The following is a 224256-nucleotide window of genomic DNA, read 5'->3' as shown; positions in this document are numbered from 1 at the left end:
GCCACGGCCTGCGTCGGGGTGTAGCTGGACACGGTGGTCTTGGCGATCTTGGTGGCCGGGCGCGAGCGCAGGTAGTAGCAGGTCTTGATGCCCTGCTTCCATGCGTACATGTACATCGACGACAGCGCGCCGATGTTCGGGCTTTCCATGAACAGGTTGAGCGAGGCGGACTGGTCGATGAAGGCGCCGCGGCCGGCGGCCATGTCGATCAGCGAGCGCATCGGCAGCTCCCATACCGTGCGGTAGACCGTGCGCAGCGCTTCGGGAATCTGCGCGATGTTCTGGATCGAGCCGTCGGCCAGCTTGATCGCATCGCGCATCTCTGCCGTCCACAGGCCGAGCTGCTTGAGTTCGCCGACCAGGTAGCGGTTGATCTGCAGGAAGTCGCCGGACAGGGTTTCGCGCTTGAACAGGTTGGACACCTGCGGCTCCACGCACTCGTAGCAGCCGGCGATCGAGGCGATGGTCGCGGTCGGGGCGATGGCGATCATCAACGAGTTGCGCAGGCCGTGCTGCTGGATGCGCTCGCGCAATGCATCCCAGCGCGCGGCGTCGGCCGGCACCACGTTCCAGGCGTCGAACTGCAAGGCGCCGCTGGCCGCGCGGGTGTCGGCGAACGAGGCATGCCTGCCGCGTTCCTGCGCCAGTTCGCACGAGGTCTCCAGCGCGTGGAAGTAGATTTCCTCGGCGATCTTCGCCGACAGCGCGCGCGCGGCGTCGGAGTCGAACGCCAGCCGCTTGCGGAAGAACACGTCCTGCAGGCCCATGCAGCCCAGCCCCACCGGGCGCCAGCGCAGGTTGCCGCGGCGCGCGGTCTCGATCGGGTAGAAATTCAGGTCGATCACCCGGTCGAGCTGGCGCACCGCAAGGCGCACGGTTTCGGCCAGCTTGTCGAAATCGAAGTCGCCGTGCTCGTCGAGGTGGTTGCCGAGGTTGATCGAACCGAGGTTGCACACCGCCGTTTCCTCGGCGCTGGTGACTTCCAGGATCTCGGTGCACAGGTTGGACAGGTGGATCACGTTGCCGGCACGCAGGGTCTGGTTGCTGGCGCGGTTGCACTTGTCCTTGAAGGTCATCCAGCCGTTTCCGGTCTCGGCCAGCGTGCGCATCATCCGCGCGTACAGCTTGCGTGCCGGAAGGGTGCGCGCGGCCTTGCCCTGCGCCTCGGCCTGCAGGTAGGCGCGCTCGAACGCCTCGCCGTACAGGTCGGTGAATTCCGGCACCACGCGCGGATCGAACAGCGACCATTCCTGGTCGGCCTCCACGCGCTGCATGAACAGGTCCGGCACCCAGTTGGCGAGGTTGAGGTTGTGGGTGCGGCGCGAATCGTCGCCGGCGTTGTCGCGCAGCTCGAGGAAATCCTCGATGTCGGCGTGCCAGGTTTCCAGGTACACGCAGGCCGCGCCCTTGCGCTTGCCGCCCTGGTTGACCGCGGCCACCGACGAATCCAGCGTCTTCAGCCACGGCACGATGCCGTTGGAGTGGCCGTTGGTGGACTTGATCAGCGAGCCGCGCGAGCGCACGCGGGTGTAGCTCACGCCGATGCCGCCGCTGAACTTGGACAGCTGCGCGATGTCGCCGTACTTCGCATAAATGGATTCAAGCGAATCCTGCGGCGAATCCAGCAGGAAGCACGAGGACAGCTGCTCGTGGCAGGTGCCGGCGTTGAACAGGGTCGGGCTGGACGGCAGGTAGTCGAGGTTGCCCAGCCGCTGGTACAGCGCCAGCGCCTCGGGCACGTCCTCGGAGAGCGCGCTGGCGATGCGCAGGAAGAACTGCTGCGGCGTCTCGATCACCTTGCGCGTATGCGGGTGGCGCAGCAGGTAGCGGTCGTACAGCGTGCGCAGGCCGAAGTAGTCGAAGTTGAAGTCCAGCGACGGGTCGATGGCGTCGTTGAGCTTGCGCGCGTTGGTCTGCACGAAGCCGAGCAGGCGGTCGTTGATCAGCCCCACTTCATGGCCGCGGCCCACCGACTGCGAGAACGCGTGGATTTCCTGCCCGGACACTTCCTTGGCGATGAAATTCGCCAGCAGCCGCGCGGCCAGGCGGCCGTACTCGGGCTCTTCGCCGATCAGCAGCGCCGCGGTGCGGATGGAGAGTTCATCCAGCTCCTGCGTGGTCGCGCCGTTGTACAGGCCGGAGATGGTGCGGGTGGCCACGCGCATCGGATCGACCGCATGCAGGCCCTCGCAGCAGCGCTGGATGGCGCGCACGATCTTGTTCAGGTCCACCGGCTCGGTGCTGCCGTTGCGCTTGGCCACGCTCATGGCGGTGGCGGTCGGCGGCGGGGTGAGGTCGAAAGCCGGGGTGGCGGCCACTGCTTCGGCGGTCGGGGTCTGCGACATCTGGCGTCTCCATGCGGGGATGCACGGGCCCGGCCTGTCCCTCGCAGGCGCGGATGGCATCGGAAGCACAGGGTGGGAGCGCGGTGTCGCACGGCCTGCGACCGGCATGGAAACCATGCGGGAGGCCCTGCTGCACCAGCCATCTCCCCCCGGAGATTCCGCGGCCGGCACCGCGCGGCGTGCATCGCGCGGCTGTCGGCAGGTCTTCGGACTCGTGGATGCGGCGGGAATGTTTCCCGGCCACCTTGGCCGCCGCTTCCCAGGGCCACCGCCCCAGTGCGAAATCGCGACCTCGTCTCCACCTACCGCTGCGGGGCAGTGCCGGGTTTGGACCAGCTTCCCTTTCAATCCGGGGAATCCCCGGAACCGACGGGCCACAAGATAGTGGGGGTAAATGACGGGGTCAACGCCAAATGTTGTGGATAACCGCGTTTCCCTTGGGGCGCAAGCGATCTGCCCTGCCGGGGCCGGCATGGGCGCGTTGGCCTGCTCGCCGCGATTGCGCAGTCAAGCCCCGGGAAGCCGATTCAAGGGTGGGAAAACTCCCTGCGCATTCATCGTCCAACCGTCCGGTTGCACCGCCATGACTTCCGGCGGGCGCTGCCGCCAGGCCCGTCGGCGATGCTGCGCCCACGCCCGCCCGAACACGGATGTCCCCATGCGCCGCCTGCTCCTCGCCACCGCTCTGCTCGCCCTGCCGCCGCTGGCCGCCCGCGCCGACTCGGTGAAGTCACCGGAACTGTCCTCCACCCAGTGCGGGGTCGGCACCGACTACGACGTGCTGGTCGACGGCGGCGGCATCTGGCTGCGCCGGCACGACGCCACCCCGCGCGAGATCGTGTTCCACGACGGCCAGCTGAGCATCGACGGCCACATGCAGGCGGTCAGCGACGCCGACGCGCAGCGCCTGCGCGTGCTCGAGGCCGGGGTGCGCCAGCTGATGCCGGCGGTCACCGGCATCGCCAATGAATCGGTGGGGATCAGCTTCGACGTGCTGGACGTCGTCTATGGCTCCCTGACCGGCAAGTTCGATTCGCGCAAGGTGCGCGTCCTGCGCAGGGACGCCGAGCGCTTCGTCGCCTCGACCATCGGCCGCGGGCGCTGGGAGCAGGACCTGTTCGGCGAGGGCTTCGACCAGCGCGTGCAGGATGCGGCCGAATCACTCAAGGGTTCGATCGCCCGCGGCGTGCTGTGGACCATGCTCACCGGCGGCGAGGAACGCATCGAGAAACGCACCGAGAAGATCGAGGCCGAGCTCGAGCCGAAGATCGAAGCGCGCGCACGCGCCCTGGAACAGCATGCACAGTCCCTGTGCACCCAGGTGCTGGCACTGGACCGGATACAGTCGGCGCTCGAGTTCCGCTACGACGGCCAGCCGCTGCGGATGATGCGGGTCAGCGGCGACGATGCGCCGGCGCCGGTGGCGAAGGAACTGGCGCCGGACAACGGCATCACCCTGCCGTAGGTCGGGGCTACGCACCCGACGAAGACATGCTCGAGTTGGCCGGATGTCGGGGCATAGCCCCGACCTACCTTCGAAAGCCCGGCGCTGTCGCAGGGAATGCCCCCGCCGGGCCAAGGCCCGGCGCTACGGCAACTGCGCCAGTTCCTCGCGCACCAGCCGCACCACCAGCTTGTCCAGCGTATCCACCGAGTAATTGGACACCTCGTGCACGGTCTCGCCGCCGGGGCCGCTGCCGGGGTCGGCCGCGTCCTTGTAGGTGAGGAAGATGAAGCGCCCGCCGGTGTACTGCGCGATCTGCCGCTGCACGATCTCGCCGGTGCTGTCCTGCCCCGACGCGGCCACGCTGAACACCTTGATGCCCTTGCCCAGCGCCGCGAGCATGGTCTGGTCGTAATGCGGTTGCGGGTAGTCCATGTGCGGCGGCGCGTCGGCCAGCGACAGCAGCAGGCGCGTGGTCGCCGGGCCGCGCCAGTCCAGCGCTTGCACCGCGTGGTCGAAGGCTTCGTTCATCGCCTCGGGCATGTCGCCGCCGCCACCGGCGCGCACGCCGTCGAGCACTTGCTGGAACGCGGCGACATTGCCGGTCAGGTCCCAGCTGCGCACGAAGTAGACGTCGCCGCGGTCACGGTAGGTGACCAGCCCGAGGCACACGTCCGGGCGCGAGGGCAGTTGCTCGATGCCGCGCACGATGTCGCGCAGCGAGCCGCGCAGCTTGTCGATCTCGTCGCCCATCGAGCCGGTGGCATCGACCATGAACACCAGGTCCAGCCGCGCCCGTTCGGGCGTCGCCTGCACCGGCAGCACCACTTCCAGCGCGTTCTTCTGCCCGCGCCGCAGTTGCACCTGCGCCTGCCGGCCATCGCGGCGCACGTCGATGCGGTAGCTGGCCGAATCGCGGTCGTCGAAGGCGTTCAGGTGCAGCCACGCCTGTCCGCCGGCATCGGTACGCGCCCACATGCGCGCGCCATCGGCCGAGGCCACCGCGACCTCGGCGTCGGGCACCACCCGGCCCTGTGCATCGACCACGCGCAGGCGCTGGCGCACGGTCACGTCGCGCCCCAACCGCGCCGACTCGTCATGGCCTTGCAGGAACTGTAGGAAACCGCCGAAGTCGGCGTTGTCATCGACCACGCCGGCGGTCACCGGCGCCTGCTGCCGGCGTATCGGCGGCAGCGGCCTGCGCGGCGGCGACAAGCGCTCGGCACGGGCGCCGCTGACTGCCACCGAATCGAGCGCGGCGGCCGGCATCGGCGCGGGCGGGGCCGGCGGCGATGGGGCGGCTTCCAGCCGCGCCCCGTCATGCAACGCCTTCTCCGCCAGTGCCGGCTCCGCACGTTCGCGGCGCGGTGATTGCGGCTGTGGATCAGCCACCTCGCGCATCCGTGGCGTGTCGCTGCATACGGTGGCCGCGGGTGCGCGGAAGTTCGGCGCGGTCTGGCGCTGGCGCCGCGGGTGCTGCACCTGTGCTGCCTGTGCCGGGACCACGCCGGCGGGCTGCGGCCACAGCGGTTCGGCGGCAAGCGCCGGCCACCCGGCCAGCAGCGTCAGGGCGAACGCCATCGAGGAAGCCGGCAGACGGCGGGGGGACGGGTATGCGTGTTTCATTGGTTCCTCCACTGGGGGTGCGTCGTTGCATCCACAGGCAGGAACGGACCACTGCCGTCGATGGGGTCGAGCGCCGGCATCGGGCCGGCGCCCGGTCATCTCCGGTTCGGTTTGGCCGGCCTCCCCTGCCCGCGCAGGGCAAGCGGGAGGGCCGGCCGCGATGCTCAGTCGAGCACGACCAGGTTCACGTCGATGTTGCCGCGGGTGGCATTGGAGTACGGGCACACCTGGTGCGCCTTGTCGACCAGCGCCTGCGCCTGCTCGCGGGCAAGGCCGGGCACGCGCACGCGCAACTCGACCTGGATGCCGAAGCCGTCGCCCAGCGGGCCGATGCCGACCTGGCTGTCGATCGAGACCTCGCCCGGCAAGGACACTTTCCCGCGGCTGGCCACCAGCTTCAGCGCGCCGATGAAGCAGGCCGCGTAGCCGGCGGCGAACAGCTCCTCGGGATTGGTGCCGGCACCGCCGGCGCCGCCCAGTTCGGTGGGCGTGCTCAGTTCGAGTTCCAGCCCGGTTTCACCGCGGGCGCGGCCCTGGCGGCCCCCGGTGACGTGGGCCTGGGCGGTATAGGCGACTTTTTCCAGTGACATGGTGTTTCTCCGGTACTCGGGTGGCGCGCTGGGAAAGGGGGTGCCGGGCGCCACGGGCGGCAATATTAATTTGCTATCAAATAGCACGCTATTTTTCAGGCGGAAAAAAGCGTCGCGTTCGGTTCATGGCCCCTGCTCCAGGTTCAGCCGCAGGGTTTCCAGTTGCCGCTTGAGCGCGGCCAGTTCGTCCAGCGCGCAGCCGACCGCGCACATCACCTGCTCCGGGATCCGTTCGGCCTTGCGCCGCAGCGCGCGGCCCGCGGCGGTGAGCGCGACGATCACCTGGCGCTCGTCCTCGCGGGCGCGGGTGCGGGTGACCAACCCTGCCGTCTGCAGGCGCTTGAGCAGCGGGGTCAGCGTGGCCGAGTCCAGGAACAGGCGCTCGCCGATCTCCGAGACGGTCAGCGCGTCGCGCTCCCATAGCACCAGCATCACCAGGTACTGCGAATAGGTCAGGCCCAGCTCCTTCAGCAGCGGCCGGTAGTGCTTGTTCATCGCCAGGTTCGCCGAATACAGCGCGAAGCACAGCTGCCTGTCCAGGCGGAGCAGCGAGGGATCGGCGGCGGCGGTGCGGGAGGCCATGCCCTCAATCTACATCGTGAGAAATTAAATAGCAAACTATTTATTTCCGGAGATCACGTCCGCTTGCCGGAGCGCACCGCTCAATGGCGGTGCGCGGTACCCAGGTACTCTGCGCTCTGCATCTCGATCAGACGGCTGGCGGTGCGCTCGAAGGCGCCGGCCAGGCGGGTGCCCGAATACAGCAGCGGCGGCGCGTCCTGCGCGGTGCACACCAGGTTGACCTGGCGGTCGTACAGCTCGTCGATCAGGTTGACGAAGCGGCGCGCGGCGTCCTCGTTCATGCGGTCGAAGTGCGGGATGCCGCCGAGCAGCACCGTGTTGAACTCGCGCGCGATCTCGATGTAGTCCGAAGGCCCGCGCGGGCCCTCGCACAGCGCCGGGAAATCGAACCAGACGATGCTCTTGCCGCGCCCGCGCACCGGGATCTTGCGGCCCTCGATGACGATGTTGCCAGCACGCGCGTCCTCGCCGCCGCTCAGCTCCTTCCAGCGCCCGGCCAGCCACGCATCGCCGTCGCCTTCCAGCGGCGCGCGGTACACCGGCGAACGGGTCAGCGCGCGCATGCGGTAGTCCTCGGTGCCCTCGGCGTACAGCTCCACGCAGTATTTCTGCAACAACGCAATGGCCGGCAGGAAGCTGTCGCGCTGCAGGCCGTCGAGGTACAGGTTCTCCACCGCGGTATTGGAGGTGGTCACCAGCGTCACGCCCTCGGCGAACAGGCGTTCGAGCAGGCGCGCCAGCAGCATCGCATCGCCGATGTCGGTGACGAAGAACTCGTCCAGCACCAGCACGCGCAGGTTGTTGCGCCATTCCTGGGCGATCTTCGCCAGCGGGTCGCTCTGGCCCTGGTGCTCGCGCAGCCGCTCGTGGATGCCGCGCATGAAGCGGTGGAAATGGGTGCGGTATTTCTGCCTGATCGGCAGGCCGTCGTAGAACAGGTCGACGAGGAAGGTCTTGCCGCGGCCGACGCCGCCCCAGAAATACAGCCCCGGCACCGCCTCGGGCTTCTTCCAGAAGGCGGACAGCCGGTCCAGCCAGCCGTCCTGCTCGGTATCGACGAGGGCCTCGTGGATGCGGTCCAGCTCGGCCAGCGCCGCATGCTGGGCCGGGTCGTCGCGCCAGTCGCCACGGGCCACGCCGGCGGCGTAGCGCTGCGAAGGGGTCGTCGCCGTCATGCTCAGCAGCTGCCGTCGGGCAGCCAGCGCCGCACTTCATGCTGGATCGCGCCGCGCAGGTCGATCAGCTTGCGATGGAAGAAATGGCTGGTGTCGGGCATGCGCACCAGTTGCGGCGGTCTGGCCAGCGACTCCACCCACTGGTAGACCGCCTGCGCATCGACCACTTCGTCGGCATCGCCCTGCACCACCAGCCAGTTCGCCGGCGGCTGCAGCCCGTCGAAATCCCAGGTGCGGCGGCCCACCGGCGGCGCGATCGAGATCAGCGCCTGTGGTTGCAGCGCGGCGCTGGCGCGCAGCGAGACGTAGGCGCCGAAGCTGAAGCCGGCCAGCCACAGCGCGCAGTCCGGGCGCTGCGCGCGCACCCATGCGGTCACCGCGCGCAGGTCGTCCTGCTCGCCCTCGCCATTGTCGAACGTGCCGGCCGAGGCGCCGACGCCGCGGAAATTGAAGCGCACCGTGGTCACGCCCAGCTCGCGCAGCGCGCGCGCGGCCATCGTCACCACCTTGTTGTGCATGCTGCCGCCTTCGGTGGACAGCGGGTGGCAGATGACGGCGACGGCGGACTGCGGCGCGGCCTCGGCGTCGGCCGGGTCGACGGCGACTTCCAGCGGCCCGGCCGGGCCATCCAGCACCAGCGTCGCCGATTCGTTGGGGAATGTGGGAGTCTGCATTCGGGCATGATACCGGCCCCGCCCGGCGGCTTCATCGCCGCCCCCTGCCCACGGTAGCCCCGACGCGATGCACTTCCTGGTTTCGAGCGTTGTATGCAGCGTGCTGGTTTCGGTCCTGCTGAAACTGGCGCCGCGGCGCGGCATCGACATCGCCCAGGCGGTGACCTGGAACTACCTGGCCGCCAGCGTGCTGTCGCTGTTGCTGCTCAAGCCCTCGCTGCAATCGCTGCGGGGCGGCCATGCGCCGTGGCCGGCGCTGCTCGGGCTGGCGGTGGCGCTGCCCGGCATCTTCCTGGTGCTGGCGCGCGCGGTGCGCGAGGCCGGCATCGTGCGCAGCGACGTGGCGCAGCGGCTGTCGCTGCTGTTGTCGTTGGGCGCGGCCTTCGTGCTGTTCGGCGAACACGCCAACGGCTGGAAGCTGGCCGGGCTGGGGCTGGGGCTGCTGGCGATCGCCGGGGTCAGCACGCGCAGCGGCGAGGCCACGGTCGCCGCGCCCGGCGGCTGGCGCTGGCTGCTGGCGGTGTGGGTGGGTTTCGCGCTGATCGACGTGCTGCTCAAGCAGGTGGCGCTGTCCGGCACGCCGGCCACCGCCGCGCTGCTGGCCAGCTTCGCCATCGCCTTCGTGCTGATGCTGGGGTGGCAACTGCAACGCCACTTCGGCGGCCGCAGCCGGCTGGGCGCGCGCAACCTCGGTTTCGGCCTGCTGCTGGGCGCGCTCAACTTCGGCAACATCCTGTTCTACGTGCGCGCGCACCAGGCGCTGCCGCACAGCCCGGCCACCATCTTCGCCGGCATGAACATCGGCGTGGTCTGCCTTGGCGCGCTGGTGGGCATCTTCGCCTTCGGCGAGAAGACCAGCCGCTGGAACCGCATCGGGCTGGGGCTGGCGGTGATTGCCATCGCATTGATCGCACGCGGCGCCGCCGGCTGATCGCCATCGGGCTCCCGTCGTCGAGCACACATGGGCATCCAGTGCAGCGCGCGCTTCGTTGGCGGCAAAGGCATGGCGAAGGCTCCGGATTATTTTGTTACTATGTAACAAAATAACAAAGGAAGCAGCGATGAAGAATGCCGCCACTTGGGCCGATGCCTCGGCCATCGCTTTGTCGGGCCTGTGCCTGCTGCACTGCCTGGCGTTGCCGCTGCTGGCCTCGCTGCTGCCGCTGCTCGGCGCCTGGAGCGAGGCCGAATGGGTGCACGGGCTGTTCGTCGCCCTGGCCCTGCCCGTGACCTGTTACGCGCTGTGGCGCACGCACCGGCGCCAAGCCCTGCCCGGTTCGATGTGGCTATTGGCGGGCGGCGGGCTGTCGTTGCTGGCGGCGGGCGCACTTGGCTGGCCACTGGCCAAGGCCGAAACCGGGCTGACCGTCGCCGGCAGCCTGATGCTGGCCGGCACCCACCTGTGGAACGCGTTGCGCCGCCGGCACGGCCACGGCTGAGCCACGCGCCGGCAGCAGCAGAGCATTCTTCACCTACGGGTCGTCGAAGCCCAGCAGCAGCGGGTCGTGGTCGGAGCTGCGCCACGGACCGGGCAGGTTGCGGCCCGGGTAGCCGACGTCATCGGCCTCGTCGGCATTGATGTGCCATTCGGCCGCACCCTTCAACCTTGCGGCCATGCCCGGATTGAGCAGGGCGTGGTCGAGGCGGCCGGTCTGGCCGTTGTAGACGTAGCTGTAGGGCTGCGCCACGCCGGCCACCTTGAACGCATCCTGCCAGCCATCGACGTGCAAGCGGCGGATCGGGTCTTCCATCGCATAGGCGTTGAAGTCGCCCAGCAGCACCGCGTCGCGGCTGCCGCTGCCGGTCGGGTCGCCCTGCAACCACTGGTTCAACAGCCGTGCCGATTCGACGCGGGTCGCGTTCCAACAGCCCTGGCCATCGTTCTGGTCGGCATCGGCGCCCGTCGCATCGGAGCAGCCCTTGGACTTGAAGTGGTTGGCCACCACCACGAACGGCATGCCCTTGCGGCCCATGCGGAAGGCCTGCGCCAGCGGCACGCGGCTGCGCTCGCCGAACGGTTCGCGCTCCAGCACCGCCGGCTTGCCCAGCGGGGTGATGCGCGAGGCGCGGTAGATGATGCCGACGCGGATCGGGTTGTCACCCGGTCCCTTGCCGGCATCGACGAACTGCCAGTCGCCGTCATCGGCCGCCGCATTGAGCGCGCGCACCAGCTGCGCGATGGCCGAATCCGGGCCGTAGCCGTCGTTCTCCAGTTCCATCAGCGCGGCCACGTCGGCGCCGAGGCTGCCGATGGTGGTGACCAGCTTGACCTGTTGCGCCAGCAGCTGTTCCTGCGTTTTCGCGCCGCGCAGGGTCGGGAAGCCGCCGCCGCGGCCATTGCCGTTGAAGTAGTTTTCGAGGTTGAACGCGGCGATGCGCAGGCCACCCGCCACCTGCGGCGGCTGTGGGCGCTCGAGCGCCGGCAGCTGCAGCGGACGGGTCAGCTGCAACCGGTAACCGTCGTCGAAACGCTGGTCGACCACGCCCTCGATGCCCTGCAACTGCATGCCGGTGCGCAGCACCGCGCCCTCCGGCAGGTAAGGCACGTTGCCGGGTTCGCGCTTGCCGTTGCCATCATCCAGGCGCAGCCGGCGGCGTGCATTGTCGGCCACCACCGCCGCATGTTCGGCACTGCCGGCGGCCGCCAGCTCGCTGGGCTGCCACAGGCGGCCACCAAAGGCGGCGGTGAGTTCGCCATAGCGCTGCAATCCGTCCTGGCCGGCCAGGGTCAGCGGCACGGCGATGCGTACCTGCATGCCCTCCAGCGCTTCCCAGCTGGGCGGCACGTCCCGCAGCATGGTCACCGCCGGCGCCGGGCGTGCGGCGATCGCCACGACCTTGTCGGCCTGCAGCGTGGTCAGACTGGTGTCGCCCTTGCCGGCCGGCTGCTCCTGCACGGTGCCGGTGATGCGCAGCCACTGGCCCGGCCGCGCGGCCGGCTCCGGCCCCATCCGCACGAACAGGCCGTCGGACGTGGCCGCATCGCCATCGCCGGCGTCCTGCACGAACACGCCGCCCAGCCCGGCGCGCAGGTCGGCGCTGACCATGCCTTCGATGGTGACGCGCCCACCATCGTGCGGGCTGCGTTCGCCGCTGCCCTGCACCGCGCCGATGGCAAGCAGCGGCGGTGGCGCGTCGGATGCGGCGGCGTACGCCGGGATGGCGGCCATCGTGGCAATGGCGAGGAATACGGCGGATCGGCGCATGGGCGGCACCTTTGCGGGACGGAAACGAAAGCGCCGCCCGGAAGGCGGCGCGGCGGCTTCGTTGCGGAAGCAGCTTACTTCAGGTTGGCCAGCATCCAGTCCACGGTCGCGTGGATCTGCTCTTCGCTGAGCCCCGGGTTGCCGCCCTTGGGCGGCATCACCCCGCCATCCGGGCCGGTGTAGCCATCGATGGCGTGCTTGTAGAGCGTTTCGGTGCCTTGGGCGATACGGCTGTCCCAGTGGGCGTGGTCCAGCGTCGGCGCCATGCCCACGCCGGTCAGGTGGCAGGCGGTGCAGAGCTTGTCGAAGATCACCTTGCCGTCCAGCGTACCGTCGTAGGCGCCACCACCGGCGGCGGCCTTGGCCGCAGCGGCTTCGGCAGCGGCGGCCTGCGCCGCGGCACCGGTGCTGCCGGCATAGACCGCGCCGACCGGCGCGATGCGCTCCTCGGTGCGCTTGACCGCATTGGCCGACTCTTCCGTCGGGATGGCCCCCTGCAGGAACGAAGCGAAGAAGATCAGGCCGATCGCGATGACGATCAGCACGCCGATCACGATGGAGAACCGCTTCAGAAATTCGAGGTCGTAATTCCGCACGTCTTCTTACCCCTGGCGAGTAGTCGATGGACCACAGCTACTCGCGGAGTATAAACCAGCGCCGGGCACCGGCCACAACGGGCGAACCGGTCACGCACCGGCCGCGCGCAGGCAGAATGCGGCGATGGCCTCGACCAGGTGCTCGCCGTCGCGCTGGCCGTCGCGGCTGGGCGCGGTGGGCCCGACCAGCGCCTCGGTGAAGGCGCCGACGATGCAGGCCGCGCCCACGTCCAGGTCCTGCGCCGGGAATGCGCCGTCGCGGACGCCATCGCCAAGGATGCGCTTGAACACGTCGCCGAACAGCCGCCGGCAGCGGATACGTTCGGCCTCCACTTCCGGGTCCACCGGCTCGGCGATGAAGGCGTAGGCCAGGCCGGGACCGGCCAGCGCGCGGCGCACGAACGAGGCCACCGCGCGTTGCAGCCGCTGCGCCGCCGGCAGCGGTTCGTCGGCGATGGCCGAAAGGATGCGCAGCTCATGCTCGACCGCGGCGGTGAGCACTTCCACGAACAACTCGGCCTTGGACGGGAAGTGCCGGTAGATCAGCCCGGTGGAAACCCCAGCCTCGGCGGCCACGGCGGTGACCGGCGCGTTGCGGTAGCCGCCGGCGGCGACCAGCCGGCGTGCGGCGGCGAGGATGCGCTCGCGGTTGCCGGCCAGGCGCCGTTCCATCAGTTGCGACCGCTTGTAGGCCATTGGGTGACTCATGGTTCAATTCTTGAATCAGTATTCACTTTTTTGATCCAAGCCGCTAGGCTGCACCCGAACGCCCGCACCGACGGCCCGCCGTCGCCCCCCATCCGGGTGCGCCTTCCCGCCATGCCGCAACGGAGCTTTCATGCACGTCCCTACCCTGTCCTTCGACCTGGGCGAAGAAATCGACCTGCTGCGCGAGAGCGTGGCGCAGTTCGCCGCCGCGCAGATCGCACCGCTGGCCGAAGAGGCCGACGCCACCAACCATTTCCCCAACCAACTCTGGCGCCAGCTCGGCGAGCAGGGCCTGCTGGGCATGACCGTGGAAGCCGAGTACGGCGGCACCGGCATGGGCTACCTGGCGCACGTGGTGGCGATGGAGGAGATCTCGCGTGCCTCCGGCGGCATCGGCCTGTCCTATGGCGCGCACTCCAACCTGTGCCTCAACCAACTGCGCAAGAACGCCAGCGAGGCGCAGAAGCACAAGTACCTGCCGAAGCTGTGCAGCGGCGAATACGTCGGCGCGCTGGCGATGAGCGAGCCGGGCGCAGGTTCGGACGTGGTGTCGATGAAGCTGCGCGCCGACAAGCGCGGCGACCACTACGTGCTCAACGGCAACAAGATGTGGATCACCAACGGCCCGGACGCCGACGTGCTGGTGGTCTATGCCAAGACCGATGCCAACGCCGGTTCGCGCGGCATCACCGCCTTCATCGTCGAAAAGGGCATGAAGGGGTTTTCCACCGCGCAGAAGCTGGACAAGCTGGGCATGCGTTCGTCCAACACCTGCGAGCTGGTGTTCGAGGACTGCGAAGTGCCGGCTGAAAACGTGCTGGGCGACGTGGGCGGCGGCGTGAAGGTGCTGATGTCCGGGCTGGACTATGAGCGCGTGGTGCTGTCCGGCGGCCCGCTGGGCTTGATGGCCGCGGCGCTGGACGTGGTGCTGCCCTACGTGCACGAGCGCAAGCAGTTCGGCGAGGCGATCGGTACGTTCCAGTTGATCCAGGCCAAGATTGCCGACATGTACGTCGGCCTCAACGCCTGCCGCGCCTATGTGTATGCAGTGGCGCGCGCCTGCGACCAGGGCCACACCACGCGGCAGGATGCGGCCGGCGCGATCCTGTATTCGGCCGAGAAGGCGACGTGGGCGGCCGGGCAGGCGATCCAGATCCTCGGCGGCAACGGCTACATCAACGAGTACCCGGCCGGGCGGCTGTGGCGTGATGCCAAGTTGTACGAGATCGGCGCCGGCACTTCGGAAATCCGACGCATGCTGATCGGGCGCGAGCTGTTCCAGCGCACTGCGTGACTCAAAGCCCCTCTCCCTGCGGGAGAGGGGTTGGGGAGAGGGGCGATGGAGTCCCTATGGTTCGGGCATCACGGACTCCGTTCACCCCTCATCCGGCGCTTCGCGCCACCTTCTCCCGATGGGAGAAGGGAACAGCAGGAACCACCGCCATGACCGTACTGAAAACCCAGCTGCAACCCGGCAACGAAACCTTCGAAGCCAACCGCACGGCGATGCAGGCGCTGGTCGATGACCTGCGCACGACGCTGGAGCGCACCGCGCTTGGCGGCAGCGACGCGGCACGCGCCAAGCACACCGCGCGCGGCAAGCTGCTGGTGCGCGAGCGCATCGACGCCCTGCTCGACCCCGGCAGCCCGTTCCTCGAAATCGCGCCGCTGGCCGCGCACGGCATGTACAACGATCCGGTGCCGGGCGCGGGCATGGTCGCCGGCATCGGCCGCGTGTCCGGCGTGGAATGCCTGATCGTCGCCAACGACGCCACGGTCAAGGGCGGCACCTATTACCCGATCACGGTGAAGAAGCACCTGCGCGCGCAGGAGATCGCGCAGCAGAACCGCCTGCCCTGCATCTACCTGGTGGACTCCGGCGGCGCCTTCCTGCCGTTGCAGGACGAGGTGTTCCCCGACCGCGACCACTTCGGCCGCATCTTCTACAACCAGGCCAACCTGTCGGCGCAGGGCATCCCGCAGATCGCCTGCGTGATGGGTTCGTGCACTGCCGGCGGCGCCTACGTGCCGGCGATGAGCGACGAGACGGTCATCGTCAAGGAGCAAGGCACGATCTTCCTCGGCGGCCCGCCGCTGGTGAAGGCGGCCACCGGCGAGGTGGTCAGCGCCGAGGAGCTGGGCGGCGCCGACGTGCACACGCGCGTCTCCGGCGTCGCCGACCACATGGCCGACAACGACCTGCAGGCGTTGGCACGGGTGCGCGCCATCGTCGCCAACCTCAACTGGCGCAAGCCGGAACCGGGCGTGGCGTTGCAGGCGAGTGAAGAACCGCTGTTCGATGCACGTGAACTGTACGGTGTGATCCCCGCCGACACGCGCAAACCGTACGACGTGCGCGAGGTCATCATGCGCATCGTCGATGGCTCGCGCTTCGACGAGTTCAAGCCGCGCTACGGCAACACGCTGGTGACCGGTTTCGCACACGTACACGGGCATCCAGTCGGCATCATCGCCAACAACGGCATCCTGTTCTCCGAATCCGCGCTCAAGGGCGCGCACTTCATCGAACTGTGCTGCCAGCGCGGCATCCCGCTGCTGTTTTTGCAGAACATCACCGGCTTCATGGTCGGCCGCAAGTACGAACACGGCGGCATCGCCAAGGACGGGGCCAAGTTGGTGATGGCGGTGGCCAATGCACGGGTGCCGAAGTACACGGTGGTGATCGGCGGTTCGTTCGGCGCCGGCAACTACGGCATGTGCGGCCGCGCCTATTCGCCCCACTTCCTGTGGATGTGGCCGAACGCGCGCATCGGCGTGATGGGCGGCGAGCAGGCCGCCAGCGTGCTGGCCACGGTCAAGCGCGACGGCATCGAAGGCAAGGGTGGGCAGTGGGCGGCCGACGAGGAAGAGGCGTTCAAGGCGCCGATCCGCGAGCAGTTCGAGCAGCAAGGCCACCCCTATTACGCCAGCGCGCGGTTGTGGGACGACGGCGTGATCGACCCGGCCAACACCCGCCACATCCTCGGCCTGGCGCTGGCCGCCAGCCTCAACGCACCCACGCAGGACACGCGCTTCGGCGTGTTCCGCATGTAACGGCGAGCGGAGACCTGCCATGTTCGACAAGATCCTGATCGCCAATCGCGGCGAAATCGCCTGCCGCGTCATCGTCACCTGCCGCCGCCTCGGCATCGCCACCGTGGCGGTGTATTCCGACGCCGACCGCGATGCGCGCCACGTGCGGCTGGCCGACGAAGCCATCCACATCGGCCCCGCGCCCGCGGCGGAAAGCTACCTGCGCGGCGAGGCGATCCTCGACGCCGCCCGTCGCAGTGGTGCGCAGGCGATCCACCCCGGCTACGGCTTCCTGTCCGAGAACGCCGATTTCGCCCGTGCCTGCGCCGAGGTCGGCATCGTCTTCATCGGCCCGCCGGCCAGCGCCATCGACGCGATGGGCGACAAGAGCGCGGCCAAGGCGCTGATGCAGCAGGCCGGCGTGCCGCTGACGCCGGGTTATCACGGGCAGCGGCAGGACGCCGATTTCCTGCGCGCGCAGGCCGACGCCATCGGCTACCCGGTACTGATCAAGGCCAGCGCCGGCGGCGGTGGCAAGGGCATGCGCAAGGTCGAAGCCAGCACGGACTTCGACGCGGCGCTGGCCAGTTGCCAGCGCGAGGCGCAATCGGCGTTCGGCAACGCGCACGTGCTGGTGGAGAAGTACGTCGAGCGCCCGCGCCACATCGAGATCCAGGTGTTTGGCGACGGCCACGGTAACGTGGTGTACCTGTTCGAGCGCGACTGCTCGGTGCAACGCCGCCACCAGAAGGTGCTGGAGGAAGCGCCCGCGCCGGGCATGACGCCCGAGCGCCGCGCGGCGATGGGCAGGGCCGCTACCGATGCCGCGCGCGCGGTCGGCTATATCGGCGCCGGCACGGTGGAGTTCATCGCCTCGCCTATCGGTGATTTCTATTTCATGGAAATGAACACCCGGCTGCAGGTGGAACACCCGGTCACCGAGCTGATCACCGGCACCGATCTGGTCGAATGGCAGCTGCGCGTAGCCGCCGGCCAGCCGCTGCCGAAGACACAGGAGGAGTTGCATATCCACGGCCACGCCATCGAGGCGCGGCTGTATGCCGAGGACGCCGACCGCGGCTTCCTGCCCTCCACCGGCACCCTGCGCCACCTGCGCCTGCCCGCCGCCGATGCGCACGTGCGCGTGGATGCTGGCGTCGAGCAGGGTGATGCGATCAGCCCGTACTACGACCCGATGATCGCCAAGCTGATCGTCCATGACGTGGACCGCGACAGCGCGCTGCGGCGCATGCAGCGGGCGCTGGCGCAGTGCCAGGTGGTCGGCGTGACCACGAACGCGGCGTTCCTGCGCCGGCTGGTGCTGACCGATTCGTTCCGCAGCGCCAATCTCGACACCGCGCTGATCGAGCGCGAACGCGAGGCGCTGGATGTGCAGCACGCCGAGCCCGACGCGGCCGACTGGGCCATCGCGGCGGTGCTGGCGACGCAGCCGAGCGCACCCGCACCCACCACTGCCTCAGCCTGGGAACACAATGACGGCTGGCGTCTGTGCGGCCGCACGCCACGCCGCGTGCTGCTGCAACACCGCGAGCAACGGCGCACCGCCGTACTGCATGCCAATGACGATGGTTGGCGCGTCGAACTGGAAGACGACGTGATCGCCGTCAGCGGACGGGCCGATGGCCGGTGCTTCGCCCTGCAAGTCGATGGCCGGCTCCGGCGCGGCGAGCATGTTGTCGAAGACGGTGCGCTGTACCTGTTCGGCGAAGACCGCCCGCTGCGTTTCGAGCTGCACGACCCGGTGGCCGACGCCGACCAAACGGCAGCCGAAGGCGGCGGCCTGCTGGCGCCGATGCCCGGCCGCGTCATCGCCCTGCTGGCCGAACCCGGCACCCGCGTCGCGCGCGGCACGCCCCTGCTGGTGATGGAGGCGATGAAGATGGAGCACACCCTGCAGGCGCCGGCCGACGGCACCGTGCAGGGTTTCCGGGTCAAGGCCGGCGACCAGGTGGGCGACGGCGCGGTGCTGGTGGATTTCGAGGCGGACTGATCACGCCCACACGCGGTGCGCCGGATCGAACTCGGTGGTCTGCTGCCGCGCCGCGCGCCAGCCGACACCGAAGATCGCCACTGCACCCTGCCGGACGCCATCCAGGCCCAGCGCCTGGTCGGTGTCGGCCTCGTTGATCGCGGCGGTAACGAAAGCGCCGAGGCCCGCCTCGGTGGCGCACAGGTACAACGCCTGCGACAGGTGGCCCACGTCCAGCAGCACGGCGCGGTAGGCCTTGGCATGGTTGCGGTACTTCCAGAAGCAGCGCTCGAAGCGCGGCGCCAGCACTAACATCGCCGGGGCATCGGCGAACCACTCCTGGCCCGACAGCATCGTGCATGCAAGCCGGGCCAGTTCCGCAGCGGGCGGCGAAGGCAGCGCCAGCAACGCATGCTCGACCGGGTGGTAGTGATAGAAACCCGGGGCAAGGCCTTCGACGTTCTGCACCAGCAGGTAGGTTTCCACCGGGTGCAGGCCGCCACCGGAAGGAACGTGCTTCTTCAGGAACACGGTATCCGGCGCGGCCTCGACGGTGGCCTGCGCCATCACCGTCCGTTGCAGCAGCCGTGCCAGCAAGGGCAGCGGCAAGGGACGATCGCGATCGAAGTTCCGGCAGGTGGCACGGCGCCCCAGCAATGCATCGAATGCGTCGTCGGCCTGCCTTGGCAGCGGCGCATAGCTGCCATCGCGCGGCTGTACCGCCGGTGGCGGTGCGCCGAAATTGCGGTGCAGGTCATTGGCCGTGACCAGGCCACGCGCATGCATGTCGCCGACGCTGTCCACGCCCTGCCAGCGCGAATGCCGGTGCGCCACCGCCGCCAGCGGCCACCAGTGCGCGTCACACATGGCCTGGTCACGCGCCAGATGCCGCGCATGCTCGGGTTGGTCGCCCAGCAACAGCCCCAGTTCCAGCAACCGCAGCACTGCCGGCGAGGCGCATTGCTGCTCGCTTGGTTCCTGCCAGCGCCGGGCACTGAACGCACCCAGCAGGGCACACTCGGCCGCATCCACGGCAACGGCCTGGTCCAGATGCGCGGCCAGGGCGACCCAGGCCACCTCGCTGTCCACCTCGGCCTTGCCACGCAGGATTGCGGCAAGGCCAAACGAAACCCGCTCGCGCGGTTCCAGCAACAGGTGGGTACAACGGCGGACACGCATGGCGGCTTCCCGGATCATTCCATGCCGGCCGGCATGGCGGTCGCACGATACCCCATCGTGCCGCATATCCACGCCCGCTCCACGGGTTGCTCAACTTGCCCCGATCACGGCCGATATCACGTTCTCACCTTGGAAAAGCGCCATGACTGCAAGTCGATTGACTCCCTCCGAAGCGTCCACCTTGCTGGATCATCTGATCGACGATGCCGCATTCCGCACGTCGTTCACCACCGACCCGGCTGCGGCGCTGGCTTCCCTTGGCATCAGCGTTGATCACCACAAGTGCCTGGACGTCGACGAGCTGGCATCGCCGGAAGAACTGCAGCAGCTCCGCACCGAATTGGAGGCCTACCTCACCGGTTCCACCGCGCCGATGACGGTGGTGTTCTGCTTCGAAGCCGGCAAGATCGGCGACACCATCGGCTGAATGCCACGCATCACGGCACACCGGCATTCGCTGCCGGTGCTGCCGCCAAAGCGACGTCATAGACGTTGAGCGGCTGCACCACCTGCATGGCCATCACCTCGACGATGGCCTGGCCGCGATGGGCAACCAACCATCGCCGCTGGGCGTCTGCGCACGCGGCATCCCCCGACTGACGGCAGGCCCGCAACAGCACGACGTGCGCCTGAACCGGTTCGCTGCCATCCAGTGCCGGCTGGACAAGCGCGATCGCGGCCTCGGGCTTTCCATCATGCAGGTGGTTCATCGCCTGCACGATGCGATACCACTTGGCGATGACCGGGCTGCGCTGCGATTCGATCGCCTCGTGGTTCTCCCGCAGCAGGCGCGTGGCCAAGTTCGTCTGTTCCTGCCGCTGTGCGAGGTAGATCAGCACCAGCATCTGCAAGGTGTGGTCCCCCCAACCTGGATCGTCCGTCTGCCGCAACAGGGGCGAAAGCTGCCCGGCAACCGAGGCCAGCGGGACATCATCGGCGCCGGGGCAAAGCACACCGACGCTGGCGTGCAGCAACTGCTGGTGCACCTGCTGATAGACCACGCTTGGCCGGGTGCGGTCGGCGCGCAGCGCCGCGCGCATGGCGGCGCAATCCCCCTGGTCCGCCGCAACCAACAGGCGCGCGCGCAGGTTCATCAGGCTCTGCAATGGCTCGCCGCCATTGTCGAGCCGGGCAAGCAGTTGCTCAGCCTGGTCATGGCGCCGCAGCGCGACCAGCGCGTCCACCGCGGCGTCATCCGCATCGCCCCCGCCTTCCAGTGCATGGGCCTGACGCAGGGTTTGCTGCGCCAGTTCCGGCTGGTTCAGCGCTATCTGGATCTGCCCCAGCTGCACCATCGGGTAGATCCGCAGGTGGTCCTGCGGCACTGCTGCCGCGCGGGCGAACGGCTCGGCCTCGCTGAAACGATTGTCCTGGAGCAGGTACCAGGAGGTATTGGAAAGACCGGCGAACGAGTCGGGATAGAGCTTGGCCAAGGCGCGCCAATCCTCCAGCGGCCAGCCACCGGGTTCCAGCTCGGCCTGCCATGCCTTCAGGTACAGACGTTCGCGATGCGGCAGGTGCGACTGCAAGGCCAATGCCTTCTGCAACTGTTCGCGCGCCGGCTGCATCTCGCCGATGCGGGCGTGCAGCTTCGCCAGCCCCGCGTAGGCCAGCGCGAATTCGGGGTCGATCTCCACCGCGGCCTGGTACAGGTTGCGCGCCTCCTCGAAACGGCGCTTTCCCATCGCGGTTTCCGCCAATGCATAGGAACGCAGCGCGCGCAGGCTGCCGGTGGAGGCGCGCGACAACGGGATCGACTTCTGCAACTCGGCAACCGACTCCCCTAGCCCCTTGCGCAACTGGCTGAGGACATCGTCCACGGCGGCGGCCGCCTTGTCCGGGGCGGTGGCGACGGCATGATAGGTACGCACCACGCTGTCCGCGTTCGGGTCCACCAGGTCGATGGCGATCCGGTAACCATCGCCATGCCGCGTGACCACGGGCAGCAGCACGGCGCGCGCACCCTCGCGGATGGCAACGTCCACCGCCAGGCTGCGATCGAGCGTGGCATCGGCCGGCTTCCTGGCCATCTCCAGGCTCTCGCGGACCTTGCCTTCGGACAACACGTTCACATAGCGCGATTGTTCCAGCCCGAGCATGACCGCCTGGCGGATCGACGCGTCGAACACCGATTCGCCGGTGCTGTTGGCGACATCCCCCATCACCACCCAATCGCGCTCGGCGAAGGCGATGGCCGGCTCCGGGCGGGTAGCGAACCAGAGGCCGACACCCAGCGCCAACAGCAGGGCCGCTTCGGCCACCAGCGCCAGCGGGCTGCGCCACAGCGGCAGGTCACGTCGGGCCTTGGGCGAGCTGCGCGGCATGCGTAGCGGGGCGAAGCCCGGCACGCCGGCTTCGAACACTTCCTGCGCGGTGGGCACGCCCTTGAAACGCCAGCGCCCGTGCGACTTCCACAGCAGTTGGCCGCCGGACTCGCCCAGCTCCGGCACCGCGCGGCGGGTCAGCGATTCGGCCACCGCCGACAGCAGGATCTGCCCGGGCCGGGCCAGCGCCATCAGCCGCGCCGCCAGCGGCTTGGCCAGGCCTTCCACTTCCAGCGACTTGGCGCCGGCCTGCACCGCTTCGGCGCTGTTGTGCCAGGTCAGCACTTCGCCGACGTGCATGCCGGCGCGAGCGTGCAGTACCAGGCCGCGGGCGCGGCCCAGTTCGCGCAGGCCGCGCAGGTAGTCGATGGCGAAGGCCAGGCCGTTGATAGGGCGCTCGAACAACAGCAGCAGACCGTCGGAACGGTCGATCAGCCGCCCCTTCCATTGCTGCTGCAGTTGCAGCACCAGACGGTCGTGCTGCTGGAACAGCTCGGCGGCGGCGGCATCGCCCAGTTTCTCCACCAGCGCGACCGAGTCGCACAGGTCGGTCAGCAGCAGGGTGCGCACCTGCGGCGCGGGAGTCGCCGGCGTTCCCCCTGCATCCTGCATGGCCAGCTCCGGCAGCACGTCAGTTCGCCCCGAGCCAATCCCGCGGCCATTGCAGCCGGTTGCCGCCGAGCCGCTTGGCTTCGTACATCGCGCTGTCGGCCAGCGCGTACCAGTCGTTCCAGTCGCTGCGCGGGTCGAGCAGGCAGGCGCCGATGCTCACCGGGCAGATCCGCGGCACCGGCTGCGCGCGTTCCAGCAGCCCGTGCACCGCCTGCAGGATGAAGCCAGCCACGTGCGCCAGCTTCTCCGCATCGGCTTCCTGCACCAGCAGGCAGAACTCGTCGCCGCCCAGCCGGCAGGCCAGCCCGTCGACCTGCACCACCGAGCGCAGGATGTTGGCGACCGCCTGCAGCACGCGGTCGCCGACCAGGTGGCCGTATTCGTCGTTGATGTGCTTGAAATGGTCGCAGTCGATCAGCAGCAGGCCCTGCGGTGGCATGCGCCGCGACTGCCGGCATTCCTGCAGGTACAGGGTCAGGCCGCGGCGGTTGTCCAGCCCGGTCAGTTCGTCGGTGCGCACCAGCTCCTCGGTGTGGTTGAGCTGGTGGGTGGTGGTGTAGAGGTTGTCCAGCGCCGCTTCGAGGTCGTGGTTGCGGTGCCGCAGCTGCCGGATCAGCACCTGTTCGTTGGACACCACGCGCATGATGGTGCGGCGCAGGAAATAGGCGATCAGGCCCGGGGCGCGGTCCACCAGCCGCTGGAAGTCGTCGTGGCCCAGTTCCAGCAGCACCACGTCGGTGGAGGCCTGGGCGTCGGCACCGCGGCGGTGGTTGCCGATCAGCAGGCCCAGTTCGCCGAAGAATTCGCCCGGCCCGAGGTACTTGACCATCAGGTCCTCGCCGAAATCCAGGTCGACGATGCCGCTGCGGATGACGTACATGGAACTGCCGAATTCGCCGCTGTGGAACAGTACCTGCCCGGCGGGGACCTCGCGCACGTGGCCGAATTCGGCGAACAGGGCGGCTTCGGCGGGCGACAGCACCGGATGCACGATCTCGGCCATCGCCGTGGCGGCGACGCTCTGCTCGTGTTCATCCGCCCTGATTGCAGCCCCGTTGCCGTTCATCTCCCGCCCCTGCCGCCCCGGTAATCCCCGCTCCTGCGGGTCATCCGGGCAGCATAGCACCGGTGAAAGCGTGCGGCACATCGCAATCCGCGGGGACTGCGCGCACATTTCGATACGGAAACGGGCGGCCAGCAGGCCGCCCGTTCCTCCATCCTCCCGGCCGCTACGGACCGGTCAGGCGGCCGCCCGGTCGCCGTGGAACTGCTCCTCCTCGGTGGAGCCGGTCAGCGCGGTGGTCGAGGACTGGCCCTGCTGGATCGCCTGGGTCACCGCGTCGAAGTAGCCGGTGCCGACCTCGCGCTGGTGCTTGACCGCGGTGAAGCCCTTCTCGGCGGCGGCGAATTCGGCCTCCTGCAGCTCGACGAAGGCGCTCATCTGCCGGCGCGCGTAGCCGTGGGCCAGGTTGAACATCGAGTAGTTCAGGGCGTGGAAGCCGGCCAGGGTGATGAACTGGAACTTGTAGCCGTAGGACGCGATTTCCTTCTGGAACTTGGCGATCGTGGCGTCGTCCAGGTTCTTCTTCCAGTTGAAGCTCGGCGAGCAGTTGTAGGCCAGCAGCTTGCCGGGGTACTTGGCGTGGATCGCCTCGGCGAACCTGCGCGCGAACTCCAGGTCCGGCTTGCCGGTTTCGCACCACACCAGGTCGGCGTAGGGCGCGTAGGCCAGGCCGCGGCTGATGGCTTGGTCCAGGCCGTTGCGGGTCTTGAAGAAGCCTTCGACGGTGCGCTCGCCGGTGGTGAACGGCTGGTCGTTGCCGTCGATGTCGCTGGTCAGCAGGTCGGCGGCCTCGGCGTCGGTACGCGCCACCAGCAGGGTCGGCACGCCCAGCACGTCGGCGGCCAAGCGCGCGGCGTTCAACTTCTCGATCGCCTCGCGGGTCGGCACCAGCACCTTGCCGCCCATGTGCCCGCACTTCTTCACCGCGGCCAGCTGGTCCTCGAAGTGCACGCCGGCGGCACCGGCCTCGATCATCGCCTTCATCAGCTCGAAGGCGTTGAGCACGCCGCCGAAGCCGGCCTCGGCGTCGGCCACGATGGGCTGCAGGAAGTCGGTCTCGTCCTTGCCCTCGGCGTGGTGCAACTGGTCGGCGCGCAGCAGGGTGTTGTTGATGCGCTTGACCACCGCCGGCACCGAGTCGGCCGGGTACAGCGACTGGTCCGGGTACATCTGCCCGGCCAGGTTGGCGTCGGCGGCCACCTGCCAGCCGCTCAGGTAGATGGCGTTGAGGCCGGCCTTGACCTGCTGCATGGCCTGGTTGCCGGTCAGCGCGCCCAGCGCGTTGACGAAATCCTTCTCGTGCAGGTAGTTCCACAGTTTCTCCGCGCCCAGCCGCGCGAGCGAGTGCTCGACGTGGACGGTGCCGCGCAGGCGCACGACGTCGGCGGCGGTGTAATTGCGGGTAACGCCCTTCCAGCGCGGGTTGGTGTCCCAGTCGTGCTGGATCTGTTCGGCGGTCGGCAGCTTGCTCATGGGGGTTCTCCAGTGGGATTGGGGTGGCGCGGGGTTTGTGTAGGAGCGCACCTTGGTGCGCGATGGGGCTTCTCTCGATTCCTGCACCGGGGAAGCGCGTAGATGCGGGGCTTGCCCCGCATGGCGCTTTCCCGGTAATGCCTCGTGCGGGGCAAGCCCCGCGCCTACGAGAGCGGTTTCACGAGGGCCGGGTCAGTCGATCTGCCGGTAGGCGGGCAGGGTCAGGAACTCGGCCAGCTCGTCGGCATGGCTGAGTTCGTCGAGCAGGGCGATGGCCTGCGCGATGCGGGCGCCGCCGGGCAACGCCGAGGTGTCGCCGAGCCGGGCCGGCAGCGCGCGCAGGCTGGCGTCGAGCAGGGCGAAGTCGATCGCGGTGCCGTCGTCCAGGTGCTGGTTGCCGGCGTGCAGCCATTGCCACAACTGGCTGCGGCTGATCTCGGCGGTGGCCGCGTCCTCCATCAGGTTGTGGATCGGCACGCAGCCGTTGCCGTCCAGCCAGGCGGCCATGTAGCGCACGCACACCTCGACGTTGTTCTCGAAGCCGGCGCGGGTGATGGTGCCGGTGCAGGGGGCGATCAGGTCGTCACGCGTCACCTGCACGTCGCGGCGCAGCACATCGTGCTGGTTCGGCGTGGGCATGTGCTCGTCGAAGATCGCCCGCGCCACCGGGATCAGCGCCGGGTGCGCGACCCAGGTGCCGTCATGGCCTGCGCTGACCTCGCGCAGCTTGTCCGCGCGCACCCGCGCCATCGCCTGCTCGTTGGCGGCAGCGTCGTGGTTGATCGGGATCTGCGCGGCCATGCCGCCCATCGCATGCGCGCCGCGCCGGTGGCAGGTCCGGATCAGCAGTTCCGAATACGCCTTCAGGAACGGCTGGGTCATCGTCACCTGCCCGCGCTCGGGCAGCACCTTGTCGGCGTGGCGGCGGAAGGTCTTCAGGTACGAAAAGATGTAGTCCCAGCGCCCGCAGTTCAGGCCGACGATGCGCTCCTTCAATGCGTGCAGGATCTCGTCCATCTCGAACACCGCCGGCAACGTCTCGATCAGCACCGTGACCTTGATCTGCCCGTGCGGCAGCCCCAGCATGCCCTCGATGTGCGACAGCGCGGTTTCCCACAGCGCCGCCTCCTCCATCGACTGCAGCTTGGGCAGGTAGAAGTACGGGCCGCGCTGCTTGCGCATCAGCGCGCGGGCATTGTGGAAGGCGAACACCGCCGCGTCGAACAGGCCGCCGGCGATCGGCTGGCCGTCCACCCGCACGTGCTTCTCGTCCAGGTGCCAGCCGCGCGGGCGCACGATCAGCACCGCCTGCTCCTCGTAGGGGCGCAACGTGTAGTGCTTGCCATTGGGTGCGGTGTAATCCAGATCGCCGCGCACTGCCGCGGACAGCGCCTGCTGCCCGGCCAGCAGGTTGCGCCACGTGGGCGAGGTGGAATCCTCGAAGTCGGCCATGAACACCTTGGCGCCGGAGTTCAGCGCGTTGATGACCATCTTCGGGTCGGTCGGGCCGGTGATCTCGACGCGGCGGTCGGACAGCGCGGCCGGGATCGGCGCCACCTGCCAGTCACCTTCGCGGATGGCGGCGGTGTCGGCGCGGAAGTCCGGCAGCCCGCCGCCGTCGAAGAACGCCTGGCGCTGGCGGCGCGCGGCCAGTCGCGCCTGCCGCTCCGGCTCCACCGCCCGGTGCAGCGACACCAGCAGCGCCAGCACCCCGGCCGGCAGCAGCGCCGACTGGCCGGCGAGCCGCTCGGTCACGGTGATGCCCGGCGTCGGGCGGACGGCGTGGGCGGTGGCGGGAATGGCGGAGGCGACGGCGGACATGGCGGAACCCTGCGTTTGTCGGGGAGCTCCACCGTGCTGCGCAATCAATTATTCGACAATGCAGTTTTTGCAATGCGATATATAAATTGTGCTAATAGTGTCTCGCCATGCCTGCGAAGAAACCCGCAAACCCGCGTTTTTCCTACAAATCCGACCGACTCAAGCCGCTGCGCGCGTTCTGCCAGACGGTCCGGCTGGGTTCGGTTTCACGTGCGGCCGAGGCGCTTTTCGTCAGCCAGCCGGCGGTGAGCCTGCAGTTGCAGGCACTGGAGCGGGAGCTGGGGGTAGTGCTGTTCGAGCGCAGCGGGCGACGGCTGGTGCCCAGCCGCGAGGGCCAGCTGCTGTACGAGATGGCACAGCCGCTGGTGGAGAGCCTGGACGGGCTGGAAGCCGGCTTCCGCGACAAGGTGCGCGGGCTGGACGCGGGCGAGCTGACGATCGCCGCGAATTCCTCGACCATCCTCTACCTGCTGCCGAAGATCGTCGAGGATTTCCGCCGCCGCCACCCCGACGTGCGGCTGGCCCTGCACGACGCGATCAGCGCCGACGGCAACGAGCTGCTGCGCAGCGATGCCGCCGACCTCGCCGTCGGCTCGATGCTGGACGTGCCGGCCGACCTCAGCTACGCGCCGGTCTACGACTTCGAGCAGGTGCTGATCGCCCCCCACGGCCACCCGCTGGCCGACAAGCGCGAGTTGACGCTGGAAGATCTTTCGCCCTGGCCGCTGATCCTGCCGCCGAAGCGGCAGATCACCTGGCGGCTGGTGGACCTGGTGTTCCAGCGCCACCGCGTGCCCTACACCGTAGCGCTGGAAGTGGGCGGCTGGGAGGTCATCAAGCAGTACGTGGCGATGGGCATGGGCATCTCCATCGTCACCGCGCTGTGCCTGAACGACGGCGACCGCGAGCGGCTGGCGATCCGGCCGATGGCGCGCTATTTCCCCAAGCGCAGCTACGGGGTGACGGTACGCCGCGGCAAGGTGTTGTCACCGCAAGCGCGCGCCTTCATCGAGCTGATCCGCCCGGACCTGTTCGCCCCGCGCCAGTACGACGACACCGGGCATTCGGAGCGCTGAAGCCGCCAATGGACCCCGTGAGCCCGTGCCGGGCAAGCCCGGCACCCACGGTGAATGCCGGCTTCCCGTAGATGCGGGGCTTGCCCCGCATGAAGCCTTCCCGGTGAAGCGCCCGGCACCTGCGAAAGCATGCCGCAGCTGCCTCAGCAACCGGCCAGCGCGTCGGCCGCCCATTCCGCCGCCGGGCGCGGGCGGCTGAAGACGTAGCCCTGCAGCAGCCGGCAGCCCAGCTCCTGCAGCAGTTCGATCTGCGCTTCGGTTTCCACGCCCTCGACCACCACGTCCAGTTCCAGGTCGCCGGCCATCGAGACGATGGCGCGCACGATCTTGCGGTCCGACGGGCTGTCGAGCAGGCGGCGCACGAAGGACTGGTCGATCTTGATCAGGTTGACCTGGTAGCTGGACAGGTAGCCCATCGAGGAATAGCCGGTGCCGAAGTCGTCGATGGCGATGCGCACGCCCTGCCCGCGTAGTTGTTCGAGCACGGCGGCCACGTGCTGCTGGTCGCCCAGCAGCATGTCCTCGGTCACTTCCAGCACCAGCCGCTGCGGCGGCATGCCGACCTCGGCCAGCACCTGCGCCAATTGCGCCGGGAAATCGCTGGCGTAGATGTCGCTGACCGACACGTTCACCGCCAGGTAGGGACTGCACGGGTTGCCGAGGTGCGGCAGGAAGGCCCGGCAGGCGCTGCGCAGGATGCAGCGGGTGAGCGCGCCGACGTGGCCGGTCTCGACCGCGGCGCGCACGAACTCCGGCGGCGGGATCCAGCCCAGCTCCGGGTGCCGCCAGCGCGCCAGCGCCTCGTAGCCGGCGACGCAGCCGCGCTGGATGTCGTGGATGGGCTGGTAGTGCACCTCGATCTGGCCGTGCTCGATCGCCTCGGGCAGGCCGGCCTCGATCCGGAACTGGCGCGCGGCGCGCTCGTGGATGCCGCGGTCGAAGACCACCAGCCCCGCGCCGCGGTTGCGCTTGGCCTCGTACATGGCGGCGTCGGCCTCGCGCAGCAGGCTGCCGGGGACCAGCCCGTGCAGCGGCACGGAACTCAGGCCGAAGGCCGCGGTGATCGGGATGCGCCGGCCGTTGATCAGGAACGGCTGCTGGAACAGGGCATCGCACAGCGCGTGCAGCCGCTGCAGGCCGGCCGCGTCCGGCAGCCGGGCCATGATGACGAAGGCATCGCCGCTGAACCGCACCAGCGTTTCCCGCTCGCCGCAGCACTGCCGCAGGCGCCCGGCCACCGCCACCAGCACCTTGTCGCCGAAGGCATGGCCATAGGTGTCGTTGACCAGCTTGAAGCGGTTCAGGCCGAGCATCACCAGCGCCACCCGCTCGTCCTCGGCGGCGGCCTGCGGCAGCGCCTGCAGTCGCTCGGCCAGGCCGTTGCGGTTGCGCAGGCCGGTTAGCTCGTCGTGCGTGGCCTGGTGGTGCAGCGCGCGCTGGCGCGCGGCCTGCATGCGGTTGCGCACCACCAGCCCGACCACCACCAGCAGCAGCATCAGCACCACCACGACGATGGCCAGCAGCTGCGCGCGGTATTCGCGGGCGAAGATCGACGGCGGTGCGTTGACCAGCGTGCTGCCGGCGGGAAGGGCGCGCATGTCCACGCCCAGCCGGCGCAGCTCCGCGGTGTCGAACAGCAGCGCCAGCGGCGTTTCGCGCACCAGCGGGATGCCGGCGGCGGCCTCACCGGCCAGCAGCCGCCGCGCCATCGCCGCCTGCTGGCGGCCGGTTTCCAGGCCACTGTTCATGTAGCCGCCGATCGCACCGTGGCCCACCGCCGTGTCCAGGTCGCTGTACACCGGCAACCCGGTGCGCGCGCGCAGCCAGGCCGGCACGAACTCCGGCTCCAGCGGCAGCTCGCCGGCGCGCACCGGCAGGCTGCCGAGGGCGAAGACCAAGGTGTCGCCGGGCAGCCGCGGCAGCCGTGGCGCCACCTGTTCCAGCCACGCGGTCCGCCAGTGCTCGGCCCCGGGGTGGCCGGGCAGCCGCGCCAGCGCCGCATCGACGGTGTCGCGCAGCGCCGCGCCGTTGTCGTCGTCGGGGGTGATGAACAGCAGCCGGCGCGTATGCGGGTGCAGCTTCAGCGCGATGTCGAGGGTGCGGGTGAGGTCGAAGCGTTCGAGGATGCCGGTGACGTTCGTGCGCGTGCCGATGATGGGTTCCGGCGCCGCGTTGAGGCCGCTGAACACCACCGGGGTGTCGCCGAACAGGGCCGCGTGCTGCATGACGAAGGCCAGCGCATCATCGTCCACGGTGGCGACCAGGTCGAAGCGCTGGCCGGCGTACTTCCCGCCGAGGTAGTCGGTCAGGCGCTGGCGCTGCGCGGCATCGGGATGGCGCTTGGCGTCCATCCATTCGACATGGAACACCGGTCGCTCGCCGGCACCGCCCCACTCGCGCAGGCCGTCGAGGATGCGCTCCTCCCAGCTGAAGCCGGGGTGGTAGGACAGCAACACCAGCACCTGCGGCCGCGCGGACTCCGCGGCCGGCGGGGCCGCCGCGGCCGCCGTGGCGAACCCGCACGCGCACGCCAGCCACAGGCAGGTGAGCCAGCGCCATGCGCGTGGTTTCAGCACCGGCAACGGGCTGGACGACGGCGATGGCGTGGGCGATGGGTCAAGGCGCACGGAGCATCCTGCAATCGGACTGGACCGGGGGAGAGCATAAGCCCTGCCTACGACCACGACATGGCCCTGAGGTACTGCTTGGCGGCCTGCCTTCGATCCGCCATCCGGCGTCGTCGGTCCGCGGCCGCCAACCTGTTTCAGCCGGGAATCCGCGCCAGCGAATCGCGGCCGATGTCGGCGATACGGCGCGCGCCGGTCAGGGTCATCGCCACGCGCATTTCCGCCGCCATCAGGTCGAGCAGGTGGGCGACGCCGCGTTCGCCCTGCGCAGCCAGCGCATAGACGAAGGCGCGGCCAAGCAGCACCGTGTCGGCGCCGAGGGCCAGCATGCGCACCACGTCCAGGCCGCTGCGGACGCCCGAGTCGGCGAGGATCTTCAATTCGCCCCGCACCGCATCGGCGATGGCCGGCAGCGCCCGCGCGGTGGACGGCACGCCGTCGAGCTGGCGCCCGCCGTGGTTGGACACCACGATGCCGTCGGCGCCGAAGCGCACCGCGTCGCGCGCGTCCTCCGGATCGAGGATGCCCTTGATGAGCATCGGCCCCTTCCAGAACGCGCGGATCCATTCCAGGTCCTTCCACGAGATCGACGGGTCGAAGTTGCCCGCCAGCCAGCCGATGTAGTCCTCCAGCCCGGTCGGGTCGCCGCGGTAGGCGGAGATGTTGCCCAGGTCGTGCGGACGGCCGCGCAGGCCGACGTCGAACGCCCAACGCGGATGGGTCGCGGCCTGCAGGTAGCGGCGCAGCGCCGCGTGCGGGCCGCTCATGCCCGAGTGCGCATCGCGGTAGCGCGCGCCCGGCACCGGCATGTCCACGGTGAACACCAGCGTGGCCACGCCCGCGGCCTGCGCGCGCTCCAGCACGTTGCGCATGAAGCCGCGGTCGCGCAGCACGTACAGCTGGAACCACATCGGCCGCTTGATCGCCGGCGCCACTTCCTCGATCGGGCACACCGACACCGTGGACAGGGTGAACGGCACGCCGCGGCTGTCGGCCGCACGCGCGGCCTGCACCTCGCCACGGCGCGCGTACATACCGGTCAGGCCGACCGGCGCCAGCGCCACCGGCATCGCCAGCGTTTCGCCGAACAACCGGGTTTCCAGGCTCAACTCGGCCATGTCGCGCAGCACGCGCTGGCGCAGCGCGACGTCGGCCAGGTCGGCGACATTGCGCCGCAGCGTGTGCTCGGCATAGGCGCCGCCGTCGATGTAGTGGAACAGGAACGGCGGCAACCGGCGGCGCGCAGCGGCACGGTAATCGGTGGAGGCGGAGATGATCATGGCCCAGCCGTGGAATGGCCGATGCGGAACGGGAGGGTCGCCCCTCCCGTTCCCGCGGCGCGGCGCTTACTTCAGCCCGCGGTTCTTCAACAGCGCTTCCACGCTCGGGTCCTTGCCGCGGAACTCGCGGTAGGCGGTGGCCAGGTCGCGGGTGTTGCCGATGGACAGGATCTTGTCGCGGAACACCTGCCCGTTCTCGCGGGTCAGGCCGCCGTTCTCCTCGAACCACTCGAAGGCGTCGTCGTCGATCATCTCCGCCCAGAAGTAGGCGTAGTAGCCGGCCGAATAGCCGCCACCCCAGATATGGTCGAAGTAGCTGCTGCGGTAGCGCGGCGGCACCTGCGGCAGGTCGACCTTGAAGCGCTTGAGCGCGGCGGCCTCGAAGGCGTCCACATCCTGCAACGGCGCGTCGGCGCCCTGCGTGTGCCAGGCCAGGTCGAGCAGCGCCGCCGACAGGTATTCGGTGGTGGCGTAGCCCTGGTTGAAGGTGCGGGCCTTGGCGATCTTGTCCACCAGCGCCTGCGGCATCGCCTCGCCGCTCTGGTAGTGCCTGGCGTAGTTGGCGAACACCTTCGGGTCAGACGCCCAATGCTCGTTGAACTGCGATGGGAACTCGACGAAATCACGCGGTACGCCGGTGCCGGCCACGCTCGGGTACTTCGTGTTCGAGAACATGCCATGCAGGGCGTGGCCGAACTCGTGGAACATGGTGGTCACGTCATCCCAGCTCAGCAGCGCCGGCTGCCCGGCGGCGGGCTTGGTGAAATTGCACACGTTGTAGACCACCGGCTTGGTGCCGGTCAGGCCGTCCTGTTCGACGAACACGTCCATCCATGCGCCGCCGCTCTTGCTGTCGCGCTTGTAGTAGTCGGCGTAGAACAGCGCCAGCGGCTGGCCGTCGGCGTCGCTGACCTCGAACACGCGCACGTCCGGGTGGTACACCGGGATGTCCTTGCGCTCCTTGAAGGTGATGCCGTAGAGCTGGTTGGCGGCGAAGAAAACGCCGTTCTGCAGCACGTTGTCCAGCTCGAAGTACGGCTTGATCTGCGATTCGTCGAGGTCGTACTTGGCCTTGCGCACCTGCTCGGCGTAGAAGTCCCAGTCCGAGGCGGTGGCCTTGAAGCCACCGTTCTGGGCGTCGACCACCTTCTGGATCTCGGCCAGCTCGCCGCGCGCCTTGGCGGTCGCCGCCGGCACCGTGTCGGTCAGCAGCTTCAGCGCGTTGGCCGGGGTCTGCGCCATCTGGTCGCCGAGGTTGTAGGCGGCGTAGTTCGGGAAGCCAAGCAGCTTGGCCTTGGCCGCGCGCAGTTGCGCCAGGCGCTGGATGATCTTGCGGGTATCGTTGGCGTCGCCCTGCTCGGTGCGGGTTTCCGAGGCTTCCAGCACTTTCGCGCGCAGGTCACGATCCTGCAGCGACATCAGCACCGGCTGCTGGGTGGTGTTCTGCAGCGCCAGCACCCACTTGCCGTCGAGCTTGCGGCCCTTGGCGTCTTCCTCGGCCGAGGCGACGTCGCCATCGCTCAGGCCGGCCAGTCGCGCCTTGTCATCGACCACCACCGCGCCGGCGGCGGTGGCCGCGACCAGCTTGTTGTGGAAGTCGTTGGCGAGGGTGGCTTCCTCGGCGTTGTACTGCTTCAGCGTTTCCTTGTCGGTGTCGCCGAGCTGGGCACCGGCCTTGACGAAGCCCTTGTAGGTTTCCTCGACCACGCGCAGCTGCTCGGCGTCCAGCCCGGCCTCGGCGCGGCCGTCGTACACTGCCTTCACCCGCTCGAACAGCTTGGCGTCGAGGTGGATCGCGTCGCCGTGCGCGGCCAGCTTCGGGATCACCTCTTCCTGGATCTTCTGCCGCTCCGGGTTGGTGTCGGCCTGCACCACGCTGAAGAACACGCGGCTGGTGCGGTCGAGGATGGCACCGGACTTCTCCAGCGGCAGCAGGGTGTTGTCGAAGGTGGCCGGCGCGGTGTCGTCGGTGATCCGCTTGATCTCGGCCAGCTGCTGGCGCATGCCTTCCTCGAAGGCCGGCAGGTAGTCGCCGTCCTTGATCTTGTCGAAGGCCGGCGCCTGGAACGGCAGCGTGCTGGCGGCCATGAACGGGTTGGTCGAGGCCTCGGCCGGCTGCCCGGCGGTGCTGTCGGTATTCACGGGTGCGTTGGACTCCTTGCCGGAACAGGCCGCCAGCGCAAGGCTGATGGCAGCGGCCAGAATGACGGTGCGCGACATGGAACGTGCTCCTGCGTAGTGTGCGGTGAAACCGCAAACCCTACTCCTTCGCGCCATGGCTGGCATGTGCCGATGGTGGCGGCAATGCTGCCCCGGCAGGAGCGCACCTTGGTGCGCGATGGGGCATTCCCGGTAGAGCCCCATCGCGCACCAAGGTGCGCTCCTACCGCTGCACCGCGCCGCGGCGCAGGCTGGCGAAGGCGTCCAGCGCATCGGCGCGGCCGGCGGCCAGGTCCACCTGCGGCCGTGGCGGATACCCCGGCGCCAGCCGCCGCGCCGGTTCCGGGTGCTCCCACGGCGCGAAGCACGCCGGTGGCGGCAGACCCGCCAGTTCCGGCACCCAGCGCGCGATGTAGGCCCCATCCGGGTCGAAGCGGCGCGCCTGGGTGGCCGGGTTGAACACGCGGAAGTACGGCGCCGCGTCGGCGCCGGTACCCGCGCTCCATTGCCAGCCCTGGGTGTTGTTGGCCAGGTCGGCGTCCACCAGCGTGTCCCAGAACCAGCGCGCGCCATGCCGCCAATGCTGGCGCAGGTGCTTGGTCAGCCAACTGGCCACCAGCATGCGCACGCGGTTGTGCATCCAGCCGGTGTGCCACAGCTCGCGCATGCCGGCATCGACGATCGGCACGCCGGTGCGGCCATGTCGCCATGCTTCCAGCAGCGCTTCGTCCGGAGCCGCCCAAGGGAAATCGTCGAAGCGCGGGTCGAGGTTGCGGTCGGGCGTTTGCGGGTAGTGGTGCAGCACGTGGTGGGCGAACTCGCGCCAGCCCAGTTCGGCGAGGAAGCGGTCGCGGTCGGCCTCGCCGATGGCGTCGCCCATGGCCAGCACTTCGGCCACCACGCGCCGCACCGACACTTCGCCGAAATGCAGGTGCGGCGACAGCCGCGAGGTGCCGGCCTCGGCGGCGAAATCGCGGGCCTGCGCGTAGCCGTGCAGTGCGTCGTCGATGAACCGCCGCAGCGCCGCGCGCGCGCCTTGCTCGCCGGGTGTGAAGCGCTGCCAGAAGCCGGCGTCCCATGCCGGGGCCGGGGTGGGCATCAGTTCGTCCAGTCGCTCGCCGGCGGGCAGGTCTGCATGTGCCAACGATGGCAACCGTGCCGGCGCATCCCATGTCGCCGGCACCCGCCATGCCGCGCGCGCGGATTTCCAGAACGGCGTGAACACCCGGTACGGGTCGCCCTGCCGGGTCGCCAGTTCCCACGGCTCGAACAGCAACGCGCCATTGAAGCTTTCCGCATGCAGGCCGATCTGGCGCAGGTCGCGCTTGATCCGCGCGTCACGCTGCTCGACGGCCGGCTCGTAGCGCCGCGTCCACAGCACCGCTTCGGCACCGGTGCGCGCGGCCAATGCCTGCAGGGCATCGAGCGTGGGCCCGCGCAGCAGCAACAGGCGCGAGCCGCGGCGTTCCAGTTCGCTGGCCAATGCCGCCAGCGAGCGCCGGCGCCATGCGTGCGACGCGGCGCCGGGCGCCCATGCGCCCTCTTCTTCCGGCGCATGGATGTAGACCGGCAGCGGCGACAGGCCGCGTTGCAGCGCCGCGCGCAGGGCCGGCTGGTCGTCCAGGCGCAGGTCGTCGCGCAGCCAGACCAGCGCGATGCCCATCGTTCAACCCGTGCCGCGGTTGCGGCCCCGCCACGGCCGGTACCACTGGCGGATGGCGGCCATGTCGGCGGCATCGTCGCCGCTGGTGTGGAACGGCGGGCCGAAGCCGATGGTCTTTTCCGGGTAGTGGAAATAGGCCGGCACGATCGGCACCTGCGCCATCCGCGCGATGCGGATGAAGCCGGTCTTCCAGTCCTTCACCGGCTTGCGCGTGCCTTCCGGCGCCAGCGCGAACCAGATGCGCTCGTTGTCCCGGATCATCGCCACCGCCTGCCCCACCGTGCCCTGCGGCGAGCTGCGGTCCAGCGGCACCACGCCGAACCGGCGCAGCACCGTGCCCAGCGGCCACCAGAACAGCTTGTCCTTGCCGAGGATGCGCGCCTCCACGCCCAGCGCCAGCTTCGCCGCCAACCCCCAGATGCCGTCCCAGTTGGACGAGTGCGGCGCGGCGATCACCACCGCCTTGCGCAGGTCGGGCAGCGGCCCGGCCACGCGCCAGCCGCCCAGGCGCAGCACGTTGCGCCCGAGCCAGCGGCCGAACGCGGTGGAGCGGCCGCGCGGCACGCTCGGCGGGACCGGTGGCACCACCGGCGGGCTGTGGTGCGATGGGGCGTTGTCCAAGCGCTACTCCCAGTTGCGTTGCGAACGGCCGCGCTTGATCTGCGCGCGCCCCTTTTTCTCGTCCAGCCGGCGCAGCCTGGAGCCATAGGTCGGCTTGGTCGCCACCCGCGCCTTCGGCACCGCCAACCCCGCGCGGATGAACGCGACCAGCCGCTCGCGCGCGTCGACACGGTTGCGTTCCTGGGTACGGAAGCGCTGCGCATCGATCACCAGCACCCCCGCGTCGGTCAGGCGCCGGTCGCGCCGTGCCAGCAGCCGCGCGCGCAGGGCATGCGGCAGCGACGGCGAGCCGGCCACGTCGAAGCGCAGCTCGACCGCGCTGGATACCTTGTTGACGTTCTGCCCGCCGGCACCGCTGGCGCGCACGAAGCGCTCGACGATCTCCGTTTCCGGAATCGCCAGCGTGGCATCGACGATGAGTTGCGGGGTGGTCATCGCCGCCGATTGTATCGGGCGCGTCGTCGCCTCGTACCGGGTATGGCCGGTGCGCGACGCCAGGCGGCGCTTCGGCTAGGCTGGCCACTTCCCTTGCGAAGGAGCTGGCCATGTCGATCGCCTACTGGTGCGTGCTGGTTGCCGCGGTGCTGCCTTATCTCTGGGCGGTGGTCGCCAAGGCGATCCGGCCCGGCTACAACAACCGCAACCCGCGTGCGTGGGCCGCCAAAAGCAATGACTACCTGGTGCAGCGCGCCCATGCCGCGCACCTGAACGCCTTCGAGGCGTTCGCGCCGTTCGCCGCCGGCGTGGTGCTGGCGCAACTGGCCGGGGTGGACGCGCAGACGGTCAACGGGCTGGCCCTCGCCTTCGTCGCCTTCCGCGTCCTGCACGGCCTGTTCTACGTCGCCGACAAGCCGCCGCTGCGCAGCCTGGCGTGGCTGGGCGGCTTCGCCTGCGCGCTGGCGCTGATCGTGCTGGCCGCGCTGCGGGCCGGCTGAAATCTATTCGTAGGTCGAGGCTACGCCCCCGACAGCACCCTGCCGGACAGGGTTCCCGAATACCGGCCGAACAGCCCGCCGGGGTCGTAGCCCCGGCCTACGACTCCGGCATGGCGTGCCTCTTCGCAAAGTCGCCGAATACCCGAGGGTATCCAACGGCATCCGCCGATACCCGGCAGTCCATATCCGGCAATGGCGCGCGTCGAACAACGCATCGACGCTGCCTCCATGCCACGCTATCGCCGCCACTTCATGGAAGGCCAGACGGTTTTCCTGACCTTGGCCACCGCCGGGCGCAGGCCATGGCTGGCAATCCACAACGCCCGCGACATCGTGCTCGATGCATTGCGCCAGACCCGCGGCCATCATCCGTTCACCCACAAGGGCCATGTCCTGCTCGACGACCACCTGCACCTGTTGCTCGCCCCACGCGTCGGCGTGGCGATTCCCGGTCTGGTGGGCAGTTTCAAGCGCGCGGCAATGGCCCGGCTTTCCGCCGAAACCGGGCGACGGCTGTGGCAACCCCGCTACTACGACCACATCATCCGTGACGACGCTGATTTCGCCCGTCATCTGGACTACCTGCATTTCAATCCGGTCAAGCATGGACTGGTCGAGGATGCGATGGATTGGCGGTGGTCAAGCGTGCACGCATGGAAGGCACGCGGCATCTACCCGGAAGGTTGGGGGAAACGTGAGCCGGAACGAATCCGGTGCATGACGGAGTAGCCTGTGCGCCGGGGGCGTAGCCCCGGCCTACGCCATGCCGGACATGGTTTCACGGCTGCCAGCCAGGGTAGGTCGGCCCTACGTGGCCGACGCGGGCAACCTTCGACGTGGGGAGCGTCGGGGGCATAGCCCCCTGAAGCCCTATGGCGCTTCGTTCCAGCCCAGCAGCTGGAACGCCTTGCGGAACTCCGCATCCAGCGGCGCGACCACTTCGATGCGGCGGCCATCCTGCGGATGCGGGAACGCCAGCCGCTGCGCGTGCAGCAACATGCGGTGCACGCCGTGCATGCGGAACGTGCGGTTGTGGCGGCCGTCGCCGTGGCTGGTGTCGCCGATCAGGTGATGGAACACATGCTTCAAATGCCGCCTGATCTGGCGGAAGCGGCCGGTCTGCGGCTGGCAGCGCAGCAGCGCGTAGCGCGAGGTTTCAAAGCCGTTCGAGGGCACCGGCAATTCGCCGGTCGACAACCGCTGGAAATGGGTGATGGCCTGTTTCTTCACCGGCTTGCCGGGGCCGCCGTCGAGATCATGATCGACGGTGAAGGCTTCTTCCGCCGGCCAGCCACGGCAGATGGCCAGATAGTCCTTTTCCACTTCGCCGCCCATCAGCGTCTTGCCCAGCGCGCTGGCGGTGTCGCGGTCGAAGGCCAGCAGCAGGCAGCCGCTGGTGGCGCGGTCGAGGCGGTGCACGAGGAAGATCGGCCGGCCCAGCTGCTCACGCAGGCGGTCGGCGAGGAAATCGTCCTCGCCACGGGCCAGCTTGCTGTCGTGGACCATCAGCCCGGCGGGCTTGTCCACCACCGCTAGCCACGGGTCTTGGTACAGCAGCGGCAGCGGTTCGGAAACGATGTCCGCCGCGGCCTCCGTGGCTTCACTCACCGGCGCAGCCACGCCGATGCCAGTGCCAGCATGCCCACGCCGCCGCAGATCCACGACCACAGCGGCATCGACGCCAGTTGCGGGCCGCTGGCGTGCAGGCCGTGCAGCAATGCGGCGACCACCAGCAGCCCGGCGCCGCCCACCGCGGTGACCACGCGCCGCTGCAGGCGCTTGAGCGTGCCGTCGAGGTTGACGATGTCCTGCGAGCGCATCGCCAGTTCGTGCTTGCCCTGCACCTGCTGGCTCAGCCAGCTGTGCAGCAGCGCCGGCATGTCCGGCGCCTGGGTCATGATTTCCGGCAGGCGCTTGCCCAGCTCCTTCAGCGCGCGGCGCGGGCTGTAGCGCTCGCGCAGGATGCGTTCGAGCACCGGCTTGGCCACCGCCCAGATGTCCAGCTGCGGGTCGAGCTGGCGGCCGACGCCCTCGATGTTCAGCAGCGTCTTCTGCAGCAGGATCAGCTGCGGCTGCAGGGTGAGCTGGTAGCGCTGCGCGGTGCGGAACAGCTTGACCAGCACCTCGGCCAGCGAGATCTGCGACAGCGGCCGGGTGAAGTACGGCTCGCACACCGCGCGCACTGCCGCCTCCAGCTCGTCGATGCGCACCGTGGCCGGCATCCACTGCGCCTGCAGGTGCAGTTCGGCGATGCGCCGGTAGTCGCGGTTGAAGATGGCCATGAAGTTCTCGGCCAGGTAGAACTGGTCCTGTTCCGAGAGCTGGCCCATGATGCCGAAATCCAGCGCGATGAAGCGCGGGTTGTCGCGCCGCGCCGGGTCGGTATCGACCCAGATGTTGCCGGCGTGGGCGTCAGCGTGGAAGAAGTTGTCGCGGAACACCTGCGTGTAGAACACGCGCACGCCCTTGGCCGCCAGCGCCTTGCGGTCGATGCCGGCCGCGTCCAGCGCGGCGACGTCGTCCGACGGGATGCCCCACACCCGTTCCAGGGTCAGCGCGCGCTCGGCGGTGTGGGTCCAGATCACCTCCGGCACGTACAGGTCGCCCGAATCCAACCAGAAGCGGCGCAGCACGCTGGCGTTGGCGCCTTCGCGCTGCAGGTCCAGCTCGGCGGCCAGCGTGGTCTCGATCTCGGCGACCACCTCGCGCGGGCGGATCTTGTCGGCGCGCGGGTGGGTGCGCTCGACCAGGGCGGCCAGCGACTTGAGCAGGGCGATGTCGCCGGCGATCTGCTTCTCGATGTCCGGGCGCAGCACCTTGACCACCACCTGCCGGCCGCCGGGCAGCGTGGCTTCGTGCACCTGCGCGATCGAAGCCGAGGCCAGCGGCGTGGTGTCGAAGCTGGCGAACGCCTCGGTGATCGGCAGGCCCAGCGCCTGTTCGACGATCTGCAGCGCGCGTTCGCCGTCGAACGGCTGCACGCGGTCCTGCAGCAGGGTCAGCTCGGCGGCGACATCCGGCGGCACCAGGTCGCGGCGGGTCGAGAGGATCTGCCCGAACTTGACGAAGATCGGCCCCAGCTCCTGCAGCGCCAACCGCAGCCGCGCACCGCGCGACAGGCTGGCGATGTCGCCGCGCGCACGCGGCACGAACGGCTTGGCCAGCCGCAGCCAGCGCTCGACCGGGGTGCCGTCGAGCAGCGCGTCGAGCCGGTAGCGCAGGATCACCCGGCCGATGCGGTTGGCGCGGAACATCGCGCGCACCGCCTTCATGCCCGCGCCCCGCTGCGCTGGCGCAGCCGCGCCACCCGCGCGGCCAGCCGCTCCACGTCGTCGCGGACCACGTCCACGTCGTCGTGGAAGGCCTCCAGTTCGGCGCGCGGCACCACGTCGCGCGACTCCTCGGTGACGTATTCGGCCGCGGTGCGCGCCAGGTCCTTCGCACCGCGGCCGGCCTGCGCCAGCGCCGTGCGCAGGGCCTGCGCCACCTGCACGCCCAGCACCTCGCCGAACACGCCGACGAACGGCTGCTGCCAGTCCGGGTCGAAGCGCGTGGCCAGCTGCTGCAGGCGCCGCGCCAGCTCGGCATCGCCGGACACCTTCACCCGCCCGCCCGGCGCATGGCCGGCGCGGCGCGCATTGGCCATGAACGGCAGTTGCGCCAGCACCCCGCCAAGGGTGCTGCGCACCGCCAGATCCGGCTCGCGCGCGGCGTCCACCGGGCCCACCGTCAGCTGCTGCCCGTCCACGCCGACCTGCATCGCCAGCGGCGGCGATTCCAGGGTCAGGGTGATGCACTGGCCGTCCAGCGGGGCCAGCGCGGCGCGGGTATCCGGGTCCAGCGCCAGCGCGTGGTTCAGCGCCCTTTCCAGCGCGCGGCCGGCCAGCGGCTTGATGAAATCGAGAGGGGAGGCAGACATGGGCGGCATTCTACCGAAGCGGGGAACCGGGAATGGGGAACCGGGAATGACGGATTGCCGTTTGCCGGAGGTTGCCGTGCAGCCGGGCAAGCGGGTGAACGCACGGGGTGCCCGGCAAACCCGCATTCCCCGTTCCCTGTTCCCCATTCCCGGCCGTTCCCCCATGCTATGCGTACCCGCATCAGCGCAATCGGCAGGAGCAACAGGCAATGGGCAAGACCCGGGTGGGCATCATCTTCGGCGGTCGTTCGGCCGAGCACGAGGTCTCGCTGCAATCGGCGAAGAACATCCTCGACGCACTGGACAAGCAGCGCTTCGACGTCAGCCTGATCGGCATCGACAAGCAGGGCCACTGGCACGTCAGCGACCCGCAGCAGTTCCTGCTCAACGCCGAGGACCCGGCGCGCATCGCGCTGAACCGCTCCGGCAACGCGGTGGCGGTGCTGCCCGGCCGCGAGCAGGCACAACTGGTGCCTTCCGACCCGGCCACGGCGCTGGCGCAGATCGACGTGGTGTTCCCGATCGTGCACGGCACCCTCGGCGAGGACGGCTCGCTGCAGGGCCTGCTGCGCATGGCCAACCTGCCGTTCGTCGGCTCCGGCGTGCTCGGCTCGGCGGTGGCGATGGACAAGGACGTGGCCAAGCGCCTGTTGCGCGACGCCGGGCTGCCGGTGGCGCCGTGCGTGTGCTTCAACCGCTCCAGCGCGGCCGCGGCCGACTATGACGCGCTGGTGGCGGAGCTGGGCACGCCGCTGTTCGTCAAGCCGGCCAACCAGGGCTCCTCGGTGGGCGTGAGCAAGGTGCGCGATGCCGGCGAGTTCCACGCGGCGATGGCATTGGCGCTGTCCTTCGACCACAAGGTGCTGGTGGAGTCGGCTATTGCTGGGCGCGAGATCGAGTGCGCCGTGCTGGGCAACGACCACCCCGAGGCCAGCGTCTGCGGCGAGGTGGTGGTGCACGACGACTTCTACGCCTACGACACCAAGTACATCAGCGCCAACGGCGCCGAGACGGTGATTCCGGCCGATATTCCTGCCGAAGCGCAGGAGCGCATCCGCGCCATCGCCATCCGTGCCTACCAGGCGCTGGACTGCGCCGGCATGGCGCGGGTGGACGTGTTCCTCACGCCCTCCGGCGAAGTGGTCATCAACGAGATCAACACCCTGCCCGGCTTCACCCGCATCAGCATGTATCCAAAGCTGTGGGGCGCCAGCGGGCTGGACTACACGTCGCTGATCACGCGCCTGCTCGAACTGGCGCTGGAGCGCTACGCCTCCGACAAGGCATTGCGCAGTTCGATCACCCCGGCCTGAGTTTTCGAGCCCCTCTCCCATCGGGGCGATGCCGCACGGCTTGCGCGCCATTGGCGCGTGTGCGGTTGAGCGCCCACGCCGCTGGCGTGGGCCGGGGCGCGGAGCGGGGGTTGGGGTGAGGGGCAATGGTGTCCCGATGGCTCAAACATCATGGACTCCGATCGCCCCTCATCCGCCCCTTCGGGGCACCTTCTCCCGCTGGGAGAAGGTGCATCAAAAACTTTGCAAAGCAGTCAGGTTTTCTTGCGGAACAGCGAGATCACCGCAAGGATCAGGAACACGACGAACAGGATCCAGGCGATGTTGCTGGCCGCGCCGGCAATGCCGGAAAAACCCAGCAGGCCGGCAATGATGGCGATGACGAAGAACACGACGGCGTAATGGAGCATGGCGATGTCCCGGTTGCAGAATCAGGGCTCCATGCTCGGCAATTCGCGGTGGTGGCACGGTGACGGAAACGTGATCGCCGCATGATGGTCAGCATGCCGCGGCCAGGCGCCGCAGCCCTTCGGCGATCGACACCCGCGGCACGTAGCCGAAATCGCGCCGCGCCGGCTCCATCGAGTACCAGTGCGGCGTGCACAACTGCTCGGCGAGGAAGCGCGTCATCGGCGGCTCGCCGCGCAGGCGCAGCAGCGGCCAGGCCTTCTCGCAGACCGCGCCGATACGGTAGGCGGCCTTGAACGAAATCGACTTCTCCACGGCGGGCGCGCCCACTGCCGCGAGCAGCTTGTTGAGCAGCTCGCGCATCGGCAGCGGTTCGCCGTTGGAGATGAAGTAGGCCTTGCCGGCGCAGGCCGCGCCCACCGCCAGATGGTCAAAGGCATCGAAATGCGCCTGCGCGGCGTTGTCGATGTAGGTGGTGTCCACCTTGTTCAGGCCGTCGCCGACGAAGCGCAGGCGGCCCTGTCGGGCGCGTTCGGCCAGCCGCGGCACCAGTTGCTGGTCGCCCGGCCCCCAGATCAGCCGTGGACGCAGCGCCACCGTCGCCAGCTGCGGGCCGTTGGCGGCCAGTACTTCCTGCTCGGCAATGGCCTTGGTCGCGGCATACGGCGCCTGGAAGTCCTCGCCATACGGCACCTCGTCCGCGCCCAGCCCTTCGACCGGATGCGTCGCGCGGTGGGTCACGCTGGGCGTGGAGGTGTAGACCAGCTTGCCGATGCCGTGCGCATGGCAGGCTTCCAGCACGTTGCGGGTGCCGGCCACGTTGGCGTCGAAATAGCTGTCGTAGCTGCCCCATGCGCCGGCCTTGGCGGCGTTGTGGAACACCGCGTCGACGCCGGCGGCGGCATGGTGCACGGCATTGGCGTCGGCCAGGTCGCCGCGGATCTGGCCCACGCCCAGCGCGGCCAGCGCCGGGTAGTGGCCGCGGTTGAAGCTCAGCACTTCGTGGCCGCGTTCGACCAGCCCGCGGCACAGCGCTTGGCCAAGGAAACCACCGCCGCCGGTGACGAGGATCTTCATGCGTGTTCCTTCAATTGCGTGGCGGCCCATACGGCAAGCTTCTCGCGGCCGATCTTGGCGTTGTGGCGGATGTCCACCGGGAACGCCGGATGGCGCAGGAAGTGGCCGATGCCGGCCAGTTTCGGATGGCGTGCAGCCAGCGCACTCAGTTGCGGTTCGATCACGGCCGCATCGGCACCGGGCAACAGTTCGTAGCACAACACCGGAAGTTGCCGGCCGTGTTCGCCCACACCCACCAGCGCGGTGCGGCGCACGCCCGGCACGGTATTGAACACCGGCTCGGTCTGCTCGGTGTACAGCGGCCCGGCGGCGGTTTCCACGCGCTGGGTCTTGCGCCCGCAGAACCACAGCCGGCCCTGCGCGTCGAACCAGCCGACGTCGCCCATGCGGTGCACGATGCGCTCGCCGCCATCGGCCAGCCCCTCGCGGATCTTCGCCGCGGCGGTGGCCTGCGGGCGGTTGTAGTAGCTGTCGGTGGCGGTGGGGCCGGCCACGGTGATCTCGCCGACCTCGCCCGCCGGCAGTTCGCGCACGCCGCTCCAGTCGGGGATCGGCGCATCGTCGATGGCGATGATGCGCACCACGTTCGGCGCCACCACGCGGCCGACGCAGGTGCCGGCGCCGGCCTCCGTCGCCTCGCGGGTGGCTTGCAGCTCGCGGCCTTCGATCACCGCCACCGGCAGGCATTCGGTGGCGCCGTAGGGCGTCCAGAACTGCGCGTGTTCGGGCAGCAGTTCGCGCATCTTCGCCACGGTCTGTGGCGGCACCGGCGCGCCGGCCGAGGTCACGCGGGTCACGCCCGGCAGCGGCTGGCCATGTTCGGCCAGCACCCGCATCAGCGCCGGCGAGCCGAACAACTGGGTCACGCCGAAGCGGGCGATGGCGTCATGCAGCTTGCGCGGATCGGCGCTGCCCGGTCGGGTCGGGTCCATGTCCGGGATCACGCTGGTCAGCCCCAGCGCCGGGTCGAACAGCGCGAACGGCGGGAAGGTCGGCAGGTCCACGCCGCCGGCCTGCATGCCGAAAGCATTGCGCAGCAGCTCCACCTGACCGACGAAATGGCGGTGGCGATAGACCACGCCCTTGGGTACGCCGGTGGAGCCGCTGGTGAACAGGATCGCAGCCATGTCGTCCGGCGCGGTATCGGCCAGTTGGCTACCCGCGCCGGCACCGACGGCCTCGATCTTCGCCAGCGTGGTGCCACCCCAGCCCCAGCGCGTGCCGACGGTGACCAGCCGCGTGGCCGATTTCGCCCAGCCCAGCAGCAGCCGCGCCATGTGCGCCAGCGGGATGCCGACGAAGGCTTGTGGCTGCGCTTCGTCCAGGCACTGGCGCAACGCGCGCCTGTCGATGCCCGGATCGACCAGCACCGGCACCGCGCCGCTCTTGAACAGCGCGAACATCAGCAGGAAGAACGCCGGCCCGGGCCGCACCATCACCACCGTGCGCACGCCGCGGCCGATGCCGTGGGCAGCCAGCCCGGCAGCGATGGCGTCGCTGCGCGCATTCAGGGTGCGGTAGTCGAGGGTGACGTCGTAGGCGGCCATGCCGCCGGCACCGGGCTTGCCGGGGCAGCGGATGGCGATTTGCCCGGGGCGTTCGCGCGCCAGCTCGGGCAGACGCGCGGCGATGTTGCAGGGTTCGTTCATCTTCCTATTGTCGCCGCTGCGGAAACTTCTTGCGCGCGGCCCGGTGGCGTGGAAAATTTCCCGCCCGCCTCTTTCCAGCAGCCGCCCGAAGGCCGGCACCCATGCCCCATCCCTGCCTGACCTGCGGTGCCTGCTGCACCCAATACCGCGTCGCCTTCCACTGGATGGAATCGGACGAGGTCACCGAAGGCGGCGTGCCGCACCAGCTGACCGAGCGGCTGGACGCGCACCGGCTGTGCATGCGCGGCACCTATTCCGACCCGATCCGCTGCGTGGCACTGGACTCGGAAATCGGCGTGTATTCGCGTTGCACGATCCATCCGAACCGGCCCAGCGTGTGCCGCGAGGTCGATGCTTCGTGGGAATACGGCAAGGCCAGCTCGCAATGCGACCGCGCGCGCATCGCCCACGGCATGCAACCGCTGACGCTGGCCGACTGGCGCTGGCGCGACGAGGCGGACAACGACGACGACCATCCGGACGACAACGGCCGCGCGGCTTAAGCGCTGATTCGCGCTACGCCGCCCCACGGTTTGCATTGCAAACCGCGGGCCCCGGCTCACCCTCTTCCACATCCCCCGCGCCTGTCGGCGCGCCCCCCTTGACTCAAGGGGGGCTCTTCGTTGGTCGCACATGGCGCCAAGCCTTCGTTCCTACGGGAGGTGGCGCATACCGGAATCAGCCGATCGGGTTGCGCTCCAGGAACGTCCGCACCGCCGGCACGATCACCTCGTGCTTGTCCTCCAGCACGTAGTGGTTGGCGTCCTCGAACGCCATCACCTCGGCCTGCGGCAGCGCCTTGCGGAAACCGGCGAGGAAATGGTGATCGAAGCAGATGTCGCGCAGCCCCCACGCGATGAACGCCGGGCGGTCGGCGAACGACGGCAGCGCCGCGGCGGCGCGTTCCAGCAGCGGCCATGCCTTGTCGGCCGGCGACAGCGGGATATCCTGCATGAAGCGGATGGTGGCGATGCGGTTGTCCCAGTTGTCGTAGGGCGCAACATAGGCGCGGCGCACGGCGGCCGGCATCCGCCGCGACACCCCCAGCCACGAAGCGCCGGCGGAGAACGCATTGAAGGTGCGGATGAACCACTCACCCGGCTTCCAGTGCCGGCCCATCGCGATCTGCCACGGCATCGGCTTTTCCGCCGGCAGCGGGAACGCGGCGGTATTGGTGATGATCAGCCGCTTGACCTGCGCGTGGTGCGACAAGGCCCAGCCGAAGCCGATCATGCCGCCCCAGTCATGCACCGCCAGCGTGATCGGGCCGGTGATGCCGAGGTGGTCGAGCAGCGCGGTCACGTCGTCCACCCGCGATTGCAGGGTGTAGTCGTAGCGGCTGTCGTCCGACTTGTCGGACAGGCCCATGCCGATGTGGTCGGGCGCGATGCAGCGGTACTTATCGCTCAGCCCGTTGACCAGATGCCGCCACAAATAGCTCCACGACGGATTGCCATGCAGCATGACGACCACCTCGCCATCGCGCGGGCCCTCGTCGACGTAGTTCATCGACAGGCCGGGACGGACCTCGAAGCGATGGGTGGTGGCGGGGTAACCGGGGAACTGCATCGGGCGGTTTCACGCAATCGCGGACAGGGCGCGCATTGTAGGCCAATGCGCCATCCGGGCCGGCCGCCGCGGATGGCGCACAATGGCGTGCTGCAACGCCGGGACGACCGTGACCGAATCCTTCGACACCCCATCCTTTGACAGGTTAGTCGCGCGCGTGCGCGCCTGCCGCCTGTGCGAAACCCACCTGCCGCTGGGCTGCCGGCCCGTGCTGCAAGCCTCGCCGCGCGCTCGCCTGCTGATCGTCAGCCAGGCACCGGGCCGCCGCGTCCATGAAACCGGCATCCCCTTCAACGATCCCAGCGGCGACCGCCTGCGCGACTGGCTGGGGATCGATAAAACCCTCTTCTACGACGCAGAAAGGATCGCCATCGTGCCGATGGGCTTCTGCTTCCCCGGCACCGGCAAGAGCGGCGATCTGCCACCGCGCCCCGAATGCGCCCCCACCTGGCACCCGCAGTTGCTGCCGCGGCTGGGGCAGGTGCAACTGACCTTGGCCATCGGCCAGTACGCCCAAGCCGGCCTGCTCGGCAACCGCCGTGGCCGCACCCTCACCGACACGGTGCAGGCCTGGCGCCAGCACCTGCAGCACGGCGTCCTGCCCCTGCCCCACCCCAGCCCGCGCAATCGGCTGTGGCTGGCGCGCAACCCATGGTTCGAGAGCGAACTGCTGCCGGTGCTGCGGGAGCGGGTGGCAGACGCATTACGCGGTTGAACCACTCAGGCGCAGTACTTCCCTAAGCAGCGCAGGGAAAGGCGCCGATACCGCCCGGCATGACCAGCCGACAGGCTGGAGGCACCTTGCCAAACGTATCTATATTGATACAATCGCCATGCCTCCATTGATCCTCGACGCCCGCTTCTACCGTTCCACCTCCGGCAGGGAGCCGGTACGCGAATGGCTGAAACATGAACTTTCACCGGGCGCGCGGCAGGCCATCGGCGCGGACATCAAGACCGTGCAGGAAGGCTGGCCGCTCGGCATGCCGCTGGTGCGCAAGCTGGACACGCAACTGTGGGAAGTCCGCAGCCGCATCCCCGAAGGCATCGCCCGTGTGCTGTTCACGCTGGCCGGAATGGACATGGTGCTGCTCCACGGCTTCATCAAGAAATCGGACAAGACGCCAAGGGACGAACTGGAACTGGCGAAGCAACGCAGGAACGAGGTCCACGCATGAACGGGAACACCCACATCGGCTCCAGCTTCGACGACTTCCTCGCCGAAGAAGGCCTGCTGGAAGAAGCCAACGCCATCGCCGCCAAGCGCGTGATCGCGTGGCAACTGGCCGCGGCCATGAAGCAGGCCGGCGTCAGCAAGACCGAAATGGCCGCGCGCATGCGTACCAGCCGCGCGGCGGTGAACCGGGTGCTGGACGAAAACGACACCGCGCTGACGCTGGACACCCTGAGCAGGGCGGCGGCGGCCGTGGGTTGCACGCTCCGGTTCGAGCTGACGACTACCTGGATATCCCCATGCAAAACGCCCGCAAGGAAAACCTGCGGGCGTTCGCGGTAATGCCGGGTGGCGCAGTGCGTAGTTACCAGACCACCTCGGCCATCGTGCAGTTCAAGCCCGAACCAATCCCCATCAGCGCGACGCGGTCGCCCTTCTTGAGCTTGCCGAGCTGGCGCAGTTTGCTCAGCACGATCGGCACCGAGGCCGGGCCGATGTTGCCGTGCTCGCCGAAGATGGTCATCACCTTCTTCGGGTCGATGCCGAAGGCCTTGATGAAGGCGTTGGTGTGCGGCTGGCTGACCTGGTGGATGACGAACTGGTCGATCTCGTCCACCGCCCAGCCCAGCGCCTGGCGGGTGGCCTCGAAGGTCTTGGTCGCCAGCTTGATGCCTTCGATCAGCAGCAGCCGGGTGTCGGTGACCATGCGGTCGAGGTTGCCCACGCACAGCTTGTTCCACTGGTTGGCCGCGCGGGTCACGCCGCCGCGGTAGCGCGGGGCCTCGGGCACCAGTTCCGAGCGCGCCAGCACCATCGCCGCGGCGCCGGAACCGGTGGTCAACGCGGCGAACTCGTCGCGCAGCTGCTGCGCGGTGACGTCCGGGGCGCTCATGCGCTCCAGGGTCTTTTCATAGACGAGGTTGGAGCTTTCGCCATCGACGATCAGCGCGTAGTCGATGTCGCCGCGCTCGAGCATGCGCGCGGCCACGTCCATGCCGTTGATGAAGGCCAGGCAGGCGTTGGCGATGTCGAAGGTGACGCAGTCGTCGCCGATGCCGAGGTTGCCCGAGACGATGGAGGCGGTGGACGGCTCCAGATAGTCGCGGCTGACCGAAGTGTTGACCAGCAGGCCGATGCGCCCGGCGGCGACGCCGGCGTCTTCCAGCGCCTTGCGCCCGGCCAGGGTGGCCGCGTCGGAGGCCTGCATGCCCTGGTCCCACAGGCGGCGGGCGTGGATGCCCGCGATGTCGCCCAGCATGTCGGCGCGGATCCCCAGGCGGTCCAGCGTGGGCTGCAGCCGCTCGGTGATTTCCTTGGAGGTCAGCGTGTGCGGCGCATCGATGTGCGCCAGTCCCGCGATCGAGACATTCTGGAAGTGCATGGAAGACGCCAGGACTCAGGCGAAGGGGGCGTTATTCTATCGGCTGGCGCCTTTTGACGCATCTTTAACGATTCGCCGCCCGAGCGTATGGATGGATGCCGAGGCCCCGGTACGATGCGCACGATTTTCGTAGGTGCCGGGCTCGCCCGGCACGGGGACTTTTCCAGGCAAGGTACCGTGCGGGGCAAGCCCCGCACCTACGAGAGGAAGATGTCTCGTCAGCGCGGCGGGCATTGCCAGGCGCTGTAGCGCTGGCTGCCGTCGGCCGGCGGGGCCAGTGCCTGGATGGCGTTGGCGCCGGCGCTGGGCGCCTCGTTGCGGGCCAGCGTCTCCAGCTCTTCCTGCACCCGCAGCGGGTTGCGGTTGTAGAAGCCGACCTTGTTCTTGACCGTCACCACGATCTCGCCCTTGGCCACGCAGCCCGGCGCCACCGGGCCGGCCGGCAGCACGCGCACGGCCTTGCCGCCGGCTTCGATCGGCACCCAGGTGCAGGCGGCGGTGCCGGCGAGCAGGGCGGCGGACAGGATCAGGATGCGCATGGGCGGAAGCCTTGGTGGGGATCGGGATGGATTGTGCCGTGGATGGATGAATTGGAGGTGATCCGGCTCGGCGAAAAGCTACCCCTCCCCAACCCTCCCCTGCTTCGCAAGGGAGGGAGCACGGCCCTCCCCTTTCGCCGCAGGCGAAGGGGGAGGTTGGGAGGGGGTACGCCGTTGCGCGCTTACTTGCTTGCCGGCACCGGGTTGCCGTCGCCGTCGATGACGACCACTTCGCCCAGCTCCAGCGCGCGCACCGGCGCCTCGGTCTGCTTGAGGTCACCGACCACCACCCAGGTCAGCTTCGACGCATCCAGCGTCTTCGCCGCCTCGGCCACCTGCGCCGGGGTCATCGCCTCGATCTCGGCCTTGCGCTTGAACACGTAGTCGTCCGGGCGGTCGTAGCGGACGATGCCGCCGATGGTGTTCATCACCGCGCTGGCGGTTTCATACGCACCGGGCAGGCTCAGGGTCCGGATGTTGCGGATGCGCGCGACCTCGGCGTCGCTCGGCGGGCGCTGGCCGCTGGCGAACTGGCTGATCTCGGCCTGCATTTCCTTCAGCGCGTCGGCGGTCTTGTCGATCTGCACCGGCGCGATCGCCATCCACGGCCGCTGGCCGAGGGCGCCGCTGGCCATCGAGCGGGCGCCATAGGACCAGTGCTTGTCCTCGCGCAGGTTCATGTTCAGGCGCGAGGTGAAGTCGCCGCCGAGCACGCCGTTGGCGATGTCGAAACGGGTCGCGCCGGCGTCACGGGTCGAGGGCACCACTTCGCCGGCGAACAGGTTGGCCTGCACCGCGCCGGGCTGGTCGATCAGGTACACGCGGGCCTTGTCCGGGCGCGCGACGTCGGCTGGCGCGGGCACCTGCGGCGCGGCGCCTTCACCCTTCCAGTCGCCGATCTGGCGGTCGAGCAGCGGCACGATTTCCTTCAGCGTGGTGTCGCCGACGACGATCAGGGTGGCGTTCTCCGGGCGCACCCAGTCCTTGTGGAAGGTCACCAGGTCGTCGCGGGTCAGCGATTCGATCGCCGCCTCGTCGCCGCTGCCGGTGAACGGGATCGCATACGGGTGGCCCTTGCCGTACAGCAGCGGCGGCAGCACGCGCATCGCCACCGCGTTGGGCTGCACCTTCTCCTGCTTGATGCCGGCGATCCAGGTGGCCTTGATGCGGTCGATCTCGCCCTGGTCGAAGCGCGGGGCGCGCAGCACGTCGGCGTACAGCGCCAGCGACGGCGCCAGGTTCTCCTTCAGCGCCGACAGGTAGACATTGGCGCCGTCCAGCGAGGCACCGGCGCCCAGCCGCGCGCCCAGTGCATCGGCGGCGTCGGCGAAGGCCAGCGAGCCGAGCTTGCCGGCGCCTTCGTCGAGCATGCCCATCGTGAAGTTGGCGGTGCCCGGCTTGCGGCCCTGGTCGGCGGTGAAGCCGCCGGCGAATTCGTAGCTGAACTGCACCACCGGGATGTCGTGGCGCTCGGCCAGGATCACCTTGGTACCGTTCTTCAGCGTGGCGCGCTGCAGCTGCGGGAACTTCAGCTCCGGGAAGCTGGCGGTCTGCGGCACGCCGGCGCTGCGGTCCACCTGCGAGGGCAGCACGCCGTACTTGGGATCGACCGCCGGCACTTCGAACGGCGCCGGCTTGGCCGAGGGCAGTTCGTCCAGCGCCACGCGCTCGCCCGGCTCGACCACCAGGGTGTGGTCGCCCACGCCCAGCCACTTGGCGCCCACCGCCTTCAGGTCGTCGATGCTGGCCTTGTCGATGGTCGCCAGCGAGGTGCGGAAGCAGCCCGGGTCGCCTTCGTACACCGCGCATTCGGCCAACGCGTCGGCCTTGCCGCCGAAGCCGCCGATGCGCTCGATGCCGCGGATGAAGCCGGCGCGGAACGCGGTCTTGGCGCGGGCCAGCTCGTCGGCGCTCGGGCCTTCGGCAATCAGTTTGCGCAGTTCCTCGTCGATGATGGCCTCGACCTTGGCCGGGTCCACGCCCTGCTTGACGGTGGCGATGATGCCGAAGTTGGAGCCGAGCTGCGACGCCCAGGCCCCGGCGCTCACGCTGTCCACCAGCTTCTCGCCGTGCAGCAGGCGCTGGTCCAGCCGCGAGGACTTGGCCCCGCCCAGCACGCGCGCGAACACCTGCAACTGGTCGATGTCCACGGTGCCGGTCTGGGCCACGTTCCAGACGCGGTAGATGCGCGCCTGCGGCACCTTGTCGGTCATCACCTCGCGGGTGGATTCAGGGCGCTGGCCGACGTTGACCGCCGGCTGCGCCATGCTCGGGCCGGCCGGGATGTCGCCGAAGTACCTGGCGACCTTTTCCTTGGCGGTGGCCACGTCGATGTCGCCGGCCAGCACCAGCACCGCGTTGTTGGGGCCGTACCAGGTGCGGAACCACGTCTTCACGTCGTCCAGCGAGGCGGCATTGAGGTCGTTCATCGAGCCGATCACGCCGTGGTGGTACGGGTGGCCGGCCGGGTACAGCGCGCGGGTCAGCTTGTCCCATACCTGCCCATAGGGCTGGTTCTCGCCCTGGCGCTTCTCGTTCTGCACCACCCCGCGCTGTTCGTCGAGCGCGGCCTGGTCGATCGCGCCGAGCAAGTGGCCCATGCGGTCGGACTCCATCCACAGCGCCATGTCCAGCGCGGTGGTCGGCACGTTCTGGAAGTAGTTGGTGCGGTCGGTGTTGGTGGTGCCGTTCTGGTCGGTGGCGCCGACCTGCTTGAACGGTTCGAAGAACTCGCCGTGGTGGTTCTCGCTGCCCTGGAACATCAGGTGTTCGAACAGGTGGGCGAAGCCGGTGCGGCCGGCGGGCTCGTCCTTGGCGCCGACGTGGTACCAGATGTTGACCGCCACGATCGGCGCCTTGCGGTCGGTGTGCACCACCACGCGCAGGCCGTTGGGCAGGGTGAACTCCTCGAACGGGATATCCACCGCGGACGCGGCGACGACCGGCTTGGCCTTGGCCGCGGCGGGCAGCGGGGTGACGGCAAGGCCGGCGATGGCGGTGCCCAGCGCCACGGCGAGAAGGGCGGTACGAGGTGCGGCTGCGTTCATCCCACTGTCCTTGAGTAATGAAGGTGAACGCCGATCGTACCCGTCACGCGACCGGGGCGGCATGCGTCAACGGTAATGGGGGAGGTCGCGCAGGCGCGGTGCCTGTCCGCGGACAGCGGCCGGCTGGCCGCGGTGTCCGGACAGCGGACACTTTCGTCTCGATCAAATTCCTTTTATTTCAACAAGATGCGATTGGCACACATCCTGCTTAAAGGAACCCTGCCTCCAGGCGATTCCGAATGATCATGACTGGATGCTGAACAAATAGACGAAAAGCAGGAAAGTTCTTGCACTTCGATTTTTAGTGTTTTACTTTACTACCACACCACATTTCACAAACACCAACGAGGTCATGCCATGAACGCCAAGTCCATCGCCATCGCGCTTGCCATCGCCACCACCGGTTTCGCCGCCACCGCGCAGGCGGCCAACATCGTCACCCTGGAAACGGTGCAGGTGCGTCCTTCCGCCGACCAGCTGGCCCAAGCCGAACGCGAACACAGCAGCAACATCCCGACCCTGTCGATGGTGCAGGTGCGCCCGAGCGTGGGCCAGATCGTCGAACTGGCCGCCGAGCAGGCCGCGATGCAGGTGGTCGCCGGCTCGCCGCTGGCCATCGGCGCCAGCGTCGGCCAGTGGGTGGTGTCGCTGCCGGCCATCACCGTGCGCCCGGACGCGCAGCAGGTGCAGGCGCTGGCCGCCGCCACCGCCAAGGCCGCCCTGAACGGCGACAGCCTCGGCCAGGTCGCCCAGGGGATGGTCGCCAAGTGAGCCGCCGCGCAGAGCGGGAGGCGGCCGCGGCGTAAACTTCGCCGATGACCGCCGCCTCCCCCGTTTTCCACGTCCTGCTCTACCAGCCCGAGATCCCGCCCAACACCGGCAACGTGATCCGGCTCTGCGCCAACACCGGCGCGCACCTGCACCTGATCGAGCCGCTCGGCTTCGACATCGACGACCGGCAGCTCAAGCGCGCCGGCCTGGACTACCACGAATACGCGCGCATGCAGGTCCACCCGGACCTGGACACCGCGCTGGCCCACATCGCCCCCGCCCGCCTGTTCGCCCTGACTACCCGCGCCAGCGTGCGCTACGACAGCGTGTGCTTCGCCGACGGCGACGCCTTCCTGTTCGGCCCGGAAACCCGCGGCCTGCCGCAGGAGCTGCTGGACGCCCTGCCCGACGGCCGCCGCCTGCGGCTGCCGATGCGGCCGGACAACCGCAGCCTCAACCTGTCCAACTCGGTCGCGGTGACGGTGTTCGAGGCCTGGCGCCAGCACGGGTTTCCCGGCGCGGCGTGAACCGCGCGGGGCCCGCGGAACGCGCAGGCCGCTTCCGGCGGATTGGAAACCGGGCGGCGCATGCTCCACCATCAGGCGCTGGATGCCGGCCAACCGAGATGACCCCATGAGCGACCCGTACAACTCCCCTTCAACCCGCATGCCAGCGGCGGTATTGAACGACACGATGGTGACCACCGCGCCGGAACTGCCGGGCCACCGGATCGTGCGCAACCTCGGCCTGGTGCGCGGCATCACCGTGCGCTCGCGCTCCATCGTCGGCAACTTCCTCGGCGGGCTGCAGACGATCTTCGGCGGCAACATCAGCATCTACACCGAACTGTGCGAGCAGGCGCGCGAGGAAACCTACCGGGACATGGTGGCCCATGCCCGGCAGCTGGGCGCCAACGCCATCGTCGCCGTGCGCTACGACGCCACCGAGTTGATGAGCGGGCTTACCGAGGTGCTGTGCTACGGCACCGCGGTCGTGGCCGAACCACAGCCGTCCGCCAAGCCTCAGTAACCCTCTTCCGCGGCCGCCGCCTCGCGCCCCTGCTGGCGGATCAGGGCTTCCTCGCGGGCGTCGTTGATGGCGTGGCGGACGCCGTCCAGGTCGACCGCGCCCATCTCCGGGGTGAATTCGCCGGTGAGCAGCGTGTCCGGCCGCAACTCGCCGGCCTGGAACAATTCCCACATCTCCTCGCCGTACCAGGTGTCCAGCAGCTCCGGCGCCCAGCGGCCGAGGCTGGCGGTGAGGTTGTTGACGTCGCGCAGCAGCATGGTCCGTGCGGCGTTGTTGCCGCCGGCGCTGACCACCTGCGGGAAGTCGATGACCACCGGGCCATCGGCGCCGACCAGCACGTTGTAGGCCGACAGGTCGCCGTGGACCAGCCCGCAGCACAGCATCAGCTTGACCTGCTGCACCAGCACCGCATGGAACCGGCGGGCCTGTGCGGCATCGAGCTCCACCTCGCCCAGGCGCGGGGCACTGAAGCCTTCGGCGTCGGCGACCAGTTCCATCACCAGCACGCCGTGGAAGAAGCCGAACGGCTCGGGCACGCGCACGCCGGCCTCGCGCAGCTGGTACAGCGCGTCGACCTCGGTGTTCTTCCACGCCTCTTCCTGTTGCCTGCGGCCGTACTTGCTGGCCTTGCCGATGGCGCGGGCCTCGCGCGAGCCGCGCACCTTGCGCCCTTCCTGGTACTGCACGCGCTGCTGGAAGCTGCGCTGGGCCATGTCCTTGTAGACCTTGGCGCAGCGCACCTCGTCGCCGCTGCGGACGACATAGACCGCCGCCTCCTTGCCGCTCTTGAGCGGGCGCAGCACTTCGTCGATGACGCCGTCGTCGATCAGGACCTGCAGTTGCGGGGGTGTCTTCACTATGTTCCGGCAAGGCGATGGGCGGCCCGCATTGTCGCCTGCGGGCCGCCGCGTCGGTCAGAATGCGTTGATGCCGGTCAGCTCGCGGCCGATCACCAGCTGGTGCACGGTCTCGGTGCCCTCGTAGGTGATGACCGACTCCAGGTTCAACGCATGGCGGATCGCGCCGTGCTCGGTGGTGATGCCGGCGCCGCCAAGCAGATCGCGGCATTCGCGGGCAATGTCGATGGCCATCCGGCAGTTGTTCCACTTGGCCAGCGACACCTGCTGCGGCAGCAGGTCGCCGGCGTCCTTCAAGCGGCCCAACTGCAGGGCGAGCAGCTGTCCGGTGGTGATGCGGCGGGCCATCTCGGCCATCTTGATCTGCGCGCTCTGGGTGGCCGCGACCGGGCGGCCGAACAGGATGCGCTCCTTGGTGTAGGCCAGCACTTCCTGCAAACAGGCGATCGCCGCGCCCACCGGGCCCCAGCTGATGCCGTAGCGGGCCTGGGTCAGGCAGCCCAGCGGGCCCTTCAGGCCCTTCACGTTGGGCAGGCGGTTGCCGTCGGGCACGCGCACGTTGTCGAAGAACAGCGCGCCGGTGGACGAGGCGCGCAGGCTCATCTTGTGCTTGATTTCCTGCGCGCTGAAGCCCGGCGTGCCCTTCTCGACCACGAAGCCCTGCACGCCGTCGTCGGTGTTGGCCCAGACAATGGCGATGTCGGCCACCGGGCCGTTGGTGATCCACATCTTGGAGCCGTTGATGACCCAGTCGCCGCCGTCGCGCACCGCGCGGGTCTTCATGCTGGCCGGGTCGGAGCCGCCGTGCGCCTCGGTCAGGCCGAAGCAGCCGATGACCTTGCCGCGCGCCATGTCCGGCAGCCAGCGCAGGCGCTGCTCTTCCGAACCATAGGCGTAGATGGGGTACATGCACAGCGAACTCTGCACGCTGACGAAGCTGCGCAGGCCGGAATCGCCGCGCTCCAGCTCCTGGCAGATCAGGCCGTAGCTGACGCCGTTGAGGCCGGCGCCGCCGTACTGCTCCGGCAGCGAGCTGCCGAGCAGGCCCATGTCGGCGATCTCGGGGACCAGTTCGGTCGGGAAGCGGCCCTGGTCGAAGCAGTCGCCGATGATCGGCAACACCCGCTCGTCGGTGAAACGGGCGACGGAATCCTGCACCGCGCGTTCTTCCTCGCTCAGCAGCGAACGCACGTCGAACAGATCGTAGGGATTCAGGGTTTTCAGGCTCATTAACCGTCTCGTGCAATGCCATCGTGGCGGGTGTGGAAAGTTCATCGACAGCGGCTGAAAGCCCCTCTCCCACCGGAGAGGGGTTGGGGTGAGGGGCAATGGAGTCCCGATGGTTCGGACATCATTGCCTCCGTTCGCCCCTCATCCGCCCCTTCGGGGTCCCTTCTCCCGCAGGGAGAAGGGAGCGTGCCGTCAATCGGAGAAGGATAAAGCGATCACCCCACAAAGGATTGCTGCAAGCGCACGTATCCAGCGCAAGCGCTGCGGTATCGTGTCGCCCTTTCCGCCACCCGAAGCCTGCCGATGTCCGCCAATCCGTCCATTGCAGCCGCCCCGCCGTCGCAGAAGCTGGAGCGCGCGCTCAAGCCGCGCCAACTGATCATGATGGGCCTGGGCAGCGCGATCGGCGCCGGCCTGTTCCTTGGCTCGGGAGTGGGCATCCAGGCCGCGGGACCGGCGGTGCTGCTGTCCTACCTGGTCGCCGGCACGCTGGTGATCATCATGATGCACGCGATGGGCGAGATGGCCGCGGCGCGCCCGGCCAGCGGCGCGTTCTCGGTGTATGCCGCCGACGCGCTGGGCGCCACCGCCGGGGCCACCATCGGCTGGCTGTGGTGGGTGCAACTGGTGATCGTGATCGCCGCCGAGTCGGTGGGCGCGGCGGGGCTGCTGGCGACGCTGTGGCCGCAGCTGTCGGTGCCGCTGACCTCGCTGGCGTTCATGCTGGCGTTCACCGCCATCAACCTGATGGGCGTGCGCAACTACGGCGAGTTCGAGTTCTGGTTCGCCATCCTCAAGGTGGTGGCGATCGTCGCCTTCATCCTGGTCGGCATCGCCCTGCTGGCAGGGCTGCTGCCGGGCGCGGCCTCGCCGGGGCTGTCCAACGTGCTCGGCCACGGCGGCTTCGCGCCGAAGGGGCTGGCCGGCGTCGGCGCGGCGCTGCTGGTGGTGGTGTTCGCCTTCGGCGGCACCGAGATCGTGGCCGTGGCCGCGGCCGAGACCCAGGACCCCGAGCGCAGCCTGGCGCGCGCCATCCGCACCGTGGCCTGGCGCATCCTGGTGTTCTACATCGGTTCGATCGGGGTGATCATCGCGGTGGTGCCGTGGACCAGCGAGGCGCTGAAATCGCCGTTCGCGGCGGTGCTGCAGGTCGCCAACATCCCCGGCGCGGCCACCGCGATCACCCTGATCGCGGTGATCGCCCTGCTGTCGGCACTCAACGCCAACCTCTACGGCGCCTCGCGGATGATCCATTCGCTGGCCGCGCGCGGCGAGGCACCGCGCGGGCTGGCGCGGGTCAGCGCCCGCCAGGTGCCGGTGCTGGCGGTGCTGGCCAGCGTGCTGTTCGGCTTCGCCGCCACCGTGCTGGAGCTGCTGTACCCGGACAAGGTGCTGCCGGTGCTGCTGAACGTGGTCGGCTCCACCTGCCTGCTGGTGTGGACCATCACCCTGGTCTCGCAGCTGATCCTGCGCCGCCGCGCCGAGCGCAACGGCACCCCGCTGCCGTTCCGCATGGCCGGCTTCCCGTACCTGACGGTACTGGCGCTGGCGATCCTGGCGCTGATCTTCGTGCTGCTGCTGGGCACCGCCGCCACCCGCGTGCAGTTCCTGTCGATGGCCGCGCTGACCGCCGCCATCGCCGTGGCCAGCGGCCTCGCGCGGCGCCTGCGCAGGGGCTGAAACCGCCCCGCAGGCCGCCTGTCCGCGGGGGCGGCGCATCCGCCCCCGCCCGTCCCTCAAGCCCGCTTCCGGCAGGCCGCTATCGGAGCGGCGGGCCCGGGATGCCGTGCCCGGCCATCGGCCGGATCGCCAAAGGCATTGACGCCGGCCCCGACAACGATTCCACTTGCCCGCAAATCACGACCCCACACCCCATACCGCAACGCCATGACCGACCTCGAAGACCTCATCCAGCGCGCCATCGACCCTTCGGCCGTCAAGCTGGAAGGCACCTTGACCAACCCGCCGTCGTTCGGCGTCTACCTGATCGAGGACACCGACAACGGCAGCCGGCACTACCGCTTCGGCAACCACCCGGTGCGCATGCACGAGCTGGAGGACAAGTTCGGCGGCTGCGAGCTGGAATACCTGTTCCTGTCGCGCGAGGAAGCCGCGGCGGTGACCTCGGCGCTGAACAAGCGCGAGGAGTAGTGCCGGCCGCCGGCCGGCAACCTCGCATCACCCGACATTCATGCAGTTGCCGGCCAGCGGCCGGCACTACCCGATCACCCGCCTGAACGGCGGCAGCGCGTCGATGATGCGCTTGCCGTAGCGGCGCGTGAGCAGCCGCGAGTCGAGGATGATGACGCGGCCGGTGTCGGTGGAGGTGCGGATCAGGCGCCCGGCGAACTGTGTCAGCGTGCGCAGTGCGTGCGGGATCGCAATCAAGTTGAATGAATTGAGGCCACGGCTCTCGAACCATTCGCTCAGGGTCGAGGTCTGCGGGTCGGTCGGCACCGCGAACGGCACCTGGGTGATGACCACCGTGGTGCAGGCCTCGCCCGGCAGATCCAGCCCCTCGCCGAACGAGTTCAGCCCGAACAGCACCGAGCCCTCCCCGGCGGCGGTGCGGCGCAGGTGCTCGTCGATCATCTTCTGCTTGGCGCCCTCGCCCTGCACCAGCACCTTCCTGCGCAGCGTGGCCGGCATCAGCTCAGCCACCTTCTCCATCTTCCAGCGCGAGGTGAACAGCACCATGCTGCCCTTGTCCCAGTCCAGTTCGGCAGCCAGATACTTCGCCACTTCCTTCGGATGGCGCTCGCGGTCGTCCGGCGTCACCGGGAATGGCGGCACCACCAGTTGCGCCTGATTGGGCAGGTCGAACGGCGAGGCCAGCGACACCATCTCCGCTTCCTCGGGGATGCCGTTGTCGATCGCCAATGACTGGAAATCGCCGCCGCCGGTCAGGGTGGCCGAGGTCATCACCACCGAATCCACTTCGTCCCACAGCAGCTTGCGCAGCACCATCGCCGCCGACACCGGCGAGCAGTGCAGCACGTGCTCGCCGTCGCGGGTGAGCGTGATCCAGCGTGCCATCGGCGGCTGCCCTTCCTTGTCCTCGCGGCGCCAGCCGGCCCACAGGTCATACTGCTGCTGGATCATCTCCAGCGCCATGCCGAGGCTGCGTTGCAAACGCTCGTGGCCGGCGTCCTCGGGCTTGGCCTTGGCGACCTGCGAGGTCGCGGCGGTGGCCCAGTTCAGCAGGCTGCGGGTTTCGTCGGCCAGTTCCTCGATGGGCTGTTTCCACGCCTCGGGCAGGCGGCCGTTGGCGGCGCGCCACAGCGGCTCGCGCTCGTCCGGCGCCGGCGTCCACACCTGCGCGATGCCGTCGGCGAAGGCCTTGAGCAGCTTGCTGACGCGCGCGGCGACTTCAATGGCCTCGTTCGGCAGCAGGTTGCCCAGCTTGTCCTTGTCCACCGCGCGGTAGGCGGCGGCGATGATGATCTGCAAACGCCCGGTGCGCCGCGCCATGTCGTCCAGCGGCAGGCTGGCCGCGCCCTGATCGATGGCGACGTTGCCGACGTGGTGGCCTTCGTCCAGCACCAGCAGCATGTCGGCGGGCGCGGCGATCAGCGGCTGGCCGTTGTCGCTTTCGCCAATGGACAAGGCCGACAGCAGCAGCGCGTGGTTGGTGACCACGATCTGCGCCTCGCGCACCTCGCTGCGCGCGCGCAGCACCGGGCATTGCGCCGAATACGCGCAGCGGCGGCCAGCGCAACCGGAGGCTGGCGTGGTGATGCGCACGCGCAGGCCGGGGCTGACGTTTTCCGGCGCATTGTCGAGGTCGCCGTTCCAGCGGCCTTCGCCGAAGGCGCGCACCAGCTTGCCGGCCACGTCCATCTCGATCGGCGCCAACGGCCGGTCGTGCAGCAGCACCTCGTCGCCGAACATGCCCTCCTGCGCGCCCTCGCCCTGCGCCTCGGCGGCGTTGCGCGTGCACAGGTAGCGGGTGCGGCCCTTGGCCAGCGCCACCGTGGCCTGCAGGCCGGTGGCCTTCAGGAAATTGGGGATGTCGCGCTCGACCAGCTGCGACTGCAACGCCACGGTGCCGGTGCTGATGACCAGCTTCTTCTTCGACGCCAAGGCAATCGGCACCCCGGCGGTGAGGTAACCCAGGCTCTTGCCGACGCCGGTAGGTGCCTCGACCACGCCCACGCCGCCGGTGGCCAGCGCGCGCGAGGCCACCCCGATCATCTGGCTCTGCGAGCGGCGCGTGCTGAAGCCGGGGGTATTGGCCTGCAGCTTCGCGTAGGCGTCGCGGATGGCCGTCTTCACCTCTTCGGTCAACGCCCGCGGCGCTTCCACCTTCTCCGTCACGCCGATCCGCCGCCTGCTCCGTTCATGGCCGGCATTTTCCCACAACGACCCGCATGCCGTAGGTGCCGGGCTTGCCCGGCACTGGCCACACCATGAAGGCCCCATGCGGGGCATGCCCCGCATCTACGGACAAGCAGCGCAGGAATGCGCAGGGAAGACCCATGCAATTGAACGAAGGCGATGTGGTCGGGATCGTGCACGCGCTGGGCAGCGGCTGATTTCCCTTGCCGCTCGTAGATGTGGGGCTTGCCCCACACGGGGCCTTGCCGGGGAAGCCCCATACGGGGCAAGCCCCGCATCCACGGGAAGCAGAAGCTTTCCCGGTAGAACCCCATCGCGCACCAAGGTGCGCTCCTATGGTCGGGCTGCGTTTCCGCGCAGCGCCCGCACCAGCGCCCAGGCCAGCAGCACGAAGCCGGCCGCCTCCAGCAGCGACAGCGCGAAGTGGGCCGCGCCCAGCATGGTGTTGAGCGCGCCGATGCGGTCGAAATTGCCGGCGGCGATCATCAGCAGCGGCAGCACCGACAGCACCCCGCCCAGCAGCGTCGCCGCCATCAGCAGCGACAAGGCCCACAACGCCGCGGTGCGCGCCACCGCCTTCGGCGCGCCACCCAGCAGCACCAGCGCCACGCCCAGCGCGATCAGCACCGGCAGGCGGTAGCCGATCGACACCAGCAGCGTGGTCAGCAACTGCGCGTTGTCCATGCCGCTCAGTCCGCCGTGACCAGGGTACTGGCGCGCTCGCGCAGCTCGGCGTAGACCGCATCGGTGTCCGGGCGCACGCCGTGCCACAGCCGGAAGCTCTCGGCCGCCTGCTCGACCAGCATGCCCAGCCCGTCGAAGCTGTTGCGGCAGCCGGCCGCGCGCGCCCAGGCCAGGAAGGCGATCGCCGCGCCGCCGTAGTTCAGGTCCACCGCGGTGGTCAGGCTGTTGACCAGCGACAGCGGCAGCTGGAACGCGGCGTCCTTGTCGCGGCCGGCGGAGGTGGCGTTGATGACCAGTTCGAAATCGCCCTGCTCGCGCAGGTCCTCCCAGTAGGCGGAAATCGCCCGCCCCGGCTCGGCCATCGCATCGACCAGCGCATCGGCGCGCGCCGGGCTGCGGTTGGCGACGACCAGTTCGAGGATGCCGGCGTCCAGCAACGCCGGGGCGATGCCGCGCGCGGCGCCGCCGGCACCCAGCAGCAGCACGCGGCGGCCGCGCAGGTCCAGGCCGTGGCGGCCGGTGAGGTCGCGCACCAGGCCGATGCCGTCGGTGTTGTCGCCATGCCAGCCATCGCCCTTGCGCAGCAGGGTGTTGACCGCGCCGGCCCGGTGCGCGCGCGAGGTGGTGGTGGCGCACAGCGCGAACGCCGCTTCCTTGTGCGGCAGGGTGACGTTGGCGCCCACGCCGCCCTCGGCGGCGAACGCCTCCAGCGCCGCGGCGAACTCCTGCGGCGACGCCTCGATGGCGCGGTAGTCCAGCGCGATGCCCTGCGCCCGGGCAAACGCGGCATGGATGTGCGGCGACTGCGAGTGGGCGATGGGTTGGCCGAAGACGGCATAGCGGGCGGCGCTCATGGGGCTCCTTTGCATGGTCTGGAATCGCGTCCCGGTCGATTCTAGCGCGCGCCACCCGAGGCCCGGCGGCGGCCTCGATTGACCCACGTCAAGGACAACCCCGGCGCCCGCACCTAGTCTGCCGGGCATGGCCAGCCTTTCCTCCCTGTTCGACCCCGAGCTGCTGCGGCGCTACGACACGCCGGGGCCACGCTATACCTCCTACCCGACCGCGCCGCAGTTCTCCTCGACGTTCGGCGAGGCCGACCTGCGGCAGATGGCCGCCGTCAGCAACGGCGACCCGATCCCGCGGCCATTGTCCCTGTACCTGCACATCCCGTTCTGCACCAGCCCCTGCTTCTACTGCGGCTGCAACCGCATCATCACCCGCGACACCGCCCGCGGCGCCACCTACCTGACCCGGCTGTACCGCGAGGTGGCCATGACCTCCACCCTGTTCGACCGCGACCGCGACGTCGAGCAGGTGCACTTCGGCGGCGGCACCCCCAACTTCCTGTCGCCGGCGCAGATCGCCGAAGTGATGGACGTGCTGCGCCGGCATTTCTCCTTCGCCGCGCCGCAGCGGCTGGACTGCTCGATCGAGTTGGACCCGCGCTTCATCACCCCCGAAGAGGTCGGCGAACTGGCCGCGGCCGGCTTCAACCGCGCCAGCCTCGGCGTGCAGGATTTCGACCCGGAGGTGCAGCGCGCGGTCAACCGCATCCAGAGCGTGGAGCAGACGCTGGACATCATCGACGCCTGCCGCCGGCACGGCCTGCAGTCGGTCAACGTGGACCTGATCTACGGCCTGCCCAGGCAGAGCATCGAAGGCTTCTCGCGCACCCTGGACATCACCCTGGAAGCGCGCCCGGACCGGCTGGCGATCTACAGCTACGCGCACCTGCCGTCGATGTTCCGCCCGCAGCAGCGCATCCACGCCGAGGACCTGCCGTCGCCGGAAACCAAGCTGGCGCTGCTGCAATGCGCCATCGACAAACTCGGCGAAGCCGGCTACGTCTACATCGGCATGGACCATTTCGCCCTGCCCGGCGACAGCCTGGCGGTGGCGCAGCGCAACGGCAGCCTGCACCGCAACTTCATGGGCTACACCACCCACGCCGAAAGCGACCTGCTGGGGCTGGGGGTGAGCGCCATCAGCCACATCGGCCCGAGCTTCAGCCAGAACCCGCGCGACCTGCTCAGCTGGGAGAAGGCCATCGACCAGGGCCACCTGCCGGTGTGGCGCGGCATGCGCCTGGAAGAGGACGACGTGATCCGCGCCGACGTGATCCAGCAGCTGATGTGCCACGGCGCGCTGGACTATGGCGACCTCGGCCGCCGCCACGTGATCGACTTCCGCCAGTATTTCGCCGAGGCCCTGCAGCGCCTGCAGCCGCTGCGCGAGGACGGGCTGGTGGAACTGGACGAGGGCAGCCTGCGCACCACCTCGCGGGGACGGCTGCTGTTGCGTATCATCGCCATGTGCTTCGACCGCTACCTGCCCACTGCTGCTGCCGCCACGGCAACCCCCCGCTTCTCGCGCACGGTGTGAACGCGCACGGCGTGACGATTCCGTCGGGAGCGGCCGCATGACCTCGCCGTTGGTGTTTCCGCGCACCGACGTCAGCGTGCTGGCCGACGACGGCGACGCGCTGACCTTCTGCTCGACCTGCGCGTTCTCGCAGGCCTGCCTGTCCGAGGGCATGGACAAGGGCGCGCTGATGGACCTGCACGTGCTGGTCGAGCACGTCGGCCCGCTGCACCCGGGCGAGCACGTGTTCCGCGAGGGCGACCCGTTCGGCGCCATCGCCGCGGTGCGCGCCGGCACGGTCAAGACCTACCAGATCGACCGCAACGGCCACGAGCAGGTGCTGGGCTTCCACCTGCCCGGCGAGGTGATCGGCCTGAACGCGATCCACGACGACCGCTACCCGTGCAACGCGGTGGCGCTGGACACGGTGATGCTGTGCCGGTTCTCGTTCCCGCGGATCGCGCTGCTGGCCGCGCGCCTGCCCAACCTGCAGCAGCACCTGTTCCGGCTGATGAGCCGCGACATCGGCATCGCCTCGCTGTTCGCGCGCGACAACACCGCCGACGAGCGCATGGCGGCGTTCCTGATCGGCCTGTCGCGGCGGCTGGCGGCGCGCGGTTTCTCGCCGCGCCGGTTCCAGCTGACGATGACCCGCACCGACATCGCCAACTACCTGCGCCAGGCGCCGGAAACGGTGAGCCGGGTGCTGCGCCGGTTCGAACAGGACAGCCTGCTGCACATCAAGCAGCGCGACGTGGAAATCATCGACCTGCCGCGGCTGGAAGCGCTGGCGCTGACCGTGCTGCGCGATTGAGCGTGTCGGGGCGATGCCCCGGTGCTCTCGGTGGATCCGGCATCACGCCGTCGGGGGCGTAGCCCCGACCTACGCATCCGAACACGCCCGGCGCTGGCCGTTGCCGTTGCCGTTGCCGTTGCCGTTGCCGTTGCCGTTGCCAGTGATTTTGCTTTTGCTCCTGCGCTTTTGATCTTCCGGGTTCCCTTCCGCAGCGACGGAGCCGACGGACAAGACCCCGCAGGGGCGACGTGCACGGATGCACGTCGTTTTTCGACACGACATGGATGTCGTGTCGAAAAATCCCGGCGGCGGAGTGGACCCACGGCACGCAGTGCCGTGGGCGCGGAGGCAGGGCGTGCTTGACCAGCCATTCGGCTGTTGAAAAGCGCTTCTTTTGGCTACCTTTTCTTTGCACGAGCAGAGAAAAGTAGCTCGCTCCCCGAAAGGGGAGCGAAAGCCTTTGCCATTGTTTTTGCCATTGCCTTTCCCAAGCAGAAGAGAAGCAACGACGAAAGCCGAAGCAAGCGCTTTAAAGCAGAGCTTTCACTCCTGCTTCGCAGGAGCGAGTCACTTTGACCAGCCATTCGGCTGTTGAAAAGCGCCTCTTTGCTTGTGCAAAGAAAAGTAACCAAAAGAAGCGCTTTTCAACAGCCGAATGGCTGGTCAAGCACAGCCGGGACGCGAGCCGATGCGGCTGCGCCGCATCGGTCCCCTGCGCTCCTCGCGGGCCGGGGGGACGGCGCACAACTCGCTTCGCTCAAACACGTGCGCCTCTTCGCCCCCCGTCCCGCTGCGGTGCTCGGCTCGCTCTACGGCAGGGGAAGTCAAAAGCCCCAAAGCAACAGCCGTAGCAAAAGCAAAAGCCAGAGCCAAAGCTGAGCGGTTGCCGGCGACCTGCCTCACCGCCGCCCGGCAACACGCTAGCAGGCACTCAATCCCCCCGGCTTGACCTGTGTCATGGAGGCCCCCGTGGGCGCCGCCGATGATGCCCGCACTTCCCCGAGGAGAGAGATGCACCATGAATTCCACACGCAAGCTGTGGGCAGGGCTGGCCGTCCTGCTCATTGCCTCGTTCGCCGTCCTGCTATGGGTCGGCAGCGAGATCAACCACAAGGCCCCGCCACTGCCGGCCAAGGTGGTCACCACCGCCGGGCAGGTCGTCTTCGACCGCGCCGACATGGAGCAGGGCCGCCAGGTCTGGCAATCCTTCGGCGGCCAGCAGCTGGGCTCGATCTGGGGCCACGGCGGCTACGTGGCCCCGGACTGGGGCGCGGACTGGCTGCACCGCGAAGCCGAGACCCTGATGGACATCTGGGCCAGCCGCGAAGCCGGCGTGGACAGCTACAAGCAGCTGGACGAACCCACACAGGCGGCCTACATCAAGCGCGTGCAGAAGGAACTGCGGCCCAATACCTATGACGCCAACGACGACGCGATCTACATCAGCGCCGACCGCGCCGAGGCCATCGCCAAAGTCGCCGCGCACTACGAGAGCCTGTTCGGCAACGCGCCGGAGACGGCGCAGCTGCGCGAGGCCTACGCCATGCGCAACAACACCGTGGCCGACGCCGAAGGCCGGCAGAAGCTGACCGCCTTCTTCTGGTGGACGGCCTGGGCCTCGGTGACCGAGCGCCCCGGCTCGGACATCACCTACACCGCCAACTGGCCGTCCGACGAGCTGGTGGGCAACAAGGTCACCTCCGACGCCTTCATCTGGACGGTGTTCAGCGTGCTGTTCCTGATCGGCGGCGTCGGCCTGCTGGGCTGGCACTACGCGGCCAACCACGGCGACGAAATGGCCCCGGTGCTGCCCAGGACCGACCCGCTGGCGGCGGTCAAGGTCACCCCGTCGATGCGCGCCACCGCCAAGTATTTCTGGGTGGTGATGGCGCTGTTCCTGGTGCAGATCCTGCTGGGCGCCACCACCGCGCACTACCAGGTGGAAGGCCAGGAGGCCTACGGTTTCGCATTGTCCGAGTACCTGCCCTACGCGCTGACCCGCACCTGGCACACGCAGCTGGCGGTGCTGTGGATCGCCACCGCGTGGCTGGGCATGGGCCTGTACATCGCCCCGGCCATCTCCGGGCATGAACCCCGGTTCCAGCGGCTGGGCGTGAACTTCCTGTGGACGTGCCTGATCATCATCGTGGTCGGTTCGTTTGCCGGCCAGTGGTTCGCGGTGATGCAGAAGCTGGGCCTGCAGCACAACTTCTGGTTCGGCCACCAGGGCTGGGAATACGTGGACATGGGCCGCTTCTGGCAGGTGTTCCTGTTCATCGGCCTGCTGCTGTGGCTGCTGCTGGTGGGCCGCGCGCTGTGGCCGACCCTGACCCGCAAGGGCGAGACCCGCTCCATCGTGATGCTGCTGTTCCTGTCGGTGGTGGCGATCGGCCTGTTCTATGCCGCCGCGCTGATGTGGGGCGAGCACACCCACATGTCGATGGTCGAATACTGGCGCTGGTGGGTGGTGCACCTGTGGGTGGAAGGCTTCTTCGAAGTCTTCGCGGTGGCGGTGATGAGCTTCCTGTTCGTCAAGCTGGGCCTGCTGCAGGCACGCAGCGCCACGGTGGCGGTGCTGTTCGCCACCATCGTGTTCATGGCCGGCGGCGTGCTGGGCACCCTGCACCACCTGTACTTCAGCGGCACGCCCAACTCGGTCATCGCCCTCGGCGCGAGCTTCTCGGCGCTGGAAGTGGTGCCGCTGGCCTACGTCGGCTTCGAGGCGTGGCACAACTACAAGCTGGGCAAGGCCACGCCGTGGATGGCCCGCTACAAGTGGCCGATCATCTTCTTCCTGGCCGTCTCGTTCTGGAACCTGGTGGGCGCCGGCCTGTTCGGCTTCCTGGTCAACCCGCCGCTGTCGCTGTACTACATGCAGGGCCTGAACCTGACCGCCACGCATGGCCACACCGCGCTGTTCGGCGTGTACGGCATGCTCGGCATCGGCCTGATGCTGTTCTGCCTGCGTGGCATCAAGGCCGAGGTGGTCTGGAACGAGAAGCTGCTCAAGGCCGCCTTCTGGACCCTGAACATCGGCCTGGCCGGCATGGCCGCCTTCACCCTGCTGCCGCTGGGCATCCTGCAGTTGGCCGCGGTGCTCAAGCATGGCTACTGGTACGCCCGCTCGGCCGAGTTCATGCAGCAGCCGATCGTGGACATGCTGGTGTGGATGCGGGTGCCGGCCGACACGCTGTTCAGCGTGGGTGCGCTGATGCTGGCCTGGTTCGTGCTGCGCCTGTGGGTGGCGCCGCGCAAGGCCGCGGCCCTGCCGGTGGGCCAGGCCGACCAGGCCTGACCCGGGCGCCGGCACCCCGCCCCGGGGTGCCGGTCCAGCGCAGCAATGAAACCGGAAGAGCCGCGCAAGCGGCTCTTCCGCGTTTCGCGGCCGGCGAACCTGACCCACGTCAAGGCATGCCCGCGGCGTCGGCGGCATCCTGTGCGCATGAAAATCGACATCATTCCCCCGCCCGATCCACGCGCCACGCCGCCGCTGCGCGGGCTCTCCCCCTCCTGGCTGGCGCAGGCGCCGCACCGGATGATGTTCTTCGTCGGCGCCGGCAACGTGCTGCTGGCGATGCTGTGGTGGGCGCTGTGGCTGCTGGCCATGCGCTGGGGCGGCTGGACCATGCCCGAAACCTCGGTCTACGCCGGCTGGCTGCATGCCCTGCTGATGCAATACCTGGTGCTGCCCAGCTTCATCTTCGGCTTCCTGCTGACGGTGTTCCCGCGCTGGATGGGGCTGCCCGACCTGAGCCGCTGGCACTACGTGCCGGTGGGGCTGGGACTGATGGGCGGGCAACTGGCGATCCTGCTGGGCACCGCCGGCTGGCAGGCCGGCATCAGCGTGGGCCTGCTGCTGGCGCTGGGTGGCTGGACCAGCGCGCTGCTGTCGCTGGGGCGGCTGCTGGCCGACGAAAAGGGCCGTACCTGGCACGCCCGCTCATGCTTCGCCGGCCTGCTGCTGGGCTGGCTGGGGCTGGTGATGTTCATCGCCTTCACCCTGGGCGCACCGGCGAACTGGGCCTTCGCCAGCATCAAGCTGGGCAGCATCGGCCTGCTGCTGCCGGTGTACATGACCGTGGCCCACCGCATGTTCCCGTTCTTCGCCGGCAACGTGGTGCCGGGCTACCGCGCATGGCGGCCGCTGTGGTGGCTGGGCGCGATGTGGGCGCTGCTGATGGCGCACCTGGGGCTGGAGCTGGTGCATGCCTATGCGTGGCTGTGGCTGGCCGACCTGCCGCTGCTGCTGTTGTCCGCGCTGGCGGTGTACCGCTGGTGGCCGCGCGGGCGCATGCCCGGCATCCTGGCGGTGCTGTTCATCGGCACCGCATGGCTGCCGGTCACCTTCGCCCTGTACCTGGTGCAGAGCTTCACCTACCTGGGCAGCGGCGAGTTCGTGCTCGGCCGCGCGCCGATGCACGCGCTGTTCATCGGCTTCTTCGGCAGCCTGCTGGTGGCGATGGTGACGCGGGTGACGCAGGGCCATTCCGGGCGGCCGATGGTGATGCCGAAGGTGGCGTGGTTCGCCTTCGCCGCGTTGCAGGCGGTGGCGGTGATGCGCATCGTCGCCGACATCGCGCCCGACGCGATGGCCTGGCAGGCCGCGGCCGCGGTGGGCTGGCTGCTGGCGCTGGCGCCATGGGTGGGCCGCCTCGGCTGGATCTACCTGAGCCCGCGCGCCGACGGCCGGCCGGGTTGAGTACGATGCTCGGCATGATCACCTTCTACCCCGACATCAAGCTGGTGCACATCGCCTCGGCGCTGGCCAGCGGCGGCCTGTTCGCGCTGCGCGCGCTGGCGATGCTGGCCGGCATGCGCTGGCCGCGTCTGGCCGCGGTGCGCTACCTGAGCTACACCATCGACACCGTGCTGCTGACCGCGGCGATGATGCTGTTGACCATCATCGCCAAGAACTTCCCCGCCGGCTTTTTCGGCAACGGCTGGCTGTGGGTGAAGATCGGCTTCCTGCTCGGCTACATCGGCCTGGGCATCGCCGCGTTCCGGCCGAAACTGGCCACCGCCAAGCGCGCGCTGCTGGTCGCCGCGGCGCTGCTGTGCTTCGCGCAGATCTACGGCATCGCCCGCACCCACCACCCGCTGGGCTGGCTGCTGTGGCTGGTGGGCTGACGCCGCTGCGGCTGGACCTGCGCCAGCTGCCGGCGCCGGAACCGATGCAGCGCATCCTCGACCAGTTGCAGACGCTGCCCGCCGGGCAGCTGCTGCTGGCGTTGACGCCCCTGTACCCGGCGCCGCTGCTGCCGATCCTCGCGCAATGGGGCTTCGTCTGGCACGTGCACGACACGCCGGACGGCGGCGCCCGCATCGCCATCTGCCACGCCTCCGACCGGCACCTGCTCGACACGCCGCCGGCGGCATGAGCGGGCTGGCATTCACCCAGGCGCCCGCACCGGCGCTGCCGATGCGTTACCTGCTGGCGGCGCAGGCGTGGGGCGTGGTCGCCGGCCTGTGGCTGGCGTGGCAGGGCGAGGTGGCGCTGGCCTCACGCTGGACACCGGCGACGCTGGTACTGGTGCACATGCTGGCGCTGGGCCTGCTGGGCAACGCGATGCTGGGCAGCCTGGTGCAGTTCCTGCCGGTGGCTGCGACCAGCCCGCTGCCGGCACAGCGCTGCGTGCCGTGGTTGCAGGCCGCCTTCAATGCCGGCGTGGTGCTGTTGCTGCTGGCGCTGGCCACGCCGCTGCGCTGGCTCGCGCCCATTGCCGCCGTGCTGCTGGGCGGCAGCCTCGCCGCGTTCGCGGTGCTGGCGCTGGTGGCGCTGTCGCGCGGCAACGGCGAACGCGCAGTGCGCGACGGCATCGGCATGGCCGTACTGGCGCTGCTGGCGACGCTGGCGCTGGGACTGGTGCTGCTGGCCGCACGCAGCGGCTGGCACACGCCGGTATCGCCCGGACTGGTGAACCTGCACGCCATCGTCGGCGGCGTCGGCTGGGTACTGGGCCTGCTGGTTGCGGTGGGCAGCGTCACCCTGCCGATGCTGCAAGGCACGCGCGCGATACCGCCGTCATGGCTGCGCGGGGCGCAGGCCGTGGTGCTGGCGGCGCTCGCCATCGCCGTCGCTGCGTGGAGCGGCGTGCTGCCGGACGCCACATGGCGCGGCATGGCCGTGCCGTTCGCACTGTTCGCCGCCGGTGTGCTGCTGGTGCAGTCACGCACGCAGTACCAGCGCAATCCGCTGCTGCGCCGGTTCTGGCGCTGGGGCGGCATCGCCCTGCTGGGCGGCGGCGCGGCGGCGCTGCTGCCGGGTGGACACGTGCTGCTGGGTGGCGCGCTGGTGCTCGGCATCGGCCTGCCGTTGCTGGTGGTCGGCATGGCGCTGGAAATCACCGGCTTCCTGACCTGGATCGCGCTGCGCCAGCGGGTGCCGCGCGGCACCCGCGTGCCCGGCGTGGGCAGCCTGTTCGACGAAGCGACGAAGCGGCGGGTACTGCATGCGCACCTGCTGGCGGCCACGCTGCTGTTGCCGGCCGTGTTCGCCCCTGTTTTTTCCTGCATCGCCGGCATCGCGCTGGCCGTCGCGTACGCGCTGGGGCTGCACGCGCAATGGCGCTGCTGGCGGCAGGTGCGCCACGGTTTTTCGACTACCCCACGCTGACCGCGGATGCAGGCTTGACGCAGGTCAAGCAGCGGTGCGTTGGCGCCATGCGCGGCCCCTGAATTGATGCAAATCAACGAGGCGATTCGCGTGCGCTCCTAACGTAGGTCCCGTCAACCAACGACGCTACTTCAGGAACGCGCCATGAGACGCTTGCAGCACCACGTACTGTCCTACGCCCTCGCCAGCGGCATCGCCGCGATGTTCGCCGCGCCGGCCTTCGCCGCGCCCAAGGCGCCGACCGCGGCCCCCGCCGCGCAGCTGGAAACCATCCACGCCGTGCTGACCGCACCGCCGATGGTGCCGCCGCCGATCACGCGCAAGACCCCGGCCAAGGTCGTCGTCGACCTGGAGATGGTCGAGAAGGAAATGCGCATCGCCGACGGCGCCACCTACAACTTCTGGACCTTCGGCGGCTCGGTGCCGGGCAGCTTCATCCGCGTGCGCAAGGGCGACACGGTCGAGTTCAAGCTGAAGAACCACCACAGCTCGCACGTGCCGCACAACATCGACCTGCACGCGGTCACCGGCACCGGCGGCGGCGCCGAGGCCACCAACACGCTGCCGGGCCATGAAACGCAGTTCACCTTCAAGGCGCTCAACCCGGGCCTGTACGTGTACCACTGCGCGATGGCGCCGGTGGGCATGCACATCGCCAACGGCATGTACGGCCTGATCCTGGTCGAGCCGGAGGAAGGCCTGGAGCCGGTGGACAAGGAGTTCTACGTGATGCAGGGCGACTTCTACACCGAAGGCGCGCACGGCGACCCGGGCCTGCAGTCCTTCAGCCTGGAGAAGGCCATCGACGAGCACCCGACCTACGTGGTGTTCAACGGCTCGGAAGGCTCGCTGACCGGCGACAACGCGCTCACCGCCAAGGCCGGCGAGAAGATCCGCATCTTCGTCGGCAACGGCGGCCCGAACCTGGTGTCCAGCTTCCACGTCATCGGCGAGATCTTCGACAAGGTCTACTTCGAAGGCGGCAGCAAGTACCAGGAGAACGTGCAGACCACGCTGGTCCCGGCGGGCGGTTCGGCCATCGTCGAATTCAAGGCCGACGTGCCGGGCAACTTCGTGCTGGTGGACCACAGCATCTTCCGCACCTTCCACAAGGGTTCGCTGGGCATCCTCAAGGTCACCGGCGAGGAGAACCACGAGATCTACACCGGCCAGCAGCACGACCGCGAGTACCCGGAAGGCGAACCGCAGGGCGGCAGGTAACCCGGCGATGGAACGGATGCGGCCACTGCTGCTCACCCTGGCCCTGGCACCGGCGCTCGCCGGCGCCAGCGGCCCGGAACCGGGCTACCGGATGCTCGACGGCGGCGCGTTCCATTCCTCGGTCCGCTTCGAGGATGCCACCGGCCTGGTGCCGGTGGCGCCTTACCAGCTGATGCAACACCCGGTGACGAATGCGCAGTTCGCCGCGTTCGTCGCCGCACACCCGCAATGGCGGCGCGACCGCATCCCGGCGCTGTTCGCCAGCCCCGGCTACCTCGGCTACTGGGAAACGGCCGACGGCCCCGGTGCCACGGTTGCCGCCGACGCCCCGGTGGCCCACGTGAACTGGTATGCCGCCGACGCCTATTGCCGCGCGCAGGGCGCACGCCTGCCGACCTTCCTGGAATGGGAGTTCGCCGCCGCCGCCGACGCCACCCGCCGCGATGCCCGCGACGACCGCGCCTGGCGCCTGCGCCAGATCAACGACGGCACCCCGCGCGCCATCGACGCCGCCGCCGACGCGCCGGCCAACGCCTGGGGCATCCACGGCCTGCACGGTGCCAACTGGGAATGGAGCGGCGACTTCACCTCGCTGCTGGGCGACGGCGACCGCCGCGGCCAGGAGGATGGCGAGGCATTGCGCTTCTGCGGCGCCACCGCACTGGCCTTCAACGACCCCGGCGACTACGGCGTGGTCAAACGCTTCGTCCTGCTGTCCGCCCTGCAACCATCCAGCACGCTCGGCAACCTCGGTTTCCGCTGTGCAAGGAGCCAACCATGAAATCCTCCCCCCTCCTGCTGGCCCTCGCCCTCGGCATGGCCGCCCTCGCATCGCCGGTCCGCGCCGCCGACACCACCGCGCCGGCGTTGCCGGGGCAATCGCTGTACCACCTGCAGGCCGGCTTCACCGACCAGGACGGCCACGCCCTGCAATGGCACGACCTGCGCGGACGCCCGCAGCTGGTTTCCATGCTGTACACCAACTGCCACCTGATGTGCCCGCTGATCGTCGAGAACGCCAAGGGCGTGCAGAAGCAGCTCACCCCGGCACAACGCGAAAAACTCGGCATCGTCATGCTCAGCCTCGACCCGGCGCGCGACACCCCCGCAGTGATGGCCGACATGGCCGGGCGCCACCGCGTCGGCGACGGCTGGCGCTTCCTGCAACCGGACGCCGACGACGTACCCGCCCTGGCCAACGTGCTCGACGTGCGCTACCGCTTCCGCGAGGACGGCAGCATCAACCACACCAGCGCGCTGGTACTGCTCGACGCCGACGGCCGCGTCCTCGCCCGCAGCGAAGTGAGCAGCGCCGTCCCCGACCCGGCCTTCATCGACGACGTCCGCAAGGCGTTGGCCGGCGGCTGACCCACCCGTTTCCTGCACCTCAAGGAGCACGACATGAAACTTTCCCGCCCCCTCCTCGCCCTCGCCCTGCTCGGCGCCGCCGGCATGGCCCAGGCCGCCGGCAACTGCACCATTTCGCTGAAGGGCGACGACGCCATGAAGTTCGACCTGCGCGAGGCCACCGTGTCGGCCAGCTGCGCCACCGTCACCGTCGAACTGACCCACACCGGCAAGCTGCCGGTCGCCGCGATGGGCCACAACGTGGTCATCACCCCCACCGCCGACCTGGCCGCCGTGGCCCGCGACGGGGTCAAGGCCGGCACCGCCAACGACTACGTGGCCAAGGACGATGCCCGCGTGATCGCCCACACCGCCTTGATCGGCGGCGGCGCCACCACCCGCGTCAGCTTCCCCGGCCGCAAGCTCACCGCCGGTGGCGACTACAGCTTCTTCTGCAGCTTCCCCGGCCACTCCGCGCTGATGAAGGGCAAGCTGGTCGTCACCAACTGACCCGTCCGCCGCGCGCTGCCATCACCTCGCAGCGCGTGCCTCCCCGCTTTTTCCGGAATACCGCAATGGAATACGTCATCCGCCTCGGCGACACCCCGGCCGACCTGGCCGCCATCGAACAGCAGTTGCTGGAGATCGACCCGGCCGCCCTGATCGACCACGACCCGGCCACCGCCACCCTGCGCTGCTCCACCTGCGCGCTGGAAGTGGAACTGCTGCCGGCACTGGCCCGCGCCGGCCAGCGCCTCGCCCCCGGCGCCATCGAGCTGCAGCCCTCGGTGTGCTGCGGCGGCTGCAGCGGCTGAGTGCAGACGGGGCTTGCCCAACATGCGGTTGATTCCGTAGGTCGGGGCTACGCCCCCGACGCTCCGGACATCAAGGATCCCCCATGTCGGGGGCGTGGCCCCGACCTACGGGGTGCGCAGCACCTCGGCGCGGCGGCGCTCGTACTCGGCGTCGCCGATCCGGCCGCTCTGCCGCAGGCCGGCCAGTTCGCGCAGCCGCGCTTCCACCTCCGGCGCCGGCGGCGATTGCCGCTGCAGGCGCTCGGCCGCCGAGGGCAGTTCCGGCGGACGCCGCAACGCGCGCAGCACGGCGACGACCAGCCCGCCGATCACCAGCGCGAACACCGTCACCCCCGCGATCCACACCACCCACTGCCAGGGCTGCATGCCGGGCGCGTCCATCTCAGGCTTCCTTCAACCAGCGCGCGATCTGCGGCGCGTAATAGGTCAGCACGCCATCGGCGCCGGCGCGCTTGAAGCCGATCATCGTCTCCATCACGCACTTGCGCTCGTCCAGCCAGCCGTTGGCGGCGGCGGCCTTGAGCATCGCGTACTCGCCGCTGACGTGGTATGCGAAGGTCGGCACGCCGAACTCCTGCTTCACCCGCCACACGATGTCCAGGTACGGCATGCCCGGCTTGACCATCACCATGTCCGCGCCTTCCTCCAGGTCCAGCGCGATCTCGCGCAGCGCCTCGTCGCCGTTGGCCGGGTCCATCTGGTAGGTCTTCTTGTCGGCCTTGCCGAGGTTGCCGGCGCTGCCCACCGCGTCGCGGAACGGGCCGTAGAACGCCGAGGCGTACTTGGCCGAGTAGGCCATGATGCGGGCGTGGATGTGGCCGGCTTCGTCCAGCGCATCGCGGATCGCGCCGATGCGGCCGTCCATCATGTCCGAGGGCGAGACGATGTCCACGCCGGCCTCGGCATGCGACAGCGACTGCTTGACCAGCGCCTCGACGGTGACGTCGTTGAGCACGTAGCCGCGCGCGTCGATGATGCCGTCCTGGCCGTGGGTGGTGTACGGGTCCAGTGCCACGTCGGTCATCACCCCCAGCTCGGGGAAACGCTGCTTCAACGCGCGCACCGCACGCTGCGCCAAGCCATCCGGGTTCCAGGCCTCGGCCGCGTCCAGCGACTTGCGCGACGCGTCGAGCACCGGGAACAGGTCGATCACCGGCACGCCCAGCTGCAAGGCCTGCTCGGCCTCGCGCAGCAGTTCGTCGATCGACAACCGCTCCACACCCGGCATCGACGCCACCGGAGCGCGGCCGGGCAGCTCGTGCACGAACACCGGCCAGATCAGGTCGTCGGCGGTGAACACGTGCTCGCGCATCAGCCGCCGCGAGAATTCATCACGGCGCATGCGGCGGGGGCGGTAGCGGGGGTGGAACATGGCGGTACTCCGGTACGTTGAAGTCATTGCAGCAGGTAGCCCTGCGGTTGCAGCGGCTCGGGCAGCGGGCGCTCGCCCAGTGCGTCGAGCACGTCGATCTCGATGGTGCGCACCATCGCGTCCAGCGGCAGGTCGTTGGCTTCCAGCCCGAACGGTTCTTCCAGCTCTTCGCCCACCTGGTCCAGGCCGAAGAACGCATAGGCCAGCAGCATCGACACCACCGGCGTGGCCCAGCCCAGCGCGCCGGCCAGGCCGAACGGCAGCAGCACGCAGAACAGCCATACGCAGCGATGCAGCAACAGGGTGTAGGCAAACGGCAGCGGCGTGCCGGCGATGCGCTCGCACGCGCCCTGCACCGACGCCAGCGCATGCAGGTGCGCCTCGAAGCGGCCGTACAGGTAGGAATCGATCCGGCCGGCGCGCAGCGATGCGGCCAGTTCCGCCGCCACCAGCGCCAGCAGCCCGTCGGGCACGTTGCGCCGCTCGAACGCGGCAAGCTGGTCCGGCTCCAGCCACGGCATCGCCGCGGCGATCTCCTCGCGCCCGCGCAGCTGCGCGGCCAGCGCATGGGAAAAACCGACCAGCGGCCGCGACACCCTGCGCCGCAATGCCGCGTCGGCCGGCAGCAAGGCATTGGCGAGGCGCGCGAAACCGCGTGCCTCGATCAGCAGTTGCCCCCACAGCTTGCGCCCTTCCCACCAGCGCTCGTGGCAGGCGTTGTTGCGGAAGCTCAGGAAGATCGACAGCACCAGCCCGAGCAGGGTGAACGGCGCCACCGCCAGGCCACCGGCGGCGAACGGGTGCCATACCTTGGCCAGCAGGGTCGCGCCCACCGCCAGCCCGCCGATCGCCAGCACCCGCGGGGCGATGGCCGGCACGATCGAGCCACGCCGGATGTACAGCAGCTGCCAGCCGCGGGGGCGGGGTTGGATGATCATCGTCGGGGCATTGCGCCTGCAGCGGGCCTCGGGCGCCGGCACCTGCCGCCGGCATGGCCCCGCATTCTACGCCCGGCGGGTGCGCCGGCGGGCTTCAGACGATGCCGCCACCCAGGCTCAGGCGGATCACCCCGACCACGATGACGATGCCGTTCAGCAGCAGCCCGGTGCGGGCGCGGCCGTGCTTGCCGGCATGGGTGAACAGCAGGCCGATGGCGGCGATGATCGCCCCCACCGTCGCGAACGGGATCAGGAACCAGTTGCCCCAGCCCAGCAGCGGGATGAAGGCCAGCAGCATCCACAGCAGCGCCACGATGCCCCATATCAGGCTGATCAGGCCCATTTTTCTTTCTCCGGTCGGTTGCCGCGCGTACCCTTGCCGGGAGCCGTGGTTCGCAGGCGATTCAGTGATGGCTGCCGATGATTCACGGACCACCGTCGCCGGGGAGTGAAACCATGAAATTCCCGCTCGTCATCGCACTGGGCATCGCCCTGATTGCCACCGGTTGCGCCAGCACTTCCAGAGTCATGCTGGGGCAGGCGCGCGCGCCGGTGGACCCGGCCAGCGTGCAGGTCTATTCCACGCCGCCGGCCGGTTCGATGGAGATCGCCCAACTCGAATCCTCCAGTGCGGTCGGCTTCGGCACCCAGGGCCAGACCGACGCGGCCATCGCCCGGCTCAAGCGCGAGGCCGCCGCGCTGGGCGCCAACGGCGTGGTGCTGATGGGCGTGGGCGCCGGCGGCTCGCCGGTGGGCATGTCGGTCGGCGCCGGCAGCTTCGGCCGCCACGGCGGCGGCGGTTTGAGCATGGGCATCCCGACCCAGCAGAAGCGCGCGGCCGGCATCGCCATCTGGGTGCCGCCGGAAAGATAGGCGATTACCGGTAGGTCGGGGTTACACCCCCGACGCAGGGACCCGAACGAATGCACGCGTCGGGGACGTAGCCCCGACCTACGCGGCGATCAGACGTAAATGCGGGTATTGCCCGCCGGCGCGTCGTCGATGATCGCGTGCGGCAAAAAGCGTGCGCTGTCGCGGGTGATGCGGCTGTCGTCCTCGCGCACGCCGATGCCGCAGGCGTTGTCGCCCACCACCCAGCTGCCGACCAGCGGGTAGTTGCCGGCGAACGCCGGCAACGGATGGAACGCCTGCACGATGCACGGCCCGGCATAGGGTCCCTCGCTTTCCTGCCAGCGGCCATCGGGCATGTGCATGGCGACATTGGCGCCCTCGCGCGAATGCAGCGGCTTGCGCACCCAGCCGGCCGGCAGCGCGCGACCATCGTCGAAATGCGCTTCGAGCAGGTTCGGATGGCCGCGGTGGCGCTGCCACAACAGCGGCAGGATGCCCTTGTTGCTCAGCATCGCCTTCCATGCCGGCTCCAGCAGCTGCACGCCCGATCCCGGCAGCGCGGCGCCGAAGTCCTCGCGCATCAGGTCCTCCAGCGGGTACAGCTTGAACAGGCTGCCGATCACCACGTCATCGAGGTCGGTGAAGCGGCCATCTTCCGACAGGCCGATGTCCTCGATGGCGATGGCCGCGCCGTGCAGGCCGGCCTGTGCCGCGCAGTCGCGCAGGTAGGCCACCGTGCCCTGGTCCTCCTCCGACTCGCGCACCGCGCTGAAATACAGCGGCGGCGGCAGGCGCGCGGCCAGCCCGGCGAAGCGTTCGACCAGCGCCTCGTGGAGGGAATTGAACTGGTCGGCCTGCTGCGGCAGCGCGCCGCGGTTGCGCTGGTCCTCCAGCCACTGCCACTGGAAGAATGCGGCCTCGTACAGCGAGGTCGGGGTGTCGTAGTTCAGTTCGTACAGCTTGGCCGGGCCGTTGCCGTCGTAGGCGAAATCCAGCCGGCCGTAGAGGTGCGGGTCGCCACGGCGCCAGCTTTCGGCGATCCAGTCGCGGAACGGTGCGGGGATCGCCAGCCGTTCCATCAGTTCCTCGCTGGCCACGACGTCGCCGACCAGGTCCAGCGCCATCGCGTGCAGCTCGGCGCTGGGGTCTTCCAGGTCGTCCTCGATCTGGCGCAGGGTGAAGGCGTAGTACGCGGTTTCGTCCCAGTACGGTGCGCCGTCGATGGTGTGGAAGCGGAAGCCACCCTCGGCGGCGCGAGCGCGCCAGTTGGAGCGCTCGGCGATGGCGACGCGCTTCACCGCATCAACCGCCGAAGCTGCCGCGGCCGCGGCTGCTGTTGCCGAAACCGCCACGACGCGCGGTGACGGCACGGTTCGGTTCGGCGTTCACCGGCGCCAGCCCGGCCTTGCCCGCACCGATGCGGCTGGCGGTGTTCAGCCCGCCGCTGCCGCCCGGTGCCGCCGCCGGCCTGGCCCAGCCGTTGGCCTTGTCGCGGAACGCCGGCTGCGACGCCGGCGGCGCGGCCACCGCACCGGCGCGACCGTTGAGCATCTGCGACATGAAGAAGCCCATCATCATCGGCCCGACGAACGAATGCCCGGCGCTGGTGCGCTGGGGCACGCACTGCTCGGCCGGGTATTCCTGCGCGCATTCCTCGCGGCTGGCGTACTGCGGCGCGGCGTCGGCGGCCTGCTGCTGCGCGGCGGCGAACGCCTGGCGGCAGCTGGAAGGATCGCCGGTCGCTTCGCTGCAGGCCTCCACCGAGGTGTACAGCCCTTCCTGCACCTGCACCGTCGGCTCCTGCTGGCAGGCGGTGAACAGCAGCGGCGCGGTACTCATCAGCAGCAGCGCGGTGGTCCTGGAACGCTTCATCATCGTAATCCCATGAAAATCGTGGCCGAATGATGCCCGATCCAGCCGCCGCGGGCATCTGCACGCGCGGGAAAGCCCTGTAAGCGACGCGAGTCGCGACAGCTTTCCCGGTAATGCCTCGGTCGCGACTCGCGCCGCTCCTACAGGCTTTGTGCAAGGCAACGGTTGCAACAGCAACCGGGTTCTTCATGCAGAATCGCCGCACTGCATTCCGCATTCCCCCGCCATGCCCGAATACCGCTCGAAAACCTCCACCGCCGGCCGCAACATGGCAGGCGCCCGCGCCCTGTGGCGCGCCACCGGCATGACCGACGGCGACTTCCACAAGCCGATCATCGCCGTGGCCAACTCCTTCACCCAGTTCGTGCCTGGCCACGTGCACCTGAAGGACCTGGGCCAGCTCGTGGCGCGCGAGATCGAAGCGGCCGGCGGCGTGGCCAAGGAGTTCGACACCATCGCCGTGGACGACGGCATCGCGATGGGCCACGACGGCATGCTGTATTCGCTGCCCAGCCGCGAGATCATCGCCGACTCGGTGGAATACATGGCCAACGCGCACTGCGCCGACGCGCTGGTGTGCATTTCCAACTGCGACAAGATCACCCCCGGCATGCTGATGGCCGCGCTGCGGCTGAACATCCCGGTGGTGTTCGTCTCCGGCGGGCCGATGGAAGCCGGCAAGACCCGGCTGGCCGAGCACAAACTCGACCTGGTGGACGCGATGGTGATGGCCGCCGACGCCAGCGTCAGCGACGAGCAGGTGGCCGCCGTCGAACGCAGCGCCTGCCCCACCTGCGGCTCGTGCAGCGGCATGTTCACCGCCAACTCGATGAACTGCCTGACCGAAGCGCTGGGCCTGTCGCTGCCCGGCAATGGCACCGTGGTGGCCACCCACGCCGACCGCGAAGCGCTGTTCAAGCGCGCCGGGCGGCTGATCGTCGAGCTGTGCCACCGCTGGTATGGCGGCGAGGACGCCAACGCCTTGCCGCGCGGCATCGCCACCTTCGAAGCGTTCGAGAACGCGATGACGCTGGACATCGCGATGGGCGGCTCCACCAACACCATCCTGCACCTGCTCGCCGCCGCGCAGGAGGCCGAGGTGGCCTTCGACCTGCGCGACATCGACCGCCTGTCGCGACGCGTGCCGCAGCTGTGCAAGGTGGCGCCGAACACGCCCAGGTACCACGTCGAGGACGTGCACCGCGCCGGCGGCATCATGGCCATCCTCGGCGAACTGGCGCGCGGCGGCCTGCTGCATGCCAATGTGCCGACCGTGCACAGCCGCACCCTGGGCGAAGCCATCGCGCGATGGGACGTGACGCAGACGCAGGACGCGGCCGTCCACAACTTCTACAAGGCCGGCCCGGCCGGCATCCCGACGCAGGTGGCCTTCAGCCAGAGCACGCGCTGGCCGTCGCTGGATCTGGATCGTAGCGAAGGCTGCATTCGTGACGTGGCCCGCGCCTATTCCAGCGAGGGCGGGCTGGCGGTGCTGTACGGCAACCTCGCCGCCGATGGCTGCGTGGTCAAGACCGCCGGCGTGGATGAATCCATCCACGTGTTCGAGGGCAGCGCGCGCGTCTATGAAAGCCAGGACGCGGCGGTGAAGGGCATCCTCGGCGACGAAGTACAGGCCGGCGAAGTGGTCGTCATCCGCTACGAAGGCCCGAAGGGCGGCCCGGGCATGCAGGAAATGCTGTACCCGACCTCGTACCTGAAATCGAAAGGGCTGGGCAAGGCCTGCGCCCTGCTTACCGATGGCCGCTTCTCCGGCGGCACCTCCGGCCTGAGCATCGGCCACTGCTCGCCGGAAGCCGCCGCCGGCGGCAACATCGCGCTGGTGCGCGACGGCGACCGCGTCCGCATCGACATCCCGCAGCGCAGCATCGACCTGCTGGTGGACGAGGCCGAACTCGCCCGCCGCCGCGACGAGCAGGCCGCACGTGGCTGGAAGCCGGCGCTGCCGCGCCCGCGCAAGGTCAGCACCGCATTGAAGGCCTACGCCCTGCTGGCCACCAGTGCCGACAAGGGCGCGGTGCGCGACAAGGCGCTGCTGGAAGACTGAAAGCCCCTGCATCGGTGCCGGGCTTGCCCGGCACGCGCCATTCATGCCGGCCCCGGCACGACACCCGGCAGCCGATCCAGCGGACTGAGCAATCCGCCGGCACCGCGTCCCAATACATGCGTGTAGATCTGCGTGGTCGCCACGTCCTTGTGCCCCAGCAGCTCCTGCACCGTGCGGATGTCATGGCCGGCTTCGAGCAGATGCGTGGCAAAGGAGTGCCGCAACGAATGGCAGGTGGCCGGCTTGGTGATGCCGGCTCGCGCACGGGCCGCCTTGATTGCCCGCTGCAAGGTTTCCTCCCCCGCATGGTGGCGCCCGGAACGGCCACTGCGCGGATCGGTGGAAATCCGCGAGGAAGGAAACAGGTATTGCCAGGCCGGCTCGCCGTCGGCATCGGGATATTTGCGGGACAGCGCATGCGGCAGGTGGACGCGGCCAAAGCCCCGCGCCAGATCCCGATGGTGCAGGAGCAATGCACGCTCCCGTTGCCGCAACAAACGCCCATGCAACGATTCGGGCAGCGGCACGCGCCGGTCCTTGTCGCCCTTGCCGCTGCGCACGCAGATTTCCCGCCGCGCGAAATCCACATCCTTGATGCGCAGGCGCAGGCATTCCATCAAGCGCATGCCGGTGCCGTAAAGCAGGCGCGCCATCAGTTCCGGCAACCCCTCGGGCATCACCGACAACAGCCGCGCCACCTCCTCCTGCGCCAACACCACCGGCAACCGGCGCGGGCGCTTGGCGCGCACCACCTCTTCCATCCACGGCAACTCGATTTCCAGCACTTCGCGATACAGGAACAAGAGCGCCGACAGCGCCTGGTTCTGCGTGGCCGCCGAGACATTGCCCACCGTCGCCAACCGCGTGAGGAATATCTCGACCTCCCGCCCACCCAGTTCCTTCGGGTGGCGCCTGCCATTGGCGAGAATGAAGCGGCGGATCCAACCCACATAGGCCTGCTCGGTGCGGATGCTGTAATGCCGCAACCGGATACGCCCGCGGACCTGCTCAAGCAGGCGCGGCGGGCGAAGCCCCGCCCCCGATACACCGGATGGTTGAGGGGTGTAATCCATGGCACGGCATCTTTGCGGCATAACACCCGCAGCCTATGGCACGCGCCATGTCTGCAACGCTCAGCCAACCCTTTGAAGCCATGTGGGATTTCCCTGATTCACAAGGCGGGAAGAAGCCGCCATACTCGGGGCGACGCCGCGATTAGGCGGTCCAATAAGTGTTAGACCGCTATGACAAGCACGCACCTTGCTGAAACGACGAACCAGATCACCAGCATGCTCATCGTCGTGGCTGGAGCATTTGTGGCTACCGGGGTAATCGGCTTTCTCGCAGCCCGGTTGTTAGGGGGCAAGTCAAAGCCAAAGCGCCAGGCAATCTTCACCCTTGTGTCCGGCGTCTGCTTCCTCGGCATCGTGTACTACGTGTACTTGCACATGGCGGGCCGTGCGTGACTAGGTCGCGGTCTAACAACTCATTCAAGCCGAACCCGCTTCGCGGGTCGGCTTAATTCCGGCGTTAGATGTAATTAACCGGAAAGTTGCGCACGAATAATTTTTTTCTTCAAGACTGCAACTTTAAGAGAAAAGAACACATAATCCCTTCGAATCATATTGGAGGCGGATCATGAAAAGCTGGTTATTTCTTACTGTTGCAATTCTTGGAGAGGTAGTTGCAACATCTGCATTAAAGTCCAGTGAAGGTTTTACGAAGCTCGTACCATCTTTCATCGTAATTGTTGGCTATGGAATTGCATTTTATTTCCTTTCATTGGTCTTTAAGTCTATTCCTATAGGGGTGGCCTATGCAGTTTGGTCTGGCCTTGGCGTAGTATTAGTCACTGCTGTTGCATGGGGGCTTTACGGGCAAAAGATTGATGCATGGGGTTTCGTGGGTATTAGTTTAATAGTTTGCGGTGTATTGGTTTTAAATTTGCTTTCTAAAGCAAGCGTTCATTAAGTGGCACTGGCATCTAACAATCGGCAGCAGGCGGACAGCCTACACTACGCAGTTTTGTGTTACTCGCTGCGCTCAAACATTAACACAAAACCGCTCCGTTACGGCTGCCGCTGTGCCGGGCGTTAGACATCATGAGGGTAGCGGTGACCATCGAAATTTCGAACCAACTATCAGAGGTGCTAAGCGTCATTGAGCGCCATCTGGAATCAACGTTGCTGGCCGTGCATTTGTACGGCTCCGCAGTGGATGGCGGCCTGAAGCCATACAGCGATATTGATTTGTTGGTTACTGTGGCCGTAAAGCTTGATGAAACGACGCGGCGAGCATTGCTCAATGACCTTATGGAGGCTTCGGCTTTCCCTGGCGAGAGCGAGACGCTCCGCGCTATAGAAGTCACCCTTGTCGTGCATGACGACATCATCCCGTGGCGTTATCCGGCTAAGCGCGAGCTGCAATTTGGAGAATGGCAGCGCAATGACATTCTTGCGGGTATCTTCGAGCCAGCCATGATCGACATTGATCTAGCTATCCTGCTTACAAAAGCAAGAGAACATAGCGTTGCCTTGGTAGGTCCGGCAGCGGAGGAATTCTTTGACCCGGTTCCTGAACAGGATCTATTCGAGGCGCTGAGGGAAACCTTGAAGCTATGGAACTCGCAGCCCGACTGGGCCGGCGATGAGCGAAATGTAGTGCTTACGTTGTCCCGCATTTGGTACAGCGCAATAACCGGCAAAATCGCGCCGAAGGATGTCGCTGCCGACTGGGCAATAAAACGCCTACCTGCCCAGTATCAGCCCGTCTTACTTGAAGCTAAGCAAGCTTATCTGGGACAAAAAGAAGATCACTTGGCCTCACGCGCAGATCACTTGGAAGAATTTATTCGCTTTGTGAAAGGCGAGATCATCAAGTCAGTTGGTAAATGATGTCTAACAATTCGTTCAAGCCGACCGCGCTACGCGCGGCGGCTTAACTCCGGCGTTAGGCCTCACATGAAAGTTCTCGGTCTGTGCGGCAGCCTTCGTTCGCAGTCTCTCAGCGCTGCCTTGCTTCGTGCAGCCCAGTCCCTGTCTCCGACCGGTGTCGATTTTCGTATCTTTGATCGCCAAGGACAGCTGCCTCTGTTCAACCCGGAGCTGGAGCCAAATGCTCCCGAGCCTGTTCTGGCGTTATGGGAGTCCGTTACCGCCTCCGATGCCATCGTCATTGCAAGCCCTGAGTACGCTCATGGCGTGACTGGCACCATCAAGAACACGCTGGACTGGCTTGTTGGGCATATCCCATTCGCATACAAGCCCGTAGCCGTTCTCAACCCCGCGTATCAGTCTCATCACGCGGACGAAGCGCTCAAAGAGATCCTGCGCACAATGTGCGCTGACCTTATTCAACCGGCCTGTGTGCGCGTACCGGTCATAGGCTCTGGCGTCGCCCCCGGCGACATTGCAACGACAGCAGTGTTCTCATCTGCGCTAAGCTCGTCCCTCCAGGCCATCGTCGCCCATGTCCAGCAGGTTCAAGGGCTGCGGCGTGAGGCCTAACAAGGGTTCACCCCCGTTTTCACGGACACTTACGAGAAGGCCGATCGAGGCCTGAGGAGTGTTCATGTCGAAGCGAAGGAAGTTCAGCGCCGAGTTCAAGCGCGGTGCTATTGAGCAGGCCAGCCAGCCGGGTGTGAGCTGTGCCCAAGTGGCTCGGGAGTTGGGGATCCGCGACACCCTGTTGACCCGCTGGAAGCGGGAAGCCCAGAGCCAGGGGGTGGTGGCTTTCGGCGGCAGCGGGACGCCCCGGGACGAAGAGCTGGCCCGCCTCAAGCGCGAGCTGGCCCGGGTGAGGAAGGAACGGGATTTTTTGCGAGAAGCGGCGACGTTCTTTGCCAAGGGATCATCCTGAGGTATCAGGTGATCGAACGTTGCCGCGACGCGTTTCCGGTTCGACTGATGTGCCGCTGCCTGAAGGTGTCGGCCAGCGGTTACTACGACTGGAGCCAGCGACTGCCCAGCGCCCGACAGCGCGACAACCAGCGCCTGGCCGCGCGAATCCGCGAGATGCACGAGGACAGCCGTGGCACTCTCGGCGCCGGTCGCATGCACGAAGACCTGGTCGATCAGGGCGAGTCGGCCAGCTTGAACCGCGTGGCGCGACTGATGGCGGCCGAGGGTTTGCAGGGCTGGCCGCGCCCGAAGCGGCGCGGTCAGCGCGGACGGCCGGCGCTCACGCCTCCGGGCGTGCGCAACCTGCTGGAGCGGGACTTCACCGCACTGGAGCCGGAGACCAAATGGGTCACCGACATCACTGAGATCAAAACAGGACAAGGCAAGCTGTATCTATGCATCGTGCTGGATTTGTTCGACCAGCGCGTGGTGGGTTGGTCGATGCACCACAGGCAGGACCGGCACATGGTGATCCGGGCGGTGCAGATGGCGGTATGGCAGCGGCAAGGCGCGGAGCCGGTGATCCTGCATTCCGATCGCGGCAGTCAATTCCGAAGCGGCGACTACCAGCGGTATCTGTCGAGAAACGGCCTGGTCTGTTCGATGAGCGCGGTGGGACACTGCGGCGACAACGCGGCCTGCGAAGGGTTTTTCGGCGTGCTCAAGCGCGAGCGGATCTACCGCACGAAGTACCTGACACTCGATGCAGCGAAGACTGATGTGTTCGAATACGTCGAGCGGTTCCATAACCCGAGGATGCGGCGAAGAGTCGCCAGGCGCGATCGGGAGTTCCAAGCTCTTTCACAACCGTCCGTGATTTCGGGGTAGAACCCGTGAGATCGCCTTTGATCTTGAAGACTGGGGAGCACAGGCGAGGAAGTTCGAAGTCGTACTCCACGCGCTCTGCAAGGCCAATACGCGTGTGTTCCCTAGTCAGCAGTTCCTCAGCTTAATGTTGGTCTCTAAGCGAAAAAGTTCTATCCACCGTGCGCCATCATTCAGCGCCTACATAGATCTTCAGATGCAACCTGGCCAGGATCTCTTAGCGGGTCGGACCATGGCAAGAAGAATCATGGACCTGTCCATGACCTTGCTGGGGAACGGCGTACGCGAGAGGGGCGTGGCGCGTGAACTTCTGGAGAAATTCGCTATTACGGCTGAAACAGCTAGAGAATGCGCCCGGACGGCGATGGTTATAAGGAAAGCTATGCTGTCCCAAGCGTTCTCAGCGGCGGGTGACCCAGTCGAGTGCCGCGGGAAGAAGACGAGACTTGCCCGGAAGAGAAAATGAGTGCAGCAGTCGCTGCCAGGCTGGTGCCCTCGGCAGTCACCCGAACCCTGTCCCCATCGGACGGCCATACTCAAAGAACGGGCGGAACGCCTCAGTCTTGAAATCATCTGCGTACCGCTTCCTGTTCAGAAGCTCCATCCGCCCAGGCCATAGCTTGACTACGAGGTATCTCCAGAACCTTGGACGATACCGGCTCTTCACGGGCGACTGCGGCTATAACGCTCAAGGGTCTTCAGTAGCGCGCGTTTGAAATTTTGCAGGTTTCTCTCATCCAGCTGTCGGCTATCGGCCGTCAGCCAACCGATGCTCCTTCGCGAATCCAAATACAAGCATGCGCTACGAGGGCCCTGTCCAAGTCTCACTCCCGATACTAACCCTTCACCAAACGCAAGTTGGCCCTTCTCGCAGCGGGATCAGCCATTCTTGGAGCTCCACCCTGCAGTGCGTTGAGCATTAGCCCAAACGTAAGCTCGTTAATCTCGTCAGAAAATATCGCTAGCTGTTGGGCAACATCCGCTTTCGACACGCCTTCTTCGCGAAGTGCTCCGAATACCTTTTCAAGCACTAATGATTTCTCGTGCGGCATACCTTCAGGCTCCGACTTGCGGTAGCCCGCTTGCGCCAACTGGATGCAAAGCGTGCGGTAAGTCCAGTCAGTTGTCAGGCCAAGGGCATGCATCCGGTAGTTCAGCGCTGCCAAGGAGACTGCCCAGTGCTTCTTGTGCCGGATGAGACTCGATAGCGTCGGCGCACGCGGCGCCATGGCAAGCACGCTCGCCCGCGGCATGAGAAAAGCGGACGCAAACGCATTTGCCTCGCGCTCGAGGTCGGGACCATGGGGTTGGGCATGTTGGTGTAGCACCAGGTGGCCCAGCTCATGCGCGGCATCAAACCGGCAGTGTTCGGCCGACTTGAACGTGTTGAGGAAGACGTACGGCCGGCCACCACTCCACATCGAAAAGGCATCCACTTCCTTGGCATCGATTGCCAGGGAATAGACCCGGATGCCCTTGGATTCCAGCAGGGCAATCATGTTCTTGATCGGCAACTCGCCGATGCCCCAGTGAGCGCGCAGCATTTCTGCCGCCGTCTCAGGGGTCTGGGAAGAAGACGATGTCGGATAGGCTTCTGGCTCTTGTGCGTGTTTGTGCGCGCTAACGGGGCGACTGTCCCCTCCCTCACGCCCCAAATCCGGAACGTCAGGGTCTGGCAGGGCGAACCGCGCCTCAATCCATTCGTTCAACAGCAGAGCAACAGCGCCCGCACCAAGCGCGGTGTCGCGCTGGCTGGCTGTCATCTTCGAAAGCGAACGGAAACTCGCCACATCGGGGTGAGGAACTTCCGGATCCACACCAAAGAAAAAGGCTTCGGGGAACCGAAGCGCTTCCGAGAGCTTTCTAAGCGTATTGGCCTCTGGCTCTTGGGAGCCCGTCTCGTAGTTGGACACGGACTTCTCTGTTACCCCAATTTTTTCGGCCAACTCACGCTTTTTCATCCCTCGCCGTTTGCGGGCGAGGGTAAGCCGTAAAGCATTAAACATAGCAACCTCGGTCACGCTTTGCGGCGGATCTCAATATCGATGTCGGGACCACCCGGCTCGAGGATTTCCGTCAGGTCATCGTCAAACGGAATGCTACCGAGCACGATGCGTTCCGACCATGATGTGATCTTGCCGTCATTACCGATTTCAGCCGGCAATGACAGCTCAAAGCGGATCTCACCCCTGGACGTATCCGTGTGGTGCATCAATATCCACGTCTGGTTGCCCTCGGCGTCGTCCTTGATCTCTTGCATGAACTCTTCGAAGAGCACCATCTGACGATTCGCCTCGATGGCCTCAACAGTGTTGCGACCCTTCTTCGAACGGTTCGACGGATGGGCATACGGGTTGCCCGTCCCCTCGTCGCCCGAGGCCACGGCGATAGCAAGGTTCAACGACTCGTTCACGGTCACCGGGAAGCTGCCGACATCCTGCCGGATCCAGTCCAGCGGCCTCAGCTGGTCCCTCAGGGCGGCAACGACCTCGCCCCACATGACCAAGCCCGGGAAGTTGCGAGGGTGGTTAGGGGTCAATCGGGTGCGCTGCAAGTGACCCTGATAGATGGCCTCGCGAAGCGCCACCTCGGTGACCCCCAACTGTTCCAGGCGACTGGCGATTTCTTCTGGAGCGTCGTAATGGATCTTTGGGATCATCGGGATCTGCCTCAGGGGGACTTCCGATAATCTTCCCTCATTTGAGGGAGAAAAACAAGAAGTCTGTGCTGCGCGCTGACCAGCACCCTGCCATGTTTCGTCAGCATCGAACCCATCCTCCACACCAAGTAGGCCCATCGTCCGTCTATCGGGTGTCCCTGACGCAACGTCCCTCGTGAGCACGGCTATGCCTGAAGTGCGGCAACCAAAGTCTGAACTTTATGCCCAAGCGCCAACCCCGAGAACCGTAAAGTATTGATGTTAAAGAATTTGTGTGAAGGACGCTGCCAACCTATGGTTTCGAGGTAACCATAGGTTGATCTGTACAGAGCGCTTTTAGCTAAACCTATGGTTGCGCAGCAGGATCAACCTATCGTTGCCCGTCTAGATGCGTGCGCGCACCGCGGCACCGGAATGGCACTGGCCCATCAGTCGAAACGGAAGGCGGACAAGGTGGTTTTCATCACCTCCTCCGAATAGACCTTGCGGCCCACGCCGCCGCTGCCCGCACCGGCGGCGACCAGCAGCGGCAGCAGGTGTTCCTCGGCGCCCGGCGGGTGGCTGTCGCGGGCGTGCGGTGCCTCGGCCCACTGCCGCAGCAGGGCCTCGCGCTGCGGTGTTTCGCTTTCCACCGCGGCGGTCAGCCATGCGTCGAACCGCGCCGACAGCGGCGTGTAGCGCGGGTCGCCATAGCCGCGCATGTTGTGGAAGCTCATGCCGCTGCCGACGACCAGCACGCCCTCGTCGCGCAGGGTGGCCAGCGCGCGGCCGGCGGCGATGTGTGCGGCCGGGTCGAGGTCGCGGCGCAGCGACAGCTGGACCACCGGGACGTCCGCCTTCGGGAACATCAGCTTGAGCGGGATGAACACGCCGTGGTCATGGCCGCGCACCGGGTCGATGCGCGTCAGCGTGCCGGCCTGCCCCAGCAGCTGCGCGATGCGCCCGGCCAGTTCGGGCTGGCCGGGGGCCGGATAGGTCAGTTCATAGGTATGCGCGGGGAAGCCGCTGTAGTCATGGATCAGCGGCGGCCGGGCGCTGCCGGTGACGTTGAAATCCCGTTCCAGCCAGTGCCCGGACACCAGCACGATCGCGCGCGGCGCCGCCGGCAGGGTCGCGGCCACGCCCTTGAGGAAGGCGGCCATGCCGTCCCAGGTATCGGCCGGGTTCCAGTCCATGAAGAAGCAGGGGCCGGCGCCGTGGGGGACGAAGAGAACGGGCATGCGCGCGCTGTGCGTCGCGGTACTGGAAGTGAGGTTGGTGTTCATGACCGGCAGTATGGGTTCTGTCCCATCGGGAGAGAATCAGCTGGATTCGATGAACACTTGACACCACGGGTGTTAGATTGCCGGTATGGACCGGATCACCAGCATGCGCGTGTTCGTGCGTGCCGCCACCGATGGCAGCCTCTCGGCGGCCGCGCGCCACCTCGGCATGTCGCCGGCGATGGCGACCAAGCACGTCAATGCGCTGGAGGCGCGGCTGGGGGTGAAGCTGTTCCACCGCAGCACCCGGCGGCTGGCGCTGACCGAGGCCGGCAACGACTACCTGGAAGCCTGCCGGCGGATCCTGCCGGAGATCGACGAGGCCGATGCCGCGGCCGCCTCGCGGCGGGTCAAGGCCAGTGGCCTGCTGCGGATGAACGTGCCGCTGTCGTTCGGCCATTGCTTCGTCGCGCCGCTGATGCCGGCCTTCAGCCAGCGCCACCCGGAAGTGACGGTGGAGCTGGGCCTGAGCGATGCCGGGCTCGACCTCGTCGCCGGCAACTGGGACCTGGCCATCCGCATCGGCCGTCTCGCCGACAGCCCGCTGCAGGCGCGCAAGCTGGGCGACAGCCCGATGCGGGTCTGCGCCTCGCCCGGCTACCTGGACCGGCGCGGGGTGCCGCGGCGCGTGGCCGAGCTGATCCAGCACAACTGCCTGGGCTACACGCTTTCGGGCACGCAGGGCCGGGACAGCTGGCGCTTTGGCGCCAGTGGTGAGTTGCGCGTGCCGGTCGGCGGCAACCTGCTGGCCAACAATGGCGATGCGCTGGTGGCGGCCGCGGTGCGCGACCAGGGCATCATCTACCAGCCCGAGTTCATCGTCCGCGCCGCGCTGGCCCGTGGCGAACTGGTAATGCTGGAACTGGACAAACCGCCGGTGGAGCTGGGCGGCATCCACGTGCTGTACCCGCCGGACCGGCGTCCGCCGGCCAAGGTGCGGGTGATGATCGATCATCTGGTCGAAGCCTTCGCGGCCACATCGGAAGGCGGCGCGGCACACTCCAGCGGCAGCAATGCCACCGCCGGTGCGCGTGGCGATCACATCGCCGGATAATTCGGCCCGCCACCCCCCTGCGGCGTCACCCACACGATGTTCTGGGTGGGGTCCTTGATGTCGCAGGTCTTGCAGTGCACGCAGTTCTGCGCGTTGATCTGCAGGCGGGTGTCGCTGCCTTCGCCGACGAACTCGTAGACACCTGCCGGGCAGTAGCGCGCCTCCGGGCCGGCATATTCGGGCAGGTTGATCCGCACCGGTACGCTCGGGTCCTTCAGCGTGAGATGGCTGGGCTGGTCCTCTTCATGGTTGGTCGAGGACAGGAACACCGAGCTGAGCCGATCGAAGCTCAGCACGCCATCAGGCTTGGGATAGTCGATTCTGGCGTGCTCGCTCGCCGGTTCCAGGCATTCGTGGTCGGCCTTGCTGTGGTGGAGGGTCCACGGCGGGTTGCGGATGCCCAGCTTCGGCAGCAGCCATTGCTCGATGCCGGTCATCAGCGTGGCGATCTTGCTGCCCTTCTTGAACCACTGCTTGAAGTTCTTCGACTGCAGCAGCTCGGCCTTGAGCCAGCTGTTCTCGAATGCCTGCGGGTATGCGCCCAGCTCGTCGCGCTGGCGGCCGGCGGCCAGCGCGTCGAACGCGGCCTCGGCGGCCAGCATGCCGGTCTTGATCGCGGCGTGGCTGCCCTTGATCCGCGAGGCATTGAGGTAGCCGGCCTCGCAGCCGACCAGCGCGCCGCCCGGGAACACGGTCCTGGGCAGCGACAGGATGCCGCCGGCGGTGATGGCACGCGCGCCATAGGCGATGCGCTTGCCGCCCTCCAGGTGCCTGCGGATCGCCGGATGGGTCTTGAAGCGCTGGAACTCCTCGAACGGACTCAGCCACGGGTTGCTGTAGTCCAGCCCGACGACGAAGCCGATGGCGACCTTGCCGCCTTCGGCGTGGTACAGGAACGAGCCGCCGTAGGTGTCGCTGTCCAGCGGCCAGCCGGAGGTATGCACCACCAGCCCCGGCTCGTGCCTGGCCGGGTCGATCTGCCACAGCTCCTTGATGCCGATGCCGTAGGCCTGCGGGTCCTTGCCCTCATCCAGCTTGTAGCGTTCGATCAGCTGGCGGCCGAGGTGGCCGCGCGAGCCCTCGGCGAAGATGGTGTACTTGGCGTGCAGCTCCATGCCGCGCTCGAAATTCGGGCCCGGGGTGCCATCCTTGTGGATGCCCATGTCGCCGGTGGCCACGCCCATCACCGCGCCGTTGTCGTCGTACAGCACCTCGGCGGCGGCGAAGCCCGGGAAGATCGCCACCTCCAGCGCCTCGGCCTGCTGCGCCAGCCAGCGGGTCACTTCGCCGAGGCTGACGATGAAGTTGCCCTTGTTGTGGAAGCAGCCGGGCAGCAGGACATTCGGGGTGCTCCTGGCGCCGGTTTCGCTCAGGAACAGGAATTCGTCGCGGGTGACGGCCTGCTTCAATGGCGCGCCGCGCTCGGCCCAGTCCGGGAACAGTTCGCCGAGCGCGCGTGGGTCCATGATCGCGCCGGACAGGATGTGCGCACCCGGCTCGGAGCCTTTCTCCAGCACGCACACCGACAGCTCCTGCCCCTTCTCCACGGCCAGCTGGCGCAGGCGGATGGCGGTGGCCAGCCCGGCCGGGCCGGCGCCGACGATCACCACGTCGAACTCCATCGCCTCGCGCGGCGGAAGGGTGGGGGTGGTTTCTGTGTTCATGCGAAGACTCTTGGCTAGGGGCCGGTGACGGCCTGGCGGCAGCTGGAAGCCGCCATTTTCACCGACCCTGCCGCGATCTTCCAATTCCGGGGCCGCCGGCCGCGTGCGCGCAGGTGCCGGCGCAGTCGGCAAGGGGCGGCTGGCGGTGTGCGTGGCCGAGCTGCCAAGCCGCGAGCCCGGCAGGGGAGGCAATCGTCGGCTTGGCCAGGCGATGCCCTGTACGCGGGCCAGGCCGCACCGGTACCGGCTTGGATGAACTGCCGGGTGCGAGGCCCGGCGCATGGATCAAGCGGCCCCGTGAAGCGGCGCCGGCTTGAACCGTCAGGCCTCACGGGGGATTACGGCAAGCAAGTCCGTAATTCCGATGTCCACGCCTGCTTGAAACAGCAGCGTGCTGGCCTGCCCCCGGTGATGTGTCTGGTGGTTGAAGAAGTGCTGGACCAGGTGGCCGAAGTTCCTGGAAAAGGATTGCCCAGCCATGTTGTGGTACACCAGCGTGGATGCCATTTGCTCCGAAGCAAGGGTTTCAGACCAGTCCAGGATCACCATGTCCAGCCTTTCCCGGTAGTGCTGCAGATCGCGCAGAGAACCGGCCAGTTCTTGCCGCAGCGAATCCGGACGAGGGAATGCCGCCAGACTCTCCCGCAATCCCGATGCATCGGGGTGTTGCGAGAACCTGTGCAGCCAGATGGTATCGGCGACAGCGATGTGGTTGAGGGTCTGCAATATTGATCCGAAGAATGCTCCACGGTCTCTTGCAAGCTCTTCCCCGAGAGGTTGCGCGCAGCCTCGTACATCCGCTCGTTCATCCAGCGGTTGTACCTTGCCATCAATGCTGCGGCTGTAAATGTCATCTGGATTGGGCCTGGTGCCTGGAATAAGCCACGCCACGAAGCGGCATCGGCCTGAATGAATTGTCAGGCCACAACAAAGCCGGCCCGGGCAAGCTTGTCAGTGAGCTGACTGAGCGTCATGTCGTACTCCCAGTACATGACGCGATCGTGGGACGACGTGACCAGCAAATATTTCTCGGTGGCGGACTGGATGCGGCTCAACGAGATGAGTTTCTCGACGAACTCCTGGTCATCGTGCTCTTCAACGATCTCGATATTGTCATCAGTGTACCCGTGGATGGTAAGGCCATTGCGAACACGTAGAGAGATGAATTTCACCATATCCTTCCTGTTGTGGTGCCAGTACTTGAATTAGGCAGGGTCGCGAAGCTGCGTCGGCTTGAACGAATCGTTAGGCCGCAGTGGTTGGCGGCGAACCGGAACCTGGCTTCTTGATGCGCTTGACGTTACGCAGAAAGAAGTAAATGCCAATACCGCAGATGAGCAGCTTTACGACCAGCGGAGTGGCAAAGCCGTTTGCTTGGAAAAACAAGAATGATTCAATTGCATAGAAGCCAGCAACGATGAGGCCGGCGATGGCAAAAAGGACTGCTGTAAAGTTCATCGTGGTTCCTTGTGCGGCCTAACGCCTGAATTAAGCCGCGCCGCGAAGCGGCGTCGGCTTGAATGAATTGTTAGGGCGCACTCGGCTACTCATGCTGAAGAATATTGACTAGCTTGCCGAGCGGGTCTTTGACATAGAACCGGCGAACGCCCCACGGCTCATTGGTAGGGCCGTACTCCAAAGGAATCTTGGCTTTCTTGACACGGCGTAATGCTTCATCAAGATCGTCTACCTCAATGGATAGATCGGGTACTGGCGTATCGGAGCCACCTTCGCTTGCGAAGCTGACCTGTACCGCCATTTTGGCGGAGCCAGCATATGTGCGAATCCAGCCATGATCCATGACAAGCTCAAGGCCAAGAATAGCCCGATAGAAGTCATCCACCGCAGATGGTTCGGACGTGGAAATATTGGCGATAATTCGTTTGACTTTCATATGGGTTCCAGGAGTGCTGGTTGTGCGCCCTAACGCCTGAATTAAGCCGCGCCGCGAGGCGGCGTCGGCTTGAATGAATTGTTAGACGCTTATATTCCGCTGCTTGAGCTGGCGGGCGTAAGCGAAAGCGTCGTCTAGTTTGTCAAAGTGAATTTCGCCGACGGCATAATATCGACCGTTGTAGATAATTCCCTCTTGTGCCATCTGCTCTGCATGGGGATGTTTAATTGTCGATGGATCTATCAGCAAATCTCTACATGCGGAGATAACCCAAATGGTGTATGCGCCGATAATTGTTCCTATTGGAAATGCGAGTAGTGAGATGAGGCTGACTATCATTAACCCGGTCATGCCCTTTTCGCCCGCAAGCAATTTTCTCCCGCCTGAAAGTTGGGTTACTGAGAAAATAAGTTGCAGTGATCCCAGTACAAGCAGCAATAAGCCTAGTGTCCTGACCCAACTGCCGGAAGTATCTCCTGCTGTTAAATCTTTTAGACTACCTCCGGACGCAATAAATAATATAAAAATCGATATGCCGGCGAGTATGGACAATCCAATGCCAATCCAGCCAAAAATAATATTAACCTGGGCTGCTAATTTTATGTGATTTTGCATATAAAAATTCCATTATTAGTTGATGTGTTTTTGTGGTTATTCAATACATTTTTTGGCTGTGCAGTCGAATAAGCTTAATTGAAGCATGCTTACCGGGAGACGATCTTCCAGCGTCTAACACCTGAGTTAAGCCGCGCCGCGAAGCGGCGTCGGCTTGGACGAATTGTTAGGTGTCACAGCCAGGAATGCACCATGGCCGATACCGCCAGCGTAAAACCCACTACGCCGAGCACAAGTAGCAGAGTGCGACCCCGCCCAAGGGCGTTCGCTACTCCCAGGCGGTTCGCCGCAAAGTGCGCGCCGCCCATGAGCAGCAGGCCGACCCCATTGACCAGCTTCCACGGATCGGTGAAGTGCCCGTAAGCCCAGTCCACAAGGTGCAGAGCACCGAAACCGAGCAGCATTAGCGGAACGACACGGTTCAGCACGGTTTCGCGGCGAATATTGGACTGCATGTGCTTTGAACTCTCCATGTGACACCTAACGCCTGAATTAAGCCGCGCCGCGAAGCGGCGTCGGCTTGAATGAATTGTTAGACGTGCTGCAAGCGGCCTACGTTTGTTTATAGCATTTTTCAAGTTTTCCCCATAAGCGCATAAGCGCTTCATATGCAGCGCCTTGTCCACCTGGCTTATGCCGATACAGTTCTTCAAGGAAATACGGGCTGGTGAGTGATCCGAGTAGCAGTATCGTTCCCGTTGGTTTTTCTGGAGGGCGTGAGTTCTGATACTTAACGTACCTCCTTGCGTCATGGAGGGCGCTAGCCATGTCATATAACTCTTTTGACTTGGCGATGTTCCCACGCGAAGTCTCGATTTCGCCTTGCAGGCTAAGAAGCGAATAGACATCGCTCAGCACGGCTTCATCGTTGTTGCGCCTAAAGAAGTAGTAGGCCACTCCCGCCGCAATAATGACCGGCCAAGTAATTAGATTATCCATGAACTCCCCTGCACGTCTAACGCCTTGAATTAAGCCGCGCCGCGGAGCGGCGTCGGCTTGAATGAATTGTTAGCGATCAAACCCAGCCAAGCCACTTAACTGCGCCCGCAGCTACGACAGTGGCGGCTATGCCTCCCAACCAAGCTAGCGCTTTCATGGAAGGCTCCCATTTGCCTGCTTTGAAACCTGGATGGCCCCTAATGAAGTCATGCGTGAGGTCAATGCCTACCTCCGCAATGTCCTGAGGCTGGTAGCCACCGCCGACGCTCAAGAAAAATATGCCTGAATCTGGATCATTGAGGCTGTCGATGTGCTCCCGATCCTTGCGATTGATTTCGTCGCGCTCTGTCTGGTCAGGACGGTCAGTGCGGATGATCTGAATAGAACGAAGGTCGCTCGGGGATATCAGGTCGTTGCCGGAGAAGAATGCCACGCCTTTCTCGTATGGCTGGATGAAGCGCCTCTTTAGCTCGTCCACGCTGAGATCAGCGAACAGTACTCGCGGCTTGTCCCCGGAACCTACTTTGGCGATGACGTGATGAAAGGGCATGATCTTGAGCGCTAACACCTGAGTTAAGCCGCGCCGCGAAGCGGCGTCGGCTTGGACGAATTGTTAGGCGCGTGCCTAGACACTAGCGATCACGGCAGCACGCTGCCGTTCGTACTCTTCCTGCGTAATGTGGCCGGCTCTCAACAGTGCGGCGAGCTCGGCAAGCCTGACCTCTGTGTTGCTCATCGGAGGGATGCGCGGCTGTACCGCTTGGCGATTGCTACCCCGGCTGGCGCGAACGATAAGCCAGATGATCCCGGCGACGATGAGGGCAGGCACCCCTACCATCACGAGAACGATGAGCCAGTGCCACAAGCTGAAACTTCCCACGCTTCTTCTCCCAAACGGCGACTAACAGCGGTCAGCGCCTAACGCCTGAATTAAGCCGCGCCGCGAAGCGGCGTCGGCTTGAATGAATTGTTAGATTGCGGCTGCATGAAATCCCACGGCAAGGAAGGTCAGGAACGAGATCGCTTGCAGGAAAGCAAAAGTGCCCTGCATCGTGAGGCTTTTGATACGTGAAATGTGGCCAACCTGCGGGTTGTTGCCATGCTTTTTGAGATAGCGCATGGCTGTCCAGCGAATCCACCAAGGCATTGGAGCAAGGAACTCTTTGAGGACGCGGTCCATCCGGATGCCGGATTCAAGTGTAATGCCCCAGGCCGATGCGCTCTCTTGGATTTTATCCTCTTCTTCTTCGTGTTTGGCCAGATGCTCGCCGAACGTCTTTTCAACGGCTTTACCTGTCTCCATGGCCATTTTGTGGCGCAGCGCAAAAACCTTTGAGAGTAAGCCGAATAGGCATGAAACACAAAGGGCGGCGCCAACCGAGCGAAACCCCGGATCGCCAAGTATGGGAACTAGTTTGTCTGCGTTGCCTAGAAGAAAAGATGCAACCGCGGCAGTGCCTACTAGGAGCCACGTTGTGAAGGTTTCAATCGGCTCGCTGGCTCTCGATGTTGCCGAGAGCATTGATGAAACAATTGCGTTCTCCGCGTTCTCGCGCGCAAGTCGATTCCATTCGAGTAGGGGCTCAATGCGCGGATCATGTGTCATAGCAATCTAACGCCGGAATTAAGCCGCGCCGCGAAGCGGCGTCGGCTTGAATGAATTGTTAGGCTTGCTAGCCAGGTAGCTTTGCCGCAAGTACATCAACGTTCTCGATGGACGGGGGCTCGGAGAACAACTCACCTGCCTTTGCCATCAACGCGGCTGCGACCTTGCCGGAGAGATGGGCCTGCCGACCCGCTTCATCCGGGAAAGCATCAAAGATTCCGAAAGTGCTTGGTCCAAGGCGAATGCCAAACCACGCAGTGGGGTTCTACCCCGAAATCACGGACGGTTGTGAAAGAGCTTGGAACTCCCGATCGCGCCTGGCGACTCTTCGCCGCATCCTCGGGTTATGGAACCGCTCGACGTATTCGAACACATCAGTCTTCGCTGCATCGAGTGTCAGGTACTTCGTGCGGTAGATCCGCTCGCGCTTGAGCACGCCGAAAAACCCTTCGCAGGCCGCGTTGTCGCCGCAGTGTCCCACCGCGCTCATCGAACAGACCAGGCCGTTTCTCGACAGATACCGCTGGTAGTCGCCGCTTCGGAATTGACTGCCGCGATCGGAATGCAGGATCACCGGCTCCGCGCCTTGCCGCTGCCATACCGCCATCTGCACCGCCCGGATCACCATGTGCCGGTCCTGCCTGTGGTGCATCGACCAACCCACCACGCGCTGGTCGAACAAATCCAGCACGATGCATAGATACAGCTTGCCTTGTCCTGTTTTGATCTCAGTGATGTCGGTGACCCATTTGGTCTCCGGCTCCAGTGCGGTGAAGTCCCGCTCCAGCAGGTTGCGCACGCCCGGAGGCGTGAGCGCCGGCCGTCCGCGCTGACCGCGCCGCTTCGGGCGCGGCCAGCCCTGCAAACCCTCGGCCGCCATCAGTCGCGCCACGCGGTTCAAGCTGGCCGACTCGCCCTGATCGACCAGGTCTTCGTGCATGCGACCGGCGCCGAGAGTGCCACGGCTGTCCTCGTGCATCTCGCGGATTCGCGCGGCCAGGCGCTGGTTGTCGCGCTGTCGGGCGCTGGGCAGTCGCTGGCTCCAGTCGTAGTAACCGCTGGCCGACACCTTCAGGCAGCGGCACATCAGTCGAACCGGAAACGCGTCGCGGCAACGTTCGATCACCTGATACCTCAGGATGATCCCTTGGCAAAGAACGTCGCCGCTTCTCGCAAAAAATCCCGTTCCTTCCTCACCCGGGCCAGCTCGCGCTTGAGGCGGGCCAGCTCTTCGTCCCGGGGCGTCCCGCTGCCGCCGAAAGCCACCACCCCCTGGCTCTGGGCTTCCCGCTTCCAGCGGGTCAACAGGGTGTCGCGGATCCCCAACTCCCGAGCCACTTGGGCACAGCTCACACCCGGCTGGCTGGCCTGCTCAATAGCACCGCGCTTGAACTCGGCGCTGAACTTCCTTCGCTTCGACATGAACACTCCTCAGGCCTCGATCGGCCTTCTCGTAAGTGTCCGTGAAAACGGGGGTGAACCCTTTCCACATGATTGCGGTGCAGATCTGAAACCACCGCGATCAACCTGTTGATCGGCTCTGCCAGCCGCTTCGGCAATACACGGTGCTGGGTATGGGTTTTCAGATCGGCAATCCAGCGGTGTGCCACCCACACGTCCTCTTCGGGGTGGTTGTTGTCCACGCCGTTGCAATACTTGTAGCCAACGAGCGCATCCGTGTGCGACAGCAGGATGCGCGCCATCGTCATGTGGAAGCGATGGGCCTGGAGGTCCGCCGGACTTCTGGGGCGCGGCAGGGTCAGCCGAAGGCATCGCTGGGCGTTGAACTCACTCCAGTCAGGGCCAACGACCTGCCCCGCGCGTTCAAGCATCTTGCGCGACTGCTCGTTCTTGCCGTTGACCAGTGCAACGGCGACCGTACCCTTCGAGTACTCCAGCTTTTCGGCGAGCAGGTTCATCCAGCGCACCAACTTGTTCAGGGTCTGATCGTCGGCGAACACAAGGAACTGATGGCGTTGCTCGTCATCCAGAAACGCTGGCAATTGCGCGTAGAGGGGGTACAACAGATCGTGAATATAGATGTAGGTCTGCCGGCGTCCTTGCTCGTGGCTCCGCGTGGTTGCGGTTAGTACCCGCTGTGCCCAGTCGGGCGTAAGTTCGTCCAGCATCATTTCGGTGATGTCGATGGAAATCAGCGGAAATCCGAGCGACTTCCCGATTAGTGCCTTGCGCCCGTCGAAGGCGTGGCCGAGTTCGATTTCAACGCCACCCAGTACCATCGGCTCGGCTTGAACCGGTGGCCCAAGCACGGCAACGTCGAGCCGGAATTTGCTGCCGAATGGCGTTTCCAGAGGATGCTCAGTTGCCACTTGGTCGGCACCCAGCAACAAGTTGCCTTCCAACGGATAGTCCGACGCATCCGCATCCTTGAACGCCCAGGGCATCGCAAGCCCGGCACTCAAGCGCCGGGAGAGCTCGGCCGCGACAAGTTCTTTTGCCCGCCGGTGTTCGGGACTTTCCTGGACAGCGCGCCACCGACTGGCTTCTTCATCGTTAAAGTGCGCTTTGGGATTAAAGGCGTGCTGGGTCGGAAGCACACGGAAATGGGATCGCCGGCGCAGTTTCCCACTTTCAACGGAAGGGCTAACCCATGTCACCATCTGCCGCGATGCGCCGGGAGACACTAGAGGCCAAAGCTTGCGTGCATGCTCCCGGCTGCGAACGTCGCGCGCGGCGATCGTGGTCTGGAAAATTCCTTGTCGAGAGAAGACAACGATCGCCTCGTCCATTCCTGTCTTGCCCCTATTGCGATGCGGCAGCGAATTTCGTGGTGCCATCCAGCTTGCGGTGAATCAGCGATACCAGCGTCAGGATGTCCAGCGCGTCCTGTTCGGACATGGGCCAATTCGTCTTGGGTGCATGGGCCAGCGGATTGCGCACAGCACCAAACAGTCCGATCAGCAGGTTGGCAAAGCCTTTCTGCTCGCTTTTTTCGGACTCGGTGGCGAGTGGTCCCAAAGCGAGAACAGGCTGCTGGCCCGCGAATGCTTTGTTCACCAGATCCGCGCCATCGCTGTTCAGGCCTGATAGCAGGCGAATCCGTTCTGCAACGCCTTTCGTTGCCTCAAACACGGCATGGAAGTAGTTTTCGTCCAGTAACTCAGCGCGGCAGTAGCTCAGCACTTGCGTATGAACGACGCGGCTTTCCAGTGCGGCCTTGAGTCGTCCTGCACGGGCGCGCGCGGCATCGAGCGTCGTGGCCTTGTCGGCATGCCCGACCTTGCCGTCTTCGCGCACGTAGAAACCAGAGAAGGCCAGAACGACATTGAGTTCGTTGCGCCGCCAGGAAAACGTCGCAGGGTCGCGGGCGTAGTTCACCGGATTCATCGCGCGATTGATGAACATGATGAGATGGTTCCCGATCTGGTGCCGGTTCTGCGCGCCAGCCAGCGCATTGAACAACCGCTTCCATTTGGTGATGCCGGGCGATGTGTCAGCAACCTCGATTTCTTGCAGCAAGCGCTCGATCTGCGTTCCGCTCAGACCCCGCTCGGTATCTGCAAGCACACGGCAAGCGGCTTCAAGATGTTGCGAGCTGAAAGGGTCGATGCGCGTCGCCAAACCTGCCTCCCTCGGTGGGCATCAAATGATGGCCTGCAAGCCCTTGTCGGCAATGATGTTCAGCAGTTTGAGTGCCGGGCCAGTGGGATGGGTTTCGCCTTGCTCCCACTTGCGCACGGTCGATGCCGACGTATGCAGATGGAGCGCAAACACCGGCTGGCTGAACTTCAAGCCTTCGCGCAAGCGCTTGATGTCGGCAGCGCCGAACTCCCGCACCGGAGGCGGACAAATCGCGTCGAACTCGCGCATCGTCACCTTACTGATCGCGCCCGCTTCATGGAGCGCCGCTAGGTCTCCGCGCAGCGATTCAATGATCTTGCTCACAATGCACCTCCAATAAAACACCCGACTGCAACGCCTTCGACAAGGCTTCGGCAGGCAGCTCCAATAACACCTTGCCGGCGAATTGCAGCGCCTTCTTCTCGTCCTGCGTGATGTTCGCCTTGTCGCTCTTGGGGAACCCATGCAAGAACACATAGCGGCTGCCAATCTTGGCCGACAGCAACGTGCGATAGCCGCCGCTCTTGCCACCACCAGGGCGGGCTACCCGCTTCTTGTAGAGGAAGCCGCCCAAGTCCGCGTCGATCAGGCCGCTTTCCATCTCCTGAACCGCCTTGCACAAGGCGGCATCGGGCAGCTTCTCGCCCGACTGCCACCGCGCAAAGTCCTTGCGCTTGAGGATGCGCGTCATATCGACCTCCAAACTATACCCGTAACGGGCATATTTTTCAAGATGGCGTGGTGTGGCCGCTCCACAAGGGGCGGCACACCCGATTGTCGTGACAGCGACACGACAGTCGGGGCTGGCAAGGCGGGAGCATGGTTGCCGGTCACGCTGTTGCCTCCGCAGCGTGGGATACGCCTGTGATCGCCTTGCGCCGGTTCGCCACCAACTCGGCGGCCTCCCGCACGGGCTTGTCTTCGGTGTGGACGTAGCGCATGAACATCGCCACGGTCTTGTGCGCCGTCAGAGCCATACCGACCTTCACCGGGATGCCGGAATTGGCAATGTCCGTCGCCGAGCGGTGACGGATGCCGTGCGTACCCACATGCGTCACGCCAGCGGCTTTGAGAGTGCGGCTCCAACCGTTGTAATACTCCCCGTCGGTCAAATGCCGATCAGGGTGACGCGGAGACGGTAATACATGGGGCGTCGTAGCATTGCGAGCCGCCGTCGAAAGAAGCCGATAGGCTTCTTCGCTCATGGGCTTGGACATACCGCCAGTCTTGCTGTCAGGCCACACCACCCGCCGGTTTTCCAGATCAATCCAATCCCATTGGAGTGAGACGATCTCAGAAAGGCGAGCGGCAAACTCGAATTGCAGCCGGATGGCCAACGGGATCACAGCATGCTCCAGGCCTTCCACCTCCAACTGGCCGAGGTAGCGAAACAACTTGCCCATCTCCTCGTCGCTGATGAGGTGAGTCGCCTTGCCGTTGGGGTACATAGGCACATGGCGGCATGGGTTGGTGCCGTCAGGGCGATAGCCCCATACCTCGGCCAAGTTGAACATCTTGCGCATCACGCTGAACGTGCGGTTCGCATCAGCGGGCTTGTGCGCCATCTTCTTCATCATTGAAGCCACGTCAGGCCGCTTCAGATCCTGCACTTTCATGCGACCAAGCATTGGGATGATGTTGCGATCAATGACGCTCTGGTAGCCTTCCTGCGTGCTCGGCTTGTTGCGCTGGCTGGAGTAGTCCTCCATGAATTTGATGCACAGTTCCTTGACCGTGGGTGCCTGACGCGCTGCGGCCTTCTCTGCAGCAGGGTCGCCACCTCGGCGCACTTGCGCCAGCCACTCCTGCGCCAGCGACCGAGCCTGTTCGACGGTCAGTTCCCCGTACAGACCCAGGGCAGGTTTGCGCCGCTCTCCGGCGTTCGTGCGGTACTGGAGCATGAATACCTTGCGGCCTGCCGGGGTGATCTTGCACAGGAAGCCAGGAACCAGGGTATCGCGCAGTTCGACTGGCTGCGCCTGGGCTTGTGCCGCATCGACTGCGGATTTGGTGAGTTTGATTTTCGCCATGATGACTCCTCGGAAGACCCGGTTTCCAGGAGCCTGTTGGGAGCCAAGCGGGTGGAAGCCGGGTCAAGTTTCAGAAAGCACCGGCATATGATGAACTCTCCTAAGTTATTGATAAACCTGATGTATCTTGCTGTGGCGTAGTCCAGCGAAGTTCGGTGCTGGAGTCATGGTGAAATAAAAAAAGCCGCCGCGTACTTTGCTAGGGGGTAAGGGCGAAGTACGCGTTCATGCGTGCGCACATCGGCGAGTTCAGGCTGGTGGCGATGTGCCGGGTGCTCGGCGTGCACCGGAGCGGCTACTACGCCTGGGTTCGGCAATAGGCCAGCCTGCGTGAGCGTGAGAATCAACGGTTGCTTGGGTTGATCAAGCACTCCTGGCTGGCCAGCGGAGGCGTGTACGGCCACCGCAAGATCACGCTGGACCTGCGCGAAGCGGGCGAGACCTGCAGCCGCCACCGCGTGCAGCGGCTGATGAAGGTCGAGGGCCTGCGTGCGCAGGTTGGTTACGGCAGCAAGCCCCGCCATCGCGGTGGCCCGGTGGGCATGGTCGACAACGTGCTCGCGAGTTCGCCCCCGACGCCCCCAGCAAGGTCTGGGTCACCGACATCACCTACATCCGGACCTACGAGGGCTGGTTGTTCCTCGCAGCGGTCATGGACCTGTACTCGCGGCAGATCGTGGGCTGGGCCACGGCGCCGACGATGACCAGCGACCTGGTGTTGCAGGCGCTGGTCGCAGCCGCCTGGCGACGCAAGCCGGGTCCCGGCGTCATGGTTCATTCCGACCAGGGCAGCCAGTTCACCAGCAGCGATTGGCAATCGTTCCTCAAGGTGCACCGGATGGTGCCCAGCATGAGCCGTCGCGGAAACTGCCACGACAATGCGGTAGCCGAAAGCTTCTTCAGCGTCCTGAAGAAGGAGCGGATCAAGCGGCGAATCTATCCGACCCGGGCCGCCGCAACCTCGGACGTGTTCGACTACATCGAGATGTTATACAACCCGGTGCGTCGCCATGGTTCCGCCGGCGACGTCTCACCGGTAGAGTTCGAAAGGCGCTACGCGCAAAGCGGCCGATGAGTGTCTATGAAACCTTGGGCGGTCCAAACAGCGCGTCCGCATTGCCGGTCTTCCCGGCATGGATTCCCCAAATCGTGGTCTCGCTCATATCGCCTCCGGGCGGTCAACCATCACTGCTTTCCCCTCACCAGCGACGCCTCCTTCGGGTCGTATACGTACTGGATAATCGAACCATCCCTGATCCGGCTGACCGCCTCGTCGATCACCGGCAGGGGCACCAGGAACCATTCGCGCGGTTTCACCGGGTTGCCGAAGCGGTCATCGATGGTCAGATCGATCTGGGCCGGGCCGAAGATCCGGTGGAACAGGTTCTCCAGCTTGGTTCGGTTGATGTTGGACAGCTTGTAGGTGGCGACCACTTCCACGTCTGCCAGCAGGTAGGTCGCGTCCTTCGCTGCATTTGCGATCCGCGCTTCCACCTTGCCCCCGGTGACGCCGATCTTGTGGATCAGTTCGCGGTGTTCGGCGATGTAGGGCACGGTCGACTTGCTACGCAGCACGTAGATGGTCCCGGAGACGATGTCGTCCGGCTCCATCGCATCGCCGAACAGCGGACCAGTCGCCGAATCGGTAATCCGCCGACCGGTTTCGTCCTTGTAGAGGGCCCGCTGCAGGGACCGCTCCAGCAAGTTGCTCTCGGTTTCATTGGAGAAGATCACCCGCAGGCGAGCGTTCGATTCTCCATTCGGCGTGCGCGTGCGCTCCCCCACCTCGGCTACATAGGCGATCTGCCCATCCAGGATGAAGAAGTTGCCCAGGTCGATGCTGGCATCCCGGCCGAAACGCAGCGCCTTGCGCTGCCCCTCATTGAGTTCCTGCTCCACGCGCTCGAACAGCGGCTTGAACTTGTCAAAGTCCTCGCAGCGGGTCCGATTGGCAATCTCCTCGGCCGCCTTGCGCTCGGCGTGGCTGGGGACATGGCGCAACAGGGTGATGTCATCCTCACCTGCCGGCTCATCGGCGCCCAGCTCTGCCAGCAGAGCTTCGTCGTCCAGCGCATCGGCATCGACTGGCGCGGCCGATTCGGAGGCGTCAAGCAAGCCTGCCGGATCCATCGGCGCCAGCAGCTCTCGCGCATCGCTCATGCCGCGCAGGCGGTCCAGGCGCACGGCATACAGGCGTTCGAAGATGTCGCGGTCCTCGCCATGCTGCGGCGCACGGCCGTTGGCCTCCACGAAGCGCAGGATGTCCTCGAAGCCCGCGATCAGTCGCTCCTCCAGCCGGGTGTAGGCCGCAGCCTTGACCGGTGCGACCTCAACGCCCAGCGCGTCCAGCAGCTCGTCATCGTTCATGTCAGCCATTGCCGGCGGCCTCCCGGGCCCGCTCTTCGGCCTGATAGCGGGCGAGGGCGGCGACGCCCTCGGCCATGCGCTTCTCCCAAGGGTCGGCCGCATTGATGTCGGGCAAGCGACCCTTCTCGGTCTTGAAGGCGAGCGCACGGCGGGCCAGGTTGCGTGCCTCGTCGATGGGAATCTTCACCCGCTTGGCAGAGATACTGGCCTGCACCTGGCGCAGCACCTTCTCGTCCATGGCCCGGGCGAGCACGGAGTACGCCGCCTCGAACGGATTGATGCGGTCGATCAGGTCGATGTCCAGGTCGCGGACGTTGATGAACTTGCGCACCCCGTCAATCAGCGCGGTATTGGCGTACTCGCCCTTCTCCTCGGCCACGGCCAGCGCCTGCTTGGCCTGCTGGGTGATGTTGAGGGCGGCGATGGCGTGCTGGCGCACGGCTTCCTGATCGGCGTCGCTCAGATCCGGGTAGCGATCGCGCACGATCTTGCCCATCTGCACCTGGGTCAGCTCCTCCGGCAGGGTCTGGTCGTTGAACAGGCCCTGCTCCAGAGCCGACTTGTCCTGGACGAAGGCGGTGATGACCTCGTTGAGGTCCTCCTTGCAGATCCGGGTGGCCTCCTGCGACTCCGGCATGCTCAGGCCACCGACCTCCACGTGCACCTGACCGGTGGCGGCGTTGACGCCGATATTGTTGCCGCCCTCCACATAGCCACCCTCGTACTCGAAGCCTTCCAGCTTGCCCTGGTCCTTGGGCGTGAACTCGAAGCGCGGGGCCAGCACCTGCTCCATCAACAGGCTGGCGGCGATGGCTTTCAGGGTGTCGTTCACCGCGGCCACCACCTCCGCCTCGCCCGCGGCCGGCTCGGCAATCAAGTTGGTGAAGCGGGACCGCTCCTTGCCTGGTGCATCGCGGGTGGCGCGACCGATGATCTGGACGATCTCGGTCAGGCTGCTGCGATAGCCGATGGTCAGGGCGTGCTCGCACCAGATCCAGTCGAACCCTTCCTTGGCCATACCCAGTGCGATGATGATGTCCACATGGTCGCGGTTGTTCTTCTGCGCCGGCTCCTTCAGCGCACCGAGCACCTTCGAGCGCCGGGTGGCGTCACTGTCGTCGACCAGGTCGGCGACCTTCAGCACAGTTCCATCCGCCCGCTCGACCAGGTGGAAGCCGGTCGCCCCATCGACACCCTTCCAGGTGCCCAGGGCCTCCATGATCTCCTCCACCTCCCGGTACTTGTCCTGCAGGCTCTCGCGGGAGTTCACGTTCGGGATGTGGACGATGGTCTTGAGGGCCGGGTCGAGCACCTTGGTGATCGCGTCCAGATAGCGGCCTGAATAGAAGTAGTAGCCGATCTCCAGCGATTTCAACCAGGTGTAGCCGTTCAATTGCTCGTAATAGGTGTAGGTCACCATCTCGAAGCGGTTTTCGTCCTGCGGCGCCAGCACGGCGGCCGAGTCGCCGCGGAAGTAGGAACCGGTCATCGCCACGATGTGCGCCGACCCGGCACCGATCAGCTGGGTGAGCTGGCTGCCGAGCACGTTGTCCGGGTTGGCGCTGACGTGGTGGAACTCGTCGATCGCGATCAGCCGGTCGTTGAAGGCGGCGATGCCGTACTCCTCCACCGCAAAGCGGAAGGTGGCGTGGGTGCAGACCAGCACCCTGTCTTCGCTTTCCAGGAAGCGGCCCACCGCCCGCACTTTGCTCCTGTCGACTTTGACCTCGTCGTCTCCCGGCGCGTTGCACAGGTTCCACTGCGGCTGCACGGTCCAGTCCGCCCAGAACCCGTGATCGCTCAACGGCTCGTCGGCGAAGCTGCCGCCGATGGACTTCTCAGGGACCACGATGATGGCCTGCTTCATGCCCTGGTTATGCAGCTTGTCCAAGGCAATGAACATCAAGGCGCGGGACTTGCCCGAGGCCGGCGGCGACTTGATCAGCAGGTACTGCTCGCCTCGCTTGGCGTAGGCGCGCTCCTGCATGGGGCGCATGCCCAGTTCGTTGAGCTTGCTGGACGCGCCTGTGCGGGCGGTCGCGATCGAAACCGACGGGATCGCCTTCGTTCCTTCCGATGTCATTTCGCCTTCCCCTTCTTCGGCTTGGCCGGGCTCGCCGTCATCTTGGTGTAGAGGTCGAACAGCTTTTCCAGCCGCTCGGTGTCGTTCTTGAACCTACGGCCGATGTAGATGCGTTCCAGCGTCTCATCGTTCCTTTCGTGCGCCCGGCGCAGGTCGTCCGGCATGGCGTCCGGGTCGTAGAGGTCTGCGATGGTGGCCGGGAAATGTGCCTCGCGCGCGAGTAGGATCTCCTGGGCGCAAGCCGTCAGGTCAGCCAGGTTCTGCGCCGTCAGGGTGGGCACCGGGAAGGTATTCCATCCGATAGTGTTGGAGTAACGAAAATCTGTCTTGATCTTTCCGCAAACAGTGCCAATCCATGTCAAGTGAAGGCGCGATGCAATCAGCGCTAAGTTCCAAATAGGTGCGTCATAGAGTCCATATGCCGCATTGGTTAACGTACTCTTGTCGTCCGTGATCCCAACAGGCAGATACGGTCTGCGTTCGGAGGAGTGAATCGGCACGACAAGCGTGCGCTCCCTTCCTATACGCATCAACTTCATCTGATGAGGACGCTTCGCAAGTATCGTTCTTGCGCCTTTATCTCGGCTTGCAAGGCGAAGATCGCGCACCTTTTCGATCCGCTCATGCAAAGCAGGGATCGCAGTCGCTTCCATCAAATGCTCATCGTCAATCCAAATGCAATAGCGCTCACCCGCATTGATGAAGTCCTGAGATCCGTAGATGCGCCGGATGAATCGTTGGCGCTGCACCTCTGTCAACCCTAGTGCACCCAGTTCGTCACGAGTCAGGAGAAGATGACCACCGTCGCTAGGCTTGTTGCCAAACTCCATGATTGCCAACCCGGGAAACGGCCGACTACGCTTCTCGACGATGATAGGAGCGCCCAGAGTAAGGTACGGCGTGATGGAAGTGCCTTCTCGCAGATCTACGGAGCCATCGTCCTGATGCTCATACAAGCAGCGCGAGGCACCAGCGCTGACGCCGATACCGACGATTGCCACCGTTACGCCCGCATTATGGCTAGCAAGATTGGCCCACTTGAATGAGGTATAAGCGAATAGGATGTCGCAGCCCGTGCCGTATACGATCGGCCAGAGAATCGGAACCATTTGCCCTTGGCATATTGAGTTCGTACTGACGAACGCGGCCACACCGCCAGCGCGCTGAATGTAATCGGCAGCCTTCACGAACCAACCAGCCACATAGTCAAGGAATCCAGCGGAGTTCGTGCGCCCATCTACTACGCTGCGAATTTCCGCTTTCTGCTCAACCGTTTGCCATGTATTGCCTAGATACGGCGGATTGCCGCAGATATATGTTTCTCCCCCTTCGTTCTCGAAGTCGATTTCAGGCTGGTCCAGCGGCGTGTTGAAGAGGTCGTCGCCTACCAGCTTCACGCCCTTTCCAGTCGGCGGACAAATCGCCAGCCAGTCCAGCCGCAACGCATTCCCGCACGTGATCCAGTTCTGGCTATCCAGCGGCAGTACGTCCTTCAGCGCCTCCTTCTGCCCGCGGTACAGCACGTCTGACTGGTACTCGGCGATGATCAGCGCCAGCCGCGCAATCTCAGCCGGGAAGTCGCGCAGCTCGATCCCGCGGAAATTGTTGATCGGGATTTCCGACGCCAGATCGCTCTCGTTGCGCCGCCGGTTGATCTCGGCTTCGATTTCACGCATCTGCTTGTAGGCGATGACCAGGAAATTGCCGCTGCCGCAAGCCGGGTCGAACACGCGGATGCGCGCCATGCGCTTGCGCAGATTCAGCAGCTTGATCTTGTTCTCGCCGGCCGCTTCCAGCTGCGCCCGCAGGTCGTCCAGGAACAGCGGGTTCAGCACCTTCAGGATGTTTGGCACGCTGGTGTAGTGCATGCCCAGGGCCCCGCGCTCTTCGTCGTCGGCCACGGCCTGGATCATCGAGCCGAAGATGTCGGGGTTGATCTCCCTCCAGTCCAGTTGACCCGCCTGGTACAGGTAGGCCCGGGCGGTACGGGTGAACTTCGGCACCTCGGTGCTGCCGGAGAACAGCCCGCCGTTGACGTAGGGGAACTCGATCGCCCAGCGCGGCAGGCCGGCGGCGGCGCGCTCCTCGGTCTTGGTGTTCATGGTGCGGAAGACGGTTTCCAGCACCTCGTGCACGTTGCCACCGTCACGCTCGGTCATCCGGTCGACGGTGGCAGTGAACAGCCTGGTGCCGGGAAAGATGTCGGTGTCTTCGGCGAAGAAGGAGAACACCAAGCGGGCCATGAACTTGTTCATGTCCGGGCGCCGCTCGGCGGAGGCCCACTCGGGGTTTTCGTTTAGCAGTTCGACGTACAGCTTGTTCAGGCGCCCGGTGGCGCGCACGTCGATGGGGTTGTCTTTGATCTCCTTGATGGTGGAGATGCCGGCCAGCGGCAGGAAGAAGCCGAAGTGGTCGGGGAACTGGGGGTAGTCGGCGGCGATGGCGTCCCCGGTGGCCAGGTCCTCGGCCTCCAGGGTAGTGCCGTCGGTGGCCAGGACGAATTTGGCCTTTGCCTTGGCGGTGCCGGGGCTGGCCTTGAGCGCGGCGAGGGTCTGCCCGACCTGCCCCTGCTCGGCCACGGCGATGTGGATGTGGCTGCGCTGCAGCACCCCGCCGGGCACGTCGGAATGGTTGGTGTTGCCCTTGCGCAGGCGGTCGATGGTGACCGCCTTGTTGCCGAAGGCAGCCAGGAACTGGAAGGGGAACTCGGTCCCATCAAAGGGCTGGAGGGCGAGGTCGGAGAGGGCTTGCTCAATCTCTACGGCGTTCATCTTGCGGCACGGGCTCCGGTTCTTGCGCAGCGAATCGGAGGAACGACAGTGCAGCAAACTCCCCCAGACTTTCGCCGGCCGGTCGCTGCCTCGGACGAGGCGGGCAACGCCTGAAAATTGGCCTCAAGGCGGCGAAAAGACAGTGTAGTGGAGCCCGTCGCAGCGGGCGAGACAGTCGCACCATTTTGTGCGACTGGCGCGCTCCGGCTTGGTAAGACGGCTTGGATGCAGGATCCGGTGCTGGGGAATTTCCTCAGTCAGGGGCCACTTCGGCGTCAGGAAACATCCCGTGATCCGGGGGCGAAGCGACTTCGTAGCCCCCCAGCTCTCCGGGGACTGGCTTCAGCACGTGAAGCCAGGCCAGGCGTTCGATGAAGCGGTTCACCGGCAGGTAGAAGTTCGGGATCAAGCCGTTCTCCTCCTCGGTGAAGGCCCAGAAATCGAGCGTGCGCTTCCGGTAGCCGGCTTCGCGGGCCTCGCGTCGAGCGTCGTATTGGGCAATGAATAGGCCGTAGAGGTCCCTGTCGATCGGGAAGCTGCTCTTGATCCACTGGAAGACGTCGCGGTTGTTGATCCGGTCACCCGGCTCGCGGCGCTGGACGTAGTGGCGGAGCAGGCAGAGGCGCCACAGTGCGGGGGCGACGCCGTAGATCCAGTCGTCCTCGTCCGGCTTCATGCACAGCCGGTCCAGCGCGGACGGCAACCCCTCACGCAATTCGGCGATCCTGTCGGCGGCTTGGGCTTCCAGATCGGCGGTGAAGCTGGCGATCCGGTCGGGTGAGACGCGCCCGGGCAACTCAGCCAGCGCCGGTAGGTGCCGCGTTCTGAGCTTCTGCCGCATGTACGCTCTGCGGCCCTCCTTGTCCTTGGCCTCGGCCTGGAGCGCCTCAAGCCGCTGCCGGGCCTCCCGCTGCTCGCGCCGGGCATCTTCCTCGATCTGCCGGTTGATCTCTTCAATCCGCTCGTCCAGCAGGCGCTTGGACTCGGCCCAGGCGGCTTCCGCGCCAGGGAAGCAGATCCAGGCGCGGTTGGCGGGCTCGTCCAGGACCAGCCGCTCGAAGGCGTCGGGGTCGTGGGGAGTGTCCCGATCCATGCCGGACAGGTCGATCTCGAACATCCGGTACCCGCCGGCGCGGACGCGCTCCTCCTTCTGGTCGTCGACGGCATGGGTGTAGCGGATCTCGATCAGCAACTCGCCGTCGGCGTCGAAGGCATGCACGTCGGGGATGAAGCCGTCCATCACGAACTCTTGGTGGACCTTCAGCAAGGGGGCGTCGCTACCCGGGATGTCGATCCGGCGCCCCTCGTAGGGGCGGCGCAGGTTGTCGCGCCCGGTGGGCGGATTGGGCCGGTCGAGCAGATTGCCGCCCCAAGCCGGCAGCGCGACGCGCATCCGGTCGGTGATCACCTGCTTGGCCCGCATATGGATGCCGGACTCGGCCCCGGTCTCGCAGGCCACCTCGACCGCATGGGCGAAATGGGGGACGCGCTTGGTGCTGGTGATGGCTTTGGCGATCAGCGGCTGATGGCAGGCCGGGCAGACACAGCCGCAGGCAAGGCCCGGAGCGACTTCCCGCGGCGCCCAGACCCGGCCGTTACGGAGACCAAAGGGGACCCGCAGGCCATTGCGGTTCGGAGACTCGCAGGCGGTATCGGGCTGCGGCTGAGGGTGGAACGGCATGCTCTCCATGTGCTTTCCTCGGGGTTGGGGAAAGCTCAAATTGATCGGCAGCCGTGGACGGAAACAGCTCAAAACCTGACGAAAACACGATTGCGCAGCTTTCTGCGCTGGCAATTGCACTCAAATGGCTCGATGGCGAGGGGAGCGCGAGCCGCCCGGGGCACCTGCTCAAGACGCTGGTCACGACCACCCAGGAGGCCCTGCGCAGCGGACAGCCGCTGCCCGCGATGGAATCGGGCGCCTTGGCCGAGATCTGGCGGCAGGAGGAGGCACCCCGGTCGTCCGAGGTCGCGCCGCTGCGGAGTGGCGTTGTTCGGAAATGGTGGCAGGCTCGGCAGCAGCCCCTGCGGCAGCGGTTGGAGGACGAGGGCGCAGAGCTGGTCCCCGTGCTGGAAGTCCTGTCAGGGGGTGGACGTAGCATCCCGACGCGCTATCGCATCGGCTTCCAGCAGGTGGACCGGGATCCCGCCGTGGAACTGGACGAGGATCCGGGCGGACTGGAACCTCGGAGCGAGATCGTCTACCGCATTGATCCTGCCCGGCCGGCGCTGTGGCTTCGCCTCATGCTCGGCAGCAAGCCGTTCCCGGTTGCGTCGTGGCGCGGCTGGATCCTGATGGGATCTGCGGTCCTGAACTTCCTGATCATCGCCCTCATGTGGTGGGCGCTCTACACGCGCTGGGCGACGCCCCGGCCGGTGACGACCGACGAGTTCGCCGTGCTGAGCATCACCGCTGTTCTGTCGTGGTGTCTTTGGTGGGCGACTGGGCCGGTGCGCCGACTGCCGGAGCAGCGGGTCACCTTGGCCACCGCCCAGTACCTCGCCTTCGGCGAGCTCTACGGGCAGCTGAGGACCATGCCGGAAGGAAAGACGCCGGACCGCCGACGCATCTTCTCGGTCGTGCGCCACTGGGGCACATGCCCGGTTTGCTCGGCAGAGGTGGACCTAGGGGATGGGGGCAGGGAGTTTCCGGGGCGCCTTGTAGGGAAATGTCACGATGCGCCGTCGGAACATGTCTTCAGCTTCGATCCGGTGCGGCTGACAGGACGACTCCTGCGCCCAGAACTCCCCACAATGGCCCAGAGCTTCCGACAATGAAACTCCCCCGGCTGATGCCGGGGGGCGTGGCAGAAGGCCGGCAAGCCGGCCGCAGGTCCGTCGGCGCTCGCATTGGAGGGCGGTTCGCTTATGCATCGTTATGGCCGAATGCATAATTTTGCATCCGGTACCGTATGGGCCTGGCCCAGCTGCCGCAAGGTACAGAGCTTGTTCAGCGGTGCCGGCCTGAGGTGCGGCAACCCATTGAAATACATGTAATTTTTTGTTTTTGGCCAGGTTATGCTTTCAGGCCGGGGTACAACTATGCTTTCTCGCACACGGGGCCACTACCGGCGGGCGCCAGTCCTCCCCTCGGCCGTTGCAACCAAAGGTTTTCAGCCCTTCTGCAACCATAGGTACGGCAAAAGCGCAAACCTATGTTTGCCCGTCTACATCACCGCGGCACAAGTTCCCGAGCGCCACACTCAATTCATGTACTGGTCAGTTTTATATTCAGGGTCAATTCCGTTGGCTAACGGATAATTCACACCTGTCGACCGGGCCCGCAGTCTCCGCCCGGGGCGATAAAACCAAAACAAAAAGGCAAGACCAACATGAAGACTTCCCTGATCGCCCTCGGCCTGCTGGCCGCCCTGCCGTTCGCCGCTTCGGCCACCGACGGCCTGTCCTACAACTACGTGGAAGGTGGTTACGTGAACACCGACGCCAAGGGCGGCGACGCCGATGGCTGGGCGGTGAAGGGTTCGGTGGCGGTGCACCCGAACTTCCACGTCTTCGGCAGCTACAACGCCCAGGAAACCGACTTCGGCAAGGTCGACCTCGACCAGTGGCGCCTGGGCGTGGGCTACAACTACGGCATTGCCCCGAACACCGACCTGCTGGCCCGCGTGGCCTACCAGAAGTTCGACCCGCAGTACGGCAGCACCTTCAACGGCTACAGCACCGAGGTCGGCGTGCGTACCGCCTTCACCCCGATGATCGAAGGCTATGCGCTGGCCGGCTACGAGGACTACAGCAAGAAGAACGGCTATGACCCGGACGGCGAGTTCTACGGCCGCGTCGGCGCCGCCGCCAAGTTCAACGCCAACTGGGGCGTGAGCGGCGAAGTGAAGCTGGGCAAGGGCGGCGACAAGGAATGGTTCGTCGGCCCGCGCTTCACCTGGTAAGCGACATCGTTTCAAAGGCGCGTGCTCTCTCTCCCCCGCGCCCCCGGAGCCCGGTCCTCCCCGACCGGGCTCTTTCTTTTCCTGCCCGCCGCGTTCCGCGTAGATGCGGGGCTTGCCCCGCACGGAGGCTTTCCCGGCAACCGCCCATGCGGGGCAAGCCCCGCATCTACGGATACTCCACCGGGAAAACCTCCGTGCGGGGCAAGCCCCGCACCTACGATACGGAAGGCCGTGGATCGGAGACAAAAAAGCCCGGCAATGCCGGGCTTCTCTTTGATCGTCGCCGATCCCTACTTGAACAGCGTTTCCGGGTATTCCGGTTTCTGTTCGCGGGCCAGCAGCTGCTTGAGGCCGTCGGTGGGGCTGAGTTCGCCGTGCAGCACCGCCTGTACCGCCTGCGAGATCGGCAGGTCGATGCCGTGGCGGGCGGCCTGGCGCATCACCTCGTCGGCGGTCTGCACCGACTCGACCACCTGGCCGATTTCCTTCACCGCCTCCGGCAGGCTCTGCCCGCGCCCCAGCGCCAGGCCGAGCCGGCGGTTGCGCGACAGGTCGCCGGTGCTGGTCAGCACCAGGTCGCCCAGCCCGGCCAGGCCCATCAGGGTCTCGGGCTTGGCGCCGATGGCCGCGGCCAGCCGCAGCATTTCGTTGAGGCCGCGGGTGATCAGTCCGGCGCGGGCGTTCAGGCCCAGCTGCATGCCGTCGGCCACGCCGGTGGCCACCGCCAGCACGTTCTTCATCGCCCCGCCCAGTTCGGCACCGACCATGTCGTCGCCGGTGTAGGCACGGAACGCCGGGCCGTGCATGGCCTCGGCCACTTCGCGGGTGAAGGCGGCATCGTCGCCGTGCACGGTGATCGCGGTGGGCAGGCCCAGCGTGACCTCCTTGGCGAAGGACGGGCCGGTGACCACCGCCAGCGGCACGTCGGCGCCCAGCACTTCGCGCGCGACTTCATGCAGGAAGCGGCCGGAACCGGGCTCGAAACCCTTGGTCGCCCACGCCACGCCGGCACCGGCCGGAAGCAGTGGCGCCAGCGTGCGCACGGTCTGGGTGAAGGCGTGCGAGGGCACCACCACCAGGATCCAGCGCGCGCCGGCCACGGTGGCGGCCAGGTCGGTGCTGGCGCGCAGCGACCCGGGCAGCGGAATCCCCGGCAGGTAGCGGGGATTCTCGTGACGCTGGTCGATCGCCTCGATGACGTTGGCGTCGCGCCCCCACAGCACGGTCGGGTGACCGTGCCGGGCCAGCAGGCTGGCCAGCGCGGTGCCCCAGGAGCCCGCGCCAAGGACGGCGATCTTTTCCGCGTCGGTCGTACTCATCCGTTAACGCGCAGCGCCGATCAGGCGTTGCCGGCCGGCTCGGAGTCGGCCAGCGAGGCGCCTTCGGCCTGCTGCTGGCGCTGGCGCAGGGTTTCGGCGTACAGGCCGTCGAAGTTGATCGGCTGCAGGTAGAACGGCGGGAAGCCGCCGGCCTGCACCAGCTCGCTGATGGTCGAGCGCACGTACGGGAACAGGATGTTCGGGCACTGGGTGCCGAGCAGCACGTCGATGGCCTGCGGCTCCAGGCCGATCAGGCCGAACACGCCGGCCTGCTCCACTTCGGCCACGTAGGCGGTCTTGTCGCCGGCCTTGCAGGTCAGGGTCACGCCCAGCACCACCTCAAAGGCGTTCTCGGACAGGCGCTGCACCTTCTGGTTCAGGTTCAGCTGCAGCTCCGGCTGCACGTTCTCGTTGAAGATGACCGGCGAATTCGGGGATTCGAAGGAAACGTCCTTGACGTAGATCTTCTCGACGGTGAACGCCGGACCGTTGGCGGTTTCGGCCGGGACGGCGGCGGCGTTGTTGTTCTCTTCGGACATTTTCCAGGACTCCAGAACGGTTTGTTCGTTGAATGGGATTGTTGCCAGAACCAGCGATGGGGGCGGCTTCCGCCCTATACAAGGGCTGAACGCGAAATGAAGGCTCAGCCGCGGCCCTTGACCAGCGGCAGGTCCGCGGCCTGCCACGCCGCGATGCCGCCGTCGAGCACCGACACCTGCTCGAAACCGGCCTTCTTCAGTGCCTTGGCGGCGGTGGCGGCGGTATTGCCGCTGCGGCACAGCAGCACCACCGGCGACTGTTTGGCCGTGGCCAGCAGCTTGTGCGCCGGCGTCAGCTGCGCCGGCTGCACGTTGCGGCTGCCGACGATGTGGCCCTTCTCGAAGTCGGCGCTGGCCGACAGGTCGATCACCACCGCCTCGCCGGCATTGATCAGGCGGGTCAGTTCGGCCGGCTTGAGCGACTTGTAGCCACGGAACAGGTGCTTGATCTCGGTGACGATGATGGCGACGGTCAGGCCGGCGAAGGCCAGCGACAGCATCGGGTTTCGGCCAGCGAAGGCCAGCAGCTCTTCGTAATTCACACGGGTCACGGGCAGACAAACGGGCGGCGATTGTCGCACAAGCCAGCCATGCGGCGGCCGGCGCGGCTCACTGCCCCTGCCACAGGTCCGGCAGCCCCTGCGCCTGCCACCAGCGCTTGCCCTCCGCGTCCCAGCGCCAGCGTTCGTTCACCATCACCGTGCGCTCGGCCTGGGTGTTGCGGTTGACCACCTTCATCTCGATGCGGCGCTCGATCGTGCCATCGGCGCCGACGCCGCTGGAACGCTCGCGGTAGCCGGACACCTGCACCTGCCGGTAGCGCTCGCGCTGCAGGTCGCTCAACGGGTGTTCCTGCCAGTAGGCGGGGTCGATGAAGCCCTCGGCGGCCTCGAAGTCGCTCCAGCGCACCGCCGCCACGTAGGCCTCCTGGGCCTGGGCCAGTTTCGCGCGCTGGGCCCGGCTCAGGCCGGCGGCCTGCACGGTCGTCGCCAACAGCAGCAGCGACAGCGCGATCAGGCAGGGGAAAAGTCGTCGTTGCATGAATCCTCCAGTAGCTGCCGCCATCCTAGCCCTTCGCCAGCGCGACGAAGCGCCCTTCCAGCTCGGCGGCGCCGCCTTCGATCTGCGCACGGATCGTCATCCGCGCCCGGCCGCGCTTGTCGAACTGTTCGAGGAAGGCTTCCCAGTCCTCGCCCGGCGCCGCGCGCGCGCTGGTCTCCAGGTCGCCATAGACCGGCGCCCGGTAGCGGATGCTGCTGTCGGCCACGTAGACCCCGGCCTCGCGCCCGGCCAGCGACAACCGCAGGCTCACCAGCCCCCAGCCGGCCAGGGTCATCACCGAGGCCAGGCTGCCGCCAAAGGCGTTGCCCTTGTCGTTGACGTTGGCCGCCGCTGGTGCGGTCAGGCGCAGCGCGCCATTGTCGTAGCCGGCGATGCGGATGCCCATCGCCGCCACCGGCGGCATGGCGGCGAGGGTGGTCTGCAGGTCGTGCAGCAGCGGGGCGAGGTCGGCGGTATCGGGCATGGAAGACGGCGGGAAAGAAAAGGGGCGCGAAACGGAAAGCGCCCGGCATAATGCATCGAATGAACAGCCGTGCCTATGCGCCGGCCACCCCGGCCTGGCACCTGATCTCCCTGCGCCCCGCCGGCCAGCACGCCGCGCTGCGCCGCGCCGCCGCCCGTTTCGGCGCGCGCACGCTGGCGGTTTCGCCGTGGCGCCTGCGGCTGCACGACGACGACGCCACCCGCGATGCCCTGCTGCAGGCGCTGGCCGGCGACCTGCTGGTGTTCACCAGCCCGGCCGCGGCCACCGCGGCGATGCGGCTGGTGCCGGCGGAGCGCTGGGAAGCCGCCACGCTGGTCGCGGTCGGCGAAGGCACCGCCCGCGTCCTGCGCCGCCATGGGGCAGGCAACGTATCGGCGCCGGCACGGATGGACAGCGAAGGCCTGCTGGCGCTGCCGGCGATGGCCGGCCTGCAGGGCAAACGGGTGGCGCTGGTCACCGCCCCCGGCGGCCGTGGCGTCATCGCCGCGCAGGTGCAGGCACGCGGTGCGCGGCTGCAGCGCGTGGACGTCTACGAACGCGTGCCGCAGGCGTTGCCGGCCGCCACCCTCGCCCGCCTGCAGGCGCTGGCGGGCCCCGCGGTGCTGGCAGTGAGCAGCGGCGAAGCCCTCGAACGCGTGTTGTCGCAACTGCCCCCCACCCTGCGCCAGCGCTGGCAGCAACAGCCGGCCGTCGTCGCCAGCGAACGGCTGCGCGCACTGGCGGCCGCGCATGGCTTCGCCCACGTGCACGTCGCCGCCGGCCCGCTGCCGGCGCAACTGGCCGCCGCCGCATACGCTGCGGCCCGGCCTTCCGGCCACTGAAGCCACGGCGCCCGCGGCTTGCAGCGGTGCCGCGTCGCGGGCGATGCTTGAAGCGCGTGCCGCCGCCCACCACCGCGGCATGCCTGCCAAGGATGCGTACCCCATGAACGACGACTCCCCCACCCCACCGCGCCGCCTTCCGCTGCGCTGGCTCGCCGCCGTACTGGTGGTGCTGGCCGCAACCGCCGCCGGCTGGTTCTTCTGGCACGGCTGGCAGGCCGAGCAGCGGCAGGACGAACAGGCCCGCGCCACCGCCGCCCGGCAGCTGGCCGACCTGCAGAAGACAGTGGAAGACCTGCGCCGCGACCAGCGCGCCACCGCGCGCGGCGTACAGGATGCGGCCAGCACCAACCGCGTGCTGCGCGACGAAATGCTCGGCCTCGGCCAGCGCAGCGCGCTGCTGGAGGAAAACCTCGCCCGCCTTGCCGACAACTCGCGCGAAGGCACCCAGGCCGTGCGCCGCGAGGAGGCCGAGCTGTTGCTCGTGCAGGCCCGGCAGCGCCTCGTCTACGCCGCCGACCTGGATGGCGCGCGCCGGCTGTACGCGCTGGCCGCCGGGGTGATGGAAGACCTCGACGGCCCCCGTTACCTCAACCTGCGCCAGGCGCTGATGCAGGAGCGCAACGCGCTCGACGCGCTCGGCCCCGGCGTCCGTGCGCGCAGCGCGGAGCAACTCACACAATGGGCCGCCGCACTGGACACCCTGCCCGAGCAACCGCAGGCGGCTGCCGCGGACAAACAACCGTGGTGGCAGCAGATGCTGTCGCCGCTGGTGCAGATCCGCCCGGCCGACCCGCAGGTACTGGCCGCCCGTTCCGAGCGCATCGCCGCCCACGACGCCCTGCAGATCGAACTGAGCCTGGCCCGCGCCGCGCTGGAACGCGGCGATGCCGGCGCCTGGCAACAGGCCCTGCAACGCATGGACGCCTGGCTGCTGCGGCTGTGGCCGGACACCCCGCAGCGCCAGCGGCAACGGCAACTGCTGGACGAACTGGGCAAGGCCGACCTGCAGATCACCGCACCGGAGCTGGGCAGCACCCTGCAGCAACTGCGCGGCATGCGCGAGGCGAAGGAGGCACCATGAAGGCATTCCGTTCACTGCTGGTCGCGCTGCTGGTCGCCGCCATCGGCATCGCCGGTGCGCAGTGGCTGGGGCACGAATCGGTCCGCGACATCGGCGAGGTGATCGTGCGCGCCGGCGGCAACGACTACATCGCCACGCTGCCGCAGGCCGCGCTGGCGCTGCTGATCGCCGGCCTGCTGCTGTGGCTGGCGTGGCTGCTGCTCAGCGCACCGTTCCGCAGCTGGGCGCGCTACCGCCGCAAGCAGGGCCGCGCGCGCCTGATCGACGGCCTGCAGGCCCTGGACAACGGCCAGTGGCAGCGCGCCGGAAAACTGCTGCAGAGCGCCGCCGGCGAAGAACAGGCGCGGCCGATCGCCCTGGTCGCGGCAATGCGCGCGGCCGAGGCACGCGGCGACACCGCCGGCGCCGGCCAATACCTGCAGCAACTGGGCGAAGTGGACGCCCCCTTGCACGCCCTGCACAGCGCCGAGCGCTGGTTGCAGCAGCAGCGCCCGCAGGAGGCCATCGACGCGCTCGACCTGCCCGCGATCCAGCCGCTGCCACCGCGCGCCCTGTACCTGCGCACCGAAGCGCTGGCCGCCGCCGGTCGCGCCGAAGAGGCCTACGGCCAGCTCGGCGCACTGCGCCAGCAGCAGGCGCTGCCGGCCGACGCACTGGCCGCGCTGGAAACCCGGCTCGCCCTGCAGATGCTTAACGAGGCCGGCGACGTCAACAGCCTCGCCAGCCGCTGGGAAGTGCTGCCCAAGCCGCTGCGCGCCACGCCCGCGGCCATCGCGCACTATGCCCGCCGCGCGGCCGCGCTGAACTGGAACGATGCCGCCCTGCACTGCATCGAACAGGCGCTGGACGGCCGCTGGGACGAAAGCCTGATCGCGCTGTACGGCGAACTGCCGGTGGAAAAACTCGACTCCCGCCGCGCCAGCGCACAACGCTGGCTGCAGACCCACCCGTCCAGCCCGGCACTGCTGCTGACCCTGTCACGGCTGGCCCGCGGCCAGGGTCAATGGCCGCAGGCCGAGGACTTCCTGCACCGCGCCATCGCCCAGGGCGCGGGCGCCGAAGCGTGGGAGGAACTCGGCGAAGGCCTCGCCGCCAACGGCGAGGACGCGCTGGCCCGGCAGTGCCTGCTCAACGCCCTGCGCCAGCGTCGCGGGCAGACACCGCAACCGCTGCAACGCCGTGACCTGCGTCAGCAGATACAGGACCAGGCGGTGGCCGAGGAGCGCGACGCGCATGGGTTCCCGCGGTTGCCGGGGTAATCAGGGCTCAGATGGAAGTAGTCGCGCAATCCGGCACAAGCGACCTTGGTGACCGGATCATCAAGGTCAATCATGCTGGCGAGCACGGTGCCATAAGCATCTGCACGGGCCAGATAATCATGGCCCGGCTGACCGCTCCACACATGGTCGCCGAGCTTCGCGAGTTCCGGTCACACGAACAACGGCACCGCGCCATCTTTGGCGCTGAGTTGGAACGCCGTGGCCGCCCTCGCTGCCGCAGCTACTGGCTCTGTGGCATCGGCGGCTTCGTGCTCGGGGCCACAACCGGCCTGCTTGGGTCCAGTGCCATCGCTGCCACTACCGCTGCGGTCGAGAGCGTCGTGCTCCGGCACTTGGAGCACCAAATTTCCGTACTCCAAGGCCATGACCCTTCCGCCGTCCTGGCAATCTCCGCCATAGTCGCTGAGGAACAACAGCATCATGACCAATCGCTTGGGCATGTCCGGACTGGTACATTTTGGCCCAGAGTTTTGGCGCCTATTGTGTCTGCCTCCACGGAGACGGTCATTTGGTTAGGTATGCGGCTGTGAGCCCTAATGCCTGAATCAAGCCGCGTTGCGAAGCAACGTCGGCTTGAATGAATTGTTAGGCACCGCCCGACATTGCCAAGGACTCATGGGAACGCCTCATGCTCTGCGAGCGGTACTGCCAACTTTGCCCATGCCGGACGGTGGCCGGTGAATAGCGCGTCTGTAGGTGAAAAGACAGTAGGGTTGTCCAGACCGCCCACGTAGATTGTGACCATGTCCGGTTCCGACTCAGGTGTGCCAAATAGCAGGCAACCGCACTCAGAGCAGAAATTTCGGACAGCAGGCAGGCCGCTGCCGCCATTGACGCGTGACTGCTTTACCGGCCCAGAGTGAGTGAACGATTCCTTTGGAACGCCTAGAACCGGAACGCCGCCACTGCCAGAAGCACGCTGGCAATCGCGGCAGTGGCAGATGACGGAGAACAACGCAGGCCCAGATGATCTGTACTGGACTGCACCACAAAGACAGCGGCCGGTGAGCATATGTGCTTCTGCAGTTGGCGAGACAGTGTGATAGGTGCCTAACAATTCATTCAAACCAACGTTGCTTCGCAACGCGGCTTGATATAGGCATTAGATCCAGCAGCCGCGCAGAGTCCTCCATCCAAGGCCTAAGCACGCGGCTTGGAGACTAAGCTGACCGGAGAAGCTCGGCGAACCAAGTGCGATATCCCGGTCTACGTCCACGAAACCGCAGCGCGGTTGCTCAGCGCTCGACGATCGCCACCACGCCCATGCCGCCTGCGGTGCAGATCGACACCAGTGCGCGGCCGCCGCCGCGTTCGGCCAGTTCCTTGGACACGGTGGCGATGATGCGCGCTCCGGTCGCGGCGAATGGGTGGCCGGTGGCCAGCGAGGAACCCAGCGGGTTGATCTTGTCCGGGTCGATGCGGCCCAGCGGTGCGTCCAGGCCGAGGCGGGTGCGGCAGTAATCCTCGCTCTCCCAGGCGCGCAGCGTGCACAGCACCTGCGCGGCGAAGGCTTCGTGGATCTCGTAGATGTCGAAGTCCTGCAGGGTCAGGCCGTTGCGCTTGAGCATTTCCGGCACGGCGATGGTCGGTGCCATCAGCAGGCCTTCGCCGTGGACGAAATCCACCGCCGCCACCTGCGCGTCGCGCAGGTACGCCTGCGGCGCGTGGCCGTGGGCGCGCGCCCATTCCTCCGAGGCCAGCAGCACCGCGGCGGCGCCGTCGGTCAGCGGGGTGGAATTGGCGGCGGTCAGCGTGCCGCGGCCGGAAGTCTTGTCGAACGCCGGCTTCAGCGTCGCCAGCTTCTCCAGCGAGGTGTCCGGGCGCAGGATGTTGTCGCGCTCCACGCCGCGGAACGGCGCGATCAGGCCGTCGAAGAAACCGCGCTCGTAGGCCGCGGCCAGCTTCTTGTGCGAGGACACCGCCCATTCGTCCTGCGAGTCGCGGCTGATGTTCCACTCCTTGGCCATGTCCTCGCAGTGGTCGCCCATGCTCTTGCCGGTGCGCGGCTCGGCCACGCCGGGGAACTCCGGCTTGAGCTCGGAGAACTTGAAGCCGGAGACCAGCGCCTTGAGCTTGTCGCCGGTGCTCTTGGCGCGGTTGGCGGCCAGCAGGCGGCTGCGCAGCTGCTTGCCGTAGACGATCGGCACGTCCGAAGTAGTGTCGGAACCGCCGCCGATGCCCGATTCGACCTGCCCCAGCGCGATCTTGTTGGCCACGGTGATGATGCTGTCCAGCGAGGTGCCGCAGGCGCGTTGCAGGGTGATGCCCGGGGTCAGCGGCGACAGCCCGGAGGACAGCGTGGCCTCGCGGCCGAGGTTCCAGTCGCTGGGGTGCTTGATCACCGCGCCCATCGCCACTTCGCCCAGTTGCTGGCCGTGCAGGCCGAAGCGTTCGACCAGCGCGCCGAGGGTGCGTACCGACATGCCGAGGTTGCCGACGTCCGAATAGGCGGTGTTTTGGCGGCAGAACGGGATGCGGACACCACCGAGGATGGCGACGGGACGGGCGCTGGACATGCGGTTACCTGCAGGGGGAGTGGACTGGCACGGAACTGCCTGCAACGGCAGGCATAATGGACATTGAGTGTAGCTTCGAGCCCGTGACGGGCCAACCGCAAACGATGAGCAATCCCAATCCCGAGATGAACGCGCTGGGCGTGATGGCGCTGGAACTGGCCGGTGGCGAGCAGCCGCGGGCGGCCGCGCTGTCGTCCGTGCAGGCCGGCGAGCTGGCCACGCTGGTCGGCCGCGACCTGGCCAAGCTGGTGCCGCAGGCCAGCAGCCTGGACCTGGTGCTGGCTGCGGCGCATTTCGACCCGGCCGAGGTGCTGCGCCCCGGTTGGCCGGTGCACCGGCGGCTGGAAGAGCTGCAGATGCGCGCCCCCGGCCGCAACCAGGGCCCGCGCCAACTGGCCTTCGGCGCCGACGCCAGCGGCGACGTGCCCCTGCCCCTGCAGGCCGACGCCACGCTGGCCGGCGGCGGCCTGCGGGTGCTGCCGTTCGTGCTGGCCGGTGGCGACGCCGCGCTGCTGCGCGAGACCCGCGACGCGCTGGAAGAGGTGCTGCTGGCCAACGGCATGGCGCAGCCGGACACCGCGCTGCTGGCGCAGGACGCCTTCGGCGCGCGCATCGAGCATGCCCGCTATTTCACCGTCAACGACCTGGCCGCGATGATGGCCATGCAGTACGACAACCAGGGCCTGGCCGCGCTGTGGCCGCTGCTGGAGACGGCGATGTTCGACCCGGCCGGGGAGCAATGGCTGGAAATCGCACCCGAACCGCTGCTGCGCTACGCCGGCGGCGAGGCGCGCATGGCGCTGTTCGACCCGGCCGGCTGGTGCGCGCACTACGGCCATGAAAACGGCGACTGCGACCGCCTGCAACGCATCTACGAGCAGTTCCTGATGCGCCAGCGGCAGATGGCCGCGGTGCTCGAAGCACATGGCATCGACGTGCTGTACGTGCACGTGGAAGCCGGGCAGGACGCGAAGGCGCTGCTGGTGCGCTGAGCAGGTAGTGCCGGCCGCTGGCCGGCAGCCTCGCAGGACGTCGATCCCGCGGATGCCGGCCAGAGGCCGGCACTACTTGGTGATTGTCGGCACTGTCGCTCCACCGGCAGAGAGCCGCCCGACCAACGGTCGGGCGCTACCCGGCAGTCCGGAAACCAAGGGTGCCGGCCGACTGGCCGGCACTGTCCCGATGCGGGAGCCTTATTCGGCCTTGGCGATCACTGCGCAGGCCAGGCGCGCGCCGGCGTTGCCGGTGGGCTGGCTGTGGTAGTCGTCGGGATCGGCGTGGACGATCAGGCCGCGGCCGAGGATGTCGAATTCATCACCCTTGCCGACGTTGACGTTGCTCGACACCGGGCCGTCGACATGGGCGTTGCCCTGCGCGTCGGCGACGATGTTCGGCATGTCGCCGCCGTGGTGCACGGCCGCCTCGACGCTGCCGTGGTCGGCGTTGCCCGGGTTGAAGTGGCCACCGGCGCTGCTGCCGTCGGTCGAGCTGCAATCGCCCTTTTCGTGGATGTGGAAGCCGTGCTCGCTGTTCGGCGCCAGGCCGCTGATGTCGCCGCTGGCGCGCAGCTGGCCATCTTCGGTCACGGTGAAGGCAATGCTGCCGGCGACCGTGTTGCCCTCGGTGGGCTGCAGCGTGGCGGTGGCCACCGGCGCCTGCATCGGCGGCGGCGCGGCCGGGTCGGCGGCCGGCGCCTCGATCGCGGCGTCGGCGGCATCGCTGGACGGGGTGGTCGGCTCGGTGCCCGGCTTGCAGGCACTCAGGGCCAGCACGCTGGCGGCGAACAGGGTGGTATGGATCATGCGCATCGTCGTACTCCCTTGTGGGGTTGGATTTGCGGGTGGCCGCATTCAGCGGGTGACGCGGATCACGCCACAGGCGACCCGGGCGCCGGCGTTGCCCGCCGGCTGGCTGCGGTAGTCGTCGGCATCGGCGTGGACCACCAGCGCGCGGCCGGCAATGTCGTTGGCTGCACCGCCGCCAAGGGTAACCCCGCGCAGGTGCATGTCCATGTGTACGACGCCCGTGGCGTCGGCCTGCAGGTTGTCCATGTCGCCGGCGTGGTGCGTGCCGCTGCCGGCACGGCCGTGCGGCTGCGCGGCCGGGTTGAAGTGGCCGCCGGCGCTGCTGGCGTCCACCGCGCTGCAATCGCCCTTTTCATGCACGTGGAACGCGACCTGCCGGCCACGCGGCAGGCCGCCGATGACGCCGGTGATGTGCACGCCACCGGCCTCCGGCACCAGCGCCAGCCGGCCGCTGACCAGGCTGGCCGAGGCCGGTGCCAGGTTCGCTTCGGCCAGTTGCGCGGTGCTGACCGCAGGTGGCGCGGGCGGTGCTTCCGGGCGGGCCGGAGGACGGCCACCACAGGCGGAAAGCAACGCGGTGCCGGCCAGTGCCAGCAGGGGAAGGCGAAGACGCATGGAGATTCCTCGGGCGATGCGGCAGGCATTGTGCCGTTGCGAAAGGTCGCGGCGACGTGCGGGAGTCACAGGCGGAATGTGGCGAGCGATGCCGGTCACCGGTGCTCCCGCTGCCGGGGGGCGTCGTTCTTCCGTCGCGCCTTTTCCACGTTCTCCAGGGTTTCCCGCACGCTGCGCAGGGGGTCGCCGCGATCGTCGCCGTAGACTTCGCGCATCGCCTGCAAGGCGGCACTGGCATGGAGGTGGGCATCGGCGACATGGCCGAGCGCAAGTTCCGCCTCGGCCAGGCCACGCAGGATTTCGGCGGTAACCGGGTGGTTGCGCGAAAAGACCCGGTCGGCGATTTCCAGCAAGGCACGTTGCTCCCGCTCCGACTCCTCCGCGTGGCCGGCCGCCAGCAGCCAGTTGGCATGGTTATGGCGGGCAACGATGGTATCGGGCGCTTCCGGCCCCGAATGGATGCGGCTCCATTCCATTGCGGCACGGTAATGCGGGCCCGACGCTTCCACCTTGCCCTGTTGGCGCAACGCACCTGCCAGCAGGCCACGGGCACCGGCGGTATAGCCATTGTCTTCCCCGTACAGGCGTTCATAGGCATCGACCACCGGACGCAGTTGGGCCTCGGCGGCCGCGAAATCGCGCTGGTACAGGTAGGCCACCGCCAGGTCGCGGCGGGTGACCAGGGTCAGGGGATCCTCGGCCCCTTTCAGGTGCGTCCGGCGCTGCAGGATATCGCGCAGCAACGCGATGGCCTGCAACTGGTCACCGGTGCTGGACAGGATGTTGGCAAGGCGTTTCTTCGCATCCAGGCGGAACTGGTCGTCCGCCGGTAGCAGGCGGGCCTGGCCCGCCTCCGCCTCGCGCGCCTCGCGCAAGGCGGCATCCGGCCGGCCCAGGTCGCTGAGCACCATCGCCAACCGGGACTGCATGTCGTAGGCAAGCCATAGATGCTCCGGGTCGCCGCTCCGTGCCCGCTCGATGCCTTCGGCGAGCAGGGCGTTGGCCTCCTGCAGTTCCCCGGCACCCACCAGGGCATCGCCCAGCACCTGGGTTGCGCGCAGATACTGGAATTCGAGCAGGCCCGGATGCTTGCCGGCCAGGGTACGCACCACCTGCAGATGGGCGATGGCCGGCTCGAACGCGGCCAGTTGGGTCTGGTTGATGCCGATGAGCAGTTCCACGTCGGCCTGGATGTCCGGCCAGGCCGCCAGTTCCCGCCCCGCACGCTTCGAGGCATCGTCGAGCACGCGCAGCATCAGGGTCTTGTCCAGGTCCTGCGAGATCGCCGGGTCCACGCTGTCCAGCACCGAGGCGAGGAAGTCCGAGGTTACCTTGGCCCGCGCGGCTTCCTGTCGTGCCTGCCGCAGGGACCAACTGGTGACCAGCAGGCCGGCGACCAGTGCGGCAGCGACCACGCCGGTGGCGGATACCACCAACCGGTTGCGGCGCACGAACTTGCGCGCCGCCAGCCAGCGCACCCGGCCTGCTGCGCGCGGTGGATAGTGCGCGAGCCAGCGCCGCAGGTCGTCCAGCAGCGATGACACCGATTCGTAGCGCGCGCTGCACTCGGCCTGCATCGCCTTGAGCACGATGGCGTCCACGCCGTCGCACAGTTCGCGCCGCAGCACGCGCGGCGTGGTGGCGCGCCGTGCGGCCAGCTCGCGCTGCTTCTGCGCCGGCAGCGCTTGCAGGCATTGCGACGGGGCAAGCACCGTGCCGGCCTGCGGGCGCATGCCGCAGGCCAGTTCGTGCAGCATCGCGCCGAGCGAATAGACGTCGCTGCGCGCATCGGCCTCGCTGCCCGCGCGGGCCTGCTCCGGGCTCATGTAGCCCGGCGTGCCGCCACCGGACACTTCGCCTTCGGCGTCGGTTTCCACAGCGATGCCGAAGTCGATGATCTTCGGCAGCGGCTGGCCATCGACGTTGCCGACCAGCACGTTGCCGGGCTTCAGGTCGCGGTGGATCACGCCCTTCTGGTGCGCGTGCTGCACGCCCTCGCCGGCCTTGACCAGCAGTTCGACGCGCTGGCGCAGGCTCGACGCGTGCTGGTCGCACCAGGTCGAAATCGGCTGGCCGCGGATGTATTCCATCACCAGCCAGGCGTGGCCGTCGGGCTCGATGCCGGCGTCGTGGATCTGCGCGATGGCCGGGTGCTGCATCTGCGCCAGCAGCCGGCATTCGTATTCGAAATGGCCGTGGCGGCGCGCATCCAGCGCCGGCGTGCGCACCCGCTTCAATGCGACTTCGCGCTCGTAGGCGCCATCGGCGCGGCGCGCCAGGTAGACCCGGCCCATGCCGCCGCTGCCGATGACCCGCTCCAGCGCCCACGGGCCGAAGCGGGTGCCGGGCGGCAGCTCCGGGTCGCTGGCGCGCAGCGTCGCCTCGGCCGCGTGCTGCAGCGGATCGCGCAGGCGGCGGGTGGCGTCGGTGTCGGCGGCGATCAGCGCCAGCAGTTCGCGCTGCAGTTCCGGGTCATCGCCGGCATGGGCGTGGACGAAGGTGGTGCGCTCGGATTCGGGCAGCTCGGTGGCCTGGTGGAACAGTTCGCCCAGGCGGGCCCATGCGTCGGCGTTCAACATGACAGGCGGGTCGCGAGCCAGGCGCGGGTGAAGCGCAGGTCGCGCTGCAGGGTGGCCGGGGAAACATCGAGCAGTTCGGCGGTTTCGGCGACGCTGAAACCGGCCAGTTCGTTCAATGCGAACGCCTGCGCCTTGCGCTCGTCCATCCGTGTGAGCTGGTCGAAGGCCTCGGCCATCAGCTGCAGGTCCTCCGGTTGCGGCGAGGGATCGAGCAGCGTCACCGTCAGGGTCAGCGGGCGCAGGTCGCCACCGCGCTTCTGGCTGGCCTGCATGCGCGCCAGGTCAATCAGCAGGTTGCGCATTTTCAGTGCCGCCACCGCGTAGAAATGCGCGCGCGACTGGAACGGATGCGGGTTCGCCGACAGCCGTATCCAGGCCTCGTGCAGCAACTCGGTGGCCTGCAGGCCCGCTGGCCCGCCATGCGCCAGCCGGCGTACGGCGATGCCGTGCAACTCCTGGTAGACCTCTTCGGCCAATACCGCGCTGGCCTCACGGTCGCCATGTTGCCAACGCCGGATCAGGCCGGTGATGTCCGCAGAGGGAGGCTGTGTTTCCATCGGGGGCCGATCATACACGGCCCGTTCACGCGACAGGATGGCGGCACTCAGCGGCGGCGACCGGAACCGAGCTTGCGGGTGATGGTGTTGCGGCCGAGGCCGAGCCGCGCGGCGGCTTCGCCGCGGTGGCCATCGGTGAAGGCCAGCGCCGCTTCCAGCAATGCGGCGTCCATGCGCTCGCGCGCTTCGGCATGCAGGCCGCTGGCGCCTTCGGACAGGCGCTGCCGGGCCCATGCGGCCAATGCGTGGTCCCATTGTTCGGGCGTGGTGGCGTCGGCGTCGGCGGTGGCGGGACGGCGACGGCCGCCGCGCGCCAACGCCGCGCGCACGTCGTCGGCGGAGATGGCGTCGGCCACGGCCAGCGCGGCCAGCCGCCAGCAGACGTTTTCCAGTTCGCGCACGTTGCCGGGCCAGTCGTGCTGGCGCAGCGCCTGCACGGCAGCGGCGGACAGGTGCTTGCGCGGCACGTCGAGCCGGCGGGCGGCACTGGCTAGGAAGGTGGCGGCCAGTTGCGCCACGTCGTCGATGCGTTCGCGCAGCGGCGGCAGCCACAGCCGCACCATGTCCAGCCGGTGCAGCAGGTCGGCGCGGAAGCGGCCCTGTTCGACCAGCGTTTCCAGGTCCTGATGGGTGGCGGCGACCACGCGCACGTCGACGCGGATCAGCTCGCGGCCACCGACGCGGAAGAATTCGCCTTCGGCCAGCACCCGCAGCAGGCGGGTCTGCAGCGGCAGCGGCATGTCACCGATTTCGTCGAGGAACAGGGTGCCGCCATCGGCCTGCTCGAAGCGGCCGACATGGCGCTTGCTGGCGCCGGTGAACGCGCCGGCTTCGTGGCCGAACAATTCGCTTTCCAGCAGTTCGGCGGGAATGGCGGCGGTATTGAGCGCGACGAACGGGCCGCGTGCACGTGGCGATTCGCGGTGCAGCGCATTGGCCACCAGTTCCTTGCCGGTGCCGGTTTCGCCATTGATCAGCACCGACAACGGCGCCTGCGCGAGGCGGCCGATGGCGCGGAACAGCGCGCGCATCGCCGGGGTGTCGCCGATCAGCTGCGGCGGACCGGCGTGCTTCGTCGGAGCGGGCGTGGTTTCCGGCGATGCGGCTCCCATCTCCGGCAGCGTGCGCCGCGCCAGTTCCACCGCGTCGTCCAGATCGAACGGCTTGGACAGGAATTCGTGGGCGCCACCACGGAATGCGCCGGCGGTGCTGGCGACGTCGGTGTGCGCCGACATCACGATCACCGGCAGCTGCGGGTGCGCGGCCTTAAGTTTCTCCAGCAACACCAGGCCGTCATCGCCGGGCATGCGCACGTCGGTGAACAGCAGTGCCGGCGGCGGGCGCCGCGTGAGTGCGTCGAGCGCGGCGGCGGCGCTGTCGAAGCCTTCGACGGCGTAGCCGGCATCGCGCAGGGCGGTGCTGAGGACGAAGCGCACCGAGCGGTCGTCATCGACGACCCAGAGCGTGTGGGCTTGGGTGTCAGTGGGTTTCATTGCGCCCCCGCAAGTGATGGGCGATTCGGCCGCCAGGATGCATGCCGTTGCAGGCACGAGAGGAGCCAGCTGTTGCTGTTGCTGTTGCTGTTGCTGTTGCTGTTGCTGTTGCTGTTGCTGTTGCTGTTGCTGTTGCTGTTGCTGTTGCTCGTGATTTTGCCTTCAGCTTTTGACGTTCGGGTTCCCTTCCGCAGCGACGGAGCCGACGGACAAGACCCCGCAGGGGCGACGTGCATGGATGCACGTCGTTTTTCGACACGACATGGATGTCGTGTCGAAAAATCCCGGCGGCGGAGTGGACCCGACGCGCGTAGCGCGTTGGGCGCGGAGGCAGGGCGTGCTTTCTTTTGGCTACCTTTTCTTTGCACGAGCAAAGAAAAGTAGCTCGCTCCCTGACAAGGGAGCGAAAGCTCTTGACTCTTGGATCTTCGCAGAAACGCTCAAGTCCAAAGCGGGAGCAACGACGAGAATCAAAGCAGGAGCTTGAAAGCAGAGCTTTCACTCCTGCTCCGCAGGAGCGAGTCACTTTTCTTTGCTTGTGCAAAGAAAAGTAACCAAAAGAAAGCACAGCCGGACGCGAGCCGATGCGGCTACGCCGCATCGGTCCCCTGCGCTCCTCGCGGGCCGGGGGGACGGCGCACAACTCGCTTCGCTCAGACACGTGCGCCTCTTCGCCCCCCGTCCCGCTGCGGTGCTCGGCTCGCTTTACGGCAGGGGAAGTCAAAAGCCGAGGAGCAACAGCAAAATCACGAGCAGCAGCAAAAGCAGGCTCCGCTCTGCGCGAGAACGAAGAGAGGAATTTTCGCCGGGAGCAAGCTCCCGACCTACGGGGGGCGGAGACGCGGGCGGCCCCGTCGCAAGATGCATCAACCATCGCCTGTCTCCACGCCCGGCAGCGGCAGCAGCACCGTGAATACCGTGTGCCCCGGCCGCGAGCGGTAGCTCAAGGTGCCGCGATGCTCGCGCGCCACCTGCTGCGCCAGCGCCAACCCCAACCCGGTGCCCTCGGCACGGCCGCTGACCAGCGGCAGGAACAGGTGCTCGGCCAGTTCCTCCGGTACGCCACGGCCGTCGTCGGCCACTTCCAGCCGCAATGCCAACGGGTGCAGCTGCTCGGCGATGCGCAGGCCATGCTCGACGCGGGTGCGCAGGGTGATGCGGGTGGCACCGGCCTGGATGGCGTTGCGCACCAGGTTAAGCAGCGCCTGGGTGAGGCGGTCGCCGTCGCCGGGCAGCTCGGGGATGCTGGGGTCGTAGTCGCGCTGCAGTTGCAGCGACCAACCGGCCTCGCTCTCGACCAGCCGCAGCACCCGCTCCAGCGCGGCATGGATGTTCAGCGGCGCGTGCGGGCGCGGCGGGGCCGGCGACAGCAGTTGTTCGAGCAGGGTGTTGAGGCGCTCGATCTCGACGCCGATCAGCTCGACCAGCTCGCGCTCCTCGACGTCGCGGCCGTGGGCGCGGCGTGCCAGCAGCTGGGCCGCGCCCTTCAACCCCGCCAGCGGATTGCGCAGTTCGTGCGCCAGGCCCTTGAGCGCGGCGCTGAACGCACCCGGCAACACCTGCGCCGGGTCGGCGGTGGGAAACTCGTCCACCGGATGCGCCTCCAGCAACCAGCCGCCTTCCCGCGCGCTCAGCCAGCCGTCGGCGAAGCGCGGCGCCTCGCCGGGCAGGGCCAGCGCCAGCCGCGGCAGGCGGATGGTTTCCGCGTCCGGGGCCAGCAGGCGGCTGGCGAGGGCGTCGTCCTGCACCTCCAGCGAAGCCAGCGGCTGGCCCAGCAGGCGCCGCACGCTCACCCCCAGCCAGCGGCAGAACGCCGGGGTGGCACCGGCGATGCGTCCGTCGGTGCCGGTCCACACCAGCGGCGTGGCCAGTTGTTCCAATGAAGGGGCGGCGTGGGCGGCATCCATTGCACCAATATAGTGCAAAGCCTCTCCGTGGATGGGGTCGAGCCGGCCCACGCGCGCCATCGGCTCAGCTCTCGTAGGCCGATTCGCCGTGCGTGCTGATGTCCAGCCCGGTGCGCTCGGCTTCCTCGCTGACGCGCAGGCCGACCAGCGCGCGCACCAGCAGCAGGATCAAGGCGGTGACCACCGCGCACCACGCCACGGTGAAGCCGATGCTGACCGCCTGCACCCACAGCTGGTGGCCGATGTCCATGTCCGCCACGGTGCCGCCCAGCGACTGCGCGCTGAACACGCCGGTGAGCAGTGCGCCGACGATGCCGCCCACGCCGTGCACGCCGAACACGTCGGCGGTGTCGTCGGCACGCAGCAGGCGCTTGAGCCCGGTGACGCCCCACACGCAGGCCACGCCGCTGGCGAAACCAATCACGATGGCGCCCAGCGGCCCCACCGTGCCGCAGGCCGGGGTGATGCCGACCAGCCCGGCCACCGCGCCCGAGGCCGCGCCCAGCGCCGAGGGGTGGCCCTTGGTGATGGCCTCCAGCCCGGTCCAGCCCAGCACCGCCGCGGCGGTGGCGAGCAGGGTATTGATGAAGGCCAGTGCCGCCACGCCATCGGCGGCGGCCGCCGAGCCGGCGTTGAAACCGAACCAGCCCACCCACAGCAGCATCGCGCCGATCCAGGTCAGCGGCAGGTTGTGCGGCTTGAGCGCGGCATGGCCGTAGCCGAGCCGCTTGCCGACGAACCATGCCGCCACCAGCCCGGCCACGCCTGCATTGATGTGGACCACGGTGCCACCGGCGAAGTCGATGGCGCCCATCTCGCCCAGCCAGCCGCCGCCCCAGACGGTGTGCGCCATCGGGATGTAGCTCAGGGTGAACCACAGCGCCGAGAACAGCAGCACCGCGCGGAAGCGGATGCGCTCGGCGAAGGCACCGACCACCAGTGCGGCGGTGATGCCGGCGAAGGTGGACTGGAAGGCGACGAACAGGTAGTCCGGCAGGCCGGCAATTGGCGTGTTGCCGACCGAATCGGGGGCGAAGCCCTTGAGGAAGGCAAACTGCGTGAACGACCCGAACAGGGTGTTGCCGTCGCTGAACACCGCGCTGTAGCCATAGGCCACCCACAGCATCAGCACCAGCGAGAACACCACCAGCACCTGGCTGAGCACCGACAGCACGTTCTTGGCGCGCACCAGCCCGCCGTAGAACAACGCCAGCCCCGGCACCACCATCATCAGCACCAGCAGCGTGGCGGTGAGCATCCACGCCACATCGCCACGCTCGAATGTGGCTGCTGTCTGCGCGGCCTCCTGTGCCGATGCCCCGAGGGGCAGCACCGCCAGCGCGAGGCCGGCGAGCAGGGATGTCAGGCACAGACCACCGAACCGGGTGTTCAACCCGGTGAAAAATTCCGTTCGCATTTTCGTCTCCGGTTATGGCTGGATCAGCGCCCGGGATCGGCCTTCAGAGCCCCTCTCCCTCCGGGAGAGGGGTTGGGGTGAGGGGCAAACGGAGTCCAGATGGTTCAGACATGATGGACTCCGTTCGTCCCTCATCCGCCCCTTCGGGGCACCTTCTCCCACAGGGAGAAGGGACAACCGCGCCGATCCGGGAAATGAAGGTCAAAGCGCGTCAGCGCCGGTTTCGCCGGTGCGGATGCGCACCACCTGTTCGAGCGGGGTAACGAAGATCTTGCCGTCGCCGATCTTGCCGGTGCCGGCGGCCGCCTGCAGGGTTTCGATCACGGCCTCGACCTGCTCGTCGGTGACGGCGGTTTCGATGCGGATCTTGGGCAGGAAATCGACGACGTATTCGGCGCCGCGGTACAGCTCGGTATGGCCCTTCTGCCGGCCGAAGCCCTTGACCTCGGTGACGGTGATGCCGGAAACGCCCTGCTCGCCCAGGGCTTCGCGCACCTCGTCGAGCTTGAACGGGCGGATGATGGCGGAGATCAGTTTCATGCGCAGGTCCCGATGTGGAGGAAACCGGCCCGCGGCTGCGGGCCGGCGTCGTGCCTTCCACCGGCCATGAAGCGGCCGCTGGTTGTTGCGCCGGAGACGCGCGGCGGGCGAACCACGCGGGGAAGGAAGCATTGCCCGCGCTGCGCGTTTCCGGGTGCTCTTGCCACTGCTCTGGTGTTGCTGGTGTTGCTGGTGGTGTGCCCGGGGTTGCCGCCGGGGCGGCGGCGATGGCGAAAGCGGGAGGGGAGGGACTTTGCCATCGCCGCCATTCCCGGCAGCAAGGGGGTGCGAGGCGGCCGCCGCACCGCGGTGGCCGCCCCGGCGTCAGCAGGCGTAGTACAGCTGGTATTCCAGCGGGTGGGTGGCGGCGCGGAACGCGGTCACTTCCTTCATCTTCATCGCGATGTAGGCGTCGATGAAGTCGTCGCTCATCACCCCGCCGGCCTTGAGGAACTCGCGGTCCTTGTCCAGCGCTTCCAGCGCCTGGTCGAGCGAGGAGCAGACCTGCGGGATCAGCTTCTCCTCTTCCGGCGGCAGGTCGTACAGGTCCTTGTCCGAAGGCGCGCCCGGGTCGATCTGGTTCTTGATGCCGTCCAGGCCGGCCATCATCAGCGCGGTGAAGGTCAGGTAGCCGGACTGGATCGGGTCGGGGAAGCGCATCTCGATGCGCCGCGCCTTCGGGTTGGACACCCACGGGATGCGGCACGAGGCCGAGCGGTTGCGCGCCGAGTAGGCCAGCATCACCGGCGCCTCGAAGCCCGGCACCAGGCGCTTGTAGCTGTTGGTGCCGGCATTGGCGAAGGCATTGATCGCGCGGGCGTGCTTGAAGATGCCGCCGATGTACCACAGCGCGGTCTGCGACAGGCCGCCGTAGCCGTCGCCGGAGAACAGGTTCTTGCCCTCCTTGGCCAGCGACTGGTGCACGTGCATGCCGCTGCCGTTGTCGCCGACGATCGGCTTGGGCATGAAGCTGGCGGTCTTGCCGTTGCGGTGCGCCACGTTCTTGATGACGTGCTTCATGCGCAGCAGTTCGTCGGCCTTCTTCACCAGCGTGTTGAACTTGGCGCCGATCTCGCACTGGCCGGCGTTGGCCACCTCGTGGTGGTGCACCTCGACCTCGATGCCGACCTGCTCCAGCACCTTGCACATCTCGGCGCGGATGTCGTGCAGCGAGTCGGTCGGCGGCACCGGGAAGTAGCCGCCCTTCACCGTCGGCCGGTAGCCGCTGTTGCTGCCGTCATAGCTCTTGCCGGTGTTCCAGGCGCCTTCCTCGGAATTGACCTTGAAGAAGGTGTGGCCCATGTCGTTGGCGAACTGCACCGAGTCGAAGATGAAGAACTCCGGCTCCGGGCCGAAGAACGCCAGCTCGGCCACGCCGCTGGACTTCAGGTAGGCCTCGGCGCGCTTGGCGATGCCGCGCGGGCAGCGGCCGTAGCCCTGCATGGTGGCCGGGTCGAGCACGTCGCAGGTCAGCACCAGCGTCGGGTCGGCGTAGAACGGGTCGAGGTAGGCGCTGTCGGCGTCGGGCATCAGCACCATGTCCGATTCGGCGATGCCCTTCCAGCCGGTGATCGAGGAGCCGTCGAACATCTTGCCTTCCTCGAACAGCGACGGCTCGACGACCGAGACCGGGAAGGTCACGTGCTGCTCGATGCCGCGCATGTCGACGAAACGCAGGTCGACGAACTCGACCTTGTTGTCCTTGATCAGCTTCTCAACGTTTTCCAGTGACATCGACAACGCCTCGCTTGGTGATGGATGGCATGAACAAAGCAAACCGCATGCCAACATCACAAGTCATTGATTATCAATGGAACAGGACAAAGACTTCATTGGGAATTGCACCATTAACGTGCATTTCCAAAAGACATGCACCACAAACGCGCAAGCCTGCCGATGGCCTATCCTGTGGCCCTTTGCCGCCGCCCGCCCCCTATGTCGAACACGCTCTCCGCCCTGCTGCTGGGCATCCTCGAAGGCCTCACCGAATTCCTGCCGATCTCCAGCACCGGCCACCTGCTGATCGCCGAGCGCTGGCTGGGCGCGCGTTCGGACTTCTTCAACATCGTCATCCAGGCCGGCGCCATCCTCGCGGTGCTGCTGGTGTTCCGGCAGCGGCTGTGGTCGCTGGCCACCGGGTTGAACGAGCGTGAGAACCGCGACTACGTGATGAAGCTGGGCGTCGCCTTCCTGGTGACCGCGCTGGTCGGCCTGCCGGTGCGGCTGGCCGGCTGGGAACTGCCGGAAACGGTGACGCCGGTGGCCTGGGCGCTGCTGCTCGGCGGCGTCTGGATGCTGGTGGCCGAGCGCTTCGCCGGGCGCCTGCCCGACAGCCAGGCGGTGACCTGGAAAGTGGCCATCGCGGTGGGCCTGGCGCAGGTGGTGGCCGGGGTGTTCCCCGGCACCTCGCGCTCGGCCGCGGCGATCTTCCTGGCGATGCTGCTGGGCCTGACCCGGCGCGCGGCGGCCACCGAGTTCGTGTTCCTGGTCGGTATCCCCACCATGTTCGCGGCCAGCGGCTACGCCTTCCTCGAACAACTGCGCCACGGCGGGCTCGGCCACGAGAACTGGGGCGAGGTGGGCCTGGCCTTCGCCGCCGCGGTGGTCACCGGCTTCGTCGTGGTGAAGTGGCTGCTGGGTTACATCAAGCACCGGCGCTTCACGGGGTTTGCGCTATACCGACTGGCGTTGGGGGCCGCGCTGCTGCTGTTCCTGCCTGCCGGGAACTGAACGCGGGAAGCCACGGGCAACCCCTTCCGGCGACAGCGCACGTTTCCCCTGCCGACCTTTCCACTGCCTCCCTCCAAGGAGTACGACATGAAGCGCATCCTGCTGCTTGCCCTGCCCATCGCCCTGCTCACCGCCTGCAACGCCCCCGACAAGGGCGAGGCCGCCCCCGCGGCCCCGGCGACCACCGAAACCACCGCCCCGGCCGCCATCGACGCCGGCCTGCTCGCCGCCAACCACTGGCAACTGGACGACGCCAGCGACGGCAGCGGCGCGCGCATCGACGCCCTGTTCGTGCGCGCCGACAAGCCGGTCACCCTGGACTTCGGCGATGGCCGCCTGTCCGTGGCCAACACCTGCAACCGCATGGGCGGCAGCTACGGCCTGAGCGGCGACACCCTGACCGTCGCGCCGATGGCCTCGACGATGATGGCCTGCGCGGACGATGCCCTGATGGCGCTGGACCAGGCCGCCGGCAGCCGCCTGGAAGGCACGCTGAAGGTGCAGCAGTTGGACGCCACCACGCTGGTGCTGGCTACCGCCGGCGGCGACGTGCTGCGCTTCCGCGGCGAACCCACCGCCGAAACCCGCTATGGCGGCGAGGGCGAAACCGTGTTCCTCGACGTCGACGCGCAGACCAAACCGTGCTCCCACGGCGTGATGAAGGACGCCCAGTGCCTGCAGGTGCGCGAAGTGCATTACGACGGCAACGGCCTGGAACAGGGCGAGCGCGGCGCCTACGAGAACTTCTACGGCAGCATCGAGGGCTACGACCATGAGCCGGGCGTGCGCAACGTGCTGCGGGTCAAGCGCTACACGGTGAAGAACCCGCCGGCCGACGGTTCCTCGCTGGCTTACGTGCTGGACATGGTGGTCAGTTCGGAGATGGCGAAATAACACCGCGTAGGCACCGGGCTTGCCCGGTGCTGCGCCTTCCCGACAATGCCCCGTGCGGGGCAAGCCCCGCACCTACGACATTCCCACCACACCCATCGCCATGACCGCCATCCGCCCTTTCCTCGACAAACACCCCGTCCTCGGCCAGCGCGTCTATGTCGACCCGGCCTGCACCATCATCGGCGAGGTGGAACTGGGCGACGACGTCTCGGTATGGCCGGGCACGGTGATCCGCGGCGACGTCAACCACGTCCGCATCGGCGCGCGCAGCAACGTGCAGGACGGCAGCATCATCCACGTCAGCCACGACAGCCCGTACAACAAGGGCGGCTACCCCACGCTCGTCGGCGAAGGCGTCACCGTCGGCCACGGCTGCATCATCCACGCCTGCAGCATCGGCGATTACTGCCTGATCGGCATGGGCGCCTGCATCCTCGACGGCGCGGTCATCGAGGCCAACGCCTTCATCGCCGCCGGCGCGGTGATCGGCCCCGGCAAGCGGGTGCGCAGCGGCGAACTGTGGGCCGGCAACCCGGCGCGGCCGATGCGGCAACTGAGCGAGAAGGACATCGAGGGCCTGCGCTATTCGGCCGACCACTACGTGCGCCTGAAGGACAAGTACCTGGGCATGGCCGGCTGACCCGGATCGCCCCCGCCCGCCGCGGCCCTGCCGGTCCCCGTTGCCTCCGTCTTCGTCCTTGCCGCACACTGCCGCCCCCGGGCGTGGGGACGCTCTCCCAAGGAAAAGGAAGACCGATGTCGATCAGATCCATGTCGATGGGCCTGCTGGTGGCCGCGTCGCTGCTGTGCGTGGCCCCGTTCACCGCCGCCGCGCAGGAGGACGAGGGCATCAGCGTGGAGCAGTTCCTGCAGTCGCTGCAGTTCCGCAGCGGCGCCATCGAGGTGCCGCAGGCCAAGGCGCGCTTCAACCTGGATGCGGACTTCCGCTACCTCGACCAGGCCGATGCGCGGCGCGTGCTGGAGGACATGTGGGGCAACCCGCCCGACGAGGACGTGCTGGGCATGATCGTGCCGCGCAGCCCCGGGCTGGCCGACGACGGCAGCTGGGCAGTGGTGGTCACCTACGCCGACGACGGCTACGTCTCCGACGAGGACGCCAGCAGGATCGACTACACCAAGCTGCTGCACGAGATGCAGGAGCAGACCCGCGAAGCCAACCCCGAGCGCGAGAAGGCCGGCTACGGCACGCTGCAGCTGGTCGGCTGGGCGGTGCCGCCGCGCTACGACGGCGCCAGCAACAAGCTGTACTGGGCCAAGGAGCTGGAATTCAACGGCCACCCCAACCATTCGCTCAACTACGACATCCGCGTGCTCGGCCGCCACGGCTACCTGAGCCTGAACGCGGTATCGGGCATGTCCGAACTGGCGCAGGTGCGCGAAGGCATGGAAAAGCTGCTGCCGATGGCCGAGTTCGAGCAGGGCGCGCGCTACGCCGACCACAACCCGAAGACCGACAAGGTCGCCGCCTACGGCGTGGCCACGCTGATCGGCGGCGGGCTGGCGGCCAAGGCCGGCCTGTTCGCCAAGCTCGGCCTGCTGCTGGCCAAGTTCTGGAAGCTGCTGCTGATCGGCGTGGTGGCCCTGGGCGGCACGGTGAAGAAGCTGTTCGGCGACCGCGGCAACCGCACCGTGCGCTGAGCACGCGCCGACCACCGGAGCATCCCGCCGTGGCCCATACCGACCAGTCCGTCGACACCCTCGTATCGATCGGCGGGACATTGGCGAGCATCAACCTGGCGCTGGTGGCCATCCTGGCCGCCAAGACCTCCATCGACCACGTCGAGATGGCCGCGGACGACTTCTTCCTGTTCTCGTCGCTCGGCTTCCTGTTCGTGGTCGTGCTTGGCTACCTGGCGCAGAAGAACCGGGGCGGCCGCCATGCCGGCCGCCTGCTCGGCATCGCCGAATGGATCTTTTCCGGGTCGCTGGCCGCCACCGTCATCGGCGCGGTGCTGATGGTCTACACGGCGGTCTGAGCGCAGCCATGCAGGCTGGGTTTTATCGATGCCGGCGGGTTAAAGTCGGCCACTGACAAGGACGCAGCAGAGACTTCCATGCCAGCGGTATCCATCCGGGCCGGATCACCCGCCTTTCCCCGTGGCGACGGCCCTTCCCCCGCCGCGGCGGTGGCCGTCCGTTGAACGCTGCGCACCCCATGCTCGACACCTTCCGCGAGGTCGTCACGCCCGAGGGCGTGCCGTTGCAGCTGCCGGCCGCCGGGCCGGTACCGCGCGCGCTGGCGTGGCTGCTCGACCTGGTCGTCCGCTTCGGCGTACTGGCGCTGATGAGCCCGCTGCTGGCGGCGCTGGGCGGGCTCGGCCGCGGCCTCTACCTGGGGCTGATGTTCCTGATGTTCTGGGCCTACCCGATCGTGCTGGAAGCCTGGCACGGCCGCACCCTCGGCAAGCGCGCGCTGGGCCTGCGCGTGGTCGCGCGCGACGGCGCGCCGCTGGGCTGGATGCCGGCGATCGTACGCAACCTGCTGCGCACCGTGGACATGCTGCCGTTCGGCTATGCGCTGGGGCTGGTGGCCTGCCTGTGCGACCGCCACGGCCGCCGCCTCGGCGACCTCGTCGCCGGCACCTTGGTGGTGCATACGCCGGCACCGCCGGCGACGCCACCAGCGCGCATCGACACCGTGCTGGCCCCGCCACTGCCGCTGCAACCGGCCGAGCAGATGGCGGTGATCGCCTTCGCCGACCGCGCCCCGGCGCTGGCCGGCCCGCGCCAGTGCGAGCTGGCCGACATCGCCGGCCCGCTGAGCCAGGCGCAGGGCAAGACCGGCGTGCTGCGCCTGTACGCGATCGCCAACTGGCTGCTGGGGCGGCGATGAGGCAGGAGCAGTTCGTCACCCGCCACCAGCACGAGTGGCAGCAGTTCGAGCAATGGCTTGCGCGCCGCGGCGGCCGCGCGCGCAAGCTGCGCGGCACCCTCGATGCCGACCTGCCCGGCGACGAAACCATCCCCGAGCGCTACCGGCGCCTGTGCCAGCACCTGGCGCTGGCGCGCCAGCGCGGCTACAGCCCGCAGTTGGTCGAACACCTGCAGCAGCTGATGCAGCAGGGCCACAACCTGCTCTACCGCACGCCGCCGCCGCGCTGGCAGCGCGCGGCCGAATTCCTGTTCGCCGGTTTCCCGCAGCTGGTGCGCAGCCAGGGCGCGGCGATGTGGGCGGCCTGCGCGCTGTTCGTGGTGCCGCTGGTGGCCGTGTTCGTGCTGCTGCAATACCAGCCCGACCTGGTGCAGTTGCTGCTCGACCCGCGGCAGATCGCGCAGATGGAAAAGATGTACGACCCGGCCGCCGACCGCCTCGGCCGCGACAGCGGCACCGACTGGGCGATGTTCGGCCACTACATCATGAACAACATCAGTATCGGCCTGCGCACCTTCGCCAGCGGCCTGTTGGCCGGCGTCGGCACGGTGCTGGTGCTGCTGTTCAATGGCATCACCATCGGTGCGGTGGCCGGGCACCTGCAGCATATCGGCTCCGGCGACCCGTTCTGGCGCTTCGTTGCCGGGCATGCGCCGTTCGAGCTGACCGCGATTGTCATTGCCGGTGGCGCGGGCCTGCAGCTGGGCCTGCGGCTGCTGGCGCCGGGCCGCAAGCGCCGCATCGACGCGCTGGTGGAAGGCGGCACGATCGGCGCGCGGCTGTGCCTCGGCGTGGCCTTCATGCTGCTGGTGGCGGCCTTCATCGAAGCGTTCTGGTCGTCGATCGCGTGGGTGCCGGCGTGGGGCAAGTTCACCGCGTCCGGGGTGTTGTGGACGCTGGTGATCGCCTGGCTGTGGCGCGGCGGGCACGGGGGCGGCGATGCGGCTTGACCGGCTCGACGTGGTGCTGCGCAGCCGCAGCCAATGGGAGGCGATGGAACTGGGCACCGCGCTGGTACGCCGCCACGCCGCCGCCATCTGGAAGCCGTGGCTGCTGCTGACCCTGCCGGTGTTCGCGCTGCTCAACCTCGCCGGCTGGTGGCTGGACAGCTTCTGGCTGTCGGCCGTGCTGCTGTGGTGGCTGAAGCCGGCATTCGAGCGCATCCCGCTGTACGTGATCTCGCGCGGCGCGTTCGGCGCCGAGCCTTCCACCGCCGACACCCTGCGCGCGCAGTTGCGCTGGGGCTGGCGCGGGCTGTGGGCTTACCTGGGCTGGCGCCGGCTCGGCCCGGCGCGCGCGCTGCTGATGCCGGTGGACCTGCTCGAAGGCGGCGACGCCGGCCACCGCCGTGCGCGGCGGCGCGTGCTCAGCAGCGCCGCCTATGGCCACGCCAGCCTGCTTACCTGGGTGTGCTGGCATTTCGAGGCGATGCTGCAAATCGCCGGCATTGCGTTGATCTTCATGTTCGTGCCGCTGGACGCCCTGCCCGAATCGCTGCGTGCGGCGGCCTCGCTGATCGGCAAGGACACCCCGGCATGGGCGTGGCTCGGCTTCAACCTGCTGGCGTGGGCGGCGATGACCGTGATCGGCCCGTTCTACAGCGGCGCCGGCTTCGGCCTGTACCTCAACCGCCGCACCCAGCTGGAAGCCTGGGACGTGGAAATCGCCTTCCGCCGCATGCGCCAGCGGCTGGCCCATGCCACACCCCTGCTGCTGGTCCTGCTGGCATGCATGCCGCTGGCATTGCCGGTGCATGCGCAGGACCACGCCGACGGCGCGCCAAGCCTGCACGCCAACCGCAAGGGCGCGGCGCCGGCCAACGACGGCACCCCGGGCAGCCTGTTCGGCACGCGGCAGCAGGCCGATACCGACGGCTTCCGCCAGGCCGCCGCGCGTGCCTACGAAGATCCGCAGTTGGGCGCGACCCGCAGCATCGAACGCTGGAAGCGCAAAACCGAGCCCGAGCCGGAAAAGCAGGAAACCAAGCGGGACTGGAACTTCCCCGGCGCCGACGTCGTCCGCGCCGCCGGCAAGCTGCTGGCGCTGGCCGGCGAAGGCATCCTGTGGATCGTGGTCGGCCTGTTGCTGCTGGTGCTGGCATTCACTGCCCGCTGGTGGCTGCCGTGGCTGCGCGGCAGCGCGCGCCGTCGTGCCACCGCCGAATCGCCGCTCAGCGAGCAGGCGGTGCAGCTACCGGAAACGCTGCCGCCGGACGTCCTCGCCAGTGCCCGCCAGCTGTGGCGGCAGGGCAAGCCACGCCACGCGCTGGCGCTGCTGTATCGCGCCAGCGTGGACGAACTGGGCAAGCGCGCCGACCTCGCCTTGCCGCCGGGCAGTACCGAGGCGCAATGCCTGCGCGCCTCGCGGCGCATGCCGGTGGAAGCCGACCGCGCGCTGTTCGCGCGCATGGTGCGCACCTGGCAATACGCCGCCTACGCCGGCCGCCTGCCGACGCCGGATGAATTCAACGCGCTCGCCGACGCGCTGCACCAGCACTACGGGTGGCCGGCATGACCGCGCGCTGGCGCATCGCGTTGGCGACGCTGGCCGCGCTGCTGGCAATGGTGCTGGCGACGCTGTGGTTCCTGCGCAATTTCGAGCGCGTGCCGGAGCAGGTCGCGTTGCCCGCCTACGGCGAGCCGACCTACAACCCGTTGTACGCCCTGCGCGAAACCCTGCGCCGCGACGGCATCACGGCCGAATCACGGCGCACGCTGGACCTGCGTGCGATGCAGCTGCAGCCCGGCGACAGCGTGCTGATGCTGGATGACCCGCGCACGCTCGCCCCGGCCGAGGCCGGGCAGTTGCTGGACTGGGTGCAACAAGGCGGCCACCTGCTGCTGCGCGTGCCCGAAGCCGATCCCGAGCGGGACGGCGACGCCACCCTGCTCGGCCGCCTCGGCATCCAGCCCAGCGACGTCCCGCCGCGCTGCCAGCCGTGGCGGGTGAAAGGGCAAGACGAACACAGCGAGTTCTGCCGCGGCCATCGCTTCACCCTCGCCGCGCCATCGAGCGCCGAGCTGCGCTGGGGCGACGCCCACGACGCCACCCTGGCGCACGCGCGGCTGCGCCACGGCAACGGCCGCGTCGACGTGCTGTCCGACATGGACTTCCTGCGCAACGGCAGCGACGAACGCGACACCGGCCTGCGCGACGTACCGCACCGCGACCTCACCCGCCTGCTGCTCGCCCCGAACTACGGCCGCGGCACCATCCACCTGGTCTATGCGGTACAGGCACCCTCGTTGTGGCGCACCCTGCTGGGCGACGGCTGGCCGGTCTGGCTGCCGCTGCTGCTGGCCCTGCTGGCGTGGCTGTGGATGCGCAGCCAGCGCTTCGGCGCGCTGCTGCCGTCGCCGCGCGAGGAGCGCCGCTCGCTGCTCGAACACGTGCGCGCCAGCGGCGAGCACCTGCACCGCTATGGCAAGACGCCGCTGCTATACGCCGCCATGCGCCAGGCTTTCCTCGCCCGCCTGCGCCGGCGCGCGCCGCTGGCCGCCGCGCTGGGCGGCGAGGCCCAGGCCCGCGCCATCGCCGAGCACCTGCAACTGCCGCCCGAACAGGTGCGCACCGCCCTGCAAGCCCCCGCCTCGCGCGACGACGCCGCGCTGCGCGAACGCATCGCCCTGCTGATCCGGATGAGAAACCAGCTATGACCGACCCCACCGCTCCCCCCGCCCTTCCCGGCGACACCCCCGCCCCCGCGCCTTCGGCCGGCAATGCCGAACTGATCGAGCGCGTCGAGCGCATCCGCGACGCGGTCGGCCAGGCCTTCATCGGCCAGGCCGACGTGCTCGAGCAGATCCTGATCGCGCTGCTGGCCGGCGGCCACGTGCTGATCGAAGGCGTGCCCGGCCTCGGCAAGACCCTGCTGGTGCGCGCGCTGGCGCAGGCGCTGGAACTGGACTACGCGCGCGTGCAGTTCACCCCCGACCTGATGCCCAGCGACGTCAGCGGCCACGCCGTGTACGACCCCAAGACCGAGAGCTTCAAGATCCGCCGCGGCCCGGTGTTCACCCACCTGCTGCTGGCCGACGAGATCAACCGCGCCCCGGCCAAGACCCAGTCGGCGCTGCTGGAGGTGATGCAGGAAGGCCAGGTCACCATCGAGGGCCGCGCGTTCCCGCTCACCCCGCCGTTCCTGACCCTGGCCACGCAGAACCCGGTGGAGCAGGAAGGCACCTACCCGCTGCCGGAGGCGCAGCTGGACCGCTTCCTGCTCAAGATCCTGATCGACTACCCGCAGCTGGACGACGAGAAGCGCATGGTCGAGGCGATCACCACCGGCCGCAGCGCCGGCGACTTCAACCTGTCGCAGGTACCGCGGGTGATGAGCGGCGCGGAAGTCGTCGAAGTCCAGCAGGCGGTGGCGGCGATCACCGTCGACCCGCAGGTGATCGACTACGCGGTGCGGATAGTGGCGGCCACCCGCAAGTGGCCGGGCATCGCGCTGGGCGCCGGCCCGCGCGGCAGCATCGCGCTGGTGCGCGCGGCACGGGCGCAGGCGGTGTTGTCCGGGCGCGACTTCGTCACCCCCGACGACGTGCGCGAGATCGCCCGGCCGGCGCTGCGCCACCGCATCGCGCTGTCGCCGGAGTTGCAGATCGAAGGCCAGTCGGCCGACGACGTGCTGACCGCGCTGCTGGCCAAGGTGGAGGCACCGCGCAAGTGAGCGCCGGCGCGTGCCAATCCGCTTCCGCCACCCCCTCCCTTTTCGCCGCAGGCGAAAGGGGAGGGCCGGGGAGGGGTGCCGTTGCTCCTGATTCTGCTGTTGCCTTTCGGCTTTTGACTTCCCCTGCCGTAGAGCGAGCCGAGCACCGCAGCGGGACGGGGGGCGAAGAGGCGCACGTGTCTGAGCGAAGCGAGTTGTGCGCCGTCCCCCCGGCTCGCGAGGAGCGCAGGGGACCGATGCGGCGCAGCCGCATCGGCTCGCGTCCGGCCGTGCTTTCTTTGGGCCACGTTTCTTTGCACGAGCAAAGAGGCGCTTTTTCAACAGCCGAATGGCTGGTCAAGGTGGCTCGCTCCTGCGGAGCAGGAGTGAAAGCTCTGCTTTCATGTCCCTGCTTTTATTCTCGCCGTTGCTTCTCCTCGTCTTGGAAAAAAATCAATGACAAAAGCTTTCGCTCCCCTCTCGGGGAGCGAGCTACTTTTCTTTGCTCGTGCAAAGAAAAGGTAGCCAAAAGAAAGCACGCCCTGCCTCCGCGCCCACGACGCTACGCGCCGTGGGTCCACTCCGCCGCCGGGATTTTTCGACACGACATCCATGTCGTGTCGAAAAACGACGTGCATCCCTGTACGTCGCCCTTCGGGTTTTCCCCGGCGGCTCCGTCGCTTCGGAAGGGGACCCTGACGTCAAAAGCCGGAGCAACCGCACCCCTCCCCAGCCCTCCCCTTTCGCCTGCGGCGAAAAGGGAGGGGGCAAAAGCCGCGTCGCTGCGTGCGGGAGTGCAGCCATGAGGCCCGCCCCGCTGCTGATTGCACTGCTGGCACTCTGGGGCCTGCTCGGCCTGCCCGTCGCATTGCACCTGCTGCCCACCAGCGCATGGCTGGCGACCGCGGGCACCATCGGCCTGCTCGCCCTCGTCGATGCCCTGTGGCTCCGGCGCAAGCCCACCCCGCAGGTGCGGCGCGAACTGCCCGACACCCTGGCGCTGGGCATCGAACGCGAAACCTGGCTGCAACTGGACGGCTACGGCCCGCAACGACTGGACGTGTTCGACCTCGTGCCCGGCGGCTGGACCACCACCGGCCTGCCGCGCCGGCTGAAACTGGCGCGCGCCAGCGAGACCCGCTTCAGCTATCGCCTCACCCCGGACAGCCGCGGCACCTTCAACTTCGCCGGCGTGCAGCTGCGCCTGCACTCGCCGTTGCGCCTGTGGCGGCACTCGCGCATCGCCGGCCCAGTGCAACAAGTACGCGTGTACCCCAACTTTGCTCCCCTCACCCGGCTGGCACTGCTCAGCGCAGAAATGGCCTCACGGGTGGTCGGCGCACACCTCAAGCGCCGCCGCGGCGAAGGCACCGACTTCCACCAGATGCGCGAATACCGCGTCGGCGACAGCCTGCGCCAGATCGACTGGAAGGCCACCTCGCGCGCGCGCAAGCTGATCTCGCGCGAATACCAGGACGAGAAGAACCAGCAGCTGCTGATGATGATCGACACCGGCCGCCGCATGCTCGCCGATGAAGGCGGCCTGTCGCACTTCGACCACGTGCTCAACGCCTCGCTGGTGGTGTCCTACCTTGCGCTGCGCCAGGGCGATGGCGTCGGCCTGTTCGCCAGCGGTGGCCAGACGCGCTGGGTGGCGCCGCAACGCGGGCTGGGCGCCATCGACATCCTGCTGCGCGCCAGCCACGACCTGCAGCCGCAGCCGGTGGCCACCGACTACCTCGCCGCCGCCACCGAACTGTCGCTGCGGCAACCGCGCCGCTGCCTGGTGATGCTGGTCACCAACGTGCGCGACGAGGACATCGAGGACCTGCTCGCCGCTGTGCGCCTGCTGCAGAAGCGCCACCTGGTCTGCGTGGCCAGCCTGCGCGAACGCGAGCTCGACGACGCGCTCACGCGCGAAGCCGAGACCCTGCCCGACGCCGTGCAGGCCGGCGCCATCGCCCGCTACCTGCAGCAACGCGACGACGCCCACGAGGCGCTACGCAGCCATCGCGTGATGGTGCTGGACGTCACCGCAGAGGAATTGCCGGCGGCGCTGGTGGAACGCTACCTCGCGGTCAAGCGCGACGGATTGCTGTAACGCCCCCGGCTCTCAAGCCCCTCTCCCATCGGGGCGAGGCCGCACGGCTTGCGTGCCACTGGCGCGCGTGCGGTCGAGCGCCCACGCTGCTGGCGTGGGCTGGGGCGCGGAGCGGGGGTTGGAGTGAGGGGCGAACAGAGTCAGTGACTTTGGACCATCTGGCCTTCGTTCGCCCCTCATCCGCCCCTTCGGGGCACCTGCATTCGGCACATCCCTGTACCTCACCCTGCGGGCGGCTTCGCCGTGCAGCTTGGCAATCCTGCCAAGCTGTCTCCCGGAGGGAGAAGGACCAGCCAGTAGGTCGGGGTAACGCCCCCGACGCGGGCTTTCCCGGAATGTCGGGGACGTAGCCCCGACCTGCTCAAGGCTTCAGGCAACGGGCGAGGAAAGCCTCCGCCACGCGGTAGCGGTGCAGCGCATTGCTGCCGGACAGGCCATGCTTGGCGCCCGGGTAGGTCATCAGCTCGAACGGCTGCCCGCGCTTCTGCAAGGCGCTCATCAGGCTGGTCGAATTGCTGAACAGCACGTTGTCGTCGGCCATGCCGTGGATAAGCAGCAGCGGCGAGGTCAGCCCATCGATGTGGCTGAGGATGCGTGCCTCGCGGTAACCCTCCGGGTTGGCCGCCGGCAGGTTCATGTAGCGCTCGGTGTAGTGGCTGTCGTACAGGCCCCAGTCGGTGACCGGCGCGCCGGCCACGCCACAGGCGTACTGGTCGGAGGCCTTGGCCAGCAGCATCAGGGTCATGTAGCCGCCGTTGGACCAGCCCTGCACGCCGATGCGCGCGCCATCCACCCACGGCTGCTGCTTCAGCCACTTCACGCCCTCGAGCTGGTCGGCCACCTCCACCGTGCCCTGCACGCCGTACAGCGCACCGCCGAAATCACGGCCGCGGCGCGGGGTACCGCGGTTGTCCAGCGAGAACACCACGTAGCCGTGCTGGGCCAGATACTGGTTGAACAGGTGGTCGCCACGGCCGGGCCAGCTGTCGGTGACAGTCTGCGAGGCCGGGCCGCCATACACGTACACCGCCACCGGGTACTGCTTCGCCGGGTCGAAGCCGGCCGGCTTGATCAGGCTGTAGTGCAGCTCGGTTTTGCCGTCGGCGGCGGTGAGCATGCCGTACTCGACCGGCAGCTGCGCATCGCGGTACTTCGCATACGGGTGCTGCGGGTCGGCGAGGTCGTTGTCCAGCAGCGTGGCGATCTTCTCGCCATTGGCGCGGTACAGCTCGATCTGCGGCGGCGTGGCGCTATCGGACCAGCTGTCGACATAGACGCTGGCATTGCTGGCGAACGCGGCACTGTGCACGCCGGCGCTGCGCGAGAGCCGCTTCGGCTCGCCACCGGCCAACGATACGGCGTAGATACCGCTTTGCAGCGGCGATTCGACGCCAGCGCGGAAATACACGGTGCCGGCGTCCTCGTCCACCGCCAGCAATCCATCCACCGGCCAGTTGCCGGAGGTCAACGCGGTGAGCGTGGCGCCGTCGGCACTGGCCAGGTACAGGTGCTCGAAACCGCTGCGCTCGGACGACCAGATGAAGCGGCCATCCTTGAGGAAACGCAGGTCGCCGTGCAGCGGCACCCAGGTCTTGCTGGTCTCGGTGACAAGCGTGCGCTGGCGGCCGTCGGCCAGCGTGGCCTCGACCAGCTCCAGTTTCTTCTGGTCGCGGCTCTGGCGCTGGAAGGTCAGGTGCTGCGGGTCGCGCCAATCGACGCGGGCCAGGTAGATGTCCTGCTCCTTGCCCAGGTCGACCCACGTCGGCGCGGCGCCGGCGCGCGGCGCGACGACGCCCAGCCTGACCAGCACGTTGCGGTCGCCGGCCGCCGGGTAGCGCTGCTCGATCATCTCCACGCGGTCGGCATACATCTCGTAGCGCTTCTGCACCGGCACCGGGCCTTCATCGATGCGGGCAAAAGCAATAGCCGAGTCGTCCGGCGCCCACCAGTAGCCGGTATGGCGGTCCATCTCCTCGTCGGCGACGAACTCGGCCACGCCATTGCCGATCGTGTCGCTGCCGTCGCCGGTCAGCTGCACCTGGCTGCCACTGGCCAGGTCGATCACCCACAGGTTGCGCTCGCGCACGAAGCTGACGAAGCCGCCCTTCGGCGAGATCTTCGGATCGGTGGCGAAACCCTCGCCACGGGTGAGCTGGCGCACCGCCTGCCGGCCCTGCTTGCCGAGGTCGTACAGGTACAGCTCGCCGCCCAGCGGGAACAACAGCGTCTTCGCATCCGGCGACCACTGGTAATCGACGATGCCGCTCATCGCGGCGATGCGCTGGCGCTCGCGGCGCGCCTTCTCCTCGTCGCTGAGGTTCTCGGCGCCGGGCAGCACCACCTTGGAATCGACCAGCAGCCGGGTCTGGCCGCTGGCAATGTCGTATTCCCACAGGTCCAGCTGGTTGCGGTCGCTGTCCTTGCCGCGCAGGAAGGTTACCCGCGAACCGTCCGGCGCGACCTTCGGCTTCATCAACGTCGGCCCGGACAGCGGCGCGTTGCCGGTGATGGCTTCCAGGGTGAGCTTTTCGGCGTGGACAGCGGGCGTGGCAAGCGTCATGGCAAGGGCGAGGAACAAGGGGCGCATGGGATACCGTCATCGACAGCGGGAATGCCCCATCCTAGCCGAGCGGCGCGGTGGCCACCCCTGCCTTTCGTCGCGGTTGCCCGCACGGCATGCGCCCCGCACTAGGCTCTCCCGGTGAAGCTCCGTGCGGGGCAAGCCCCGCACCTGCGGGACGGCAAGCGAATGCGTGCCTACACCCAGGGCATCAACCAATGGTCCGCCAGCAGGAAGGCGAACAGCGCCAGCAGGTAGACCACCGAGTAGCCGAACATCTTCATGTTGAACATCTCGTCCGGCGGGTTCTGTATCTTCCACGCGTACCAGAGGAACACCAGGTTCAACACGGTGGCGCCACCGAGGTAGAACACGCCGCTCATCTCGATGGCCACCGGCAGCAGCGTCACCACCACCAGTACCACCGAGTAGACGAGGATCTGCCGGCGCGTATGCGGCACGCCGTGGGTAACCGGCAGCATCGGCACCGCCGCCTTGGCATAGTCGGCGCGGCGGAAGATCGCCAGCGCCCAGAAGTGCGGCGGCGTCCATACGAAGATGATCAGCACCAGCAGCGAGGCATAGGCCCAGTCCGACGCGCCCTCCATGCCGGTGACCGCGGCCCAGCCCAGCATCGGCGGCATCGCCCCGGCCAGACCGCCGATGACGATGTTCTGCGAGGTCGCGTGCTTGAGGTACACGGTGTAGATCACCGCATAGCCGATCAGCGAGGCGAAGGTGAGCACCGCGGTGATCATGTTCACCCACAGCATCAGGATGGTCATCGACAGCGCGGTCAACGCCGCGGCGAATACCAGCACCTGCCGCGACGACACCTTGCCGACCACCAGCGGGCGCCACGAGGTACGTGCCATCCGCGCGTCGATGCGCGCGTCCAGCAACTGGTTGATCGCCGCCGCGGCCGAGGCCGCCAGCCAGATGCCGAGCACGCCGATCGCACCGACCAGCGCGGTGCCCGGGTCGGGCCAGCCGGGAACCGCCAGGAACATGCCCACCAGCGCGGTGAACACGATCAGGGCCACCACCCTGGGCTTGGTCAGGTCCCAGTAATCACGCAGGCTTGCGTTCATTCCATCACTCCGGTGCACGCAGCCGCGCCAGCAGCGAAACCAGCACGAACAACAGCGCCACCGCGCCGCCGTTGTGCATCACCGCCACTGCCAGCGGCAGGGCGAGCTTGACGTTGAGGATGCCCAGCGTGACCTGCAGCAGCACCAGCACGACCAGCGCGCTGGACCAGCCGCGCATGCCCGGCAGCCGGAACATGCGCGCCGACAACGCCAGCAGGTACAGCGCGACCACCACCGCCGTCATCCGGTGCGCCATCTGGATGGCGATGCGCGAGGCGCCGTCGAGCACCCCGCCCTCGTAATCCACGCCGATGCCGCGCCACAGGGTGAAGCCCTCGACGTAGTTCTGCTGCGGCCACCACTGGCTGACGCAGCGCGGGAAGTTGTCCAGCGCGGCGCTGCCGCCGCCGCAGGCCAGCGCCGCATAGTTGGCGCTGACCCAGCCGCCCAGCGCGATCTGCAGCACCAGCAGCAGCAGGCCGGCGCGCAGCCACCAGCGCAGACGCGGCGCCTCGGCCAGGGTGATCGGCAGGTGCGTGGCCTTCCATGCCGACCACACCAGCAGGCCGAACATCAGCATCGCGCCGAGCAGGTGGCCCATCACCACGATCGGCTTGAGCAGCCAGGTCACCGTCCACATGCCCAGCAGCGCCTGGAAGATCACCACCGCCAGGGTCAGCACCGCGGCGCGCGACAGGTCGATGTTGGACCAGCGCAGCGCGGCCAGCAGCAGGATCGCCTCGCCGGCGATGGCCAGCGCGCTGGAGGCGACGTGCTCGCCGCGCATGTACAGCGGTATCGCCAGCGCCACCAGTACCGCTGCGGCCAGCACCTGCAGCACGCCCCGGCGCCGGCGGCGCGCGGCCAGCAGCGCCAGCGTCAGCACCTCCACGCCGAGCAGGCCGGCGAGGAAGCGGTGCACCTGCTCGCGCCAGGCCTTGTGGCTTTCCAGCGGGCGGATTTCGCTGGCCACGTGCCGGGCCGCTTCCATCTGCGTCTGCGGCCAGGTGACGCGGCCATAGCAGGTCGGCCAGTCCGGGCAGCTCAGGCCGGCGTCGGACAGGCGCACGAACGCACCGAACAGGATCGTGCTGGCGGTCATGATCAGCGCAAACCACGCCAGTCGGTGGAAATTGCGGTGCAGCGCAGGACGCGCAGGGGCATTCATTCGGACGGAACTCACTTCAGTTTCAGCAGCCGGGCCAGGTCCGTGCGCAGCCCGCCCGGATCGAAGCCGGGTGCGTAGCGCAGCACCACGAAGCCGTTGGGATCGATCACGTACACCGGCGTGCCGGCCGGGTCGTCGACGCCGGGCAGCCTCGCGCGGGTCGCGGCATCGGCGCTCAGCACCCGCAGCGCGGGCATGGCGGCCGCCTGTTGCGGCGGCATGCCCAGCCAGAGGATCTCGACATTATCCGCGTTGTGGCCGAACAGCTGCCAGACCGTGTCCAGCTGCTGCGACAAAATGACGCACTCCTGCGCGCAGCCGGCGGCCGGCGCCAGCGCGATGCGCCAATGGCGCGCGGCCGGGTCCCACGCGTAGGGCGTGCCGTCGGCCAGTTGCAGGCGCGCTTCGCGCAGGTCCACCGGCGGGTCGAACAACTGGCCGTGGTTGCGGTTGATCTGCGGCATCCAGCCGGAGAAACGCAGGGCACCGGCCAGCGCCATCGAGCCGAAGAACATCGCGAAGATCAGCAGCAGCACACGCCGGCCGCGGGTACGGATGGCCAGCTGTTCGGGGGTGAGTGCGTTCATGCGCGGCATTTTCCCACGGCTTGGCGTTCAGCGCCCGCCGCGCCGCCGCGTGCGCCATTGCAGGACGGCGGCGATCACCAGCACCGCCAGCGCCATCGCGAACCACTGCACCGCGTAACCTAGGTGGCGCGAAGGCGGCAGCGTATTGGGCAGCAGGTCGAGGTCGCGTTCGTGGCCGAACGGCAGCGCCGGGTCCAGCCGCAGCACCCGCCCGGCCAGCCCGTCGGGCGCCAGCCCCAGTTGCGCGGCGATGGCCGGCATGTCCAGCCGCGTGGCCAGCCATGCCTGCGGCTGCGCCGTTGCCGCCAGCGCCGGGCCCAGCGCGATGCCGGCCGAAGGCGGCGGCGCCCACAACCCCTGCACGTCGATTTCATCCTGCAGCGCGCGGATCGGCGGCAGTTCGCGGTTGGCCGGCAGCGGCAGCCAGCCCAGGTCGACCAGCACCGCCGTGGCCGGCGCCTCGGCGCGCGCGGCCTGGTAGAGCTTCACCCCGGCACGGCCATCGCGCAGTTGGTTGTCCAGCACGATCGTGCCGGGCAGGAAGCGCATCCGCTGGTGCACCCAGTGCAGCGCTTCCGGCTCGTCCAGTGCCTGCGCCAGCGATACGGCCGCATCCCGGCCGGGCGGCAACTGCGCCAGCAACGCCTGCTTTTCGTGCATGCGCTGCACCTGCCAGGCGCCCAGGGCACTGAAACACGCGGCCACGGCCAGCGCCAGCAGCCAGTTGAGGAACACCGTGTGCTGCCGCGTCATGACAATCGCCACCGCAACGGGTGATATAACGCGGCCTTCCCATATGCCGAGCCGCGCATGAACGATTCACTGAAAACACTGCTGGTGATCGCGTTTCTGATCGTCATCGTCTGGAACCTGGGCGCCGGCCTGTATTACCTGATGATCGACCGCGGCCAGACCAAGCGCACGGTCAACGCGCTGACCCGGCGCATCGTGTTGTCGGTGGCCTTGATCCTGCTGGTGGTGCTGGGCATCTACAGCGGCTGGATCAAGCCGCACGGCGTGGTCGGCTGAAGCAGGGAACGGGACAAGGGAATGACGCTACACCGAGCGTCGTTCCCGCCTCCGCAATCGCGCACTCCCTGTTCCCTGATCCCCGTTCCCGGCTCTTTGTCAGAGCACGTAGACGAACATGAACAGCATCAGCCACACCACGTCGACGAAGTGCCAGTACCACGCCGCGGCCTCGAAGCCGAAGTGGTTGTCGCGGGTGAAGTGGCCCTTGGCGGCGCGGCACCACATCACGATCAGCATGATCGTGCCCAGCGCCACGTGCGCGCCGTGGAAGCCGGTCAGCATGAAGAACGTGGAGCCGTAGATGCCCGAGCCCAGGGTCAGGTTGAGCGCGCTGTAGGCGTGGATGTATTCCTCGGCCTGGAAGAACAGGAACACGCAGCCCAGCAGCACCGTCGCACCCAGCCAGATCAGCAGCTGCTTGCGGTTGCCGGCCTTGAGCGCATGGTGGGCGATGGTCAGGGTGGCGCCCGAGGTCAGCAGGATCAGGGTATTGATCAGCGGCAGGCCCCAGGCCGGGATGGTCTGGAAGGCGCCGCCGATGGCGCCCGGGCCGTTGCTCGGCCATGCCGCCGAATAGCCCGCCCACAGCAGGTCGTTGGTGTGCACGCCGTGGCCTTCGCCGCCCAGCCACGGCACGCCGTAGGTGCGGGTGTAGAACAGCGCGCCGAAGAAGGCGCCGAAGAACATCACCTCGGAGAAGATGAACCACACCATGCCCATGCGGAACGAGCCATCGACCTGGCGGTTGTAGTTGCCGGCCACCGACTCGCGGATCACGTCGCCGAACCACAGGAACATGGTGAACACCAGCATCGCCAGGCCGATGAAGAAGGTCCAGCGCCCCCAGCTGATGTCGTTGAGCCAGCTGGCCACGCCGATCATCAGCACCAGCATGGAAACGGAGCCGGCAAACGGCCATTTGCTCTTGCTCGGCACGAAGTAGACGTTGGCATCGGGCGTGTTGTGGGCCATTGCGTGTGCTTCCGGGTGCGTGATCAGGGGGCTGCGTGCGACGAACCGCCGGCGGTGGCCGGTGCCAGTTGCGTCGTCAGCGCGTCGTTCTTGTAGAAGGTATAGGACAGGGTGATGGTGCGGACGTCTTCGGGCAGGTCCGGGTCGACGATGAAGCGCACCGGCATATCGCGCTGCTCACCGGCCTGCAGGGTCTGCGCGGTGAAGCAGAAGCATTCGGTCTTGTTGAAGTAGCCCGATGCGCGCGCCGGCGCCACCGACGGCACCGCGCTGCCGACCAGCGCATGGTCGCTGTCGTTGCGGGCGAAATACAGCGCCTCGTTCAGCTCGCCCGGCACCACGTCCATCGTCAGCTTTTCCGGGTGGAACGCCCACGGCAGCTTGGAATTGACGCCGCCGTCGAACTCCACCCGCACCGTGCGCTTGCCGGTGGCGGCCTGCTGCACCGCACCCTGGCTGGCGCCGCGCTCCAGACGCACGCCGAACACCTTCTCGCAGGCGATGCGGTACAGCGGCACCAGCGAGAAGGTCAGCACGAACACGCCCAGCGCCACGCCGACCAGCCTGGGCAGGCCGGCAGTGCGCGCGGGACGCGGCGTGGGCGCGGGCGTGGTCAATGCGCGAGCACTCCGGACAGGATGAAGCCGACGTAGATCAGCACCGCCACCAGGCCGATGGCCAGCGCGGTGCGCCGCGAACGGCGGCGGCGCAGCGTCAGGTCATCGGTTTTCGGGTCGTTGCCGCTCATGCCGTGCGCTTCCTCAGTGCGAGACGTCGTCGTGGGCCAGGTCGCCCGGCTGGATCACCGGCGGCACCGTGAAGGTGTGCGCCGGTGCCGGCGACGGCACCGTCCACTCCAGGCCCTTGGCGCTTTCCCAGGCGCGGGCATCGGCGCGCTTGCCGCTGCGCAGCGACGCCAGCAGGATGCCGGCCATCAGGAACGGGGTGACGAACATGCCGAACGCGCCGATCGAGCTGATCAGGTTCCAGTCGGCGAACACCGGGTTGTAGTCGGGGATGCGCCGCGGCATGCCGGCCAGGCCGAGGAAGTGCTGCGGGAAGAACAGCAGGTTGACGAACACCATCGTCCACCAGAAGTGCACCTTGCCCCAGAACTCGTTGTACATACGGCCGGTCCACTTCGGCCACCAGTAGTAGACCGCGGCGATCAGCGCCAGCACCGCACCGGTGACCAGCACGTAGTGGAAGTGGGCGACCACGAAGTAGGTGTCGTGGTACTGGAAGTCGGCCGGCACGATGGCCAGCATCAGGCCGGAGAAGCCGCCGATGCTGAACAGCACCACGAAGGAGATCGAGAACAGCATCGGGGTCTCGAAGGTCAGCGCGCCCTTCCACATCGTGCTGACCCAGTTGAACACCTTCACGCCGGTCGGGATCGAGATCAGCATGGTGGCGAACATGAAGTAGACCTCGCCGCCCAGCGGCATGCCCACCGTGAACATGTGGTGCGCCCAGACGATGAACGACAGGAACGCGATCGCCGCGGTGGCGTAGACCATCGCCTGGTAGCCGAACAGCGGCTTGCGGCTGAAGGTGGGGATGATCTCGCTGATCACGCCGAACGCCGGCAGGATCATGATGTAGACCTCGGGGTGCCCGAAGAACCAGAAGATGTGCTGGTACATCACCGGGTCGCCGCCGCCGGCGGCGTTGAAGAAGCTGGTGCCGAAGAACTTGTCGGTCAGCAGCATGGTCACCGCGCCGGCCAGCACCGGCATCACCGCGATCAGCAGGAACGCGGTGATCAGCCAGGTCCAGCAGAAGATCGGCATCTTCAGCAGGTCGATGCCCGGCGCGCGCATGTTCAGCACGGTGGCGATGATGTTGATCGCGCCCATGATCGAGCTGATGCCGGCCACATGGATGGCGAACACGCTGAAGGCGACGTTGTAGCCGCCCTGCAGCGACAGCGGCGGGTACATGGTCCAGCCGCCGGCCGGCGCGCCGCCGGGCAGGAACAGGGTCATCAGCAGCAGGGTGAAGGCCACCGGCAGCAGCCAGAACGACCAGTTGTTCATGCGCGGCAGCGCCATGTCCGGCGCGCCGATCTGCAGCGGGATCATCCAGTTGGCCAGGCCGACGAAGGCCGGCATCACGCCACCGAAGATCATCACCAGCGCGTGCACGGTGGTGAGCTGGTTGAAGAACTCCGGCTTCATGTGCTGCAGGCCCGGCTCCATCAGCTCCCAGCGGATCAGCACCGACATGAACGCGCCGACGATGAACATCAGGAAGCTGAACAGCAGGTACAGCGTGCCGATGTCCTTGTGGTTCGTGGAGAAGAACCAGCGCTCGATGAAGCCCTGCTGGTGGCCGTGGTGATCGGCGTGATCGACTGCGTGGTTTGCCATTGCAACTAACCTCGATTATCCAGTTTCAGGCATCGCGCCGGCACGGGCCGGCGCGCGGCAGTATCAGGCGCCGGTCGCCGGCTGTTCGGCGGGCGGGGCGTCGGCGGCGTCCTGCGCCGCTTCCTCCGCGGCCGGTTCGGCGGCTGCCTCGGCCGCTGCGGGCTTGCGCGAGGCCAGCCAGGACTTGAACGCTTCCTTGGACACGGCCTTGACCACGATCGGCATGAAGCCGTGGTCCTTGCCGCACAGCTCGGCGCACTGGCCGCGGTAGATGCCTTCCTGTTCGATGTTGGTCCAGCGCTCGTTGACGAAGCCCGGCACCGCGTCCTGCTTCCAGCCCAGCGCCGGCACCCACCACGCGTGCACCACGTCGTCGGAGGTGATGACGAAGCGCACCTTGGTGTCCACCGGCAGCACCAGCGGGTTGTCCACGTCCAGCAGGTAGTGCGGGTCGGACGCCATCGTCGGCACCGCGCCGCTCTGGCGGACCTGGTCGGAGTTGCGGTCCAGGCGGCTGGTGAACGCCACGTTCTCGCCGAGGTATTCGTACTTCCACATCCACTGGTAGCCGGTGATCTTCACCGTCATTTCCGAGTCGCGGGTGTCGTACATCGCGATCAGCTTGGCCGTGGCCGGCCAGGACATCACCACCAGGATGATGATCGGGATGACGGTCCAGACGACCTCGGCCTTGGTGTTGTGGCTGAACTGCGCCGGCACCGCGCCCTTGGACTTGCGGAACTTGAAGATCGCATAGCCCATCGCGCCGAACACCAGCACGCCGATGACCACGCAGACCCACAGCGCGACCATGTGCGCGTCCCACGCCATGCGTGCGGTATGGGTGACGCCCTTGCCCATGTTGAGTTGCCACCGCTGCGGATCGGCCGCCTGGGCCCATGCCGCCGTGGGCAGCGCCAGCGCCGCCAGCGCCAACCCGGAGTTGCACAACCTGCCCCACACACTGCTTTGCTTCATTGCCTAGACCCTTGACGTCATCGGTTGCGGCCATCGCTGGCCGCGAGCAAGCCTGCCAGCGTCGCTGCCAGCTCCCGGCGTTCGGCGGGCGCGAGGAAACTCCCCACTTCGACCCGCCTGCCGCTGGAAACCAGCAGGACCCGTTCCTCCTCGACAACCACGCGCACCCAATAGGGATGCGCCCGGAATGCCGCCGGACCACCGGCCGCGGGAATCACTTCCACGCAGTCCGGCCCTACACGAACCTCTTCCCGGCGGTCGCCGCTGCGCCACGAGGCGCGCAGCGCCACCCCCACCAGGAAGCAGTGCAACAACGCGAAGGCAGGGGCGAAGACGTTCCCGGACAGCCAACCCAGGCCGGCCGAGAACAGCATCAACCCCGCCAACGCGGCAAACAACAGGACGAACTGCCGGGCGCTGAGCGCCCGTGGGGGATGCAGCACCAGCTGCGCACGCGAGTCGCCGGAAACCTGCCGAAGCACCTCGATCATGTCGCAACCGCGTCCCTACCGCGGAAAACGCGTTCGATGGTAGCCCTGCGCCCCCGGACCGGCAAGCTCCCGTTCATGCTTGTGGAATGTTGCAGCGCACATGGAAATCGCCGCCCACATTTCCGACATCGGCCGATTAAATGCCGGAATCGGCACAAATAAAACGAGCCCCGCCAAAACCCGCGAATCGCCCGTGTGCCAGTGCTTTCAACCAATGAAGAAAGGTCGGCAGGGACTATGAAATCCCTTCTTCCGGATTAAAATGGCCGAATCCAACCGTGGCCATGCGCAATGAACGCGACACCGTCCAACACCACCCCTCCTCCTCCCGGGAACCTGCTCTCCGCCGAACTGCCGGCGCCGCCGTCCGCGCTGCGCCAGGCCATCACCGATGCCTGGCTGAAGGACGAAACCAGCCACGTCCGCGAGCTGCTGGAGCAGGCGCGGCTGCCGGCCGCCGAACAGGCGCAGGTGCAGGCCACCGCCGCCGACCTGGTGCGCCGCGTGCGCGCCCGCGCCAAGGACCAGGGCGCGATCGAGGCCTTCATGCGCCAGTACGATCTCGGCAGCGAGGAAGGCGTGCTGCTGATGTGCGTGGCCGAGGCGCTGCTGCGCATCCCCGACCGGGAAACGGCCGACAAGCTGATCCGCGACAAGCTCGGCGAGGCCGACTGGAAGCGGCACATGGGCCAGTCCGACTCGGTGCTGGTCAACGCCTCGACCTGGGGCCTGATGCTGACCGGGCATCTGGTCGATCTGGCCGACGACACCAAGCGCGACGTGCACGGCGCGTTCAAGCGCCTGATCGGCCGCGTCGGCGAGCCGGTGATCCGGCTGGCGGTGCGCCAGGCGATGAAGATCATGGGCCACCAGTTCGTCATGGGCCGCACCATCGACGAGGCGCTGGCGCGCTCGCACAAGGGCGACAACGGCAATTACCGCTATTCGTTCGACATGCTCGGCGAGGGCGCGCTGACCATGAAGGACGCGCTGCGCTATCTGGAGGACTACAAGCGCGCGATCCACGCCATCGGCAAGGACAACCTCGCCCGCGGCGGCAAGGCCGACGGCGACGTGACCCGATCGCACGGCATCTCGATCAAGCTCTCGGCGTTGTACCCGCGCTACGAGCACGCCAAGCGCGAGCGCGTGCTGGCCGACCTCGTGCCCGGCGTACTGGAACTGGCGCAGCTGGCCAAGAGCTACGGCATCGGTTGCACCGTCGATGCCGAGGAAACCGACCGCCTCGAACTGTCGCTGGACATCATCGAGCGCGTGGTCGGCGACCCGTCGCTGAAGGGCTGGGAAGGCTTCGGCATCGTCGTGCAGGCGTACCAGAAGCGCACGCCGTACACGATTGATTACCTCGCCGATCTGGCCCGCCGCATCGGCCACCGTTTGCAGGTGCGGCTGGTCAAGGGCGCGTACTGGGATGCGGAAATCAAGCGCGCGCAGATCGACGGCCTGCCCGGCTACCCGGTGTTCACCCGCAAGCAGAACACCGACGTGTCCTACATCGCCTGCGCCAAGCGCCTGTTCGGCCATGCCGACACGTTGTACCCGATGTTCGCGACCCACAACGCGGCGACGATCGCGGCGATCAAGCAGATCGCGCAGGGCCGTACTTACGAGCACCAGAAGCTGCACGGCATGGGCGACGACCTGTATGCCGAGGTGATCCCGGCCGACCGCCTCGACGTGCCGTGCCGCGTCTATGCGCCGGTGGGCTCGCACGAGGACCTGCTGCCGTACCTGGTGCGCCGCCTGCTCGAGAACGGCGCCAATTCCAGCTTCGTCAACCGCATCACCGACGAAGACGTTTCGATCGACGATCTGATCCGCGACCCGGTCGAAGCCGTGTCTTCGTTCGCGTCCGTCGCGCCCTCCAACATCGCGCATCCCAAGATCCCGCTGCCGGTCGACCTGCTGCGCAGCCAGAACCACGACAGGACCAATTCCATGGGCATCAACCTCGCCAACGACAACGAACTGCGTGCACTGGCCGAGCAGCTCAACGCCGCCATCAAGCCGTGGAATGCTGCGCCACTGGTGCCGGGCGCGAGCGTCACCGCCGCCGCGCAGCCGGTGACCAACCCGGCCGACAACCGCGAAGTGGTCGGCCACTGGCAGGCCGCCGACGCCGCCACCGTGCAGCAGGCGCTGGCGAACGCCGTGGCCGCGCAGCCCGGCTGGAACCGCACCCCGGCCGCCAGCCGCGCCGCCATCCTCGAACACGCCGCCGACCTGCTCGAAGCGCGCATCGCCGAGTTCATGGCGCTGTGCGTGAAGGAAGCCGGCAAGAGCCTGCCGGACAGCATCGCCGAAGTGCGCGAGGCGGTGGACTTCCTGCGCTACTACGCCAAGCAGGCGCGCGAGCAGTTCGGCACCGCCGAGAAGCTGCCCAGCCCGACCGGCGAGAGCAACGAACTGCAACTGCACGGCCGCGGCGTGTTCGTCTGCATCAGCCCGTGGAACTTCCCGCTGGCGATCTTCTTGGGTCAGGTCGGCGCCGCGCTGGCCGCCGGCAACAGCGTCATCGCCAAACCCGCCGAGCAGACCAACCTGATCGGCTACTACGCGGTGAAGCTGCTGCACGAAGCCGGCGTGCCGGCCGATGTGCTGCAGTTCCTGCCGGGCGACGGCGCCACCGTGGGTGCCGCGCTCACCGCCGATGCGCGCGTGGCCGGCGTCGCCTTCACCGGCTCGACCGAAACCGCCCGTGCGATCAACCGCGCGATGGCCGCGCGCGATGCCGCCATCGGCGTGCTGATCGCCGAAACCGGCGGCCAGAACGCCTTCATCGCCGACTCCTCGGCACTGCCGGAACAGCTGGTCAAGGACGCGATTGGTTCGGCCTTCACCTCCGCCGGCCAGCGCTGCTCGGCCGCGCGCGTGCTGTTCGTGCAGGACGACATCGCCGACAAGGTGATGGGCATGTTGGCCGGCGCAATGGCCGAGCTGAAGGTCGGCAACCCCGGCGAGCTGTCCACCGACGTCGGCCCGGTGATCGACGCCGACGCGCTGAAGATCCTCACCGACCACGCCGCGCGCATGGACGGCGAAGCACGCCTGATCGCCACCGCGCCACTGTCGGACGAAGCCGCGCACGGCACCTTCTTCTCCCCGCGCGCCTACGAACTGAAGTCGCTGGACCAGTTGCACCGCGAAATCTTCGGGCCGGTGCTGCACGTGATCCGCTGGAAGGCCGACCAACTGGATGCGGTGATCGACCAGATCAACGCCACCGGTTACGGCCTCACCCTCGGCGTGCACTCGCGCATCGACGAAACCGTCGATCGCATCGCCTCGCGGGTCAACGTCGGCAACGTCTACGTCAACCGCAACCAGATCGGCGCGGTGGTCGGGGTGCAGCCGTTCGGCGGCCAGGGCCTGTCCGGCACCGGCCCCAAGGCCGGCGGCCCGCACTACCTGCTGCGCTTCGCCACCGAAAAGACGGTGACGGTGAACACCACCGCCGCCGGTGGCAACGCCTCGCTGCTGACCCTGGGCGACTGATCCACCCGCCTCCGCGACACCCCGGCAAGCCCCGCCCATGCGGGGCTTGCCGCTTCATGGCCCGGCACACGCCGTCGCTGCGCTAGGCTGGCGCGGTCATCCGGCAATGGAGCGGTCCATGCGCAGCACATGCTTTCTGGCCGGCAGCCTTGCGCTGCTCGCCCTGCTTTCCAGTGCCCCGGTCGAGGCCGACGAAACCGGGCGCATCCTGATCTTCAGCAAGACCGCCGGCTTCCGCCACGACGCCATCCCGGTCGCCGTGCAGACCGTGCAGCGGCTTGCCCGCGAGCAGGGCCTGCAGGCCGACCACAGCGAGGACGCCGCGCAGTTCACCCGCGACAACCTCGCCCGCTACCGCGCCGTGGTCTTCGCCAGCACCACCGGCGACGTGCTCGACGACGCACAGCAGGCGGCAATGCAGCAGTACATCCGCGATGGCGGTGGCTACATGGGCGTGCATGCCGCCGCCGATACCGAATACGACTGGCCGTGGTACGGGCAGTTGGTCGGCGCCTGGTTCCACAGCCATCCCGAAGGCCTGCAGAGCAGCCGCGTGCAGCCCGAACACCAAGGGGTGCCCAGCGGGCCGGCATGGGCGGTGCGCGACGAGCTGTACAACTACCGCGACAACCCACGGCCACGCGTGCAGGTGCTCGCCACGCTGGACGAAAGCCGCTACCGGGGCGGCACGATGGGCGACGACCACCCGATCAGCTGGTGCCATGCCTTCGACGGCGGCCGCAGCTGGTACACCGGCCTCGGCCACGACACCACGCTGTACGCGGACCCGGATTTCCTCGCCCAGCTGCGCCGGGGCCTGCGCTACGCCAGCGGCCTGGACGACGGCTGCTGAACTTCCGGCACCGGGGGCCGGCAAACAGAAAGCCCCGCTTGCGCGGGGCTTTCCATTGCCACGGTCGAAGCGGCTTTGATCAGAACTTGTAGTTGATCGATGCGGCCAGGATGTCGCCGCCCACCTTGTACTTGCCCTGCAGCACGTTGCCGGTGCTGGAGGTGGCGTTGATCGCCGGCTTGTTGGTGAACAGGTGGGTGTAGCCGAAGTTGATCTCGGTGTTTTCCTTCGGGGTCCAGCCCAGGCCGAACGACAGCCACTTGCGGGTCACGTCCGGCACGCGCACGTCGCGGTGCGAGTAGGTGGTCGGGGTCTCGTCGTAGGCCACGCCGCCGCGCAGTGTGATGGTGTCGGACAGCTTGTACTCGGTACCGATCGAACCGAAGGTGGTGTCCTTGTAGCCGAATACCAGCACGTTGTCCGGCTGGTTGGAAGCGAAGTCCACCGTCACCTGGTCGAACGCGGTGGACCAGGCGGTGCGCGAGACGTCGCCCATCACCGTCCAGCGGTCGTTGACGCGGTGGCTCACGCTCAACGTGGCCGAAGCCGGCAGGGTCACGGTGGCCTTGCCGCTGGTATCGATGAACAGGCCCTGGGCCTTCAGGTGCAGCAGGGCATCGACGTTGCCCGGCACGTCGAACCGTGCCTTGCCGCCGGTGATCTTGTGCTCGACCTTGGAGCGGTAGCTCAGCGCGATGTTGGTGTCTTCGGTCGGGCTGAAGGTGCCGCCGATCACGTAGCCGAACGCATTGTTGTCACCCTCGACGGTGGCATAGCCATCCGCGCTGCCGGGGACGATGCCCAGGCCGGCGCTGGCGCCGCCACTGGCGCTGTAGGCAACCGCGCCGAAGTCCACGGCATTGGCCAGTTCGATGGTCAGGTGCTCGACGAACACGCTGGCGCCGAAGGACACGTACGGGTTGACGTCATACGAGAACGCCGCACCCAGGTCGACCGCCTTCAGGTCGGTCTTGGTGCCGTGGTAGCGGCCGACCCAATCGCGGTCGTACTGAGTCTTGAAGCCGAACGGCGCGGTCAGCGACACGCCGAAATGCATGTTGTCGTTCTCGCCGAACGGCAGGTGGAAATAGGCCGCCGGAACCGGGGCGATCATGCCCGCGTCGCCGCCATTGCCGCCCGAGATCGGGCTGCCGGTGCCCGCGCCGGTCGGGCCGGCATTGCGTGCGCTGTAGATGTCTTCCATCTTGGCCGAGAAGCTGATCGCGCTCACGTCCGCCTGGAACTGGCGACCGTTGAGCAGGCGCATCGAGGCCGGGTTGGTGGCGACGACCGAAGCGTCGTCCCAGGCGCTGGTGGAACCGGCGAAAGCACGGCCCAAGCCCTTGGCGCTGTTTTCCTTGAGCTGGAACGCGGCGCCTTCGGCGTGGCCGATGGCCAGGATGCCGGCGATGCCGATGGCCAGGGCGGTGACGCGGGCGAAAGTGGAAGCGGTATGCATTGGAAGCTCTCTCCGTAAGACGGTGATGATTCGGTGTGCGCCTGCGTCACGGTGCCGCCATACGGTACCGGACGCGCCGGAGTTTCCCTCCCGACATACGACGCCGTATGCAGTATTACCCAGCGTCGTTAACTAAACAATAACGCTGGCGCATTCAGCTTTGTCCGTGCCGAAATGCCTCGATCCGTCTGCGGCACGGTAGGCTTGCCACCGCATGTTCGTCTCCATCCCCTCCCGCAAGAAACCGGGCCTGCGCTGGGCGGTGCCGCTGCTGCTGGCGGTGCTGTGGCTGGCGTTCCTGTGGTCGGTTTCGCGGCCGGACGAGGCGCGGCAGTCGCTGTGGCTGGACTGGGGCGCCCTGTCCACCGGGCTGGAGAACCCCCGCGACTGGTGGGCGGCGCTGCGCGACGGCAGCGTGCTGCGGCTGTTCACCGCACTGTTCCTGCATGCGGACTGGTCGCACCTGCTGGGCAACCTGGTGTTCCTGCTGATCTTCGGCATGCCGGCCGAACGCGTGCTGGGGCCGTGGCGGTTGCTGCTGCTGTTCCTGCTCGGTGGCGCGGCCGCCAACCTGGCCGCGCTGTACGCGATGGGCACGCCGGACCGGATCATCATCGGCGCCAGCGGCGCGGTCTCGGCCCTGCTCGGCGCCTACCTGGCGCTGTTCCCCGGTGCGCGGCTGGGCGTGGTGCTGCCGCTGGGGCTGTTCCTCGAATTCGTGCGGGCGCCGGCGTTCCTGCTGATCGGCGTATGGGCGGCGTTGCAGGTGGTGTTCGCCTACATCGGGCCGAGCTTCGGCAAGGTGGCCTGGTCGGCGCACCTGGCCGGGTTCCTGTTCGGAATCGTCTATGGCCTGTACGTGCGTGCGGCCATCGCCCGGCGGCTGCGCCAGCGCCACGGCTTCTAGGCCTGCCCTCCTATAATTGGGCGATGGGCAGCAAACCGCTTTACAAGGTCACCTTCATCAACCACGGCAAGGTCTACGAGCTGTATGCACGGCGCGTGGGCGGCAGCCACCTGTGGGGATTCAACGAGGTGGCCGAGCTGGTGTTCGACGTCCACGACGGGCTGGTGGTCGACCCCACCGAGGAGCGCCTGCGCGAGGAGTTCGGCAATACCCGGGTGCTGCACCTGCCGATGCAGAGCATCGTGCGCATCGAGGAAGTGGAGAAGAAGGGCCAGTCGGCGATCCGCGATGCCACCACCGGCGAGAAGGTGGTCACGCCGTTCCCGGTGCCCGGCAAGCCGCGCTGAACCGCCTGACGGCAAGGCCGGCGCCCGTCTCCCGCGGGAGACGGGGCTGGTGCCGTCACTTGTCGTCGTCGGCCGTGGCCGGTTCGGCTTCTTTTTCGGCCGTGGCCGGCGCGGTGTCGGCCGCGGCTTCCTGCCCGGCGGCCGGGCGTGCCGCCGGCTTGGTCGTCGTGGCGCTGGCCAGCACGCCGGGATGCTTGAGTTCGCGCAACGCCGACTGCACCGGCGCATCGCCCGGCAGCACCACGCCGGTGGCGGTACCGGTGGCTTCGTCGTCGCCGCGCAGGTGGCCGGGCAGGCGCGCCTCGCTGAAGTCGGCCACGCCAGCCGGCACGTCCTTGGCGGCGTCGGTCGGCGCCAGCTCCACGTCCGGCACGATGCCGGTGGCCTGGATCGACTTGCCGCTGGGCGTGTAATAGCGCGCGGTGGTGAGCTTGACCGAATCGCCGTTGTCCAGCGGCAGCAAGGTCTGCACCGAACCCTTGCCGAAGGTGCGGCTACCGACGACGCGCGCGCGGCCGTTGTCGCGCAGCGCGCCGGCCAGCACTTCCGAGGCGCTGGCCGAACCGGCGTCGACCAGCACCACCACCGGCGCGCCCTGCATCAGGTCGCCTGGCGTCGCCTCGAAGCGGGCGTCGCTGACCGCGATGCGCCCGCGCGTGGTCACGATGACGCCCTTGTCCAGCAGGCCATCGGCCACCTGCACCGCGGCGGTAAGCAGGCCGCCAGGGTTGCTGCGCAGGTCCAGCACCATGCCCTTCAGCTTGCCGCCGGCCTGCGCCTGCAACTGCGCGAGGTGCTTCTGGAAGTCGGCGCCGGTATCGGCCTGGAAGGTGCTGATGCGCACATAGGCGTAACCCGGTTCGAGCATCTTGCTGCGCACGCTGGTGACGCGGATGGTCTCGCGGGTGACGGTCACGTCGAACGGCTTTTCATCGCCGCGCTCGATGGTCAGCACCACCTGGCTGCCGGCCGGGCCGCGCAATGGTTCCATCGCCTCGACCGCGCTGATCGGCTTGCCGTCGATGGCGACGATGAGGTCGCCGGCGCGCAGCCCGGCACGGGCGGCAGGGGTGTCGTCGATGGGCGACACCACCTTCAGCACGTCGTCCTGCTGCAGCAGCTCCACACCGATGCCCTCGTAGGCGCCGCTGGCCTGCTCGTCGAAGGCCTCGGCGTCCTCCTTGTCGAAGTAGGTGCTGTGCGGGTCGAGGTCGAACAGCAGCCCGCGCACCGCCGACTGCATCAGCTTCCGGTCGTCGACCGGCTCGACGTAGGCTGCGCGCACCGCGTTGTAGACGGCGACGAAGCGGCGTACTTCCTCCAGGGGCACCTTCGAGGTCACCGATTCCTGGGCATCGGGGTTGTCCCCGGCGGACGCCTTGTCCGGGGCGTCCTGCGCCAGGCCGATGGCCGGCGACAGGACAAACAGCAGGGCAGCAGCAAGACCGGCTACACGCATGAACCACTCCATCGAAACGGGTACGCGCGATGCGCGTCGTCGCCGATTATGCGCGAAGCATGGCCGAATTCCCGTTGAACGCGGCATGGCCGGCAGCCATGCCGCTCAGCCCGCGGTCACTGCCGCTGCTGCAGCCAGGTCGAAGGATTCACCGGCTGGCCGTTGCGGCGCAGTTCGAAATACAGCGCCGGCACGCCCTGCCCGCCGGAGTTGCCGACCCGCGCCACCGCCTCGCCACGGCGCACCCGTGCACCGGCATCGCGCAGCAGGGTGTCGTTGTGCGCGTACAGGCTCATGTAGCCATTGCCGTGGTCGACGATCAGGATCATGCCGTAGCCGGTCATCCAGTCGGAGAAGACCACCGTGCCGTCGGCGACGGCGGTGATCGTGGTGCCGGCCGGCGCGCCGATCAGCACGCCGTTGCTGGTGCGGCCATCCGGCAGGCGGCCGCCGTAGCGGGCCAGCAGGTTGCCCGACAACGGCCAGCCCAGCCCACCCACCTTCGGCACCGGTGCGTTGGCCGTGACCCGTGGGGGGACCTTGCCCGCCGGGCCGCCATTCGCCTGCCGCGCCTGCTCGTTCTCGGCGCGGCGGGCAGCGGCGCGGCGCTCGGCCTCGGCACGCGCCGCCGCCGCGCGCAGATTGGCCAGCAGGCGTTCGAGTGAACGCGCGTTCTGCCCCAGCGCCTTTTCCTTGTCGCTGCGGTCCTGGTAACGCTTGTCCAGGTCTTCGGCCACCTGCGCACGCTGGCGGCGGTCAGCCAGCAGCGCGCTGGCCTGCTGGCGCTGCCGCTCGTGCGCCTGTTCCAGCTCCTCGCCACGCGCGAGGATCTGTCGTTCGGTTGCCGCCAGTTCCTGCAGGTCGCCGGTGAGCATGGTGATGGCGCGCGCGCGTTCGCGCTGCAGGTAGCGGTGGTAGGCGAGTTCGCGGTTGGCATCGGCCACGCTGTCCTGCGCCAGCAGCAGCTTCAGCGGTGCGTGGTTGCCCAGTTGGTAGGCACCGCGCAGCAACGCGGCCAGCTGCCGGCGCTGGCTCTCCAGGCTTGCTTCCAGCGTGCCTCGGCGCTGCTGCAGCTCGGCCAGCTCCTGTTGCTGCCGGCGGATCGCCGCTTCGGTCTCGGCCACCGCGCGGCCGCTGCGCGCGACTTTCTGGTCGGCTTCGCGCAGGCGCCGGGTCGCGGCATCGCGATCGCTTTCCAGCTGGCGCCGTTCCCGCGTCACGCTCTTCAATTCGCCGCGCAGCTGCTGCAGCTTCTTCTCCGCATCGCGCGGCGATTCCTGCGCGTCCACGGCGCCCGCAGCCAGCAGCAGGGCCAGCATCCCGCCCGCACATGAACGCGCCAGCAGCGGAAACCGGGCAATCGGGGTGCGATGGCGGTACGGTTGCAACGGCACTCCAGTGACTTCAGGCAGATGCGGATTGTACCCAGCCATGCTGCCATCGGACCCTGCCCATCGGAATTCCTGACGGAGACATGCGATGAAACGATTCCTTCTTCTGCTGGCCCTGGGCGCTTGCGCCCCGCCGGCAATGGCCGCCGACGACATCAGCAAGGTCAACGGCAGCATCCACACCGATGCCGGCGCCGGTTACCGCGACCTGGAGACGGTCAACGGCAGCATCCACCTGGCGCAGGGCGTGCAGGCGCGTGGCGTGGAAACCGTCAACGGCAGCATCAACGCCGGCGACAACGTGCGGGCGCGCAGCATGGAGACGGTCAACGGCGCCATCCGCGGTGGCCGCGGGCTGCAACTTGACGGTGGCGTGGAAACCGTCAATGGCAGCATCTTCATCGACCAGGGCGGCCGTGTCGCCGGCGGGGTGGAAACCGTCAACGGCAGCATCGGCCTGGTCGGCACCGAGGTCGGGGACGACGTCGAAACCGTCAACGGCGACATCACCATCGGCATCGGCTCGCACGTGAAGGGCGGGGTGAAAGTCAAGAAGCCTTCGTTCAACCTGTCGCTGACGCCACCGCGCAAGCCGCGCATCGTCATCGGCCCGAATTCGGTGGTCGACGGCCCGCTCGTGTTCGAGCGCGAGGTGACGCTGTACGTGCATGCCAGTGCCACCATCGGCACGGTCAGCGGCGCCAGCGTGCTCCGCTTCGACACCGACACCGCGCCAACGGAATGAATCCCGCACCCCCTCACGTCCGCAACCCGGAGCCTCTCTTCATGCCCCGCAAACTCCTGCTCTGCCTTGCCACGAGCGCGGCGCTGGCCGCCTGCAAGGGCGAGCCGCAAGCGCCGGCGGCGCCTGCCGCAGCGCCCGCCGCCACGCATGCCTTCGCCAGCGACATCAATGCGGCCGATTTCGGCGAACTGGTCAAGACCCTGGCCTCGGACGAATTCGAGGGCCGCGCGCCCGGCAGCCGGGGCGAGGAGCTGACGGTCAACTACATCCGCGACCAGATGCAGCGCATCGGCCTGCAACCCGGCAATGGCGACAGCTGGTTCCAGGAAGTGCCGATGACCGAGACCACCGCCGACCCGGCCACCGTGCTGAAGATCCGGCAAGGCGATGCCACGCACGAACTGGCGTTCGGCAGCGACATGGTCATCGGCACCCGCAGCGGCCAGCCGGACGTGCACATCGATGGCAGCGACATGGTGTTCGTCGGCTACGGCGTCGATGCCCCCGAGCAGGACTGGAACGATTACGCCGGGCAGGACTGGAAGGGCAAGACCGTGGTGATGTTCGTCAACGACCCGGGCTTCCACGCCAACGACGACACGTTATTCGACGGCAAGCGCATGACCTATTACGGCCGCTGGACCTACAAGTTCGAGGAGGCCGCACGCAAGGGCGCCGCGGCCGCGTTGATCGTCCATGACACCGCCGGCGCCTCCTACGACTGGAACGTGGTCAAGCACTCCTGGGGCGGCGCGCAATACGACCTGCCGGTGGCCGAGGACAAGGAGCCACGGCTGCAGGCGCAGGGCTGGCTCAGCGCCGAAGCCGCGCGCAAGCTGTTCGCCGATGCCGGGCTGGACCTGGACAAGGCCTACAAGGACGCCAACAAGCGCGGCTTCAAGCCCGTGCCGCTGCAGGCCACGCTTTCGCTGGACCTGAACAGCCGCATCGCCGAGAAGAAGTCGCGCAACGTGGTCGGCGTCCTGCCGGGCAGCAAGCGCGCCGACGAAGCGGTCGTCTACATGGCGCACTGGGATCACCTCGGCAAGCACGAGGACGAGCCGGGCGACAACATCTACAACGGCGCCGTCGACAACGCCACCGGCGTGGCCGGCATTCTCGAGGTCGCCGACGCCATGGCCCACCAGCAGACGCCGCCGGAGCGCTCGGTGGTATTCCTCGCCGTCACCCTGGAGGAGTCCGGCCTGCTCGGCTCGCAGTATTACGTCAACCATCCCACTTTCCCGCTGGACAAGATCGCCGGCGTCATCAACATCGACGCCATGTCGGTCGGCGGCCGTGCCCGCGACGTGACCGTCACCGGCTACGGCAGCTCCGAGCTGGAGGACATCCTCAAGCCGCTGGCCAGCGAGCAGGGCCGTACCCTGCACGCCGAAACCTCGGTGCAGAGCGGCTTCTATTTCCGCTCGGACCACTTCAACTTCGCCAAGGCCGGCGTCCCGGCGCTCTATGCCGGTGGCGGCGGCGACCTGCGTGAGGGCGGCACCGAAGCCGGCCGCAAGGCCACCGAAGCCTACGGCGAGCGCTACCACGGCCCGAAGGACGAATACGATCCCAACTGGAAACTCGACGGCACCATCGAGGACCTGCAACTGCTTTACGGCGTAGGCAAGGCACTGGCCGGTGGCGACAGCTGGCCGAACTGGTATGAGGGCAATCCCTTCAAGGCCAATCGCGACGCAATGATGAAGGATCGGGAGCAGGCATCGACGGCGCAGTAATCGCGCCGGAAGCGGTCTGCATTACCGCCCCCAACCTCGCCGCTCGTTGGGCCACCGCGGCCCGGCGACGCCCGCAGCAGCGTTGAGCTTCACAGCGAGGTAAACAGCAACGGCGCCTGTTGGGCGCCGTTGCTGTTTGAGCTTTCGATTTCACCATATCTGGACGATTGCATCGGCCTCATTCGTAGATACGGGGCATGCCCCGCATGAAGCTGTCTCGACAAAGCCCCAGCGGGGCAAGCCGCCGCTCTACGGGCGGTAGCAGTAGTTTCCACCCGGTAGCTTGGCCTGTATGTGCTTGGCGCCCAAAAGCAAACCCCCAGCCTGCTGGCTGGGGGTTTGGGGGAAAAGCCCCTGGCGATGACCTACTCTCGCATGGCTTGAGCCACACTACCATCGGCGCAGCTGCGTTTCACTTCCGAGTTCGGGATGGGATCGGGTGGTTCCACAGCGCTGATTTCACCAGGGAGAGGGTTGGAGGGTCGCCGTTTCCAGCGCCAGCCTCTCGTAGGGACTTGTGACGTAGCGTGCACTTGGGTTCTATCGACATGTCATGTCGGCCAAGGCAACTTGAGGTTATATGGTCAAGCCACACGGATCATTAGTATCAGTTAGCTCAATGCATTGCTGCACTTACACACCTGACCTATCAACCACGTAGTCTACATGGTTCCTTCAGGGGGCTAGAGCCCCGGGAAGTCTCATCTTGAGGCGCGCTTCCCGCTTAGATGCTTTCAGCGGTTATCGCTTCCGAACATAGCTACCCGGCAATGCCACTGGCGTGACAACCGGAACACCAGAGGTTCGTCCACTCCGGTCCTCTCGTACTAGGAGCAGCCCCTCTCAAACTTCCAACGCCCATGGCAGATAGGGACCGAACTGTCTCACGACGTTCTGAACCCAGCTCGCGTACCACTTTAAATGGCGAACAGCCATACCCTTGGGACCGACTACAGCCCCAGGATGTGATGAGCCGACATCGAGGTGCCAAACACCGCCGTCGATATGAACTCTTGGGCGGTATCAGCCTGTTATCCCCGGAGTACCTTTTATCCGTTGAGCGATGGCCCTTCCATACAGAACCACCGGATCACTAAGTCCTACTTTCGTACCTGCTTGATCCGTCGATCTTGCAGTCAAGCACGCTTATGCCTTTGCACACAGTGCGCGATGTCCGACCGCGCTGAGCGTACCTTCGAGCTCCTCCGTTACTCTTTAGGAGGAGACCGCCCCAGTCAAACTACCCACCATACACGGTCCCCGACCCGGATTACGGGCCCAGGTTAGAACGTCAAGCACGACAGGGTGGTATTTCAAGGATGGCTCCACCACAACTGGCGTCATGGTTTCATAGCCTCCCACCTATCCTACACAGACGAACTCAACGTTCAGTGTAAAGCTATAGTAAAGGTTCACGGGGTCTTTCCGTCTTGCCACGGGAACGCTGCATCTTCACAGCGATTTCAATTTCACTGAGTCTCGGGTGGAGACAGCGCCGCTGTCGTTACGCCATTCGTGCAGGTCGGAACTTACCCGACAAGGAATTTCGCTACCTTAGGACCGTTATAGTTACGGCCGCCGTTTACTGGGGCTTCGATCAAGAGCTTCGCCTTGCGGCTGACCCCATCAATTAACCTTCCAGCACCGGGCAGGCGTCACACCCTATACGTCCACTTTCGTGTTTGCAGAGTGCTGTGTTTTTGATAAACAGTCGCAGCGGCCTGGTTACTGCGACCCTCCTCAGCTTTGACCCGCATGGGCCACCAAAGAGGGTGCACCTTCTCCCGAAGTTACGGTGCCATGTTGCCTAGTTCCTTCACCCGAGTTCTCTCAAGCGCCTGAGAATTCTCATCCTACCCACCTGTGTCGGTTTACGGTACGGTCTGCGTAAGCTGAAGCTTAGGAGCTTTTCCTGGAAGCGTGGTATCAGTGACTTCGCCTAAAAGGCTCGTCTCGGTGCTCGGTCTTGAAGGAACCCGGATTTGCCAAAGTTCCAAACCTACCGCCTTTCCCCGGGACAACCAACGCCCGGTACACCTAACCTTCTCCGTCCCTCCATCGCACTTACGCGAGGTGCAGGAATATTAACCTGCTTCCCATCGACTACGCATTTCTGCCTCGCCTTAGGGGCCGACTCACCCTGCGCCGATTAACGTTGCGCAAGGAAACCTTGGGCTTTCGGCGTGCGGGTTTTTCACCCGCATTATCGTTACTCATGTCAGCATTCGCACTTCCGATACCTCCAGCAGACTTCTCAATCCACCTTCACCGGCTTACGGAACGCTCCTCTACCGCGCATAACTAAAGTTATGCACCCCAAGCTTCGGTTCTGTGCTTAGCCCCGTTAAATCTTCCCCGCAGACCGACTCGACCAGTGAGCTATTACGCTTTCTTTAAAGGGTGGCTGCTTCTAAGCCAACCTCCTGGCTGTCTGTGCCTTTCCACATGGTTTTCCACTTAGCACAAAATTTGGGACCTTAGCTGTGGGTCTGGGTTGTTTCCCTTTTCACGACGGACGTTAGCACCCGCCGTGTGTCTCCCATACAGTCCGTCTCGGTATTCGGAGTTTGCAATGGTTTGGTAAGTCGCGATGACCCCCTAGCCATAACAGTGCTCTACCCCCGAGAGGATACATATGAGGCGCTACCTAAATAGCTTTCGAGGAGAACCAGCTATCTCCGGGTTCGATTAGCTTTTCACTCCTAATCACACCTCATCCCCTACCTTTGCAACGGGAGTGGGTTCGGGCCTCCAGTGCGTGTTACCGCACCTTCACCCTGGGCATGACTAGATCACCCGGTTTCGGGTCTACTGCCCGCGACTATGCGCCCTTATCAGACTCGGTTTCCCTTCGCCTCCCCTATACGGTTAAGCTTGCCACGAACAGTAAGTCGCTGACCCATTATACAAAAGGTACGCAGTCACCCTTGCGGGCTCCTACTGCTTGTACGCACACGGTTTCAGGTTCTATTTCACTCCCCTCTCCGGGGTTCTTTTCGCCTTTCCCTCACGGTACTGGTTCACTATCGGTCGGTCAGTAGTATTTAGCCTTGGAGGATGGTCCCCCCATGTTCAGACAGGGTTTCACGTGCCCCGCCCTACTCGTCTTCACTGGCATGGCCCTTTCAAATACAGGGCTGTCACCTTCTATGGCCAACCTTTCCAGGTTGTTTTTCTAAAACCATACCAGCTTAAGGGCTAGTCCCCGTTCGCTCGTCGCTACTCAGGGAATCTCGGTTGATTTCTTTTCCTCCGGTTACTTAGATATTTCAGTTCACCGGGTTCGCTTCCAGCAGCTATGTATTCACTGCAGGATACTGCCGAAGCAGTGGGTTTCCCCATTCGGACATTGCCGGATCAAAGCTTGTTGCCAGCTCCCCGACACTTTTCGCAGGCTGCCACGTCCTTCATCGCCTCTGACCGCCAAGGCATCCACCGTGTGCGCTTATTCGCTTGACCATATAACCGCAAGTTGCCTTGGGTTACATGCGCATGGGGGTACAAAGCCCACGCACGAATATAACGACTCAATCAATAAAGAGACTTGCGTCTCTCGCCTTAGCCTCACGACACGTCTGATAGATAATCTCAAACGCTCGCTACGTCACAAGTTGTAAAAGAACAGGTCCCGGCCACAATGCCAGGCCCTTCAAATTCTTCGTATGCGCCAATCATTCAGAGTGGTGGGTCTGGGAGGACTCGAACCACCGACCTCACCCTTATCAGGGGTGCGCTCTAACCACCTGAGCTACAGACCCAATGTTCTGTCATAGCTCCAGCCGTTCCTTGCAGAACCGCCGTGGTGGAGCCTGTCGGGATCGAACCGACGACCCCCTGCTTGCAAAGCAGGTGCTCTCCCAGCTGAGCTAAGGCCCCATGTACGGGACTTCTCCACACCGGCTTCCGGTGCGGAACTCTGAATGCAGGTCTCTTGTGGGGGCGCCTGACAGGCGATGCTGTCATGCTCAAAAGGAGGTGATCCAGCCGCACCTTCCGATACGGCTACCTTGTTACGACTTCACCCCAGTCATCGGCCACACCGTGGCAAGCGCCCTCCCGAAGGTTAAGCTACCTGCTTCTGGTGCAACAAACTCCCATGGTGTGACGGGCGGTGTGTACAAGGCCCGGGAACGTATTCACCGCAGCAATGCTGATCTGCGATTACTAGCGATTCCGACTTCATGGAGTCGAGTTGCAGACTCCAATCCGGACTGAGATAGGGTTTCTGGGATTGGCTCACCGTCGCCGGCTTGCAGCCCTCTGTCCCTACCATTGTAGTACGTGTGTAGCCCTGGCCGTAAGGGCCATGATGACTTGACGTCATCCCCACCTTCCTCCGGTTTGTCACCGGCGGTCTCCTTAGAGTTCCCACCATTACGTGCTGGCAACTAAGGACAAGGGTTGCGCTCGTTGCGGGACTTAACCCAACATCTCACGACACGAGCTGACGACAGCCATGCAGCACCTGTGTCACGGTTCCCGAAGGCACCTATCCATCTCTGGAAAGTTCCGTGCATGTCAAGGCCAGGTAAGGTTCTTCGCGTTGCATCGAATTAAACCACATACTCCACCGCTTGTGCGGGCCCCCGTCAATTCCTTTGAGTTTCAGTCTTGCGACCGTACTCCCCAGGCGGCGAACTTAACGCGTTAGCTTCGATACTGCGTGCCAAAGTGCACCCAACATCCAGTTCGCATCGTTTAGGGCGTGGACTACCAGGGTATCTAATCCTGTTTGCTCCCCACGCTTTCGTGCCTCAGTGTCAGTGTTGGCCCAGGCAGTCGCCTTCGCCACGGATGTTCCTCCTGATCTCTACGCATTTCACTGCTACACCAGGAATTCCACTACCCTCTGCCACACTCTAGTCAACCAGTTTCCATCGCAATTCCCAGGTTGAGCCCAGGGCTTTCACGACAGACTTAATCAACCACCTACGCACGCTTTACGCCCAGTAATTCCGAGTAACGCTTGCACCCTTCGTATTACCGCGGCTGCTGGCACGAAGTTAGCCGGTGCTTATTCTTTGGGTACCGTCAGAACAATCGGGTATTAACCGACTGCTTTTCTTTCCCAACAAAAGGGCTTTACAACCCGAAGGCCTTCTTCACCCACGCGGTATGGCTGGATCAGGCTTGCGCCCATTGTCCAATATTCCCCACTGCTGCCTCCCGTAGGAGTCTGGACCGTGTCTCAGTTCCAGTGTGGCTGATCATCCTCTCAGACCAGCTACGGATCGTCGCCTTGGTGGGCCTTTACCCCGCCAACTAGCTAATCCGACATCGGCTCATTCAATCGCGCCAGGCCCGAAGGTCCCCGGCTTTCACCCGTAGGTCGTATGCGGTATTAGCGCAAGTTTCCCTGCGTTATCCCCCACGACAAAGTAGATTCCGATGTATTCCTCACCCGTCCGCCACTCGCCACCCAGAGAGCAAGCTCTCCTGTGCTGCCGTTCGACTTGCATGTGTTAGGCCTACCGCCAGCGTTCACTCTGAGCCAGGATCAAACTCTTCACTTAAAACTACATGCCACAAGTGGCAAATACTCTTAGCTGCAGAAGTCGACCTGGCAACGTTTCGCTTGCTTTACAACAATTGATTCATTGCTTGATCAAACGTCTGCAAGATGGACAGTCATCCACTCCTGCAGGCGCCCTCACAAGATACCTGCGCATACTTTCAAAGAACCTTGGAATCGGCCTCAGCGCCTTCTTCCGTTGCCCGACGTTTCCGTCCAGCGAGCCGCCCATCATAGCGGCTTTTTCGTTGCCGTCAACACCTCGTCGAGAGAGTGTTGACCCTTCAACCCAACCCCGTAGGGTCAGTACCGAAGCGAGCCGCCTATTATGACCGGCTTTTCGCTTCCGTCAACACCCAAAGAAGTGGTGACTTCGACTTCCTCCGCCGTTGACCGCATGGGCCGGCGGCGAGGGAGCGGAAGTATGTGCCTGTGTTGCAGCTTTGTGAAGGGGGCACGGGAAATTTCCCGCATATCGCCCCATCGCGGTTCAGCTTGCGTGGCGCGGTTGCCTCAACCCGCGACCAGCAGGACCCGCGCGAAGTTGCGCTTGCCCACCTGCAACAGGCCCTCGAAACCGGGCTGCAGCACGGTCTGCGGGTCTTCGACGACGTTGCCATCGACCTTGACCGCGCGCTCCTTGAGTTTGCGCGAGGCTTCCGAGTTGCTCGGCGTCAGGCCAGCGGCGGTGAGCAATGCGCCAATGCGCAGGCCTTCGGCCGGGATGGCCACTTCCTGCAGGGGCAGCTGGGTGATGTCGCCCTGCCCGGTCACCGCGGCGTTCCAGCCGGCGATGGCCTGCTCGGCGGCAGCGGCATCGTGGAAACGGGTGGCCAGTTCGCGTGCCAGGCGCAGCTTGATCTCGCGCGGGTTGATGCTTCCGGCCTCGACGTCGGCGCGCAGTTGCGCGGCCTCGGCGATGGAGATGTCGAAGCTGAGCAGGTCGATCCAGCGCCACATCAGCGTGTCGTCGATCTTCATGGTCTTGGTGACGATGTCGATGGCCGGCTCGCTGATGCCGATGTAGTTGCCCAGCGACTTGGACATCTTGTTGACGCCGTCCAGCCCTTCCAGCAGCGGCATGGTCAGCACGATCTGCGGCTTCTGCCCGTAGTGCTCCTGCAGGCCGCGGCCCATCAGCAGGTTGAACTTCTGGTCGGTGCCGCCGAGTTCGACGTCGGCCTCCAGCGCCACCGAGTCGTAACCCTGCACCAGCGGGTAGAGGAACTCGTGGATGGCGATGGACTGCTGGGCGGCGTAGCGCTTGGCGAAGTCGTCGCGCTCGAGCATGCGCGCCACGGTGTGCTGGCCGGCGAGCTTGATCATGTCGGCCGCGCCCATCCTGCCGAACCATTCGGAATTGAAGCGGACTTCGGTGCGCTCGCGGTCGAGCACCTTGAACACCTGCTCCTCGTAGGTGCGGGCATTGGCCAGCACGTCCTCGCGGGTGAGCGGCTTGCGGGTGACGTTCTTGCCGGTGGGGTCGCCGATCATGCCGGTGAAGTCGCCGATCAGGAAGATGACCTGGTGGCCGAGGTCCTGGAACTGGCGCAGCTTGTTCAGCAGCACCGTGTGGCCCAGGTGCAGGTCGGGGGCGGTGGGGTCGAAGCCGGCCTTTACCCGCAGCGGGCGACCGCTTTCCAGACGCTGGCGCAGTTCGTCCAGCTTGAGGACTTCGTCGGCTCCGCGGCCGATCTGGGCAAGGGCTTCATCAATCGAGGACACGCGTGGAACTCCGGCTTCGCCGCAAGGCATGAATGGTGTTAAGTGGAGGTTAACCGCCCAATTCATCAAAAAGCCATGCGGCTCAATGGTTTGACGCGGTATTTTCAGGTGTCTATGTTACCCGCGTTTGGGCCCACGATCCGGGCCGGCCAGAGAAACGCGAGATGTCCCAACCCGATCACGGCCATGCGCGCAAACAGCGCTTCCAGGAACGACTCCATGTCCTGCACGACACCGCCCTGCATCGGAAGCTGAAGCAGCACTTCCCGGCCGCGTTCAACGAGCGCTGGACGCGCCGGCACTGGATCCACGCCAGCCTGTTCGCGACCATCGGCGCGCTGGCGGCGACCATCGTCCCGGGCTTCTCCAATTCCATCGAGCAGGTGCTGCCGGTTTCGCAGGCAACGCTGGCGCTGCCGCTGCCGCCGCTTCCCCCCACCCACCGCAGCGAGGTGCCCGGCGACAGCTGGCAGGTGCTGCGGGTGGAGCCGGGGCAGACGCTGAGCGGCCTGTTCGCCTCGGTGGGCGTGCCGGCCACGGTGATGCACCAGGTGCTGGAGCACCCCGGCACCCGCGAGGTGCTGACCCGGCTGCGCCCCGGCGCCGAGGTCGCCTTCGACCTGCCGGTGGACGGCGAGCTGCGTGCATTGCGCTTCGACCGCGACGCCAACCACCGCGTGCAGCTGTCGCTGCAGGGCGGGAAGATCCAGGAGCAGGTGCTGGAACGCGTCACCAGCACCCGTACCGTGGTCACCAGCGGCGAGATCACCAGCTCGCTGTACGCGGCCGCGCGCAAGGCCGGGCTGAGCCCCTCGGCCATCGCCACGATGACCGAGGAGATATTCAACTACGACATCGACTTCTCCCGGGAAGTGCAGCGCGGCGACCGCTTCAGCGTGGTGCTGGACGAAACCTGGCGCGAAGGCGAGCGCATCGACACCAGCAAGATCCTCGCGGCCACGTTCACCACCGGCGGCAAGACTTACACCGGCTTCCGCTACGAGCATGGCGGCAAGACCGAATACTTCGACATCGACGGCCGGCCGCTGAAGAAGAGCTTCATGCGCATGCCGGTGAGCTATACCCGCATCAGCTCCACCTTCGGCATGCGCAAGCATCCGGTGCTGGGCACGATCCGCGGCCACAAGGGCATCGACTACGCCGCGCGCACCGGCACGCCGATCATGGCCGCCGGCGATGCCCGCGTGCAGTTCGCAGGCACCCAGCGCGGCTACGGCAACGTGGTGATCCTCGACCACGGCCGTGGCTACAGCACGCTGTACGGCCATATGTCGCGCTTCGGCAAGATCAAGGCCGGGCAGCGCGTGAGCCAGGGCACGGTGATCGGCTACGTGGGCATGACCGGCCTGGCCACCGGCCCGCACCTGCACTACGAATTCCGCGTCAATGGCCAGCAGCGCAACCCGGCCTCGGTGACGATGCCGCCGCCGGAACCGCTCAAGGGCGCCGCCCTGGTCGCGTTCCGTGCGCAGACCGCGCCGGCAATGGCGCGCATCCGCGGCATGGAGGAGATGCTCTATGCCCGGGCCGGCGGCGACAAGCCCGCCACCGCCGCGGCCGACAAGCGCGGCTGATCCAGAGCAGACATGCATTGACGATGCGGGCAGGGAGCCTCGAAGCTTCCCTGCCCGCTTTCTTTCCGGACATCCCATGCCCGCCGCCGATCCACGATTGCCGCTGTTCCTCGGCCTGATGTCCGGCACCAGTGCCGACGGCATCGATGCGGCGCTGGTGCAGTTCCCCACCGAAGGTGGCTGCCGCTTCGTGCACGGGCACACGTTCGGCTGGCCGCCGGCGCTGCGCGCCGAACTGGTCGCGCTCGGCCAGGGCCGCGAGCCGACGTCGCTGGACGCGCTGGGGCAACTGGATGCACGGGTCGGCATCGCCTTCGCCGAGGCCGCCAACGGGTTGCTGGCGCAGGCAGGGGTGGACCGCGCGCAGGTGCGTGCCATCGGCTCGCACGGGCAGACCATCCGCCACCGCCCCGCCGCCGAACCCGCCTTCACCTGGCAGCTCGGCGACGCCAGCCGCATCGCCGAGCTGACCGGCATCGCCACCGTGGCCGACTTCCGCCGCCGCGACGTCGCCGCCGGCGGGCAGGGCGCGCCGCTGATGCCGGCCTTCCACCTGGCGATGCTGGGCAGCGGCGACGAGGACCGCGCGGTGCTGAACCTGGGCGGCATCGCCAACCTGAGCCTGATCGCGCGCGACGGCAGCCTGCGCGGGTTCGACACCGGCCCGGCCAACGCGCTGCTGGACGGCTGGTGCCAGCGCCACCTCGGTACTCCTTTCGACGCCGATGGCGCGTTTGCCGCTGGCGGGCGGGTCGATGCGGCATTGCTGGCGCGGCTGCTGGCCGAGCCGTGGTTCGCGCTGCCGCCGCCCAAGAGCACAGGGCGCGAGCAGTTCCACCTCGACTGGGTGCAGGCGCGGCTGGACGAGCCGGCGCTGGCGCCGGCCGACGTGCAGGCCACGCTGCTGGAACTCACCGCCGCCACGGTCGCCGACGCGCTGCTGGCGCACCTGCCCGGGGTGAAGCGGCTGCTGGTCTGCGGCGGCGGCGTGCGCAACCCGCCGTTGCTGCGGCGGATCGGCGCGCGGCTGCCCGGCGTGGCGGTCGTGTCCAGCGCCGAACATGGGCTGGACCCGGATTTCATGGAAGCGATGGGTTTTGCGTGGCTGGCGCGCGAAACCCTGGCCGGGCGTCCCGGCAACCTGCCGGCGGTCACCGGCGCGCGCGGGCCGCGGATTCTGGGGGCGATTCATCCGGCGTGAGTGCCGGAAGCATCGGCGGGCAGACCCGTGCCGGGCGAGCCCGGCACCTGCGCAGGGCCGTCTCGGCGCGGGCAAGTGGTTGTAGATGCGGGGCTCGCCCCGCATTGAGGCTTCACCGGCCAAGCCCCGTGCCGGGCAAGCCCGACACCTACGTCGATCCACGAAGAGTGGTCAACCGAACTCGGCGCCGGCCGGCAGTGCCTGCAGGGCGTGGATGGCCTCGGACAGCGCGTCCACCTCGATATTCCCGAAGCCGTGGCTCATTTCGTGCTCGCCGGCGAACAGGCCCTGCTCGAGCAGCACCATGCAGGTGTATTCGCGGGTCCAGCCGCGCGCCACCGCCAAACGGCAGATGCGCTCAAGCAGCAGCGGGTCGACATCCCGCAAGATCAGGTCGGCCATTTCATCGCGCCCGCCATCCAGCCGGTCCCCCCGCTCCGGATCATCGGCGAGGCCGTGGCCGGTTTCAACGGGCGCGGTGCCAAGCTGCGACGTCCCGCTCATACCGGTGCGGCCCGCCTGCGCGCCTGCATCGCCGCCAATGCCAGGCACAGCAACAGCACCGGGATGGCCAGCAGCGCGGTGCCGACGAAGAACAGCGCATAGCCCTCCAGCAGGGTGCGGCCCTGCGCCAGGTGCTGCACCGTCATGCCGGAGAAGCCCTTCAGCGCCTTGCCCGGCATCGCGTAGAACGAGCTGAGCAGGGCGTACTGGGTGGCGGTGTAACCGATGCTGGTCAGGCTGGACATGTAGGCGATCAGCGCGGTGCCGGCAAAGCCGCTGGACAGGTTGTCCACCGCCATCGCTATGGCGAACTCGAGCCTGCCGGGGCCGACGTGGGCCAGCCATGCGAAGGCTAGGTTCGAGCAGGGGCCGAGGATGGCGCCCACCAGCAGCGCCGCCATCACCCCCCAGCGCACCGACACCACCCCGGCCAGGGCGATGCCGACGAAGGTGGCGACCAGCCCGACCGAGCCGCGCACCGCGCCCACCGTGTCCTCGTCCATGCCCAGGTCGACATAGAACGGGTTGGCCATCGGCCCCATCACGAAGTCGGCCATGCGGTAGATGCTGATCGCCGCCAGGATCAGCAGCGCGCCGCTGCGGTGCTCGCGGAAGAACATCAGGAACGGGCCGACCAGCGCGTCGAACAGGCCGCGCGGGGTCCACAGGCGCGCGGCCTGTTCGTGCACGGCGACCACGGCCCGCACCGGCTCGCGCGCCAGCGCCACGGCGGCCACGCCCAGCCCCAGCAGCACCGCCATGATTTCGTAGGACAGCTGCCAGCCCACGCGCGCGGCGATGATCAGGATCAGCGCGTCGGTGACCAGCAGCGCGGTGCGGTAGCCCAGCGCCGAGGAGGCGGTCAGCAGGCCCAGTTGCTCGCTGTTGTCGGCCACCTCGATGCGCCAGGCATCGATGACGATGTCCTGCGTGGCCGAGGCGAAGGCGACCACCGTGGCCAGCACGCCGAATACCAGCAGGTGCTCCAGCGACAGGCCCAGCACGAGCAGATTGCCGCCCTTGGGCTGGACCAGCGCCATGCCCACCAGCGCCAGCGCCGCGACCAGCTGCGACAACAGCATCCAGCCGCGCCGCCGCCCGAGCATCCGCCCCAGCACCGGCACGTCGGTCTTGTCGACGATCGGCGCCCACAGGAACTTCAGCGAATACGCCAGCCCCACCCACGACAGGAAGCCGATGGTGTCCAGCTCGATGCCTTCCTTGCGCATCCAGAAGCCGAGCGTGTTGCCGACCAGGTAGATCGGCAGCCCCGAACTGAAGCCCAGCAGCAGCATCGCCAGCACCTTGCGCTGGCGCAGGTTGCCCAGCACCTCGCGCCAGCCCTGGCGGCGCTTCACCGCCGCTTCGCTCACAGGTCGTAGTCCACGGTGAAGGGGGCGTGGTCGGAGAAGCGCTCGTCGCGGTAGATCGAGCAGCCGCGCAGGCGCTCGCGCAGGCCGGGGGTGGCGAACTGGTAGTCGATGCGCCAGCCGACGTTGTTGGCGCGCGCCGCGCCGCGGTTGCTCCACCACGTGTAGTCCTGCCCCTGCGGATGCAGCGCGCGGTAGGCGTCCACCCAGCCGCGGCCGCTGGCCGGCTCGGCGTCGCCGGGCAGGTCGGCGCACAGGCCGTTGAGCCAGTCGCGCTCTGCGGGCAGGCAGCCGGAGTTCTTCTGGTTGGATTTCCAGTTCTTGATGTCCAGCGCGGTACGGACGATGTTCCAATCGCCGCACAGCACGTAGTCGCGGCCGCTGGCCAGCCATTCGGCGAGAATCGGCCGCAGCCATTCCATCACCTCGAACTTGAAGCCCTGCCGCAGTTCGCCCGAGGAACCGGACGGGATGTAGAACGACACCACGCTCAGGTTGCCGAAGCGCGCCTCGATATAGCGGCCTTCGTCGTCGAACGGCGCCCAGCCCAGCGCGGTGCGCACCTCGTCCGGCTCACGCCGGCTCCAGATCGCCACCCCGCTGTAGCCCTTCTTGGTGATGGCGTCGCGGTAGAAGCAGTGGTGGCCATCGGGGCGGAACAGCGGGTCGGCCAGCTGCGCCTCCTGCGCCTTGGTCTCCTGGATGCACAGCATGTCGGCCTGCTGGCGGGCGAACCAGTCGCCGAAACCCTTGCTGGTGGCCGAACGGATGCCGTTGGCGTTGAAGCTGATGATGCGCATGGAAACCCGCTGGCGGCCTGGGGGAGCGGCACAGCATACCGCCGGCGCCAGCATTCGCCGAAGCCATGCTTTACCCTAGCCACCTTTACCAGACGACAAGAAACCGCAGCACCATGAGTGACCATCGTTCCCGTTTCCTGCAGCTGGCGCTGAATGCGGACGCCCTGCGCTTTGGCCAGTTCACCCTCAAGTCCGGCCGCGTCAGCCCGTACTTCTTCAATGCCGGCCGTTTCGACACCGGCCTGGCGCTGGCCCAGCTGGGCAACTGCTACGCCGACGCCATCGACGGCGCCGAGATCGCCTTCGACCAGCTGTTCGGCCCGGCCTACAAGGGCATCCCGCTGGCCACCGCGATCGCCTGCGAGTTCTCGCACCGCGGCCGCAACCTGCCGCTTACCTTCAACCGCAAGGAGGCCAAGGACCACGGCGAGGGCGGCAGCCTGATCGGCGCGGACATGGCCGGCAAGCGCATCCTGATCATCGACGACGTGATCACCGCCGGCACCGCCATCCGCGAGGCGCTGGCCACCATCCGCGCCGCGGGCGGCATCCCGGCCGGTATTGTCGTTGCGCTGGACCGTCAGGAGATCGCCTCCGAGGACGACCGCCGCTCCGCCGCGCAGGCCGTGGCCGCCGAGACCGGCATCCCGGTGATCGCCGTGGCCAACCTCGCCGACCTGCTTGCATTCGCCTCCGGGAACCCGGAACTTGTCGGCTACCGGGAACCGCTGCTGGCCTATCGCGGCCAGTACGGAAGCAATCCAACGAGCTGACCGCAGGGGGCTGCGATGATGCGAAATCCGTCCAAGACCGGCGCCACGGCGCTGCTGGCGCTGGCCGCGCTGGCCCTGCCGGCGCTGGCGCAGAACAAGCCGGAAGCCGGCAAGAAGCTGTATTGCTGGGACGAGGGCGGGCGCCGCATCTGCTCGGACACGCTGCCGGCCGAGGCGGTGAACAACGCGCGCGAGGAGTTCAACGCGCGCAGCGGCCTGCGCAGCGCCGAGGTGCAGCGCGCGCTCACCGCCGAGGAACAGGCCGACGCCGCGCTGGCCGCGGCGCAGGCGCAGGTGGATGCGGCCGCGGTGGAAACCCGCAAGCGCACCGAGCAGGCGATGCTGTCCACCTATGGCAGCGAGGACGTATTGCGCCGCGTGTTCAACGAACGCGCGGCGATCGTCGACAACAACATCCAGACCGCCGCCTACAACGTGGCCAGCCTGCGCGACGCGCTGGCCACGCAGCTGCAGGCGGCCGGCAACAAGGAGCTGTCCGGGCAGAAGATCGCCGACAAGCAGGCCGACGACATCCGCCAGCGCCACCGCGAGCTGCAGGCGCAGCTGCGGTTGCAGGCCGCGTTCGAGCGCCAGCGCAAAGCACTGGACGTGGAGATCGACGAAACCCTGGCCCGCTACCGGGTGCTCAAGGGCATCGCCCCGCAGTAGCGCCGTGCAGCGCCCGGCGGGGTGTTGCCCCCGCGCCATGCACACAAGCAACGCGCCCGCGACCGGTATCCCTGCAGGAGCGACGCGAGTCGCGACGGGCTTCCTCGGTAAAACCCCATCGCGACTCACGTCGCTCCTACAGTGGTCGGCTCAGAAGGACAGCTCGACGTCGGGCAGCACCTTTTGCAGCTGTTCGCGGAACAGCGCCTTGATCCGCTCCAGCGCGGCCTCGTCGTCGCCCTCGAAACGCAGCACCAGCACCGGCGTGGTGTTGGAGGCGCGCACCAGGCCCCAGCCGTCGGGGAAATCGACGCGCAGGCCATCGATGGTGGAGATGCGCGCGGCGGCGAACGGCGAATCCTCGGCCTGCGCGGCGGCCACCACCAGCGCCACCTGCGCATGCTGGGTGCCCTCGGCCACCGGCACCTTCAGTTCCGGGGTGGCGACCGCGTCGGGCAGCTCGGCCAGCACCTCGTCCGGGGCCTCCTCGCGCTGGGCGAGGATTTCCAGCAGTCGCGCGGCGGCGTACAGGCCGTCGTCGAAGCCGTACCAGCGCTCCTTGAAGAAGAAATGGCCGCTCATCTCGCCGGCCAGCTCGGCGTCGGTCTCGCGCATCTTCGCCTTGACCAGCGAATGCCCGGTCTTCCACATCATCGGGCTGCCGCCGTTGCGCAGGATGTAGTCGGGCAGCTTGCCGGTGCACTTGACGTCGTAAATGACCAGTGCGCCGGGGTTGCGCACCAGCACGTCGGCGGCGAACAGCATCAGCAGGCGGTCGGCGAACACGATCCGGCCGTCCTTCGTCACCACGCCGAGGCGGTCGCCGTCGCCGTCGAAGGCCACGCCGAGGTCGGCGTCGAAGCGCTGGACCATCTGCACCAGGTCCTCGAGGTTGCGCGGCTCGCTCGGGTCCGGGTGGTGGTTCGGGAACTCGCCGTCGACCTCGCAGTACAGCGGGATGACCTCCGCGCCGATGGCTTCCAGCAGCTGCGGCGCCACCGCGCCGGCCACGCCGTTGCCGGCGTCGGCCACCACCTTGAGCGGGCGGTCCAGCTGCACGTCGTCGCCGATGCGCTGCACGTAGTCGTCGATGACCTCGCGCTGCTGCAGGCTGCCCGGTGCGTCGGCAAGGTGCAGGCGGCCGTCGCGGATGCGCTCGTACAGTGCGGTGATCGCCTCGCCGGCCAGGGTTTCGCCGCCGATGACGATCTTGAAGCCGTTGTAGTCCGGTGGGTTGTGGCTGCCGGTGACCGCCACGCAGCTGCCGGCACGCAGGTGGTAGGCGGCGAAATACACCACCGGCGTCGGCGCCATGCCGATGTCGATGACCTCGCAGCCGGCGCGACGCAGGCCGTCGATCAGCGCGTTGGCCAGCTCCGGGCCGGACAGGCGGCCGTCGCGGCCGACCACCACGTCGCGCAGCCCCTGCGCCTGCATCTGGCTGCCGATGGCCTGGCCGACCAGCCGGGCCACGGTGGCGTTCAGCTCGCTGCCGACCACGCCGCGGATGTCGTAGGCGCGGAAGATCCCCGGCACCACCGCGTCGGCTTCCGGCACGGCGGGGGCAGCCTCACCGGCGTCGTCGCCCGTGCCTTCCGGTGCCGGCGCCACCGGCAGCGGTTCCTGTTCCAGCGCCTGCTGCAGGGTGACACCGCCGTCGGCCGGCTCCGCTGCGGCCTTGCGGCGCAGCGGCGGCAGGCGCTTGCGGCCGACCAGCAGCAGCAACGCCACCAGCGCCAGCAATGCGGCCACCACCGCGCAGGCGACCGTACCCAGCCCCATCGGGCCTTCGGTGGCGTCGGGCAGTTCGGCGACCACGCGCAGGCCGGTATCGGGCACCGGCCGGGCCAGTGCGTCGGCACCACCGCCGAGGCCGCTGTTGCCCTTCCGCACGACGGTGAAGGCCCCCTGGCGCAGGCCGAGGAAGGCGCTTTCCGGCGATTGCAGCATGTCGAATACCGCGGTCAGGCGGGCCAGCGGCTGGCGCACGTAGGCCACCGCCGCGCGGTCCTGCAATTGCACCGGCGCGGCCAGCCCCAGCCGCGGGCCATTGCCGTCGCGCACCACGCGCGCCACCGGCTTGCCTTCGCTCATCGCCAGTTCCAGCAGCGCCAGCCGCGAATAGCCGAAGGCGGCCGGGTCGGCGTAGGCGGCGGCCAGGGTGGCATCGAGCACCTGCACTTCGTCCACGCCGGTCCAGGTTTCCCGCAGCGCGTTGGCGGCGGCCTCGGCGTCGCCGGCGGCCAGCGCGGCCTTCACCGGTTCGCGTTCGAGCTGGCGGGCGAACTGCGCGTTCTGCTCGGCCACGGCCTTGCCGACGGCGGTCACGGCCTGGTCGCGGGCCTGCTCCAGCGCGGTGCCGGTATCGGCTTGTTGCCACTGGTCAAAGGCACTCCAGCCGAACCAGCCGGCCAGCAACAGCAGCAACACCGCCAGCAGCGGCGCCGAGCGCCCCAACCCGGCAGCCTTGCGCCGGCCTTCATTCCCCTCGCTCATCGCGCATCTCCCCCGTCAGCGCACGCCGGTATGGCCGAATCCACCCGTTCCCCGCGCACTGTCAGTGAAAGTATCCACCACCTGCAAGGCCACGCGGGCGATGGGCATCACCACCAGCTGCGCGATGCGGTCGCCCGGCTCGATGGTGAACGGCTCGCGGCCGCGGTTCCACACGCTGATCAGCAGCGGCCCCTGGTAGTCGGCGTCGATCAGGCCGGTGCCGTTGCCGAGCACGATGCCGTGGCGGTGGCCCAGCCCCGAGCGCGGCAGCACCACCGCGCACAGGCCGGGGTCGGCGATGTGGATGGCAATGCCGCTGGGCAGCAGCGCGGTGTCGCCCGGCTGCAGCGTCATCGGCGCCTCGGTCGCTGCGCGCAGGTCGAGCCCGGCGCTGGCCTCGGTGGCGTAGGCCGGCAGCGGCCAGGCATCGCCGAAGCGCGGGTCGAGCAGTTGTACCTGCAATGGCTGCAATGCGTTGTCGGTACTCATGCGTCCAGCCTCTCGGTGATCAGGTCCAGCAGCTGTTCGGCCAGCTGGGTCTTGGCGGTGCCCGGGAAGTCCCGCTGGCCGTCGGCCCAGTAGGCGGTGGCGGCGTTCTGGTCGCTCTCGAAGCCGCCGCCGGCGATGCCGACCTGGTTGGCGATGATCAGGTCCAGGTGCTTGTCGACCAGCTTGCCGCGCGCGTATTTCTCCACGTCGTGGGTTTCGGCGGCGAAGCCGACCACCAGCTTGAGCGCGTCCTCCTGCGCCGCCACCTCGGCCAGGATGTCGGCGGTGCGCACCAGTTCCAGCACCAGCGTGTGGCTGCCGGGCGTCTTCTTCAGCTTCTGCGGCGATACCTGCTGCGGCGTGTAGTCGGCCACCGCGGCGGCGCCGATGTAGATGTCGGCCGGCAGCTCGGCCAGCACCGCCTCGCGCATCTGTGCGGCCGAGCGCACGTCGATGCGGCGCACGCCGGGCGGCGTGGCGATCTGCACCGGGCCACTGACCAGTACCACCTGCGCACCGCGGCGCGCGGCGGCGGCGGCCAGTGCGTAGCCCATCTTGCCGCTGGAGCGGTTGCCGACGTAGCGCACCGGGTCGAGGTCCTCGTAGGTCGGCCCGGCGCTGATCAGCACGCGCACGCCGTTCAGGTGGTCGGGCGCGGCCGCGGGTGCGGGGTCGGCGGCCAGCGCGGCGACGATCGCGTCCGGCTCGCTGAGCCGGCCGGGGCCGGATTCGCCTTCGGCCAGCGGGCCGTCCTCCGGCCCGATCACCTGCACGCCGCGCCCACGCAGCAGCGCGAGGTTGGCCTGGGTGGCCGGGTGCAGCCACATGCGGTGGTTCATCGCCGGGCATACCGTCAGCGGCGCGGTGGTGGCCAGGCACAGCGTGGTCACCAGGTCGTCGGCATGGCCATTGGCCAGCCGCGCCAGCAGGTCGGCGGTGGCCGGGGCGATGACCACGCGGTCGGCCCAGCGCGCCAGCTCGATGTGGCCCATCGCCTGCTCGGCGGCGCTGTCCCACAGCGTGGTGCGCACCGGCTGGCCGGACAGCGCCTGGAAACTGAGCGGGGTGACGAATTGCTGCGCGCCCTCGGTCATCGCCACCTGCACGCGGGCGCCGGCATCGCGCAGCCGGCGCACCAGCTCCAGCGATTTGTAGGCGGCGATGCCGCCACCGACGCACAGCAGCAGCTTGCGTCCTTCCAGCGGCCGCGCAGGCGCCTGGGCATGGGAATGTGGGCCAGTCACGGGGGGAAAGTTCCTACCTGCACAAGAATCTTTAGCTTACCCGAAGGGTCTGCCGCCGCTTATTACTCCGGGTGCACGCCGCACCCATGCTTTGGGCATGCACATCCGCGACTGGCCCAGCACCGAACGCCCCCGCGAGAAGCTGCTGGCGCACGGCGCCGGCAGCCTTTCCGACGCCGAACTGCTGGCGATCTTCCTCGGCTCCGGCCTGCGCGGCCGCGACGCGGTGCAGACCGCGCGCCACCTGCTGCAGCACCACGGCCCGCTGCGCCGGCTGCTGGACCGCAGCGCGCGCGAACTGGCGCAGCTGCCGGGGCTGGGGCCGGCCCGCGCCTGCGCCATCGCCGCCGCGCTGGAGCTGGGCCAGCGCCACCTCGCCGCCGACCTGGAGCGCGGCACCGCGCTGACCGACCCCGCCGCGGCCGGGCGCTACTTCGCCCAGCGCCTGCGGCCGCGCCCGCACGAGGTGTTCGCCGCGCTGTTCCTCGACACCCGGCACCGCGCATTGGCCTTCGAGGAATTGTTCACCGGCACCATCGACAGCGCCGAGATCCACCCGCGCGAGGTGGTACGGCGGGCGCTGGCGCACAATGCCGCGGCGGTGATCGTCGGCCACAATCACCCCAGCGGGAACCCCGAGCCCTCCGCCGCCGACCGCACCATCACCGCCCGCCTGCGCGAGGCACTGGGGCTGGTGCAGGTACGCCTGCTGGATCATTTCGTCGTCGGCGACGGCCTGCCGGTGTCGCTGGCCGCGCGTGGCTGGCTGTAGGGGCCTATCAGGACGGGCCCGGCGCACCCTCCGTTGACCTTGCTGACCGCCGCATCCGCAAGGCCGGAGCGGCCGTCACGCCGGTCAGGTAAAATACGCAGTTCCGCGCTTCAAGCAGACCGTCAACGTGAAAGCCCTCCTCCGCGCCCTGATCGGCCAAGGCATCGAAGCCTTGCGCGCCAACGGCACCCTGCCCGCCGACACCCTGCCGCCGGATTTCGTGGTCGAACGGCCCAAGACCCGCGAGCACGGCGATTTCGCCACCAATGCCGCGATGCTGCTGGCCAAGGCCGCGCGCAGCAACCCGCGCGCGCTGGCGCAGGCGCTGGTGGCGGCATTGCCGGCCAGCGACGACGTCGCCAGCGTCGAGATCGCCGGGCCGGGCTTCATCAACTTCAAGCTGGCGCCGGTGGCCTACCAGCGCGAGGTGGTCAACGTGCTGCGCCAGGGCGAGGACTATGGCCGCAACCTGGGCGGCAACGGCCGCAGCGTCGGCGTCGAATACGTCTCGGCCAACCCGACCGGCCCGCTGCACGTCGGCCACGGCCGCGCCGGCGCGATCGGCGACTGCATCGCCCGCGTGCTGGAAGCCAACGGCTGGAACGCCAAGCGCGAGTTCTACTACAACGACGCCGGCGTGCAGATCGAGAACCTCGCCCGCTCGGTGCAGGCGCGCGCGCGCGGCTTCAAGCCCGGCGACGCGCAATGGCCGGCCGACGCCTACAACGGCGAATACATCGACGACGTGGCAAAGGCCTACCTGCTCGGCCAGAGCGTGGAGCTGGAAGGCAGCACCGTCACCGGCAGCGGCAACGCCGAGGACATCGACTCCATCCGCCGCTTCGCCGTGGCCTGGCTGCGCAACGAGCAGAACCTGGACCTGGCGGCGTTCGGCGTGGATTTCGACATCTACTTCCTCGAAAGCTCGCTATACAAGGACGGCAAGGTCGCCGAAACCGTGCAGCAGCTCATCGCCTCCGGCCATACCTACGAGGAAGGCGGCGCGCTGTGGCTGCGCAGCACCGACTTCGGTGACGACAAGGACCGCGTGATGCGCAAGTCCGACGGCACCTACACCTACTTCCTGCCGGACGTGGCCTACCACCTCTCCAAGTGGCAGCGCGGCTACGAGCGCGCCATCACCGAGCTGGGCGCCGACCACCACGGCTCGCTGGCGCGGGTGCGCGCCGGTTTGCAGGCGCTGGGCGTGGGCATCCCGCAGGGCTGGCCGGAATACGTGCTGCACCAGATGGTCACGGTGATGCGCGGCGGCGAGGAAGTGAAGCTGTCCAAGCGCGCCGGCAGCTACCTGACCCTGCGCGACCTGATCGACGAAGTAGGCGCCGACGCGGTGCGCTGGTTCCTGATCGCGCGCAAGCCCGACTCGCAACTGACCTTCGACATCGACCTGGCCCGCCAGCAGAGCAACGACAACCCGGTGTTCTACGTGCAGTACGCGCATGCCCGGGTCTGCTCGCTGCTGCGCCAGGCGCAGGAGAAGGGGCTGGACCACGACCAGGCACAGGGCCTGGCTGCGCTGGCGCAGCTGGACGACGCCCTCTCGCTGGAGTTGATGAACGAAATCTCGCGCTACCCGGAAGTGGTGGAAGCGGCCGGCGTCGCGCTGGAACCGCACCTGGTCGCGCAGTACCTGCGTGAATTGGCGCACGCCTTCCACACGTGGTATCACGGCACGCCGGTGCTGGTGGACGATGCCGCCACGCGCAACGCCCGGCTCGCCCTGGCCTGCGCGGCACGGCAGACCCTCGCCAACGGCCTGGGCCTGCTGGGCGTGAGCGCACCGGAAAAGATGTAAGCAAGGAGACGTGGCGGAAATGGCAGCACGACGCGGCAAGAGCCAGGCGCGGCGCAACAGCAGCAACGGTACCCCCGGCTGGGTATGGCTGGTCGCCGGCGCGGCGATCGCGGCCGTGGTGTTCCTGGCCGCGCCCGGCCTGTTCAAGAAGGACGGCGACGGCTTCCTGCGCGTGGGCCCGCAACCCAACCCCGATGCCCGGCCGGTACCGGTGGCCGACGCCGACCTCGATGCCGGCGTGGACCTGCCGCGCCCGGCCACTGGCGACGGCAAGCCGGCGGACAAGCCGGCAACCCAGTACGACTTCTACACCCTGCTGCCCGGCAAGGAAGTGCAGATGACCGACGCCGAACTGGCCGCCAGCGCCAAGGCCGAGGCGCAACGCCGCGCCGCCGCCGAACGCGCCGGGCAGGACAGCGAGGCCCAGCGTGCACAGGCCGCACTGGAAGGCCGCCCGGTGCCGCCGGCCGCCACGCCGCTGCCGACGCCGGTGAGCGAGGCACCGCGCCCGGTGGCGGCAGCGGGCACCGCGCCACAAGCGACCCCCACCGCGGCCATCGACCGCAAGCCGGCCGAAACTACCCGGGCCACGGCTGCAGCCCCGGCGGCGGACAACGTGCGCTACATCCTGCAGGCCGGCGCCTTCGGCGCTTCCGGCGACGCCGAGGCGACCAAGGCCAAGCTGGCGATGATGGGCCTGAGCGCGCGCGTGGAATCGGCGCAGATCAACGGCAACACCGTCTACCGCGTGCGCATGGGGCCGTACGGCAGCGCCAGCGAGTTGGCCGAGGCCAAGGCCAAGCTCGATGGCAGCGGCTTGCAGGCGATGGCCATAAAAGCGCAGTAACCCCGCCGGTGGCGGTGTTACCCCAAAGTTTGCGAAGCAAACCTTGGGCCCCGTGCCCGTTGCTTCCATATCCCCGCGCCTGTCGGCGCGCCCCCTTGACTCAAGGGGGCTGCCTATTCGGCTGGAACCCGCGTAGGAGCGCACCTTGGTGCGCGATGGGGCTCTACCGGTAAAGCTCCATCGCGCACCAAGGTGCGCTCCTGCGGGGGCAAGGTGCGAAAATCGATGGTCTCTTCCCCACGGAATCCGCCCATGTCCAAGACCGCCCTGATCACCGGTGCCACTTCCGGCTTCGGCGCCGCCGCCGCCCGCCGCTTCGCCGCCGCCGGCTGGAAGGTGGTCGCCACCGGCCGCCGCGCCGCGCGCCTGCAGCCGCTGGTGGACGAATTCGGCGCGGACACGGTGCACGCCGCCGCCTTCGACATCCGCGACGGCGCGGCGATGGAGGCGGCACTGGCCGCGCTGCCGCCGGCCTTCGCCGGCATCGACCTGCTGGTCAACAACGCCGGCCTCGCCCAGGGCACCGCGCCGGCGCAGCACGCCAGCCTTGAGGACTGGCGCACGATGATCGACACCAACGTCACCGCGCTGGTCACCCTCACCCACCACCTGCTGCCGCGGCTGGTCGAGCGCCGCGGCGCGATCATCAACATCAGCTCCACCGCCGCCATCCACCCGTACCCCGGCGGCAACGCCTACGGCGGCACCAAGGCCTTCGTCAGCCAGTTCTCGCTGGGCCTGCGCGCGGACCTGCACGGCACCGGCGTACGCGTGACCACGATCGAGCCGGGCATGGCCGAAACCGAATTCACCGTGGTGCGCACCCACGGCAACCAAGCCGCCAGCGACCAGCTCTACAAGGGCGCCAACCCGATGACCGCGCAGGACATCGCCGAGCAGATCTTCTGGGTCGCCAACCTGCCGCCGCACCTGAACGTCAACCGCCTGGAGATCATGCCGACCAGCCAGTCCTTCGCCGGCTTCCAGGTCGCGCGCGAAGGCTGATTCCACCGTTGGCCGCGGGCTTCAGGCCCTCGGCTCGCCGGCGGCATGGATGTGGTAGCCGTTCTTGCCGCTGCCCTTGATCCGGTACATGGCGCGGTCGGCGCATTCCAGCAGTTCGGCCAGCGTGGTGCCGTGCTGCGGGTACAGGCTCACGCCGATGCTCACCCCCAGCTGGTACGGCTTGCCGTCCACTTCCAGCACCTCGGTGAGCGCATGCGGCAGCTTGCGCGCGATTTCGTGCACATGCTCCTCCTGCTCGAGCTGGGTGCAGATGGCGACGAACTCGTCGCCGCCCACGCGCGCGCAGATGTCGGTGCTGCGCGTGGCCCGGCGCAGGCGCGCGGCCGTCGCCTTGAGCACCTCGTCGCCGACGCGGTGCCCGGCGCGGTCGTTGATCGGCTTGAAGTTGTCGATGTCGATGAAGATCACCGCCACCTGCTGGTGCGGGCGGGTGGCCAGGATCAGGGCGTTCTCGAACAGCGCGCACATGTAGCGCTGGTTGCTCAGCCCGGTGAGCGGGTCCTGGAAGGCCATGTCCAGCGCGCGCGACTCGGCTTCCAGCAGGCGCTTCTGGAAACTCAGCAGCACCGCCGCCAGCAGCGAGAAATACTGCGCCAGCACCAGCAGCGTGCCGAGCATGAAGCCATGCGTGAACCAACCTGGCTGGCGGTCGATGATCAGGAACGCGCTGGCCCAGTGCAGCGCGAGCAGCACGCTGGTCAGCGCGGTGAGCGACAGCAGCCGCGGGTCGAGCGCGTCGCGCCGGTGCCAGGCGATCCAGCCGGCCCAGGCGAGGAAACCGGCATTGAATGCGGCCACGCCGGCGCCGCGCAGCAGTGATGGCATACCGATGGCCCAGCCGGCGAAGATCCAGGCCTCCACCCCCAACGCGGCGACCACCAGCCAGCGCATCCGCACCGGCACCTCGAAAAAGCGCGCCAGCCCGATCACCAGGCACAGCTTCTCCAGCACGTTCAGCGCGGTATAGGTGGATATGACGCCGATGCCGCCTTTCCCGCCATCGAGCAGGGCGACCAGCCCAGCCGCGACGCCAGCGCGAACAGCATCGCCGTCGCCCACCAGCCGGCGCCGGAATTTATCCGTGGCGTGCGCCGCACCCACAGGAACAGCAGGAAGAAAACGAAATAGACGGTCGAGCCAATCGTGTGGACGATCTCGTACGGCATGCGCGGGCACCCCCTGTTGTGCCTTGCCTTGCTTCCACGCAGGCGCGGCCCTCCCATTGCCTCCACCCGGCATGGGAGTACCACGGCCTCCGTTCCCCGGTGCGCAATATCGGCCGAATGTGACCGACATTACAAGTGAATGGTGATTTGCTTCACGCAAACCGGGTTCACGCGGGTACCGGCCATCCGCCGGAACTGGGGAGGCAGCCGGGCACCCGCGCGGCGAGGGCCGGCCGTCGCCGCGCCGTCGTGCTCAGCCCAGCGGCTCGTCGGACAGGTAGGTGTAGCCGGTGAGCCCGGCTTCCAGCGCGGCGTCCAGTTCGGCGGCGCGCGCGGGCGCCAGGTTGGCCGCCGCCACGCGCTGGCGGTAGGCCGCGCGCAGGTCGTCCAGCCGGTAGCCGACGTAGTCGAGCATCACGTCGGTGGTGTCGCCACGGCGCTGCTGGGCGATGCGGTAGCCGTCGCTGCCGACGCTGACCTCCACCGCGTCGGTGTCGCCGAACAGGTTGTGGATGTCGCCGAGGATTTCCTGATAGGCGCCGACCAGGAAGAAGCCGATGCGGTAGCCCTCGCCGGGGCGCAGCGCGTGCAGCGTCATTGAGCTGTCCAGGCTCTCGTTCTCGACGTAGGTCTCGACCATGCCGTCCGAGTCGCAGGTCATGTCGGCGACGATGCCGCGGCGGTCCGGGCGTTCGTCGAGCCGCTCGATCGGCACGATCGGGAACACCTGGTCGATCGCCCACACGTCGGGGATCGACTCGAACACGCTGAAGTTGACGAAATACTTGTCCACCAGCCGCTCGTTGAGTTCGTCCAGCACCGGGCGGTGGCTCTTTTCGTCGTAGCTCAGGCGCGCGCGCACGCCGTGGGCGATGGCGTAGAACAGGTCGTCGATGCGCGCGCGCTGCGGCAGGTCGATCTGGCCCAGCGCGTAGGCGCTCAGGCCTTCGGCGTGGAAATGCTGGGCCTCGTGGAACAGCTCCACCGCCGGGCGCACGTCCAGTTCGCCATGGATTTCGCGCAGGTGGCGGATCGCCGCCGGCTCGTCGTCGTGCGCTTCCGGCACGCGGCCTTCCGGCGCCTGCTCGACCTCGGCGACGTTGGCGATCAGCACCGCGTGGTGCGCGGTCATCGCGCGGCCGCATTCGGTGACGATGCGCGGCTGCGGCAGGCCGTTGGCCTCGCAGGCCTCGGCCAGCGGCTGCACGATGTTGCCGGCGTAGGAATCCAGCCCGTAGTTGATCGAGCAGTAGCTGCGCGAGCGGGTGCCCTCGTAGTCGATGCCGAGGCCGCCGCCGACGTCGACGTGGCTGATCTTCGCGCCCAGCCGCGACAGTTCGACGAAGTAGCGGGTGGCCTCGCGCATGCCGTTGGCGATGTCGCGCACGTTGCTGATCTGGCTGCCCATATGGAAGTGCAGCAGGTTCAGGCAGTCGGCGTACTCGGTGTCGCGCAGGGTCTTCCACAGGTCCAGCAGCTGCCGCGGCGACAGCCCGAACTTGGCCTTGTCGCCGCCGCTGTTCTGCCACTTGCCGGCACCCAGCGAGGCCAGGCGCATGCGCACGCCGATGCCCGGCTTCACCTCCAGCGCCTTGGCCTCCTCCAGCACCAGCTTCAGCTCGGAAGGCTTCTCGATGACGATGAAGGTCTGCAGGCCGAGCTTGCGGCCGATCAGCGCCAGGCGGATGTATTCGCGGTCCTTGTAGCCGTTGCAGACGATCAGCCCGCCCGGGCGGCTCAGCGCCAGCACCGCCATCAGTTCCGGCTTGGAACCGGCCTCCAGCCCGAAGCCCTCGCCATGGTGCGAGGCCAGCGTGCCGGCCACGCCCTGGTGCTGGTTGACCTTGATCGGATACACGGCGGTGTAGCCGCCGGCGTAGTCCCAGTCCTGCTGCGCCTGCGCGAAGGCGGCCTGCAGCTTGCCAAGGCGCTGGCCGAGGATGTCCGGGAAGCGCACCAGCAGCGGCAGCTTGGCGCCGGCGGCGCGGGCCGAGTCGACGATCTGCGGCAGCGACACGGCCGGTCCCTGCATGCCGATGGGGCGCACCACGACATGGCCGTTGCCGTCCACGTCGAAATAGCCATCGGACCAGTGCGGGATCGAATAGGTCTTGCGGGCCTGGTCGAGGGACCAATTACTCATCGGTGTAGCGGCTCGGTGGGGCGAAAGAGCACGCATTCTAACGTCTGCGGGGCAAGGGTCCGTTACAATCCGCGCCCGCGCCTTCAGGCCCGGCTTTCAAGCCCCTCTCCCATCGGGAGGGGGGTTGGGGTGGGGGGCAACGGAGTCACGATGGTTCAACCATCATGGACTCCGTTCGCCCCTCATCCGCCCTTCGGGCACCTTCTCCCGGAGGGAGAAGGGCTTGTCCCCCAACTCCCAGCAGGACCACCGCCCATGACCACCCACGACAACTGGTTCATCGAACACTTCCAGCCGACCGGCTCGGCCATCGGCTTCCGCATCACCGGCAAACTCGATGAAGTGCAGTCGCCGTTCCAGAAGATCGAGATCTACGACAGCACCGACTGGGGCAAGCTGATGGTCATCGACGGCGCGATGATGCTGACCACGAAGGACAACTTCTTCTACCACGAGATGATTTCCCATCCCGTGCTGTTCACCCACCCGGCCCCCAAGCGCGTGGTCATCATCGGCGGCGGCGACTGCGGCACCCTGCGCGAGGTGCTCAAGCACCCGGGCGTGGAGAAGGCCACCCAGTGCGACATCGACGAACAGGTCACGCGCATGGCCGAGAAACATTTCCCGGAACTGTGCGAATCCAACGGCGACGTCCGTGCCGAACTGCTGTTCGACGACGGCGTGGCCTACATGGCCAACTGCGCACCGGGCAGCGTGGACGTGGTGATCGTCGATTCCACCGACCCGGTCGGCCCGGCCGAGGGCCTGTTCAACAAGGCGTTCTTCGAGAGCTGCTTCCGCGCGCTGAAGGACGACGGCCTGCTGGTGCAGCAGAGCGAGTCGCCGCTGGCACTGCTGGATTTGATCAAGGACATGCGCGCGGAGATGGGCAAGGCCGGCTTCGCCTCGTTCAAGACCCTGCCGTTCCCGCAGCCGTGCTACCCGACCGGCTGGTGGAGCGTGACCGTGGCCAGCAAGCAGGCCGGTTTCGGCTTCGGCTTCCGTGAAACCGACGCCGCCGCCAAGCCGTTCGACACCCTGTACTACACCGCGCCGCTGCACACCGGCGTGCTGGTCAGCCCGCCGTTCGTGGCCAAGGCGCTGGGCGAATAAGCCCGCACGCCACCGCAGCGCTCCACCCCCGACCCCGCGCCGGCCACCGGCGCGGGGTTTTTGTTGCCGCCATCCACGGTGACCTCCTTCGAGCCATCGGCAGGCGATGTCAAAACCGCTCCCGGCGGTTTTTGGTCGTGGCGCCCCACGCCGGCACCGGAAGTGAACGCCACCGCAACAATCCGTTGCGCCATTTCGGCTCTTACATTTTTTTGACATTCAGGTTTTATGGACTGCCCAGTTCTAGAATTCAGCCCACGTTTCATCCCCCGCAAGACCGGCAGTCTACGGCGCTTTCCGCGCCCCGCGCCGGGTCAGGAAAGCCTTCATGAACACCGTGTCCGTCTGCTGCGGCGATATCGCCGTTCCCGCCCCCGTCCAACTGCTCAAGCGCGGCGAACGCCTGCTCGAACCCGACGTCTATTGCACCGAGTTCAATGGCCAGCCGGCCGTGTTCAAGGACTACCGCCGCTACCGCGGCACGCTGCTGGCGCCGGTCGCGCACCTGCTGGTGCGGCGCGAGGCCGGGGTGCTGCGGCGGTTGCAGGGCTGGAAGCACGCGCCGGCCCTGCTGGGCACCATCGGCGGGCTGGCGCTGGGCATGGAGTTCGTACCCGGCGACACCCTGAGCAGCGTGCAGCACGCCGGCCAGGAGGTGTTCGACCAATTGCAGCGGGCGTTGTCGCGCCTGCATGCGGCCGGCATCACCCACAACGACCTGCACGGGACCAACATCGTGGTCAGCGCCGGGGTGCCGGTGCTGCTGGATTTCACCTCGGCCCTGCGCACCCCGCGCTGGCTGCGCAATGGCCCGATCAGCCGCCAGCTGCGCCGCAGCGACATGAAGAACCTGGTCAAGATGCGCCAGCGCCTGACCGGGCTGGCGCCGACGCCGGAACAGGCGGCGCTGCTGGCCGAGCCGGGCTGGGTGCGCACGCTGCGCAATGCCTGGAAGCGGCTGTACCGGCGGATCAAACAGCAGGATTGAGCCATCTTCCGCAGCTGCCGGGCTTGCCCGGCAGGGGCCTTGCCGGCAACGCCCGGCGGGGCAAGCCCCGCCGCCACGGGTGCAAAGCGGGCGGTCAGAGCGCGTCGGCGTCCAGCTCGCCGGTGCGGATCCGCACCACGCTGCCCAGGTCGTAGACGAACACCTTGCCGTCGCCGATCTTGCCGGTGCCGGCGGCCTTGACGATGGCTTCCACCACCTCGTCGGCCTGGGCATCGGTGACCGCCACCTCGATCTTCACCTTGGGCAGGAAATCGACCACGTACTCGGCGCCGCGGTACAGCTCGGTGTGGCCCTTCTGCCGGCCGAAGCCCTTGACCTCGGTGACGGTGATGCCGGCCACGCCGCGTTCGGCGAGTGCTTCGCGCACGTCATCCAGCTTGAACGGCTTGACGATGGCCATGATCATTTTCATCGGTCGGTTCCCTGTCGGTGTGCCGGCGAAGGATACCCCGCGCCACCGCGGGCAGGGCAAACGCGCAGGCGAGGGATTATCCTTACCGCCCGACGCAACAGAGCCTGATGGCCGCGCGTGCCGGCACCGAGCAACATCGGCCGGCCCCCTGCGGAGACTGCCCATGATCGACCTGAACCACATCGACGCCCTGGCCCGCCGCCTGAGCGAACTGGTGCCCCCGGGGCTGCGCGAATCGCGCGAGGAACTGCAGGCCACCTTCAAGGGCGCGCTGCAGGCCGGCCTTGCCAAGCTGGACCTGGTGACCCGCGAGGAATTCGAGGTGCAGCGCGCGGTCCTGCTGCGCACCCGCGAGAAGCTCGACGCGCTGGAACAGGCCGTCGCCGCGCTGGAAAAACACCCCGCCAACGACGCCTGAGGCGCCGGCCGTGAGCCTGGCGCTGGTGCACGCCCGCGCCCGTGCCGGCGTGCACGCGCCGCCGGTGCGGGTGGAAGTGCACCTGTCCGGCGGCCTGCCCTGCACCCAGATCGTGGGCCTGCCCGCGGCGGCGGTGCGCGAGGCCCGCGACCGCGTGCGCGCAGCCATCCTCTGCGCGCAGTTCGAGTTCCCGGCACGGCGCATCACCATCAACCTGGCCCCGGCCGACCTGCCCAAGGACGGCGGCCGCTTCGATCTGCCGATCGCGCTGGGCATCCTCGCCGCCAGCGGCCAGATCGACCGCCAGGCGCTGGCCGGCCACGAGTTCATCGGCGAGCTGGCACTGACCGGCGAACTGCGCGGCGTCGATGGCGCGTTGCCGGCCGCGATCGCCGCCGCACGCGAGCAACGCACGCTGGTGGTGCCGCCGGACAACGCCGAGGAAGCCGCGCTGGCCGGCAACGCGCAGGTGAAGGTGGCCCGCACCCTGCTGGAAGCCTGCGCCGCGCTGGCCGGCGAGAAGGCGCTGCCGGACGCGCAGGCGGTCACCGTGGCGCCTTCGCCGCTGCCCGATCTTGCCGACGTGCGCGGCCATGCACAGGCGCGGCGCGCGCTGGAGATCGCCGCCGCCGGTAGCCACCATCTATTGCTGGTCGGCTCGCCCGGCTGTGGCAAGACCCTGCTGGCCTCGCGCCTGCCCGGCATCCTGCCCGAGGCCAGCGAGGCCGAGGCGCTGGAAACGGCCGCCGTCGCCTCGGCCGGCGGGCATCGCGTGGACCCGGCACGCTGGCGGCAGCGGCCCTTCCGCTCCCCGCACCACACCGCCAGCGCGGTGGCGCTGGTCGGCGGCGGCCCGCAGCCGCGGCCGGGCGAGGTATCGCTGGCCCACAACGGCGTGCTGTTCCTCGACGAACTGGCCGAGTGGAAGCGGCATGCGCTGGAGGTGCTGCGCGAGCCGCTGGAATCGGGCGTGGTCACCATTTCCCGAGCCGCGCGCAGCACCGCGTTCCCGGCCCGCTTCCAGCTGGTCGCGGCGATGAACCCCTGCCCCTGCGGCTGGGTCGGCGACCGCAGCGGGCGCTGCCGCTGCTCGGCCGAGGCGGTCGCCCGCTACCGCGCGCGCATCTCGGGGCCATTGCTGGACCGCATCGACCTGCACCTGCAGGTGCCGCGGCTGCCGCCGGCCGAGCTGCATGGCGATGCCCCGGGCGGCGAAACCAGCGCCGCCGTGCGGACGCGGGTGGTGCAGGCCCGTGCCCGCCAGCTGCAGCGGGCCGGCAAGGCCAATGCCTGCCTCGACCCCGGCGAGACCCTGCGCGACTGCGCGCTGGCCCGCCCCGACCAGGCCCTGCTGGAACAGGCGATGGAACGCCTGCAGCTGTCCGCGCGCTCGATGCACCGCATCCTGCGCGTGGCCCGCAGCATCGCCGATCTCGCCGGCGCCGACGCCATCGAACGCCCGCACCTGGCCGAAGCCATCGGCTACCGGCAGCTGGACCGCGCCGCGGAATGATGCCTGCTGCCGGAAACCCGTAGATGCGGGGCTTGCCCCGCATGGGGCTTTCCCGGTGAAGCCCGGTCGCGACGGGCGTCGCTCCTATGGGTTTGGCGGATGCCGGCGCCACGGTCGCTGCCAATGCGACGACAATGGGCGACGCTCGCCCTTCCCCGCTGCGGAGCCGGACATGGACAGGATCGAACGCCCGTACTACCCGATCATCTACGTGCGCGGCTATGCGATGACCCGCGCCGAGATCGTCGAGACCACCTCCACCCCGTTCATGGGCCTGGAGGCCGGCTCGACCAAGATCCGCCAGGCGCAGGACGGCTCGGTGGTGAAATTCGTGTTCGAATCGCCGCTGGTGCGGCTGATGAAGGACCACGGCTACCGCGACGTCTACGACGGCGGCGCCGAACTGCGCAGCGGCATTTCGCCGCGCAGCATCGTCATCCACCGCTATTACGACGTGGCCGACCCCGCCTTCGGCGGCGGCAAGGCGCCGTCGATCACCGAGGCCGCCGCCAGCCTCGGCAGGCGCATCCTCGAACTGCGCAACAGCGTGTGCGGCGGCAACGCCACGATGCGCCGCGATTTCCGCGTGTACCTGGTCGCGCACTCGATGGGCGGGCTGATCTGCCGCTGCCTGCTGCAGAACCCGGAGGTGGCCGGCGCCGAGGCGCGCGCGCTGGTGGACAAGGTGTTCACCTACGCCACCCCGCACAACGGCATCGACATCGCCGGCATCAACGTGCCCGACCTGCTCTCGCTCAACGACCTGAACAACTTCAACCGCGGCAACATGGCCAAGTACCTGAAGGTGGCCAAGGACAAGGTCAATACGCTGGGCGACTCCGGCTTCCCGCCGTCGCGGCTGTTCTGCCTGATCGGCACCAACAGCCGCGACTACGCGGTGGCGCGCGGGTTGTCCTCGTTCGCAGTCGGCGCCTTCAGCGACGGCCTGGTGCGCATCGCCAACGCCTACGTTGAGGGCGCGCCACGCGCCTTCGTCAACCGCAGCCACAGCGGCCACTTCGGCATCGTCAATTCGGAAGAGGGCTACCAGAACCTGACCCGCTTCCTGTTCGGCGATACCTGCGCCACCGCGCAGTTGGACATCGCCGCGCTGCCGCTGCCGCCGGAGATCGAAAGCGCGCGCAAGCGCGGCAAGCAGGTGCGTTCCTCGTACTACATCGAGGCCACCGTGGCGCCGCGCGGCGCCTACACCTACCAGCTCACCGCGCGCACCCAGGCCAACGAATGCGCGGTGCGCCGCGAGTACGGCGAGCTGTTCGACGGGGACGGCAACCTGCGCCGCGATGCGCGCTCGCCGGTGCTGTTCTCGGTGTTCCTGGACAGCCGCCGCATCACCGCCGGCAGCGAGATCGCCTTCTCCATCGAGCTGGCGGTGTGCAACGCCGGCTACGAGGTGGACGGCGCGCTGTTCCTGAAGAACCACATCCCCGGCGAATACCTGTTCCGCAACACGCTGGTGCTGTTCGCCAAGCCCGGCGAGGACGGCCAGTGGCGGCTGCGCTACGTGTGGGGCGACGACCAGTGGGCCGGTGGCCCGAAGACCCGGGCCGAACTGGACAGCGCGCGCAGCCGCGCCATCGGCATCGTCCAGCAGGCGCCGGACGTGTTCTCGGTGCCGCTGGCCTCGGCTAAGGGTTTTGCCGCCGAACTGAAGATCGCGCTGTCGGCATGGGCGTGAACGGCATCGCGAAAAGGGTGCGCACCTAGCACGACCCCAGGCGCACGAAGCGCTCCACCTCGTCCAGCCAGACGATGTGGATGCCCGCATCGCCGGTGTCGATCCGCAGCTGGCCGTTGGTGCCCTCGTTGCCTTGCGGGTCGAGGAACTGCTGGACCGTCGGCCGGTCGGGAAGCGTGCCCACCCGCGTCGTTCCATCGCGCAGGTGCAGCTCGACCGTCAACTCCGCGTCGAGCGCCAATTGCAGTTCCTTCAATCGTTCGATGGTGGCCTGGTCCACATGGACGCGGGGAGCTGTTCTGCTCATTGCATGCCTCGCCTGTCATTCGTTGCGTGGAAAGGGAAAATCCGGTGACCACGCGCCAACCGTTCCGCGCTCAGGTGCCGGTCTGCGAAGTGGGCGCATGCAGCGGCTTGGATTGCGGCGACTTGTCCTGCCGCAGCCAGATGCTCAACACGACGATGGACAGCACCGCGAGGAATTCGCTTTGCCAGTTCTGCATCGACTCGAACCAGAACCGCGCACTGCACAGATGCTCGAACAGGCTGATCGCGGCCTGGCCCTGCATGACCCGCTGCTCGTTCTTGTGCAGCCAGCTGCCGCCGGCGTGCCCGGCGAAACTCAGCAGGAACAGCAGTGCATACGCCAGCGACAGCGAGTTGGCGTACAGCACCTTGCAGATACCGCCCCTGCGCAGCGGCCACGGCCGCGTGCCGGCTTCCACCCGTTCCCGTTCCTCGCCCGGGTCCAGCGGCCGCGATTCGGCCGAGCCTTTCTGGCGCAGGCCCACGGTCAGCAGCACGTACATGCCCATCTGCAGGAACTCGCTTTCCCAGTTTTCGAAGGTGGCCGACAGGAAGTGCCCGCTGGCCAGGTACCGGCGCAGCGATTCCGGCACGGCGCCGGCATCCAGCAGCTCCGCGTTGTGCACCAGAAACCCGGACCACACCTGCCCGGAAAGGAACACGGCGAACAATGCCAGCAGCATCAGCGACAGGCCATTGCGGCGGAAGAAGGATGACGGTTCGTTGCCCATGTGCGGTCTCCGGCGATGACAACGCAAGCTGGACGCCGATGCTGCAAGGACGCGTAAAGGAATCGTGGCGGACGTCGCCGCCCCGGTCACATCCATGAACCGGCGCGCGCGGAGACGACGGCGTGAACGCAGGCGGCGCCGGCTTCACGTGCGGATCAAGCGGCGGCCGGAACAATCGCCGGTACCTGCCAGGAGGTTGTGCCATGTCCAGAGACCGCAAGGATCCGCCGGATCCGTCCGAAGACCGCCAGTGCGGGGAAACCCGCAAGCAGCACCACGAGCGCAAGCAGCACGAAAGCGCCAACCACGACGAAGCGCTGGAAGAGACGTTCCCCGCCAGCGACCCGGTATCGCCCTTCGTCCCGGCCAGGACGCCCGAATGAACCGTGCCCGGCCACGCGCATCCCGCTGCGTGGCCGCCGCGGTGGCGCCACACAGCGCGCGACGCTAGAACCAGCGGCGATGGCGCCCAAGCAGGAAGGCGCCGGCGGCCAGCAGCAGCAACCCGCCGACCACGGCGAAGAACCCCACGTCGTCGGTCTTGAAGAAGCCGGCGCGGAAGTTCATGCCCAGCGCGCCGACGATGGTGGCCAGCAGGCCGGTGACCACGGTGACGAAGGTGAGCACGCGCATGGCGTCGTTGGTGCGCAGCGCGGTCTGGTTGCTGAACAGCTCGAAGCTGCCCAGCACCAGCTCGCGGGCATTCTCGACCATGTCCATCGCCCGCTCGAAGCGGGTGTCGAGCGCGACGAAATGGCGCTCGGCGGTGCGGTTCTCGTCCGGGCGGAAATCCGGCCGCGACAGGGCGCCGAACACGCGGCGGTGCGGGGCCAGCATCCGCCGCAGCCGCGAGGCCCAGCGCCGCAGCCGCTGCAGCTCGGGCAGCATGTCGCGCGCGCGCTCGCCGAGGATGCGGACCTCCAGGCGCTCGATGGCGATCTCGTAGTCGTTGATCGCCGTGAAGTAGCTCGCCAGCTGGCGGTCGAGCAGGGTGGCCACGAAGCTCTCGGCACACAGCACGCCCAGCGCACCGTTGCCCCACTGCCGCCCGCGCATGTCCTCGACGAAGTCGATCGGTTGCCGGTGGAAGGTGACCACGCGGTTGTCGCCGGTGATGCACGACAGCACGCTGCCGGCAAGCTTCTCGCGGTTGCCGCTGCCGCCGGCGGCGATGACCCGCACCCAGAAATGCCCGCCCTCCTGCCCCATCTCCGGCGCGGTGCCGCCGTCCACGAAGGCCCGCGCCGCCGCCGGCAGTTCCCAGGCCTGCCATACCGCATCCAGCATCGCGGCCGGTGCGTCGCCCAGGTCCACCCACGCCAGCGCGTCGTCGCCGGGGCAGCATTGCGCCAGCGCCTCCAGCGCGACCGCGCGGGAGTGGCCTTCGGCATCGAACACGCGGCAGAAGAACGCCCCGTCCGCCGGGGGATCGTCCGCCGTGCTGGCCGCCGCGGTCGCCACGTGCGGTTACAGGTAGTCCTTGCGTGCGTTCTCCGCCCGCGCCGCGCCGATGGCGGTCTGCACGTCCTTGCGTTCCTCCGGCGGGGGCAGCACCGCCGGCATGCCCAACTGCTGGATCCACAGTTCCCGCGCCCAGCCCTTGGTGTGGTACAGGTGGTGGTCTTCCTGTTTCTCCACGGCCTCGTAGGCCTGCATCAGCACCTTGGCATGCGGGCCACGCCTGCCGGCGACCTTGCCGATCAGTTCCCAGTTCAGGTGGTCCTTGGTTTCGGCAAGGACGACGCATTCGGCCGCCACCAGCTCCGCCTCGGCGGGTCTGGCGTTGGCCAACGCCATCTCGATCGCGGCCACCAGCGAAGCGCCCAGGTGGGCGACGACCTCGCGGCCGGGGCTGGCGGTTTCCGTATCCAGGCCAAGCTGCCCGAACACGCGGGTCAGGATTTCCTCGTGGGTGCGGGTTTCGTCCAGGTAGCCCTGCCACTCCTTGCGCAGGTCCTCGTTCCCGGTGGCGCGCAACGCGGCGGTATAGACCTGGATGCCGCCACGCTCGGTTTCCAGCGCCTGCAGCAACAACTCGGTGACGGATGCTTCATCTGCTTTCGTGGCCATGCCTGCTCTCCTCGTCGGGACGGCCGGTATAGCCAGCCATCCGCAAAGCACGCGTGAGCCGGCGTGAACGGCAGGTGTTGGCCGCGGCGGGGCCTCCCGTGCGGGCAGGCCCCGGCCCGTCAACCGACCACCAGCGACCAGGGGATTTCCGATCCGTTGAACTTGAACTTGAACCCGTCGCAATCCACCTGCCTTGCCAGGTTGCCGCGCTCGTCGACCAGCGTGCTGACCTCTATCCGCGTATCCGCCGCGGCGGGCCCGCTCCTGCTCGGGATGCCGGCTGTCCTGATGTCGGCCATTTCCCTGGAAACGATCGTGACCGGGCGCAGCTCCCGCCCCGGGCCCTCCAGATAGAATTGAATGCCTTTCACGGTGCGATGTCCTCGAGATCATTCCCCCATCCAGCGCCACCTTTTCTACAGGTGGCGGGGTTAAGGCGCCGGGTACGGCATGCCTTGCATTCGTTAAGCGGCGACATGGAACGCGGCATGGATCGCGACATGCCCTTCACGCCGATACGCCACCGCCGCGCTTTCCCACCGGCCGCGCGTGCACGCGCCCCTCACCAATGGCTGCATGTTCTTAATCCATGCCCCGACACGATGGCGGCGGAGCATTCCTGCTCCCCAAGTGGAGGATCGACATGAAGACTCGCAAGCTCAAGCAACTCCTGTTCGCCACCTTGGTCGCCACCGGTTGCGCGGGAACCGCCATCAGCGTCCAGGCCGCCGGCCAGGCCACGGCCGGGCAGGAATCCGTGCAGCCCGGCAGCGACACCTGGATCACCACCAAGGTCAAGGCCGAACTGCTCGCCACCAAGGACGTTTCCGGCCTGGACATCAAGGTCGAGACGGTCAACGGCGTGGTTTCCCTGAGCGGCACCGTGGACACGCAGGTCGAGGCCGACCGCGCGGTGGCGGTGGCGCGGGCCATCGAGGGTGTCAGCCGGGTGGATGACAGCGGGCTGGTGGTGCGCAACAAAAGCTGAAGCTGAGCACGCCACCCGCGGTGGTCCGCTGGCCTTGCCGGCCGGCGGACCCACCCGCGCCTGCCGGCGCGATCATCCGCGCCGCTTGCGGGCCGACCGCGAGACGCTCCTGTCCAGATCCTGTTCGATCGCGGCGATGTCGCCCCACGGATGCGCCTTCATCCGCGCCATGCGCCGCGGCGCGGAAGCCAGCGTGCAGGCATCGCCGCGCTTCACTCTTCCCGGTTCCTCCCAGCGCAACGGCATCGCCACCGGTGCTCCCACCCGCGCACGCAGCGAGAACGAGGCCACGCTGGTCGCGCCGCGGCCGTTGCGCAGGTAGTCGATGAAGATGCGCCCCTTGCGCTGCGCCTTGCCGGCGGTGGCCACATACGACAACGGATCGGCCGCGGCCATCGCCTCGGCGAAGGTGCGCGCGAATTCCCGCACCCGCGACCACGGGCAGGCCGGCCGCAACGGCGCCACCACGTGCAGGCCCTTGCCGCCGGAGGTACGCACGAACGATTCCAGGCCGAGCGCGCGCAGGCGGTCGCGCACCTGCCGCGCGGCCGCCACCACCCGCGGCCAGGCCACGCCCGGCGCCGGGTCGAGGTCGAACACCATGCGGTCGGCCTTGTCCGGGTCATCGGCCAGCGCGCCCCAGGGGTGGAATTCCAGCGCGTTGAACTGCACCAGCTCCAGCAGCGCATCGGCGTCGCGCACGACGAGGTAGTCGGCGCGGGTGCCGTCCTCTTCCTCCAACGGCAGCGCATCGACCCGCGCCATGCCCGCCAGCAGGTGCTTCTGGAAAAAGCACGGCCGCTGCGCGCCCTGCGGGCAGCGCACCACCGACAACGGGCGGCCGGCGATTTCCGGCAGCAGCCAGGGCAGCATGGTGCGGTAGTAGGCGAACACGTCGCACTTGCGGATGCCCGCGCCCGGGTACACCACGCGGGCCGGGCTGGTGAGCGTCACCGCGGCTGTGAACTTCCCGATCTGGTGGTGGCTGCAGGCATTTCCGGCTCCCGGTGGGTGTGGGTATCCGCCGCACGCAGGCCGGTGATCATCCTGCTGTCGGCGTGGATCATCTTGAATGCGGCCTGCCGCGTTGGCGCCCCCCCATCACCAGCATGGGCTTGGTCCCGTTGCACCCGGGGAACCGCCACCAACGCCGACCGGCATGAAAAAGCGCCGCGGCGATTTCACGGCGGCACCGGGAACAGGCCGGGCACCGAGCGCGACGAACGGGTGTCGCCGCCCAGCGACTGCGCGACGACGGCCAGCGCGGCGCGCTTGCGCCGTGGCGTGATCGCCGCCACGCAGTCGCCGGGCACCCACAGCGCGAACTCACGCATGTTGGCGTCCTGCGCGGTGGCCAGCACGCAGGAATCGGCGGCCACGCCGGTCAGCACCAACCGTCGCACCTGCAGCTTGGCCAGCAGGATCGTCAACGGCGTGGCGAGGAAACCCGAGTGCTTGGGCTTGAGCACGTGGTAGTCGTGCGGGCGCGGCGCCAACCGCCGCGCCACCGCCGCCGCATGGCCGCCGGCATCGGCGCAGGCCGTCACCAGGTCGCTGAACTGCCCCTGCCAATGGGCGAAGTTGTCGTTGACGTGGATCACCGGTGCCGCGGCGGCGTCGAAGCGGCGGCGCAGGCGCACGATGCCCGCGCAGGCCGCCTCGGCGGCGGCACCGAGCGCGTCGCCGCCGGCGAAATCGAACAGGTTGATCATGTCCAGGATCAACAGCGCGGTCGCATCGCCGTGGCGGGAGGCAAGGGCCTGCCCGCCACCGTCGCCGCCCGCCTTGCGCTTCGTGCCCATGACCGGCCGCCGCCGCTCAGCCGCGCGGGCCGCCCATCACCGGCAGGATCGCCCCGCTGATGTAGCTGGCGGTCACCGGCGAGGCGAGGAAGACGTAGGCCGGCGAGAGTTCCTCCGGCTGCGCCGGCCGGCCCATGTCGCTGTCCTTGCCGAACCTGGCGACATCCGGGGCCTGCTTGTCGGCCGGGTTCAGCGGCGTCCACACCGGCCCCGGGGCGACGCAGTTCACCCGGATGCCGCGGCCCAGCAACTGCGCGGCCAGCGCCTTGGTGAAGGCATGGATGGCGCCCTTGGTGGCGGTGTAGTCGAGCAGCGACGGGCTGCCGAACAGCGCGGTTTCCGAGCCGGTGTTGATGATGCTGGCGCCTTCGCCCAGGTATGGCAGCACCGCGCGCGCCATCTGCACGTAGCCGGCGATGTTGGTCTGCAGGGTTTCCTGCAGGTGCGCGTCGTCGAGGTCCTCCAGGCGGTGGCAGTGCAGCTGGAAGGCGGCGTTGTTGACCAGGATGTCGATGCCGCCGAGCGCCTCGTTCACCTGTGCGGCCGCCGCGTTGCAGAACGCCGGGTCGCGCACGTCGCCGCTGATGGCGATGCAGCGGCCGCCCTCGTCCTCGACCGCCCTGCAGGTTGCCTCCGCGTCCTCGTGCTCGTCCAGGTACAGCACCGCCACGTCGGCACCTTCGCGCGCGAACAACAGGGCCACCGCGCGACCGATGCCCGAGTCGCCGCCGGTGACCAGCGCGCGCATGCCCTGCAGCTTGCCGCTACCCAGGTAGTCGGGCGCCAGGTAGCGCGGCTGCAGTCGCAGGTCGTGCTCGTTGCCCGGCTTCTTCAGGCTCTGCGCGGGCAGTTTCGCCGGCTGGCGGCGGGTGCCCGCCTGCACCCCGCCGGACGGTGCCGGCTTCGGCTTGCCGGCGCCCTGCTGCTTCATCTTCGCCTGCATGCGGCGCTGGCGCTCGGCCGTCGCCTCCGCCCCGGCGCGGGCGGAGCTGGCGCTCTTGCCGGCGGCCTTGCGGGCAGGGGTTTTCTTGCTGGGGGTCATGGGCTCGATCTCCGGTGTGGGTTCGCGGGCACGTCGTGATGGGCGCTCAGCCCGCGGAGGCATGGCGGGCGCAGTGTTCGCAGCAGAAGACCGCCTTGCCGACCTCCACGCCGTGGCCGATGACGGCGCACTCGCAGTGCGCGCAGCGCGGTGCCATCGCATGGATGGCGCATTCGAACGAATCGAAGGTGCGCGTCACCGCGCCCTGGGTGATGGTGAAGCTCCTGTCGTAGTTGTTGCCGCAGACGTCGCAGGTGGCCATGGGTGTTCCTCGGTTGCTTGCCGGGCAACCGATTCTTCGCGGGCCGGTGCTGCGCGGCAGTGAAAAAACGTGGAAGCGCCGTGTAGGCGCGCGCCCGCTCAGCGCGGCGCCGGGCAGGCCTTCAGCACCTTCAGCGCCGCCCGTTCGCACTGGCGGATGCCGCGCAGCGCGCGCAACGGCCGCAGCGCGCCGTCCTGCCAGGCACGGAACACGCGCGGGTCGATGTAGGACTTCCGGCAGACCGCGGGGGTATTGCCGAGCGTCGCGGCGACCGCGGCAACGACCCGGTTGCGCAGCGGCGCCAGCGTCCGTTCGCCCGCATCCGCCGGTACCGGCAACCGCGCCAGTTCGATCATCGCGGTCAGGGTGGCGCCCCAGGTGCGGAAATCCTTGGCGGTGAAATCGCTGCCGGTCAGCCGCTTCAGGTAGGCGTTGACGTCGCCCGAATCGACCGGGCGCACCCGGCCCGCGTCGTCGCGGTACTGGAACAGCGGCTTGCCGGGCAGGTCGTGGCAGCGCCGGATCAGCGCCACCAGCCGCCGGTCGTCTATCCGCAGGTGCTGGGAACGGCCGGATTTCCCGGCGAAGCGCATCTCCGCGCGCGCCCCCGCGCACAGGTGGAGGTGGCGGTTGCACAATGTGGTCAGGCCGTAGGAATGGTTGCTGCGCGCATAGGCGTCATTGCCGATGCGTGCGTAGGTCCTGCCCATCACCGTGACCACCAGGGCCAGCACCTTGTCGCGCGGCAGGCCGGGCAGCGCCAGGTGCCGGCGCAGCTTGCCGCGCAGCGCCGGCAACGCCCTGCCGAAGGCGAGGATGCGGGCGAACTTGTCCGCGCCGCGTTGCCGCACCCAGTCCGGGTGGTAGCGGTACTGCTTGCGCCCGCGCGCGTCGCGGCCGGTGGCCTGCAGGTGCCCATCGGCGCGCGCGCATATCCACACCTCGGTGTAGGCCGGCGGTATCGCCAGCCGGCGGATCCGTTCGAGTACCGCGCCGTCGCGTACCGGCGCACCGGCGCTGTCCACGTAACGGAAGCCGCGCCCGGCGCGCTGCCGCGAGATTCCCGGCTGCCGGTCGTCGCTGTGGCGCAGGCCGGTGCCGCGCAGCGTGCGCGAGGGCGTTTCATGGGCGTTGGCGCTTGGCATCAGGGGGAGGCAGGGCGGGGTTCTCCGGCGCTCGGCAGGGGCGCCGCATCACCAGGGCGGCACGCTCAGCACCACGGCCAATGCCAATACGACGATAACGATGACGATGATCCATCGGCGGGGAAACCTGCGGCGCTGCGTCATGTGCGGAGCCCTCTGGCGGGTGTCGATGGCCCGAGGGTGCGGCAGGCGGCGTCAAGATGGCGGGAAGCGCGGCGCCGTCGTCGGCTCGGAAGGAAGGCCGCAATGTGGAGGGATGCGGTTACGCCTCCGGGTCGGTACGGCCCGTTACCGCGACGCGATCGACGAACGCTTCGATTCCCAGCGGGCGTGCCAACGCATAGCCCTGCCCGTAGCGCACCCCCGCCGCCAGCAGCAGTTGCACCTGCTCCATCTTCTCGATGCCCTCGGCAACGGTCTGCGCCTCGACGGCGTGGGCGATATTGACGATTTCGGGGATCAGGTTGGAGCGCACCGTGGCGTCTTCCAGCTCGTAGACGAACGAACCGTCGATCTTCAGCAGGTCGGGGGAAAGCTGGGTGACCGACCTGAGGTTGGAATAGCCGGTGCCGAAGTCGTCCACCGCGATCAGGAAGCCCCGGGCCTTCAGCCGCTGCACTTCCGGGATCAGCTCGCTGGACAGACTGTGCTCGGTGATCTCGATGCAGACTTCGAGGTCGTTGCGGCCGGTGGCCCGCAGGGCCTGTTCCAGCAGCGGAATCAGCACGTCCGGCTCGATGCTTTCGGGAAAGCAGTTCAGGGCGATGCCGAACCTGCCCTCCCATGCCGGCAGGTGCGCCGCCAGTTCCCGGATCGCCTTGCGCGCGACCGCATGGTCGAAGCGACGCTGCAGGCCGGCGCCGCGGATGGCCGGGATCATCCGGTCGGGCGCCCAGGTCGTTTCACCCTCCCGCAGGCGCGCCAGCACCTCGCAGCCGACCGGACGCAGCGTCGCCAGGTCGAACACGGGCTGGTAGACCAAGGCCAGATGGGCTTCGTCGCAAAGCAGGCCGATGCGGTTGCGCAGGCTGCCGAGCCGGTACACGAAGGGCGTGACCGTCCCGATGACCAGCCCGGCGATCAGCAGCGATCCGGCCAGCAGCACCGGCAGCAATGCGTTGCCCTGCACGATGGCCGGCAGGTTGCGCCGCGTCTGCAGCACCACGTCCTGGCCGGGCGCCATGCTGACCCGCTCGTAGCCCAACCCTTGCCACGAAAGGCTGGAGCCCTCCAAGTGGCCGGCACGCGCCTGCATCGCCGGCAGGGCCCGGGCCTCGATGCCGTTGGCATTGAGCAGGAACAGCCCGTCCGTGGTGCGCAGCCATACCGCGTCGGCGCTGGCGTACAGGTCGTCGGTGGCATAGGGGCTGACGACGACGTTGACCGGCGGGCGCTGGATGATGGTGGCGGCCACCTTCCTGCCCGCCATCGTCAGCGGGACGTTGGTCAACAGCTCCAGCCCCGACCGCGAGACATGGACCGGGTAGTCGTCCTTGATCGGCACGGACAACCGCCCCAGCGCCGTGGAGCAGATCAGCTGCCGGTTTTCGTCCAGCACGCCGATCTCGCGCAGGTAGCGGGAGCCCAGCAGTTCGGCATTGAGGTCGACCAGGCCCTGGTCGCTGCAGTTCAGCCGGCCCTTGCGGGCCAGGCGGTCCAGCAGCCCGCTGCCTTCCGCGGTGACCTTCTGCATCAGCTGCAGGGCCGCGTCGTGGCGCTGCGCCGTCCGGCTCTGGTCGAGCCATGCAACGGCGGCCACCGAGGCCAGCATCAACGCGAGGGAGACGAATATCCCGATGCCGCAGATGAAGACCCTCGGCATCCTGGCGATCTTCAGCAGCAACCAGTGGCGCACCTTGTGCAAGAAGCCTCCCGACCTTGCCGCGCGGCTCGAAGCCAGCCGTTGGAATCGTATGCGCTGTTCAACCGGGCGACAACGTCGGCTGGACGGCCATGCGCCAACCGCAGCCGATGACGACCGGGAAATGGTTTGGAAGATGGCGCGCCCGGAGGGATTCGAACCCCCGACCAATGGCTTCGGAAGCCACTACTCTATCCGGCTGAGCTACGGGCGCGTTGTCTGTTGCGGCGGGAGCGTTGCACTCCCGGACCGGCCGGCATCGCCGGGCGGAGGCGCATTCTAACGGCAAATGCCCGCGCAGGTCTGCCCCCGTGCCCCGAGGGCGGCGGGGGCTGCTGGTAATCTTCGCGCATGGGTTACGAACGACACGAACCGCCGCCGGCTCCGCCACCGTCGCGGCTGCTGCCTTACTGGAAGCTGATGCGCGCCGACCGCCCGATCGGCACCCTGCTGCTGCTGTGGCCCACGTGGTGGGCGCTGTGGCTGGCGGCCGGTGGCCTGCCGCCGCTGTGGACGCTGTTCGTGTTCACCGCCGGGGTGTGGCTGACCCGCTCGGCCGGTTGCGTCATCAACGACTACGCCGACCGCTGGCTGGACCCGCACGTCAAGCGCACCCGGGACCGCCCGCTGGCTACCGGCGCGGTGTCCGGGCGACAGGCGCTGGCGCTGTTCGCCGGGCTGATGGGGGTGGCGTTCGCGCTGGTGCTGACGATGAACCGGCTGACCGTGCTGCTGAGCTTCGTCGGCGTGTTCCTGGCCGCCACCTACCCGTACCTGAAGCGCTACACCCACCTGCCGCAGGTCTACCTGGGCATGGCCTTCGGCTGGGGCATCCCGATGGCGTTCGCCGCGGTGCAGGGCGAGGTGCCGCCGCTGGGCTGGGTGCTGTACGGCGCCAACATCCTGTGGTCCACCGCCTACGACACCTGGTACGCGATGGTCGACCGCGACGACGACCTGAAGGTCGGCTCGCACTCCACCGCCATCCTGTTCGGCGATCTGGACCTGGTGATCCAGGGCATCCTCTATGCGCTGTTCCTCGGCGCGATGGCGCTGGTCGGACAGCGCGCGCAACTGGGCGCGTGGTACTGGCTGGGGCTGCTGGTGGCCGCCGTGCTGGTGGCCTGGGAGTTCTGGCTGGCGCGCAGGCGCGAACGCGAACCGTGCTTCAAGGCATTCCTGCACAACAACTGGGTGGGCGCGGCGCTGTTCGCCGGTATTGCGGCCAGCCAGTATCTGGATTGATTGGGGTAGCTGGCATGATGCCGGTGATGCGCCTGTCGTGAAGGTTCCGCGGCCGGTACTGGTGCCAAGGGTGGTGGTGAGGGCATGCGGGGCGAGCCCCGCATCTACGGCTTTCGAGCCGACCGGCGCGGGTGCGGGTCACTGGCCCGCGGGCGGCTCCCACAGCTCGACCTTGTTGCCGTCCGGGTCGATGACCCAGCCGAACTTGCCGAAGTCCGAGGACTCGGTGGCGTCGAGCACGTCGCAGCCCTCCGCGCGCAACGCGGCCAGCAGCACGTCGAGGTCGTCCACGCGGAAGTTGACCATGAAGGTCGCCGAACCCGGTTCCATCTTCTTCGTGTCGCGCGCGAACACGCTCCAGATGGTCATCCCCGGCGCGCTGCCGGGGCCGCCCCACGGGAACACCGCCCCGCCCCACTCGCCCACGTCCAGCCCGAGGTGGTCGCGGTACCAGGCGCCAAGGCGCACGGGGTCCGCGGACTGGAAGAAGATGCCGCCGATGCCTGTCACGCGCTTCATTGACCTGTCTCCGGATTGGCTCGCGCCCGTGGTCCGGCAGCATGCCACGGCGCCATTGCCGCCCGGCATTCACGGCACCCGCGCGCAGACCCAGGCATCGACACGCGTCACGCCGGCCCGGCGCAGCGCACGGGCGGCCGCGTGCAGGGTGGCGCCGGTGGTCATCACGTCATCGACCAGCGCCACGTGCGGCGGCAATGGCCCGGCGGCGACGAAGGCCGCGCGCAGGTTGCGGCGGCGCGTGGCTGCATCCAGCTCCGACTGGGCGGCGGTGGCGCGTACCCGGCGCAACCCGGCCAGCAGCGGCAACTGCAGGTGGCGGGCCAGCGGCCGCGCCAGCTCCAACGCCTGGTCGTAGCCCCGCTGGCGCAGCCGCGACCGGTGCAGCGGTACCGGCACCAACGCCTGCGGCGGGTCGGCGGCGGCCAGCCGCTCGCCCATCAACTGCGCCAGCAGGCGTCCGGCGGCAAGGTCGTGGTGGAACTTGAAGCGGCGCAGCAGGCCATCCACCGGCGCGGCGTACAGCAAGGCGGCGTGCACCTGTTGCAGCGGCGCGCGCGCCTGCCAGCAGGCGCCGCACAACGTACCGGCGCTCTCCGCGGCCGGCAGCGGCAAGGCGCAGCGGCGGCAGGCACTGTCCAGCCACGGCAGGCCGGCGGCGCAAGCGGCACACAGGTCGCGGCCGGCGGCCGCCGGTTCGGTGCAGACCAGGCAGGTCGGCGGGAACAACAAGCCGGACAACCGGCTACCCCATATGTAAACCCGCTCTGAAATCGATTGGTTGACAGGGGTGACCATGCTCACCAGACTGCCGCGTTTCCCCTGCCCGAATCTGTCAGGAAACCACGATGTCCGCCGTCATCCGCCACGACTGGAGCCGCGAGGAATTGCTGGCGCTGTTCGACCTGCCGTTCCCCGAGCTGCTGTTCCGCGCCGCCAGCGTGCACCGCGAACACTTCGACCCGACGCAGGTGCAGGTGTCCACGCTGCTGTCGGTCAAGACCGGCGGCTGCCCGGAGGACTGCGCCTACTGCCCGCAGGCGCAGCGCTACGACACCGGCGTCAACGCGCAGAAGCTGATGGACACCGACGCGGTGGTCGAACGCGCGCGCGCGGCCAAGCACGCTGGCGCCTCGCGCTTCTGCATGGGCGCGGCGTGGCGTTCGCCGAAGGACCGCGACATCCCCAAGGTGGCGGCGATGATCGCCGAGGTGAAGGCGCTGGGCCTTGAAACCTGCGCGACGCTGGGAATGCTCGAAGGCCATCAGGCCAAGGCGCTCAAGGACGCCGGGCTGGACTACTACAACCACAACCTCGACACCGCGCCGGACTACTACGACTCGATCATCCACACCCGCCAGTACCAGGACCGGCTGGACACGCTCGAACACGTGCGCAACGCCGGGCTGAAGACCTGCTGCGGCGGCATCGTCGGCATGGGCGAGACCCGCGAGCACCGCGCCGGCCTGCTGCTGGCGCTGGCCAACCTGCCGGCGCACCCGGATTCGGTGCCGATCAACCGGCTGGTGCAGGTGGCCGGTACGCCTCTGCATGGAAGTGCGGAGCTGGACCCGTTCGAGTTCGTGCGCATGATCGCGGTGGCGCGCATCGCGATGCCGCGCTCGATGGTGCGGCTGTCGGCCGGGCGCGAGAGCATGAGCGACGAATTGCAGGCGCTGTGCTTCGCCGCCGGCGCCAACTCCATCTTCTACGGCGAAAAGCTGCTGACCACCGGCAACCCAGACACCGAACGCGACCAGGCGCTGTTCGCGCGGCTGGGCATCCGCCCGATGCAGGTGAACGTCGATGCCGAGGACCATGACCACCCGAACACGGTGCACTTGGACATCGCCCCGCAATGCGGCTGCGCGCAACCGGCCTGACGCCCGCCGGGCGGGCATCCCGGTAAACTCGTCGCCACCGGATCGGGACAGGGGAGTCGGCGGATGATGGGGCGCATCGGGCTGTTGGCGTGCGTGCTGGCGCTGTGCGCGTGCACGGGCATCCACCGGGATTTCACCCAGTCGTTCGTGGATGCCAACCGCGGCCTCGACGACGACGCGTGGGCGGCGGCGTATTCACCGGAGATGAAGCTGCTGGCCGTCGGCCGCGATTCGGGCCGGCTGGAACTGTGGGACGCAGACAAGCCCGACGCACGGATCGCGGTGCAGGCGCACGAGCTGCGCCCCCAGGGCTTCGCCTTCGGCCCCGAGGACGGCATCGTCATTACCCAATCGGCCAGCGGCAACATCGACATCGGCGACATCGTCCAGCTCGAGAACGGGCCGAAAATATGGGACGCGCGCAGCGGCAAGCTGCTGCACGCCTTCCGTGATCCCAACTGGCTGCCCGGCGCGGTGTCGGCCACGCCGGAACGCGGCCTGTACCTGCTGGCCAGCAGTGATGAGTTGCGCATCTACGACCACGCCAAGCGCGCGCTGGCCGGCGAGCCACTGCGGCTGCAACAGGACGGCAGCGTCACCTGCATCGACTGGGACAAAGCATCCGGCCTGATCGCCGTCGGCACCGCCAAGGGCGTGGTCCTGCTGCTCAGGTTGCACCGCGACGCGGCGGGGCCGCGGCTGGAGATCGTGGACCGTCGCGCCCTGCACGAACCGGGACCGCGCAATGACCTGCTTGCGGTGATGCTGCTGGACCAAGGCACGCGGTTGGTCACGGTGCAGCATTCGCCCGAACGGGCACGGGCGCTGCGCGACGACGTGCCACCGCTGTACCACGGGCTGCAGCACGAAACCGTGCGCTGGAACCTGGCCGGCTGGCAGCGCGAGCACGTGTATTCCAGCACCTTGGTCGGCGTGCACCAGGCCGGCTTCACCCGCGGCGAGGACTGGCTGGTGCTGGCCGGGGTGGCCGGCGGCACCGCGCGGATCGAGGGCAGGATCGAGCTGGTCGACCTGCGCAGCGGCGTGGCCTGGCGGTACAAGGCCAATACCACCCACGCCACCGCGGTGCTGCTGCCGGCCGCGCGCGAGGGGCTGGTACTGGGCAACGGCCGCGCCACCCGCGTCAAATACCTGGACCAGGCCGACAGCGTGCCGTGGTCGGCGCCACGCTGAGCGCGGCGACCCGGCGGTTCAATCGGCCGACACCGTGCGCCCGCGCGCCCAGTCGCGCAGCGCCTGCACCTGCTCGGCCATCAGCACCGACAACGGCCGCGTGTTGCGGATCTCGGCCATCAGCAGGTCGGTGTCCAGCGGCTTGCGCTCGGCGTGGGCGGCGTACAGGCCGGCGACCACCGCCTGCTCGATCTCGGCGCCGGAAAACCCATCGGCCGCCGCCGCCAGCGCCGGCAACGCGAACGCCTCGGCGTCCAGCCCGCGCTTGCCCAGGTGCAGGCGCAGCAGTTCCACGCGGGTGTCCGGCGCGGGCAGGTCGACGAAGAAGATTTCGTCGAAGCGGCCCTTGCGCAGCAGTTCGGCCGGCAGTTCGTGCACCTGGTTGGCGGTGGCGACGATGAACACCGGCGCCTTGCGCTCGGCCATCCAGGTCAGCAGGTAGCCCAGCACCCGGCGCGAGACGCCGCCGTCCTCGCCGCTGCTGGCCAGCCCTTTCTCGATCTCGTCGATCCACAGCACGCACGGCGCCAGCTGCTCGGCCGAGGCCAGCGCCTGGCGCAGGTTGTTCTCGGTTTCGCCGTGGTACTTGTTGTAGAGCGTGCCGAAGTCCAGCCGCAGCAACGGCACGCCGAAGCCGGCGGCGGTGGCCTTGGCCAGCATCGATTTGCCGCAGCCCTGCACGCCGAGCAGCAGCATGCCGCGCGGCGGGTCCAGCCCCGGCGGCGCGTCGCCGGCGACGAACACCGCGCGGCGCTGCTCGATCCAGCGCTTCAGGCGCGCCGCGCCGGCCACCTCGCCGAAGCGCGCGCTGTCGTATTCGTAGTGCAGGTGGCCGCTGCGGTTGAGCAGCTCGAACTTCAGCTTGGCCAGCTGCGGCAGGTCGTCGGCATGCAGCGCGCCGTCGCCGTGGATCAGCTGGCGGGCGATGCGCCGCGCATCGGTCAGGCTCAGGCCCTGCAGGTTGCGCAGGATCTGCCGCACCGCGTCCTGGTCCACCTCCACGCGGCGGCCGCCGTTCTCGCCGGCGTAGGCCGCCGCTTCCTCGCGCAGCATCTTCAGCAGCGCGTTGGCGTCGGGCAGGCGCGGGTTGAAGCGGGTCGCCAGCGGTTCCAGTTCGGCCGGCAACTCGACCTTGGCGCCGACCAGCACCAGCACGTGCGGCTGGCTGTGGCGGCGCTGCACGATGTCGCGCAGCAGCCGCTGGTGGCTGGCGTAGCCGAGGTAGGGGTGGAAGTCGAGCAGCAGGTAGATGCCGCGCTGGTCGGCCTCGTGGATCATCCGCAGCACCGAGCTGGCGTCCGGCGGGCCGCTGGCCTCGTCCTCGCGGTCCATGTCGATGCGGCGCAGGCCCTCGGTGATCGACCAGCGGTACAGCGCACGCCACACGTTCATCAGCGCCTGCCGGAACAGCTCCACGATCCGCGCCTCGTCCCGTGTCTCGATGACGATCAACGGCGTGCTGGCGCGGATCAGCGCGGTCAGGTCCTGCAACTCGCTCATGGGGGCTCCGGCGGCGGGGCCGACAAGATAGCAAAGCGGCAGGGGCATCGTGGTTGCACCCAGAGTGATGCAGGGGCGACGTCAGTCGCGACCGGGCCGTACCGGGAAAGGCCCGGTCGCGACTGACGTCGCTCCTGCGGGTTGTCTCCCCGGCACGGGCCCCGCCCGGCGACTACCGCGGCCATCGCTTCGCGGTGTACGCTGCCGGCCAGTCCCGCGCAAAACGAGGCGTGCATGAAGACGATCCTGGTGGCCGGTTCCAAGGGCGGTGTCGGCAAGACCACCATCGCCACCCATCTGGCCGCGCATTCGGCGCTGGCCGGGCAGGCGACGGTGATCGCCGATGCCGATCCGCAGGGGTCCAGCACGCGCTGGGCGCAACGCCGCGCCAACCTTGAAAGCGCGGTGCTGCCGGTGGACGTGCACCGCAGGAAGAACTGGGAAAAATTCATTCCCGAGGGCGCCGAGCAGGTGATCGTCGACGCCCCGGCCGGTGCCTACGCCGAGGACCTGGAGCACTTCATCGACGCGGCCGACGCGATCGTGGTGCCGGTGCTGCCCTCGGCGCTGGACATCGAGGCCATCGTCGGCTTCCTGAACAGCCTGTCGAAGATCAAGCGCGTGCATTCGCGCGCGCTGCCGGTGGGGCTGGTGCTCAACCGCACCCGGCCGTGGACGCAGACCTCGCAGCAGGCGCGGCAGATGCTGGCGCAATGGCCCTACGAAGTGGTCGCGCAGCTGCGCGACAGCCAGAGCTACGTGGTGATGGTCGGGCTGGGCCGCAGCCTGTTCGACTACCACTCGGCGATGGTCCGCGAGCACCAGCAGGACTGGGCGCCGCTGCTGCACTGGTTGAACAAGGCCTGACCCGGAGTGATGCCCCGCCATGCGTGAACTGATCCTGCTGCGACATGCCCATGCCGAACCGGCCGACAACGGCCTGGCCGACATCGACCGCCCGCTTTCCCCGCATGGCCTGGCCGAGGCCGAGGCGGCCGGGCGCTGGCTGCTGGAACAACGGCTGGTGCCCGACCGGGTGCTGTGCTCGCCGGCGCGGCGCACCCGCGAAACGCTGGAGGCGGTGCTGGCGCTGACCGGCTACGTCGAACAGCGGCTGGACCCGCGCATCTACGACGCCACCCCCGGCGCGCTGGCGGCGCTGGTGGACGAGCACCGCGAGGTCGAGCGCCTGTTGCTGGTCGGCCACAACCCCGGCCTGGAGCAGCTGGTGGCGCTGATGCACAGCGGCCAGTCCGGCGACTACCGCGGCATGCCGCCGTCGGCGGTGGCGGTGCTGGCGCTGCCGAAGGAGGCGACCATCGAGCCGGGCGTGGCCAGGCTGGCGGCGTTCTGGTGGCCCTGAGCCCATGCCGGCGGTACGCGGCGCCCTGCTTGCCCTGCTGCTGGCGGTAACCGGCGCTGCGTCGGCGACGCAGCCGCTGCCCTTCGACACCACCCACTCGCGCTTCGGCTTCGAGATCCGCACCCGCTTCGGGCAGCGCATCGAGGGCGAATTCCCGCACTTCGAGGGCTGGCTGACGGTGCTGCCGGACGGCCGCCACCAGGTGCACCTGCGCATGTATTCCCGCTACGTCGAGATCCCCGGCAAGCCGCGCTACACCAGTTGGATGCGCGGCGAGGATTTCTTCGACGCTGCCCATTACCCGCTGGTCGAATTCGAATCCGAGCCGTTCGAGCCGAACATCGTCAACCAGGGCGGCGACGTGCAGGGGCAGCTGTCGATCCGCGGCATCAGCCGGCGCGAGACGCTGCACGTGGGCGAACCCGAATGCGCCCGGCCCGGCTATGATTGCGACCTCGTCAGCCGGGGTACCGTCTTGCGCGGCCGTTACGGCATGGACAACTGGCAGTTCGCCCTGAGTGACCGAGTGACCTTCATCCTGCGCACGCGCCTGACCGGCGCGCCCCAACCGTGACCCTGCCCGCACGCCTGTTGCTGCTGGCCGCCGCCATGCTGGCCGGCGGCTGCGCCTCGCTGTCACCGCAGCAGCGCGAGCGCGCAGAAGGCATCGCCGTGGCCGCGCGCTCGACCGTGGTGGACTGCGGGCGCCCGGACCGCTGCGCGCTGGATTCGCCGCTGCGCGCGCTGGGCGGGCAGGCGATGGCCGAAACCGCCGCCGCCGGTGCGCCGCGCCATTACGCCACCCTGCTCGACGAAGGCGAACTGTCGCTGGTGGCGCGGCTGAACCTGATCCGCAGCGCCACCCGCAGCATCGACCTGCAGACCTACATCTTCGACACCGACGACAGCGCGCGCATGGTCATCGACGCACTGCTCGACGCCGCCCGCCGCGGGGTGAAGGTGCGGGTGCTGATCGACCAGCTCTCGGCCATTTCCAACCTGCAGATGCTCGGCGCGCTGGCCGGCGCCCACGCCAATTTCGAGCTGCGCATCTACAACCCCACCTTCGGCAAAGCCGTGCCGAACTACTTCGACTACGCCGGCAGCGTGCTGTGCTGCTTCCGCCGCTTCAACCAGCGCATGCACAACAAGCTGCTGGTGATCGACGACGTCATCGGCGTGGTCGGCGGACGCAACTACCAGGACGACTATTACGACTGGGACGCCGAGTACAACTTCCGCGACCGCGACGTGGTGGTGGCCGGCCCCGAGGTGCGGGAGATGGCGGCCAACTTCGACGCGTTCTGGAATGCGCGCCGCAGCGTGCCGGCCGAGCGCCTGAACGACGTCGGCCGCAGCCTGTTGCGGCAGGGCGTGCCGCCGTTGCCGGACCCGGCGTTCCTGCGCCCGGAGCGCATCGCCCGGGTGGATGCCGAGGCCGACGATGCGGCGTTCGTCGCCAGCCGCTTCGTGGACACCGCGCTGCCGGTGCGCGCGGTGAGCTACGTCGCCGACCTGCCGCGCAAGCACCGCCGCGAGCGCGCCGGGCAGCCACCGCCGCCGCACCTCACCGAACCGCGGCTCGACGCGCTGATCGCCGGCGCGCAGTCCGAGGTGCTGCTGCAGACCCCCTACCTGGTGCTGTCGCGGCCGGCGCGGCGCCTGTTCGAGGACCTGCGCGAGCGCGAGCTGCCGCCGCGTGTGGTGGTATCCACCAACAGCCTGGCCGCCACCGACAACCCCATCGTCTATGCGATGGCCTACAAGTACAAACGCCGCAACCTGCGCGAGCTGGGCTTCGACATCCACGAATACAAGCCGTTCCCACAGGACGCGCCGGTGGACTACGCCAACCTGCTGCCGCCACCGCCGGGCACGGCGGCGCCGCCGTCGGGCCGC

Annotated in this window: 205 protein-coding genes, 3 tRNA genes, 3 rRNA genes, 3 pseudogenes and 1 riboswitch (2 of these 215 only partly in view); of the genes and pseudogenes, 88 read left to right on the top strand and 126 right to left on the bottom strand. The window is 67.7% G+C overall.

All coding sequences use genetic code 11. The annotated features are described in order from the left end of the window. Positions 1-2345 carry the 5' portion of a ribonucleoside-diphosphate reductase subunit alpha gene (locus MIC98_RS03185; RefSeq protein ID WP_057640373.1) on the bottom strand. It extends 43 nt beyond the left edge of the window, so the window shows 2345 of its 2388 coding nt (coding positions 1-2345); its start codon is at positions 2343-2345; its stop codon lies off the left edge, out of view. Positions 2346-2524: 179 nt separating this feature from the next. Next, positions 2525-2731, bottom strand: a riboswitch (cobalamin riboswitch). Between the two features lie 272 nt (positions 2732-3003). Here MIC98_RS03185 and MIC98_RS03180 point away from each other — a divergent pair. After that, positions 3004-3810, top strand: coding sequence for a DUF2884 family protein (locus MIC98_RS03180; protein ID WP_239735471.1), 807 nt, complete (start codon positions 3004-3006; stop codon positions 3808-3810). A gap of 123 nt (positions 3811-3933) precedes the next feature. Here MIC98_RS03180 and MIC98_RS03175 read toward each other — a convergent pair whose 3' ends face one another. The 5 genes from MIC98_RS03175 to MIC98_RS03155 form a co-directional block, all read right to left on the bottom strand. After that, entirely contained in the window at positions 3934-5415 is a 1482-nt protein-coding gene (locus MIC98_RS03175) for a VWA domain-containing protein (protein ID WP_239735469.1), read from the bottom strand. 164 nt (positions 5416-5579) lie between these two features. Next, the gene (locus tag MIC98_RS03170) at positions 5580-6005 is read right to left on the bottom strand and encodes an organic hydroperoxide resistance protein (RefSeq protein WP_057640370.1); all 426 of its coding nucleotides are present in this window, start codon (positions 6003-6005) and stop codon (positions 5580-5582) included. 123 nt (positions 6006-6128) lie between these two features. Next, on the bottom strand, positions 6129-6587 hold the full coding sequence (locus MIC98_RS03165) for a MarR family transcriptional regulator (RefSeq protein WP_057640369.1): 459 nt from the start codon (positions 6585-6587) through the stop codon (positions 6129-6131). Positions 6588-6667: 80 nt separating this feature from the next. Next, complete coding sequence (gene zapE / locus MIC98_RS03160) at positions 6668-7762, bottom strand: cell division protein ZapE (protein WP_239735467.1); 1095 nt, start codon at positions 7760-7762, stop codon at positions 6668-6670. A 2-nt stretch (positions 7763-7764) separates the two neighbouring features. Next, the gene (locus MIC98_RS03155) at positions 7765-8436 is read right to left on the bottom strand and encodes an alpha/beta hydrolase (RefSeq protein WP_239735459.1); all 672 of its coding nucleotides are present in this window, start codon (positions 8434-8436) and stop codon (positions 7765-7767) included. 67 nt (positions 8437-8503) lie between these two features. On the opposite strand from MIC98_RS03155, the gene MIC98_RS03150 reads away from it, so the two are divergent. Both MIC98_RS03150 and MIC98_RS03145 read left to right on the top strand, forming a co-directional pair. Further along, complete coding sequence (locus MIC98_RS03150) at positions 8504-9367, top strand: EamA family transporter (RefSeq protein WP_239735456.1); 864 nt, start codon at positions 8504-8506, stop codon at positions 9365-9367. A gap of 130 nt (positions 9368-9497) precedes the next feature. Next, entirely contained in the window at positions 9498-9875 is a 378-nt protein-coding gene (locus MIC98_RS03145; protein ID WP_239735454.1) for a MerC family mercury resistance protein, read from the top strand. 33 nt (positions 9876-9908) lie between these two features. Here the strand turns inward: MIC98_RS03145 and MIC98_RS03140 are convergent, their stop codons facing one another. The 3 genes from MIC98_RS03140 to MIC98_RS03130 all read right to left on the bottom strand — a co-directional run bounded on the left by MIC98_RS03140 (position 9909) and on the right by MIC98_RS03130 (position 12934). Continuing rightward, positions 9909-11606, bottom strand: a complete 1698-nt coding sequence (locus MIC98_RS03140; RefSeq protein WP_239738011.1) for an ExeM/NucH family extracellular endonuclease — start codon at positions 11604-11606, stop codon at positions 9909-9911. 110 nt (positions 11607-11716) lie between these two features. After that, entirely contained in the window at positions 11717-12238 is a 522-nt protein-coding gene (locus tag MIC98_RS03135; RefSeq protein ID WP_239735452.1) for a c-type cytochrome, read from the bottom strand. Between the two features lie 90 nt (positions 12239-12328). Further along, complete coding sequence (locus tag MIC98_RS03130; protein WP_239738008.1) at positions 12329-12934, bottom strand: TetR/AcrR family transcriptional regulator; 606 nt, start codon at positions 12932-12934, stop codon at positions 12329-12331. Positions 12935-13076: 142 nt separating this feature from the next. Between MIC98_RS03130 and MIC98_RS03125 the strand changes: the two genes are divergently transcribed. From MIC98_RS03125 to MIC98_RS03115, 3 genes are all read left to right on the top strand, one after another. Continuing rightward, positions 13077-14240, top strand: a complete 1164-nt coding sequence (locus MIC98_RS03125) for an isovaleryl-CoA dehydrogenase (RefSeq protein ID WP_239735450.1) — start codon at positions 13077-13079, stop codon at positions 14238-14240. A 149-nt stretch (positions 14241-14389) separates the two neighbouring features. Beyond that, complete coding sequence (locus tag MIC98_RS03120) at positions 14390-16000, top strand: carboxyl transferase domain-containing protein (protein WP_239735448.1); 1611 nt, start codon at positions 14390-14392, stop codon at positions 15998-16000. A 19-nt stretch (positions 16001-16019) separates the two neighbouring features. Further along, positions 16020-17990 (top strand): acetyl/propionyl/methylcrotonyl-CoA carboxylase subunit alpha, encoded by a 1971-nt coding sequence (locus tag MIC98_RS03115; RefSeq protein WP_239735446.1) that lies wholly within the window; start codon positions 16020-16022, stop codon positions 17988-17990. Here the strand turns inward: MIC98_RS03115 and MIC98_RS03110 are convergent, their stop codons facing one another. Beyond that, complete coding sequence (locus tag MIC98_RS03110) at positions 17991-19148, bottom strand: putative peptide maturation dehydrogenase (protein ID WP_239735445.1); 1158 nt, start codon at positions 19146-19148, stop codon at positions 17991-17993. A gap of 142 nt (positions 19149-19290) precedes the next feature. Between MIC98_RS03110 and MIC98_RS03105 the strand changes: the two genes are divergently transcribed. Then, positions 19291-19575, top strand: coding sequence for an NHLP-related RiPP peptide (locus tag MIC98_RS03105; protein WP_239735444.1), 285 nt, complete (start codon positions 19291-19293; stop codon positions 19573-19575). 10 nt (positions 19576-19585) lie between these two features. On the opposite strand, the gene MIC98_RS03100 is transcribed toward MIC98_RS03105, so the two are convergent. From MIC98_RS03100 to aceB, 4 genes are all read right to left on the bottom strand, one after another. Further along, positions 19586-22084 carry a putative peptide modification system cyclase gene (locus MIC98_RS03100; RefSeq protein WP_239735443.1) on the bottom strand — a complete coding sequence of 833 codons (2499 nt, stop codon included), beginning with the start codon at positions 22082-22084 and terminating at the stop codon, positions 19586-19588. A gap of 19 nt (positions 22085-22103) precedes the next feature. Next, positions 22104-23150: a GGDEF domain-containing protein gene (locus MIC98_RS03095; protein ID WP_239735442.1), complete on the bottom strand. Its 1047-nt coding sequence runs from the start codon at positions 23148-23150 to the stop codon at positions 22104-22106. 174 nt (positions 23151-23324) lie between these two features. Continuing rightward, positions 23325-24620, bottom strand: coding sequence for an isocitrate lyase (aceA, locus tag MIC98_RS03090; RefSeq protein WP_239735441.1), 1296 nt, complete (start codon positions 24618-24620; stop codon positions 23325-23327). A gap of 192 nt (positions 24621-24812) precedes the next feature. Further along, positions 24813-26441 (bottom strand): malate synthase A, encoded by a 1629-nt coding sequence (aceB, locus tag MIC98_RS03085; RefSeq protein ID WP_239735439.1) that lies wholly within the window; start codon positions 26439-26441, stop codon positions 24813-24815. A gap of 107 nt (positions 26442-26548) precedes the next feature. On the opposite strand from aceB, the gene MIC98_RS03080 reads away from it, so the two are divergent. Then, on the top strand, positions 26549-27517 hold the full coding sequence (locus MIC98_RS03080; RefSeq protein WP_057640355.1) for a LysR family transcriptional regulator: 969 nt from the start codon (positions 26549-26551) through the stop codon (positions 27515-27517). 143 nt (positions 27518-27660) lie between these two features. On the opposite strand, the gene MIC98_RS17105 is transcribed toward MIC98_RS03080, so the two are convergent. The 6 genes from MIC98_RS17105 to arfB all read right to left on the bottom strand — a co-directional run bounded on the left by MIC98_RS17105 (position 27661) and on the right by arfB (position 36303). Continuing rightward, a complete protein-coding gene (locus tag MIC98_RS17105; protein ID WP_239735438.1) occupies positions 27661-30144 on the bottom strand; it encodes an EAL domain-containing protein in 2484 nt (827 codons plus the stop codon). Positions 30145-30281: 137 nt separating this feature from the next. Continuing rightward, positions 30282-31424: an FMN-dependent L-lactate dehydrogenase LldD gene (gene lldD, locus MIC98_RS03070; RefSeq protein ID WP_057640353.1), complete on the bottom strand. Its 1143-nt coding sequence runs from the start codon at positions 31422-31424 to the stop codon at positions 30282-30284. A gap of 66 nt (positions 31425-31490) precedes the next feature. Next, positions 31491-33644, bottom strand: a complete 2154-nt coding sequence (gene dcp, locus MIC98_RS03065; protein WP_057640352.1) for a peptidyl-dipeptidase Dcp — start codon at positions 33642-33644, stop codon at positions 31491-31493. A 163-nt stretch (positions 33645-33807) separates the two neighbouring features. Beyond that, entirely contained in the window at positions 33808-35247 is a 1440-nt protein-coding gene (locus tag MIC98_RS03060) for a deoxyribodipyrimidine photo-lyase (protein ID WP_057640351.1), read from the bottom strand. Positions 35248-35250: 3 nt separating this feature from the next. Then, complete coding sequence (locus tag MIC98_RS03055; protein ID WP_239738007.1) at positions 35251-35835, bottom strand: lysophospholipid acyltransferase family protein; 585 nt, start codon at positions 35833-35835, stop codon at positions 35251-35253. Positions 35836-35871: 36 nt separating this feature from the next. Beyond that, positions 35872-36303 (bottom strand): alternative ribosome rescue aminoacyl-tRNA hydrolase ArfB, encoded by a 432-nt coding sequence (gene arfB / locus MIC98_RS03050; protein ID WP_239735431.1) that lies wholly within the window; start codon positions 36301-36303, stop codon positions 35872-35874. Positions 36304-36413: 110 nt separating this feature from the next. Between arfB and MIC98_RS03045 the strand changes: the two genes are divergently transcribed. Both MIC98_RS03045 and MIC98_RS03040 read left to right on the top strand, forming a co-directional pair. Beyond that, positions 36414-36803, top strand: a complete 390-nt coding sequence (locus MIC98_RS03045) for an MAPEG family protein (protein ID WP_239735429.1) — start codon at positions 36414-36416, stop codon at positions 36801-36803. 192 nt (positions 36804-36995) lie between these two features. Beyond that, positions 36996-37532 carry a transposase gene (locus MIC98_RS03040; RefSeq protein WP_239735427.1) on the top strand — a complete coding sequence of 179 codons (537 nt, stop codon included), beginning with the start codon at positions 36996-36998 and terminating at the stop codon, positions 37530-37532. 141 nt (positions 37533-37673) lie between these two features. Here the strand turns inward: MIC98_RS03040 and MIC98_RS03035 are convergent, their stop codons facing one another. Genes MIC98_RS03035 through MIC98_RS03025 form a run of 3 tightly spaced genes read right to left on the bottom strand, consistent with a single transcriptional unit; the run spans position 37674 to position 40722 of the window. Beyond that, positions 37674-38411: a pseudouridine synthase gene (locus MIC98_RS03035; RefSeq protein WP_239735425.1), complete on the bottom strand. Its 738-nt coding sequence runs from the start codon at positions 38409-38411 to the stop codon at positions 37674-37676. Beyond that, entirely contained in the window at positions 38408-40066 is a 1659-nt protein-coding gene (gene ubiB / locus MIC98_RS03030) for a ubiquinone biosynthesis regulatory protein kinase UbiB (protein WP_239738005.1), read from the bottom strand. Before ubiB ends, MIC98_RS03035 begins: the two co-directional genes overlap by 4 nt. Before the next feature lie 5 nt (positions 40067-40071). After that, positions 40072-40722, bottom strand: a complete 651-nt coding sequence (locus MIC98_RS03025) for an SCP2 sterol-binding domain-containing protein (protein WP_239735424.1) — start codon at positions 40720-40722, stop codon at positions 40072-40074. Positions 40723-40931: 209 nt separating this feature from the next. Between MIC98_RS03025 and ddlA the strand changes: the two genes are divergently transcribed. Continuing rightward, the gene (gene ddlA, locus MIC98_RS03020) at positions 40932-42035 is read left to right on the top strand and encodes a D-alanine--D-alanine ligase (RefSeq protein ID WP_239735422.1); all 1104 of its coding nucleotides are present in this window, start codon (positions 40932-40934) and stop codon (positions 42033-42035) included. Positions 42036-42268: 233 nt separating this feature from the next. Here ddlA and MIC98_RS03015 read toward each other — a convergent pair whose 3' ends face one another. The 3 genes from MIC98_RS03015 to oleC all read right to left on the bottom strand — a co-directional run bounded on the left by MIC98_RS03015 (position 42269) and on the right by oleC (position 45148). Continuing rightward, positions 42269-42424 carry a DUF1328 domain-containing protein gene (locus MIC98_RS03015; protein ID WP_083490082.1) on the bottom strand — a complete coding sequence of 52 codons (156 nt, stop codon included), beginning with the start codon at positions 42422-42424 and terminating at the stop codon, positions 42269-42271. 88 nt (positions 42425-42512) lie between these two features. Next, positions 42513-43499, bottom strand: a complete 987-nt coding sequence (oleD, locus tag MIC98_RS03010; RefSeq protein ID WP_239735419.1) for a 2-alkyl-3-oxoalkanoate reductase — start codon at positions 43497-43499, stop codon at positions 42513-42515. Continuing rightward, positions 43496-45148: an olefin beta-lactone synthetase gene (gene oleC / locus MIC98_RS03005; RefSeq protein ID WP_239735408.1), complete on the bottom strand. Its 1653-nt coding sequence runs from the start codon at positions 45146-45148 to the stop codon at positions 43496-43498. The genes oleD and oleC overlap by 4 nt, the downstream gene beginning before the upstream one ends. Positions 45149-45249: 101 nt before the next feature. On the opposite strand from oleC, the gene MIC98_RS03000 reads away from it, so the two are divergent. Continuing rightward, entirely contained in the window at positions 45250-45651 is a 402-nt protein-coding gene (locus tag MIC98_RS03000; protein WP_239735406.1) for a YkgJ family cysteine cluster protein, read from the top strand. A 175-nt stretch (positions 45652-45826) separates the two neighbouring features. Here MIC98_RS03000 and MIC98_RS02995 read toward each other — a convergent pair whose 3' ends face one another. Beyond that, positions 45827-46717 carry an alpha/beta fold hydrolase gene (locus tag MIC98_RS02995; protein WP_239735405.1) on the bottom strand — a complete coding sequence of 297 codons (891 nt, stop codon included), beginning with the start codon at positions 46715-46717 and terminating at the stop codon, positions 45827-45829. An 82-nt stretch (positions 46718-46799) separates the two neighbouring features. Here MIC98_RS02995 and MIC98_RS02990 point away from each other — a divergent pair, with 82 nt between their 5' ends. From MIC98_RS02990 to MIC98_RS02980, 3 genes are all read left to right on the top strand, one after another. Further along, entirely contained in the window at positions 46800-47432 is a 633-nt protein-coding gene (locus MIC98_RS02990) for a uracil-DNA glycosylase family protein (protein WP_239735404.1), read from the top strand. A 118-nt stretch (positions 47433-47550) separates the two neighbouring features. Beyond that, complete coding sequence (locus tag MIC98_RS02985; RefSeq protein ID WP_239735402.1) at positions 47551-47895, top strand: type II toxin-antitoxin system RelE/ParE family toxin; 345 nt, start codon at positions 47551-47553, stop codon at positions 47893-47895. Next, positions 47892-48233, top strand: a complete 342-nt coding sequence (locus tag MIC98_RS02980; RefSeq protein ID WP_239735400.1) for a helix-turn-helix domain-containing protein — start codon at positions 47892-47894, stop codon at positions 48231-48233. The genes MIC98_RS02985 and MIC98_RS02980 overlap by 4 nt, the downstream gene beginning before the upstream one ends. Before the next feature lie 22 nt (positions 48234-48255). Here the strand turns inward: MIC98_RS02980 and MIC98_RS02975 are convergent, their stop codons facing one another. From MIC98_RS02975 to MIC98_RS02965, 3 genes are all read right to left on the bottom strand, one after another. Continuing rightward, positions 48256-49272: a 3-oxoacyl-ACP synthase III gene (locus tag MIC98_RS02975; RefSeq protein WP_239735398.1), complete on the bottom strand. Its 1017-nt coding sequence runs from the start codon at positions 49270-49272 to the stop codon at positions 48256-48258. A 218-nt stretch (positions 49273-49490) separates the two neighbouring features. Further along, a complete protein-coding gene (locus MIC98_RS02970; protein ID WP_239735395.1) occupies positions 49491-49811 on the bottom strand; it encodes a DUF4156 domain-containing protein in 321 nt (106 codons plus the stop codon). A 182-nt stretch (positions 49812-49993) separates the two neighbouring features. Continuing rightward, on the bottom strand, positions 49994-52858 hold the full coding sequence (locus tag MIC98_RS02965; RefSeq protein ID WP_239735391.1) for a pitrilysin family protein: 2865 nt from the start codon (positions 52856-52858) through the stop codon (positions 49994-49996). Positions 52859-53215: 357 nt separating this feature from the next. Between MIC98_RS02965 and MIC98_RS02960 the strand changes: the two genes are divergently transcribed. The 3 genes from MIC98_RS02960 to MIC98_RS02950 all read left to right on the top strand — a co-directional run bounded on the left by MIC98_RS02960 (position 53216) and on the right by MIC98_RS02950 (position 54658). Further along, positions 53216-53629, top strand: a complete 414-nt coding sequence (locus MIC98_RS02960) for a hypothetical protein (RefSeq protein ID WP_239735389.1) — start codon at positions 53216-53218, stop codon at positions 53627-53629. A 44-nt stretch (positions 53630-53673) separates the two neighbouring features. After that, positions 53674-54156 carry a tRNA (cytidine(34)-2'-O)-methyltransferase gene (locus MIC98_RS02955; protein WP_239735387.1) on the top strand — a complete coding sequence of 161 codons (483 nt, stop codon included), beginning with the start codon at positions 53674-53676 and terminating at the stop codon, positions 54154-54156. Between the two features lie 106 nt (positions 54157-54262). Then, on the top strand, positions 54263-54658 hold the full coding sequence (locus MIC98_RS02950) for a YbjQ family protein (protein ID WP_239735385.1): 396 nt from the start codon (positions 54263-54265) through the stop codon (positions 54656-54658). Here MIC98_RS02950 and MIC98_RS02945 read toward each other — a convergent pair. Beyond that, positions 54652-55515, bottom strand: coding sequence for a PA4780 family RIO1-like protein kinase (locus MIC98_RS02945; protein WP_239735374.1), 864 nt, complete (start codon positions 55513-55515; stop codon positions 54652-54654). The two genes, MIC98_RS02950 and MIC98_RS02945, sit on opposite strands and share 7 nt — an antisense overlap. 57 nt (positions 55516-55572) lie before the next feature. Then, positions 55573-56745 (bottom strand): acyl-CoA dehydrogenase family protein, encoded by a 1173-nt coding sequence (locus MIC98_RS02940; RefSeq protein WP_239735364.1) that lies wholly within the window; start codon positions 56743-56745, stop codon positions 55573-55575. Between the two features lie 297 nt (positions 56746-57042). Between MIC98_RS02940 and MIC98_RS02935 the strand changes: the two genes are divergently transcribed. Both MIC98_RS02935 and MIC98_RS02930 read left to right on the top strand, forming a co-directional pair. Further along, the gene (locus tag MIC98_RS02935; protein ID WP_057641866.1) at positions 57043-58425 is read left to right on the top strand and encodes an amino acid permease; all 1383 of its coding nucleotides are present in this window, start codon (positions 57043-57045) and stop codon (positions 58423-58425) included. Between the two features lie 207 nt (positions 58426-58632). Further along, positions 58633-58896 carry a hypothetical protein gene (locus MIC98_RS02930; RefSeq protein ID WP_057641868.1) on the top strand — a complete coding sequence of 88 codons (264 nt, stop codon included), beginning with the start codon at positions 58633-58635 and terminating at the stop codon, positions 58894-58896. Between the two features lie 66 nt (positions 58897-58962). On the opposite strand, the gene dinG is transcribed toward MIC98_RS02930, so the two are convergent. The 3 genes from dinG to aroE form a co-directional block, all read right to left on the bottom strand. Beyond that, on the bottom strand, positions 58963-61062 hold the full coding sequence (gene dinG / locus MIC98_RS02925; protein ID WP_239735362.1) for an ATP-dependent DNA helicase DinG: 2100 nt from the start codon (positions 61060-61062) through the stop codon (positions 58963-58965). Between the two features lie 354 nt (positions 61063-61416). After that, a complete protein-coding gene (locus tag MIC98_RS02920; protein WP_239735360.1) occupies positions 61417-61767 on the bottom strand; it encodes a hypothetical protein in 351 nt (116 codons plus the stop codon). Positions 61768-61772: 5 nt separating this feature from the next. Then, positions 61773-62621, bottom strand: a complete 849-nt coding sequence (aroE, locus tag MIC98_RS02915; RefSeq protein WP_057641873.1) for a shikimate dehydrogenase — start codon at positions 62619-62621, stop codon at positions 61773-61775. Positions 62622-62748: 127 nt separating this feature from the next. Here aroE and hemN point away from each other — a divergent pair, with 127 nt between their 5' ends. The 12 genes from hemN to MIC98_RS02855 all read left to right on the top strand — a co-directional run bounded on the left by hemN (position 62749) and on the right by MIC98_RS02855 (position 74923). Then, the gene (gene hemN, locus MIC98_RS02910) at positions 62749-64152 is read left to right on the top strand and encodes an oxygen-independent coproporphyrinogen III oxidase (protein ID WP_239735358.1); all 1404 of its coding nucleotides are present in this window, start codon (positions 62749-62751) and stop codon (positions 64150-64152) included. Positions 64153-64189: 37 nt separating this feature from the next. After that, positions 64190-64945: a helix-turn-helix domain-containing protein gene (locus MIC98_RS02905; RefSeq protein WP_239735356.1), complete on the top strand. Its 756-nt coding sequence runs from the start codon at positions 64190-64192 to the stop codon at positions 64943-64945. A gap of 1000 nt (positions 64946-65945) precedes the next feature. After that, entirely contained in the window at positions 65946-68222 is a 2277-nt protein-coding gene (locus MIC98_RS02900; protein ID WP_057641877.1) for a nitric-oxide reductase large subunit, read from the top strand. A 147-nt stretch (positions 68223-68369) separates the two neighbouring features. Further along, positions 68370-69626, top strand: a complete 1257-nt coding sequence (locus tag MIC98_RS02895; RefSeq protein ID WP_057641879.1) for an NnrS family protein — start codon at positions 68370-68372, stop codon at positions 69624-69626. 14 nt (positions 69627-69640) lie between these two features. Next, positions 69641-70054: a SirB2 family protein gene (locus tag MIC98_RS02890; protein WP_057641895.1), complete on the top strand. Its 414-nt coding sequence runs from the start codon at positions 69641-69643 to the stop codon at positions 70052-70054. Beyond that, a complete protein-coding gene (locus MIC98_RS02885; protein ID WP_239735354.1) occupies positions 70039-70305 on the top strand; it encodes a DUF2249 domain-containing protein in 267 nt (88 codons plus the stop codon). The genes MIC98_RS02890 and MIC98_RS02885 overlap by 16 nt, the downstream gene beginning before the upstream one ends. Further along, entirely contained in the window at positions 70302-71540 is a 1239-nt protein-coding gene (locus MIC98_RS02880; RefSeq protein ID WP_239735352.1) for a hypothetical protein, read from the top strand. The genes MIC98_RS02885 and MIC98_RS02880 overlap by 4 nt, the downstream gene beginning before the upstream one ends. A gap of 144 nt (positions 71541-71684) precedes the next feature. Continuing rightward, on the top strand, positions 71685-72761 hold the full coding sequence (gene nirK / locus MIC98_RS02875; RefSeq protein WP_239735349.1) for a copper-containing nitrite reductase: 1077 nt from the start codon (positions 71685-71687) through the stop codon (positions 72759-72761). 7 nt (positions 72762-72768) lie between these two features. Then, entirely contained in the window at positions 72769-73542 is a 774-nt protein-coding gene (locus MIC98_RS02870) for a formylglycine-generating enzyme family protein (protein ID WP_239735347.1), read from the top strand. Next, positions 73539-74129, top strand: coding sequence for an SCO family protein (locus MIC98_RS02865; protein ID WP_239735345.1), 591 nt, complete (start codon positions 73539-73541; stop codon positions 74127-74129). The genes MIC98_RS02870 and MIC98_RS02865 overlap by 4 nt, the downstream gene beginning before the upstream one ends. Before the next feature lie 33 nt (positions 74130-74162). Then, positions 74163-74618, top strand: coding sequence for an azurin (gene azu, locus MIC98_RS02860; protein WP_239735343.1), 456 nt, complete (start codon positions 74163-74165; stop codon positions 74616-74618). Positions 74619-74683: 65 nt separating this feature from the next. Beyond that, positions 74684-74923 (top strand): hypothetical protein, encoded by a 240-nt coding sequence (locus tag MIC98_RS02855; protein ID WP_057641887.1) that lies wholly within the window; start codon positions 74684-74686, stop codon positions 74921-74923. A gap of 105 nt (positions 74924-75028) precedes the next feature. Here MIC98_RS02855 and MIC98_RS02850 read toward each other — a convergent pair whose 3' ends face one another. From MIC98_RS02850 to MIC98_RS02835, 4 genes are all read right to left on the bottom strand, one after another. Further along, positions 75029-75304 (bottom strand): hypothetical protein, encoded by a 276-nt coding sequence (locus MIC98_RS02850; protein ID WP_057641888.1) that lies wholly within the window; start codon positions 75302-75304, stop codon positions 75029-75031. 1 nt (position 75305) lies between these two features. Further along, on the bottom strand, positions 75306-76295 hold the full coding sequence (gene hemB, locus MIC98_RS02845) for a porphobilinogen synthase (protein WP_239735340.1): 990 nt from the start codon (positions 76293-76295) through the stop codon (positions 75306-75308). A 23-nt stretch (positions 76296-76318) separates the two neighbouring features. Continuing rightward, positions 76319-77233 carry a bestrophin family ion channel gene (locus MIC98_RS02840; RefSeq protein WP_239735329.1) on the bottom strand — a complete coding sequence of 305 codons (915 nt, stop codon included), beginning with the start codon at positions 77231-77233 and terminating at the stop codon, positions 76319-76321. Between the two features lie 94 nt (positions 77234-77327). Next, the gene (locus MIC98_RS02835; RefSeq protein WP_239735327.1) at positions 77328-77576 is read right to left on the bottom strand and encodes a hypothetical protein; all 249 of its coding nucleotides are present in this window, start codon (positions 77574-77576) and stop codon (positions 77328-77330) included. A 113-nt stretch (positions 77577-77689) separates the two neighbouring features. On the opposite strand from MIC98_RS02835, the gene MIC98_RS02830 reads away from it, so the two are divergent. Continuing rightward, positions 77690-78106: a hypothetical protein gene (locus tag MIC98_RS02830; RefSeq protein WP_239735325.1), complete on the top strand. Its 417-nt coding sequence runs from the start codon at positions 77690-77692 to the stop codon at positions 78104-78106. 89 nt (positions 78107-78195) lie between these two features. Here the strand turns inward: MIC98_RS02830 and MIC98_RS02825 are convergent, their stop codons facing one another. Both MIC98_RS02825 and MIC98_RS02820 read right to left on the bottom strand, forming a co-directional pair. Then, positions 78196-79383: a glutathionylspermidine synthase family protein gene (locus MIC98_RS02825; protein ID WP_239735323.1), complete on the bottom strand. Its 1188-nt coding sequence runs from the start codon at positions 79381-79383 to the stop codon at positions 78196-78198. Positions 79384-79387: 4 nt separating this feature from the next. Continuing rightward, entirely contained in the window at positions 79388-79957 is a 570-nt protein-coding gene (locus MIC98_RS02820) for a DUF1190 domain-containing protein (protein WP_239735321.1), read from the bottom strand. Between the two features lie 226 nt (positions 79958-80183). Here MIC98_RS02820 and ilvD point away from each other — a divergent pair, with 226 nt between their 5' ends. Next, a complete protein-coding gene (gene ilvD, locus MIC98_RS02815) occupies positions 80184-82022 on the top strand; it encodes a dihydroxy-acid dehydratase (RefSeq protein WP_239735319.1) in 1839 nt (612 codons plus the stop codon). A 41-nt stretch (positions 82023-82063) separates the two neighbouring features. On the opposite strand, the gene MIC98_RS02810 is transcribed toward ilvD, so the two are convergent. Beyond that, complete coding sequence (locus MIC98_RS02810) at positions 82064-83095, bottom strand: integron integrase (protein WP_239735317.1); 1032 nt, start codon at positions 83093-83095, stop codon at positions 82064-82066. Positions 83096-83311: 216 nt separating this feature from the next. Here MIC98_RS02810 and MIC98_RS02805 point away from each other — a divergent pair, with 216 nt between their 5' ends. The 5 genes and pseudogenes from MIC98_RS02805 to MIC98_RS02785 all read left to right on the top strand — a co-directional run bounded on the left by MIC98_RS02805 (position 83312) and on the right by MIC98_RS02785 (position 86749). Then, complete coding sequence (locus tag MIC98_RS02805) at positions 83312-83488, top strand: hypothetical protein (protein ID WP_239735316.1); 177 nt, start codon at positions 83312-83314, stop codon at positions 83486-83488. Between the two features lie 172 nt (positions 83489-83660). After that, a complete protein-coding gene (qacK, locus tag MIC98_RS02800; protein ID WP_239735314.1) occupies positions 83661-83993 on the top strand; it encodes a quaternary ammonium compound efflux SMR transporter QacK in 333 nt (110 codons plus the stop codon). Positions 83994-84124: 131 nt separating this feature from the next. Beyond that, positions 84125-84963: pseudogene (locus MIC98_RS02795) on the top strand (AadA family aminoglycoside 3''-O-nucleotidyltransferase). Between the two features lie 19 nt (positions 84964-84982). Next, on the top strand, positions 84983-85528 hold the full coding sequence (locus MIC98_RS02790; RefSeq protein WP_239735312.1) for an NADPH-dependent FMN reductase: 546 nt from the start codon (positions 84983-84985) through the stop codon (positions 85526-85528). A 64-nt stretch (positions 85529-85592) separates the two neighbouring features. After that, a protein-coding gene (locus MIC98_RS02785; RefSeq protein WP_239734866.1) for an IS3 family transposase occupies positions 85593-86749 on the top strand; the annotation gives its coding sequence in 2 pieces (ribosomal slippage) (positions 85593-85833 and positions 85833-86749; 1158 coding nt in all). An 833-nt stretch (positions 86750-87582) separates the two neighbouring features. On the opposite strand, the gene MIC98_RS02780 is transcribed toward MIC98_RS02785, so the two are convergent. The 3 genes from MIC98_RS02780 to MIC98_RS02770 form a co-directional block, all read right to left on the bottom strand. Next, the gene (locus tag MIC98_RS02780; RefSeq protein WP_275584548.1) at positions 87583-88752 is read right to left on the bottom strand and encodes an XRE family transcriptional regulator; all 1170 of its coding nucleotides are present in this window, start codon (positions 88750-88752) and stop codon (positions 87583-87585) included. A gap of 11 nt (positions 88753-88763) precedes the next feature. Further along, positions 88764-89405 (bottom strand): hypothetical protein, encoded by a 642-nt coding sequence (locus MIC98_RS02775; RefSeq protein WP_239735308.1) that lies wholly within the window; start codon positions 89403-89405, stop codon positions 88764-88766. A gap of 428 nt (positions 89406-89833) precedes the next feature. Continuing rightward, positions 89834-90670 carry a class III extradiol ring-cleavage dioxygenase gene (locus MIC98_RS02770; protein ID WP_239735306.1) on the bottom strand — a complete coding sequence of 279 codons (837 nt, stop codon included), beginning with the start codon at positions 90668-90670 and terminating at the stop codon, positions 89834-89836. Positions 90671-90755: 85 nt separating this feature from the next. Here MIC98_RS02770 and MIC98_RS02765 point away from each other — a divergent pair, with 85 nt between their 5' ends. Then, positions 90756-91721 (top strand): LysR family transcriptional regulator, encoded by a 966-nt coding sequence (locus MIC98_RS02765; RefSeq protein WP_239735304.1) that lies wholly within the window; start codon positions 90756-90758, stop codon positions 91719-91721. Here the strand turns inward: MIC98_RS02765 and MIC98_RS02760 are convergent. The 17 genes and pseudogenes from MIC98_RS02760 to MIC98_RS02680 form a co-directional block, all read right to left on the bottom strand. Further along, positions 91706-93385, bottom strand: a complete 1680-nt coding sequence (locus MIC98_RS02760) for an electron transfer flavoprotein-ubiquinone oxidoreductase (RefSeq protein ID WP_239735302.1) — start codon at positions 93383-93385, stop codon at positions 91706-91708. The genes MIC98_RS02765 and MIC98_RS02760 overlap by 16 nt on opposite strands. Positions 93386-93706: 321 nt before the next feature. Further along, positions 93707-94276: a DinB family protein gene (locus MIC98_RS02755; RefSeq protein ID WP_239735299.1), complete on the bottom strand. Its 570-nt coding sequence runs from the start codon at positions 94274-94276 to the stop codon at positions 93707-93709. Between the two features lie 26 nt (positions 94277-94302). Further along, complete coding sequence (locus tag MIC98_RS02750; protein ID WP_239735297.1) at positions 94303-94557, bottom strand: hypothetical protein; 255 nt, start codon at positions 94555-94557, stop codon at positions 94303-94305. Between the two features lie 73 nt (positions 94558-94630). Continuing rightward, positions 94631-94843, bottom strand: a complete 213-nt coding sequence (locus MIC98_RS02745) for a hypothetical protein (RefSeq protein WP_239735288.1) — start codon at positions 94841-94843, stop codon at positions 94631-94633. A gap of 85 nt (positions 94844-94928) precedes the next feature. Next, entirely contained in the window at positions 94929-95279 is a 351-nt protein-coding gene (locus MIC98_RS02740; RefSeq protein WP_239735286.1) for a VOC family protein, read from the bottom strand. 81 nt (positions 95280-95360) lie between these two features. After that, on the bottom strand, positions 95361-95894 hold the full coding sequence (locus MIC98_RS02735) for a hypothetical protein (RefSeq protein ID WP_239735279.1): 534 nt from the start codon (positions 95892-95894) through the stop codon (positions 95361-95363). A gap of 173 nt (positions 95895-96067) precedes the next feature. After that, entirely contained in the window at positions 96068-96349 is a 282-nt protein-coding gene (locus tag MIC98_RS02730; RefSeq protein ID WP_239735278.1) for a hypothetical protein, read from the bottom strand. Between the two features lie 97 nt (positions 96350-96446). Beyond that, positions 96447-96833, bottom strand: a complete 387-nt coding sequence (locus tag MIC98_RS02725; protein WP_239735276.1) for a hypothetical protein — start codon at positions 96831-96833, stop codon at positions 96447-96449. A gap of 76 nt (positions 96834-96909) precedes the next feature. Continuing rightward, complete coding sequence (locus MIC98_RS02720) at positions 96910-97401, bottom strand: hypothetical protein (protein WP_239735274.1); 492 nt, start codon at positions 97399-97401, stop codon at positions 96910-96912. A 402-nt stretch (positions 97402-97803) separates the two neighbouring features. Continuing rightward, entirely contained in the window at positions 97804-98439 is a 636-nt protein-coding gene (locus tag MIC98_RS02715) for a hypothetical protein (protein WP_239735272.1), read from the bottom strand. 67 nt (positions 98440-98506) lie between these two features. Next, positions 98507-98698 (bottom strand): annotated as a pseudogene (locus MIC98_RS02710) (antibiotic biosynthesis monooxygenase); the annotation flags it as partial. 6 nt (positions 98699-98704) lie between these two features. After that, positions 98705-99861, bottom strand: a protein-coding gene (locus MIC98_RS02705) for an IS3 family transposase (protein WP_239734866.1) whose coding sequence is annotated in 2 segments (ribosomal slippage) — positions 98705-99621 and positions 99621-99861 — 1158 coding nt in all. Because the reading frame shifts where the segments join, the coding sequence is not laid out codon by codon here. After that, complete coding sequence (locus MIC98_RS02700; RefSeq protein WP_239735270.1) at positions 99789-101189, bottom strand: hypothetical protein; 1401 nt, start codon at positions 101187-101189, stop codon at positions 99789-99791. The genes MIC98_RS02705 and MIC98_RS02700 overlap by 73 nt, the downstream gene beginning before the upstream one ends. Before the next feature lie 13 nt (positions 101190-101202). Then, positions 101203-102021, bottom strand: coding sequence for a TIGR02391 family protein (locus MIC98_RS02695; RefSeq protein WP_198497791.1), 819 nt, complete (start codon positions 102019-102021; stop codon positions 101203-101205). A 21-nt stretch (positions 102022-102042) separates the two neighbouring features. Further along, on the bottom strand, positions 102043-102345 hold the full coding sequence (locus MIC98_RS02690; RefSeq protein ID WP_124084165.1) for a DNA-binding transcriptional regulator: 303 nt from the start codon (positions 102343-102345) through the stop codon (positions 102043-102045). Beyond that, complete coding sequence (locus tag MIC98_RS02685) at positions 102329-102712, bottom strand: type II toxin-antitoxin system RelE/ParE family toxin (RefSeq protein ID WP_198497792.1); 384 nt, start codon at positions 102710-102712, stop codon at positions 102329-102331. The genes MIC98_RS02690 and MIC98_RS02685 overlap by 17 nt, the downstream gene beginning before the upstream one ends. A 139-nt stretch (positions 102713-102851) precedes the next feature. After that, the gene (locus tag MIC98_RS02680) at positions 102852-104051 is read right to left on the bottom strand and encodes a site-specific integrase (RefSeq protein WP_198497793.1); all 1200 of its coding nucleotides are present in this window, start codon (positions 104049-104051) and stop codon (positions 102852-102854) included. Between the two features lie 176 nt (positions 104052-104227). Here MIC98_RS02680 and MIC98_RS02675 point away from each other — a divergent pair. Beyond that, positions 104228-105126: pseudogene (locus tag MIC98_RS02675) on the top strand (IS3 family transposase); the annotation flags it as partial. Between the two features lie 110 nt (positions 105127-105236). Here MIC98_RS02675 and MIC98_RS02670 read toward each other — a convergent pair. The 4 genes from MIC98_RS02670 to MIC98_RS02655 form a co-directional block, all read right to left on the bottom strand. After that, a complete protein-coding gene (locus MIC98_RS02670; protein ID WP_239735267.1) occupies positions 105237-106427 on the bottom strand; it encodes a GIY-YIG nuclease family protein in 1191 nt (396 codons plus the stop codon). Then, complete coding sequence (locus tag MIC98_RS02665) at positions 106420-108501, bottom strand: DEAD/DEAH box helicase (protein WP_239735265.1); 2082 nt, start codon at positions 108499-108501, stop codon at positions 106420-106422. The genes MIC98_RS02670 and MIC98_RS02665 overlap by 8 nt, the downstream gene beginning before the upstream one ends. Next, positions 108498-111272, bottom strand: coding sequence for a DNA methyltransferase (locus MIC98_RS02660; protein WP_239735263.1), 2775 nt, complete (start codon positions 111270-111272; stop codon positions 108498-108500). The genes MIC98_RS02665 and MIC98_RS02660 overlap by 4 nt, the downstream gene beginning before the upstream one ends. A gap of 253 nt (positions 111273-111525) precedes the next feature. Then, positions 111526-112962, bottom strand: coding sequence for a competence protein CoiA family protein (locus MIC98_RS02655; RefSeq protein ID WP_239735261.1), 1437 nt, complete (start codon positions 112960-112962; stop codon positions 111526-111528). 44 nt (positions 112963-113006) lie between these two features. Here MIC98_RS02655 and MIC98_RS02650 point away from each other — a divergent pair, with 44 nt between their 5' ends. After that, positions 113007-114050 (top strand): hypothetical protein, encoded by a 1044-nt coding sequence (locus MIC98_RS02650; protein WP_239735259.1) that lies wholly within the window; start codon positions 113007-113009, stop codon positions 114048-114050. A gap of 554 nt (positions 114051-114604) precedes the next feature. Continuing rightward, a complete protein-coding gene (locus tag MIC98_RS02645; RefSeq protein WP_239735257.1) occupies positions 114605-115177 on the top strand; it encodes an Ax21 family protein in 573 nt (190 codons plus the stop codon). Between the two features lie 290 nt (positions 115178-115467). On the opposite strand, the gene MIC98_RS02640 is transcribed toward MIC98_RS02645, so the two are convergent. From MIC98_RS02640 to MIC98_RS02620, 5 genes are all read right to left on the bottom strand, one after another. Continuing rightward, the gene (locus MIC98_RS02640) at positions 115468-116496 is read right to left on the bottom strand and encodes an NAD(P)H-dependent glycerol-3-phosphate dehydrogenase (protein WP_057640176.1); all 1029 of its coding nucleotides are present in this window, start codon (positions 116494-116496) and stop codon (positions 115468-115470) included. Positions 116497-116516: 20 nt separating this feature from the next. After that, a complete protein-coding gene (gene secB, locus MIC98_RS02635; RefSeq protein ID WP_057640177.1) occupies positions 116517-117035 on the bottom strand; it encodes a protein-export chaperone SecB in 519 nt (172 codons plus the stop codon). Positions 117036-117139: 104 nt separating this feature from the next. Then, positions 117140-117577 (bottom strand): rhodanese-like domain-containing protein, encoded by a 438-nt coding sequence (locus tag MIC98_RS02630; protein ID WP_057640178.1) that lies wholly within the window; start codon positions 117575-117577, stop codon positions 117140-117142. 67 nt (positions 117578-117644) lie between these two features. Continuing rightward, positions 117645-118076: a hypothetical protein gene (locus MIC98_RS02625; RefSeq protein WP_345772145.1), complete on the bottom strand. Its 432-nt coding sequence runs from the start codon at positions 118074-118076 to the stop codon at positions 117645-117647. A gap of 25 nt (positions 118077-118101) precedes the next feature. Then, positions 118102-118560, bottom strand: coding sequence for a YiiD C-terminal domain-containing protein (locus MIC98_RS02620; protein WP_057640180.1), 459 nt, complete (start codon positions 118558-118560; stop codon positions 118102-118104). A 59-nt stretch (positions 118561-118619) separates the two neighbouring features. Here MIC98_RS02620 and MIC98_RS02615 point away from each other — a divergent pair, with 59 nt between their 5' ends. From MIC98_RS02615 to MIC98_RS02605, 3 genes are all read left to right on the top strand, one after another. Further along, positions 118620-119402, top strand: coding sequence for a uroporphyrinogen-III synthase (locus MIC98_RS02615; RefSeq protein WP_239735255.1), 783 nt, complete (start codon positions 118620-118622; stop codon positions 119400-119402). 103 nt (positions 119403-119505) lie between these two features. Continuing rightward, positions 119506-120486 carry a uroporphyrinogen-III C-methyltransferase gene (locus MIC98_RS02610; RefSeq protein ID WP_239735237.1) on the top strand — a complete coding sequence of 327 codons (981 nt, stop codon included), beginning with the start codon at positions 119506-119508 and terminating at the stop codon, positions 120484-120486. Beyond that, a complete protein-coding gene (locus MIC98_RS02605; protein WP_239735227.1) occupies positions 120483-121745 on the top strand; it encodes a heme biosynthesis HemY N-terminal domain-containing protein in 1263 nt (420 codons plus the stop codon). Before MIC98_RS02610 ends, MIC98_RS02605 begins: the two co-directional genes overlap by 4 nt. 170 nt (positions 121746-121915) lie before the next feature. Here MIC98_RS02605 and MIC98_RS02600 read toward each other — a convergent pair whose 3' ends face one another. Together MIC98_RS02600 and MIC98_RS02595 are read right to left on the bottom strand one after the other, a co-directional pair. After that, positions 121916-122206: a hypothetical protein gene (locus MIC98_RS02600; RefSeq protein ID WP_239735225.1), complete on the bottom strand. Its 291-nt coding sequence runs from the start codon at positions 122204-122206 to the stop codon at positions 121916-121918. Positions 122207-123001: 795 nt separating this feature from the next. Next, positions 123002-124282, bottom strand: a complete 1281-nt coding sequence (locus MIC98_RS02595) for an acetyl-CoA C-acetyltransferase (RefSeq protein WP_239735223.1) — start codon at positions 124280-124282, stop codon at positions 123002-123004. 104 nt (positions 124283-124386) lie between these two features. On the opposite strand from MIC98_RS02595, the gene MIC98_RS02590 reads away from it, so the two are divergent. Next, a complete protein-coding gene (locus MIC98_RS02590; RefSeq protein WP_239735221.1) occupies positions 124387-125274 on the top strand; it encodes a hypothetical protein in 888 nt (295 codons plus the stop codon). Between the two features lie 201 nt (positions 125275-125475). On the opposite strand, the gene MIC98_RS02585 is transcribed toward MIC98_RS02590, so the two are convergent. From MIC98_RS02585 to ntrC, 5 genes are all read right to left on the bottom strand, one after another. After that, positions 125476-126090, bottom strand: a complete 615-nt coding sequence (locus MIC98_RS02585; RefSeq protein WP_239735219.1) for a superoxide dismutase family protein — start codon at positions 126088-126090, stop codon at positions 125476-125478. A 42-nt stretch (positions 126091-126132) separates the two neighbouring features. Continuing rightward, entirely contained in the window at positions 126133-126702 is a 570-nt protein-coding gene (locus MIC98_RS02580; protein ID WP_239735217.1) for a superoxide dismutase family protein, read from the bottom strand. 95 nt (positions 126703-126797) lie between these two features. Further along, complete coding sequence (locus MIC98_RS02575; RefSeq protein ID WP_239735215.1) at positions 126798-129281, bottom strand: protein kinase; 2484 nt, start codon at positions 129279-129281, stop codon at positions 126798-126800. Further along, positions 129275-129838 (bottom strand): ECF-type sigma factor, encoded by a 564-nt coding sequence (locus tag MIC98_RS02570; protein ID WP_239735213.1) that lies wholly within the window; start codon positions 129836-129838, stop codon positions 129275-129277. The genes MIC98_RS02575 and MIC98_RS02570 overlap by 7 nt, the downstream gene beginning before the upstream one ends. A 47-nt stretch (positions 129839-129885) precedes the next feature. Further along, positions 129886-131331 (bottom strand): nitrogen regulation protein NR(I), encoded by a 1446-nt coding sequence (gene ntrC / locus MIC98_RS02565; RefSeq protein ID WP_239735211.1) that lies wholly within the window; start codon positions 131329-131331, stop codon positions 129886-129888. A gap of 72 nt (positions 131332-131403) precedes the next feature. On the opposite strand from ntrC, the gene MIC98_RS02560 reads away from it, so the two are divergent. After that, entirely contained in the window at positions 131404-131715 is a 312-nt protein-coding gene (locus MIC98_RS02560) for a hypothetical protein (RefSeq protein WP_239735209.1), read from the top strand. Positions 131716-132197: 482 nt separating this feature from the next. Here MIC98_RS02560 and MIC98_RS02555 read toward each other — a convergent pair whose 3' ends face one another. From MIC98_RS02555 to glnA, 4 genes are all read right to left on the bottom strand, one after another. Next, positions 132198-133238: an ATP-binding protein gene (locus tag MIC98_RS02555; protein WP_239735208.1), complete on the bottom strand. Its 1041-nt coding sequence runs from the start codon at positions 133236-133238 to the stop codon at positions 132198-132200. A 64-nt stretch (positions 133239-133302) separates the two neighbouring features. Next, positions 133303-134655 carry an ammonium transporter gene (gene amt, locus MIC98_RS02550; RefSeq protein WP_275584465.1) on the bottom strand — a complete coding sequence of 451 codons (1353 nt, stop codon included), beginning with the start codon at positions 134653-134655 and terminating at the stop codon, positions 133303-133305. Positions 134656-134856: 201 nt separating this feature from the next. Beyond that, the gene (locus MIC98_RS02545) at positions 134857-135195 is read right to left on the bottom strand and encodes a P-II family nitrogen regulator (RefSeq protein ID WP_057642003.1); all 339 of its coding nucleotides are present in this window, start codon (positions 135193-135195) and stop codon (positions 134857-134859) included. 324 nt (positions 135196-135519) lie between these two features. After that, positions 135520-136929 carry a type I glutamate--ammonia ligase gene (gene glnA, locus MIC98_RS02540; RefSeq protein ID WP_057642004.1) on the bottom strand — a complete coding sequence of 470 codons (1410 nt, stop codon included), beginning with the start codon at positions 136927-136929 and terminating at the stop codon, positions 135520-135522. Positions 136930-137130: 201 nt separating this feature from the next. Here glnA and MIC98_RS02535 point away from each other — a divergent pair, with 201 nt between their 5' ends. The 11 genes from MIC98_RS02535 (at position 137131) to MIC98_RS02485 (ending at position 148464) form a co-directional block, all read left to right on the top strand. Continuing rightward, on the top strand, positions 137131-137925 hold the full coding sequence (locus MIC98_RS02535; RefSeq protein WP_239735207.1) for an undecaprenyl-diphosphate phosphatase: 795 nt from the start codon (positions 137131-137133) through the stop codon (positions 137923-137925). 87 nt (positions 137926-138012) lie between these two features. Further along, on the top strand, positions 138013-138819 hold the full coding sequence (locus MIC98_RS02530; RefSeq protein ID WP_239735206.1) for an META and DUF4377 domain-containing protein: 807 nt from the start codon (positions 138013-138015) through the stop codon (positions 138817-138819). A 100-nt stretch (positions 138820-138919) separates the two neighbouring features. After that, positions 138920-139459: a gamma carbonic anhydrase family protein gene (locus tag MIC98_RS02525; protein ID WP_239738001.1), complete on the top strand. Its 540-nt coding sequence runs from the start codon at positions 138920-138922 to the stop codon at positions 139457-139459. Between the two features lie 131 nt (positions 139460-139590). Then, entirely contained in the window at positions 139591-140478 is an 888-nt protein-coding gene (locus MIC98_RS02520; RefSeq protein WP_057642008.1) for a DUF2167 domain-containing protein, read from the top strand. Positions 140479-140507: 29 nt separating this feature from the next. Beyond that, positions 140508-140816, top strand: coding sequence for a hypothetical protein (locus tag MIC98_RS02515; protein WP_057642009.1), 309 nt, complete (start codon positions 140508-140510; stop codon positions 140814-140816). Positions 140817-140995: 179 nt separating this feature from the next. Beyond that, positions 140996-141673 (top strand): RDD family protein, encoded by a 678-nt coding sequence (locus tag MIC98_RS02510; RefSeq protein ID WP_239735205.1) that lies wholly within the window; start codon positions 140996-140998, stop codon positions 141671-141673. Beyond that, complete coding sequence (locus MIC98_RS02505; RefSeq protein ID WP_057642011.1) at positions 141670-142662, top strand: stage II sporulation protein M; 993 nt, start codon at positions 141670-141672, stop codon at positions 142660-142662. The genes MIC98_RS02510 and MIC98_RS02505 overlap by 4 nt, the downstream gene beginning before the upstream one ends. Further along, positions 142652-144226 carry a DUF4129 domain-containing protein gene (locus tag MIC98_RS02500; protein WP_239735204.1) on the top strand — a complete coding sequence of 525 codons (1575 nt, stop codon included), beginning with the start codon at positions 142652-142654 and terminating at the stop codon, positions 144224-144226. Before MIC98_RS02505 ends, MIC98_RS02500 begins: the two co-directional genes overlap by 11 nt. After that, positions 144223-145368: a DUF4350 domain-containing protein gene (locus MIC98_RS02495; protein WP_239735203.1), complete on the top strand. Its 1146-nt coding sequence runs from the start codon at positions 144223-144225 to the stop codon at positions 145366-145368. Before MIC98_RS02500 ends, MIC98_RS02495 begins: the two co-directional genes overlap by 4 nt. Then, a complete protein-coding gene (locus MIC98_RS02490) occupies positions 145365-146384 on the top strand; it encodes a MoxR family ATPase (protein WP_239735202.1) in 1020 nt (339 codons plus the stop codon). Before MIC98_RS02495 ends, MIC98_RS02490 begins: the two co-directional genes overlap by 4 nt. A 781-nt stretch (positions 146385-147165) precedes the next feature. Further along, positions 147166-148464 carry a DUF58 domain-containing protein gene (locus tag MIC98_RS02485; protein ID WP_239735201.1) on the top strand — a complete coding sequence of 433 codons (1299 nt, stop codon included), beginning with the start codon at positions 147166-147168 and terminating at the stop codon, positions 148462-148464. Between the two features lie 361 nt (positions 148465-148825). On the opposite strand, the gene MIC98_RS02480 is transcribed toward MIC98_RS02485, so the two are convergent. The 5 genes from MIC98_RS02480 to MIC98_RS02460 form a co-directional block, all read right to left on the bottom strand. Beyond that, a complete protein-coding gene (locus tag MIC98_RS02480) occupies positions 148826-151051 on the bottom strand; it encodes a S9 family peptidase (protein WP_239735200.1) in 2226 nt (741 codons plus the stop codon). 170 nt (positions 151052-151221) lie between these two features. Then, on the bottom strand, positions 151222-152115 hold the full coding sequence (locus MIC98_RS02475; RefSeq protein WP_057640328.1) for a heme o synthase: 894 nt from the start codon (positions 152113-152115) through the stop codon (positions 151222-151224). A gap of 4 nt (positions 152116-152119) precedes the next feature. Then, positions 152120-153283: a COX15/CtaA family protein gene (locus MIC98_RS02470; protein ID WP_239735199.1), complete on the bottom strand. Its 1164-nt coding sequence runs from the start codon at positions 153281-153283 to the stop codon at positions 152120-152122. Positions 153284-153294: 11 nt separating this feature from the next. Next, complete coding sequence (locus MIC98_RS02465) at positions 153295-153879, bottom strand: hypothetical protein (protein WP_239735198.1); 585 nt, start codon at positions 153877-153879, stop codon at positions 153295-153297. A gap of 18 nt (positions 153880-153897) precedes the next feature. Further along, entirely contained in the window at positions 153898-154623 is a 726-nt protein-coding gene (locus MIC98_RS02460; protein ID WP_239735197.1) for an SURF1 family protein, read from the bottom strand. A 57-nt stretch (positions 154624-154680) separates the two neighbouring features. On the opposite strand from MIC98_RS02460, the gene MIC98_RS02455 reads away from it, so the two are divergent. Beyond that, entirely contained in the window at positions 154681-154899 is a 219-nt protein-coding gene (locus MIC98_RS02455; protein WP_239735196.1) for a twin transmembrane helix small protein, read from the top strand. Positions 154900-154998: 99 nt separating this feature from the next. Here MIC98_RS02455 and MIC98_RS02450 read toward each other — a convergent pair whose 3' ends face one another. From MIC98_RS02450 to MIC98_RS02430, 6 genes are all read right to left on the bottom strand, one after another. After that, a complete protein-coding gene (locus tag MIC98_RS02450; protein WP_239735195.1) occupies positions 154999-155874 on the bottom strand; it encodes a cytochrome c oxidase subunit 3 in 876 nt (291 codons plus the stop codon). A gap of 23 nt (positions 155875-155897) precedes the next feature. Beyond that, entirely contained in the window at positions 155898-156491 is a 594-nt protein-coding gene (locus tag MIC98_RS02445; protein ID WP_239735194.1) for a cytochrome c oxidase assembly protein, read from the bottom strand. Further along, a complete protein-coding gene (locus MIC98_RS17005; RefSeq protein ID WP_275584464.1) occupies positions 156488-156622 on the bottom strand; it encodes a hypothetical protein in 135 nt (44 codons plus the stop codon). Before MIC98_RS17005 ends, MIC98_RS02445 begins: the two co-directional genes overlap by 4 nt. Positions 156623-156635: 13 nt before the next feature. After that, a complete protein-coding gene (gene ctaD / locus MIC98_RS02440; RefSeq protein WP_057640321.1) occupies positions 156636-158246 on the bottom strand; it encodes a cytochrome c oxidase subunit I in 1611 nt (536 codons plus the stop codon). Between the two features lie 63 nt (positions 158247-158309). After that, positions 158310-159224 carry a cytochrome c oxidase subunit II gene (coxB, locus tag MIC98_RS02435; RefSeq protein ID WP_239735193.1) on the bottom strand — a complete coding sequence of 305 codons (915 nt, stop codon included), beginning with the start codon at positions 159222-159224 and terminating at the stop codon, positions 158310-158312. 17 nt (positions 159225-159241) lie between these two features. Continuing rightward, a complete protein-coding gene (locus MIC98_RS02430; RefSeq protein WP_239735192.1) occupies positions 159242-159715 on the bottom strand; it encodes a DUF2244 domain-containing protein in 474 nt (157 codons plus the stop codon). A 291-nt stretch (positions 159716-160006) separates the two neighbouring features. Here MIC98_RS02430 and putA point away from each other — a divergent pair, with 291 nt between their 5' ends. Beyond that, positions 160007-163231 (top strand): bifunctional proline dehydrogenase/L-glutamate gamma-semialdehyde dehydrogenase PutA, encoded by a 3225-nt coding sequence (gene putA / locus MIC98_RS02425; protein WP_239735191.1) that lies wholly within the window; start codon positions 160007-160009, stop codon positions 163229-163231. A 118-nt stretch (positions 163232-163349) separates the two neighbouring features. Continuing rightward, complete coding sequence (locus tag MIC98_RS02420) at positions 163350-164084, top strand: ThuA domain-containing protein (protein ID WP_239735190.1); 735 nt, start codon at positions 163350-163352, stop codon at positions 164082-164084. 79 nt (positions 164085-164163) lie between these two features. Here the strand turns inward: MIC98_RS02420 and MIC98_RS02415 are convergent, their stop codons facing one another. Continuing rightward, positions 164164-165543, bottom strand: a complete 1380-nt coding sequence (locus tag MIC98_RS02415; RefSeq protein ID WP_057640316.1) for an outer membrane protein transport protein — start codon at positions 165541-165543, stop codon at positions 164164-164166. Positions 165544-165757: 214 nt separating this feature from the next. Between MIC98_RS02415 and MIC98_RS02410 the strand changes: the two genes are divergently transcribed. Both MIC98_RS02410 and MIC98_RS02405 read left to right on the top strand, forming a co-directional pair. Then, positions 165758-166450, top strand: a complete 693-nt coding sequence (locus tag MIC98_RS02410; protein ID WP_057640315.1) for a rhomboid family intramembrane serine protease — start codon at positions 165758-165760, stop codon at positions 166448-166450. Positions 166451-166473: 23 nt separating this feature from the next. After that, on the top strand, positions 166474-166797 hold the full coding sequence (locus MIC98_RS02405) for a DUF1820 family protein (protein ID WP_057640314.1): 324 nt from the start codon (positions 166474-166476) through the stop codon (positions 166795-166797). 55 nt (positions 166798-166852) lie between these two features. Here the strand turns inward: MIC98_RS02405 and MIC98_RS02400 are convergent, their stop codons facing one another. Both MIC98_RS02400 and MIC98_RS02395 read right to left on the bottom strand, forming a co-directional pair. Beyond that, on the bottom strand, positions 166853-168256 hold the full coding sequence (locus MIC98_RS02400; protein ID WP_239735189.1) for a S41 family peptidase: 1404 nt from the start codon (positions 168254-168256) through the stop codon (positions 166853-166855). A gap of 116 nt (positions 168257-168372) precedes the next feature. Then, positions 168373-169575, bottom strand: a complete 1203-nt coding sequence (locus tag MIC98_RS02395; RefSeq protein WP_239735188.1) for a peptidoglycan DD-metalloendopeptidase family protein — start codon at positions 169573-169575, stop codon at positions 168373-168375. A 160-nt stretch (positions 169576-169735) separates the two neighbouring features. On the opposite strand from MIC98_RS02395, the gene MIC98_RS02390 reads away from it, so the two are divergent. Together MIC98_RS02390 and MIC98_RS02385 are read left to right on the top strand one after the other, a co-directional pair. Then, positions 169736-170392 carry a hypothetical protein gene (locus MIC98_RS02390; RefSeq protein ID WP_239735187.1) on the top strand — a complete coding sequence of 219 codons (657 nt, stop codon included), beginning with the start codon at positions 169736-169738 and terminating at the stop codon, positions 170390-170392. 41 nt (positions 170393-170433) lie between these two features. After that, positions 170434-172134: a M28 family metallopeptidase gene (locus MIC98_RS02385; protein WP_239735186.1), complete on the top strand. Its 1701-nt coding sequence runs from the start codon at positions 170434-170436 to the stop codon at positions 172132-172134. A gap of 352 nt (positions 172135-172486) precedes the next feature. On the opposite strand, the gene rrf is transcribed toward MIC98_RS02385, so the two are convergent. The 6 genes from rrf to tyrS all read right to left on the bottom strand — a co-directional run bounded on the left by rrf (position 172487) and on the right by tyrS (position 179371). Next, positions 172487-172601, bottom strand: a 5S ribosomal RNA gene (gene rrf, locus MIC98_RS02380). A gap of 113 nt (positions 172602-172714) precedes the next feature. Continuing rightward, a 23S ribosomal RNA gene (locus MIC98_RS02375) occupies positions 172715-175593 on the bottom strand. A 222-nt stretch (positions 175594-175815) separates the two neighbouring features. Next, positions 175816-175892: transfer RNA gene (locus MIC98_RS02370), tRNA-Ile, on the bottom strand. 42 nt (positions 175893-175934) lie between these two features. Next, positions 175935-176010 (bottom strand) — tRNA-Ala (locus MIC98_RS02365). Between the two features lie 92 nt (positions 176011-176102). Beyond that, a 16S ribosomal RNA gene (locus tag MIC98_RS02360) occupies positions 176103-177647 on the bottom strand. Together the 16S, 23S and 5S rRNA genes with 2 tRNA genes alongside form the textbook arrangement of a ribosomal RNA operon. A 512-nt stretch (positions 177648-178159) precedes the next feature. Then, positions 178160-179371 (bottom strand): tyrosine--tRNA ligase, encoded by a 1212-nt coding sequence (gene tyrS / locus MIC98_RS02355; protein WP_239735185.1) that lies wholly within the window; start codon positions 179369-179371, stop codon positions 178160-178162. A gap of 164 nt (positions 179372-179535) precedes the next feature. On the opposite strand from tyrS, the gene MIC98_RS02350 reads away from it, so the two are divergent. Beyond that, a complete protein-coding gene (locus tag MIC98_RS02350; protein WP_239735184.1) occupies positions 179536-180966 on the top strand; it encodes a peptidoglycan DD-metalloendopeptidase family protein in 1431 nt (476 codons plus the stop codon). Between the two features lie 76 nt (positions 180967-181042). Continuing rightward, on the top strand, positions 181043-182167 hold the full coding sequence (locus MIC98_RS02345; protein ID WP_239735183.1) for an anhydro-N-acetylmuramic acid kinase: 1125 nt from the start codon (positions 181043-181045) through the stop codon (positions 182165-182167). Between the two features lie 171 nt (positions 182168-182338). Here the strand turns inward: MIC98_RS02345 and MIC98_RS02340 are convergent, their stop codons facing one another. From MIC98_RS02340 to MIC98_RS02330, 3 genes are all read right to left on the bottom strand, one after another. Further along, complete coding sequence (locus MIC98_RS02340) at positions 182339-182569, bottom strand: hypothetical protein (protein WP_239735182.1); 231 nt, start codon at positions 182567-182569, stop codon at positions 182339-182341. A 98-nt stretch (positions 182570-182667) separates the two neighbouring features. Further along, positions 182668-184044, bottom strand: coding sequence for an MFS transporter (locus MIC98_RS02335; RefSeq protein ID WP_057639488.1), 1377 nt, complete (start codon positions 184042-184044; stop codon positions 182668-182670). Further along, the gene (locus tag MIC98_RS02330; RefSeq protein WP_239735180.1) at positions 184041-184841 is read right to left on the bottom strand and encodes an exodeoxyribonuclease III; all 801 of its coding nucleotides are present in this window, start codon (positions 184839-184841) and stop codon (positions 184041-184043) included. Before MIC98_RS02330 ends, MIC98_RS02335 begins: the two co-directional genes overlap by 4 nt. Before the next feature lie 113 nt (positions 184842-184954). Between MIC98_RS02330 and pyrE the strand changes: the two genes are divergently transcribed. Together pyrE and MIC98_RS02320 are read left to right on the top strand one after the other, a co-directional pair. Continuing rightward, positions 184955-185614 carry an orotate phosphoribosyltransferase gene (gene pyrE, locus MIC98_RS02325; protein ID WP_057639490.1) on the top strand — a complete coding sequence of 220 codons (660 nt, stop codon included), beginning with the start codon at positions 184955-184957 and terminating at the stop codon, positions 185612-185614. A gap of 15 nt (positions 185615-185629) precedes the next feature. After that, the gene (locus MIC98_RS02320) at positions 185630-186283 is read left to right on the top strand and encodes a hypothetical protein (RefSeq protein ID WP_239735179.1); all 654 of its coding nucleotides are present in this window, start codon (positions 185630-185632) and stop codon (positions 186281-186283) included. A gap of 150 nt (positions 186284-186433) precedes the next feature. Here MIC98_RS02320 and MIC98_RS02315 read toward each other — a convergent pair whose 3' ends face one another. Genes MIC98_RS02315 through coaBC form a run of 3 tightly spaced genes read right to left on the bottom strand, consistent with a single transcriptional unit; the run spans position 186434 to position 190512 of the window. After that, the gene (locus MIC98_RS02315) at positions 186434-188779 is read right to left on the bottom strand and encodes a phosphomannomutase/phosphoglucomutase (protein WP_239735178.1); all 2346 of its coding nucleotides are present in this window, start codon (positions 188777-188779) and stop codon (positions 186434-186436) included. 15 nt (positions 188780-188794) lie between these two features. Then, positions 188795-189268 (bottom strand): dUTP diphosphatase, encoded by a 474-nt coding sequence (gene dut / locus MIC98_RS02310; RefSeq protein ID WP_057639493.1) that lies wholly within the window; start codon positions 189266-189268, stop codon positions 188795-188797. Further along, a complete protein-coding gene (gene coaBC, locus MIC98_RS02305; RefSeq protein ID WP_239735177.1) occupies positions 189265-190512 on the bottom strand; it encodes a bifunctional phosphopantothenoylcysteine decarboxylase/phosphopantothenate--cysteine ligase CoaBC in 1248 nt (415 codons plus the stop codon). Before coaBC ends, dut begins: the two co-directional genes overlap by 4 nt. Positions 190513-190609: 97 nt before the next feature. On the opposite strand from coaBC, the gene radC reads away from it, so the two are divergent. The 4 genes from radC (at position 190610) to MIC98_RS02285 (ending at position 194952) form a co-directional block, all read left to right on the top strand. Next, on the top strand, positions 190610-191284 hold the full coding sequence (gene radC / locus MIC98_RS02300; protein WP_239735176.1) for a DNA repair protein RadC: 675 nt from the start codon (positions 190610-190612) through the stop codon (positions 191282-191284). 127 nt (positions 191285-191411) lie between these two features. Continuing rightward, entirely contained in the window at positions 191412-193100 is a 1689-nt protein-coding gene (gene argS / locus MIC98_RS02295; protein WP_239735175.1) for an arginine--tRNA ligase, read from the top strand. A gap of 19 nt (positions 193101-193119) precedes the next feature. Further along, the gene (locus tag MIC98_RS02290; RefSeq protein ID WP_239735174.1) at positions 193120-193947 is read left to right on the top strand and encodes an SPOR domain-containing protein; all 828 of its coding nucleotides are present in this window, start codon (positions 193120-193122) and stop codon (positions 193945-193947) included. Positions 193948-194199: 252 nt separating this feature from the next. After that, entirely contained in the window at positions 194200-194952 is a 753-nt protein-coding gene (locus MIC98_RS02285; protein WP_057639585.1) for an SDR family NAD(P)-dependent oxidoreductase, read from the top strand. Positions 194953-194973: 21 nt separating this feature from the next. Here the strand turns inward: MIC98_RS02285 and MIC98_RS17100 are convergent, their stop codons facing one another. Then, positions 194974-196032, bottom strand: a complete 1059-nt coding sequence (locus MIC98_RS17100) for a GGDEF domain-containing protein (protein WP_239735173.1) — start codon at positions 196030-196032, stop codon at positions 194974-194976. 360 nt (positions 196033-196392) lie between these two features. Further along, positions 196393-198282, bottom strand: coding sequence for an arginine decarboxylase (speA, locus tag MIC98_RS02275; protein WP_239735172.1), 1890 nt, complete (start codon positions 198280-198282; stop codon positions 196393-196395). Between the two features lie 255 nt (positions 198283-198537). On the opposite strand from speA, the gene speE reads away from it, so the two are divergent. Further along, a complete protein-coding gene (gene speE / locus MIC98_RS02270; protein WP_239735171.1) occupies positions 198538-199395 on the top strand; it encodes a polyamine aminopropyltransferase in 858 nt (285 codons plus the stop codon). Positions 199396-199723: 328 nt separating this feature from the next. Next, on the top strand, positions 199724-200383 hold the full coding sequence (locus tag MIC98_RS02265; protein ID WP_239735170.1) for a phosphotransferase: 660 nt from the start codon (positions 199724-199726) through the stop codon (positions 200381-200383). Positions 200384-200477: 94 nt separating this feature from the next. Here the strand turns inward: MIC98_RS02265 and MIC98_RS02260 are convergent, their stop codons facing one another. Next, positions 200478-200816 (bottom strand): P-II family nitrogen regulator, encoded by a 339-nt coding sequence (locus MIC98_RS02260; protein ID WP_054662546.1) that lies wholly within the window; start codon positions 200814-200816, stop codon positions 200478-200480. Between the two features lie 163 nt (positions 200817-200979). Here MIC98_RS02260 and MIC98_RS02255 point away from each other — a divergent pair, with 163 nt between their 5' ends. From MIC98_RS02255 to MIC98_RS02245, 3 genes are all read left to right on the top strand, one after another. After that, positions 200980-201234 (top strand): accessory factor UbiK family protein, encoded by a 255-nt coding sequence (locus MIC98_RS02255; protein ID WP_057639502.1) that lies wholly within the window; start codon positions 200980-200982, stop codon positions 201232-201234. A gap of 10 nt (positions 201235-201244) precedes the next feature. Beyond that, positions 201245-202747 carry a YifB family Mg chelatase-like AAA ATPase gene (locus MIC98_RS02250; protein ID WP_239735169.1) on the top strand — a complete coding sequence of 501 codons (1503 nt, stop codon included), beginning with the start codon at positions 201245-201247 and terminating at the stop codon, positions 202745-202747. 172 nt (positions 202748-202919) lie between these two features. Then, positions 202920-204446 (top strand): hypothetical protein, encoded by a 1527-nt coding sequence (locus MIC98_RS02245; protein WP_239735168.1) that lies wholly within the window; start codon positions 202920-202922, stop codon positions 204444-204446. Between the two features lie 25 nt (positions 204447-204471). On the opposite strand, the gene MIC98_RS02240 is transcribed toward MIC98_RS02245, so the two are convergent. Beyond that, entirely contained in the window at positions 204472-204753 is a 282-nt protein-coding gene (locus tag MIC98_RS02240) for a DUF3247 family protein (RefSeq protein WP_057639505.1), read from the bottom strand. 70 nt (positions 204754-204823) lie between these two features. Further along, positions 204824-205483 carry a DUF6766 family protein gene (locus tag MIC98_RS02235; protein ID WP_239735167.1) on the bottom strand — a complete coding sequence of 220 codons (660 nt, stop codon included), beginning with the start codon at positions 205481-205483 and terminating at the stop codon, positions 204824-204826. A 203-nt stretch (positions 205484-205686) separates the two neighbouring features. Between MIC98_RS02235 and MIC98_RS02230 the strand changes: the two genes are divergently transcribed. Beyond that, complete coding sequence (locus MIC98_RS02230; RefSeq protein ID WP_057639507.1) at positions 205687-205866, top strand: hypothetical protein; 180 nt, start codon at positions 205687-205689, stop codon at positions 205864-205866. Positions 205867-205930: 64 nt separating this feature from the next. Here MIC98_RS02230 and MIC98_RS02225 read toward each other — a convergent pair whose 3' ends face one another. The 3 genes from MIC98_RS02225 to MIC98_RS02215 form a co-directional block, all read right to left on the bottom strand. After that, complete coding sequence (locus MIC98_RS02225) at positions 205931-206944, bottom strand: CorA family divalent cation transporter (protein WP_239735166.1); 1014 nt, start codon at positions 206942-206944, stop codon at positions 205931-205933. 6 nt (positions 206945-206950) lie between these two features. Beyond that, positions 206951-207553 (bottom strand): hypothetical protein, encoded by a 603-nt coding sequence (locus MIC98_RS02220; protein WP_239735165.1) that lies wholly within the window; start codon positions 207551-207553, stop codon positions 206951-206953. Between the two features lie 119 nt (positions 207554-207672). Further along, entirely contained in the window at positions 207673-207924 is a 252-nt protein-coding gene (locus MIC98_RS02215; RefSeq protein ID WP_057639510.1) for a hypothetical protein, read from the bottom strand. 272 nt (positions 207925-208196) lie between these two features. Here MIC98_RS02215 and MIC98_RS02210 point away from each other — a divergent pair, with 272 nt between their 5' ends. Beyond that, positions 208197-208541 (top strand): BON domain-containing protein, encoded by a 345-nt coding sequence (locus tag MIC98_RS02210; protein WP_057639511.1) that lies wholly within the window; start codon positions 208197-208199, stop codon positions 208539-208541. Between the two features lie 72 nt (positions 208542-208613). On the opposite strand, the gene ligD is transcribed toward MIC98_RS02210, so the two are convergent. The 7 genes from ligD to MIC98_RS02175 all read right to left on the bottom strand — a co-directional run bounded on the left by ligD (position 208614) and on the right by MIC98_RS02175 (position 214867). Next, the gene (gene ligD / locus MIC98_RS02205; protein ID WP_239735164.1) at positions 208614-209495 is read right to left on the bottom strand and encodes a non-homologous end-joining DNA ligase; all 882 of its coding nucleotides are present in this window, start codon (positions 209493-209495) and stop codon (positions 208614-208616) included. Positions 209496-209722: 227 nt separating this feature from the next. After that, positions 209723-210343, bottom strand: coding sequence for an isochorismatase family cysteine hydrolase (locus MIC98_RS02200; protein WP_239735163.1), 621 nt, complete (start codon positions 210341-210343; stop codon positions 209723-209725). Between the two features lie 16 nt (positions 210344-210359). Further along, positions 210360-211385, bottom strand: coding sequence for an SDR family oxidoreductase (locus tag MIC98_RS02195; RefSeq protein WP_239735162.1), 1026 nt, complete (start codon positions 211383-211385; stop codon positions 210360-210362). A 46-nt stretch (positions 211386-211431) separates the two neighbouring features. Further along, entirely contained in the window at positions 211432-211647 is a 216-nt protein-coding gene (locus tag MIC98_RS02190) for a hypothetical protein (protein ID WP_057639514.1), read from the bottom strand. Positions 211648-211745: 98 nt separating this feature from the next. Next, entirely contained in the window at positions 211746-212792 is a 1047-nt protein-coding gene (locus MIC98_RS02185) for a DNA topoisomerase IB (protein WP_239735161.1), read from the bottom strand. A 262-nt stretch (positions 212793-213054) separates the two neighbouring features. Beyond that, positions 213055-214647: an EAL domain-containing protein gene (locus MIC98_RS02180; RefSeq protein ID WP_239738000.1), complete on the bottom strand. Its 1593-nt coding sequence runs from the start codon at positions 214645-214647 to the stop codon at positions 213055-213057. A gap of 143 nt (positions 214648-214790) precedes the next feature. Then, a tRNA-Arg gene (locus MIC98_RS02175) sits at positions 214791-214867 on the bottom strand. A gap of 137 nt (positions 214868-215004) precedes the next feature. On the opposite strand from MIC98_RS02175, the gene ubiA reads away from it, so the two are divergent. Further along, entirely contained in the window at positions 215005-215898 is an 894-nt protein-coding gene (gene ubiA / locus MIC98_RS02170) for a 4-hydroxybenzoate octaprenyltransferase (protein WP_239735160.1), read from the top strand. A 138-nt stretch (positions 215899-216036) separates the two neighbouring features. On the opposite strand, the gene MIC98_RS02165 is transcribed toward ubiA, so the two are convergent. Together MIC98_RS02165 and MIC98_RS02160 are read right to left on the bottom strand one after the other, a co-directional pair. After that, on the bottom strand, positions 216037-216417 hold the full coding sequence (locus tag MIC98_RS02165; protein ID WP_239735159.1) for a VOC family protein: 381 nt from the start codon (positions 216415-216417) through the stop codon (positions 216037-216039). Between the two features lie 69 nt (positions 216418-216486). After that, a complete protein-coding gene (locus MIC98_RS02160) occupies positions 216487-217215 on the bottom strand; it encodes a ComF family protein (protein ID WP_239735158.1) in 729 nt (242 codons plus the stop codon). Positions 217216-217265: 50 nt separating this feature from the next. Here MIC98_RS02160 and bioB point away from each other — a divergent pair, with 50 nt between their 5' ends. Both bioB and MIC98_RS02150 read left to right on the top strand, forming a co-directional pair. Further along, positions 217266-218300 (top strand): biotin synthase BioB, encoded by a 1035-nt coding sequence (gene bioB / locus MIC98_RS02155; RefSeq protein ID WP_239735157.1) that lies wholly within the window; start codon positions 217266-217268, stop codon positions 218298-218300. A gap of 63 nt (positions 218301-218363) precedes the next feature. Continuing rightward, positions 218364-219494, top strand: a complete 1131-nt coding sequence (locus tag MIC98_RS02150) for a hypothetical protein (protein ID WP_239735156.1) — start codon at positions 218364-218366, stop codon at positions 219492-219494. An 18-nt stretch (positions 219495-219512) separates the two neighbouring features. Here the strand turns inward: MIC98_RS02150 and MIC98_RS02145 are convergent, their stop codons facing one another. Beyond that, positions 219513-220994 (bottom strand): AAA family ATPase, encoded by a 1482-nt coding sequence (locus MIC98_RS02145; protein ID WP_057639521.1) that lies wholly within the window; start codon positions 220992-220994, stop codon positions 219513-219515. Positions 220995-221228: 234 nt separating this feature from the next. Here MIC98_RS02145 and MIC98_RS02140 point away from each other — a divergent pair, with 234 nt between their 5' ends. The 4 genes in view from MIC98_RS02140 to MIC98_RS02125 are tightly spaced (at most 19 nt apart) and all read left to right on the top strand, a layout consistent with a single transcriptional unit that may run on beyond the window. Continuing rightward, the gene (locus tag MIC98_RS02140; protein WP_239735155.1) at positions 221229-221861 is read left to right on the top strand and encodes a ParA family protein; all 633 of its coding nucleotides are present in this window, start codon (positions 221229-221231) and stop codon (positions 221859-221861) included. A 19-nt stretch (positions 221862-221880) separates the two neighbouring features. Further along, positions 221881-222357, top strand: a complete 477-nt coding sequence (locus MIC98_RS02135) for a histidine phosphatase family protein (protein WP_057639523.1) — start codon at positions 221881-221883, stop codon at positions 222355-222357. Positions 222358-222361: 4 nt separating this feature from the next. Next, positions 222362-222931 carry a YceI family protein gene (locus MIC98_RS02130; protein WP_239735154.1) on the top strand — a complete coding sequence of 190 codons (570 nt, stop codon included), beginning with the start codon at positions 222362-222364 and terminating at the stop codon, positions 222929-222931. Then, positions 222928-224256, top strand: partial view of a phospholipase D family protein gene (locus MIC98_RS02125; protein ID WP_239735153.1) — the 5' portion only. 633 nt of this gene lie beyond the right edge of the window; only the first 1329 of its 1962 coding nucleotides appear in the window; the start codon lies at positions 222928-222930; its stop codon lies off the right edge, out of view. Before MIC98_RS02130 ends, MIC98_RS02125 begins: the two co-directional genes overlap by 4 nt.

The organism is Stenotrophomonas sp. NLF4-10, assembly GCF_022359915.1.
Classification (GTDB): domain Bacteria; phylum Pseudomonadota; class Gammaproteobacteria; order Xanthomonadales; family Xanthomonadaceae; genus Stenotrophomonas; species Stenotrophomonas daejeonensis.
Note: the sequence above shows the minus strand (reverse complement) of the source record. Positions and strands in the feature narration are given on the sequence as shown.

What these genes read in the sequence shown, in the direction of transcription:
- MIC98_RS03180 (WP_239735471.1), top strand. Translation starts at nt 3,004, where the DNA reads ATGCGCCGCCTGCTCCTCGCCACCGCTCTGCTCGCCCTGCCGCCGCTG.
- MIC98_RS03175 (WP_239735469.1), bottom strand. Translation starts at nt 5,415, where the DNA reads ATGAAACACGCATACCCGTCCCCCCGCCGTCTGCCGGCTTCCTCGATG.
- MIC98_RS03170 (WP_057640370.1), bottom strand. Translation starts at nt 6,005, where the DNA reads ATGTCACTGGAAAAAGTCGCCTATACCGCCCAGGCCCACGTCACCGGG.
- MIC98_RS03165 (WP_057640369.1), bottom strand. Translation starts at nt 6,587, where the DNA reads ATGGCCTCCCGCACCGCCGCCGCCGATCCCTCGCTGCTCCGCCTGGAC.
- zapE (WP_239735467.1), bottom strand. Translation starts at nt 7,762, where the DNA reads ATGACGGCGACGACCCCTTCGCAGCGCTACGCCGCCGGCGTGGCCCGT.
- MIC98_RS03155 (WP_239735459.1), bottom strand. Translation starts at nt 8,436, where the DNA reads ATGCAGACTCCCACATTCCCCAACGAATCGGCGACGCTGGTGCTGGAT.
- MIC98_RS03150 (WP_239735456.1), top strand. Translation starts at nt 8,504, where the DNA reads ATGCACTTCCTGGTTTCGAGCGTTGTATGCAGCGTGCTGGTTTCGGTC.
- MIC98_RS03145 (WP_239735454.1), top strand. Translation starts at nt 9,498, where the DNA reads ATGAAGAATGCCGCCACTTGGGCCGATGCCTCGGCCATCGCTTTGTCG.
- MIC98_RS03140 (WP_239738011.1), bottom strand. Translation starts at nt 11,606, where the DNA reads ATGGCCGCCATCCCGGCGTACGCCGCCGCATCCGACGCGCCACCGCCG.
- MIC98_RS03130 (WP_239738008.1), bottom strand. Translation starts at nt 12,934, where the DNA reads ATGGCCTACAAGCGGTCGCAACTGATGGAACGGCGCCTGGCCGGCAAC.
- MIC98_RS03125 (WP_239735450.1), top strand. Translation starts at nt 13,077, where the DNA reads ATGCACGTCCCTACCCTGTCCTTCGACCTGGGCGAAGAAATCGACCTG.
- MIC98_RS03120 (WP_239735448.1), top strand. Translation starts at nt 14,390, where the DNA reads ATGACCGTACTGAAAACCCAGCTGCAACCCGGCAACGAAACCTTCGAA.
- MIC98_RS03115 (WP_239735446.1), top strand. Translation starts at nt 16,020, where the DNA reads ATGTTCGACAAGATCCTGATCGCCAATCGCGGCGAAATCGCCTGCCGC.
- MIC98_RS03110 (WP_239735445.1), bottom strand. Translation starts at nt 19,148, where the DNA reads ATGCGTGTCCGCCGTTGTACCCACCTGTTGCTGGAACCGCGCGAGCGG.
- MIC98_RS03105 (WP_239735444.1), top strand. Translation starts at nt 19,291, where the DNA reads ATGACTGCAAGTCGATTGACTCCCTCCGAAGCGTCCACCTTGCTGGAT.
- MIC98_RS03100 (WP_239735443.1), bottom strand. Translation starts at nt 22,084, where the DNA reads ATGCAGGATGCAGGGGGAACGCCGGCGACTCCCGCGCCGCAGGTGCGC.
- MIC98_RS03095 (WP_239735442.1), bottom strand. Translation starts at nt 23,150, where the DNA reads ATGAACGGCAACGGGGCTGCAATCAGGGCGGATGAACACGAGCAGAGC.
- aceA (WP_239735441.1), bottom strand. Translation starts at nt 24,620, where the DNA reads ATGAGCAAGCTGCCGACCGCCGAACAGATCCAGCACGACTGGGACACC.
- aceB (WP_239735439.1), bottom strand. Translation starts at nt 26,441, where the DNA reads ATGTCCGCCGTCGCCTCCGCCATTCCCGCCACCGCCCACGCCGTCCGC.
- MIC98_RS03080 (WP_057640355.1), top strand. Translation starts at nt 26,549, where the DNA reads ATGCCTGCGAAGAAACCCGCAAACCCGCGTTTTTCCTACAAATCCGAC.
- lldD (WP_057640353.1), bottom strand. Translation starts at nt 31,424, where the DNA reads ATGATCATCTCCGCCTCCACCGATTACCGTGCCGCTGCGCGCCGCCGG.
- dcp (WP_057640352.1), bottom strand. Translation starts at nt 33,644, where the DNA reads ATGTCGCGCACCGTCATTCTGGCCGCTGCCATCAGCCTTGCGCTGGCG.
- MIC98_RS03060 (WP_057640351.1), bottom strand. Translation starts at nt 35,247, where the DNA reads ATGGGCATCGCGCTGGTCTGGCTGCGCGACGACCTGCGCCTGGACGAC.
- arfB (WP_239735431.1), bottom strand. Translation starts at nt 36,303, where the DNA reads ATGACCACCCCGCAACTCATCGTCGATGCCACGCTGGCGATTCCGGAA.
- MIC98_RS03045 (WP_239735429.1), top strand. Translation starts at nt 36,414, where the DNA reads ATGTCGATCGCCTACTGGTGCGTGCTGGTTGCCGCGGTGCTGCCTTAT.
- MIC98_RS03040 (WP_239735427.1), top strand. Translation starts at nt 36,996, where the DNA reads ATGGCGCGCGTCGAACAACGCATCGACGCTGCCTCCATGCCACGCTAT.
- MIC98_RS03025 (WP_239735424.1), bottom strand. Translation starts at nt 40,722, where the DNA reads ATGTCTGCCTCCCCTCTCGATTTCATCAAGCCGCTGGCCGGCCGCGCG.
- ddlA (WP_239735422.1), top strand. Translation starts at nt 40,932, where the DNA reads ATGGGCAAGACCCGGGTGGGCATCATCTTCGGCGGTCGTTCGGCCGAG.
- MIC98_RS03015 (WP_083490082.1), bottom strand. Translation starts at nt 42,424, where the DNA reads ATGCTCCATTACGCCGTCGTGTTCTTCGTCATCGCCATCATTGCCGGC.
- oleD (WP_239735419.1), bottom strand. Translation starts at nt 43,499, where the DNA reads ATGAAGATCCTCGTCACCGGCGGCGGTGGTTTCCTTGGCCAAGCGCTG.
- oleC (WP_239735408.1), bottom strand. Translation starts at nt 45,148, where the DNA reads ATGAACGAACCCTGCAACATCGCCGCGCGTCTGCCCGAGCTGGCGCGC.
- MIC98_RS03000 (WP_239735406.1), top strand. Translation starts at nt 45,250, where the DNA reads ATGCCCCATCCCTGCCTGACCTGCGGTGCCTGCTGCACCCAATACCGC.
- MIC98_RS02995 (WP_239735405.1), bottom strand. Translation starts at nt 46,717, where the DNA reads ATGCAGTTCCCCGGTTACCCCGCCACCACCCATCGCTTCGAGGTCCGT.
- MIC98_RS02990 (WP_239735404.1), top strand. Translation starts at nt 46,800, where the DNA reads ATGGCGTGCTGCAACGCCGGGACGACCGTGACCGAATCCTTCGACACC.
- MIC98_RS02985 (WP_239735402.1), top strand. Translation starts at nt 47,551, where the DNA reads ATGCCTCCATTGATCCTCGACGCCCGCTTCTACCGTTCCACCTCCGGC.
- MIC98_RS02980 (WP_239735400.1), top strand. Translation starts at nt 47,892, where the DNA reads ATGAACGGGAACACCCACATCGGCTCCAGCTTCGACGACTTCCTCGCC.
- MIC98_RS02975 (WP_239735398.1), bottom strand. Translation starts at nt 49,272, where the DNA reads ATGCACTTCCAGAATGTCTCGATCGCGGGACTGGCGCACATCGATGCG.
- MIC98_RS02970 (WP_239735395.1), bottom strand. Translation starts at nt 49,811, where the DNA reads ATGCGCATCCTGATCCTGTCCGCCGCCCTGCTCGCCGGCACCGCCGCC.
- MIC98_RS02965 (WP_239735391.1), bottom strand. Translation starts at nt 52,858, where the DNA reads ATGAACGCAGCCGCACCTCGTACCGCCCTTCTCGCCGTGGCGCTGGGC.
- MIC98_RS02960 (WP_239735389.1), top strand. Translation starts at nt 53,216, where the DNA reads ATGAACGCCAAGTCCATCGCCATCGCGCTTGCCATCGCCACCACCGGT.
- MIC98_RS02955 (WP_239735387.1), top strand. Translation starts at nt 53,674, where the DNA reads ATGACCGCCGCCTCCCCCGTTTTCCACGTCCTGCTCTACCAGCCCGAG.
- MIC98_RS02950 (WP_239735385.1), top strand. Translation starts at nt 54,263, where the DNA reads ATGAGCGACCCGTACAACTCCCCTTCAACCCGCATGCCAGCGGCGGTA.
- MIC98_RS02940 (WP_239735364.1), bottom strand. Translation starts at nt 56,745, where the DNA reads ATGAGCCTGAAAACCCTGAATCCCTACGATCTGTTCGACGTGCGTTCG.
- MIC98_RS02930 (WP_057641868.1), top strand. Translation starts at nt 58,633, where the DNA reads ATGACCGACCTCGAAGACCTCATCCAGCGCGCCATCGACCCTTCGGCC.
- MIC98_RS02920 (WP_239735360.1), bottom strand. Translation starts at nt 61,767, where the DNA reads ATGGACAACGCGCAGTTGCTGACCACGCTGCTGGTGTCGATCGGCTAC.
- aroE (WP_057641873.1), bottom strand. Translation starts at nt 62,621, where the DNA reads ATGAGCGCCGCCCGCTATGCCGTCTTCGGCCAACCCATCGCCCACTCG.
- hemN (WP_239735358.1), top strand. Translation starts at nt 62,749, where the DNA reads ATGGCCAGCCTTTCCTCCCTGTTCGACCCCGAGCTGCTGCGGCGCTAC.
- MIC98_RS02905 (WP_239735356.1), top strand. Translation starts at nt 64,190, where the DNA reads ATGACCTCGCCGTTGGTGTTTCCGCGCACCGACGTCAGCGTGCTGGCC.
- MIC98_RS02900 (WP_057641877.1), top strand. Translation starts at nt 65,946, where the DNA reads ATGAATTCCACACGCAAGCTGTGGGCAGGGCTGGCCGTCCTGCTCATT.
- MIC98_RS02895 (WP_057641879.1), top strand. Translation starts at nt 68,370, where the DNA reads ATGAAAATCGACATCATTCCCCCGCCCGATCCACGCGCCACGCCGCCG.
- MIC98_RS02890 (WP_057641895.1), top strand. Translation starts at nt 69,641, where the DNA reads ATGATCACCTTCTACCCCGACATCAAGCTGGTGCACATCGCCTCGGCG.
- MIC98_RS02880 (WP_239735352.1), top strand. Translation starts at nt 70,302, where the DNA reads ATGAGCGGGCTGGCATTCACCCAGGCGCCCGCACCGGCGCTGCCGATG.
- nirK (WP_239735349.1), top strand. Translation starts at nt 71,685, where the DNA reads ATGAGACGCTTGCAGCACCACGTACTGTCCTACGCCCTCGCCAGCGGC.
- MIC98_RS02870 (WP_239735347.1), top strand. Translation starts at nt 72,769, where the DNA reads ATGGAACGGATGCGGCCACTGCTGCTCACCCTGGCCCTGGCACCGGCG.
- MIC98_RS02865 (WP_239735345.1), top strand. Translation starts at nt 73,539, where the DNA reads ATGAAATCCTCCCCCCTCCTGCTGGCCCTCGCCCTCGGCATGGCCGCC.
- azu (WP_239735343.1), top strand. Translation starts at nt 74,163, where the DNA reads ATGAAACTTTCCCGCCCCCTCCTCGCCCTCGCCCTGCTCGGCGCCGCC.
- MIC98_RS02855 (WP_057641887.1), top strand. Translation starts at nt 74,684, where the DNA reads ATGGAATACGTCATCCGCCTCGGCGACACCCCGGCCGACCTGGCCGCC.
- MIC98_RS02850 (WP_057641888.1), bottom strand. Translation starts at nt 75,304, where the DNA reads ATGGACGCGCCCGGCATGCAGCCCTGGCAGTGGGTGGTGTGGATCGCG.
- hemB (WP_239735340.1), bottom strand. Translation starts at nt 76,295, where the DNA reads ATGTTCCACCCCCGCTACCGCCCCCGCCGCATGCGCCGTGATGAATTC.
- MIC98_RS02840 (WP_239735329.1), bottom strand. Translation starts at nt 77,233, where the DNA reads ATGATCATCCAACCCCGCCCCCGCGGCTGGCAGCTGCTGTACATCCGG.
- MIC98_RS02835 (WP_239735327.1), bottom strand. Translation starts at nt 77,576, where the DNA reads ATGGGCCTGATCAGCCTGATATGGGGCATCGTGGCGCTGCTGTGGATG.
- MIC98_RS02830 (WP_239735325.1), top strand. Translation starts at nt 77,690, where the DNA reads ATGAAATTCCCGCTCGTCATCGCACTGGGCATCGCCCTGATTGCCACC.
- MIC98_RS02820 (WP_239735321.1), bottom strand. Translation starts at nt 79,957, where the DNA reads ATGAAGCGTTCCAGGACCACCGCGCTGCTGCTGATGAGTACCGCGCCG.
- ilvD (WP_239735319.1), top strand. Translation starts at nt 80,184, where the DNA reads ATGCCCGAATACCGCTCGAAAACCTCCACCGCCGGCCGCAACATGGCA.
- MIC98_RS02810 (WP_239735317.1), bottom strand. Translation starts at nt 83,095, where the DNA reads ATGGATTACACCCCTCAACCATCCGGTGTATCGGGGGCGGGGCTTCGC.
- MIC98_RS02805 (WP_239735316.1), top strand. Translation starts at nt 83,312, where the DNA reads ATGCTCATCGTCGTGGCTGGAGCATTTGTGGCTACCGGGGTAATCGGC.
- qacK (WP_239735314.1), top strand. Translation starts at nt 83,661, where the DNA reads ATGAAAAGCTGGTTATTTCTTACTGTTGCAATTCTTGGAGAGGTAGTT.
- MIC98_RS02790 (WP_239735312.1), top strand. Translation starts at nt 84,983, where the DNA reads ATGAAAGTTCTCGGTCTGTGCGGCAGCCTTCGTTCGCAGTCTCTCAGC.
- MIC98_RS02780 (WP_275584548.1), bottom strand. Translation starts at nt 88,752, where the DNA reads ATGTTTAATGCTTTACGGCTTACCCTCGCCCGCAAACGGCGAGGGATG.
- MIC98_RS02775 (WP_239735308.1), bottom strand. Translation starts at nt 89,405, where the DNA reads ATGATCCCAAAGATCCATTACGACGCTCCAGAAGAAATCGCCAGTCGC.
- MIC98_RS02770 (WP_239735306.1), bottom strand. Translation starts at nt 90,670, where the DNA reads ATGAACACCAACCTCACTTCCAGTACCGCGACGCACAGCGCGCGCATG.
- MIC98_RS02765 (WP_239735304.1), top strand. Translation starts at nt 90,756, where the DNA reads ATGGACCGGATCACCAGCATGCGCGTGTTCGTGCGTGCCGCCACCGAT.
- MIC98_RS02760 (WP_239735302.1), bottom strand. Translation starts at nt 93,385, where the DNA reads ATGAACACAGAAACCACCCCCACCCTTCCGCCGCGCGAGGCGATGGAG.
- MIC98_RS02745 (WP_239735288.1), bottom strand. Translation starts at nt 94,843, where the DNA reads ATGAACTTTACAGCAGTCCTTTTTGCCATCGCCGGCCTCATCGTTGCT.
- MIC98_RS02740 (WP_239735286.1), bottom strand. Translation starts at nt 95,279, where the DNA reads ATGAAAGTCAAACGAATTATCGCCAATATTTCCACGTCCGAACCATCT.
- MIC98_RS02735 (WP_239735279.1), bottom strand. Translation starts at nt 95,894, where the DNA reads ATGCAAAATCACATAAAATTAGCAGCCCAGGTTAATATTATTTTTGGC.
- MIC98_RS02730 (WP_239735278.1), bottom strand. Translation starts at nt 96,349, where the DNA reads ATGCAGTCCAATATTCGCCGCGAAACCGTGCTGAACCGTGTCGTTCCG.
- MIC98_RS02725 (WP_239735276.1), bottom strand. Translation starts at nt 96,833, where the DNA reads ATGGATAATCTAATTACTTGGCCGGTCATTATTGCGGCGGGAGTGGCC.
- MIC98_RS02715 (WP_239735272.1), bottom strand. Translation starts at nt 98,439, where the DNA reads ATGACACATGATCCGCGCATTGAGCCCCTACTCGAATGGAATCGACTT.
- MIC98_RS02700 (WP_239735270.1), bottom strand. Translation starts at nt 101,189, where the DNA reads ATGGACGAGGCGATCGTTGTCTTCTCTCGACAAGGAATTTTCCAGACC.
- MIC98_RS02685 (WP_198497792.1), bottom strand. Translation starts at nt 102,712, where the DNA reads ATGACGCGCATCCTCAAGCGCAAGGACTTTGCGCGGTGGCAGTCGGGC.
- MIC98_RS02680 (WP_198497793.1), bottom strand. Translation starts at nt 104,051, where the DNA reads ATGGCGAAAATCAAACTCACCAAATCCGCAGTCGATGCGGCACAAGCC.
- MIC98_RS02670 (WP_239735267.1), bottom strand. Translation starts at nt 106,427, where the DNA reads ATGGCTGACATGAACGATGACGAGCTGCTGGACGCGCTGGGCGTTGAG.
- MIC98_RS02665 (WP_239735265.1), bottom strand. Translation starts at nt 108,501, where the DNA reads ATGACATCGGAAGGAACGAAGGCGATCCCGTCGGTTTCGATCGCGACC.
- MIC98_RS02660 (WP_239735263.1), bottom strand. Translation starts at nt 111,272, where the DNA reads ATGAACGCCGTAGAGATTGAGCAAGCCCTCTCCGACCTCGCCCTCCAG.
- MIC98_RS02655 (WP_239735261.1), bottom strand. Translation starts at nt 112,962, where the DNA reads ATGGAGAGCATGCCGTTCCACCCTCAGCCGCAGCCCGATACCGCCTGC.
- MIC98_RS02645 (WP_239735257.1), top strand. Translation starts at nt 114,605, where the DNA reads ATGAAGACTTCCCTGATCGCCCTCGGCCTGCTGGCCGCCCTGCCGTTC.
- MIC98_RS02640 (WP_057640176.1), bottom strand. Translation starts at nt 116,496, where the DNA reads ATGAGTACGACCGACGCGGAAAAGATCGCCGTCCTTGGCGCGGGCTCC.
- secB (WP_057640177.1), bottom strand. Translation starts at nt 117,035, where the DNA reads ATGTCCGAAGAGAACAACAACGCCGCCGCCGTCCCGGCCGAAACCGCC.
- MIC98_RS02625 (WP_345772145.1), bottom strand. Translation starts at nt 118,076, where the DNA reads ATGCAACGACGACTTTTCCCCTGCCTGATCGCGCTGTCGCTGCTGCTG.
- MIC98_RS02620 (WP_057640180.1), bottom strand. Translation starts at nt 118,560, where the DNA reads ATGCCCGATACCGCCGACCTCGCCCCGCTGCTGCACGACCTGCAGACC.
- MIC98_RS02615 (WP_239735255.1), top strand. Translation starts at nt 118,620, where the DNA reads ATGAACAGCCGTGCCTATGCGCCGGCCACCCCGGCCTGGCACCTGATC.
- MIC98_RS02610 (WP_239735237.1), top strand. Translation starts at nt 119,506, where the DNA reads ATGAACGACGACTCCCCCACCCCACCGCGCCGCCTTCCGCTGCGCTGG.
- MIC98_RS02605 (WP_239735227.1), top strand. Translation starts at nt 120,483, where the DNA reads ATGAAGGCATTCCGTTCACTGCTGGTCGCGCTGCTGGTCGCCGCCATC.
- MIC98_RS02600 (WP_239735225.1), bottom strand. Translation starts at nt 122,206, where the DNA reads ATGCCCAAGCGATTGGTCATGATGCTGTTGTTCCTCAGCGACTATGGC.
- MIC98_RS02595 (WP_239735223.1), bottom strand. Translation starts at nt 124,282, where the DNA reads ATGTCCAGCGCCCGTCCCGTCGCCATCCTCGGTGGTGTCCGCATCCCG.
- MIC98_RS02590 (WP_239735221.1), top strand. Translation starts at nt 124,387, where the DNA reads ATGAGCAATCCCAATCCCGAGATGAACGCGCTGGGCGTGATGGCGCTG.
- MIC98_RS02585 (WP_239735219.1), bottom strand. Translation starts at nt 126,090, where the DNA reads ATGCGCATGATCCATACCACCCTGTTCGCCGCCAGCGTGCTGGCCCTG.
- MIC98_RS02580 (WP_239735217.1), bottom strand. Translation starts at nt 126,702, where the DNA reads ATGCGTCTTCGCCTTCCCCTGCTGGCACTGGCCGGCACCGCGTTGCTT.
- MIC98_RS02575 (WP_239735215.1), bottom strand. Translation starts at nt 129,281, where the DNA reads ATGTTGAACGCCGACGCATGGGCCCGCCTGGGCGAACTGTTCCACCAG.
- MIC98_RS02570 (WP_239735213.1), bottom strand. Translation starts at nt 129,838, where the DNA reads ATGGAAACACAGCCTCCCTCTGCGGACATCACCGGCCTGATCCGGCGT.
- ntrC (WP_239735211.1), bottom strand. Translation starts at nt 131,331, where the DNA reads ATGAAACCCACTGACACCCAAGCCCACACGCTCTGGGTCGTCGATGAC.
- MIC98_RS02555 (WP_239735208.1), bottom strand. Translation starts at nt 133,238, where the DNA reads ATGGATGCCGCCCACGCCGCCCCTTCATTGGAACAACTGGCCACGCCG.
- amt (WP_275584465.1), bottom strand. Translation starts at nt 134,655, where the DNA reads ATGCGAACGGAATTTTTCACCGGGTTGAACACCCGGTTCGGTGGTCTG.
- MIC98_RS02545 (WP_057642003.1), bottom strand. Translation starts at nt 135,195, where the DNA reads ATGAAACTGATCTCCGCCATCATCCGCCCGTTCAAGCTCGACGAGGTG.
- glnA (WP_057642004.1), bottom strand. Translation starts at nt 136,929, where the DNA reads ATGTCACTGGAAAACGTTGAGAAGCTGATCAAGGACAACAAGGTCGAG.
- MIC98_RS02535 (WP_239735207.1), top strand. Translation starts at nt 137,131, where the DNA reads ATGTCGAACACGCTCTCCGCCCTGCTGCTGGGCATCCTCGAAGGCCTC.
- MIC98_RS02530 (WP_239735206.1), top strand. Translation starts at nt 138,013, where the DNA reads ATGAAGCGCATCCTGCTGCTTGCCCTGCCCATCGCCCTGCTCACCGCC.
- MIC98_RS02525 (WP_239738001.1), top strand. Translation starts at nt 138,920, where the DNA reads ATGACCGCCATCCGCCCTTTCCTCGACAAACACCCCGTCCTCGGCCAG.
- MIC98_RS02520 (WP_057642008.1), top strand. Translation starts at nt 139,591, where the DNA reads ATGTCGATGGGCCTGCTGGTGGCCGCGTCGCTGCTGTGCGTGGCCCCG.
- MIC98_RS02510 (WP_239735205.1), top strand. Translation starts at nt 140,996, where the DNA reads ATGCTCGACACCTTCCGCGAGGTCGTCACGCCCGAGGGCGTGCCGTTG.
- MIC98_RS02505 (WP_057642011.1), top strand. Translation starts at nt 141,670, where the DNA reads ATGAGGCAGGAGCAGTTCGTCACCCGCCACCAGCACGAGTGGCAGCAG.
- MIC98_RS02500 (WP_239735204.1), top strand. Translation starts at nt 142,652, where the DNA reads ATGCGGCTTGACCGGCTCGACGTGGTGCTGCGCAGCCGCAGCCAATGG.
- MIC98_RS02495 (WP_239735203.1), top strand. Translation starts at nt 144,223, where the DNA reads ATGACCGCGCGCTGGCGCATCGCGTTGGCGACGCTGGCCGCGCTGCTG.
- MIC98_RS02490 (WP_239735202.1), top strand. Translation starts at nt 145,365, where the DNA reads ATGACCGACCCCACCGCTCCCCCCGCCCTTCCCGGCGACACCCCCGCC.
- MIC98_RS02485 (WP_239735201.1), top strand. Translation starts at nt 147,166, where the DNA reads ATGAGGCCCGCCCCGCTGCTGATTGCACTGCTGGCACTCTGGGGCCTG.
- MIC98_RS02480 (WP_239735200.1), bottom strand. Translation starts at nt 151,051, where the DNA reads ATGCGCCCCTTGTTCCTCGCCCTTGCCATGACGCTTGCCACGCCCGCT.
- MIC98_RS02475 (WP_057640328.1), bottom strand. Translation starts at nt 152,115, where the DNA reads ATGAACGCAAGCCTGCGTGATTACTGGGACCTGACCAAGCCCAGGGTG.
- MIC98_RS02470 (WP_239735199.1), bottom strand. Translation starts at nt 153,283, where the DNA reads ATGAATGCCCCTGCGCGTCCTGCGCTGCACCGCAATTTCCACCGACTG.
- MIC98_RS02465 (WP_239735198.1), bottom strand. Translation starts at nt 153,879, where the DNA reads ATGCCGCGCATGAACGCACTCACCCCCGAACAGCTGGCCATCCGTACC.
- MIC98_RS02460 (WP_239735197.1), bottom strand. Translation starts at nt 154,623, where the DNA reads ATGACGCGGCAGCACACGGTGTTCCTCAACTGGCTGCTGGCGCTGGCC.
- MIC98_RS02455 (WP_239735196.1), top strand. Translation starts at nt 154,681, where the DNA reads ATGAACGATTCACTGAAAACACTGCTGGTGATCGCGTTTCTGATCGTC.
- MIC98_RS02450 (WP_239735195.1), bottom strand. Translation starts at nt 155,874, where the DNA reads ATGGCCCACAACACGCCCGATGCCAACGTCTACTTCGTGCCGAGCAAG.
- MIC98_RS17005 (WP_275584464.1), bottom strand. Translation starts at nt 156,622, where the DNA reads ATGAGCGGCAACGACCCGAAAACCGATGACCTGACGCTGCGCCGCCGC.
- ctaD (WP_057640321.1), bottom strand. Translation starts at nt 158,246, where the DNA reads ATGGCAAACCACGCAGTCGATCACGCCGATCACCACGGCCACCAGCAG.
- coxB (WP_239735193.1), bottom strand. Translation starts at nt 159,224, where the DNA reads ATGAAGCAAAGCAGTGTGTGGGGCAGGTTGTGCAACTCCGGGTTGGCG.
- MIC98_RS02430 (WP_239735192.1), bottom strand. Translation starts at nt 159,715, where the DNA reads ATGATCGAGGTGCTTCGGCAGGTTTCCGGCGACTCGCGTGCGCAGCTG.
- putA (WP_239735191.1), top strand. Translation starts at nt 160,007, where the DNA reads ATGAACGCGACACCGTCCAACACCACCCCTCCTCCTCCCGGGAACCTG.
- MIC98_RS02420 (WP_239735190.1), top strand. Translation starts at nt 163,350, where the DNA reads ATGCGCAGCACATGCTTTCTGGCCGGCAGCCTTGCGCTGCTCGCCCTG.
- MIC98_RS02415 (WP_057640316.1), bottom strand. Translation starts at nt 165,543, where the DNA reads ATGCATACCGCTTCCACTTTCGCCCGCGTCACCGCCCTGGCCATCGGC.
- MIC98_RS02410 (WP_057640315.1), top strand. Translation starts at nt 165,758, where the DNA reads ATGTTCGTCTCCATCCCCTCCCGCAAGAAACCGGGCCTGCGCTGGGCG.
- MIC98_RS02405 (WP_057640314.1), top strand. Translation starts at nt 166,474, where the DNA reads ATGGGCAGCAAACCGCTTTACAAGGTCACCTTCATCAACCACGGCAAG.
- MIC98_RS02400 (WP_239735189.1), bottom strand. Translation starts at nt 168,256, where the DNA reads ATGCGTGTAGCCGGTCTTGCTGCTGCCCTGCTGTTTGTCCTGTCGCCG.
- MIC98_RS02395 (WP_239735188.1), bottom strand. Translation starts at nt 169,575, where the DNA reads ATGCTGGCCCTGCTGCTGGCTGCGGGCGCCGTGGACGCGCAGGAATCG.
- MIC98_RS02390 (WP_239735187.1), top strand. Translation starts at nt 169,736, where the DNA reads ATGAAACGATTCCTTCTTCTGCTGGCCCTGGGCGCTTGCGCCCCGCCG.
- MIC98_RS02385 (WP_239735186.1), top strand. Translation starts at nt 170,434, where the DNA reads ATGCCCCGCAAACTCCTGCTCTGCCTTGCCACGAGCGCGGCGCTGGCC.
- MIC98_RS02350 (WP_239735184.1), top strand. Translation starts at nt 179,536, where the DNA reads ATGTCCCAACCCGATCACGGCCATGCGCGCAAACAGCGCTTCCAGGAA.
- MIC98_RS02345 (WP_239735183.1), top strand. Translation starts at nt 181,043, where the DNA reads ATGCCCGCCGCCGATCCACGATTGCCGCTGTTCCTCGGCCTGATGTCC.
- MIC98_RS02340 (WP_239735182.1), bottom strand. Translation starts at nt 182,569, where the DNA reads ATGGCCGACCTGATCTTGCGGGATGTCGACCCGCTGCTGCTTGAGCGC.
- MIC98_RS02330 (WP_239735180.1), bottom strand. Translation starts at nt 184,841, where the DNA reads ATGCGCATCATCAGCTTCAACGCCAACGGCATCCGTTCGGCCACCAGC.
- pyrE (WP_057639490.1), top strand. Translation starts at nt 184,955, where the DNA reads ATGAGTGACCATCGTTCCCGTTTCCTGCAGCTGGCGCTGAATGCGGAC.
- MIC98_RS02320 (WP_239735179.1), top strand. Translation starts at nt 185,630, where the DNA reads ATGATGCGAAATCCGTCCAAGACCGGCGCCACGGCGCTGCTGGCGCTG.
- MIC98_RS02315 (WP_239735178.1), bottom strand. Translation starts at nt 188,779, where the DNA reads ATGAGCGAGGGGAATGAAGGCCGGCGCAAGGCTGCCGGGTTGGGGCGC.
- dut (WP_057639493.1), bottom strand. Translation starts at nt 189,268, where the DNA reads ATGAGTACCGACAACGCATTGCAGCCATTGCAGGTACAACTGCTCGAC.
- radC (WP_239735176.1), top strand. Translation starts at nt 190,610, where the DNA reads ATGCACATCCGCGACTGGCCCAGCACCGAACGCCCCCGCGAGAAGCTG.
- MIC98_RS02290 (WP_239735174.1), top strand. Translation starts at nt 193,120, where the DNA reads ATGGCAGCACGACGCGGCAAGAGCCAGGCGCGGCGCAACAGCAGCAAC.
- MIC98_RS02285 (WP_057639585.1), top strand. Translation starts at nt 194,200, where the DNA reads ATGTCCAAGACCGCCCTGATCACCGGTGCCACTTCCGGCTTCGGCGCC.
- speA (WP_239735172.1), bottom strand. Translation starts at nt 198,282, where the DNA reads ATGAGTAATTGGTCCCTCGACCAGGCCCGCAAGACCTATTCGATCCCG.
- speE (WP_239735171.1), top strand. Translation starts at nt 198,538, where the DNA reads ATGACCACCCACGACAACTGGTTCATCGAACACTTCCAGCCGACCGGC.
- MIC98_RS02265 (WP_239735170.1), top strand. Translation starts at nt 199,724, where the DNA reads ATGAACACCGTGTCCGTCTGCTGCGGCGATATCGCCGTTCCCGCCCCC.
- MIC98_RS02260 (WP_054662546.1), bottom strand. Translation starts at nt 200,816, where the DNA reads ATGAAAATGATCATGGCCATCGTCAAGCCGTTCAAGCTGGATGACGTG.
- MIC98_RS02255 (WP_057639502.1), top strand. Translation starts at nt 200,980, where the DNA reads ATGATCGACCTGAACCACATCGACGCCCTGGCCCGCCGCCTGAGCGAA.
- MIC98_RS02245 (WP_239735168.1), top strand. Translation starts at nt 202,920, where the DNA reads ATGGACAGGATCGAACGCCCGTACTACCCGATCATCTACGTGCGCGGC.
- MIC98_RS02240 (WP_057639505.1), bottom strand. Translation starts at nt 204,753, where the DNA reads ATGAGCAGAACAGCTCCCCGCGTCCATGTGGACCAGGCCACCATCGAA.
- MIC98_RS02235 (WP_239735167.1), bottom strand. Translation starts at nt 205,483, where the DNA reads ATGGGCAACGAACCGTCATCCTTCTTCCGCCGCAATGGCCTGTCGCTG.
- MIC98_RS02230 (WP_057639507.1), top strand. Translation starts at nt 205,687, where the DNA reads ATGTCCAGAGACCGCAAGGATCCGCCGGATCCGTCCGAAGACCGCCAG.
- MIC98_RS02220 (WP_239735165.1), bottom strand. Translation starts at nt 207,553, where the DNA reads ATGGCCACGAAAGCAGATGAAGCATCCGTCACCGAGTTGTTGCTGCAG.
- MIC98_RS02210 (WP_057639511.1), top strand. Translation starts at nt 208,197, where the DNA reads ATGAAGACTCGCAAGCTCAAGCAACTCCTGTTCGCCACCTTGGTCGCC.
- MIC98_RS02200 (WP_239735163.1), bottom strand. Translation starts at nt 210,343, where the DNA reads ATGGGCACGAAGCGCAAGGCGGGCGGCGACGGTGGCGGGCAGGCCCTT.
- MIC98_RS02195 (WP_239735162.1), bottom strand. Translation starts at nt 211,385, where the DNA reads ATGACCCCCAGCAAGAAAACCCCTGCCCGCAAGGCCGCCGGCAAGAGC.
- MIC98_RS02190 (WP_057639514.1), bottom strand. Translation starts at nt 211,647, where the DNA reads ATGGCCACCTGCGACGTCTGCGGCAACAACTACGACAGGAGCTTCACC.
- MIC98_RS02185 (WP_239735161.1), bottom strand. Translation starts at nt 212,792, where the DNA reads ATGCCAAGCGCCAACGCCCATGAAACGCCCTCGCGCACGCTGCGCGGC.
- ubiA (WP_239735160.1), top strand. Translation starts at nt 215,005, where the DNA reads ATGGGTTACGAACGACACGAACCGCCGCCGGCTCCGCCACCGTCGCGG.
- MIC98_RS02165 (WP_239735159.1), bottom strand. Translation starts at nt 216,417, where the DNA reads ATGAAGCGCGTGACAGGCATCGGCGGCATCTTCTTCCAGTCCGCGGAC.
- MIC98_RS02160 (WP_239735158.1), bottom strand. Translation starts at nt 217,215, where the DNA reads ATGGTCACCCCTGTCAACCAATCGATTTCAGAGCGGGTTTACATATGG.
- bioB (WP_239735157.1), top strand. Translation starts at nt 217,266, where the DNA reads ATGTCCGCCGTCATCCGCCACGACTGGAGCCGCGAGGAATTGCTGGCG.
- MIC98_RS02150 (WP_239735156.1), top strand. Translation starts at nt 218,364, where the DNA reads ATGATGGGGCGCATCGGGCTGTTGGCGTGCGTGCTGGCGCTGTGCGCG.
- MIC98_RS02145 (WP_057639521.1), bottom strand. Translation starts at nt 220,994, where the DNA reads ATGAGCGAGTTGCAGGACCTGACCGCGCTGATCCGCGCCAGCACGCCG.
- MIC98_RS02140 (WP_239735155.1), top strand. Translation starts at nt 221,229, where the DNA reads ATGAAGACGATCCTGGTGGCCGGTTCCAAGGGCGGTGTCGGCAAGACC.
- MIC98_RS02135 (WP_057639523.1), top strand. Translation starts at nt 221,881, where the DNA reads ATGCGTGAACTGATCCTGCTGCGACATGCCCATGCCGAACCGGCCGAC.
- MIC98_RS02130 (WP_239735154.1), top strand. Translation starts at nt 222,362, where the DNA reads ATGCCGGCGGTACGCGGCGCCCTGCTTGCCCTGCTGCTGGCGGTAACC.